Origin of the sequence: Shewanella sp. 8A, assembly GCF_023475945.1 — a bacterium.
Classification (GTDB): domain Bacteria; phylum Pseudomonadota; class Gammaproteobacteria; order Enterobacterales; family Shewanellaceae; genus Shewanella; species Shewanella xiamenensis.
In genome coordinates, this window is the sequence record NZ_JAMDJP010000001.1 from 1 (window position 1) to 230,686 (window position 230,686).

Sequence of the window (230,686 nt, forward strand, 5' to 3'; positions counted from 1 at the left end):
GCATCAAGAGAAAGTAGAGCGGCAAGAGCAGGGTCAACTTGCTCTTGAATAAAGGCCCCCTTTTAGGGGGTTAAAACAAAGCCACCTTCTTCAGAAGGTGGATTCTTTACTGCGTAAAATGCGTGGCAACATTTTTGTTACTTTTTACTGTTCAGTCTGGCATTTTTGGGCTAGGTTAGGTCAAAAGTTTTATCTATAAACTAATTTGCAGGGACACAGCAAAAGGAGCCCATGATGAAATCCGCCGTAGAGCAGTTATCAACCTATAAAAGTGTGCATTTAAATCCGCGAAATATTCGAACTCATTTTATTGGTATTCCATTAATTATATGGTCGGCTTTTCTATTATTAGCGACAATCCGTATTCCACTTGGTAGTGCTGCCGATGTGAGTTTAGGTGTGATTTTAGGGGCTGGCGTGCTGGTTTATTATTTTCGTTTGCATGCAAAGTTAGCGATTGGTCTGGCCTTGTTTATCGCCCCCGTCGTGTATTCAACAGAGTTAGTGGCCTCCTCTCCCAATGCATTTTGGTTAGCCATATCGGTATTTATCGTCGGTTGGTTTTTTCAGCTGATTGGCCATCAATACGAGAAGGCAAAGCCTGCCTTTATTGATGATTTAAACCAACTGTTAATTGGCCCGTTTTTCTTAATGGCCGAAGTGTATTTTATCCTGGGGCTAGAAAAAGATTTAGATGCCCAAATTACACCTATTGCGATTGAGAAACGCCGTGCACTCGAAGCGCGGCTGAAGACGCAAAGCGTTAAATAATCTCTTGGGGGAGAGGGAAATAGGCTGAATTCCATTTGGATTCGGCCTATTTTTTTATCTGTAGTAAAGTTAGCGGGGTGGTTGATAATGCTGTGGGATAATTCGCACTGTTTTGACCATATTGTCAGCGACTTCAATGACTTCTAGCGGGTAGCCAGCAAGGCGTAGGCTCGTGTTTTCGGAGGGGATGTCCTCCAAATACTCTAAAATCAGGCCATTGAGGGTTTTAGGACCATCGGTTGGGAAATCCCATTTCATCTCTTTGTTCAAGTCTCGGATGGTGATACTGGCATCAATCAAATAACTCCCATCCTGTTGTTGGTTAATCTCTTCACTCGCGGTTGGTAACATTGAGGTAGTGAAGTCGCCGACAATCTCTTCGAGGATATCTTCGAGTGTTACCAGTCCTTGGATGTCACCGTATTCATCCACGACGAGGCCAATACGTTCTTTGTTGTGCTGAAAATTGGCTAATTGCACATTGAGTGGTGTGCCTTCAGGAATAAAGTAGAGCTCTTTGACGGCGCGCAGCAATGAGGATTTACTGAACTGCTCTTTTGATTGCAAGCGCAGCGCATCACGCAGATGAATAAAGCCGACAGCATCGTCAATGGTATCGCGGTAAACCAACACGCGAGTATGTGGGCTTTGGATCACTTGGCGATTGATATACTTAAAGTCATCATTGACGTTAATTGCATAGATATCCGAGCGTGGCACCATGATATCTTCAACAGTGACTTTTTCTAAGTCTAGGATCGATAACAACATTTCTTGGTGGCGTTGGGGGATCAATGCGCCAGCTTCATGAACGACTGTGCGAAGTTCTTCCTTGCTTAATGCATCGCTGCTGTTGATAGACTTTATCCCCACTAAGCGCAGTATGCCCGTGGTGATGAAATTGACGCTAGTGACGACATAGGAAAAAACTTTCGATAGGGCGATAAGTAAATAGCTTGATGGAAAGGCGATACGTTCAGGATTGAGTGCGGCAATGGTTTTAGGAGTGACTTCACCAAAGACGAGCACGACCAATGTCAGTACCCCTGTTGCAATCGCGACCCCTAAATCGCCCCACAGACGCATTCCGATAATCGTGGCGATGGCTGAAGCGAGAATATTAACCAGGTTGTTACCAATCAAAATCAAGCCAATTAAGCGGTCTGGACGTTCAAGTAACTTGAGGGCACGAATGGCTCCTTTGTGACCATTTGAGGCGAGATGCCTTAATCGATAGCGATTAAGAGTCATCATGGCGGTTTCAGAACCTGAAAAATAGGCAGAGAAAAGGATAAGCACCAATAAGAAAATGAGGAGTGCGCTTGTCGATATAGCGTCCAAAAATAGGCTCCAATTAGGCCGATAGGGTTAAGTTGATACCGAGAAATAAACGGGGTGTCAAGTCAGCTTAGCGAGTAAGCACCTAAGCTGACTTGAAATTATTAACTAAGAATTAATTCTTTGACAATGCGAGCGCCAAAATAAGCTAAGGATAACAAGGTTGCCCCAGTTAAAGTGTAAATGACTGCGGTGCGAATCTTACAGCCAACCCAATACTGCTGCCACAGCATAGCGATATACACAAACCAAGCGATAATTGACAAAATCGCCTTATGGCCTTTGCCATCGGCAAACATGTCATCGAGGAAGATAAAGCCCGTGGCCAGGGATAAGCTCAGTAAAATGACCCCAATAATTACAAGATGATAGAGCTGTTTTTCTACCGTCATCAGTGGTGGAATGCTAGGGCTTAACATGAGTTGTTTCTTTTTGAGCTTGTTTTGGATCATCGCCAGTTGAATCGCGTACAGGGCGGCGATCATCAGGGCGCTGTATGCCATGAGAGAGAGGACAACGTGCGCTAAGACTTCAGGATACAGCTCAAAGTGAGTAATAAACTTAGGCGGCAATAACCAGAGCAGGGCTACAGAGAGCACGGAACAGGCATAAACCACGGGCACAACCACAATCACTTTTAGCCTAAACATCATCACGGTAAAGGTGAAGGCGATGATCCAGTTCACTAACGAGATCACATTAGTGAGGCTGAAGTTTTGTCCATCAGGGGTAAATATCGCTTGTGAGAGGGCGGCTGCGTGTAGAATCACCGCAATCGCTGCGATACCTGCAACGGCTTTACGATTAGGGCCTTCAGGATGGAAGAGCCGGCTTGTCACTAATACCAATGCGATGCAATAAAAAAAAATGGCTGAGGCAGAAAAAATGACCATGGGTAATTAACCTATTCGTGTTGTTAAAGGTGCCTTATATCCCCAAACTACTTGAAACTCGTATTTTCAGATTGTTTGAGTTTTAACTGGGCATACAGATCAATATTTTGCCTAGAATAGCATGAGCTATCGGCAAATGGGCAGTGACATAAGTTGCAAAATTTAGCAGATTCTTATTGTTAGGTGTAAATAGTCGCCGTCAAGTCGCAAAATAAGTGTGGTAGCAGATTAAATGCCTAAGTTAACGCAACCGGGGCGTAGCAGTAGCATAATACGCACGCATGGTTATAATACTGCCCATTAATCGAGATCCTTAAAGGTATAGAGCAGGACGATGTTTGAGAATCTAACCGACAGACTGTCACGCACGCTGAAAAACATCAGTGGCCGTGGTCGCTTAACTGAAGAAAACGTTAAGGAAACCCTGCGCGAAGTGCGTATGGCACTGCTGGAGGCCGATGTTGCCCTGCCTGTAGTGCGTGAGTTCGTTAACAATGTTAAAGAGCGCGCCGTTGGCCAAGAAGTGGCGAAAAGCCTAAGCCCAGGCCAAGCCTTTATTAAGATAGTTCAAAGCGAACTTGAAAAATCCATGGGCGAGGCGAATGAAGCCTTAGATTTGGCGACTCAGCCACCCGCAGTGATTATGATGGCGGGTCTGCAAGGTGCGGGTAAAACCACCAGTGTCGCCAAATTAGGTAAATTACTGCGTACTCGCCATAAGAAATCCGTATTGGTGGTCAGCGCCGACGTTTATCGTCCAGCGGCGATTAAACAGCTTGAGACCTTAGCGACCGAAGTCGATGTGGAGTTTTTCCCATCGGACGTGAGCCAAAAGCCAATCGATATCGCTAAGGCGGCCATTGCCCACGCTAAACTTAAATTTATCGATGTGGTGATCCTCGACACCGCGGGTCGTCTGCACGTCGATGAAGCGATGATGGATGAGATCAAGGCGCTGCACGCGGCGGTTAAACCGATTGAGACACTGTTCGTGGTTGATGCCATGACAGGTCAAGACGCGGCGAACACGGCCAAAGCCTTTAACGAAGCGCTGCCGCTCACCGGTGTGATTTTAACTAAGGTCGACGGTGATGCGCGCGGCGGTGCGGCATTATCGATTCGCCACATCACAGGCAAGCCAATTAAATTTTTGGGTGTGGGTGAAAAGACCGATGCCTTAGAACCTTTCCATCCTGACCGTATCGCCTCACGCATATTAGGTATGGGTGATGTGCTCTCACTTATTGAAGAAGTGGAGCGTGGCGTCGATAAAGAAAAGGCGATGAAGCTGGCTTCCAAAGTGAAGCAGGGCGGTAGTTTCGATCTCGAAGACTTCCGTGAACAGCTGCAGCAAATGAAAAACATGGGCGGCATGATGAGCATGATTGAAAAGCTGCCCGGTGTTGGTCAGTTGCCGCCGGATGCTTTAGCGCAAATCCAAGATGGTAAAATGACCCGTCAAATGGAAGCCATCATTAACTCAATGACGGCGAAAGAGCGTAAAAACCCTGATTTAATTAAGGGCTCACGTAAGCGTCGTATTGCTGCGGGTTCGGGGACTGAGATTCAAGATGTAAACCGTTTATTGAAACAGTTTACCCAAATGCAAAAAATGATGAAAAAAATGTCGGCTAAGGGCGGCATGCAAAAGATGATGCGTGGAATGCGTGGCATGATGCCTGGCGGAATGAAATTTCCTGGGCGCTAATCTCAACGATTTTCATCAAAGTTGATGTCTTATCAGTTGGTTGATTGTATTTGGAATGAGGCGGGCAATTCTATGGCAGGTTTAATAATCGCCAGATTGGGTTGCATTCGTTGAAAAGTCAGGTAAAATCTTCCGGCTTTCTATCTGGGACTCTTCGCGAACACGGGGTTCCAGTTTTTATTTTTGCTTCAAGCAAATCATTAGAGGATTGAAAACGCATGGTTACCATTCGTTTAGCTCGTGGTGGCGCTAAAAAGCGTCCATTTTACAACATCGTTGTTGCTGACAGCCGTAACGCTCGTGACGGTCGTTTCATTGAGCGTGTTGGTTTCTTCAACCCATTGGCCCGTGGCCAAGAAGAAACTTTACGTTTAGACCTAGCTCGCGTTGAGCACTGGGTTGCGAACGGCGCTGCGACAACTGATCGCGTAGCAAAATTGATTAAAGACGCTAAAGCTGCTGCTTAATAGCGTTAAGGTATAGATTGATGAGCAGTAACCAACAGCCAGTCGTACTGGGGAAATTAGGCTCCTGTCATGGCATTAAGGGTTGGCTGAAAATCACCGCCTATACCGATTCTGTTGAAGGTATCTTTGATTATTCGCCTTGGCTTATTAAAGAAAATGGCGAATGGCGTGAAGTAAAAGTCACTCAGTGGCGTTACCAAGGCAAGGCCGTTGTAGCCGAACTTGAAGGTGTCACCACGCGGGAGCGAGCACAAATGCTCACCAATTGCGAAATTGGTATCCTGCCGCAGCAGATGCAATCATTGCCAGAAGACGAGTTCTATTGGCGTGATCTTATCGGTTGTGAAGTGATTAATACTACCGGCTATAACATGGGGATTGTCGATCAAATCGTGGAAACCGGTTCGAACGATGTACTACTTGTTAAGGCCAACGCTAAAGATAGTTTCGGCAAAGTGGAACGTATGGTTCCCTTTGTCCCAGGGCAATTCATCTTAAAGGTGGATGTCCAAGGGAAACAGATTTTAGTGGATTGGGATCCTGACTTTTAAGTCGAGGTACAACATATGTGGTTAGGGGTAATTACCCTGTTCCCAGACATGTTTCGTGCCGTAACAGACTTTGGGGTTACGGGTCGTGCCGTGAAAAACGGTCTGCTTGAGTTGCACACGTGGAATCCTCGCGATTTCACCCATGATAGACACAGTACTGTGGATGACAGGCCTTACGGCGGTGGTCCTGGTATGTTGATGATGGTGCAACCCTTACGCGATGCCATTCATGCTGCGAAAGCAGCAGCAGGCGAAGAGGCAAAGGTGATTTACTTGTCACCTCAAGGACGCAAGCTGGATCAGCAAGGCGTTACTGAGTTGGCTAAATCATCCCGGTTGATTTTGGTGTGTGGTCGGTACGAAGGTATTGATGAACGCATCATTCAAACGGAAGTGGATGAAGAATGGTCGGTTGGGGATTACGTGCTTTCGGGCGGCGAATTACCCGCAATGACCTTGATAGATGCAGTATCGAGATTGGTTCCTGGCGTGCTAGGAAAACAAGCTTCGGCGGAGCAAGATTCTTTCTCCGACGGTTTACTGGACTGTCCTCATTACACGCGCCCTGAAAGTCTGGATGGACTCGATGTACCTGCAGTACTGCTAAGTGGCAACCACGAACAAATTAGACTCTGGCGTTTGCAGCAAAGCCTTGGTAGGACTTTTCTAAGACGGCCAGAATTATTTGAAAATCTAGCTCTGACTGACGAACAATCGACTCTTTTAGCGCAGTTCGTTGAAGCAATGGACAAGCATGCTTAGTCGTAGCTCAGTTAATTCTAGAACGGAGTAAGTTATGAACAACATCATTAAAATGCTCAACGATGAGCAAATGAAACAAGACGTACCTGCGTTTGGTGCTGGTGATACAGTAGTAGTTCAGGTTCGTGTTAAAGAAGGTGATAAAGAGCGTTTACAGGCTTTCGAAGGCGTTGTAATTGCTAAACGTAACCGTGGCCTGCACTCTGCATTCACAGTACGTAAAATCTCTAATGGCGAAGGTGTTGAGCGTGCATTCCAAACGCACAGCCCTCTGATCGCTAGCATTGAAGTTAAGCGTCGTGGCCGCGTTCGTCGTGCCAAACTGTACTACTTACGTGACCGTTCAGGTAAATCTGCACGTATCCGTGAAAAGCTGGCTACTAAGTAAAAGTACCCGCTACAGAAAACAAGACGTAGTGTTCGCACAGAAAACCGCCCTAGTGGCGGTTTTTTGTTGGCTGAAGTTTGCCATTTTAGTGATTTCGCGTGCGTTTAAGGCTTTCGACAGAGAGCCACTGTGCCTTCAAGCCTTTGCCTTGTTATAAGAGCCGCTCGTCATTTGAGTTGAATAACTACACATCATTCCTCGTTTCGCGAGCACATGCTTGCCAGAACGAACAAAATCTAATATCGAAACGTTAACACGCCCTAATGCGATTGGTATAAATGCCGAATTTGTTAAATTCTTCCTTGATCTTCTGCCAATTAATAGGCATATTGGTCGCCTATTGTAATGGTGTATCATTACGATATTACATGGTGGCCTCGGCTATTTAATTCTTCCCCCAGCGGTTTGAGATCCAGACTCCTGATAACCTGGGGATATGACTTCAGTTTTAGGTGGTAAGCATGCAACAGGATACGATCAATAACGTACACATCAGTTCAGAGAAAGTCCTTATTACACCGCAGGAGCTAAAAGCGACTCTGCCACTCTCTGAGCACGCGTATCGTTATATCCTCAATGCACGCAAAACCGTGGCGGATATTGTCCATAAGCGCGATCACCGCGTGCTTATTGTCACTGGACCTTGTTCTATCCATGATATCGATGCCGCCAAGGAATACGCTTTAAAGCTTAAAAAGTTACACGATGAACTCAGCGATGAGTTCTACATCTTAATGCGAGTCTACTTTGAGAAGCCACGTACCACAGTGGGTTGGAAGGGGATGATTAACGACCCCGATATGGATGAATCCTTCGATGTCGAAAAAGGCTTAAAGATGGCGCGTGAGCTGATGATTTGGCTTGCAGAGCTTGAGCTGCCCGTCGCCACCGAAGCGCTCGATCCTATCAGTCCGCAATATATTTCGGAGCTAGTGACTTGGTCGGCCATTGGTGCTCGTACGACTGAATCGCAAACCCACAGGGAAATGGCGTCGGGTTTGTCTATGCCCGTTGGCTTTAAAAATGGTACAGATGGAAAGCTCGATGTGGCAATTAATGCCCTTAAATCGGCGGCCAGCAGCCACAGATTTATGGGGATTAACCAACAGGGTCAAGTCGCTCTGTTGCAAACGGCGGGAAACCCCGATGGGCATGTGATCCTGCGCGGCGGCGTAACACCAAACTACGATGCGGCCAGTGTGGCTGAATGTGAAGCGCAGCTACATAAGGCCAAACTCAATGCGCGCCTTATTATCGATTGCAGTCATGGCAATTCCTCTAAGGATTACACCAGGCAAGTCCCTGTGTGTGAAGATGTATTTGCCCAGATCTACAACGGCAATAAGTCCATTATTGGCGTAATGCTAGAAAGTCATTTAAACGAAGGTAATCAAAGTTGTGATAAACCATTAAGCGAATTGGCCTACGGGGTTTCTGTGACAGACTCCTGTATTAATTGGGAAAAAACCGAAAGCGTTTTACGTGCGGGCGCATCGAAGTTATCTTCGGTATTGCCAACGCGTTTTGATATGCTCAAAGTGGCCAATGCTTGAGAGCAAATCTTAAGTGCCTAACGTTTAAACACCTTCCTTTTAGGTGGGTAGTGGACCGATAACATGAACGAAAAAACCACAACTGAATTAGAACACCTTCGCGGCCTTATCGACGGCGTCGACCAGCAATTGCTGCATTTACTGCGTAAACGGCTAGATTTAGTCGCGCAGGTGGGCACAGTTAAGCATGCCGCAGGCCTGCCGATTTATGCGCCGCAACGTGAAGCCGCAATGCTGGCAAAACGCCGCGAAGAAGCCAAAACCATGGGTATTGCGCCGCAACTGATTGAAGATATTCTGCGCCGCTTGATGCGTGAGTCCTATCTCAACGAGAAGGATGTTGGCTTTAAGCAAGTTAAAAATGACCTAGGTTCAGTTGTGATTGTGGGCGGGAAAGGCCAGCTTGGTGGACTGTTTCAACAGATGCTGTCGCTCTCGGGTTACCAGGTCAAAGTGCTTGATAAAGACGACTGGCAGCAAGCGGAAAACTTATTTGCTGATGCCGGATTGGTACTGGTAACTGTGCCTATCGCCATCACCTGCGACCTTATCCGTGCAAAACTAACCCAATTACCACAGGACTGTATTTTAGCTGACTTAACCTCCATCAAGACTGAACCGATGAATGCCATGTTAGCTGCCCACAAGGGACCCGTTGTTGGCTTTCATCCTATGTTTGGCCCCGATGTCGGCAGTTTAGCTAAGCAGGTTGTGGTAGTGTGTCATGGACGCGAAGCGGATAAATACCAATGGTTACTCGAGCAAATTACGATTTGGGGCGCACGAATTGTCGAAGCCGAGCCTGAACGCCACGATAATGCGATGCAGTTGGTACAGGCGATGCGCCACTTCTCAACCTTTGTGTATGGCTTAAACCTTTGCAAAGAAGAAGCAGATATCGAAACTCTGCTGCAATTTAGCTCGCCCATCTATCGCTTAGAACTCGCCATGGTAGGGCGCTTGTTTGCCCAAAGCCCAGAGCTTTATGCCGATATTATTTTTGCCCAACAGGACAGCCAGCATGCGATTGGCGATTATTTGGATAACTATCGCGAGGCATTAGAGCTATTAAAGCGGGGCGATAGGGAAGCGTTTATCAACCAGTTCCAAACGGTTGCTAAGTGGTTTGGTGATTTTGCGCCGCAGTTTCAGCGCGAAAGCCGCATGATGCTGCAATCGGTAAGTGATATGAAAACGAACTGATAATGAATGAGTTAGCTATAAAAAATGCCCATCTTTGATGGGCATTTTTTATGGGTTTTGAGTCACTTTTATTGTGTAAATTAGCAACTGCTTAAGGTGATCGCTCTCTAAGATTTGGCATTCAAGGTAAGAAAACACTGTCGCTTATTTTCGGTTTAGGTAGACTAATTTTAAACATGCATAAATAAAGCATGAATTTAAATTAGGAGTCTATCCATGTTCTGTATTCAGTGTGAGCAAACCATTCGTACACCCGCTGGCAATGGTTGTAGTTATTCCCAAGGTATGTGTGGAAAATTAGCGGCAACCTCCGATCTGCAAGACTTATTAATCTACATGTTGCAGGGTGTTTCCGTTTATGCGGTAAAAGCGCGCGAGTTAGGCATTGTAGATTCTGAAGTCGATACTTTTGTTCCTAAAGCTTTTTTCTCAACCTTAACCAACGTCAACTTCGATGATGAGCGGATTATTGCTTATGTACAGCAAGCTGCAACACACCGTGAAAATCTAAAAACAGCCTATGAAGCCGCTTGTGAAAAGAGCGGGAAAACGGCAGAGCAGATGCCGCCAGTCGCGCAGTTAGTGTTAGGCACAAGCAAGCTTGAAATGCTGTCTCAAGCACCTATCGCGTCGCTTAATAAAGACAAAAATCACATTCATGAAGATATTTTAGGACTTCGATTACTCTGTTTATACGGCCTTAAAGGTGCGGCCGCTTATATGGAGCATGCGCGTGTACTAGGTAAAACCGATACTGAGATTGCTGCGGATTTTCATCAAATCATGGCGTTTCTCGGTGAACCGAGTGTTGATGCAGATAAATTATTCTCCACTGCGATGGAAATTGGCCAATTAAACTACCGCATTATGGCTTTGCTTGACGCGGGCGAGACCGAAGCCTTTGGTCATCCTGAACCGACAGTCGTCAACACTAAACCGGTAAAAGGCAAAGCTATTCTGGTTTCTGGCCATGATATGAAAGACTTAGAGCTTATCCTTGAGCAAACAGCGGGCAAAGGCATTCATGTTTATACCCATGGCGAAATGCTGCCCGCACTTGCATACCCAGCCTTTAAAAAATACCCCCATTTAGTGGGTAACTACGGCAGTGCATGGCAGAACCAGCAAAAAGAATTTGCCAACTTCCCTGGCGCTGTGGTGATGACATCTAACTGTATTATTGACCCGAATGTTGGCCAATATAGCGACCGTATCTTTACTCGTAGCATCGTAGGCTGGCCTGGTGTGACCCATGTGACTGGCGATGATTTTTCAGTAGTGATTGAAAAGGCGCTAGCGCTCGATGGCTTCCACTACGATGAAATCCCACACAATATCACCATCGGTTTTGCCCGAAATGCCTTAATGGCTGCCGCCCCAACAGTAGTTGAAAATGTGAAAAACGGTTCTATCAAACACTTCTTCTTAGTCGGAGGTTGTGATGGTGATAAGTCGGAGCGGAGTTATTTCACCGATTTAGCGAAATCGGCGCCAAAGGATTCCGTCATCCTGACCTTAGGTTGTGGTAAGTACAAATTCAACAAGTTGGAATTTGGCGATATCAATGGTATTCCGCGTTTACTTGATATTGGCCAATGTAACGATGCCTATTCTGCTATCCAGTTGGCTATCGCGCTATCACAAATCTTTGAATGCGATATCAATGAATTACCATTGAATCTCGTGCTTTCATGGTTTGAGCAAAAAGCCATTGTGGTGCTGCTGACGCTGTTGTCACTCGGGGTGAAAAACATCCGTACTGGCCCAACGCCACCGGCATTTTTAACTGCAAACTTGGCCAAGATTTTGGAAGAAAAATTTGGCTTGCGTAATACCACTACAGTGGAAGCCGATCTTAAGACCATGCTAAACGTAGCCTAGGTCGATTGATAGCATAGAATCACTGCGGCTTGACGATAAGGCCGCAGTGTTATGGATACAAAGATTATGAATATCAATACTCTACCCGATATCACTTTATCCTCCACGCCTGCGCGTCAAGACAGTTTCAGTCAGTTAGTGTGTGTGGAACGTTGGAACGAAACCGCTGATGTGGTGAGTTTTCGCTTTCAAGCGGGTGAGCCGATGAAGTTTGATTATAAGCCGGGTCAATTTATGACCTTAGTGCTAGACATCAACGGTGAACAGGCTTGCCGCAGTTATACCTTATCTTCGACGCCGTCCCGACCTTACTCGTTAATGTTGACCATTAAGCGGGTTGAGGGAGGACTCGTATCGAATTATCTGATTGATCATCTACAGCCAGGACAAATGGTACGAGTCCTGCCGCCAACAGGGCAGTTCAATCTGTTTGATATTTCAGCCCAAAAATACCTCTTTTTGAGCGCAGGTTGCGGTATAACACCTATGTATTCGATGTCGCGCTATTTAACCGATACCCAAATGAATGCCGACATCGCTTTTGTACATAGCGCGCGAACTCAAGCCGATATTATTTTTAAAACTTCATTAGAGACCATGGCTACGCGCCATCGAGATTTTAAACTGCGTTATATTGTGGAGAATGTCACCACTGATACGGTTTGGCATACTGAGGAAACATTACACGATATCGGCCGTTTAAGTGCCAATAATCTACGAGATTTAGTGCCTGATTTTGCCGAGCGAACCGTATTTTTGTGCGGGCCAGAGCCTTATATGCAGGCCGTGAAAAAGATTCTGACTGATCTTAACTTTGATATGAGTAAGCTGTATCACGAGAGTTTTGCTACCGCAGTGAAAGAAGCGCAAAGCCGAGTCAAGCAAGCTGAAATGCAATCAGCAAATCAAGTTAATGCCAGCGCAAGCTTTATGTTATCTATTGGGGATAAAAAGCGGGCCTTAACGGCAGAGCAAACGTTACTTGAGGGGATTGAAGCTGAAGGTTTACCGATTATTGCGGCTTGCCGCTCGGGTGTATGTGGCGCGTGCAAATGCCAAGTGCTCGAAGGGGAGACTGAGTCAACTAGTAGCATGACATTGACGCCAGCTGATATCGATGCCGGATATGTGTTAGCCTGTTCAACTAAGCTTAAGTCGGATGTAACGCTGTCGTTGGGCTAATATTGAGTTGTTTGAGCCATCCTTAACGGAAATATTTTGGTAGCGTAGTTGCGATTATATCGCTGAGAACGTAAGGTTAAAGACAAGGGCGGAGTTCACGCCCAGTCCCATCGTCCGGCTGGAGTCTCTCAATGACAACGACAACCACTTATGCCGCAAAAATTGAAGATCGCAGCTTAGGCCATTTACTTTACGCCTTAATGTCCGGCTTTCCGTTGTTACTGCTTCCTGTGCTGCTGAGCTTGTTTATTAACTTGTCTCAGCGACACTCTCAAGGCAATGCGGTACTAGCTTCGCACCTGCGTTGGCAACGCCATTCTAATATGATTTTTTTAGGACTCTTAATATTAGGTTATTGCTTGCCGATTACTTGGCTTAGTCTTTCGATTTATCTCTTTGGTATTATTTGGTTTTGTCATCGGATAATTAAAGGCTGGTTAAGTCTATTGGATGGTTTAGAAGTCTAAAACTTGTGCTAGAGTCTCTTCATCTTAGGGTGATTAGAGACTCTTATGACTAGTTATCAAATTCTGTGTATTCTCTGTGCGTTAGCCTTAGTCACCTCAGTGGCATCTTCACGTTTACATAAGCTGCAAGAAACCGTCGCCATTACCGCATTAGCATTGGGCATGAGTCTGTTGCTATTGTTGGCGGGTAAAGCACTTGGCGGTAATGTTTATGGTTACTTTGTGGCAGGGCTGGAGAAACTCGACTTTCAAGCCTTATTGCTCAATGGCATGTTAGGTTTCCTGTTGTTTGCTGGGGCATTACAGATCCGCTTAAAAATCTTAAGGCATCAGAAATGGGAAATCCTCATCCTTGCCTTCGTCAGTACCTTGCTCTCGACTTTTATCGTCGGTGGTTTGCTTTACTACATAGCTCCCATGTTGGGATTGCCCTTGGCCTTAAGCCATTGTTTGCTCTTTGGCGCCTTGATTTCACCCACAGATCCGATTGCCGTTTTAGCCATTTTGAAGAAGATGGGCGCGCCCGAAGATATTGCGATTCAGGTGGAAGGGGAGTCGCTCTTTAACGATGGCATTGGGCTGGTGATTTTTGTGGCCATCTCCCATCTAGCCTTTTCAACTGAGCCGCTGACCTTCACGCAAATCTCGTTATTGTTTGTTCAAGAGGCGCTCGGGGGCGTCGTTTATGGCGCAGTGCTGGGCGTATTGTTGCACCATTTCTTTCGCTACTGTGAGGAAGAAACTCAATTAATGCTGGTGACTTTACTGATCCCGACGGCGGGTTATGTTATCGCCGAAGTATTAGGAGTGTCGGGGCCACTGGCGATGGTGAGTGCGGGGATCATTATCGGTAACTACAGCGTGCCTAAGTATTTTGTGCGCCATGAGCGGGTGAAACTCTACACTTTTTGGTCACTGATAGAGTCCTTCTTTAATGCGTTGCTGTTCCTTCTGCTGGGATTATTACTCCTGCTCGTTGTATAGACTCTTAAATAATGATCAGAAACCAATTAAATCGAGATTAGATAAAATTTGGCCTGAATAAATGAGATCGATAGAGGAATGGCGCGGGTTTGCTGGTGGATTTGTCCTGGCTACCGCGCCTTTTTTGTTCCTAGTGTGTGCGATCTCAATTTTGATCAATGGCGATCCAATTTAGGTTAATGCCGCTAAAAAAGTGATCACTGTGATTTAAACCCATGCGACGTTTAAAAGAGGTTTAAATCTTAATCCCCAATATCCTTCGATATGTGAACGACCTGACCAACTACATGGAAGTTGTGTTGCTCCGTCTTAGGCACTTCGATTGGCGGGTATAAAGGGTTATCACTCAATAAAAGCCAAGCGTTTGGTTTAACCTGGACACGTTTTACCCATAGCTGGTTATCACTGCGTATCACATAGATATTGCCATCGGTCAGTTCGGTGCGCTGCGTGTTGATGAGCAAAGTGTTGTTATTGCTTATGATAGGTTCCATGCTATCGCCTTTGGCCCATACTATAACTAAGTCCTTTTCGGCAAAACCACGCCATTTAAGCCAACGCTTTCTAAAAGCTAGATGACGACTAGGCTCAATGTCATCCGAACCTTCACTTCCCCAACCAGCGGATACTTGAACGCTATAGCCTGGTATCAAGGCAAACTCAGATAGAAAGTCATTGTTAGCTTTATAAGCCCCACACATCCCCTCTATAACTTGATGCTGATTGCCAGACTCAACAATTCCATTTGGATACTTTGGCCCTTTACCTGTAGCAAGCCATTCAACGGTTACTCCAGCAGCCTCCGCTATCGCCACAAGTCTTTCAACGTTTGGCGTTGAATCGTTCTCGACATATTTCTTTATTACTGGTGGTGACAAATTCGCTCTCAATGCAAATGAACGAATACTTTCATCGCCAATAACAAGACTCAATCTATCGCAGAAACGTTCATGTTCACCAAAAGAACTTGAATGCGATCGTTCATGTTTATTTTCTTCGTTCATGTTTTCTATAAACCATTGATTTAAAAACAAGCGTGTTTAATTGGTGGATAAAACTCACAAAAATGAACATGAATGTTTAAATTTAACTTGAAAACAAACGTGTTCGTGAATATATTTGTGTTATCTTTTTAGTAAATCTCACAAACAAAAGGGCAAAAAAATGGATAAGCAAAAACCTATCCCAAACCCAGAAAATGATTGGCATCACGCAGACATTATTGCCGCCCTCAAAAAACAAGGTACCAACTTAACCCAAGTAGCAAAGGCTGCTGGGTACAGTAATGCGGGTACGTTGTGGAATGCCTTAGCAAGAAAGTGGCCTAAGGGCGAACGTATTATCGCCACTGCAATTGGTGTCGAACCAAATGTAATTTGGCCAAGCCGCTATTTACATCCTAACAAAAGCACCAAAACCAATGTTAGCACAAATGATTGTGTAAACGCACAAAAGGAAGTCGCATGAGTTCATTTGTGTTCACGTCACTTTCATATATGCACTGGATCAATGGTAGTCAGGCGATCGCAACTTTCATATCTGCAAGATCTGGCTTTGTTTGGAACACCTCTTTAAAGGCATAACCCAATGAGTAGACGCAACTGGAAAAAGGTACGAGCCAATAGCCTGCGCCATGCAATGGAGCTGTGCTTAGAGTTTGCTCGCGAAAAACAAAACCTTTCAGTAGACCGCGTTGCCGATCTGATGGGGTTACCTAGTAAATGGACACTCTATAAGTGGCTTGAGAATGGTCGCATTCCTGCCGTATTGATCCGCCCATTTGAGCATGCCTGTGGTGCGGATTATATGACCTTGTATATCGCTGCCTCTAGCAACCGCCTTGTTGTTGATATTCCCAGCGGCCGCAAGGCAACTAATGCCGAAGTCAACGAACTACAAGGCTCATTTAGTGATGCTATGGGCTTACTAATCCGTTTTTACCAAGGGCAAAGCGCAGCAGAAGATACCATCACCGCACTCAATCATGTCATGGGAGGCATCGCTTGGCATAGCGAAAACGTCAGCAAAAGCCAAACACCAGAACTGGCTATGTTTGATGGAGAAGATGAATGAGCACATTACAAAAACAATGGTTTAGTGCTGCCGAATTAATCGGTTTGCCAGACATGCCAGGCACCACACAAAACATTAATGCCAAAGCTAAACGCGAATCTTGGACATGCCGCAAGCGTGAAGGCCGTGGTGGTGGTTTTGAATATCACCTCAATAGTTTACCTCCCGCCGCTAAAGCCAAGTTGCTTGCACAGCAAGGCAAGATAGAGCTTAACGGTACCGTATTAAATGCCCCCAAACCTAAAGCCGCGCGTGAGCGTTACGATGCCGCTAGCCTGTGGCAATTGTGGGAACGTGCGGGTGAACATGCGCAATCTGTCGCTAAAAGCAAACTGGCCTATGTCAGTGCCTTTTATGCGCTAGTGGAAACAGGTACCAACAAAATGGCGGCTTATGAGCATATCGCCGCTGAGTTTGGTGTCGCAGTACCCACACTTCGCCGCGACTGCAAAAAGGTAGAAGGCTTTGATAAAGCTGATTGGGCACCGCAGCTGCTGACCAAAAACAAAATATCAGCCATGAATAATGCCTTAAACCGTTTAGCGCCTGTCAGTGATGAGGCGTGGGCTTGGTTTAAAACTGATTACCTACGGGAAGAACAGCCTAACTTTGCCACTAGCTATTACCGCTTAATTGAAATGGCAGCAAAGCGCGAATGGCAAGTGCCATCGGCAGATAGCCTTAAACGCCGTTTAGATAAAGAGGTGCCGCACGAACATCAAGTGTTACTGCGTAAAGGTCAGCATGCGTTAATGACGCTCTATCCCGCACAGCAACGTACCGTGCTGGATATTGAGGCAATGGAGTGGATCAACGGTGACGGCTATCAACACAATGACTTTGTTGCATGGCCTAGCGGCGAAATTATCCGTCCTAAAACATGGTTTTGGGCTGATATTCGCACCCGTAAGATCCTTGGTTGGCGCACTGGTGTATCCGAAAACACCGATACCATACGCCTATCCTTAATGGATGTGATCGAAAAATATGGTATCCCCAAACATATCACTATCGATAACACCCGTGCCGCCGCCAACAAGTGGATTACAGGCGGTGTGCCAAACCGTTATCGCTTTAAAGTTAAGCCCGATGATCCGATGGGATTGATCCCCATGCTTGGTATTCAATTGCATTGGTCAAGTGTGATTTTTGGTAAAGGTCATGGCCAAGCCAAACCGATAGAACGCGCCTTTGGTATCGGCGGTTTAGGTGAGTTTGTTGATAAGCATATTGCTTTTGCTGGTGCCTATACGGGACCAAATACCAGCGCTAAACCCGATAACTACGGCAGTAAAGTGATCTCTTATGAGGAGTTTATCCAACGCTTAGCAGAAGGTGTTCAGACTTATAACCAACGGCCAAACCGTGAAACCGAAGTATGTCGCGGCATTATGTCGTTTGATGAAGCCTTTGCTGCTAGCTATCAAAATGCCACGGTTCGCAAAGCCACTAGCGAACAAAAACGCATGTTGTTACTCAGCGCCGAAGCGGTACGCGTCAGCAGTCAAGCCACCATAGTGTTAAACGCAGGTGGTGCCGTTGCCAGTCGCAAAAACCGTTATCACCATGAAGCCTTATACAACTATATCGGCCAAAAGATCGTCGCCCGTTTTGACCCCGATAACCTGCATAAAAATGTGGTGTGTTACACGCTGTCAGGCTTACTGATCTGTGAGGCGACTTGTATTGAAGCCGTTGGTTTCGGTGATACCGATGCCGCCCGTGAACATACTCGCCAACGTACACAATTTGTTAAAGCCAACAAACTCGCCGCCAAAGCGCATAAACGCATGAGCAACCTTGAAGCCGCCGAGCTAATGCGCGGGGTTGAATCTGAGCCGCCATTAACACCAGCAGCCACCGAAATGGTGCATATCCGCCACGGCAATACCGTGCGCACTGTCGCCGCCCAGTCTTTAGCCAAAACAGAAAGTGAAAACTTTGAAGAAGCCTTTGCATTAGGCGTATCGGCACTGTTTGCCGAGAAAAATAAAAACCGACTTTAACACCCGTTTAAACCCAAGTTAATTACGACCAAAAGGAAAAAATGATGAACAAGGTTGTCAGTATTTCTCAATCAGAAATCCAACGCTCACAACAGCAGCTAGACCAACAGCAGCAAGTTATCGCCACAGTAAAAGCGATGATCGATAGCAAAAAAGTGACCCAATCTAAACTGGCTAAAGAGATCGACGTTAGCACTAGCGTGATCAGTCAATATCTCAACGGTAAATATGATGGTATTGGTGGTGATGCAGCAGGAGTAACCGAAAAGCTCAACGCCTGGTTAGCTCTGCAAAACCACCGTTCCACAAACCCTGTCGCACCTAAGTTTGTGCAAACCCAAACAGCCAATCAAATCCATACTGCCTTGGCCTATGCCCATGCTGCCGAGTGTATCAGCGTGGTATTTGGAGCCTCGGGCGTGGGTAAAACCACCGCCGCGAAACACTACGCCAACGATAACCCTAATGTGTGGATGATCACCGCTTCACCAAGCGCATCCAGCCTCAGCGAATGCTTGTATGAACTGGCATTGGAACTGGGTATGGACGATGCACCACGCCGCAAAGGCCCTCTGGCTCGCTCGATTAAGCGCCGCTTAACGGGCACAGGTGGACTGGTGATCATCGATGAGGCGGATCATTTGGATTACGCCACACTCGAAGAACTGCGCATTTTGCAGGAGCAAACCCAAGTCGGCATGGTGCTGGTTGGTAATAACCGCGTTTATGCCCAACTGACTGGCGGCCGCCGCAATGAAGATTTTGCCCGCTTGTTTAGCCGTATCGCCAAAAAGGTCGGCATTCACAAAGCCAAGAAAAACGATGTAACCGCCATCGCCACCGCTTGGGGCATTCACGGCGATAGCGAACGCGCATTGATGACGCAAATATCCGAACGCCCAGGTGCGCTGCGCCTACTTAACCAAACCCTACGCCTAGCCGCCATGATGGCCAGCGGCAGCAATAGCGCCATTAGCGTTAACCATTTACGTGCCGCCTTTAAAGACCTTGAAGGCGTGGAATAACCCCATTACCTAACCCGTTTAAGCATAAGCAAGGAGCAAAATATGAGACACCAAAACCCTAAATTCGATGTAATTAGTGCGCTGCGTTTACGCGGTATGAAGGTGGTTCACTCAGGCGTGAAAGTCGTGCAAATCGACAAGCCTACCGCCGATTTTCGCCGCATGGCTGTGGATATTATCGAAAACATAAAAGGCATTCGTCGCCGTTGTATGGCGGTGCAATTTCACGGCGTCACCGTGCGCTGGGAGGAGTAATCCATGGCCAAGCTAATTATTGAAATTAACGATGGTGAAGTGGGAAACACTACAGGCATTCAAGTGGAAATGAAGTTAGAAGTTTCTAAAAAAGGCCAGCGGACATTGTCGGATGCCGTTGTTGCGAGCCTTGCCAAGAGCATGGAGTACATCCTGCCTGAAATAACAAAAGATATGGTCGAGCTAACTGGCCGCAAGGTGATGAATACGGAATTAAAGAAAGACCAAACTCTTTCAGAAATGCTGGCAGCAGCACAAAGAAAAGCACATTAATTAAGGAGTTAAACATGGCTACAAAACCTAAAAGAATCAAAGCAGCTGCGGCGCTATATGTACCACAGAGCAAACAAGATGTGACTTGTGATATCCGCAAAATTGGCGACTTACAACGCGAAGCACTGCGCTTAGAAACGCAAATGAATGACCAAATTGCAGCGGTTGCAGAAGCGTATTCCCCGCAACTAGAAGCAATAAAGAAAGATCTCGGGGTATTAACTGCGGGAGTCCAAAGCTGGTGTGAATCGAATCGTGATGAACTTACTAAGGGCGGAAAAACCAAGACCGCCAATCTCATCACGGGCGAAGTGTCATGGCGTATGAGACCTCCATCGGTATCTATTCGCGGTATCGATACTGTGTTGGAAAACCTCAAGTCGCTCAAGCTTGACCGTTTTATTCGCACTAAGGAAGAAATCAATAAGGACGCCATTTTAGCCGAGCCGAAAGCAGCCGCAGGCGTGGCGGGGATCACCATTAAGACAGGGATTGAAGATTTTGCGATTGTCCCATTTGAACAGGACGCGGGGGTGTAATTATGGCGATCACAAAAGAGCAATGGCAACAGCTTGAAACGGCAATGGCGGGATTAATGGTAAATATTAGTTTCAGTTATCAAGGACATGAATTAACTATCAGGCGTTGTCGCGCCGGTGAATCTAAAACCGTTTTAGCGGTTTATGTAGATGGTGTTTTTGATAATAAGTGGGTTACACAAATTAAGAACTTGCCATCGGACGCGCCCCAAATTTTACCCGAGGTTTGGTGCCATAAAACTACATCGCGATACAAACAAAAAGATATTGCAGAAATAGAGAAGATCTACGGTAAGCGTCGTGCGAAAAAAGAATACCCCGATCTACATGGCAAATTGGTTTGGCTTTCACCTTGCTTCTCCAAAGCCTCGGTTTTATGCCGCCAGTTAAAAAAATTAAATGGTTTGGAAATCACTAAAGCTGACTGTTTAACGATTGAATCTGTACTGAGTTAACCGTAAGCGAAACCCGCCTCAGTGATGGGGCGCGGTCTACCTAACGTAGTGGTTAGGTACTGATGAGCAGCTAACAAAAAGAGTAAAGATAAATGACCCCCTACGCTAAACGCTTACTCAAATATGCCATTGCAAACTGCCCATTACGGCCAGTTCGTAAAGGTAAAACCAAAGCAGAGTTGAAGGCTGAAAGAGAACAGTGGGCGATCAATTTTCTTAATGGGGCATTAGGTCTTTGTTGGCCGCAGCGTAAAGGCCAGCCCAAAGCCGTTCGCGTGATCGTAACGACAACCGATGAGGATGACGAATAATGCTAGACACTAATCAACAAGCCCCAGTGCCAGTCGCTCAGCATAAGAAGCGTCTGATCACGCTAATCAATGTGGCTAAGGGATCATTGCGGCTCGATGAGACTATCTACCGTGCCATGTTAAAACACGCTACGGGTAAGGACTCCTTACGGGCCATGAACTTACCTGAGCTTGAACAGGCACTAGAAGTATTTAAGCAAAAGGGCTTTAAACCTACTTTAAACACCCATAAAAAACGCCGTTTAAGCCCTGCTGCGGGTAAAAGCAAATTGGCAAGCATAGATAAAATCCGCGCCATTTGGATCACCATGGGCCATCACTTAGTGATCCAGGATAACAGCGAGTCGGCGCTCGATGCCTATGTGCGCCGCATGACGTTACGCAGTAAAAACGAGGGCGTGGATGCCACCCCTTGGATGACAGAACCACAAGCCTACAAGGTGCTTGAAAGCCTTAAAAACTGGCATAAGCGGGTATTAATCGAGCGCATTATTGCCCGTGGCGAGCGTTTAAAAATGAATGAAAATGGCACTCGCCCTGCAAGTTATGAAGTGATTGTTGCCCAGTATGAGGGCTGTACTCGTGGAGTGAATCAATGAAACTTTGCCGTTGCCCTGTGTGCCACACCAGTATTCATCTTGATGCCATGGTTAACGACGAAGCCGCGCGCGAGCTGCTGGGGATTCTTGCCCCTCTCGATGGCGCAACAGGGCGAATCTTAATGAACTATATCGCCCTGTTTCGTCCAGCTAAAAGCGATCTGAGCTTTAACCGTGCGCTCACTTTAGTGAATGAAACACTGGCTCTTACCTCCAACCGCGACTGGCTGCGGGCTGCATTGGAAGAAACTGTGATCAAATTACGTGCGGCACGGATTGATGGTAATCCGAGACCGATCACTAACCATAACTATCTAAAAAAAGTGCTCGAAAGCATTAGCCTACACGCAATAGCCCCCGTTGCTGTGCCTGCCGCCAATGCTAAACCAAGTCTAGAGATAACCAGCTATGGCCGCCCAGAAAGCCTTGCTGAAACTAAAGCGAAATTTGACGAGCAAATGGCAAGATTTAAAGCAAATGCTAAAAAGTCCAAGCCCATGGATCGTGGAGGTAACGATGAAACCTAACTTCGATAACCAACAGGATAACCAGCTCGATTTGCTCGCGACCAATGCCGCCGAACTGGAACAAGCATTGGCTGCCTTAAGTGAACTTAAAGACGATGAACGTAGCGATTTTATTCACCGCTGGCCCTCTACGCTGCAAAGCCTGAGCGCATTAATGCAAGTGACATTAAAAAAGCATGGGATAAGTAATGCTGATCGTATCAGTGAGGATTTAGCCACAGGCTTAAGCCTCTACTTTGGCGGCCGTGATATGTATATCCCCAATGGCGAAAGCCTTAAAAAAGCGCTTCGGGATATCAAGATTTGGAACGAATTTAAGGGTAATAATTTGGAGCAATTAAGCCGAGACTACGGCTTAACTGAGCGGCGGATCAGTGAGATTGTGGCCGAACAGCGTGCAGCCTTTGTGGCTAGAAAGCAAAGACGGCTGTTTTAGCCAAAGTTATATAGAAAGTTTTAACAAGATTGTTTATGTTATCGGTGCAAAATTAAGGAGTAACAAGCTTATGGATTTCATGACAACCTGCCCCAAATGCCAAAAAGAATATTTGTTTGTTGTCAGTAAAGGGGCATCGAATAAATGTCCCAAATGCGCTAAACGTAATGCAATTACAGGTGTTTTAAGCATAGTGTTAGTAATTGTTATCATAGGCATATTTTACTCTTCTGATAACTCTGAACTAAAAAATGATGCTAGCGCCTCACATCAACAAACTGTAAACCGTCAGTTTAGCAGCTGGGATGGTTCACACAGTGGCCTTGTTAAAGTGGTCAAAGCAAATTTAAAAGACCCTAGCAGTTTTGAACACATCAAAACTCAGTACGTTGACAAATATAATTACCTCGTTGTAACGATGCAGTATCGAGGTAAAAATTCGTTTGGGGCGGTCGTCACAGAAGAGGTCGTTGCGAAAACGGATATGAATGGAAATGTGTTAGAAATTATCAAGTAAGTTTATCCCGAAACCTTTCAAATCCGCTCCAAACCATTAAACCGAGACAATGAACCCATGTTCACTGTCTCGGTTTTTTTATGGCCTTTGTTACCCACAATAACTATCGCAGCGGCGTTAACAGCATGCCGATTGCTAATGCTCGCCCTAAGCGCATTCAAAACCGAGTTTATCGGCAGTGTGCCAAGGACGGCTTTAATGCCCGCATCAAAGCCGAGTTAGCTGGCGATGTACCTGCAACCGTTCCACTTTATAGCCACAGCGCCACCCGCCAGAGTTATTACTCCCAGGGCTGGCATGGCGTCACCTATCTACACATTTTAAAAGCCCGCGAACAACGCAAGGCACAAGCTATAGAGGTGCCGAATGAACAGTAAACTCAAGGCATTTTTAATGGCCGCAGGCTTAAGCTCGGCTGCAATTACTGGCGCACAGCTTACCGATAAATGGGAGGGCAATAGCCTAACGGTTTATGTCGATGCGGTAGGCGTACTCACCGCTTGCCGTGGCCACACAAGTAAAGACTTGAAGCTTGGGCAAACCTTTACCGAGCAGCAGTGCATGGAGATTTTCGCCAAGGATATCGCCCGTGCCGATAAGCAGCTGCTGCAACTCACGGCCCCTGCAAGGCTCACTGACGGCGAGCACGCGGCTTACCTGTCGTTTATGCATTGGGCGGGCTATGGCAACTTTGCCAGCTCAACTCTGCGTAAAAAGTTACTTGCAGGGGATCGTGTAGGTGCCTGCATGGAGCTAACCCAAGCCTGTTCTACCAACCCACAAACGGGTGAGCGAGTCTGCAATGGTTGGACGTATGGCACCCGCCTAGGTGTCAAAGTACGCCTTCATGGGCTGATTAAACGCCGAGCCGAAGAGCAAGCCATTTGCTTAAGCGAGCTGGGCCTGGCGCAATCAACAGGGAGTGCTCAATGAATCCCTCACAAATCATAAGCACTGTGCAGTGGCTATTTCTGTCGCTGGCCATTGTCACTATTGGGCTGATGTACCAGCAACAACAGAGCACTAAAAGCCTGCTCACTCAAGCATTAGCTGACAAAGCCGCCCTGAAACAAAGCGCCGACACCTTAGCTGTATGGCTTCAAGACGCCAACCTCGAACGCTCAGCGATCAAAGCCGAAGGCGAAACCCTCGCCTTGCAGGTGCAAACAATCGAGCAACAAAGGGCCGCGTTAGCTACCCGCAATCAAGACCTTAACCACCAACTGACCCAGCTACTTGAGGACGCCCAGGATGAACAAACGCAAGCATGGCTTATTGCTGCTGTGCCTAACGATGTTGTGCGCGTGTACGACAGCGCCGCCCGCTGTGCGTTACGTGCCAACTTACAAGACCCTGTATGTGTTGCCGCCCAAGGCTCTGATGCGCGAGTGCAACGTCACTCAGGTTCCGCCACAGGTCTTGCTGTGCCTGCAAACCCAGAAGGAACAATGCCTATCCAACCCACAGTCAGTGAGGCTAATGATCTCGTTACTCACTGACTTAGGACAATGCAACCTTTACTGGCAAGCCCTGCACGATTGGCGTCAACGGCACCAAACAGACCAAACCAAATAAGCCAAATATTAGGAATAGGCATGGATGAAAACGATTGGGCGAGCACGATGGAAACCCGCGAGCGTGATGCTTGCATTGATGCCGCTCGCCACAAACAACAGCCTCAAGGAAATGGTATTTGCATTGATTGCCTTGAGGCGGTGGAGCCAGAACGACGCACAGCCCAGCGCTGTATTAGTTGCCAACAGGATGAAGATAAGCGCCAAAAGCAGCGCTATGGGACGCGTTTATGATCGAATCGTTATTTGAGTTTTTCGGCAAATACTGGGGCTTTATTGGCAGCGTGATTAGCGTGTTCTGCGCCCTGTTAATGGCGTGGTTTAGCACTCGCTTTACCCCACGCATCGAGCACGAAAAGGTGGTCCAAAAGGTGGCTGAAATTGACAAGCGTTTAAGCGAAACCGAATTGCAGTTGAAGTACATGCCGACCAGCGATGAACTGCATGCCCTGGATAAAACCCTAGCAGGCTTAGTTGAACGGCTTGGATCAATGCAACAGGGACTTAACCGACTCGAAACCAAGACCGACATGCTTCTCGAAAACGAACTGAAAGGAGGCCATTAATGGCGATGCAGCAAATTATCAATGAGCACCAACGCCTAGTGGTGCTTCGATTACTGACCGAAGCGGGAGCCTTCGCACTCAATGAGTCCATCTTACAAGATGGCTTGATTGCCTATGGCCTCGATATTAGTCGCGACTCGTTAAAGGTGCAGCTCGCTTGGCTGGCCGAGCAAGGGCTGATTAAAACTGAGTTAGTGGGCAAAGTGACCACAGCCACCCTAACAGGTCGTGGCCAAGATGTAGCCACAGGCCGCGCAACAGTGCCAGGCGTTAAGCGTCCACGAGCGGGAGAATAGCCATGGCCGTTAAACCGTTAACCGCTGGCCAAAAGAAAGTGCTTTATCACTTAGCTCTGAGTTTGGTTGCCGCCAACCTCGAAAGAGAAGTGCTCAAGCCCATGATGGAAAAAGATGGCAAGCAGTATATCGAAGGGGACTTTCGTAAAAAGTACTTAGCCAAAATGCCCCAATGCGCACAGGCCGAGAGAGCACTGCAAAAGGCCATGGCTCAAGCCAATACCGATATTGCTGATTCATTGAAGCTTTCTAAAGGAGCTGACAATGGCAAATGAAACCCGAGGCCGCCGCTCTAAAGTGGATTTGCTGCCTGCCAATATCCGCAAACGCTTGGATAGCGGCCTGCGCGATGGCTCGATTCAGCAAATTGATCTGCTTAATGAAATCAATGCCCTGATTAAAGCCGCAGGCTTACCAGAAGAACAGCTGCTTTCCCGCGCTGGCATTAATCGCTATGCCACCAAGATGGAGGCAGTGGGTAAATCCTTGCGCGAGATGCGTGAGATCACCCAAGTGTGGACGGCAGAACTGGGCGATAAACCCACGGGCGAAGTCACCAAACTGATCCTTGAAATGGCTCGTTCACAGCTATTTAAAGCCCTGTTAAACGAGTCTGAAACGGGCGAAGGTGCCGACGTCGGCATGATTAAAGATGCCATGTTAGCGGTGCAGCGTTTGGAGTCTGCCGCCATGGCCAGCCATAAACGCGAGAAAGAGATCCGCCAAGCCTTTGCCACCGAGGCCGCCAATGCCGCTGAGAAGGTGGCCAAGTCAGCTGGCTTGACCCGCGAGGCCGTGGCCCAGCTAAAAAATGAAATCTTGGGGATTGCATAATGACGATTAAAAGCAAAGTTCTCGGTGTGGCCACAGCGGTAGCGTTAGCTATAACACCAACGGCAAGCAGTTTTGATCCCACGTATGAGGCAAGTTGCCTAAGTCGCTTTGATCCTAAAGAGGTGCTGCTCGGTTATCAGAAGCGCTGGATTGCCGACGATTCGCCACTCAAGATTGCCGAAAAATCACGACGCACCGGCTTAACGTGGGCCGAAGCTGCCGACGCCTCTTTAACTGCTGGTGCTGCCCGTGGCCAAGGTGGTACCAACCATTTTTATGTGGGCAGCAACAAGGAGATGGCGCGGGAGTTTATCGATGCTGCGGCCATGTGGGCCAAAGTATTCGACAAAGCTGCGGGCGAAATTCAAGAAGAAGTCTTTGTCGATGATGGCCAAGATGGCAAAGAGATCCTAACCTTTGCCATCTATTTTGCCTCTGGCTTTAAAATCCAAGCGCTCAGCTCTAACCCCTCAAACCTGCGCGGTATGCAGGGTAATGTGACCATAGACGAGGCCGCTTTCCACGAGCGCTTGGCCGAAGTGCTAAAAGCGGCATTGGCGCTGACCATGTGGGGCGCGAAGGTACGCCTAATCTCCACACATAATGGCATTGATAACCTCTTTAACGAGCTGATTAACGATTCCCGTGCAGGTAAGAAAGACTACAGTATTCACCGTGTCACCTTGGATGATGCCTGCGCCGAGGGACTTTACCAGCGTATTTGCCAAATCCGTGGCATAGCGTGGAGCCAAGCCGCCGAAGATGAGTGGAAAGCCAAGCTGCTTAAGGCTACCGCTACCGAAGAGGATGCGTTGGAAGAATACTTCTGCGTACCTAAATCGGGCGGCGGCTCTTATCTTAACCGTGCCTTAATTGAGTCTCGCATGGCAAGCATAGACCAGAGCAGCCCTGTGATCCGTCTGAAAAAAGATGATGCCTTTGGTCAATGGCCTGAGAGTTTACGGGCAGCAGAGATCCTTAAATGGTGTGAGGATGAATTAAAACCAGTATTAGATGCATTAGATCCAGAGCGGCCCCATTGTTTTGGGGAAGACTTTGCGCGTAGTGGTGACTTAACCGTGATTGATGTGGGTGAAATTGCCCAAGATTTACACATCAAAACTAAGTTGCAAGTGGAACTGAAAAACATCCCCTTTCGTCAGCAAGAGCAGATCCTGTTTTATATCATTGATCGCTTGCCTCGATTGCGTGGTGGGGCAATGGATGCACGAGGCAATGGCCAAGCACTTGCAGAATACGCCCAGGATAAATACGGCAGCGAAGTGATCGCCTGCGTGATGTTGTCCGAGGCATTTTACCGCGAACACATGCCACGCTTTAAAAGTCATTTTGAGGATGGTTTGCTCACTATTCCAAGGGACGATGATACCTGCACCGATTTGAGAGCCTTAAGCATTAACCGTCGAGGCACCCCATGTCTTGGTGATGTTCGCACAGGCCAAGAAAAAGAACGCCATGGTGATGCTGCGATCAGCCTGTTTTTGATGGTCTATGCCGCTTCAATGGATGGTTGTGCCATTGACTTTACCCCATTACCTAAATCCGCTAGCCGCTGGGACGGTAATGGCAATAGCCGCGATTATAACCACCACGCTGATGAAGATAGTGATTATAGCGTGTCGACTAAAGGAGGCTGGTAATGGCCACGCCAGAGCAAATTAAACAACGGCTGGGGCGTGCAAACCCCGCCTTAAATAATCAACAAACCGACCGTGCCCAAGTGGGCTTTATTCGTAAAGAGTGGGCTGAGCACCCTACCAGTGGATTAACTCCTGCGCGATTAGCAGCGATTATGCAGGATGCGGAATATAACAATCTCACGGCCCAGTTTGATCTGGCCGATGATATTGAAGAGAAAGACGCCCATATCATGGCCGAACTACAAAAGCGCAAGAATGCGCTGCTGGGTAAAGCATGGCAAATCGTGCCACCACCAAACGCCAGCAAGGATGAGCAGCGTGATGCGGATATGGTCACCGATGTGATTAACGGCATCCCCGATTTTGAAGATTTGATCCTCGATATGGGCGACGGCATTTTACGCTGTGTCGCGAATAGTCAAATCCATTGGGATCAAGATGGCAGCATTTGGTACCCAAATAAGTTTGAGTCGATCCCCGCGCGTCGGTTTACCGTGGATGATGATAACCGTAACAAAGTGATGTTGCGCCTCGATGGTGGCGGTAAGGAAGAACTTTGGCCACTGGGCTGGGTACAACATACCCATAAAGCCAAGTCAGGCTATGTGGCGCGGGCGGGCCTAGTGCGGGTACTGGCGTGGCCCTTCCTGTTTAAGAACTATTCGGTCAGGGATCTTGCCGAGTTTTTAGAAATCTATGGCCTACCACTCCGTCTAGGTAAGTACCCTAATGGTGCCAGTAAGGAAGAAAAAGCCACATTGCTGCAAGCCATTATGAGCATTGGCCATAACGCGGGCGGGATTATCCCCAAGGGGATGGAAATTGAGTTTAAGGATGCGGCCCGTGGTGCGAGCGACCCTTATATGGCCATGCTCGACTGGGCAGAACGCAGCCAATCTAAGGCCATTTTAGGCGGCACACTCACCAGCCAAGCGGATGGTAAGAGTTCAACCAATGCCCTTGGTAATGTGCATAACGAAGTGCGCGAAGAATTGCTGCTCTCAGATTTGCGCCAAATTGCCTCCACCTTAACTCGCGATCTTGTGTGGCCCTTGGTGATGATGAATGGCACCACCTTTGGCCATCCTCGCCGCCGTGCCCGCTTAGTGTTTGATACTCAGCAAGCCGAAGATTTAGTGCAGTTTAGCCAAGCAATACCCTCACTGGTGCAAGTCGGTGCAAAAATCCCCAGTGCCTGGGTAAATGAAAAGCTGCGCATTCCCATGCCCAAAGAAGGTGAAGCGATACTTGGACTCCCACAGGTTCCTAGTGCTATGCCCGTGGCGGCGCTTAAGCAAATGCCCAGTAAAGCCATGGAGCTGACCCCACTTACTCAGTCCCTTGCCAATGCCGCAGGGGCACAGCTGGATGCAGAGATCACAGGTATTGCCGCGTTAGTTGAAAAAGCTCAAAGCTGGGATGAAATCGAGCAAGTGCTGATAGATGCTTATAGTAACCAAGGAGCGGCAAAGTTGGCGGCGATTATGCAGCAAGCCATGTCTACTGCTGCGTTGGCTGGTCGCTATGATGTGGAGCTTGGTAACTAATGCCGTCAAAATCCGTGCCCTCAAAGTCAGCGCCCACAGCCCAATACGGCGGCGTACAATTTCAACAGGCTATCGAGTTTTTTCGGCAAAAGTTGAATATGCCAACACAGGCCTGGGATGACTTGTGGGGTGGTATGCACAGCCGCGCCTTTGTGGTGGCAGGGGCACAAAAGGCCGAATTGCTTACCGACTTACGACAATCGGTAGATAAGGCCATAAGCGAGGGCATGAGTTTAAACGAGTTTAAAAAGCAGTTTAAAACCATAGTGGCCAAGCACGGTTGGGATCATACGGGCAATGCCGACTGGCGAGCGCAGATTATTTACGATACCAATATGCGCCAAAGCTACAACGCGGGACGCTGGGATCAACTGCAACAGTTCCCCTACTGGCAATATAAACACGGCCATAGCGCCACCCCAAGGCAAGATCATTTACGTTGGCACGATATGGTGTTGCCAGCGAGTAGCCCGTGGTGGACAACGCATTTCCCACAGAATGGTTGGGGCTGTACTTGCTCGGTACGCGGGATGACTGAGGGCCAACTTAAGCGCCAAGGTTTAAGTGTTAGTCAATTGCCCGCTGATGAAAGCTATGAATGGGTAAACCCTAAAACGGGTGAAGTACTTAAGGTGCCTAAAGGGATTGACCCTGGCTTTGATTATTCACCAGGGCAAACCCATTTAGGTCAGCAGCTTACCGACAACGCTATGGCGCAATGGCGAGCGATTAAAAGCGAAGCCTGGGAGCCTCTCACCGCAGGGAACTGGCGAACCGCAGGCCGACCTGAGTTATTACCCTTACACCCTAATACTGTGGCCTTAGCCGACAAGGTAAGCACACAAGCCGAATTACAAACATTGGCCACTCAGGTACTCGGTGGGGCTGATACTGTGTGGCAAAGTGGCCCTTATCCTGTGTACGTAAATGCCGCCAGTTTAGCCAAACATATCGATATCGCCCGCGCTCCTTTGTTGCCGCTATTACCCGAAGTGTTAACCCAACCTGATGAAGTATGGGCATCCTTTGAGCGCCACAAAGGCACGGGCAAGATTGAGTTACGCTGGCGGATTATTCGGATGGTGAACGCGGGCAAGTACAAGGGGCAATTAGTGGTAGCACAAGTGACTAAAGGGGTGTTGGAGGCTTGGACATTTATCCCAGTAAAGCAACTGAACTACATGAATGGGCAAAGACAAGGGATGTTGATTTACAGCGCAAAGGAATGATTTAGGATCTTGCATAGTCTCGGCTATGCAGACAGCGGTTTACGGTATTGAGCCGAGCCTCACCTTCACCACTTGAACACTTAAGAGCATAGCACATGGCTGGTACACAGATCACTATTACTGAACAGGGTTTTGATGGTGCGGTTACTGCATTTCAACAGTTGATTGATCGAGGTCAGAATTTACAACCTGCTTTAAATGCAATTGCAGAGTATCTCTACCACAGCACCAGAAAGCGAATTGACGCAGGAGAATCCCCTGACGGAACACCATTTGCGGCGCTGAGCGATTATACCCTTAGTGTTAAAAGCCGTAACCAAGATAAGATTTTGATCAAGCGGGGTTACCTGTATAACTTGGTTTACCAAACCACCGAAGACCAAATGCAACTGGGTAGCACTATGGTCTATGCCGCTATGCATCAATTTGGTGGCACTACCGCGCCCAATAGCATGATCCCCAATAAAGCTATCCCAGAGCGTCCTTATTTGGGGGTTAGCGAAACCGATGAGGCCGAGATTATTGCCACCATTGGCGACTATTTAATGGCTTAGGGCTTATTTGGTGCTTGAGCGCCTAAAACGCGATTTAAGCGACGCAATACACAACTTGGTATAACGGCTTATCTAAAAACCACTTAAACGATTTCAGGAGGATTTAAACGGGTTTTAAACTGGGTTATGCTGCCGACCCATACTGAAACAAGTTAACTATCTATAAGGATATGCATGTGAAAAAGGCTTTACTCATTTTACTTGTTGCTTCGCTTACCGCTTGCGCTTCGCCAACCAGAACCGACACCGAAGAATTTACGGTTATTTCATCCGGCAACATTATGCCTAATAACGTGGCCCACTTTGTTGACTGTTTAACGGATGGTTTTAATAAAGCCCATTGGGGCGGGGTTAACATTGAGGTTCGTCAATCAACCCGCGCTACAGGGTTTAGAGTTGAAACCTATACAGGAACGATGAACTACCTGATTATGAGCGCCGATGTAATGAATGATGGCAAGGTTGCATTGTATGAGAGTAGTGCTGCGGCGCTCATTAATACCACTGGTGAAGTGGAAGCGTTTAAAGGTTGTTTAAGCCAATATCAAATCCAAATTAATTAATCCCGAAACCTTTCCAATCCGATAGTTTTACCGCTCACCACAGAATGGGTACTCACGTTAACTGAGTACCCATTTTTTATGCCTAGATTAAACGAGATTGCCATTGCTGTTGCTGCACTTTCAGTGAAAGCCTCTGCGTCAGAGACTGTGGGCACAGTGGCGTGCTCGCTAGCGCTAGAGTCTGGCGATACCAGTGTGCAGTTGCTCCCAGATGGATTGTTTAAGGCCACGGATGGCCGCCCATTCGATGTACCTACTGGCCAATGGCTAATGAATGATGCCGCTTGGCAATCTATCCAAGCCGCCGCCAAAGCTAAAGTGAACGACTTTCACTTTGACTATGAACACCAAACCCTTAACACCGAGAAAAACGGCCAACCCGCCCCTGCTGCGGGCTGGTTTAAAGGCAGCTCATTGAGTTATGTGCCAGGGCAAGGTTTGTTTGCTAATCCGGTGGAATGGACACCTAAAGCCAGCGCCCACATTGCTGCCAAAGAATACCGCTATATCAGTGCGGTATTTTCCTACAGCAAGACCACAGGCCAAGTGCTAGAGCTGCTGCACGTGGCCCTAACCAATCAACCCGCGCTCGATGGTATGCGTGCCATCGCCGCACTTAAAAGTTCTACACCTTACAACCCCACTAATGGAGACAACACCATGAATGAAGAGCTACTGCGCCTACTCGCAGCGCTCGGGATCAGCGTCGAGGGGGTAAACCTCGAAGATGCTGCCGCCCTAAAAGCGCTGATTGATAAGGCCATTGCTGCCGTTAAGGCAAACACCGATTCGGCCACGGCCGCAGCAACAGAAATTGCAGCGCTCAAAGCCAAACCAACTGGTATCGATCCATCTCAGTTTGTGCCTGTTGCGGCCTTTAATGAGTTGCAAGTGCAGGTGGCCGCACTCAGTAAGCAAGCGGGCAGCGATGCTGTGGCCGAGTTGCTGGACAAAGAAAAGGCCAAGATCTACGGCAAATCTGACCGTGAGTGGTTAGAAACCGTGGGTAAAGAAAAAGGCGTGGCAGCCCTTAAAGCCATGCTTAACGATCGCGTGGCCATTGCGGCACTCACCACCACCCAAACCACCACTACGACCACAGACCTTGATAAAGACAAGGGGTTAGCCGCCTTAACAGCGGAAGACAAAGAGGTCGCCGACTTACTTGGCATTAGTCACAAAGACTTTGCCGCTTCTAAAAAGGGGTAATTGACCAATGATTATTACACCAGCAACCCTCACCGCCCTGATGACTGGCTTTAATCAGTCATTTGAAAAGGGCAAGAGCCAAGCCGCAAGCCAATACAGCAAAATTGCGACAGTGATCAAATCGACCAGTAAGTCCAATACTTACGGTTGGTTAGGTAAGTGGCCTAAGTTCCGCGAATGGATTGGCGATCGTGTGATTAACGATATGACCGCTAGCTCTTACGCGGTAATCAACAAGCCCTTTGAATCTTCGATTGGTGTTGATCGTGACGATATTGAAGATGATGAAATTGGTGTATATGCGCCAATGTTTGAGGAAATGGGCCGTTCCTCTGAAGTCTTCCCTGACGAACTGCTGTTCCCGATGCTTGATGCGGGCACCAGTAGCTTGTGTTACGACGGGCAAAACTTCTTTGATACCGACCACCCAGTGTACGCCAATCACGATGGTACAGGCGCTGTGACCAGCGTCAGTAACTACGATAACAACGGTGGCGCACCGCAAACCAAGTGGTACTTACTCGATACCACCCGCGCTTTAAAGCCACTGATTTATCAAGACCGTAAGGCAATGCAGTTTACTGCCATGACCAAGCTGGATGATGAAGCGGTATTTACCTCTAAACAGTTCCGCTATGGCGTAGATTGCCGTGCTAACGGCGGTTACGGCTTCTGGCAAATGGCCTATTGCTCCACCAAGCCATTAACCGCCGCCAATATCTGGGCCGCAATCCAAGAAATGCGCGGGTTCAAAGCCGATGGCGGCAAGCCATTGGGTATCAAGCCCAATATGCTGGTGGTACGCGGTACTCAGCAACAGGCCGCACTCGAAGCCATGAAGCAAACCATTAATGGCGACACCAACACCTTGGCAGGTCAGCTCGAAGTGTTAGTGGCTGATTATATGTAGGAATAAGGACGCTCTGCGATTAGAGCGTCACGTCATTCCTTCAAGGGTCTAGTGTCTAGGCCCTCGTATTTCTTAGGAGAACCCATGTTATGTCTCAGAAAACGATTGTTGTTACTTGCAGTGCCCATGATGGCTATCGCCGTGCGGGTGTCGGATTTGCTAAAGGCAAAAATGAATTTGAAGCAACGGCATTTACCGATGCTCAGTTACAAGCCATTAAAGCTGACCCACGTTTGGTGCTTAGCATCGAAGAAGCTGCACCTGCAAGCTTACCTAGCACGGGTGACACCAGCACGGTTGGTTTGGCACAAACGCAAGGGAGTGTGGGCGCTGCAAATAGTGCAGATGGTGTAACCACCACTGAGTTAACAGGCACTATTGGCGGCGTCGTAACCCACGATGGCGAGCAAAAGAGCTTGGCTGATATGACAGTTCCTGAGCTGAAAGAGCTGGCTGAGTCATTAGAAGTTGTCGGTTTTAAGAGCATGAACAAACCTGATTTAGTCGCTGCCATTGCGGCAGTTCAGGTGCAAGTGCCTGCCGATGCCCAGAATGATGCCACTAGTGATGCGGCCACAGCACTGACCACTGAGCAAGGTGCATAACGATGAGCTACGCCACGCCCTATGCGACCCTAGCCGATATGCAAAACCGCTTTAGCGAGGCTGAGCTTATTGATTTAAGTGATCGTAGTGGCGCTGGTGTGATGGATAGCGCGGTGATTGATGCCGCGCTTAATGATGCGAAAGCCACGATCGATGGCTACTTAGCCGCACGTTATCCATTGCCCCTTGCAACTGTGCCCGATGTATTAAATCGGGTGAGTTGCGACTTAGCCCGTTACTACCTATACGACGAGCGAGCAACGGAGCAAGTCACCAAGCGCCACGATGATGCACTTAAACTGCTAGATAAAATCAGCAATGGCTCAGTGACCTTGGGCTTACCTGTGACAGACACGCCAGAAGGTAGCAATACCTCCGAGGTGCAATCGGCAGGCTCTGTTTGGTCACGCCAGTCAAGCAAGGGGTTTGTATGATCTCTATCCCTGATTTGATCATCGACCGCCTTAAGACTCAGTTCGTTGATGTTGAAGGCTTAATCGCGCTCAGTGACTTGCAGGATAAAAACGTACCACGGCAAAAGCTGTTTGTGCTCGATTTACAAGAGCGTGTAGGCCCGTTAGTTGAAGGCATGGGGCTTTATCGCCAAAACATCGCCACAACAATTGGTGTGCTGCTCGTCGTGCCTGCCCGCAATAATGCCCAGCCTGATGTGATTGCAGAGCGAAACCAGATCCGCCAGCTGCTCTATGGCTGGGAACCCCATGAAGATTACACGCCGCTGTACTTAAGCGGTGGCCAGTTACAACCATCGCGCCCAGGCACAGTTGCTTGGCTCGATAAATTTACGACTGAATACACGGAGGACGCCCTAGGCGTTTAACACTATGGCACGTAAAACACGTAAAAAAGCATTACTGTTTGCCCTCGAAGCCACCTACGGCGTGGATGCGATAGCCGCAGGCGTCCCCGTGGCTGTGCTCGGGCGAGATGTCAAAATCGTCCCTATGGCTGGGGACAATACCGAGCTGAAGTATGACGACGGCAAACTCGGCAATAGCCCAGAACTGGCAACCGAGGTCTATGCCACGGTTGAATTTAGCGTGGACTTGGCCGGAAGCGGCACCGCGAACTTAGCCCCAGCATGGGCACCACTGGTGCAAGCCTGCTCACGGGATATTACCCCTGGTGCATCCAGTGTGGTGATGGCCATTAATGAAGACAGCACCGCCTCGCTGACAATGTACATGAACTACCACGGCGTACTGCATGCGCTATTAGGTGCCCGTGGCACCTTTAAAATCTCGGCTAAAGCCAAAGAACTGCCGAGCATTATGTTTACCTTTACGGGGCTATTTGTACCCGTAACGGCCGCCGCAATGCCCGCTACTAACTTTGACGCATGGAAAAAACCACAGCCAGTGGGCGTTAAACACAGCGCCTTTTCGCTAGCGGGAGCTGCGGCCAAACTGATTAGCTTTGAGTATGACCAAGCCAACACGGTTGCTTATACCGAATATGTGGGCTTTGAAGAAGTGCTGATCACCGACTTTAAACCCAGCGGTAAGATCATTATTGAAGCGGCTAGTCTGGCCGAGTTTGACCCCTTTACCTTAGCCGCCAACAACACCGAAGTGGCGATGGAGTTTAGCCACGGTAGCGCCCTTAACCAAGTGGTTTGGAGCAGCTCACGGATTTCGTTAGGCCGTCCAGAGTATGGCGATCAGGATGGCACACTGACCTATGAAATCCCGTTTAAACCCATTTCAACCATCGATCAATTAACCACTAAATAGCACCAGGAGAACTTATGTTTGTCTTTACCAAAAAGCGGATTGTTAAAGAATGGCCCGCCACCCTCAAGGTATCGGGCGATAAAGGCCAAGTAACTGAGCACGAGATTAGCGTCGATCTAGAGCTTATCCCTGAAGATGAATGGATTGCGCTGTTTCGTCAAAGCCCTAAAGCCGCATTTGATCGCGTGCTACTCGGGTGGAATGGCATTAGTGATGCGAATGGTGAACCTATGGAAGCCACCGCCGATAATCGCGCCGCGCTTTATCAATGGCAGCCCTTTAGTTTGGCCGTCACCAATGCTTACCTTCGAGCCTCAACGGGCGAAGCCGCAAGAAAAAACTAACTGATGGGTTACGGGCGTTATATGCCCGTAACCCATTAACCGATAAAGAACAGCGCGAACTCGATGATGATTTAAAAGCCCTTGGGATTGAGGCTGACATCGAGGATGACGACCCAGAAGTACTCTTTTGGGATGAGCACCAAAGCGCCCTGGTATGGTGGTGTCAAGTCGCGGAGTTAATGCGCTGGCAAGGCCGCGTGTGTGAAGGGCTTGATATTGTAGCGGTGAAAGCCGATGCCGAGATGGCAGAACGCCAGTACAGCAAGGATGACTATCTAAAACTGCGCCTTATCGCTGCCACAGTAACTCACATTTTTAATGAGCAATTAGATGAATGATTTAAAACTTGCACTGACATTAACCGCCGACGGCCGCCAGCTGGTGACTGTGGTGGGTGGTGCTAAAAAAGAACTCATCGGCTTAACGGGTGAGTTACAGGCCACCGGCACAGCGGGTAAAACGGCTGCGGTAGGATTGGATAAAACGGCCACCTCGGCGGATGATGCACGCCAAAGCTTTGGTGGTTTATATCAATCCGCCCTTGCGCTTGCAGGTGGATTAACCGCCATGGATCTTATTGATCGCGCCGATGAGTGGGGGCAAATGGCGTCACGGATGAAGATGGCCACCACCAGTGCGGCAGAGTATGAATATGCTCAATCGCGCATGGTGGCCAGCGCCAACCAAACCTATCGCAGCCTGACCGAAACCCGTGAAAACTTTACTCGTATGTCGCCGATTTTGCGCGACCTTGGTTATAACCTAAACCAGTCCATTGATATTGTGGACAGCTACAGCGCCTTGCTAGTGACTAACGCCGCCAGCGCGGATAAAGCACAGCAGGCACAGGATGCTCTGTCCCAGTCGATTCAGAAAGGCAAGGTTGAGGCCGATGCCTGGCAATCTATCTTTGGGGTAATGCCGAGTATCCTCAATAACCTTACCGCCGCCACAGGTAAAACTGGCGCGGAGATCCGCTTATTGGGCACCTCGGGTAAGTTGTCGATTACCGACCTGACCAATGCATTGTTGCAATCGCACCAACAAAACCTTAAAGCCGTAGAAGATATGCCTACAGCGGTGCGAGATGCGCTGACGGCTCTGAATAACGTCTATAGCGACTGGATTGGTAAAAGCAACGAAACCTATGGTGTTACCGCTACCCTTGCGAGCGGTATCGTTAGCTTAAGTGAAAACTTTGGCACCTTAGTGAATGTGGTTGAATTGGGGCTAGTCGTCGCGCTAGGACGCGGAACGGCGGCTCTAGGCACTCATGCAACTAGCTTGATTGCCAGTGAAGTGGCCAGTTATCGCACCAGAGCTGCAAGCATTGCAGCCGCACAAGCAGAACTGCAACGCGCAACTATGTTACGGTCATCGGTTATTTCGGCCGGACAAGCGGTCGTTGCCGAGGCTAGGCTCACGGCCGCCCGTCAAGCGCTGACCGTGGCAACAGGCACTGCAACGCTTGCAACCCGAACATTAAATGCCGCGTTATCGCTTGCGGGTGGCCCTGCTGGATTGGTGATGATGGGCGCGGCCGCCTTAGCCTATTGGGCTTTGACTGCCGATAATGCCACACAGCCTACAGATGATTTGAGCAGTAAGGTTGATAGTTTAGTTGGCAGTTATCAAAAGCTGACGGATCTTGAACGTCAATCTAAAGTCCGTGTACTTGGTACCGAAATGAAAGTGCTGCGGGATGAGTTGATTGCAACCACCGCTGAGATAGATAGGCTTAATCGAGAACCTGCCTTTGATGCATGGGGCGGCATGACAGGTAACGATGATCAAATTGCTCGTTTAAAAGCCCGTGCAGAAGAACTAAATAAGCAGCTCGACCTTGCAAGTAAAAAGCAGCAAGCGCTGTTTGCCGTGGGCATGCCAGAGATTAAAGCAGACCCGACTATCGTTGACCCCAATCTCACTAAAACTGCCGCTGAAATGTTGATCAATTTGCAAAAGCAGTTGACGCTTTACGGTAAAACCTCTGAGGCTGCCAAGCTGCGTTATGAGCTAGAAATGGGGGCGCTTAAAGGGCTTGATCCAATAATGGCCGACAAGCTTTCAAAAGTTGCTGCTGATTTGGATGCAGCCAAAGCTTCAGAAGAACAAACCAAGAAAAATAAAGATGCTGAGAAGCAACGCGAAGATCAACTTAAAACCTTACTGGGTGCTATTGACCCTGTTACCGCTGCTGCCAAGGAATATGCTAAACATGAGGCGCTATTAAAAAGCCATTTTGAATTAGCTAACGTACCGATTGCTGAGCGTACTCGCTTATTGGCACAACTGAAAAACCAGTATGAAGCGACAACGCCATATAGTCAGTTGCGAAACCAACTCGATCCTAAATATGCTGAAGAACAGACACATGCTAATAATTTAGGTGTTATCGATGCCGAAATTGCCAAAACCCCCGAAGATGATATAGCCAAACTCACTTACTTAAATAATTTGAAGATTGCTGAAAATGAACGCTTTGCTGAGGCAATGAAAGCTATTAATAAAAGCGTGGTTTTTGATTGGGATAAGATGTGGAACGATAGCGTAGCGCGAATGGCACAAGGGATTGGTAGCGCTACCGCCGACGCTATATTTGAAGCTAAGGATTTTGGTCAAGCCACACAGCAAGTACTTAAGGGCGTAGGCAAAGCAGCCGTGCAAATGTTGGTTGAATACATGGCTCAAAAAGCCTTAGCTGCGGCTTTTGATAATACTCTCATGGGTAAAAATGCCGCAGTGGCAACGACTACAGCGGCAAGTACAGCTGCATCGGTGACAGCCTCAATGGCACCCGCAGCAGCAACCACCTCGATCGCAACCATGGGTAGTGGTGCAATGATAGGCATGGCTGCTATGGTGGCAGCGATGGCTATGCTACCCCGTATCATGGGTAAGTTTCACGGCGGAGGAACCATACCCCGTGAAGGCACCTATCTCCTCGATGGTGGGGAAACGATTTACACCCGCCGCCAACAACAAACCTTGATGAATGCGATGCAGGCAACCGCGAATGGTGGCTCAGGAGGTAGCAATGTTGTGATCCAGCAAAGCAACACCATTGTGGTCAAAAACGATAGTGACGCCCAGACACTTGAGGATGTGCTGCCACAGCTTGTCCAAATGACGAAGGCTGCTGTGGTGGATGACCTTAATAACCGCGGCGAGGTGTTTCGCGCTCGGGGATAACGCTATCCCGAAACCTTTCCAATCCAGCTAAACAACGTAGTCAGTCACACTGGGCCATACCCTGATTTAGCGGCCCATTGTTGATTGACCTATGTTAATTTTTCCTGACGATATTTATCCCACTGAATGTGTGTGGCGCTTAAAAGCGCAAACGGAGGTATTTAGTAATCCGTTTAACAGCTCACGCCAAACGCTGGAACTGCCTGGTGCCGCGTGGGAAGCCCAGTTGCGCTTTGATACGCTTACCCGTGCGAAAGGGGCTACTTTGTTTGGCCTGTTAGCACAATTACGTGGCGCGGCTGGGCGTATTCTATTGTGGGATCATGCGTTTGCTAGCCCGCGTGGTAGTGCGTTAGGCGCACCAGTTGTGCATGGTGCTGGTCAGTTTGGGTATCAGCTAACGGTGCGCGGTTGCCAACCTAACACCCTGTTTTTACGCACGGGTGATTACTTTCAACTCAATAACCAACTCCACATTATGACCGCAGATGCGACTGCAAATGCATTAGGTCATTGTCAGCTTTTGTTTGAAGCGCCCATGCGGCATATCCCCAATGATGGCACCGCACTTATAACCCGTAAAGCAAAAGCCGTGATGATGCTAAAGGACGATGACCAAGGTGGTCGTCGTTCTACTAAGCGGCTGATCCTCTCCAGTTTAACCCTTTCACTTATCGAGGACGTCAGTCTATGAATCAGTTTATGACGGCTGAAATGCAACAGTGGTTACGTCGCCCCAATATCAGCGCCATTTTAATGACCGAACTCGATTTTGCCTCTGGCATGTTGCGTTTGCACTCGGGTGTCGGTGATGCCCTGTATCAAGGTTTGGTTTACAAGGGCACAGGGGTGCTGGGTAAAGTCGGCATGGTTAAGCAGTCAGGCCAAGTGCAACCCTACCGCCTACGGTTAACCTTATCGGGTATCCCACAAGAGCTAGCGTCGATCGCCTTAACCGAGCATTACCAGAATCGCCAAGGGAGTTTGTACTTGGCCGCCCTCGATAACTTTTGTCAAATCGTGGCTCGCGACACCTTGTTTAGTGGCCGCATGGATGTGATGAACATTCGCTTAGGCAACCCTTCAACTATCCAACTTGATCTTAATAGCCGTGGTGTGGATTGGAAGAACCCACGCAATAGCCGCTATACCGATGCCGACCAACAAGCCCGCTACCCTGGTGATAAGTTTTTTGAGTTTGTTAGCCAAATGGCTGAGAAAGAAATTTTTTGGGGCGTGCCTGGTAAAGCTGTGGGCGGTTCTGGCGGCGGTGGTGGACGTGGTACCGCGCAGAATCAAAGGTGATGAAATGACTAATAACTTCATTGAGTTTTTACCATATTACCGTCGCCGCCCTTTTGAATGGGGCCAATGTGACTGCTGCTTGTTCGTTGCTAACTGGGTGCAAAAAATGTGTGGTTTTGACCCAGCAGCAGAACTTCGCGGTCACTATCACAGCAAGTTAGGCGCAACGCGGGCACTACGCCGCGCGGGCTTTAACTCGGTTATGGATATTGCCGATGCTGCATTTGGTGAGCGTGTGGATGTATTAGCCTTAGCGCGTGGCGATATTGCGTTATTGATGCAAGACGATGCGCCAGCACTGGGGATTGTTTGGGGCGCAAATGTGTGGGCTATGGGTGAGCAAGGCGCAGTAGCGTTACCGCTGACGCTGGTAGAGTTTGGTTGGAGGTTGCCATGCCACCAGTAATCGTTGGTATTGCGGCGGGTGTCGCTGCTGCTGGGGTAGTCTCTACCGCTGCGGCCATTGCGATTGGGATTGGCGCTGCGGCACTGACCTATGCAGCCACGCCTAAGTTTGATGGTGGTAGTTTTGCTAACGAAGCCTTCTCACAACAGCAGATGCTGCGTAGCCCTGTCGAACCTCGGCGTGGGATTTACGGCAGAGCCATGGTATCTGGCCCTCTGGTGTTTGCGGAGGAAACGGGGACGGATAATGCCTATCTGCATTTAGTGATCCCCTTGGCTGGCCATCGATGTGATGGTATTGAAAAAATCTATTTTGGCGATGACGTAGCCTGGGCCAATGGTGCGCTAACGTCAAAGTATGCCAGTGTTGCACGGATCAAAATTCACCTTGGCAATCAAACCACCTCTGATCCTGATTTAACCGCTGAATGCCGCCAGTGGACATCGGCCCACGTTGGCTTTGGTGTCACGTACCTCTACGCTCGCCTCAAGTTTGATACCAAGGTATTCCCCAACGGTGTACCGAATATCAAAGCGTTGGTGCGCGGTAAACAAGTCTATGACCCCCGTAAAACCACCCATAACTGGAGTGACCCTGCAACGTGGGAATGGTCTGATAACTGGGCATTATGCTGCTTGGACTATAACCGCTTTGAGTCAGGCGTTGGAGCCGCAGCACACGAAATTGATTTAAGTTATTTTGCAGCGGCGGCCAACGATAGTGATCAACTGGTTGAATATAAAACGGGTAAATTTGAGAAGCGCTATACCTGTAATGGTACCTATAACACCGATGTGTCGCCTTCATCCATTATGGAGAAAATGCTAACGGCGGGCGCTGGCATGCATGTGTATGTTAGCGGCCAGTATCGGTTATATGCAGGCGTGTACCAGGGGCCAGAAGTACTGGTGTTAACCGAGGATGATGCCGCAGGTGATATTGATGTTAGGCCATATACGCCCCGTGCAGAACTGTGCAACGCAGTGCGCGGTACCTTTGTTGACCCTGAGAACTTCTATCAGCCAACGGACTTCCCGCCGTATGAGTCTAGCTATTATCGTGCCCAAGACGATGGCGAATATATTGATCACGATTTAGATCTGCCCTTTACCCAATCAGTATGGACAGCCCAACGCCTAGGTAAACTGTACTTAGAGCAGAAGCGTGCAGGCATGCAAATCTCTATGCCCGTTAAAATGATTGGGGTAGCAGTGAGCGTGGGTAAAGTTGTGGGCTTAAGCCTGCCACGCTTGGGGATTGATGGTACCTTTCAAATCGTCGATTGGCAGTTTGATTACGGTAAACCTGTTAGTTTGATTTTGGTTGAAACCTCACCCGAGTTATTTGACTACGCAATGGGTAGTTATACCGAGCGAGACTTAACCCCTAACGTTATTTTACCCAATCCGGCTACGGTACCAACGCCAGTTGGTTTGCAGTACGTTGAATATCAAGATGATCCGCAATGGCAAGGCGAACTGACATGGAGCGCCCCAGCGAATAACAGTAGCTATCGCTATGTTATTGAGGTGAGCAACGGCTTAGGTGAAGTGGTTTATCAAACCAACGCAGACGCCACCCACTTATTGCTGCCAAAATTTGATGCAGGTTTTTATACCGTATCAGTATGGGCGCTAAACCTTTTTGCCAACCGATCTAATGCTCCTGCCACCATCACTATTGGGGCTACTTTGCCTGCGCCAGTGACGGGAATTGAAGTGATTGCGGGGCCATTAACGCTAACACTCCGCCCCACAACCGCCGCTGCGATTGCGCAAACTACACAGTTTGAGATCTTAGGTAGCATCACCAACAATATCGCTGATGCGGCGCTTATCGGCACAGGTAAAGACGCTGTATGGCCAGATAGACACCCTAATACCCGATATCAAGTGTGGGCGCGTACCATTAATAACTACGGTGCCAGCAGCTGGTATGGCCCTGTGCAAGCCACAACCTCGGCGGATAACTCATCGATCATTGACCTGATTGGTAACACGTTTAAAAGCTATACCTGGTTTGCATGGGCTGATGATAACCAAGGTACAGGCTTTACTACCGTAGAAGCCTTGGGTGATGGTAAAGCCTATATGGGCCTTGCTACTGATAAACCAACAGCTACCCCAAGCGGTAACTGGCAGGATTATACCTGGTCAAAGATTAAGCCAGATATAGGCCCAATCTTTACGCCAGAGGAAGAAGCCAAGCTTGATAATTTATTAGCTGGTAAGTTGCCGAACGCTCCTGACAAAGACATGCTGGCCGCGCAAGATGCGCTTAATAACCCTGCCTTAGCTAACAATCTGATCACTGCGTTGTCATTACTTAACCAAGGCATTAACGCGCCAGCCCTCGGCGGTGAAACGCCAGCCAGCGCACAGGCTAAGGCTGATTCGGCTAAGGCTGCTGCCCTTGCTGATCCAGCACTGAGAAACGATGCGTACTATCGGACTTTACCTGACTTTTTCTTTGAACGCGGCTTGCTTTGTTACTCAACAGGTTATGAAGGCCCATCCGAAAATTTATTCTCACTCAATTATGATCCTGCTTTCTCAGTGGTTAAAGATGGTGAGCATGGCGGAAACATTCTGAGGGTAAACGGTGAGCGTTGGGTTTACGGTATCGGTTTAATCCCTGTTGATACCAGCAAACGCTATAAAATGCGTATAAAGGTAAGGCAATTCTCTAATGGTACAGGCCGCCGCGAGGTGTACGCAGGCGTTGTAACACTCGATAAAAATCTTAACTTCATTTATTCAGAACCAGGAACGCACCGTTATTGCTGTGCGATTGGTGTAAATATTTCTGAAGCAGATGGATGGCATGTTCTAGAGGGCTATATCACTGGTGCAGGTAATGATTCATTTAATCAATTTAGGGTTGGTACCGCGTATATTCGCCCTATGCTGATTGTTAACTATGCCAATGGTAATGGCATTGCAGATATTGACGAACTGTCATTCTATGAAGTTACTGATAAAGGCGATTTAATCGCCATTGGTATGGAAACCAGCGCCGATGCCCAAGCAAAAGCTGAGGCGGCAAAAAATGCGGCGATAGTTGCCGCTGCTGCCGATGCAAGTGCTAAAGCCAATACCGCAAGAGCACAGGCCGAGGCCAGCGCCGCGCTTGATGCGCTAAACAAACAAAACTATGCCATATCTACTGCTAAATCTTATACAGATAACAATCGTGATGGGGCTAACCTCGTTAAAAACAGTGCGTTTTTGATGGATACTGTTGGCAATATCACTTCATTCACAAATATCCCTGGTTGGAATGGTTGGACATTTAACATTAATACCTACCAGATTGAAGTTTGGAGAAATGGCGATTGGGCGTTAAAAGGTGGAGCTACTGCCGTTTTATATCAAGCAGGTACCGGAACAGGAACCACGAATAAAGATTTAACCTTACATACTGAGAATATCCCCGTTGTAGCGGGAAAAAAATATTGCTTTGCTGGATATTTAGGTGTGCATCGCTGTAGTGCCGCGTTATTTGGCGCTTTTTACGATAAAGATGATACACAGTTATTGGTAACACAATTTTCAATGGTTTATTTCTCCGAAGGCTACATTGGTGGTAGAACCACTAATAGCTTTAAGCGATTACAATCATTTGGAATTGCACCTTCTAACGCAGCATATATGCGTTTATACGTTAGAAAATATGATACCGATGATGGTTTTCCTGATAGTTACCTGTTTTTTACTAGGGTGTCTGCTTGTATTGTTAGTTCAGACACAACAGTTGCCCCTGAATGGACGCCAGGGCTTGAATATACCCCTGATGTGCAAAATGATAATGCGATAAAAACCATAGAATTAGGTAACTTTAACGCCAACATAGGATTAATTAATACTCTACTTGCAAGCTCAGGTTTGTTTGACGCGCTTAAAGCACGAATCGGTAATTTTGGCGGCTTAACTGCTGAGACTATTGCATCATTAGCTATTGCTACCAATCACTTACAAGCTGGTGCTGTTACTGCTGAAAAACTCACGGCTGATACTGCATTAATCCAAAAACTGATTTCAAATATCGGTCTATTCAATCAGCTTCAAGCCCAAATTGCCGCTTTTGGTGGCCTTGCTGCCAACAGTATTGCTGCCAAAGCGATCACGGTTGATAAGCTAGATGTACTATCCCGCAACTTAGTAAATAACTTCAGCTTAACTGGTGATGCAAAGGGATGGAGCGGTTTTCCGCTCGTTGACCATTGGCATGCTGGGCAGTTGATTAAGGCAATGGAAATAACCACTTCAGGTAATGTGGAAGGGTTTTGTGAGCCGTTTGATATTGATCATAGCAAGATTTATGAGGTCAATTTTAGTATTCATCATGTAAGTGGTGGCTTATTCGGGCAGCGATATTTTGGCATGTATGCTGATGGTAATAACTCGGTTCAGTCATTTGACACTAATGGTAATTTTGTTGAGAACTCTGGCAATTTTTACTTTTGGTATGGACAAATGCTGGATGGTGAAACTCGAAAAATGCGAGCATATATCATCGGTGCTGATGTAGATGTTTCAGCCGTTCCAGAGTCATTAAATGTATTCTTTTTTTGCCGTTTGAACCCTGGTATTAAACGTGTTGGTTTAAGGGCGCTCAGTTATTACAACGGTGGTGTGGTAACAACTGATCGTTGGTTAAATCCATCGGTAACTGTCCTTGGCGGCGGCCAAATCTCAGCAAGTCAAATCATCGGTAATAGCGGCTTATTCGATAAGTTTAAAGCCCGCATAGGTGCATTTGGCGGCCTGACTGCCAATGAAATACAAGCCGATACCGCACTGATTAACAAGCTGGTCGGTACCAGTGCGTTATTCAATGATTTAGTGGCTCGTTTGGCTGTGTTCGGTGGGCTTACTGCTAACTCAATTGCATCCGATGCAATCCTAGGACGCCATATAAAAGCGGGTGAAAAAATCTCATCACCGATTATCGAGGGCGGCGAGGTTCGCTTGATTGGTTCCGCGTTTATGAAGGTGCAATCTGCAACAGCATTTGGCCCTGATGGGCTGGTTGAATGGTACGGGCCTAAACTGCTGCTCAACGGTTCACCTGATTGGGCTAACCTAAGAAAATCTAACGCGATAACTTATCTGGCTGCAAATGGTGACGCCTACTTTGGCGGTTCGCTCAGCGCGGGTGTGCTGAAAAATGGAGCACAAAATACCACAATAGTTCTTTATCCCGCGGCATCAATCGCTCTTGAAGTTGGGGCTTTTGGAACTAATGGCAAACCAAAGTCGGTTGTTGTTTCGTATAGTTGCAGCGCTAATTACTCACAAACAGTTGACCCAGGGAATGTCACAACAGCTGAAGTATTGCATTGGAAAGTGCAGCGTTTTATCGCCGGAAGCTGGCAAGATGTCTCAGGAGCTAGTGGTACATTTACAGGTACTGTATTCAAAGACGTGGATACAGAAACTTGGCCTACAACCACTTATCGTGTTTCGTATAACTGTGCAGGCAGTATGACATTCGTTGATAGTAATGCATCTACTGCAAATACAACGTACAGAATTTACATATCTAGTCACTCACGCCCGTTTTTAAACACCATTGTTTCACGTCAAACACTTTCACTTATATCAACAGAGCAATAGAGGTCATTATGGCATTTACATTACCAACCATTACGCTGGCATCGGGTTTAGAACTAACTAACCCTATGCTGGTAATTTCAGAGCTTAACGTAAGCAATAACTCTTCTAGTTCAGAGCGATTAGATATTATTGCCGCCCCTGGTGGTGATGGTGAAGCGGTAAATCAATCCTATAAAATCCTAAAGTCACAAAATGGCGGCTGTGGCTGTAGTGCGATAGTTAGCGTATTTATGTCACAAGCCGCGTTTGATGCTGGTAAGCCTCCAGTGGAGATTTTTAAGGATGGCCGTAACACTAAGGTATTCAGTATTAACTTGGATAATCCAGATTTTGACGGCATGACACCGCGCCAAGCAGCCTATGCTCACATGATAGCTTTGCCAGAGTTCGCAGGCGCTGTTTTAGTTGATGGGGTAGAGATTTAGCTGGATAAATAAAAGCCCCTCACGGGGCTTTCAGGTTAGTTGTTGAGCTGGTGTTTTAAGTTTTGCACATCCGTCAGAATAGAGTTTAAGTGTTCAAACCATGCTATATGACTCGACTGTCCCAGCTCGACTCGCTTACCCTCCAGGCAATCCATAAGTAATACAACCTTGTTTTCTATACTTTGAAACGAATCTGCATGAACTGCATGCATAAAATCTCCTTCTTATAAGTATGTTTGGGTTTTAACAAACAATAAAACAGATTCAAAATCGCGCAAATTTATGCCCGCATGAGTCAGTAAATTGTCTGAGAAAATTAAATCACAGAAATGCCCACTGCTTTTCTTTCGAAATGCAAGTCGAAAAACCGTGCGAGAGAGTGAAATTGTGGTATGGGAAAGGGATGTATACAGGGCGTTTAAACGAGGTTTAGATAGCCTCTCATCAGCGTTTAAACGTGATAGGCAAATGGGGCCAGTAAGCGATAGAATCAGATGATCAAGTTTGTAGCGACGCGTGATCATAATTCGCGCCGCGCTACACTCGTCACCTTTAAGGCGCCATTATGGTGGTTTATGTTAGTGGCTATTCCATTGGTGTTAACGGCGCGGGCGGTGAGTGTATATTTGCCCTATATCGGATTTAGGTTGGTTAAGTCTTACAATCCCTATGCCGAGTCGATACTTATCTGGGGTGGGCTCAGAGGCGGTTTAGCCTTGGCCATGGCGATGAGTTTACCCGAGGGCGTTATTATTGATTCACAAAGCGGTGTCGAGCTGCGAGAGCTTGTACTCGTAATGACCTATGCCGTGGTAGTGTTTTCAATCCTAGTGCAGGGATCGAGTATGACGGGGTTAATTCGCCGCAGTAATGCGGTGGCAACAGATACCAATAGCCAGATTGCGCCTGAGCGAACCTAGCCCTGCTGCGTTTAAGCTTGAGGCCTAAAATCCTAAAAGCCCTAAACAAGACAGCCACGATATTCGTGGCTGTATGTTCTTTGGTATCGTTATTCGCGCAAATTAGCGATATAACTCCCTGACGACCTCGGCCATCAGCGCCAGTGTGTCATGTGCTTTATCTTCTTCGAGGGAGCAATTCAGCACTAGACCATCGGCTTTGAGCTGTTTAATCCCTTGAGTTTGCAGTAGCAGCGCATCTTCGCTGATTGCATAACAAGGATTAATCACTATAGGGAGATGACTGTTGGCCTTGATTTGGATGAGGCTTGCTAAATCCAAAGTAGGTAAGTTGGCATTGTTATAGGTACGAATGCCCGAGTCACATAGGATAAGCTGTTGGTTACCTTGACTTAAAATCGTCTCCGTTGCCGCCATAAACTCCTCATAACTTGCCATATCGTGACGTTCGAGGAATAGCGGAATCGGCAGGGTGCCTGCCTGAGTCAGCAAGGCCTGATTAAACATTTGTTTGCCCGTTAAGAACAACATATCCGCTTGGCCTGTCGCCAACGGCATATCCGTCGCCTGTTCGATGGCAATAACACAAAGCAAATCATACTGATGCAGGGTTTGGCGCAGCTTAGGGATGATGGCTTCTGCTGAGGCGAGCGAGTGGCATACGTCTAAAATCACCGCTTGGAAACCCGCTTCTTTTAGCTGTTTCACTCTGCGCTCAAAGGCGGATAAGACGGCTGGTGACGACTCTAACAGCAGGCTTTTGCTCAGAGTCATCTTGGCAATAGCACCAAGATGGCCTGTGCCAATGGTAAAGGGGCCGCAGTGAATTTCACTCGCCTGCGCCTTATAAGCCTTAGTGTAACGATAGGGAGATGACTTAGTGCTTACTTCACTGAATACTTCGGCTTTAGAGGTATTAGGTTCAATCAACAATTGGCTATTGCTGAGTTGTGTCGGTTTTACGGTTTCGCAGGGGTAACACCCCAATACTTTGATAAACCGCGTGATCCTCTCGAGCTGTTTGAGCCCTTGCTGCATGGCTTCGCTGGAAATATTGGCATCGATATCCAGATAGAACATTTCTTCCCACGGCGTGCCAGGAATAGGGCGAGATTCGAGTTTGCTCATATTCAGTTGATGCGCCTTGAGCACCAATAGGGCTTCAACCAACGCACCCGCCTTTTGGCCTGTGGCCATAATCAGGGTGGTTTTTGCGGGCAATTGCTCGGGTACGGCTACGGCTTTTCGTGCCACAACAATAAAGCGGCTTTGGTTAATCTTTTGATTGGCAAGGCCAGACTCAATTGACTCGAGTTGGTACAGCGCACCACCTTCTGTGCTACCAATCGCAGCGGCGCTATTGTCGGTAGACTGGTTGACCTTCTCCATGGCTTCGGCGCTACTTGAGCAATATTCCAGTCTTAAGCCTTTGTGCTGGCTAAGATAGCGGCTGCACTGACTGATGGGCTGTGGGTGAGCATAAACAGTTTTGATATCGCTCAGTTTGCTGCCCGGTTTGCCCAGTAGGCAATGGCTTACTTCGATAGTCGTCTCGCCAACGATGGACAGGCTTGTATGTTGCAGTACGTCATACACTTCGTTGATTGAGCCGGACGAAGTGTTTTCTATCGGCAAAAAGCCATAGTCGGCGTGGCCTGACTCAACGGCTTGGACTATCTCATCGAAACTTTGGCAGCCTAAGTCGAGCATCTCAACCTGACGACGTTGGCAATAGCGAGATGCGGCGAGGTAAGAGTAGGAGCCGCGGGCGCCAAGGTAGGCGATACAGTATTGTTGTTTTTGCGTTTCAGGGTTCGCGCGGCCGTGAAGATAAGCCTGTTGATTCAGTACCGAGTCTTCGATAATGCTTTGATACAGCGAGATAACATAATGCGCATCTAAGCCTTTTTCTCGCCCTGCCGTCACTAATCTTGCCAGCAGTTCTTTTTCCCTTTGGGTGTCACGAATGGGTCTCACATCCACTTCTTTACTGCGGGCCACTTCAAGACTTAAGCGGCGACGTTCGGCGAGTAACGAGAGAAGCTCATTGTCGAGCTGGGTTATTTGCTCTCGAGTGTGATTTAAAGGCTGTGGTTTTTGCATTCTGACCTCATTTGCCGCCGGATTCTCAAGCGTTTAAGACGAAAAAGCCTCCCAGTGGGAGGCTTTGGATTTTTACTTTCGTTTTTACACAGTAAATCCGCCTCCTAGAGTGGGGGTGTAAAAAAGAAAGTAAAAAACGCTAAGGTATTTGTTTTCATAGGGACTAAAACTAAAGGGCGAGGACGTGGCTGTCAATCAAAAAATATTCAATAGCAGTATTCTTTCACATCTAGGTTGTTAACTCTTCTCACGCAATCAAATTGAATGAACAGATAGTTAATCGTATTAGTCTCAGTGGCATTTCGCTTTCTTTGCGGCATAAAAAAGGCGAAGAAATGTTTCTTCGCCTTTTGGTCTTGTTAGGGATTATTCGCCTAATTCGACGCCAGCACGGTTGATCAGGAACTGAGTCAAAATCGGTACTGGGCGGCCGGTTGAACCTTTATTGGCACCGCTGTTCCACGCCGTACCTGCAACATCTAGGTGAGCCCAGTTGTACTTTTTCGCGAAACGCGAGAGGAAACAAGCCGCAGTAATCGCGCCCGCTGGACGACCACCTAAGTTGGTCATATCCGCAAATGGGCTATCGAGCATATCTTGGTACTCATCCCACAGTGGCATGCGCCATGCGCGGTCACCACTTTGCTCACCTGCATTGAGTAGCTCGTGCGCAAGTGGATTATGTGATGAGAACAGACCCGATGCATGTTTACCTAAGGCAATCACGCAGGCGCCAGTGAGCGTAGCAGTGTCAATCACTAATTCAGGATCGAAACGTTCAACATAGGTTAACACGTCACACAATACTAGACGGCCTTCGGCGTCGGTGTTCAGAACTTCAACAGTTTGCCCTGACATGGTGGTTAAAATGTCACCTGGGCGGTAAGCGTTGCCCGATGGCATGTTTTCACAACCTGCGAGAATACCGACGACGTTGATTGGTAGCTTCATTTCACAAATGGCTTTCATGGTGCCGATCACACCAGCAGCGCCACCCATGTCGTATTTCATTTCATCCATGGCTTCGCCCGGTTTTAATGAAATACCGCCTGAATCGAAGGTTAAGCCTTTACCTATCAATACGATAGGTTTTTCCGTGCTGTCGACGGCATCCTTGTATTCCATCACTGTCATAATGGATTCATTGGCGCTGGCGCGACCTACGGCAAGGTAAGAGTTCATGCCGAGTTTCGCCATTTGCTCTTCACCTACAGTTGATACATGTAGATTTTCGTGGACTTCGGCCAATTGGCGAGCTTGAGAGGCTAAATAGGCTGGATTGCAGATGTTTGGCGGCATGTTAGCCACATCGCGGCATAAATGCATACCGGCAGAAACGGCCATGCCGTGCTCAATCGCGCGTTCACCTAAGGTCAATTCGCGACGAGTTGGCACATTAAATACTAATTTACGCAGTGGACGACGGGTCTCACCTTTACGGGTTTTGAGCGCATCAAAGCTGTATAAACTGCTATTGGTGGTTTCGACCGCTTGGCGAACTTTCCAATAGGTATCGCGACCTTTAACGTGTAACTCGGTTAAGAAGCATACCGCTTCCATTGAACCGGTTTCATTTAAGGTGTTGATGGTTTTAGTGATGATCTGCTTGTACTGGCGCTCGTCTAGTTCTCGTTCTTTGCCGCAACCGACTAACAGCACTCGTTCACTCAATACATTAGGAACGTGGTGCAGTAATAACATCTGCCCAGGCTTACCTTCTAAATCGCCGCGACGCAGTAGATTACTGATATAACCTTCGCTAATCTTGTCTAATTGCTCGGCGATACCGGATAGACGGCGGGGTTCATAAACACCGACAACGATGCAGGCTGAGCGTTGTTTTTCGGGGCTACCGCTCTTTACGCTAAACTCCATGAGCACTCCTAGATTCTTAAAGACAAATTTTTATATTTATTGGATAATGTCTGCTTGTCCCGAAAAGGGCCTAAGTTATTACTCCAAAGGTGATTTATTCTCGGCACTTGAGTCACGTTTTTGTGAAAAAGCCGTGACATTTAATGTAAGCCAGGAACCCCTGAAGTTGGTCAGAAAACTACCAAAAGTAAACAGTTTACATGAAAGTTAGTCTGTTACCAGCAAAAAGATAAGTTTAGAGACCGGATCCTACCTGTGATTGTATTTAGATACCTTATTCGAGAAGTTTTAAAGGCGCAAATTGCGGTACTTTTTGTACTGTTAACTATTTTTATTAGCCAGCATTTCGTGCGCATATTAGCCGACGCCTCAGACGGTGAATTTCCCGCTTCTCTCATCGCCACCTTGATAGGCCTTAATTTACCCTATCTGGTTGTTCTGGTTTTACCTTTAAGCTTATTCCTTGGGATATTAATGGCCCATGGTCGCATGTATGCCGAGAATGAAATGGTCATTCTGCACGGTGTTGGTGTGAGTGAATGGTATGTTACTCGAGTAACTTTGATCCTCGCCGTTATTAACATGTTGTTTACTGGATATTTATCCCTTTATGTTGCGCCTTGGGCGGAGGAGCAACAAAACCAAGTGCTGGAGAAAGCACAATCTGAAGCAGGCCTTGCCGCGCTCGTGCAAGGGCGTTTTCAGGCCAGCCCCAATGGCCGTGCGGTACTGTTTGTCGAACGCATTGGCAAGGATAATGAGCTTGAAAAAGTATTCGTGGCCCAACTCCCCGATCCAAATGACGAAATTGGCTTGACTAACGTCGTTGTTGCCAAGGGGGGACGCGTTAATGAAGATCAAAATGGCTCACAGCAGTTACAACTCAATGATGGGGTGCGTTATCAGGGCAGCCCACAACAAAAAGACTACCAAATGATTGAATTTGGTGGCTATAAGATGCAAATCAAAGAACAACAGGTTGATGAACGTCGCCGTAAACTTTCAGCTTTACCGGTGGCAGACTTGATGAAAGTGGAAGGTTCTGAAGCCGTAGCTGAGTTTCATTGGCGTCTAGCAATTCCGTTGGCGATTCCTATTATGACCTTAATTGCAGTGCCTTTGGCTCGGGTCAATGTGCGACAAGGCAAGTTCGCCAAAATGCTCCCCGCTGTTCTCTTGTACCTAGGTTATTTTGGTCTGATGGTTGCGGGTCGTAAAGCGCTCCAAGATGGCGTTATTCCACAGTATTTAGGCATGTGGTGGATCCATTTGTCGGCACTGATTATGGGGATTTTACTGCTCGGTAAAGACAGGCCCCTATTTGCCCGTTTATCAGCGGCAATGGCGCGTAAAAAGGTGGCTGCATGAAGATTTTAGACCTTTATATCGCCCGAGTTTTATTAAGCACTTCGGCGTTATGTTTACTGGTGCTGACAGGTTTGTCGGGCATTATTAAGTGGGTAGACCAACTGCGCTTAGTGGGCCGCGGCACTTACACTATGATGGATGCGGGGATTTATGTGCTATTCCTTGTTCCCCGCGATATTGAAATGTTTTTTCCGATGGCCGTGCTGTTAGGTGCCTTGATCGGTATGGGGATGTTAGCCTCTAATTCGGAGCTTGTCGTCATGCAAGCATCGGGCATGTCGCGTTTGCAGATCACGCTATCGGCGATGAAAACTGCCGTGCCGCTGATGCTGATGGTAATGGCATTGGGTGAGTGGGGCGCCCCAATTGCGGAGCAAAAGGCTAATGAACTTCAGGCCATCAAACTCTCCGGTGGCAGTTTGATTAAATCTCACCGAGGTATTTGGGCAAAAGATGGTGATTTGTTCGTGAATATTGGTGAAGTTGCGGATATCGATAAGCTCAATAATATCACTTTATATAAGTTTAACAGTGAGTTAAAACTCACCAATGTAGTGCATGCTAAAAGTGCATTGTTCAGTAAAGACAGCTGGCATCTCTCGGATGTTAAGCGTACCGATTTAAGCTATGACGAAGTGAAACTTGAGCATTTAGATGAAGATATTTGGCGTTCAAGTTTAACGCCTGACAAGCTCAGTGTGGTATCGGTTAAGCCTGAGGCCTTATCGATACGCGGCTTAATGGGATACTTAGAGTATCTTAATAGCAATAGCCAAGACCCAAGTCGTTACGAATTAGCCCTTTGGCGCAAGGTGATGCAGCCTGTTACCGTAGGGGTGATGATGCTGGTGGCGTTATCCTTTGTATTTGGACCGTTGCGGACAGTGACTATGGGGGCGCGGGTGTTACTCGGTGTGGTTGCTGGATTTAGTTTTTATATCAGTAATGAGATATTTGGCCCCATGAGTATTGTTTATGAACTACCTGCGTATGTCGGGGCGATGGCGCCAAGTCTACTGTTTACGGGTATTGCCTTTTACTTTATCCGGCGGTGATAAGCGCGGGTAATAAAAAACGACGCAATGGCGTCGTTTTTTATTGGGACAATTTTATAAGCGACTAACAGTGAGATTTAACTGCTAAATTTAAGCGCCATGCCAATTACGCATTTGGTTAGCTTCTTTGGATAACACGACTACTTCAGAACGGGTCATCATATCCTGCAGTGCGAGTTTATCGTCGTTGATCAGCACCCACAGATTACCAATACCAAGTAATGACCAAACAATGCGAGCGTAAGCGGTGATAAGGCTTAGATTTTGGCCGTTTGGGTGCTGGATCTTAAGGCGCCAGGCGCGCATCCCGAGGGTTTGGCCACCTTTACTCCAAAATAGCGCATAGAAAGTGCCTACACAGAGCGCTAACCAAAGTTGATAAATCCCATGGTAAATCGGTGTGCCATTGAGGGCGTCGGACACATGCTCAAAGCCATTCATGCTAACGAGGCCAGAGGCTGTGAGTCCAAAAAAAATACCAAAGCCAATAGCGCCCGAAAACATATATACGGCTACCGCTAGCAGTAGGTCATAGATCATTGCCCCTAGGCGGCGAAAGAATCCGGCGCGGGGAAAGTTGGCATGTTCAGCATTTAACATCGGCGATCCTAATTCTAAATGGATAAATGACGATAAGGTTTAGGCTTCTGGTTCTTCATCACGTACAAAGTGGATATTGCTAAACCCAAAGCGAGCAAATTCGACTTTGCGATAATCTTTTTCAGCCTTGGCGCCTTTGCGTGAGGTCATGGCAATTTGTTGCTCCATCGCCAGAAACTTGGTTAAGTCTATACCTTCGGCCTCCGCTACGGCCTCGTATAAATCGTGATGTTTAGCATAACTAAAGGCAATGGTTTTCGTCTCACCTTTGAAGGTGTAAGTCACTTGACGCGCCATGGTTTTCTCCTGAAATAAGTCCTGAAATGGTTCTGAAATTAATTAAATTCGCTTCTAAAAATAAAATACACCGCACCGAGGATACACAGACCCGCCCAGAGATAATCGAGTTTCAGTGGTTCCTTCATGTAGAAGTAGGCGAAGGGCACAAACAAGCTTAAGGTAATGACTTCCTGTAGGATTTTTAATTGTCCGACATTCATCACTGTGTAGCCGATACGGTTAGCCGGCACTTGCAGTAGGTATTCAAACAGGGCGATGCCCCAACTGACCAAGGCAGCGATAATCCAAGGCTTTGAGCCTAAGGACTTTAAATGTCCGTACCAAGCAAAGGTCATAAAAATATTGCTAAGACAGAGTAAACCGATAGTCGTCAGGGTTGGATTCATCATTCTTCTCGATGATTAAGTTTATAAATCATGTACATGGCATCATCAGTGTAGCTACCAAGGCATTTATCTATGGCTTTAGGTTTAAAGCCCATTTTGCGCCAATAGCTATCAGCGCCTTGCACTGCCACTAAGGAGAGGGAGCTCAAGTTAAAGCGATCGGCAAGCTGCTTTAGACGCATTAAGGCTTTAGACCCCGCGCCTAAACCTTGAGCCTTTGCCGATATCGCAATATCGTGCAGATACAAAGTATCGGCCTTAGGTAAATGGGTGATTGGCTCATAAAGTGCGGGAGGCATATTGGTGGTCCAAGGATGAGCAAGACAATAGCCCACCACTGACTCATTTACCTCAAATACAAAACAGGATTGAGGTGAGACGTGCCACTTGCTTTGCAATACATGCAGGGGTTCAGGATCCAGTTGAGAATAACATTCTTCCTGGATCTGTAAAATAGCATCCCAATCCTGTGGGGTGATTGCACGCAATAACATGGTCGACCTTTTTCCGTCCAAAACAGTTTGAATAAATAAGTCCGGGATTATATACCCAAATCGCAGCAAAAGCTTTGAAACTCCGATAGTGATGCGATTGCGCCAAGTCTAAGCGCTAGAGTGTTATTGCCAACGCTTTATGACCTAGCGCTACTGCATTTAGCCCAAATAGCGTTGAGTTAAATGCTTAGCCAGATATTGACTGTTTAACGGCTCGCCCGTGGCTTGAATGATGAGTTCATCCGTTGTCAGTAATGAGCCTTTGGACCAAATATGCTTGCCAAGCCAGTCAAATACTTGGGATAACTGACCGTTATCGATAAGGTTTTCAATGGGGCCTAAACTTCGCTCCATTGCAAAACGGCACTGAGCAGCATACATGGCGCCTAGGGTATAGCTAGGGAAATAGCCAAGTTCACCGACTGCCCAATGGATATCCTGCATACACCCATCGCGATAGTTACCATCGGTATTGATCCCGAGCAGTTGTTGCATCTGGCTTGACCAAAAGTCGGGTAGATCATCCACACTCAAGCTACCGTCGATAAAGGCTTTTTCGGCCTCAAAGCGCAATAAAATATGGCAAGGATAGGTGACTTCATCGGCATCGACGCGGATAAGCCCTGGATTGACGCGGGTGTAGTGTCTTGCCAAGTCTTGGGCGCTGAAATCGCAGCCTAAGTGCTGTTTAATCAGTGGCTGCAATTGCCGTAAAAACGCGGGATTGGCACCGAGCTGCATTTCACAAAATAAGCTTTGGCTCTCATGGACGCCCATGGAACGAGCCAGTCCTGCGGGTTGACCGCGCCATTGTTTCGGTAAACCCTGTTCATAACGGGCGTGGCCAGTTTCATGCACTATGCCCATGATAGCACTACTAAAATCGGCTTGGTTATAACGCGTCGTGATGCGCACATCACTCGGTACACCGCCGCAGAATGGGTGGCTACTGATATCGAGCCTGCCATGGTTAAAATCAAATCCTAAATACGCCATCACATCGAGGCCAAGGGCTTGCTGCGCCTTGATATCGAAGGGGCCGTTAAGCTTAAGTGTTGGCTCACCGGCTTGTTTTTCGAGTACATTTTGGATGAGCGTGGGGAGCCAAGTTTTTAAATTACCAAAGGTTTGCTCAAGCTTTGCGGTAGTCATGCCAGGCTCAAATTTATCGAGCAGGGCATCATAGGGGGAAATATTTTGCGCTTGGGCGCGGATTAAAGCTTCTTCCCTCGCAAGGGCGATTATCGCCTTAAGATTAGGTTTAAAGCCTTGCCAATCATTGTTTTTACGTTGCTCACGCCAGGCATTTTCACACTGATAGGCCATCTTGGTTTTGGCTTGAACCAGCTCACCCGGCACTAGAGTCGCCTGTTGATACTGATATTGCATTTCCCTTAGGTTGGCGTGTTGTTCTGAGGTAAGCGCTTCTTGCGCGGCAAGAGCGAGATTGTCACCAAGGTGAGGGGACGTTTTAAGGGTATGGATATGCAATGCGAGTTCGGCCATGGCATCGCCACGCTCACTGCCGCCGCCCAAGGGCATCATTGCTGCCTGATCCCAATCGCCTAGCGCACTCAAATGTTCAAAATGTGAAATTTTCTGGAAATGCGCCGTAAGTTTATCGTAACTTGGCGTAGGTTGTTTGGTGTTCATAGCGGTATCCATAGACTCAATCTTAAGGTGCGGTCGTTATCTATTAGCACGAAAAATAACAATAACAGCATGATAATATCATGCAGTCAAAAGCACACTAGACCCCTAAAGGGAGGACGTGAATATTATTGACCATAACGGCTCACGCCATTATGGCGTAATGAGGAGTTATTCAAATCTACTTTAGGATAAATTTTTGTTTGGAAACTAAGCTTGCCTTGCTATGCTGTCACTCGTAAGTTGATAATTACAGTGAAGTAAATGGACTGCTGTATCGTTCAAGGAGATGACTATGTGGGCGTTTTTAGTTGAACAGCCTAACCTACCTTACACTATTGCCTTCGCCTGTGTGCTTGTCCTTGGTGTTTTTGAAGCCTTATCACTCGTCATAGGATTAAGTATGATGAGCGCCTTAGACCAGTGGGTGCCTGCTGATGTTGAGTATGATGCTGATATTGGTGGTAGCGGACTCACAGGGATTGCTGGCTGGCTTTGTCTCAATCGTTTGCCGCTACTTATCTGGTTTGTGCTGGCACTAACCAGTTTTGCCATTGCAGGCTATCTCGTTAATTACATTAGCTTAATAGTCTCGGCTACCTTGCTGCCGCAACTATTTACCTTACCTATAGCCATAGTCGGCAGTGCATTGTCTTGTCGCTATCTTGGCCGAGTACTGGCCGATTTGCTCCCCAAAAATGAATCTACCGCCATCTCCCTTGATGACTTAAGCGGTTATGTCGGCACTATCACCTTAGGCTGCGCCATTAAAGGCATGCCATCGGAAGCGGTTGTTCGCGATAAACATCAACAAAAACATTATGTATTAGTCGAGCCTGAAACTTCAGGTATCGAGTTTGCTAGTGGTACTCAAGTGGTGCTGCTTAAAAGAGAGGGAAGAGTCTGGTCTGCGACTCGCTTTGATAATTAATTTTCCAAAGCTATTAACGAAGAAGGAAAGCAAATGGATGTGTTAAACGAAGTCACCAGTTCGAGCAATTTTGTATTGTTGGTTGCCGCAATGGTATTGATTGGCCTGATTGTGATTGGTCTGATTTTCGCCAAGTTATACAAACGGGCAACGAAGGAAATGGCCTTTGTGCGTACTGGTTTTGGTGGTGAAAAAATCATTAAAGACGGCGGCGCAATCGTCTTGCCCGTGCTGCATGAAACCATTGCAGTGAACATGAATACCCTGCGTATCGAAGTGGAAAAAACTCAAAAAGATGCACTGATCACCAAAGATCGTATGCGAGTTGATGTTAAAGCAGACTTTTATTTGCGGGTGGCACCTAATGCTGATGGCATTTCGATGGCGGCACAAACCTTAGGTACCCGTACCACGCGCGTGGAAGAGCTGAAAAAGCTGATGGAGTCTAAGTTTGTCGACGTGTTGCGTGCGGTCGCCGCGGAAATGACCATGACAGAAATGCACGAGCAGCGAGCCGATTTTGTACAACGGGTGCAGAACAACGTTGCGAACGATTTAGAGAAAAACGGTTTAGAACTTGAATCAGTTTCCTTGACGGGATTTGACCAAACCGACTTGCAGTTTTTCAATGAAAACAACGCATTCGACGCAGAAGGTCGCGCGCGTCTAGCTAAAATCATTGAAGAAAAGCGTAAAGAAACCAACGATATTCAGCAGGAAAACCGCATTAAGATTGAGCAGCGTAACTTAGAGGCTGAAAAAGAATCGCTGGAGATTGAAAAGTCGGAAGAAGAAGCACGTCTTATCCAGCAACAGTCACTCGAATTTAAGCGCGCAGAGCAAAAAGCTGAAATTATTAAGCAAAAAGAAAACAAGGCGCGTGAAGAACGTGAAGCCGAAATTGCCAAAGAACGTGCTATCGAAACCGCGGAAATTGAAAAGACCAAAGATATTGAAACCCGCGAGATTGAAAAACGTAAATCTATCGAACAGGCGCGTATTCAACAGCAACGTGATATCGAAGTCGCCGAGCAGGAAAAACACATCGCGGTAGCCGCTAAATCGGAAGAAGAGTCGGCCGCCCGTGCCCGCGCAGCAGAAGCGGAAAAGCTGAAAGTGGAGAAAGAGGAAGCGGTTATCACAGCGCGCCAAGTGGCGGAAGCCAATCGTCGCAAAGAAATTGAAGTGATTGATGCCCGTAAGGAAGCGGAGCGCGATGCTGTTGGTGTGACAGTGCAAGCTGAAGCCGAGAAACGTGCCGCGGAAGACAGATCGAGTGCGATTTTGATTGAAGCGCGTGCCAGTGCCGATGCGAAAAAACTGCAAGCCGAGGCGGATGAAAAAGTCTATGCCGTTGAAGCGGCTGGTAAACAAGCTCTGTACGAAGCCGAAAACGTGCTGCGTGATGAGCAGATTGCGCTGCAAAAATCCCTTGCGATCTTAAAAGCCTTGCCAGAAATTGTTGCTCAAGCGGTTAAACCATTGGAAAACATCGAAGGTATTAAAATTCTTCAAGGTTATGGTGCTGGTCATCAATTTGCTACGGGTGGTGATAGTTCCGCCATCAACCAAGGTGGTATCGCTGAACAAGTGACTAGCGCAGCCTTAAACTATCGCGCCAATGCGCCAGTTGTCGATGCCATGCTACGTGAATTAGGCTTAGTCCAAGCGGATTCTGGCACTTTGAACGATCTGCTCAATGGCAATAATGCACTGACGACCGAGGCCTTAAATGTGGTGAAATCGGCCAACACTGGGCTGAATGGTTATAGTCAGCAACAGGCCATGATTGAACCAAAGATAAATAATTAAGAGTGGTCAATCACCAAAGACTAAAGCGCCTACGGGCGCTTTTTTATGCCTGAAACGGCTGTATCGATTTGTAGTATTCCACTATTACCCTAAATTTAATGGTCGGAGTAGAGTGAAATCCGCTGTTGCGTTTTCCCTTATCGAATAAAAGGAGTTTCTCATGGCCAATATTTTGATTATCGCCGGTGATTTTGTTGAAGATTACGAGTTAATGGTACCGTTCCAAGCCCTGCAAATGGTGGGTCACAGTGTCACGGTTGTTTGTCCCGATAAAGTGGCGGGGCAAACCATTAAAACGGCAATTCATGACTTTGAAGGCGACCAAACCTATACCGAAAAACCAGGACACTTATTTGCCTTAAATGGCAATTTTGCTGGTTCGAACGCGAGTGATTTTGATGCGCTGTTGCTTCCAGGTGGTAGGGCGCCAGAGTATTTACGCCTAAACCCTGCGGTGATTGCCCTCGTGGCAGAATTTGCCGCCCAAGATAAACCGATTGCGGCTATTTGCCATGGCGCGCAGTTACTCACGGCGGCAAATGTGGTTCGCGGTAAAAAAGTGTCAGCCTATCCCGCTTGCGCGCCCGAGGTGAAACAAGCTGGCGCTGAATATTGTGATATTGAAGTCACTGCGGCAATTACCGATGGCAAATTAGTTACCGCGCCCGCATGGCCAGCGCATCCTGCATGGTTGGCGCAGTTTAACAAGTTATTGAATTAACGATACTCATCCTGTGTAATTTATGGCATAACAGTTCGGGTAGAGGCTTAAGTTGAGTATTCGCTGGGGACTTAAGCAAGGCGCAATGGCTGGAGCAAAGCGCAATAGCTGCTTGGGGAGTAATATTGTGTGTGAAATCTATTCCGGTGCCGAACCCGAACTGTTTGAACTCAAAACCCGCTCCATTCGCATCGATGGTGTGGTGACGAGCGTTCGCCTCGAGGCGATTTTTTGGCAGATTATTGAAGAGATTGCCGAAGATGCCGAGCTGAGTGTCGCGGTATTTTTAACCCGTATTTACCGAGAGGTGTTAACTCGCCACGGAGAAGTGGCTAACTTTGCTTCTTTATTGCGGGTCGCCTGCACAACCCATCTTAATCAGGGGCAGCGTTTGGTGTTAAAACCTAAGGTTGCACTAAACGCGAAATCCTCTTGAATATCCATTGCATCTTTGCGATTTGAAAAGACTAAAGTTGCTGCATACTTGCCGCGTTATTGCAGAGCCATTTTCTTGTGAGTACTTGGAAACATGAGCTTTTATCGATTTAGCTTGCGAAGGCTTGGGTATATTTGTTGATAATCTGCTCTACTTTTCCATTGGCTTTTAGCTGCGCTATTGCGTGATTGAGCGCAGGTAGTAGAGCAGCATGCTCTTTCCGTAGCCTTAGCACCAGTACGCCATCAGAATGCACCGCGGCTAATCCAACGGGGATCTTAAGCTTGTTTGACCAATATAAGGCGGGATAGTTACCCGAGATAATGGCCGTGATGCGGTGTTTATCTAATGCCTTAATCAACTCTTGTTCAGAGGTAAAATCGACACGGATAAACTCCTTGTCGTCATGGTACAAATATCCCCTGACGGTACCGATTTGCTTGCCTTTAATTCCAGTGATTTCTTTAAAGGATTCAACATTTTCGGGTCTGGTCACTACGTACTCAGTGATAGGCATGATGGGATCGGATTTCACGAATAAGGGACCAAAATCTTGGTTTTCAAACCAACTGGGGCTAACCACATCAAAATCTAATTGACCCGTTTCAAGGGCGTTGTTCGTCCGTTTGGGCGGCAAGGACAGATTTTCTCCCTCAATATTCGCTAAGGATAAAATCTGCGGAATTAATTCAGAAATTATTCCCGGAGCATCGGGTTGATTGGCAATAAAATACGGATACCAAGAATATGAGCCAGTAATGTTGTACTTGAGTTGTTCTGCATAGGACTGAGGGGCAAACAAAATCAGTAATAAAACGCCTTTAACGAGGCAACGATAGAGAATACTTCCTTTACCCATCGAGTCCTTCACTCCTTGGTTGATCGAGCTTAGTGGTTACTACGCTACATTGTATTCTTTCGTTGTGAAAAAATGGTTATCTGTGGCGCAGTTTACCTATTCAAGCAGTTTTCAGCCGTTAAGCCAACAGTTGGCACAATGCGGGTTGCTGATTGTGAGGATAAATTCGATAGGTTTTATGGTGTTTGATAAGACTCGTTTTCTTATTACCTTGGCTGACAAGCAATCCATGGGAAAGGGCGATTTTCGCCAATAACTGCTCATCGGCACGGACATATAAGTTGATGGGTTTGATGAGCTGATTATCTTGGATATGCTGGTTAAATTCTTTAACATCAATGACTAAGCTAGATTGGCCATCACCGTCTAGCTTCAGTTTCGTATTAATTTCGGTATCGGTAAACACTAGCCATTCGAGCTGTGTTAACTCGGCAATCATAGCGTTTAACGCCGTACCTAACTCCACGTGCGAGTTTTCAACGCTCTGATATTGATGAACAATTCTTTCCAATAACCGCTTAAGTTCGGCGCCAGCGCCTTGGCTGCGAGCCATACGGATCCACGTGGTCAGATCTTCAGCAACCAATTTTGAAAAGCGTTTTTCCTTCAGGGCTTCAACCATCCAGTTGCATAAAAAATGGCTTTCCTGAGCGGGGGTGCGTTGGGCTTTTTTGGCTTGAGCTGAAGTGGTTAAATCGGTAAGCCCCGCCAGTGCGAGTTCGAGTATGGCTTGATTATAGGTTTGAGAATTCATTGTGGCTCCGCCGCGGGCTAAAGGGATTGATCTGATTAAATTGGGGCGATATTTATTGCGGCGGAGCTAGTTTAGCAAAGCAGTCGCTAAATCGATAACGATTCTTAGCGGCTGCTTGGGTGGGATATGGATTATTATGGCGCACCGACGAGGCTAGCCGCCGTCAGAATCAACTTAGGTGCAGGTCTCACCTTGTAGTTGGGATTCACATATTGGAAATGGATTAATCCTTGAGTATCAGCAATATAAATTGCCGGTACTGGCAGGACTAATCTTTTATCGCCTTCGGGCGTTGTCCAAAGTGGATTATCCAGTTTTAAGCGGCTCAGGTAAGTCTCAGTAACTTGCTTGCTGGTATAAAAGGCAAGCCCAAAGGCTTGCGATGCAAGCATTTTTTCATCTGAAAGTAATAAGTATTTCAGCTCATTTTTCGCCGCAGAGGCTTTTAACAGTGCTGGCGTATCGGGTGATATACCCACTAATTGAAAACCCATTTCAATGAGTTTTGGCTCGATCGCTTTTAATTGTCCCATTTGGTTGTTGCAAAACGGGCACCAGCCGCCACGGTAAAAGAAGAAAATCGTTGGTTTTTGTGCCGTTAATTTGGCTAAATCAACATTTTGGCCATTCATGTCTTGCAAAGTGATTGCGGGGATTTGCTCGCCATTGAGTAGTGGGCTAACCGAATATTCATCTTTGGCGATAGGTTGAGCGAGCGTGCTAAAACTGCCGAGCAGTAGGCTTATGGTCAGTAAAAAGCGCTGTAGTGTGGACTGCATTAGAGCATATCTCCTTGTCATTAGTTTTTGTTTCAATTAAATATTCTGCTGTTAACGGTAAACCGTTATTAGCCTGTGTGCTTGGGTGGACTGAGCATGGGTAGTAAACGTAGAAATAAGAACGGCGAGATGCGAAATTTATTGCAGTATTTGTCGTTATTTATTGGGTTTGTTAATCAGTGCTATCACTCGGATATTGCAATAAGAACACGATGCCCGAAAATCACTCTGAGTCAGATAGGTTTTAAATGGTAATAAAAAAGCGTCCGTTTAAGGACGCTTTGACATTATTATTAGTGTATTAAATTAGCGCGTTAAGATAGTTATCAACACAACATTATTTGAGTTTTTTGCCTTTGCTTGGGGCTTGACCAACTTTCATTTTCACGCGGCGGCCCTGCATGCTTTTTTCGGCGATGATCTGCTCGCTGACGTTGTCGAGTCGCTGTTGTTTTTTGGCAAAACTGCGACGGGTTTGCAGCTGTTTTAACAACAACTCACGGCTACCGACCTCATATCCTGGCACGGTAATGCGGCGAATTTTTTGGCCGATTAGCTTTTCAATATCCGCTAGGGTGCGCTCTTCTTCACGGCTCACAAATGAAATAGCAACCCCAGATTTACCTGCACGGCCAGTACGGCCGATACGGTGAACATAGTCTTCGGCAAGGAAAGGTAAGTCGAAGTTGACCACATACTCAAGGCTGGGAATATCTAAACCGCGGGCGGCCACTTCGGTCGCCACTAGCACACGTACTTTACCGGATACAAATTCGCGCAGCGCACGGCGACGGCTACCTTGGGCTTTTTCACCGTGGACAACTTCAGAGGGAATACCATCTAAATTTAATTCTTTAACCAGAGTATCCGCTGCATCGCGGGTCGCGGTAAACACTAACACTTGTTGCCAGTTTTTCTTACCAATCAACTCCGATAATAGCTCGCGTTTACGACGCTGCTCTACCGGATACACCACTTGGCTAACGGTATCGGCTGTCGTGTTTTGTTTATCGGCGCTGATCACTTGGGGTTTGACCATCATCTCGTTAGCCAGTTTTTTCACTGCGCTGGAGAAGGTAGCTGAAAACAGTAGGTTTTGACGCTTCTTATTGACCGCTTGAAGAATTTTTTGAATGTCGGCACTAAAGCCCATATCCAGCATGCGATCGGCTTCATCGAGCACTAAAAAGTCAACGCTGGACAGACTTAAGTTACAGGCGGTAAGGTGCTCAAGTAAACGGCCAGGGGTCGCGACAATAATATCGGCACCGCGTTTTAACTTTTGCGCTTGAGTCTCAACTTTTACGCCACCGTAGATCGTTAATACGCTGAAATTTAAATACTTGCTGTAGGCTTCAACGTTTTCTGCTACTTGGGCGGCAAGTTCGCGAGTCGGAGTGAGGATTAATACCCGCGTGTTAGATTTTAAGGTTTCACTTGGGTTTTCAACCATTTTTTGTAGTATCGGCAGTGCGAAGGCGGCGGTTTTACCTGTGCCGGTTTGCGCGCTGGCGAGCACATCTTGGCCGCGGCGGATGGCTGGGATCGCTTGCTGCTGAATCGGTGTCATTTTTTGATAACCGCAATCTGAGATAGCGCGTAAAATCTCGGGGCAAAAACTAAAAGATTCAAATCTCATTTTGGATTCCTGTCATTCACTCATTCAATCATTCAAGCGCCTCACCCTATTACAGACACTTTTACAGCAAAGTATTCTGCCATGGGCGAACGTTAACGCACTTGTTTGTGCCTTTCTAACGCTTAGCGGTTAGAAAAATGGCGGGCGCGGAGTATAGCAAAATTTTCGGTTAAAACCTGTACTTTTTAACCCTTTGGCTGTTTATAACGATATTGCTGCTGTTTTGCTGATAATAGAGGATTAACTTAAGGCGTGGATTGGGTTGGATAAAGGATGCCGCGCTATTGTGTGTCGACAATCGCGCGGCATTACAGCTAGCCAAAGGCGCGGCGTAGGCCAAGTGCTTTTTCAGCGCTGTGTTTTAAATGATTGGCGGCATCACCAATCTGATGCGTTGCCGCGAGGTTTTCACTGCTGCTTTGGGTGATGAAATGAATATTGTTGGTGATTTCATGCACCACTTGGCGCTGCTGATCGGCGGCCACCGCATTTTGCTGTGCAAAGGTGTGGATCTCGCTGACTTCTTGGTAAATGGTGTTGACGTTTTCGGCGGAGGTTTGAATGTCGTTAGCGCATTGCTCTGCATGTTGGCGGCTTTGCTCCATTTCTTTTGCCCACGCATTTAACATGCTGAACATCTTATCGACACTCTGCGAAATACTGTTGGTCGATAACTGAGTGCGGCTCGATAGGGCGCGCACTTCATCGGCCACCACCGCAAAGCCGCGCCCTTGTTCACCCGCTCTCGCGGCTTCAATGGCGGCATTGAGGGCAAGCAGGTTAGTTTGCTCAGCAATAGAATCAATCTCACCCATGGCACTGGCAACTCGTTCAGCTTCTTGATTAAGCAGATTGGCATTATTCGCGGCATCGGCGACGGATTTAGCCAGCTGTTCGACCTTTTGGGTATTAGCCTTCATATTCGCGCTGCTTTTTAGGCAGAGATCATAGGCGGTATTAATGCTGGTTGAGGTTCGTTGAGTGTTTTGAGCAACTTCGGTAATCGTCGAACTCATTTCTTCCATTGCACTTGCTAGTTGCTCGAGCTGATTTTTCTCTTGATCTAGGCTGGCATAGGTTTGTTCAGTGGTAACCACAAGTTGATCGGCTATCGCATGCAATTGATTGGCTTGATCTTGAGTGCGGCCGAGTACGCCATTCATCTTGGCTTGTAATAAAATCAATTGAAAATCGAGAATCGATGAGGTGTCAGCTCCCGAGTAGATGTAGCGACTTATAGAATCGTATTTTGTTTGCATATCAATCAACTTGGCCGGAATACGAAAGGCTTCATCGTAGAAGATAGCTAAGTTAAGGCCCATTAAAATCGCGCCAGCGATAATCACTCCCCAACCCCAAAGGTAACCCGCAATTAATAATCCTGTCGATGCAACGACAGCAGAGACAACACGTTTTTGCATTAAACTAAGTGGCTTAGTAATGGATTTATTGTCCAATAACCTGCGGTAAATAGCTGTTGCTCTAGTGACATAGGCTGCCTGCGGTTGCAGACGAACCGACTGATAACCAACAATTGTGCCATTCTCAAACACGGGAGAAACAAAGGCATCAACCCAATAAAAATCGCCATTTTTACAGCGATTTTTAACTATGCCACGCCAAGATTGGCCGGATTTTAGTTTTTGCCACATCTCTTTAAAAGCGGCACTAGGCATATCGGGATGACGTACTTTGTTATGCTGATGCCCAATTAATTCTTCGGCACTGTATCCTGATACTTCGGCAAATCGTTGATTAACATAAGTAATAATCCCGCGGGTATCTGTGGTGGATATCAATTCGTCTTGAGGAGTGAGGCGGATCTCTTGTGCGTGATGATGGTTGTTACTGATTTTATTGTGACTAGGGTTACTCTGGCTCATTTCGTGTGTCCATTCTGGGCCGATATTATGATTAGGGTAAATGTAATGCTAAAGCTTGTGCCGACTCTCATGGGGGTCGGCTAATTATGTGATAATGGTATCATTTTTGTGTGGATATTGGAGAGTGGTTTTTAGCATTACCCATAAGAAAAGTAATGTATTTTTCTTTTTATAACTTTTTAAAAATATTAGTTTTTTATTGCTATTTAAACGAGTGTTTATCCTGTCTTGTAGCCAAATTTATGTCATATTCACCTTCATGTGAGATGAAGTTATTCGGGAGAATCCTCAATATATGGCAACCATTCTTGGCGTCTTTGACTAAACTTGTTAGGCGTGTTGATGTTTAAGGATTATTTGGGCGAATTTAATGGCATTTGTGCAAGGTAAAGTCCGTAGATGCAGTGCTTTTGCATAAAAGGGCGCTAAGATAAATAAATGCTGCCTAAATGGGTTTTATGGCAAGCATTTACGCTTACTCAGTCTTAAGAACCGTTCGTTATTTGAATAAAAGAATGACACTTCATTCCTTATTTCGGCGAGCGCTAGCTTGGCAGAAGGAGCCAAATTTAATTTCATAAATGTCAGCAGGCAGTCGTAATGTGAACACATTTTTAAGCATTATGGGTTTTAGTCCGCATTTAATTGGTTTTGTGCAAGTCATTATCTTGTTAAATAAAATTGCGAGACCTAGGTCGATAAATTGTGAACTTAGGCTTTAAATCATCCAAAGGTAGTACTTGATTGCAAAGGGATTTTTATGGCAAGAGCACTGCCGAGTGACTTTGCTCGTTATACATCAGGTTTAACTCATTGGCGCCGAGTGATTTTTAAACGGTTATTTGGGTTTCTTGCGATCCTGTGTGTGCCTGTGTATTTCACCAGTGTTTATCTTTGTATTGCTGCCGATTTATGGGGCATGGCGATTTTTGATACCTTTGCATATTTCTTATTAGTCTTATTGCTTTTTTATCCTCATTTTTCTGATCGGCTTAGATTTAGTTTAGGATGTTTGCTTGCCTATGCCATTGGTGTTGGATTTCTTATTGCGATAGGGCCGTCAGGCGCTGGATTTTTCTGGCTATTTATTTTTCCTCCGCTGAGTAACATTTTTTTAGGCACTAAGGCGAGCATATACGCCCAAGTTTTAAATGGTGTGAGCTTAATTTTGATTGGGGTGGCGTATCATTATGAGTGGCTGATTTGGCCCGTCACTCAAGGATATAGCACTGGCATTTGGGCTGTTGTTTCAATCAATTTCCTCGTAACCAATGCGATGGTAACCCTGACTATTGCTTATCTCTTAGGCAAGTTAACCTCCTCCCTCGATTCTACACTAGCTTCTCGGCAAGCGACTGTACTGGGTTTAGCTAAGCTTGCTGAATATCGAGATAATGAAACCGGAGCGCATTTGTTGAGAATGCGGCAATACTCAAAAATGCTCGCTACCCAGCGAATGTTGGCTGACAATTCGCCTCCAGAATTAGATGAAGACTTTATCCAAGATATTAGCTTATCGGCAATTTTGCATGACATAGGCAAAGTTGGCATTGCCGATGCGATTTTGCTAAAACCAGGCCGGTTAACTCCAGATGAGTTTGAACAAATTAAGGCGCATCCCGTTATTGGGGGTCAGGTGCTGGCCAGTTTGTTAGAGTATGCTCCCCAATGCACCTTTATCAAAATGGGTAGAGATATTGCCTCTGGACACCACGAAAAATGGGATGGTAGTGGTTATCCACTTGGATTAAAAGAAGAAAATATTCCCTTATCCGCAAGAATTGTCGCTCTAGTCGATGTTTATGATGCGTTAACATCGCCACGCTGCTATAAGCGTCCTTTTACTCATGAAGATGCCAAAGCCATGATTCTTGAGGGCCGAGCCAAACATTTTGATCCTGTGTTAGTCGATTGTTTTATGCAAATTCATACCGAGTTTGAGGTGCTTTCAAAAGCTTCGTTGCTGGATGATCCCCAGTCGACTGTAGCGCAGCCTAAGATGGTGTGATTTTATTAGGCGAAAACAATAAGCCCAAGACAATCGTCTTGGGCTTATTTAATGAGATTTACCTGTGGGGGTTAGATAGCTTGTGTTGCTTTTGTCAGCCACTCAAGCTCACTGCCTGACATTAATGGCGACAGGGTATTAAACACTTTCTGATGGTAAGCATTAAACCAGTCGATTTCGCCTTGGGTTAACAGGCTCTTATCGATAAGGCGGGCATCCATGGGGATCAGCGTTAGGGCATCGAATTCATACATTTCACGCTCGGCACCCTTTAAGGCTTCGCAATGCTGCACTACCACTAGGTTTTCGAGGCGAATGCCAAAACTGTCGGCGCGGTAATAACCTGGCTCATTTGATAACACCATGCCAGGCATTAAGGCGATAGCATTAAGATTTTTACCGATGCGCTGTGGGCCTTCATGCACACTCAGGAAATGACCGACGCCATGGCCTGTGCCGTGGTCGTAATCAAAGCCATGTTGCCACAGATATTGGCGGGCAAAAGCATCGAGTTGTTGGCCTGTCGTGCCTTTAGGGTAGCGGGCTTGATCTAAGGCGATATGGCCTTTAAGTACCAGTGTCACCATCTTTTTCTGTTCATCACTCACTTCGCCAATGGCTATGGTGCGGGTGACGTCTGTGGTGCCGTCCAGATATTGAGCGCCAGAATCCACTAAGTAGATGCTGTTCATCGTCATCATCGCAGGCGTGCCATTGTTATAGTTATAGTGACACATGGCCGCATTGGCGCCAGCGGCGGAGATGGTGTCGAAGCTTGGCTCGCGATACTTGGGATCTTCGAGGCGGAAACTCTCTAACTTGTCGGCAAGAGTGGCTTCATCGTGCAGACGATTAGCCGCGACTTCAGCATCGAGCCATGCAAGAAAACGACTGACAGCGACACCATCACGGATGTGGCTGGCGCGCATACCTGCTAATTCGGCGGCATTTTTTTGGGCTTTAGGCAGAGAGACTGGGTCGATACCGGCAATCAATTTGGCGCCAGCATCGCGGGCAAGATTTTGCGCCCAAGCGTTAGCAGAGTCGGGATCGGCCAGCAGTTTCACGCCCTGCAAACTTGCCAAGGTATCGGCAAGGGCGGCTTCACTGTTAAAGCTCACACCCGTTCCAACGTGTTCCTCAATGCCTTTTGGGAGTTTGCTCAAATCGGTAAACAGCTGCATATCACCATTGGCGTGAAGTAGCGCGCAGCCGAGCACGACAGGCAGACGCGGCACGTCGTTGCCACGGATATTGAGCAGCCAGCAGAAAGAATCTAAAGCGGCAATCAGCGCAACATCGGCGCCGGCTTTTTTGACTAGTGCGCCAATCTCGGTCCGTTTTTGCAGGCTGGTCTTACCCGCACTTTCATTACTAAATAAGGTGATAGCAGCGCTCGACGGTGCAGGTCGATTTTGCCAGTGCTTATCAATCGGATTCTGTTCGACGGCAACCAGTTCAATTTGGGCTTTCGCTAACGTCGCTTTGGCGTTTTCAAACCAGGCTAAGGTGTGTAAACGGGCATCAAATCCGACACGTGAACCTGCGGGTAACGTGTCGCATAACCATTCGATTTGCGGAGTGTCTGTCAGGCTTTCATAGCTAAAGAGGTTTGCATCGACCTGTAAACGCACTTGTACCGTATATCGACCATCGGTAAAAATGGCGGCTTTGTCTTTTAGGACAATAGCCATGCCGGCTGAACCGGTAAAATCCGTCGCCCAATAAAGACGCTCATTGTGCTCTGGCACATATTCGCCTAAATACTCATCGGCGCGCGGAATAATAAAGGCGTCTAGGTTGGCGTTTGCTAGCTCGCTACGAATGGCGGCAAGACGGTTGGCAATCTTATTTGATTGCAATGGTTGTGACGACGAAAGTAACGACATAGGGGCTCCAAATTGATGGCATGGGCTACAAAGGTAGGCTGCCAAATTATCATGGGTAATGCTGGCGAAAAGGATGCAAATTGACAGCGATTATCGCAAGCTCAGCAACGAAGTTGCAAGGTATGGAATAAAGGATTTTGTATACAATTTTGTTTTTTAGGCAACATTTTGTGATGAAAATGGCTGTGATCTCTCGCTAATAATCAAATTGAATTGTTATCTTAATCACTCTGGAATCATGACTAATTCTTACAAATTAGCTACTTAAGTTTTATTCAATCGCTAATATTGACCCATTATGCTAACATTCGCCATCTCCGCTCGGGGTCAGAGGGGAGCACATGTATCAGTGGAGTTGGCGATGCAAACATTAACAATAGACGTGGGCGGTAGCAAAGCCCTGTTCGAACTTCAACTCAAGGGGCATACAGAACAATATAAAATCCCCACGGGTGACGGCTTTAAAATAGAAGACTTAAATAATCAAATCGCGGCGTTGGAACGGGATTATGATTTACAGTATTACCATTTAGCGATCGCTGTACCAGGGCTTGTACAACAGAATCGTTTGGTATCTTGTAAATCCTTGCCCGGTTTAAATGGGTTGAGTTTTGATACCTTGAAAACCCAAGGTCAGCTTAAGTTTATCTGTAATGATATCGATGCGGGCATGCAGGCAACCTGTGACGAAAAATATGCCTGTGAGTTGTTAGTCATGTGTGGCACCGGTATCGGTATGTCGATTGCCTTTAACGGCAAAGCGTACACCGGTGCAACTGGCGTCGCTGGTGAGTTAGGGCATTGCCGAGTGATGACAGAATCGGGGGAGTTCACTTTAGAGCAGCTTGCGAGTGGTGATTCTATCCGTAGTCGGAAGATTTCTACTGCCGATGATGTATACCGTGCAGGTACTTATCTTGGTATGGGACTCGCATGGGCGGTAAATCTCTTTAATCCTAATCGGATCTGGTTAGCGGGCGGCATGATGAACAGTGCGCCTTACTATAAAGGATGTCTGGACAGTTTAAGACGCATGGCCTTGAGTGCGCCATTAGCCGAAATGAAGATTAATCGCGTCGATGATATGGAAACCTTGGTTTGCCGTGGTTTATCAGTGATCTTGGCAAGGGATTTTTCGGATAAAGCTGATTCGTAAACAGCGGATATAGCAATAAACAAAGCCCTGCAATGCAGGGCTTTGTTTTTAATGCAGAAATTAATTTATCTTCAACAGTTCAACATCAAAAATCAGTACCGAACCACCGCCAATTTTGCCTGTACTACGATTGCCGTAGGCAAGCTCACTTGGAATAAAGAAGCGATACTTATCGCCTTCGACCATCAGTTGCACGCCTTCGGTCCAACCTTTAATCACCCGATCCAACGGGAAGGCAATGGGCTCACCGCGCTCGACCGAGCTATCAAATACGGTACCGTCGATCAAAGTGCCATGGTAATGCACGGTCACTGTATCGCTCGCCTTGGGATGAACAGTGCCTGAGCCTTGATTTAACACTTGATATTGCAAACCTGAAGCAGTGCTGAGTACACCTTCTTTGGTTTTGTTTTGCGCTAAAAACTCATTACCTAAACGGATATTTTCTTGGGCCGCTTTTTGGTTATTCATCGAGGTAAAGAAGTAAAAAATCACCCCAGCAATCACAACAACGGCAAGTAACATTTTCATTTTAAGGAACACCTTAGTCAATTTTGGCTATGTTATCAGTTTTTTAGCGTGAGAGGCTAGCGATGTTCGTGCGCGTAGCCGTGGATGATTCGCGTTACATTTTCTCACGCTTTAAAAGCATCCGAAGGCTTTATCCAGCTTTAGATATCGCTTAACCTGTGGCATTAGACTCTATAAAAACTCAATAAAAACAGATAAGAAGAATAAACAAGGATAGTCCTATGTTAACCAAAGCCGCAAAACCGTTGGTCAAGCTTGTCGACCGTTATTTGCCCGATCCCTATATTTTTGTCTTACTCCTCACGTTAGTCGTGATGATTTCGGCCGTGGTCGCCGAGCAAAAAACACCTATGGACGTCATCAGTTACTGGGGCGATGGCTTTTGGGCACTGCTGAGTTTTTCGATGCAGATGCTGTTAGTGCTGGTGGCGGGATTTATGCTCGCCAGCTCACCACCGATAAAAAAATTGCTCGATGCCATCGCCGGCTTGGCTAAGTCTGCGCCGCAGGCGATTATCTTAGTGACGCTGGTTTCTCTGGCTGCCAGTTGGATTAACTGGGGCTTTGGTTTGGTAGTCGGCGCGTTATTTGCCAAGGCGTTGGCCCGTAAGGTACGAGTGGATTACCGTTTATTGGTTGCCAGTGCGTACTCGGGTTTTGTGGTTTGGCACGGCGGCTTGGCGGGGTCTATTCCGTTAACCATTGCCACTGCGGGGCATTTCTCAGAATCACAAATTGGCATTATCTCTACCAGTGAGACCATTTTTGCCAGTTTTAACTTGCTGTTAGTACTGATTTTGTTTGTGGTGATGCCACTGGTAAACCGTTTTATGTTGCCAGAAGACAAAGACAGCATCTATGTCGATCCTAAGGCGCTTGAAGATGTGAGTAGTGAAGAGAGCAACACAGGACATGTGCCAAACGCTATTACTCGTCCCGCAGATACATTAGAAAATAGCCGTTTACTGGGCTGGAGTGTGGGCGGCGCAGGGCTGGTGTATTTAGGCTATTACTTTGCAGTGCAGGGCGGCAGCTTAAACCTTAATTTAGTTAACTTTTTATTTTTGTTCCTTGCCATAGTGTTGCATCAAACGCCACGCAGTTTATTGCTGAGTCTTAACGAAGCGATTAAAGGCGGCGCGGGCATTGTGATTCAGTTCCCCTTCTACGCAGGCATTATGGCGGTGATGATGCAATCAGGTTTAGCCCAAAGTATCTCCGAAGGATTTGTAGCCATTGCCAGCGCTGAAAGCCTGCCATTTTGGAGCTTTATCAGCGCAGGCATTGTGAACATTTTTGTGCCTTCGGGCGGCGGACAATGGGCGGTGCAGGCGCCGATTATGTTGCCAGCGTCTGAAGCGCTGGGCGCCGATGTGGCACGTGTTGCTATGGCGGTGGCTTGGGGTGATGCATGGACCAATCTTATTCAGCCTTTCTGGGCTCTACCTGTGCTGGCCATCGCCGGATTAAAGGCGCGGGATATCATGGGATTCTGTTTAATGCAGTTGATTATCACAGGGGTCATTATCAGTATTGCCCTAAGCTGGTTTTAAGTACTGATATAGCTATAAATTTCCCCGTTAAAAGAAGTAACGGTTAACGGGGCTAATTTTTTCATTGCGACTTCCGTATTGTGTTAATTCCAAATGTGGCCGACATTTGGTTATGTATGCGCCTTGAATTGGCGTCCCTAAGGGCTCTACAACTTGTAGGCACTCTGACATTCGTATCTTCAGGTTGATTGGGGATTTCAGGTTGATTGGATATGCGCGCTTTAAATCAATCTATCCATCACTCCGGTTTGGAGCCCATAACCCAGCAAGGCCAAGTTGGTTACTACCGTTAGCCAAAATAGTTTACGAAAGGCCGTTTTTACTGATTTATGGCGTAGAAGGTGCTGGGCAAACAGTGCACCGGGCCAGCCGCCCATCAGCGACATGAGGTGCAAAGTACTTTCTTTGGTGCGCCATTTACCTCTTTTAGCGGCTGATTTATCAACGGCGTAGGTGAAAAAAGTGCATAAACTCAGCGCCAGATATAAACCAGCAATCGCGACTGGCAGCATATGCCACCAAGCCGCGCCAATTAACATGGCGAGAAAGACCAGCGTTAATAACAATGGCATCGAACTCGCCTTGCTGTGAATCACTCTCGGCTTTGAGGCGCGGGGCGAGCGGGTGTGAGTCGTTTTTTTGTTGTTCATTTGTTCTGGTACTTGGGACGAATGGATTTAAAGGCGAGGTGGCGCCAGAGTTTTTCGAGCGGCCCTTGCTTAAAGTAGCGTAAATATACACTCGCAAGCAGCAATTGCAGTAGCGAATAACCCAAGGCTATTGCCATATAACCGCCTCTATTGAGGGTTAACAGTAACTCAGGGGCAAAGTGGCGAAAGATAAATACGCCAACGATAGATTGCAGAATATAAAGGCTAAAGGTGAGTTTGCCGACATTTTGCAGTGGCTTTAGCACGGTCGAGCGGTTTTGGCAGATATAAACCACTATATGGATATAAATCAGCGCCATCGGGATAGCACTCAGCATGACTAGAATGTCTGAAAACATCACCAGTATGGGGTTTTTGGTTAAGCCTAATAGGGTATCCATGGAGGATAACACTAAGGTGGCTAAAGCGAGTTTGAGTAAGGTGTTACGGTCAAAACCCTGTTCAAAGATGCCCTGTTGATAGAGTGCCATCCCCAGCAACATTAAGCCTGCCGTAAACCACATTAAGGTAAAAGGGATCACGAGCGCCATATAGCCAACTTGAATTAAATGCAGCAGCAGTTGGTTGGGGTAACTCGATGTCCAAGCGCTGTATTGCTCGGCAAAAAGCACTGATTCGCGGGTAAACAGTTCGTCACTGCCGCTAAGCGCTATTAAGCTGATCATCACTAAGGCAATGAAAATAAAAATATTGGCCTTACGTTTCAACTCAGTGATGCTGGCATCACGGTAACAAAGTGCTAAAAATCCACTGATCCCATAGGTCAGTAAAATATCACCGGGCCAGATAATAATGCCGTGGAGCAGGCCAAAGACAATTAACCATTTCAAGCGTGAGCTTAGCAGCGAATAAGCGGCCAAGCCCTTGTTGCTAAATCGCTGAAATTGAATATAAAGCCCAACACCAAAAAGGATAGAAAATAGGCTGATAAAGCGCCCTTCAATAAAGAAATTGCTAACGCTTTGGAGGATTTGGTCTGAAAGTAAGGGGATTTGATGGGGCGCATAGCCATAAAAACTTATCCCCATAAAATAGATATTCATAAAAAATATCCCCAAGACGGCTAAGCCCCGAATCGCATCGAGGTTGGCATTGCGAGTACTTGGGATCGAGTGATCGTGAGTGTGATTCGCCTTTGAGGGATTTGCCCAAGGATCTTTAGCAGCTTGAGTGATAGGTTTGATAGTAGGCATCCTTTCTCTACACGAAATGGGGTAAACCGAGTCGGAGCTCAGCTCCGTTCAATTTTATGGTACAAGGCCTTCACCGAACTGGTGCTTAAGGCATATCACTGCTGGACCATTCGATAAGTGCTACAAACAGCGTTGCTATTCACCAATATCTTCGTTCCATAGCTGTGGCTTGGCGGCGATAAAATCGCGCATCAGTTGTTTACACTCGGGGTTGTCCACCACTGTCACGTCGACTCCGCGGGACTGTACATAGGCTTCCGGCCCTTGAAAAGTGACATTTTCACCGACCACTACCTTAGGGATGCCGTAGAGTAAAATTGCGCCACTGCACATATCGCAGGGGGAGAGGGTGGAATAGAGCGTGGCCTTTTGATAATCGGCGGCGGTCAATCTGCCAGCGTTTTCGAGGCAATCCATCTCAGCGTGTAACACGGCGCTGCCTTGCTGCACGCGTTTATTATGCCCGCGGGCGACAATTTTACCGTCAATCACTAATACTGAGCCAATGGGGATACCGCCTTCGGCTAATCCTTGTTTGGCTTCATCAATGGCGGCCTGTAAAAATTCATCCATGTTGTCCCCCTGTTAGATTGTTTTGCTTAGCATAGCAGTCCGTAAGGTTTGGGCAAGACAACTTAACTTGTTATCTTGCTTGACGATTAACCTTGGCTCGGTGGCGTTAACTTATTTTTGCGGCTTTTCTGAAATCCATAATTTGATATGCCCCTTCACGACCACGACGCCTTGAGTGTCGTAGGCGGTTACGGGCACCAGCATATCGCCGGGGGCCCATTGCTCTGGCGTGACTTCAGCCACACACAAAATATCGCTGCCCGCTTTGGCGGTGTAATCCACACTCATGCCCTTAGGGATCCAGCGTAAATGGGCGGGTATCGAGGCTTCGGCCATCACGCCCATTGCCATTTCTAGGCCATTACAAATCGCAATCACGTGCACCGTTTTTATATGGTTATGAACAGCATGACGTTTTTTTATTAAACATGAACAGTAGTTAAGGCGCAATTCAGTGATCAGTGGTTTGATGGTGCCAAAATAAGGCGCCATACGTGACACCATCATTGAGAAGATTTTTTGGCCAAAGGGTAAACCTTGGGTCTTGTGGTAAAGCGCAAGCACCTTGTTAGGTTTGGTACGGGTTTCTTCGTGAGTACTCATGTTTATCCTTCATCGGAGTGCAAACTAAGGGGGATAATCTTTGGCCAATGATGATGTTAGGTCTTAGTGGCGCGGTTATCTTTTTCTGGTCGGATGAGTGTAACATTGAGGTAACAATAATTGCCAGTCGGCTGAATTAAGTAAACTTCATTTCGCTGTTTTTAGGCTAACACCGTATAATCACGACAAATTTGTCATCAATGACACCACATATTGATTTAGCAACAAGGACTTACATTGAAATATTTGCTGACCTATTTTAAGGGCATGGCCATGGGCGCCGCCGATGTGGTGCCAGGGGTTTCGGGCGGCACCATCGCCTTCATTACTGGCATTCTTGATACCTTGCTTGAAAGCGTTAAGCGCATCAATCCATCCCTTTGGGGTGTGATTAAGTCGCAGGGGCTAAAAGGCGCTTTTATACATATCAATGGTGGATTTTTAGTGAGTCTATTGGCGGGGATCCTGACCAGTATTTTTAGCTTCGCTAAGCTGATTTCGTGGTTGCTGGTGGCGCATCCCATTCCGATTTGGTCATTCTTCTTTGGCTTAATCATTATTTCTGTGGTGCATATGCTCAAGCAGGTGAGCGGCTTTACGCTGGCACGCTTAGGTTTATTCGTGCTCGGCGTGTTGGCTGCTTGGGCAATTACTGTGCTTAATCCTGTGTCGGTGGAAGCCAGTTACTTAAATATCTTCTTTGGCGGTGCGATTGCGATTTGTGCCATGGTGTTACCCGGGATTTCGGGCAGTTTTATCTTATTATTGCTTGGCTTATATCCTGTAGTACTCGCAGCGGCGAAAAATATTCAACTGGATATTCTAGCGTGTTTTGCTGTGGGGGCCGTAATGGGGTTACTGACATTTAGCCATTTATTGTCGGCGCTGCTACGTAAATACCATGATGCCACTATCGTGTTTTTAACCGGATTGATGCTTGGTACCTTAGGCAAAATTTGGCCTTGGAAACAAACCTTAACCTGGCAGACCAACTCCCATGGCGAGCAAGTGCCTTTGCTGGAACAAAATATTTCGCCACTTAATTTTGAGCAAGTGACTGGCCAGCCCTCACAACTCTTGTTTGCTATTGTGTGCATGTTAGCGGCGATTGCCTTAGTGTGGGGCTTAGAAAAGGTTGGTAAGCGGGATTAGCTAATTCTGTGGATGATGTGAATAAAAGCAGCGAATATCGCTGCTTTTCTGTTTTAAGGGCGATGGAATATCTCGACTTTAAGGCAATGTCATTTTGCTCGTTCTTTAGTTACAATCGCCCCATTATAGTGAGTGCTCAGCCATCGATGTTGTGCATCCGTTTAAACTCAGTGAGAGTTTGTCGTTACGATAAGGATATAGTTGTGGAAAAAAAACAGGTTCCCTGGGTTGGTGTGGCGCTAGCAATTTTTGCCTTAGGTCATGTAGTTAACTTACTCATTGATAAACAAGATTCTGAAATATCACCTGAATTAAAGCAGCAAATTTCTGACACGATCTTAGCTCATCGGCCATCATCCGCCGTGAATAATGTTGTCACTTCCACCCCGAACAACCTTGAGCTGGTTGACGATTCGCCCAAAATCCCGATGCCCGCTCAGTTAGCCCAAGTGAGTCAAATCTACAGTAATCTCAGTGCATTTGCGGCGCTCAAGCAAGATGGCACTGTGGTGGCATGGGGCGAGCCTGACTGTGGCGGCGATATCAATAATGCCGCCGAGCCTCTAGTCAATGTAAAACACCTATATGCGGCAGAGGATAGTTGTGGTTTTGCGGCCTTAACCCATGACGGAAAGCTTATTCCTTGGGGAATGGCGATGAAGCAAGTGCTGACAGGTGTTCGTTCTTTTGTGTTGGGAGAGGTGCTGTATGCGGCCATCAAACAAGATGGCAGTGTAGTGAGTTGGTCTAACTTGGATTCAACGCCTGCCGAACTGATCTCGGGGCAATATGCCGCGCCTGCTATGACCAATATTGACACAGTGTTGATTAACAAAGGTGCCTTTGCTGCCTTAAAGCAAGATGGAACTGTAGTCACTTGGGGGGGCGCCGATTATGGCGGCGATAGTCGTCACGTAGCCTCTGAACTTACCCATGTCGATTTGCTCTATGCTAATGATAATGCCTTTACCGCGAGGACAGCGACAGGGAAATTAGTGTCTTGGGGCGGGCCCAGCGATGAGCAAAAAGGCCGTGAACAATTAGCCAAACTTAGCCAATTAGCGCCTGCTGTGAAAGTTGTTAACACCGATCATGGGTTTGCGGCACTGCTGGCTGATGGCAGCGTATATTCGTGGGGTGAGGGCGAATTGACTGAGTATCATGCCACGTTTCCAGCGCGTTTATCTACCACAAGTCGCGCTAATAAAGTGATTGATATTTATGCAAATCGTGGTGCGTTTGCCGCTCTAACCATTAGTCGTCAACTGTACGTATGGGGCAGTAAATTCAATGGTGCCGATACGTCAGTCATACAGGAAAAGTTGCAAAATATTGATAAGGTTTATCCCTTTGATGAGGGATTTGTCGCGCTACGTCGGGATAATACAGCCGTTGCTTGGGAAGGTTGGGACTTGGGACAGCATCAACCACGTTATCAAGAAATCCCGCAGGTGGACAAGGTGGTGACCTATGAGCGGGAGTTTGCCTTTTTAAAACAGGATGGCACTGTGGTTGATGGTCACTCTGGACCTAAAACTCAAATCACTCAAGCATCGGATATTTTCCCGACAGGCTTTGGGTTTACGGTTAAACGCCAAGATGGTTCCATTGCTGTATGGATGGGTGAAGAGCCTGCGATGACGTTAGATAAGCAAGCCGTTGATTTGAGTCAAATGCGTGAGATTCGAAGCAATTTGTTTGATGCCATTGCGTTAATGGCCGATGGCACTGTACAGGCATGGAATATGATGGGCTTGAGCGGACAAGACACACAATAACGAGCGCAAAACACTAAAATGCAAGGACTAAGGTTATTAGATCTTAGCCCTTTATTTTAGGCTGAGGCTTTGTCGTTTTCAGCTTGATTGGCTTTGATTTCACGCAAATAGCGGTAAATGGAATGCACTGAAATCCCCAATCGAGTAGCTGCTACTTGGGCGCTATCCTTGAGTTCAAAAATCCCTAATTCATGGAGTTGATTGACGATTTCGCGACTTTTTTGTGAAGGTGAAATCGCAGCGTTAGCACGAACTTCGTGGTTCACACTGTCAATCGCACTATGTAGCGCCTCATCAATATTGCGTGCGAATACTTCGGGTGAATGGGTCTGCTCATTACTAAACAGTTGTTCTGGCATCATAGTGCGCAGGACTGATTGCAATGGGGCATCCATATCCGTGTTGATACAGAGCAATCCAATCGGTTGCTCTTTGCTATTGCGGATAATGGTGGTGGTTGATCTGAGTGTTTTACCGTTGGCACATTTTGTCAGGTAAGCGTTAGAAATATCTTGTCCCGATTTTAGTTTTTGTATCGCAAGATTGGTAATCGGCGCGCCAACTTCTCGCCCGGTTATATGACCATTGGCAATTTTGACCACCGAAGGATGCTTAGCATCTAAGCTGTGCAGCACTACCTCTGTATGCTGGCCATACATGGCGGCAATCCCATCGACGATATTTTCGATCGACTTGAGTATATCCAGATCGCTTTGGGTTAAGTCATGTAATTTCATCATGTTAGCCTTTATTCAGAAGCCTATCAGGAATAACCGTCTTACTCTGACATGATGTTAATAATGGTGACATCCGTTGATGACATACCATTAAGGACCATTCTGCCAATGTTTTTGATGGTCTTCTCAACATCTTTGGCAATGATGCCTTGCCCAGAAACGTTTTGGCTGTTGAGCGCCATTAAGAAGGAGCGCACCGCCGCACTCGATGAGGTACTGACCTTCATAGCGCAGGAGGCTTTCGCACCATCACAGACCATACCCGAGCTGTCGCTGATAACATTTTGAATCGCAAAGCAGGATTGCTCGAAACTGCCGCCTGCTAAATACACCATCGCCATAGAGGCCGCCGCGCTGGTCACGGTATTGCCACAAAATGCCGATAATGGCGGGTAGTGTGACTTAATATAAATCGCCCCTAAGTGGCTCATAATTAAGGCGCGCGCCAGTTTTTCTTCACTGACTTTATAACACTGAGCCGTGATCACTACCGGAATCGTGGCCGCAATCCCTTGGTTACCACTGCCTAAATTGCTCATGGCGGGCAGGTTAGCGCCGCCCATACGCGCATCTGAAGCCGCCGCAGTTAGCATCACAATTTTATTGAGTAGGTCTTCGCCAATAATCCCCGCGGCAATACCGTTTTTCATGGTGCGGCCGACTTCTAATCCATAGGGTTTGGACATACCTTCATCGGATAATTTGCTATTTAACTCAGAGGCTTTAAGGATAAATTGGATTTCTTCGAAGGGGACTTCTTGGGCGAAGTGGTAAATCGATTCAATATTGATATCGACGCCGTCGCAGATTGAGCCTGTAGCCTTGGCTTGGGCGTTATCGGCGGTAAATACTAACTCACCATTTAGGCGCTTCTCGGCTATTAAAGTATGGCCGCCGCAGATTTTCACCATGGCTTCTTGTTCACCCGCGGTTAAGGTCACACAGCAATAGATAAATTCATCGGTCGCGGTACGCTCGACTTTTACTTTACCCGCATCAATAAGGGTTTGTGCTTGCGCCACTTGCTCTGGGGTGACGCTGGCAAGGACTTCTAAGCCCGCATCGGCATTGCCCGCAAGTGCGCCAGCGGCGGCGGCAATTGCAAGACCTATTTTACCTGTTCCAGGCACATAGACGCCCATTGAGTTTTTATACAGATTATCAGAGACCTGCACTGCAATTGCGTCTGGATCACCAGTCAACAATGTGCGTGCAACCGCCGCCGCGTAAGCTGCGGCAATCGGCTCTGTGCAGCCTAAAGCAGGTTTAACAACTTGGTTGATGATGTGAATATACTGCTGCCATTGGGGTTTCATCGGGCTACAACCTTACAGATGCTTAATCGTTAACGTGGGCGATGGCTTCGATTTCCACTTTGACACCCAGTGGGAGATCCTTCACCGCAAAACAGCTGCGCGCTGGGCAGTCGGTTTTAAAATAGGTTTTATAAACGTCGTTAAAAGCGGCAAAATCACTGATTTCGCTTAAGTAACAAGTGGTTTTAAGTACGGTTTCAATGCTGCCGCCGCCAGCTTCGAGCACGTATTTTAGATTCTCAAGGCATTGCACCGATTGCTCGCTGATGCCGCCATCAACCACGCCACCTTTGTCTTTGCATACTGGCAGTTGTCCTGAGGTAAAAATAAGGTTGTTATAGCGAGTGCCGTGGGAATAAGGGCCAATGGCCAGAGGCGCGTGTTCTGCGTGAATAATGCTTTTCATGATTGAATCACCAAAGTCTAAATTTGCAACATTATTTGCATTTTTTGGCGATAGAGCAATCGTTATTGCAAATATTTTTGTATCCTTAGAATGTTTTTGTGTTTTTTATTTAGCTATATCAGATTGTTATGTTTTGTGATGGCTGCTATTGGAAACACTCAACTTGGCTTTGACTCAAATGAATTTGCATTAGATAGCGGTTTTATGACTCGGTAATACCCTCGTTAGCCTCAACTCTGGTTAATAGGATTAATAGGATTAATAGGATTAATAGGATTAATGGGGTTAAGAGGGTTACGATTGGTAATCAACTCAGGAAAAATTCAGTCGTGCCCTTAAATTTGTTCTTTATGCCGATTACAAGGTGAGTTTACGCGGTAATCGTGAGCTTATTGCAAGTCCATTGAACGTAGTTATCATTGCAATAAGCTGTTTGATATATATTTATTTATCTGAGCTTGGGGTCTTCTGGCAAACGCTTGCTCTTACTTTTTGCCATAAAAGTTGCTCGACACTGAAGTAGAATAACTAGGCGTTATTCCTTGTTTCACGAGCACGATCTTGCCATAACGAACAACATTTAATCTCGAAACATTCCATACGCCCGAGAAATGAGCACACCCTCAAAGCTTGTTTGAAGGTGTGCGAATCAAGCTAAAGCTTAAACTGCGAAGTCGCATTCTTCAGTTCATCGGCAAAATCGACTAAGCCTTCTGACACATTTCGCACCTGTGACAAAATCTGTAAGGTTTCGTCAAAGGAAGCATTCATACTAACCACATTATTCACAACGAGAGAGGCGACAGAAGCTTGTTCTTCGGTTGCAGAAGCAATATTCGTGTTCATTCCATTAATACTGACGATTTGCTCTTGGATTGATTTTAAGGCGAGGCCAGTATTTTTCGCGTTGGTTTCATTTTCTGAGGATTTGGTTAAGGCGGCATTCATGGTATTGACGGAAGAAACCGCGGCGGTTTTAAGATTTTGTAATACTTGACGGATTTCAGTGGTTGCATCGGCGGTTTTAGAGGCTAGGGCGCGCACCTCATCGGCGACGACCGCGAAACCTCGGCCTTGTTCACCCGCACGTGCGGCCTCAATCGCGGCGTTTAGCGCTAACAGATTGGTTTGTTCTGCAATCGAGGTAATCACATTTAAAATTGAGGTGACATTTTCAGTATCTCTAGCTAACTCATTAATAGAATTTGAAGCAACTTGAATTCCTTTGTTGAGATCTTGGGAGATATCTATGGTTCGTTGCACCACATTCATGCCTTGCATGGCTTCTTTTTCGGCAACTTGGGCGGCACTGGCGGCTTGTCGAGCATTTTGCGATATTTCAATCACGGAATGACGCATATCCTCCATTGAAACTTGCACTGTACTCGCATCTTGGCTCTGTTGCTGAGTCGCTTTAGTCGCATCTTCCATCCGCTGTTTTAACGAATGTGAACTCTCTAACAGCGGGTCTGTTACGTTCACCACTTGGAGGATGGAATCGGCAAGTAATCTTAGAAAACGATTGAAGTTGCTGGAGACTTGGCCTAACTCATCAGTGCCAGAAACAGTGAGTTGATGATTTAAATCCCCTTTGCCATCAGCGAGTTCTTCAAGCGAGCGGGCAACGCTATGGGCGGCGGAGCTAATCGAGCGAGCAATTGCAATGGTCACAATAAACATCACGATAAGTAATGCAATACCAGAGGACACTGTTAGCCACAGGCTTTGCTCTGATCTGTCTGCGGCTTCTTTGATCGCTTGTTTAAACTCAATGATTTTACTCTGTTTGTAGGCTTGTACCTCATTGAGAACCGCTTCAAAGGCTTGGGACTTTTCTTGGCTGATTTGGCCAATATTTGCCATATCGATAGTCCCAGCCAGCATGCCTTTAGCTAGCTTTAGCGTCATGTCATTGTAGCGGGTGAGTTTATTAGATAAGCCGTTTAACTGATTTGCCTGCGAGGGATCAACGCTATCAAGCTGTTGTAGATTCTTACGAACTGACTCGTACATATTTTCCGCGTTGGTCAATAAATCTTCATCTGCAAAGGAAACCGATTGGGTATAAAGTTCATCGAGTCGTTGCACAAAAAATACGTTTTGATTGGCTAACTCTACTCTTTGATAAACTTGTTGCTCCATATAATTAAGCGTTGCGCGATTTTTATTAATTGAAATAACACTAATGCTTAAATTTAATGTGAATATAACGACAGCTAAAATAAAAATTGCGCCAACTTTTTTAAAAATAGAAACGTTGTTAAAAAAATTCATTATCAGCCCCCAAAAGGTGCCGGAGTATACTCCGGCACACCAACTTAAAATTCGGCAACCACTTTGACCGAATCATTGGCCTCACTACTATCAATATAGCCAATAATATTGGGGTTTGAAGAAACAAGTTTAATCATTTCTGCCCCACTAGTGACTTCTTTGGGCGGTGTTCCTTTACCGGTAAATACTTTTTGTGACCAATAGGATTTGAGTTGACTCGATGATTTACCTAAGACTTTTGAGTCAAAGATTTCCCTTAATGGTACGGCACTGTCCAAATTCACTGGAACAGCTGAAGCACCGTTAGGAAAGGTTTTTGTTTTTCCTAGATAAATGTTTTCTATTGCTTTTTGATCAATAGTATCGCCATTGCTCGGATGAACAATTACCACCACGCCAGCCCAAATGGGCATTGATACTAAGCTAAGTAGGATTGAGCAAAGTAATTTTTTCATGTCTCTCTCCTAAAATACCAAGTCAACGCCGAGGCTGATGGATTGCGAGTCTCCGGCGACCTTCATGCCTGGGCCGCCTTCATCTTTTACATCATCGTATTGAATTTTAAAGGCTGCTGAGGGATGGAAATCCCAGCGAATTCCCGCAGATGTAGTGTGATGAACTTCCCCACCTTCACCATCATCAAAGTCAGAATACGAGACGAAAGGCATAACTGAATTAATGCGGTATCCCAATGTGACCAGATAAGTATCTAGATTACTACCATCGAGATCTAAGCGATTCAGCTCAGATAAAAATAAGAAATTGTTATAGTCAATATTTACAGATAGGCCGTAAAATTTGCCTGTTCTTTGTTTATTGCCGTTCCATTCTTGTTGTACGCCGCCAATATAACGTTCATTGGTATATTGCATATGGGTTAAACGAATATCTAACCAATCACGGTTAAATTGTACTACGATGCCGCCAATATCTTTCCAAACTTCACGGGTGTTCTCTAGGAAGAAGAAATCAGAAAGTAATTTATTGGGGTCACTATCTTCACTGCCGTAATAGACCTGTCCTGACATAGTCCATTCACCCATTAAATAGTTATATAATGCGCTGACACCCGTGTAGTTAAAGACTTGCCATGTGTAGTTATCTGCTGGTGGACGGATCCAAGGATAGGCATATCCCACGTCGAAAAAGTCACTGTAATAATAGAGTGGCAGTCTTTTTTTACCGCCTTGTACCGTCCAGTGTTCATTTAATTCGTAGGATAAATAGGCCCACTCAAAATCGGCTGAAAAGTCATCGGCACCTCGGGAAACCACCTGAGCAGTGGCGGATAATCCTTCAAGTAAATCGGCTGAAAATTGAATACCAAAAAGTGTGTCGGGTTTAAAGCTGATATCTTCATCGTATGCGCCCACGAGTGGATAATCAGCTAGGAAGGTTGGGCCAAGGTCAAACTCTGCAACGCCAGTGCCATCTATTACTCTACCCGCAACCACTGAGGCAAAACCTGAAATATTCACTTCGGCTTGGGCACTGGTGGCAAGTAAGAGAGAACAGAGACTGAATAACAGTTTATGTTTCATAGATAAACCTACTTTGTAAGGTATGTGCATTTTTAAGCCTAGAATGAATGTGGTTTTTTACCATTATTTTTGGAACAATTTTGCAACAATTACGTCTAAGTTTCATTTTCCGGCAGAGCTTCAGGGCTTTTTTACTTTGATTTTGATTTATTTGGTGTTTAGTCATTTTGACCATGCATCAGTTAAGAGGCTGTCGAGCCAAACATGGATAAGTAATGTGTGACAACGTTTTTAAGAGTACTGAATTGATCGACCGCTAAACTCAATACCTTTGCGACAAAATGTCCCACTTATCTTAACTATTCTTGCATTTATGTGCTCTTTAAGGGGTTTTTGGTACATCGATCCCATTCCTATCCACGACACTATTGAGGTGCAGATGGGACTTTCTATAATCGCTATCAAGTACTTTAGTGGTCTCTTTTTTTCTAATACTTATCCATATAAGGAATGTCTAATGCAAAGGCGTGATTTTTTGAAAGGTGCAGCAATTCTCTCGGCAGCGGGAACCGTGATGCCAGTGTTGGCGGCGTCGACCCAAGGTTCAATGGTCGATAAAGCCTGCGGCCGTCGCCGTTTTACCTTAACCAATACCTATCAATTAGTCGCGCCAGAAGGCTCATCAGGTGTGGTGAAGTTATGGGTGCCGCTACCCGAAAACACGGCCTTTCAACAGGTTGAAAAACTTAACTTTAGCGGCACTTATCAAGATGCTTATATCAGTGCTAATAACCATTATGGCGCCAAAACCCTGTTTGCGACTTGGCCCGATGCTAAAGGTAAAATGACCTTAACATTAGAATTAGTGATAGAAACCCAAGATTGGGAACCCCTTAAAAGCGGCGAGTTAAGCCATTATCGCGCGCCAGTAAAACCTGAGTATCCTGCTGAAGTCGCTATCTACCTTAAGCCAACCAAGCATATGCCAGTGGACGGTATCGTGAAGCAGACCGCCGATAAGATTGTGGGTAAAGAGACCGAACCACTCAAACAAGCACAACTCATTTATAACTGGGTGAGTGCCAATATGTACCGTGATAACAGTGTGATAGGTTGCGGTAATGGTGATGTGGCCGCGATTCTTGAAAGTGGCAAACTCGGTGGAAAATGTACTGATATCAACTCAGTGTTTGTGGCGCTGATGCGCGCAGTGGGTGTGCCCGCCCGTGAGATGTTTGGTATTCGTTTAGGCCAAGCGATCAAGATGGGGAAATACTCTAAAAAAGCCTTTGGCAGTGCTGATGAAAAAGGGGCTGCGGATGTCACTGGTGGTCAACATTGCCGTGCCATGTTCTACCTTGCTGGTTATGGCTGGTTACCCGCCGATCCTGCGGATGTGACTAAAATGCGCCTCACCGAGAATAAAGAACATAACGACCCTGCAGTGCAAGCGGTGAACGACTACCTATTTGGTAACTGGGAAATGAATTGGGTAGGCTTTAACTATGGCCGTGACTTTGACTTATTCCCCGCCGCAGAGCAGACTCCACTCAACAATTTTGGTTACCCTTACGCTGAAGTGGATGGCGACCCTGTCAATTACTATGAGCCAAAAGTATTTGCCTATGACTACCAGTCAAGCGAACAGCGTTAAGCAGCTGTTAGCCACCATGACCGCAGCAGTGATTGCGGCGATCGCCTCCAGCCTTTGTTGTATTGCGCCCTTAATCTATTTAGTGTTTGGCGTCTCTGCGGCGGGGCTGTCGGGGCTATCGAGTTTAGGTTGGTTACAAGTGCCTATGTTGATCCTGTCAACAGGGCTTATCTTGCTTGGGTTTTGGCGTTTGTACTTTGCCAAAAAGCCGCTTTGCACCGGCAAGTTTAGCCGAGGACAAATGTTGCTCATTTACTGGCTTAGCGTGCCGATTGTGCTGGCCTTTCAGCTGTATCCCTTTGTTTTACCTTGGTTGCTTGAGGTGTTTGAATGAAGCCACTATCACGTATCACAGGATTTACCACACGATTAACCACACTATCGACCCTATTAGTCATCACATCATTAGGATTTACGCCCTCCACTTGGGCAGACAATCTGTTGGTCACACTCGATGTTAAAGGCATGACTTGCCCATTATGCGTTACCGTCGTTAATCAAGCCCTGCGCAAAACCGATGGCGTGATTAAGGCCAAAGCCAATTTGAAAACTGAGCAAGCGGTAGTGACAGTCGCTGAGGATTATAACCTCGACAATCTGCTAAAAGCTGTTGATGCCACCGGATACAAGGGCAGCATCAACAAGGTTGAAAAGCAGAGTTGAGAAACTTTTAGCCGTTCGAGTGAGTCGTTAGAGCAGGCTAATCTTGGCTTTCTAGAACGGCTTTTAAGCGCGCAAAGGTTTTCATTGAGTCCGTGGCTAACATTGTTTGATAGGCTGGATTTTGGGCGTGTAGCTCATATTGATTCGGTGCTGTTTTTCTAACAACGCGGAGCAAATACTGGTTATCACCCGTATCGTCTTGGGTTTCAATCGCCATGGTCAGGTTTGAGATCGACCCTGCACTTTCTGGCGTAACCCATTCCAGCAGCAATAAATCGCCATCTTGAATTGGATTTTTACCCCCATTCATCGAATTGCCCGATGCGGGGGCAACAAAGTGCCGTTTCGGATCAAGTAAACCATGGCCTTCAGGGACACAATATTGCTCGGCATTTTGCGCTGAACCGTGCTTAAAGTGGCCACAGGCGATTTTCAGTTCAGGATAGAAGGGCAGCAATGTTCCTTCGGTAGTTGGAGTTGACTCAAAAGGTAACACCTGCGCCAGTGGTTTTGCTGTCGTGTTGGTATTTCTGGTGTTGTTAGTGCTGGCATTGCTCTTGTTCGCCGTGGCTTTTTGCTGCGGGCGCTGTACATATTGCGCTAAACGCAAATCGACTAGCTCTTGTACCCAGTCATGCAGCAGTTCGATATCTGCTTCATCTATTACAAATGTGGCCACAAAACGCTGCTTAGCGTCTATTTGAAACCACGGCGGAGTTTTACTGTTGGCCTTTGTAAAAGCCTTAATTGGATTGTCTTTCCAATAAGTTAGCCAGCCTTTATCCTGAGCCTTAAATTGTTTGGCTGCCTGCGTTAATTCCTGCGCCATTAAATCGGGTCGGCGACAAAATACGGCATGGCTACGCTCGGCAAGTGCCGCAAGCGTGGGCGGATTGCGTAAACCATCGAGTTCGAGCAGGGCTTCGAGCAAAATGGCTTTGAAGGATTTTGTCATGGTGGTGGTTTCAACTCCATGCAGCAAAAAATCACCATAATGCGCCACCATGTCCGTGAAGCGCGGTTCAGCCTCTTGGCTGGCCACGAGGTGGAACCAGCTTTGTGCTTGTTGACGCACTTTATTCATCTCAACCCCGTGATGGTAAAACTCGCTGGCGGTGGGACGATGGGCTAACTGGTTCGCAAGTTGTTGATATTCTTCTTGCACAGAAAAGCGCAACTGTTTAACTAAGTTTTGCCAAAATTCAATCAGTTCAAGATCAAAATTGACATGGCAACCTTTGGGCAGCGCGTTGACTTGATTGAGATTTTTTAATACTTCCCGCAGACTGCCAAGGTTGTATAGCGTTGTCGGCCGATTTAAAAATGACTCGTGATTACCAATAAAATCAAGCACAACCAGTTTTTGCTTTTGGGTTTGATGGCTAAGACGCAATCCTCGACCTAACTGCTGTAAAAACAGAATTTTTGACTCGGTTGGACGGATCATCAAAATGGTATCAATCGCTGGCAGATCCGTGCCTTCATTAAATAAATCGACGGAGAAAATAACTTCGATACGCCCTTGTTCTAAGCGTTTTAGCGCTTCATTTCGGCGCACTTTTGAGTCGCTGTAAACGGCGATGGCGTTAATGCCTTTGCTGGTGAAATACTTCGCCATAAAGTCAGCATGTTTTTTGGAGACACAAAAGGCTAAGGTGCGACTTTGCTTACTGTGTTGCCAATGATGTAGAACATGGGCTGCGCGGCGTTGGGTGGCAAGGGCATTATCCAAAGCGTCGGGATCAAACTTGCCGTTTCGCCAAGGGATGTCTTGATAATTGACCGCTTGATCGTAAATGCCGTGATAATCAAACGGCACCAGTAATTTCCCATCAATGCCATGCACTAGATTGCGTTCAAACACGAGGTTGTTATCACATAAGCTAAGGATATCCGCTTGATCCGAACGCTCTGGTGTGGCGGTTAAACCAAGGAGAAATTGGGGACGAAAGTAGGCCAGCAGTTGGCGGTAACTTTTAGCTGCCGCGTGATGGAATTCGTCCACCACAATATAATCGAAATGATCGGCAGCAAAGCGCTGTAGATGCTGTTGCTTGCCAAGGGTGGCTACCGATGCAAACAGATAGTCCGCCTTTTCATCTTGATTCAAGCCATTATACGAACCTGTTTTTGCTTCAGGCACCAATTGATTAAAGGTCTTTTCCGCTTGAATAAGGATCTCTTCTCGGTGGGCAACAAACAGCACCTTTTTGGCCTCAGTTTGCAGGGCATCAAATGCCGCCAACCAAGTTTTACCCATGCCGGTTGCCAGCACTACTAATCCTCTGGTGAAACCTTGTTCACGGCTCGCCTTCAGTGCCGCTAATGCCTCCATTTGTACGGTATTGGGCGTGGGCGGCTCGATATGTTCTTGTTCTTCGTAAAGACTAACGGCGGCAATACCTCGTTGCTGCTTAGTGTGCTGGTAGCGACTAAGGTAACTATCGATCCACGCATGGGTCAGCGACTGACTCTGATTGTGGTTAAAAATTGCGTCAAACTGCTTACGGATATGGGCAAACTCAAGCGCCGCGGGTGAGGTGAGTGGCGGTTCAAAATCATGGCGTAAGGCCCATTCATGGCTGTGTAATAACGCGGTTTTACTGATGTTATTGGAGCCTATCCATGCGCAACCTTCGATGATTTCTTCCTGCTCGCTACGGATAAAAATGTACGACTTCATATGAAAGCTTTGCTGGCCGCACACAAATATTTTGCACTGGGCACCACGTTCGGCCAGTAGCATCAAACGGCGCAGGGCAACAGGATGGCTGATACAGAGATAATCCGACGTTAGCAGTTTTAAGCTGGCACCACTTTGTAAGGCATCGAGCAGCGGATCAAACAGTAAATCGAGACCTGAGGGTTGGATAAACGAGACGGAAATTTCGATTTCACTGGCGTGATTAATGGCTTGGATCAGCCTTGGTAGCAAGGGATCGTTTGCACCGCCGTAGGACAGTTTTTTGCCTGAGTGGAGTGAGGTTTGTTGTTCTATCATGGTTTACCGCTTAAGGAGTACTGCATTGAGCCACTGTTCGTTTTCACGTCCTACGCGTAAATCGGTTGTTAGCCAGACTTTATCAATCACAAGTGGCGAACCAGTTAATAGCTCGGCTAAGAGTGCTTCATCACAGTGGGTAAAGCTGCGTCCATCACGTTCGACTTCACCCTGTCCATATTTGAATGAACAGTAAAATGCACCGCCAGATTTCAACATACTGGCAAGATGCGTGAAGGTATCTGGTAGTGAAGCTTTTGCGACATGCAGCAGCGAGGCACAGGCCCAAATACCGTCATATTGCTGAGTCGAAGTGAACTGCATAAAGGTGGCAACCCTAACAGGCTTGCCGAGCAACTGCTGCGCGAGCGTGGCAAGAGCTGCACTGGCATCAAAGGCATCAACGTGAAAACCAAGTTCAATCAATCGTTTACTGTCTCTACCTGAGCCGCAACCCGCATCAAGCACGCTGCCAGTTGTCGGTAAGTAAGGGATAAACTGTTCAAGCAGGGAAGAAGAATCGACTTCTACCGTCGAGGCATAAAACGAGCTGGCGTTTTGGTTATAAAAATCGATGGACATAAAGACTCCTTATCAGCCTGTCGATAGTAGCTTTTTAGTCTTTATTGTTCAATGTGTTAGAAAGTACGATGTTCAGCCTGAGTTTGAAAGGGTGAGTTGTTAAGTCTCGCGCTGGCGGGGAATGGCAAGGGGTTAACAGGTGAGTGTTAACCCCTTTTTTGAAGCGTTTTACTTCAGTTTTTTAAATCATTTTTGACTAATTTTTAAATCATTTTTTGAAGAAGGCTTCGTTGGTGCCGTATGGGCCTAAATCTAAGTCGCGTTTGCGGATGGCATCTACACGGTCGAAGGCTTCTTCGGCCACGCGTAGGTTTTTCACATCTTTACGCCAGTAGTATTTAAATCCATCAAAGTGGGCGTTGTTTGGATACCAGTAAAACACACCTAAACCTTCTTTATTGAGGATTGGGGTGTTGTGAATATGGGCACCAGGAATATAGAAGTACTGACCTTTTGCTAAGGTTTCAAATTTATTGTTTGCCAGTGTTTTACTGCTGCCGTTGACCACGTAGTAACACTCTGGTTGACCATGGAAATGTGGCTCATGGTCTGATTTCAAACCATTGGTGATACCGATAACCATTGGGCTGTCTGAGAGTTCTTTCCAGATATAACCCACTGGTGAGTTTTTAGGATCGCAGTTTTTGGCTTCGAGTACGTTACCGTGGTCATCCAAGGTTTTACAAAAACGTTGGTCTGCAGCAATGCTGTCATTGGGTTTGATGGTGTTAAAGTCGATTTTGCCTGCTTCCCAATCAGCAATGTAGGCCTCGATTTCTGGGTTACTGCACTGCTCTGGCATGGTGTTTTGCGGCACATAGGGTGTGCTGTCGTACGGCACTGGTGTCATTTGTTGATAGGGCAGTTGCGCATGGTTACATTGTGGGCCTTGAGCCATAACCGCTGTAGACGTTAGTGCGGCTAATCCAAAAAGCATTTTTAATTTCATCATTCCAATCCTATTTTTGCATCGCTTAGTGGCGATATTGTGTTGGTTATGTTGTTACGTGACTAACAATAAAGTGATTGGTTGATGGTAAAGGTGAATTGGATCACGGCATATTTTGAGTGGCAAACTTATTCGTGACTCTACTCGCGAATAATCTTACCGTCTGAGCCGCTTTACAGCTGCAATTGCATGCTGAGCTGGGCATAGTTGGCCATTCCCTGCTGCGCATAGGGATGGGCTGAGCTGTTGTTATCTTCAATTTGATAGCGGCCCACTTCAATACCTAGGGTGAGTGCTTGGGTTAAATTGGTAAACAAATTCACACCAACGTGGCTGCGATCCGTTTGTTCTCTCTCTGTGCGAGTATGACCAAAAAAGAGTGTCGAGCGGGTGTAGTCAGTCCAAAAGTGCCTGTAGGCAAACATGGCTGATGTCGAGGTTTCTAATTCTCCTTCAATAATATCGCGCGCGGCATCGGTGCCGACATAACGACCTAGGTGGCCGTAGTGCAATTGCAGGCGCAGATCATCTTGGCCAAAGGTAAGGAGTTTGGCGGCAAGGGAGAGCCCGCCAGCCCATTGCGATGTGCCCGCTGGATCTAAATAACGCACTAAGCCTGAGATAGACACATTGCCCCACTCGCCGGATTGGTTGTAGCGGGCAATCATATCTGGGATGTAGTCATGGCTGGTATCAATCCAGTTTGGTTTGGCTGCTGTAACGCTGGTTAGTCCATCCGTTTGGGCTTGGGTGCCGTAGGTGTAGGGATTTTCGAGGGCGAATTGCCATTGTTCGGTGCTATAGCGGATAAGTGCTTGTCTTACCATGGCTTGTCCTACCAATGGCCCGCCTAAATCGGCTGTTTCGGCAAAGGTACTGGTATTGACTAAGGTTGACCAGGTTTGCCCGGCGGTGATGCCTTGATAACTGATATAGGCATGCCTAAGCCGTGGACTGTAGGAGTTGGAGATAATCGGATTTCCTTGGCTGGAGCCAACAAAATCGATTTCGGCAAAGGCTTTGGCCTCATCGGTGTTAAGTGTCAAATTAAAGCGGCTTTCTTGGGCGCCAAATTGGGTGCGTTTGCTGTGCTCGACAACCTTGCCTCCACCTGTCCAACTGTCTTGAAAGGCTAGATTTCCTTCAACAAAGCGAGTGTTGGCCTTAATAAAGCCGCCTAATTGCACATCGGCGGCATATAGTGAGGATGAACAGATAAAATAAACAGCAAGTCTAGGTAAATATTGTAGTTTCATCGTTCACTCTATAAGAAAAAAACATAAAAAAAGCCCTAACGAATAGGGCAAAAAAAGGTATAGCAGTCTAAAACGGCAGGGAGGAGGGACGTTCTAAACTGCGCAAATATTAGAAGTAGTAACCAAAGTTGATGTTGATACGTTTATCCCAATCGTTACCGACTTCTGGTAGGCCAACGTGGTCGTTATTGGCGGTCGAGAAGGTCATGTTTTTACCCATGACAAAGTCAATCATGGTGTAAGTTGGGCCTGCAGAAATCGCCATACCGGTGACGTTTTGCATGCTGTTGTCGTAGCTATCGTCATCAACATCAGGCGTCATTAAACCAAAGTCGTTATAAAACTTAATGCTGCCCCAATCTGTGTTAACCGTTTTGGCAATGTTGATGTTATAGGCTTGGCCTTTTGAGGCGATTTCGTACTGCCAGCTCACCACCGATACGCCAATTTTGTTGTCGTCGATAGCATCTGCAGCATTGTATTCATACTGCATGGCTTGCATTTGTAGGTTCCAGCCGTTGTAGCTGCTGTCTAAATGCAGTGCGACAGCATAGCGGTCGCCATTATTACCGGTTTTGCTGTTGTAGATTTGGCCGACCTGTACTGAGCCACCAAAAGTGGTTGCGCCACCTTCGTATTCGGCAGTGTAGGTTTGGCGCACGTTGAGTTGGTTGGTTTCTTCGTTGTTGTATTCAGTGCCATTGATGGTGCCGGTATACAAGTCAGTTGAATAACGCTTGTTTTCGGTTGGGCCGTATTCGGCATTTTTATAAAACGCTAAATCCGTGTGCCAGCCGTTTTTCTCATAGGTTGCTTTTAAGCCGATGTCATGGTCATCCTCAAAGCCTAAATAGTAAGGCAGACCAAACCACCAACTGTTAGAGATAAACTCGCGGTTACCAAAGGGCACTTTGTTGATACCAAATTGCAGTTGCCAATCTGGGTCAATGTTGTAGTAGCCATAACCATACTTGATGTAGTTAGTGCCTGAGGTAAAACGGTATTCTGCCGCTAAACCGAAATCGCCTTTTTTACCATCAAATTTGATGGCGGCCATGTCGAAGTTAAAGTCGCCGCCTTTATCCTTCGATTTTTCATCATAATCGCGATAGCCATAGTTAACGCGCACGGCGCCGCCAACATTGATGCCATCTTCTTGCTCTGCGGCAAAGGCGTTAGTTTGAGATAGTGCGATAGCGGTTGCCACCATGGACAACATAAACCGGGTGGATTTTTTCATCATCATTACCTTTCTTAAGTTTTTGTATTATAAAAATTAAATTACATTTCTTTGAACCAAGTGCGGTGGCATTCAGCGCACACTGGAGCCTTTTTCTCATGCTCGCTGTGACAGGCTAAGCAGCTGGCACCTTGGTTGTAGTGCAGTGATTTGTGTGGATGGGCTTCAGGGATGGCAAGCTTGGACTCGTCCACCGCAATACTGGTAATTTCGCCATGACATTCAACGCAGGCCGCATCGGTGGCATTTTGTTTACCCGAACCTTGGTGACACCCTTTACAACCATCTTGGTAGATAAATTCGTGGTTGGTTCTGCCTTGGGTGCTGCCTTTCATCTTGACGAGGTCTCCGGCATTGGCTGCGCCAGTGAACAGAGTTGCAACAACGAGTGTGAGTAGTAATGTTTTCATCATGATTTAGGCCTGCATGTCAGATTTGATGGTTTCAGCAACGATAATTCCCATCGTTAAGCACTCTAGACAAGCTGTTGAACTTAAACGGGTTCCACCGTGAGTTCCGCCTGTCGCTTCGCCGACGGCATAGAGCTTTTTGATGGAGGTCAGTGACTGGCTGTGTATGACTCGTGCACCTAAATCGGTTTTTAAGCCGCCCATGCAGTAGTGCACTTTTGGCCAAATACGCGACACAATAAACGGCGCTTTAAGCTCAACTGCCGTATCCATCATGCGGCCAAATAAAGGGTCAATGCGCTGGGGCACTTGCTTGTTGTACTCGGCAACGGTTTGTTTGAGCTGTGCAAGTGGGATATTGAATTGCTTAGCTAATTGCTCAAGGCTATCGACTTTCCAAGCGATTTGGTCACGTACCGCGCGGGTCACTTCCTCTGCACCAACATGATCGTCATGGTTAAAAAACACCACGGGATAGGCGGGTGAGCCATCTGGATGACGGTTTTTCATAATGGCATCGGAGCAGGTTTTTCTATCGGCGCGTTCATTCATAAAACGCTTACCGTCTAACACATTGACTGAAATTCCTTTATGGAAACCAATCGAGAGCAGAGCATTTGACCAGCCAAAGCCGCCTTCATCGGGCGAGCCCCAGTGACCTGTTTGAATAAAGCTCATATGAACCGGGAAAGCACCGTGTGCCATGGCTGTTAGCGTGACTTCGCCTGTTGCGCCAAGGGCATTGGTACAATCTAAGGTTTTATCTAATGCAGGGTCGACCAGTTCACGTAGTGCTAAGTTACGTGAGAAACCACCGTGGGCAAGGATAACGGCCTTATTGGCTTTGATGTAGATCGTTTTACCGGTTTTGAGATCTGGAAAGCGATAATTTTGACGCACTTTCAAGCCAACAATCTCTTGGCCATCCATGATGAAGTCTTCAACATAGTGTTGTAGACGGTATTCAACGCCTTCTTTTTTACCTGCTTCGTACAGCTTAGTGGTGATATCGCCACCGACACCGTGCTGAGTGCGAATAGCACGTGCTTTATTGTGGCCACCCACTTGTTGGTTAAAGCCTTCGCGGAATTTGACGCCAGTGTCGATACACAATTGGTAGGCATCGAGGGCGCGATTGGCAATTTGTCGCAGCATGTCGGTATTTTGCATACCGCGGCCAGAAATGATTTGATCCTTCACTAGCTCTTCGGGCGAGTCATCGTTGATCCCTTGAGCTAATTGAATTGGGTTTTTAGGGATAGCTAACCAGCCACCGTTGATTGCAGAGTTGCCCCCGATCACCTGCATTTTTTCTAATACCAGTATCGAGCCTAGACCTTGACGCTTAGCATTTAGTGCGGATGACAGACCCGCAAAACCCGAACCCACGACAATCACATCGCGAGTTTCATCCCATTTAATGTTTGAGGCGCATTCAGTGGCTGATGCTGCACTTGGTAGTGCCGCTGCGATACCACCGACCGCTGCGCCTGCACCTAGCTTTAAAAAACTTCTTCTATCATGCATTTTTTGTTAACCCTCTATGTCAGTTATCAGCAAGATAGAGGTTATGAACCGCGCCTAAGGAGAAGTGAGTCACGACTTTTTTTCAGTGACAATTTTATTCGTGAGTTATCTCGTGAATATCTTTTCTTTGAAGTAGATTGCTTTAATAACGAACGAGATGAAGATAATTTAATCTATGAAAGTATGCTGTTGATAAAATGTAAGTTTGAGGTAACTCACAAAGGTTGGTATTTAAAAGGTTTGGATGTGACCTTTATCCCGATTAACTCTTTACTGTCTATAAATATTATTTGTTAGCAACACATAATGTACTTTTTACGTATGTTGGAATAAATGAATGAAATGTCCATCTGATTCACTCTCTATTTTACGTTGTAATCAAATATTGGATGCGGCTGAAAGGCTGATTGAATCACAAGGTATTGTATCATTTAAGTTTTCCCAGCTGGCACATGAGGTTGGATGTTCTACAGGTACTTTATATAAGTTTTTTGAACGTAAAGAAGATGTGTTGGTTTGTTTATTTTTAAGAAGTGCAACATCAAATCACTTACCGATATTTATCCATAAGAATCCAGAGTTAACTGCACAAGAGAAAGTGCTTTTACCGATATTATTTACTTTTGAAACCATTAAGCGCAGTAGTAGCTTTTTTACGCTGCGTTCGGTGTCGGTAAATACCATGGTTTGGAAATTGGCGAGTGATGAAAAAGTTGAACGTTTTAAAAAACGTATTAATGCTTTTTGGGGGTGGTTTACAGACTCATTACATTTAGCGGTTGAGAATGGTGAATTAGTCGCCACTCCATTACAAATAAAAGAATTAGTTCAAGGAATTACCTTTTATCTAACGGGAGCTCTGACACAATTTGAAAGTCAATTGATTGCGCCTGAGTTTTTATCTGGTCGCCGTGAAACCTGTTATCGACATTTGGCAAACCTGATGGCGCGATACGATTGGAAAACGCCTTTAACCTTTGCGCTGTTTGATTCGTTAGAGGCCAGAACCATCAAGTTTTTTGACCAACATTATCGTGACCATATGACCTGCGCAGCCTGTAGCGCGCTATCAAATACCGACACCAAGGCATTATCTCCCTGTACTCGTCAGTGTGGTTAGGGCGTCCTGCAATTCGGGTTTTATTTCACTCGCAGTGAGCGAGCTTTGTCTCACTGCTACTAAGAATTAGGCTAATTAAATCATAAACTTAATTTCAAGATTTATGATTGGCTAGCAACCAAGCAAGTTCGGCGGCGTTACTCACCTGCATTTTTTGCATGACTTTTTGCCTGTGTAACTCAATGGTTCGCTGCGCGATATCCAGCTCTGCTGCAATGACTTTATTCATTTTTCCCGCCAGTATGCCTTCCATCACCTGCGTTTCACGCTGGCTGAGGGTGGCGAGTCGTTTGGCAATGTCTGATTGCAAATTTTGTTGTTGCCATTTTTGCTCAGTATGTTGTTGAGCTTGGGTTAAAAGCTGAAATAGCTTCTCACCATCAACCGGTTTTTCAAGAAAGTTGAGTGCGCCCTGTTGGATGCAGTCTACGGCCATGGCAATGGTGCCGTGACCGGTGAGCATGATGACGCTGATTACACTTTGCGCTTGATTTAAATGGCTTAGCAGTGCGACGCCATCCATACTTGGCATTTTGATGTCGAGCAAAAGTACGGCGGGTTGCTTGATATCAACACTTTTTAAAAACGTATCCGCAGCGTTAAAGCCTTTGCAGTTAAGCCCCATCCCTTCAAGCATCCAGCTTAACGAATCCAGTACATCTTGATCATCATCTACAAGGTAAAGTGGTGTCATTTGAGCTCTCTTAAGCTGATGGCTGGTTGAGTGGCAGGGTGACTTTTACCGTTAACCCCGGCGCGGCATGTTGTGCTTCAATTTTGCCTTTGTGTTCCTCAATAATGCGTTTGCAGATAACCATGCCTAGGCCAAGCCCTTGGGGTTTGGAGGTTTCAAAGGGAAAGAATAAGCGTTCGAGGGCGTTATCACTCAGGCCGCAACCCGAGTCAGTGATATGAATATAGACGCTTTCGCTTGTGGTACCTGTGTCGATAATCAATGACTTATGGGGGCTGTTTTCCATGGCATCTAGGGCATTGCGTAATAAATTCACCAGCACTTGCTGGATCAAACTGGCATCGGCAAATACGGGTAAGGTTTGTAAGTTGACTTTAGGGCTGAGTTTGAGCCGCTGAAATTCAGGTTGCATCAAGGTCAAGGTTTCTTCTATCACGGCGCGTAAATCACAGGGCTGGTAATCACTGCTTTGTTGGCAAAATGTGCGCAGACGATGGATAGTGGTTTGGGCTCTATCGACCTGGTTGATGACCTTATTGAGCGCGGTAGCAAGTTCGGCTTGGGTGTTATCTAGCCGATATAAACAGCCTTGGGTGAGATAGCGAATACCGGCCAGGGGTTGTTTTAGCTCGTGGGCAATGCCTGAGGCCATTTCGCCCGTCAGCAGTACCCGTTGGGCGCGGTAAAACTGTTGTTGTTGCTCGAGTAAGATTTTTTGGGTGTGCTGATGATGGGTTATTTCGGCAGATAGGGCTTGGGTGCGTTTGACCACTAAACGTTTAACCCTTAAGTGATGAATATAGCCGAGTAACAAAGCAAAAATGAAGCTTGCACCCCAAGGTAAGGCATTGTGCAGTAATCGCTGCCAGTTAGTGACAAATGGCCATTGCTCTAATTGTTTTAACAGTTCAAATACCGGGCTATCGTCCACGGGGGCTGACCAATATTGATATCTTCCTTGCACCGCCGCTTGGCTCTCTGGGGGTATTTGCAACAGGCTGGTGACCACTTGGGTAGCAAGTTTATGATCTGTATGGCCTAATTTGGTTAAGGCATAGCCGGGATACAACTGGGTGGATACTTCGCAGGCAAAATCAGGATGCGGTTGCTTAAGGACCACTTTTAATTTATTCGCTGGAATGAGTCCTCGCTCTTGTGCATTTTCCAATACGCAGCTAGGTAATATCGCAACATCAGCCTCACCCGATAACAGCATTTGCAATAGTTTTTGCTGTGGAAAACCAATAAAGCGCAGCTGGGGAATATCGCGGTAGGCATTGATGCCTTTGGTTGCCATCGTCGCTGCAAAAATTTGAAATCCGCCAAAGGCTTGTGGGTCGCTTGATACTAACTTTTCATCTTTAAGTTGTGCCCATTGGCTCAGGTTGTTGTCAATTCGCGTGACGATGGCAGAGCCGATGCTCTGCTCTGGTGAATGCACGCGGTTATGGACTAGGGTGAGTAAGTGACTGGTACCATAGTTTTTTTTAAATGCGACCGTGGTGAGGGCATTGCCAATTAAAAAGTCGATACGTTGCTTAGCGAGTGCTTCATCTAATTGAGTTGGCGTTAATGGCGTGAGTTGTACCGGACGATGCAACTGCTGGCTCAGCCAATCAGCAGTAGGTTGCCAATTGGCCATGACTTCATCGGGTTCATTAAACGCCATTATGCCTATTCGCACCGGATCACTTGTATGGCTATCGGCGGCAATGGCTGGCAGCTTAAAGCCGATAAAAAGGGCCAGGATAAACATTAATCGAGTGAAGAATTGATACATGATTTAAACCTGGCTGGGCGATTTCATTTAGTGGTTAACACAACAAGACGTTACAGCATCGCTGTAAAATAGGCTGCGCGATGCTGAGCTGATGGCCAAAAATAGTGGCTATATTATGCCCATTAGTGATTGCTGATATATTGAGCCGCTTCACACATTAGCCTAAGGGGTGAGTTTAGCGCGATATTGTTCAAATTGTGGGGTGGCGATTTTGGTGCCTTGTTCATCCAGAAACCATACCGCTTCAATATCGCCAATACGCTTTATTAAGGCTTGCGCTTCAGGCATCGGTAATAAAAACAAACTGGTTGAAATCACATCAGCAAGAATGGGTTTATTCTTCATAATAACCGATACTGAGATACCTTCATTTTTCGGATAGAGTGTCGTTGGATCAATAATGTGATGATATTCTTGACCATCTACAGTGTAATAGTTTAAATAATTACCACTGGATACAATGGTAATATCTTCACCTTGAATGATTTCATGGTAAATATTGCCGCTATTAATCTCGATATTATCTTTATTTTCTAGTTGATATTTGCGGATTAATGGATTTTCGATTGCTGTAATAAATTGGCGGCCATCTGGGTGGGTGCCAAAATGGCGAATATTTCCACCGGCATTAATCATAAAGGCAGTAATATTATCGGCTTTTAATTGGTCGTACACTTTTTCAACCATCCAACCTTTGGCTATACCGCCTAAATCCAGCTTCATTCCTGGTTTCATTTGAATGGTATTATTGTTTACATCGAGTTTTATCTGTTTTATATCAATGTATTTTGCCGCGTTGGCTAACTCGATATCACTGGGTAGTTCGCATGCGCCACCCTGTTGGCAACGTTTTCGATAGCTTCGCCAAACTTCTAACACGGGGGCTAAGGCAACGTTAAATCGGCCTTGGGTAATGCCATGCCATTCAATACTGGTTGCTAATAATTCGGTGAGTTTTGCATCGATATGGTGTAATTGTTCAGGATTGTTATTGATAGTCTGGATATTGGTGTAGCCAGGGTAAGTGCTAAAGTTTGATGCTAAATAATGATATTCCTGCACCACATTAAGTGCATGGCATAATGCTAAATAGGATTTGTCTTTATCCGCTTCGTAAATATCAATGGTAATAGATGTGCCAAAATATTTTAACGTATTCATACTGCCTTTCCCGTGCTCATAATTAAATGTTGCATTGGTATTGCAGTCGAATGGTGAAAAAGTCGCATTTACCATTGTTGGCGTAAAAAAGAGATAAATTAATACAGTAAAAGATAATAAATATTTCATACATCCCCCATCTTGATGACGATTAAATTAGTAGCATGAATTTCAGTTGATGACAGTAATCAATCAGCAAAGTGTTAGCTAACTCAACTATTTTGAATTGAGGTTGGCATATTGCGGTTATCCGCAATTGTCGAATTCTTTCCGAGGTCTATGCTGGCGGCAAGTTCATTAGTTGAAGAGCGTTATATGATGAAAACTGAATTACATTTTAAAAAAAGTTTGCTGGTTAGTGCGGTTGCATTCGCAACATTTGCCTTAGCAGGTTGTGCTAATACCGCACCGCAGGGGAAATATATTGATGGCGTCCATCATGTCAGTGGTAAGGGTAAAAAGAGCGACATCACCCTTGAAGTTAAGGTTGAGCAGGGGAATATCACTCAGGTAAAAACTCTGTCACATAAAGAAACCGAGTCACTGTACCTTAATGCTGAGCGTTTGCTACCCGAGATTGTGAGCCGTAATGGTCATGAGGGGATTGATGCCATCTCAGGCGCAACCTACTCATCCAATGGTATTTTAAAAGCAATCAATGATTTACCTCGTGTAGATGGCAGTAAGCCTGAATATCAAAGCGTGGGTGCTCGCAGCCAAACAGGGGATGATGATTTTAAACTGAAATGGTCTATCCAACCGCGTTTAGGCTTAGTGAAAGGTGATTACTACTTTGAAGAAGCCCGTTTCCGTCAAGGGCATATGGGTAGCATGTTGGTGGTAGTGGATTCAAACAACCTTCAGGATGTGATCCTGGCCGAGTTTAATGAAAGTGGTCGTCCGAATTACTACACTCGCCTTTACCAAAATGTGCCTAAGCGTATGTCTGAATACAATTTCTCTATGGGCAAAAAGAAAGGCACCGCATGGGTACAATCCGCATTAACCATGGAAAAGCTAATGATGGAAAAAGACCAGCTTACCTTTGAGTTAAATCCTCACTACGATCCTAAGTTAGGCAACCAGCTCAGCGAGCCTAACCGATTAAAATATAAAGGTATTGATATTGTTGCTGGCGCCTCAAACAGCATTCAGCAATCGATGATCCCCTTGACAGCTAAGATCCATAGTCGGATTCAAGCAGGAGCGAGTGATGCGCTTTTTTATCAGCAAGCCGAAAAATTGCTCGATGAAAAAGGTCGCTGGACAGGCGTTACCGCGATGTTGCGGTTAGTGGTTGATAAAAATAGCCACAAAATTACCCATGCCCATTACGATGAAATCTTTGCTGACGAGAAGAAAGATATCCAAGACGCCTCATTGAAAGCATTTTATCGCCAATCCAAATATGACTCGATTAATTATGTTGAACCCGCGCGTATCGGATTTAACGTGATGATTGATGCCTTATCTTCGCATCTGAAAGAGGGTGGTTCGCTGTTCAATATTAATGATTTACCTGCGGCAGGTGATACTGGTAGTTACGCTCAAACCGGCTTTACTAAGCGTTCAGATGCCTGGGACAACTATCTGCGACTCGCTGATGTGTTGTACAAGCAAATGCGTGCCGATGGCGTGATTAATGAACATGCCTTACCTGCTCAGTAATATTGGATACCTAACATGATGAATAAATCATTTGCTATTTCGATGCTTACCTTGGCGCTATGTGCTACACAGGCCGTGGCCGATGAACATAAGTTTTATGGTCGTATCGATTATTCGGTAACCAATTCCGATAGTGGCAGTGCGACGCATAAAAATAAAAGCGGCACCGTATTAGAAAATAACTTTACGCGCATCGGTATTAAAGGCGCTAGCCAATTAACCGACAGCACCTCACTGTTTTATCAAATTGAGGTTGGCGTAAATGGTGAGAGCCAAGATAGTGGCGATAAACCATTCTCAGCACGCCCAACATTTATTGGTGTGAAGCACAGCACTTATGGTGCCTTAGCGGTTGGACGGATTGATCCGGTATTTAAAATGGCTAAGGGGATGTCAGATGCAATGGACAATTACTCCTTAAAACATGACCGTTTATTTGCCGGTGATAAGCGTTGGGGGGACTCCTTTGAATACAAATCCGCCCATTGGAATAAGTTGCAATTAGGTGTGAGCTATTTATTGGAGGACAATCATTACACTAATAATGATAACCGCCGTGATAATGGCAATTACCAGTTAGCGGTTACCTATGGTGATAAGTTCTTTAAAACGGGCGATGTGTACGCTGCAGTTGCCTACAGTGATGGTGTGGAAGATATTGAAGCTTACCGTGGCGTTGTCCAATATAAGTGGGATAAATGGCAGTTTGCGACAATGCTGCAACATTCAAAATTGGTGAATACTGATAAAACCGATTGGCAACAGCGTGAAGGTGACGGTGTTATTGTTAGTGCCAAATATCAATTAGGCCAATTATCATTAAAGGCCCAATATGGATTTGATAACTCCGGTACCGGATTAATCGCGAATCGTGTTTATGCCAGTAAAAACACCCTAATTGATGAGGTACCAGAAATCTCTCAGTGGGCGATTGGTGCTGAATATAAATTGAGTAAGTCAACACGGCTACACACCGAAATCGGTCAGTTTGATGTGAAGCAATATGATGATTTTGACGACACCATTATTAGCCTTGGTATGCGTTACGACTTCTAAAATTTATCAATAGTTTATCACCTTGCTAAGTTATGTACTGTATTTAGCAAGGTGATAATTATTTAGCCTAGTTGTTAGTTTTGCAACATGATGTTTACTTTGTTGCGCTGGCAGTATTTTTTGCTTTAAACCACTATTTAGTGATATTTTGAGTTCGGTGCTTTTCTAATTCTTTAATATTCCCTCCTTCTTCAGCCCTCGAAAGATATAGTATTAAGCGACACGCCAAATAGCCGTTAAGCCTGCATAGAAAAAATACTATGCTAATGACTACTATATAAGTAAAAAATAACCTAATAATTTTCTTTATGTTCCATGAACGGGCATAATGCGGCGTTTAATTATTTAGTTACAAGGAATAACCATGAAGTATTTGGTTAGCGTAGTGAGCTGTTTTCTATTATCGGCCTGCTCTTTTGGGGATGCTGATGTGGAGTTTAATCCTAAAAAAGGTGAAGAGCGTGCATATCAAGTGTATAGCTCCACCAAGATTACAGTCGATACGGATAGTCGTACCGAAACAGTGAATACCACATCCCATCAATTGTTGCGTTATAAGGTTCTCGATACGGGCACAAATAGTCGGTTTGAAGTGCATGTCGATTATATGAAAATGCGTGATGGTCAAGGGAGTGGCGTGAGTAGTGGCGAACGGGCTGATCGGAACCCTGAAATGCACGCTATTTTTTCACAGGGTTTTGAATTTACATTAAATTTAGACGATGGCAGCGTTAAAGCATTTAGCGCACTCAACAAGCCTGTATGGCAAGCGCAGTTGGCTGAGCGGGGGCTTGAACTGGAGCAGGAGCTTAAAAAGCTATTTAGTTCATCGGTCTTTCTTAACAGCATACCCGCTAAAGAGGGCGCTATCGTTGCGCTTCCAGCCTATCAAGGCCATGCTAATGCCAAGCTTACCGTGTTAAAAGTCACAGAGACACATGTACTGGCTCAAGTGCAAAGTGACGGTGCCCAAGCCAACATTTACGGCCAACTGATGCTAGAGCGTGAGCGAGGTTGGCTAGTGCAGATGGCTTTAGTCGCTGAAGCGCCATTTGAGCGTTATGGCTTTAAAGGCGTGATGCGCAGCAATGTGATAATGGTGCCCAGTGAGCGAAAGCTGGGTGACCTATCGCAACGAGTGGGTTTTGATTACGATTTCCCGCCAACAGAGTACCCAAAACAACCTGAATTAGTGCTAGAAGATGCGAATAAAACCTTAGCGGAAGAGGCGGTATTTGCGCTTGATGCGGGTTACTTTGACCTAAGTGATGACCAACTAAGCCTTGCTTATCAGCATGATGTTTCAGGTTTAAAAGCCTCTGGTGATTTTCACTTAACCGATATCACCGCCCACAGTGCCGATGGTCGCGTGCTGCCAATACAACTATTTAAGGTCGGTGGTTACAGTTATCCTGAAAAGGATGGTTTTTATCGTTCCCTTGAGCAACATTTGCTTATCGGCTGGAACGAGCCCTCGACACTGTTTGATCAGGTAGCTGAGTTTCGTGCTAAAGCCCATTATCAAGGGGCGAAACTGGTCAAACTGACCTTGACGCCAGATCCAAGCAAAACGGTGACCTTGCAGTATCAAGATTTACAACTAGAGCTGATCCCCGTTGCCGATAAACCCTTCACTTATTTGCTGACATCGAAGGATGCGACCAATAAATCTTGGTTGACTGGCCGATTTGACGGGGCTGAAGGCGCTATGCTGAAGTACCAAACCCCGACTACGACAGGGCCGGATTGGTTAACCCCTGCTGAGCTGAATATGTTGGCGTTAGTCTCATCGGAGCAATATCAATCCACCACCCTGTTTAGCTTTCCTGCTGAGCCGCCGACGCTCACCATTTATGTTAATACTGCCGCGGATAGTCGCGAATTGACTAAAAATGTTCGTTTTATTCCGATGAACGATTACATGCAAAATACCAACTATCCCCCAGTGTATGAGACAACGCTTTACCGTGACGATATGTATGCGCATTACGATGAGCAACCGCAACCCTCAATCCCCGATGATCCCGCATTACTCGAACCACAAATGCTGGCCAAATACGGCGTTGGTTTACAGTTAACCTCCGAGCAAGCCGCGGTGTGTCGTTTGAGCGTGGTGGATGCGCCACAAGTCGATGGTCACACGTTGCAATGGACATCTATAAAATCTGAAAACAGCTTAGTGGAGCAGCTCGATAAGTCTGTACAGTATCAACTGACGAGTGCCGATGGCATCCGTCGCAACTTTTATGGTATCCGTGTGGCCAGCACTTTAGCCTGCACTGGTACTCCTCAATGGCAAGCACTTACCTATCAACCTAAACAAGGTTGGCTGATTGATATCACCCAACTGCCCAATTTAGATACTACTCAAACGGTGGCCGACTTTATGCGCCGTTATCGTTTTTTAAATGCGCAGAATGTAGCGTTAGCTCCAGCTATTCAAGGTGATGGCAGTGATTTTTATCAGCGCCCGTTGCTGCAAGTATTACGTGAGGAGCGCTGGTTTGTGCTGGCAGGGCGAGCTGCCGCGATAGAATATCTGACCATCAGCGGCGATCCAGTGAATAAGCAGTGGATTACCACCTTCCCAGCATTACCTTAAGGAGCCGAATATGAGAGTTTTATTAATATTATCAGTGCTCTTTATGTCATTTAATTTGTCTGCGGAGCGGATCTTACTCGACGAACAATGGCGCCTTAGCGATGTGCCGGGTGAAGCCATCTATTATCAGCAGCAAGCGGCAACAGCGCAAAATGGCGAGTGGCCAGTGCAGCTATTTTATCTGGAGACGGATAAACCGGTTTTTAAGGGCCGCGTTAACAGTCCCAATTTAGCGGAGAGTTATATTGTTGGTGATTTCGAGTTCTTCTACCCCGACGGTCAACTGTCTCGCAAGGGCAGTAGCGATGCACAAGGGCGTTATCAGGGAACACATTTGCATTACTGGGAAGATGGAAAACTCTCGGGAGAGTACCACTACCTGAATGGCCAGTTACATGGAGAGCAGAAAAGTTACCATACCAATGGTCAATTACGCGACCATCAACATTATGTGAATGGTGTGGAATCTGGATTAGCGCAAAGTTATTTTGACAATGGCCAGCTGCAAACACGGGTAACCTATGGCGCTAACGGTATGGAAGGGCTTTATGAAAGCTTCCATAACAATGGGCAGCCGGAGCAAACCGTGAATATGGTGGCGGGAAAAAGAGAAGGTGAGCGACTGTATTGGACAAAGGAAGGTTGGTTATTCACCAAAGAGTTTTATCTTAACGGCAAAATACATGGCGAAGTGTTGGTTTACCAAGCGGCAGATGTGTTACAGGAAATTAAACACTATCAGCATGATAAGCAGGTAGGGATACAGCAGCGTTTTGATCCACAAGGGCGGTTAGCAGCGCAACAATTGTATGATAAGGATGGCCGCGAAATTCAAAATATTAGCTACGATGATGCAGGCAAAGTAACAAGCCAAACTGACACACAGTATCTTGCCAAAGGCCAGCTAACTACTGAAAAACGCTTCGATGCAACTGGAGCATTAACCGCTCAATATCAGCGTGATACTGTAAAGGACTGGAGTCTGCGTCAGCGTTTTACTGCAACCGGTGAGTTGATTGAACGGGAAGAACAACTCAAGGGACTGCATGACGGTTTGTATATTGGGGATGGCTGGAATGGTTATGTCCGACGGATAAACTACAGCAAAGGTAAAATGCACGGCGCATATCGCGAAGATAATGCCTTAGACGGTGGATTTGTCACCGGGCAATATCATTTCGGTGTAAAGGTCGGTAGGTGGGTGACCAAAAGCGCTGATATGACCCGTAATGAGCAGTTTAATCAACAAGGCCAGCTTAACGGTGAACAAACCGAAATCGCCGCCGATGGCACGCTAATGCTGCAAGCGTTTTATCAAAACGAAAAATTACATGGTGCGTATTTACAGCGTGGCTTTGATAAACAATTGCAGGCTCAAGGCCAGTATGTAAACGGTCAACGTGAAGGTAAATGGTTGGTTGATGACAGTAGTTATAACCAGGTTAAGCTCTGGCACGGGCAGTACCGTGCGGGCCACGAAGTTGGTCGCTGGCAAGCGTTTTCGGCAAATGGCCATTTATTAGGGCTGATGCAATATGATGATAAAGGCCGCTTGCAAGGTAAAAGCTACAGCTTTAACGAAGATGGCAGCTTGGAGCGAAGCGAGGAGTACGTTGATAATCAATTACACGGTCAATTAGTGTATTACTTCAATGGTGAAGCCTCATCCGTGTATCACTATCAAAAAGGGGTTGATGTCGGTCAATAGCAGAACGGTAATCGCCCCAAACCCATCTTGGGCGATTTGAGGTGAACTGAACGTATTGGCTCAAGGATGAGCTAATGCACATCAGCGCTAACGGTGTGCTTTAAGCCAGCGTCCTGGTGGCATCCCAAATTCTCGTTCGAATGCGCGTGCAAAGGTTGCACTGCCACTGTATCCACCACTCAGTGCAACCTGAGCAATAGGTTCCCCAGCCAATAATTGTTGGCATGCCATCATCATTCGCCACTGAGTCAGATACTCAAGTGGCGATAATCCCGTCAACAGTTGAAAATGAGCCGCAAAACGTGAGCGAGACATGCCCGCTTCTTTCGCGAGTGTTGCTACTGTCCATTTTTCCTCATAACGCTTATGCATCACGCCAATCGCACGCGCTAGTCGTGGATCAGATAATCCAGCCAATATGCCTTGTTGAGTGTGGCCATTATCAACGATGTAACGCAACAATAAGATAAATACGGTCTCCAACAAGCGAGTGATAATGGGGGCTTGGCCATATTGATTCGCAAATGCCTCTGAAAAAAGTAGGGTGACTAGCGGTTTTAATTCTGGCTGTTCACTCAGCGGTAGCACTAATACATTGGGGAGTGCCATTTGTATTGGGGATTGGTTTCCTTGTCCAAATGAAACGCTCGCACAGACGAGATCACATCCTTTAGCATCAACGGGTTCCATGCTGTGTTTAAGCCCCCGAGGAAAAAGGATTAGGCAAGGTTCTGTTAACAATCGTGGTTCATCAAATTCTTGATAAAGCGTCATCGCACCCGCGTTAAGCAAGTGTAGATGGCCCCCTTCAGGATAATCTTGGCTAAGCGAGGTTTGGCATAAGTTACCAGCGAAAAACATCGAGGCACGTGGCGCTGTATGAGCCAATAGAATTGAGAGAGGATCCATTTTGAGACGATAGGCGTTTAATTAAGGACTATTTGCGATAAATCGTATCATTGTGGGCTGTAAGCTATCAACCGTAACTTACACAATTAAATTGGAGCACGACTATGAGCCGTATTAAACCTGTTTCTCAACCTTCTTCAACTGTTGCACCAAGCTTTGCCGCAATGCAGCGTAACCTTGGTATGGTACCTAACCTATATGCCACGTTAGCTCACTCGCCAGTGTTATTTAATGGATTTTTGGCTTTTGCTGACGCACTAGGTAAGGGGCGGTTAACGACGACTCAGCGTGAATTACTCGCGCTGGCAATTGGCCAAAGTAATGAGTGCCAATATTGCCTATCTGCACATACATTATTAGCGAGTAAGGCCGGCCTATCAGTTGACGCGATAAAGTCTGCGCGCCAAGGAAATGCAGAGTCTCCTCTCGATAATGCTTTGTTGCAACTGGCGACCGCGTTAGTTCATCAACGTGGAGTGCTCACCGATGAACAACTTGCTAATGTTCGTCACGCTGGCGTTGATGATGAATTAATGCTCGAAGTACTCGGCCAAGTTGTAGTCAACACCCTGACCAACTATGGAAATCATTTGGCCGCAACAGAAATTGATTTCCCAATAGTTCCTTTGCGTCCTTAGCTAAGGAGCATTTATGAAACAATATGATAAAGGTTTTTTGCTTGCTCTTGGCGGTGTGGTACTGACACTCCTCTGGATTGGCATATTTAAGTTTACGCCAACCGAAGCGGCAGCAATTCGTCCTCTCGTTGCAAGTCATCCTTTGATGAACTGGCTCTATAGCATTTTATCTGAACAGGGAGTATCTAACTTAATTGGTGTGGTTGAGATAGTCACAGCAATAGGGCTGGTGATAGGGATTTGGCGCCCACGTGTTGGTTACTGGGCGAGTTTGAGTGCACTCATCACTTTTGTCATGACGCTGAGCTTCCTGTTGACCTTACCCTCGGTATGGAAGTTGGTTGATGGTGTACCGGTTACCGAGTTCTTTATTCTCAAGGATTTGGTATTTCTGGGTGTGGTTTGGTCTTACCTTAATCAAAATAAGGCGCAACTCATTCGGGCATCTTGAGCTATTAGCATGACAACGTAAATATATGTGCAGTGCATATCGTCCATTTAAATAAAGTCATTGATATAAGCACAGCCAACTATTTTTATCGCAAATATAAAAAATGCCGAGTGATAATTCACTCGGCATTTTGATATTTTTGATAGGAAAAGTTTACTTAGTAAAAAACACGAGTGTCCAAGGTATTATGTATGCTTGGATCACTGTGAGTAAACCAATAAAAGTACAGAAAAATAGACTGTGCTTTAGAGTAAAGCGGAAAAGATCAGATTCTTTGCCCGCTAACCCTGTAGCAGCACAGGCAACCGCAATAGATTGTGGCGAAATCATTTTTCCTGTTACCCCACCAGTCGTATTTGCGGCGACTAATAACTCCGGTGTTACACCAATTTGGTTTGCAGTGTTGGCTTGCAGCGCACCAAAAAGAGCATTTGATGAGGTGTCTGAACCGGTTAAAAATACCCCTAGCCAACCTAAGAATGGTGAAAAGAACGGGAAAGCCACTCCAGTGCCTGCCAGTACTAACGCTAAGGTTGAAGATAGACCTGAGTAGTTTGCTACAAAAGCGAATGCTAATACTAAGCCTATGGATAATATAGGGAATTTTAATTCAATTAATGTTTCTTTAAATGATTTAAGTGCATTACTTACTGACATTTTAAGAATAAAAATTGAAATTATTGCGGCTAATAGAATGGCGGTTCCTACAGCGCTTAATATATTGAGTTTATATATTGCGGCATAGGGGGTTTCTTTAGTCACAATCGGGGCCGTTTTTATCACTAAATTATGCAAGTAAGGTACTTCAATACTGATAGTGGCAAAACTTAGTGCGAGTTGTACATCTTTTAAACTCCACAGGGTTACAATCGCGGTAAGAATAATAAATGGAGACCAAGCTTTAAATATCTGACTATTAGAAAACGTAGATTTTGGCGTAATAGCTCTTTGCTTCATTCCTGAAAAAGTGAAAATTTCTTTTGGTTGCCATACTTTTAAAAATAATGTCAAACAAACTAGGCTGACTAAAGCAGAAGTAATATCGGGTAATTCAGGACCGATAAAGTTTGAGGTAAAAAATTGTGTAACTGCAAATGAAACGCCTGCCACTAATGTAGCGGGCCATGTTTGACGAATTCCCCTAATACCGTCCATCATCGCAATAAGCCAGAATGGCACTATTATCGATAATATTGGCAGTTGACGGCCGGCGAGTTGTCCAATATGGAATGGATCAAGTGATGAAACCTGACCTGCGACAATGATAGGAATTCCCATCGCGCCAAAGGCTACAGGCGCTGTATTCGCGATTAAGCAAAGTCCTGCTGCGTACAACGGATTGAATCCAAGCCCGACTAATAATGCCGCAGTAATAGCCACGGGAGCACCAAAACCCGCCGCTCCCTCAAGGAAGGCTCCAAATGAGAAACCAACCAATAGCATCTGTAAACGTTGATCTTCTGTCACTGAAATTACAGAGGAACGTATAATCTCGAATTGGCCTGTTTTAACGGTGATTTTATATAAAAATACCGCGGTAATAATGATCCAAGCTATAGGCCAGAGACCATAACTAAAACCATATATAGCAGATGCAACTGCCATCGTGACAGGCATTTTATAAGTAATTATTGCAACCGCTAGGGCAATCAATAAAGTTAAAGCTCCGGCAATATAACCTTTGAGTTTTAACACCGTCAAAGCTAAAAAGAAAAATACAATAGGCAGTAAGGCGACTATTGCAGTTAGCCACAAGCTACCAAGTGGCGTATATGTTTGGGTCCAAGTCATAGGGAGGTAGGTCCATGTAGTTATAGTATGTTAATAAACGGTATTGCATACGCAACGTCACAGATACTAATGTTTGGTGATGTAGATGTAATGTTTCTTGTTGTGATAAGTGACTTTGGTCACGCTATATGTGGAGGCATAGGGTTTTAGTCAGATGGCTGGCGAGTGAGTGCATAAATTTAGCGCATTAATGCTATTTAGCTAAATTAGTTTTTGTTTGTTATATTGAAAGAGTTTTATCTTTATTAGAGTAGCTGAATTTTAGCTAGTGATAACCTTATATTAATTCACATATCTGGTTATTATTAATTTTAAATTAATTTATTTTAGTGGTTAATTAATTTTAACTTCTTCTCTATATTAGAAATCTAGGATTGTTGAAATGTGATCAAAATATAATTAGTCTTAGTGAATGTTGGATTTAATCAAAACAACTTTAATACAATAAATTAACCATTTCAGTTTCTTCTTCTGGTTTTATTTTTTTAATTTTATTACTTTCAATGTATTGGATGATTTTTGAGAATGATTTTCTTTTGTTTTTTTTAGTGATCTAAGGCAGGTTTTTAGCGGTTTTTAGATGTGGGCTGGCTTATTTGATGTTTATTATTAACAATCGTTAACCTTGGTTTCTTTGTGGTTACTATAAAAGTGGATTTTCCACTGCTAAGTCATGTTAACCATAAGGCATTAAATATGAGATGGCGTAAAATTAAAACTCTGATAATGGGAGCGAGCCTGTTCCTTATATTATCTCCATCTGTTAAAGCTCAAGATATTCCATCAAGTCACAAACTGGGAGAGCAAATAGAAAAAATACTCACAGATAAGTTTGCTGAAGGTAAATATTCCGCTAAAGGCGCAGATACTTGTTTAATGTGCCATCGTAAAAATAACACCGTTATGGCTATTTTTGATGGGGTGCATGGCGATATCAATAATAGCAAATCCCCAATGGCAGGATTGCAATGCGAGGCATGCCATGGGCCACTCGGACAGCACAATCAAGGAGGCAAGGAGCCAATGATTAGCTTTGGTTCTGACAGTCCATTGTCAGCACCGAGCCAAAATACCGTTTGTTTAGGTTGCCATCAAAAAACTGAGCAAAGTGGCTGGCATAGCAGCTTACATAACATGGAAGAAATAGCCTGTGCGGATTGCCATAAAGTCCATGCAGCTAAAGATCCGGTACTGCAAAAGCAACAGGTGAGCCAAGTGTGCACTTCTTGTCATACTCGGCAGAAATCCGATATGAATAAGCGTTCATCTCATCCATTAAAGTGGAATGACATGACCTGCATCGATTGTCATAACCCCCACGGTTCATTTAATGAGAGTGCCTTAAAAAAGACCTCAGTTAATGACACTTGCTATAGCTGCCATGCGGAAAAACGCGGTCCTTTCCTGTGGGAACATGCTCCTGTGACCGAAAACTGTTCCACTTGCCACAATCCCCACGGCAGTGTGAATGACGCGCTCGTCAAGCAACGCGTCCCTCAACTATGCCAACAATGTCATGCCGATGATGGACATGCTAGTCGGGTGGTCACTCAGCCAGGTTCTGACGCGTTTGGTGCTGGTATGGGATGCCTCAATTGTCATAGCCAAATCCATGGCTCCAACCACCCTAGCGGCAGCAATTTTGCCCGTTGATTAAGGAGTCTGCCATGTCTTTTAAACTTAATATCATTACCTTGGGATTGCTTGCTGCTACCAGTGGTGTGAGTGCTGCAGACTTTTCTGTGCACAAAGCTAATCTGCAAGGGCTAAAGTTGGATGCTTATCAGTGTAAAAGCTGCATAGGAGAGAAGCGTTATCAAGGTGAGCTGCAGTTAAGTGCAGGCTGGGCCGAGAATGATGATATTCATGCGGGGAATGCCTTTGGCGATGCCAGCGATGGATTGCGCGCGGCTATGGATGCGGACGTAGGTTATCGCAATGCGGGTTATGAAGCTAATGTTCAAGCATATCAATTGGGACTAGAGAACAGCTATGCCCACCTTGATGCGGGTCGGTCTGGACAGTATGCCCTGAACCTTGATTATCAATTATTAACTCGATACGACAGCCGAGCGCAAACGCAGTTGTGGCACAACAATGGCCTACTTTTGCCAGACACTGCGACTCGAGATGTCGATTTACAGCTGGAACGCGAAAAGGTGGGCTTGGGATTAGCCGCGCAATATGGCGTCATGCAGGCGTTTATTAACTACGACCACGAACAAAAAACGGGTAATCGTCGCAGTAGTTTAGTAACTCCTCGCCCTGTTAACTTTGCACTGCCTGTTGATGCTAACACTGAAAACCTCAATGCTGGCCTGAATATTTCGGGTGAAAATTGGTTAAGCGAGCTGGCTTACCATGGCAGTTTTTACCGAAATAATATTAATAACTTAAGCTTACCTTATTTGCCCGATGTTTATGCTGCTACGCCTGATAATGATGCCCATCAAGTCTCGTTATCTGGGCAATACATGCTTGGACGTGGCAACGTCAATGGCCGTGTCGCCGCTGGACGGATGCTTCAAGATGGCGATTTAATCCAAGTCAGTGGTAATCCGTTACAGAGCTGGGATGGTCAGGTTGATACCTTAGATGCGCGGATCGGCTTTAGCAATATGTTAAGCCCGCGATGGCGTGTTAACGGTCAGGTTGACTATAGCGAACGCGATAATAAAAGTTCGGTATGGGAGTTTGCGCAATTAGAGTTTGATAATGTCAGTGGTGCATTTAAGCAAAATGTCCCCATGGACATCGAAAGGCTGATATACAAACTCCACAGCAGTTACCGTTTTAACAGTGAGTATCGCCTCATGGGAGGCTACGACCGTAAAGAGGTAGAACGCAGTTACCTTGAGCGGGAACAAACCCATGATGACGCATTTTGGGCCAAGCTGAATATCAGATCCTTGGCAAACACTGTGATTGATTTTGGTGGACGTTACGAGAACCGCAGCGGCTCGGTCTACAACGCTGTCGAAAATACCTCGATTGAAGAAAATCCACTATTGCGTAAGTTTTATCTCGCAGACCGTGAGCGTCAGGCGGTTGATCTGAAGGTGAATTATGTACCACTTTCGTGGTTGACTATTGATTTAAATGGATATTATGCCAAGGATGATTACGCTAAAACCATTATAGGCCTCACTGAATCGACCGATTATGGTTATGACCTGCAATTGGGGATGCAACTCTCTGAGCAATTGCACCTCTATGCCTCAGCAAGCCAACAATGGATAGACTCCACCATCGCGGGTAGCCAATCGTTTTCCTCACCAGACTGGTATAACGATGTTGCTGATGAATTTATCAATTTAGGTGCAGGGTTTACCTATAGTGGTTTATTCGATGACAGGCTGACACTTGGTGGGAATTATCAATTCTCCAACTCCGCAAGCGATATCTTAGTCACCTATAACGAGGTCCAGCCATACGGCGATTACTACTCCTATCACCACAGTGTCGAGCTCTATGGTCGCTACGCTCTGAGTGAGCGTATGGGGCTCAAGCTAAGTTATCAGTACGAGCGTTATTACGACACTGACTATAGCCAATCCGCAGTCAATAGCATTCCTGGGTTAATCACCCTAGGCGACTTAAACCATAACTACAACGCGCACTTGCTGATGTTTACCTTCAGCTACCTGCTGCCTTGATTGATAAGAGGTAAAGACAATGGAACGCAGAAGTTTTCTAAAAATGAGTGCAGCCATGGGCTGTGCAGCAACGGTCACTGGCTGTAATTCAGGTTCTAGTGATGTGAATGTGGTGCCACCTAAGCCGCCAGTAGGTGATGAAGTACAAACTTGGTCATCTTGTTTGGTTAACTGTGGTTCAAATTGCCCCATCAAAGTATTTAGTCGTGATGGCATCATTACCCGTATTGAAGCTGATCATGAAACTAGCGATGAATACGGCAACCACCAGATCCGCGCCTGTGCCCGTGGACGTTCACTTCGCAGCCGAACTTACGCACCAGATCGCTTACGTACACCTATGAAGCGTGTTGGTAAGCGTGGAGAAGCTAAGTTTGTGCCAATATCATGGGATGAGGCTGCTTCAACGATTGCGAGTGAAATTCAGCGTATTGCAAGTAGTTACGGTAATAAGTCGATTTTGAAACACTACGGAACAGGGGCTTATTATGGATTTGCTAGCTCAGCGTGTTTTGATCGTGTGCTCAATCTGAATGGGGGATTCCTGAAGATTTATGGTAACTATTCTTGGGCACAACAAAATGAAGCGGCCGCAGCAACTGGGTTTGGTAGTACATCAGGTTCTTCTTTAACGGCGTTATATGATAGTGATCTGTTCCTCGGTATTGGCTACAACCCAAGTGAAATGCGTCAAAGTGGGTCGGGTGAAGGATATGATTTCTTAAAAGCGCTTGAGGCGAATGCGAACCTTGAAGTGATTATGGTGGACCCACGTTATACGGACTCAATGGCGGGTAAAGAAAGCCAATGGTTACCGATTAGACCAGGAACCGATGCGGCATTTGCAGAAGCGATTGCCTATGAAATGATTAGCTCTGGATGGGTTGATACGCATTCCAAGGCATTTTTAGATAAGTATTGCGTTGGATTTGACAAGGCCTCTCTTGAAAAACTTGTCGCTGAATTTACCGCAAGTGGCGATCCTAAAAAGACTCAATATTTGCCTTATATCGACGTTGAAGACAACTATCGCAACTACATTCTTGGTGAAGGTAAGTTTGTCGATAATGGCCCAAGAACCCCCGCCTGGGCAGCTAAAATTTGCGGAATATCAGAAGCAAATATTAAATCTGTCGCTAGCAAGATTATGAATGCTAAAGCACCGTTTATTGTGACTGGTGCAGGCGTAAACCGTCATGCTAATGGTGAACAAGCCATGCGTGCTTGCTATATGCTTTCGTTCCTAACCGGCAAAGTAGGGCAGCCAGGTGTTAGTAATGGTGCATTGCCTTATCAAGGCAGTTTAAACCGTGCAGGTATGAGCGGTGGTAATAATCCGGTTAAAGAATCCATTTCTTTCTTTACTTGGGCAGAAGCGATAGAGCGTGGCCATGAAATGACGGCGCGTAAAGATGGGATCCGTGGTACAGCTGATTTAGATACTCCACTTGGCGCAGATATCAAAGCGGTATTTGCGATTAACAGTAACGCATTAATTAACCAACATTCAGACTGTAACGGTACCGCTAAAATCCTCGAAGATGACAGCAAATGTGAACTTATAGTCGTGTGTGATTGCTGGATGACACCGAGCGCACGTTATGCGGACATCTTACTACCAGATACCACTTGGTTAGAGTCGAATGACTTAGTCAATGATAGCTATGCATCCGGGATCATGGGTTATCTCGTTGCCATGAAGGCTGCCGTTAAGCCGATGTGGGAAAGTATTTCGATGTTTGAAATGGGACGCTTAATTGCTGCCAAAATGGGTAAAGAAGCGGAGTACACAGAAGGTAAAGATGAAGCCGCTTGGTTAGAGGAACTATACCAAAAGACTCGCACAAATAGCGCGAATACGGATGCACAACCTGCATTCCCTAACAGTTACGCTGAAGCGCAAAAGATTGGTGTGTTCCGTGCGTTTAGTAAGACGCCAGTACTTGCACTCGATAGCTATATCAATGGCGGTAAAGCGGTGAGCACTCCATCCGGTAAGGTAGAGATCTACTCATTGTCGATGGCGCAAAAGGGTAAAGATTGGATCTTTAATCCTAATGTTAAAGGCGATTACATCACTGCAATCCCCATGTATCAACCCACATGGGAAGGCTACGACGATGAAGATACTAAGGATGATTATCCTCTGCAATTAATGGGTTATCACACCAAGGGGCGTACACACTCAAGTTATCATAACGTGCCATGGCTGCGCGAAGCCGCAGAAGATGCAGTATGGATGAACCCAACTGATGCCTTAGGTCGTGGTTTAAGAAGTGGCGATAAAGTACAGATGTGGAACGATCGTGGCACAGTTGAATTACCTGTACGGATTACCCCAAGGGTTGCCCCAGGTGTTGTGGCTTTAGGTCAGGGTGCTTGGTATCAACCTGATATCGCTCGGATTGGAAGGAGCGGGCACTCAATTGATGTTGGTGGCTGTATAAATACGTTAACTCGTTACCAACCAAGCCCTTTCGCAAAGGGAAACCCACAACACACCAATCGCGTGCAGATCGTCAAGGCATAAGGGGTAGATGAAAATGACTCAACAAACACAATATGGTTTCTATTTCGATAGCAGCAAATGTACTGGCTGTAAAACCTGTCATATTGCCTGTAAGGATCGCATGACTGGCTTGGTTCGCGCAAAAGATGATGTGATGAATAATGGTGTCGCTAATTTGCCCGGTATTATTTGGCGTCGTGTTTATGAATATGGTGGTGGTAATTGGTCGCAAAACATCGATGGTAGTTTTGAGCAAAATGTCTTTGCTTACTACATGTCTATTGGTTGCAACCATTGCAGTGAGCCTGTGTGTGTTAAAGCCTGTCCAACAGGTGCAATGCATAAGCGCCGTGAAGATGGATTAGTCCAAGTTGCCACTGAACTTTGTATTGGTTGTGAAAGTTGTGCGAGGGCTTGCCCATATGATGCACCACAGCTGGATATCGAGCGTAAGGTGATGACCAAGTGTGATGGTTGCAGCGATAGACTCGCGGAAGGTAAAAAGCCTATTTGCGTTGATTCTTGTCCTTTACGGGCACTCGACTTTGACACTATGGATAATTTACGAGCGAAATATGGAGAGGGGGATGGTCATATTGCCCCCTTACCATCGCCATCGATTACTTCGCCAAACTTGATTATCAAGGCCAATCGAAATGGTCAACCTGTTGGTGGTAGTGGGCAATTATTAAACCCCGCAGAAGTGTAATAGTGAAAATGTGGGGGGCTTAGCCCCCCATTTTTCTTCGTTTGTAAAAGGAACACTATGTTAACAATCAACACGAGTGATTACCAAACCTGGGGTGCAATCGCCAAAGTGCTGCATAACATCCTTTACTCGTACCCTAATATGCCGTTACTGACACAATTTAAGCGAGATGAGTTAGCAACACAGTGGCCAGAGCTTGAACTCTCGACAGGTGAACAGTCAGGAAAAGCTTTGCTAAGTAGCTATTTGACTCAATGGCAGGACGATGAATCGCAATTAATCGAGCTTCAATTAGATTATGGGCAGCTGTTTTTTGGCCCCGGCGATCCTAAAGCTGCACTTTGGGGGTCTGTATATACCAGTGAGGGGCAGTTACTTAATGAAGCGTCGACTCAAAACCTGATTAGCTTTTATAAAACCCATGGTATCGAGTTGTCTCTGACACGAAATGAACCCGTAGACCATTTAGGTCTGATTTTATTAGTGTTGCAATACTTATTTGATGAATTAGCGTTAAATCCCAATGATACACATAAGGTGAGAGTCTGCACGCTATTGTTGCAACAACATATTTTACCTTGGGTGGGCCGCTGTTTAGCGTTAGCTGAACTTCATGCAAAAACGGATTTTTATCGTGGCATATCTATGCTTGCTCAAGTGTATTTTGCACATTTAGGTACAAAGTTTGATGTGATACCTCAACCTGTAAAACTCTATCGCTAAAGGTTAGCTAATGACGTTTGTGACAGCAGTGAGTCATCAATGGCTAAAAGCACAGCTTGCCTATCGACTTCAATTGAGTTTGGCTGCTTGTGAAAATATTCAAGATTTATGTTGTGGCGGTACGTCATTAGCGTCAGTCACTAATATTATGTCTGCGATTATTTTTATTGAAGGTCAGCCACAATGGTTAGTTCTCGATAAAACAATGAATGAGCAGAAACTACAGGATAATATTGTGCTACATTGCTTTTTTGAATGCTGTAGAGTTTTATTTATCAGAGAGTTATCACATCAATCTATAAGTCAAGCGGAACAACTTATTTTCACTTTAGCTGAGGTTTGGCGGAGAAAATATATCAAGACACAAGAGGTTGATAGTGTTTCTGAATCCATTTGTTCAATGATTGAGCGTTTATCTAAACAGCTTATGATGCATCGTCTACAATTGCGCACAAATACCCGAAACATGGGGGGATTGTAATAGTTCAAAATCCATTGTTTGGATAATTCTTAAGCAGAGTCTGTCATCGTCAAATAGGTTATATTCTTTATCCCTTGGTTTTGCCGTTTTGATTTCTTTATCTGTTAGGCGAGTAGTGACAATGGTCATGATGGGTACACTGTAGTTTCGAAGTCAAGGCCGTGTACCCTCAGGTGTACCCAAAAATCAAAGCTGTAGTTGGACGTAATTAGACGTCAATGTACCGTAAGTCATTGATTTTAAGTTGTTCAAGACAAGAAAAAAGACGTCCTGAGACGTCTTCGTTCTTATATTTGGTGGAGGCGGCGGGACTTGAACCCGCGTCCAGAAAACCTACATCCAAGGCGCTACATGCTTAGTCTTTCTATTGTTTAACCGTTTGAACTCCGAAAGACAGGATCCCAAACGGTGAGTCCGGTACTGTTTCGCGGTTCACCCCCGGACAGGGTTCCCTCGCTAGCACGATGTGAGATGACCATCAAATCCACTGCCCATGTGCGAAGCGTGTGGTAGATGGCTAGCGGCATTAAGCGGCTAGAGCGTAGTTATCGTCGTTTGCAACTATAACTTTGCGGCTTTTAACGAGGCCAACCGCCCCTCGGCATGCTCCCAGGGTTTCGTGAATCCTGTCGAATCCAGAATCGCCCCCAAGAAAGTTGATTGTAACTCGTAGCGTAAAGATAACCTAGTATCATTTGCTGCAAGTTCAATCGTTTGTTCATTATCCGCGCGTTTTTTCCTTTTTCATTACGCGGGCTTTTTCGACTTCCCATTCGCGCGCTTTAGTATCTTCACGCTTGTCGTGATCTTTTTTACCTTTACCTAGGCCGATTTCCACTTTGACCCAAGCCCCTTTACGCCAGTACATGGAGATAGGGATAATCGAGTAGCCTTGGCGTTCCACTAAACCTGCTAATTTGTCCAACTCTTTACGACTTAACAGTAATTTTTTGAGTCGTATAGGGTCGCACACCACATGGGTAGAGGCGGTATTGAGCGGAATGATGGTACAGCCGTGCATAAAGGCTTCGCCATTTTTCAGGAAGACGTAGCAGTCCGATAGGTTCACTTTGCCCATGCGGATAGACTTCACTTCCCATCCCATGAGGGATAGGCCGGCTTCCATTTTTTCTTCGAAACGGTATTCGAAGGTTGCGCGCTTATTACGTGCGATTGTCGCAGGCGCGGCTTTTTTTGAGTTTTTCTTTACCATAGTGGCGCCATTATACGCACGGTGAATCAATTTGAAATGGATATAAGGGTTTATTTGAGCTATTTCAAGCCTTCATTAGTTTGTTGCTGGTTTTTTATACGGTTTTGGCGGTGTCATCATAGGGATATGTGAGGGGTGCGTTTTTTAAGTATCGTGGTAGAATCCAAACCAATTTTTGTTAGCTTCCCTAGAGATTAGGGCGCGCGGAGTTCGCTTGAGACAGCGTGTTTCCTTAGATTGAGAGTGCCAAGCTTTATGCCGCAAATTTCTCGAAGTGTGTTAGTTCGTTTTAGTGCGATGCAAATGTATGATTTAGTCAATGATGTTGAGTCGTACAAAGAGTTTTTACCCGGTTGTGTTGGCGGTAAAGTGCTTGAGTTTGATGGTAAAACCATGGTGGCCTCGGTCGATGTGAGTAAGGCGGGGATCCGTAAGACCTTTACCACGCGCAATCAGGTGGTGCCGGGAAAGAGTATCGAGTTAAGACTTGAAAATGGGCCTTTTAAACACTTATTCGGCCAGTGGCGTTTTACCGAGTTGACTGAAGATGCCTGTAAGGTGGAGTTCGATTTAAATTTCGAGTTTTCCAGCTCATTGGTCGATATGGCTTTTGGTAAAGTGTTTAATGATCTTATGGTGTCAATGGTGACGGCATTTACCAGCCGCGCTAAGGTAATTTACAGTGACAAATGAAGCAGATAAGTTCGTCGTCGATGTTATTTATGCGCTGCCGACTCAGCAGAAGGTGATTTCGGTTAGCGTATTGCCCGGCACGAGCGCGATTGACATAGTGCGTCAGAGCAATATGGTGAGTTTTTTCCCTGAGATTGATTTAGAAACGGTAAAGCTTGGGGTGTTTAGCAATGTGATTAAGCATGACCAAGTGATTTTACCTGGGCAGCGAGTGGAGATTTATCGCCCGTTGATTGCCGATCCTAAGGATGTGCGCCGTCGCCGTGCCGATAAGGCCAAGGATGAAGGTCGTGCCAATAAAGTGACCGGTGGACGGGTGTCTTAATCTGTCTGCAACACCAGCACACAAAAAAAGCGCCATGGGCGCTTTTTGTTTTTAAGGCAAGTGTTAAACCAGTGTACTTACTTGATTGGCTTTTGAACTTGCGCTTCTGTTTGATTTTCTTTCACTAATGGCTTTTCGTCAGGGCGCTGTGCTGGCACCTGCGGCGCAGATTCTGCGGTGTTTACCATTGGTAACTTACTCTGCTCAAGCGGCGTATTAAACTCTGGGCTTAATTCATAGTCGCCCTTCACTAAGCTTAATTTGTTACCCGTAAAGTGCAGGATCAGTTCTTTGTGGGTAATGCTCGCATCACGGCCACTCTTATAGTGGTACACATAATACCAAGTGTCATCGGCAAAGCTGTCGCGCAATACTGGGCGACCAAGAATGTATTCGGCCTGCTCTTTGGTCATGTCGATACGCAACTTTTCAACCTGTTGCGGTTCCATGTAGTTGCCTTGCGGAATATCGGGCTTATAGATCAGCCAATCAAACACGCTACAGGCACTGAGCGAAACTGAGAGCGCAATGGCACTCAGCAGGGTAAGACTTTGCTTTTTATTGATCATTGTATGCGCTACTTCTGAAAATCTGGCGGCCATCATACCCAAGCAGTCCCCCCTATGACAAGGGTAATTGGGCGTTGCGGCGCTTATCGTTGCAATTGTGTGAGTTTTCGACCTAAGCGGCTAGCTTTAGTTCGCTGTGTGTGAAGATTTTTATAATGAACACTGATTTACGGCGATTGTTACCTGTATCGCTTTTTGTTTTATATGTACCGTGTAGGGCGGTAATTAGGTCAGAAAATTTTACCAAATGCAGTATTGTGCTGTGGCATTGTTAGCTAAATGTGGGTAGAGTTGTGAAAGTTTTTTGTTTTGATGATCTTAGCGATGATATTGGTTTTAGAGAGCGTTATTTCAGCGCTTGAATTTATGTATTAATCCGCCGAGATCGCCTTTTTAGGAGAGACCATTGGGATCACTCGTTTGTGTGGGTACGGGGTTACAGCTTGCGGGGCAAATTAGCGTATTAAGCCGCAGCTATATTGAACATGCCGATATTGTATTTTCACTCTTACCCGACGGTTTTTCGCAGCGTTGGTTGACGAAGCTCAACCCCAATGTCATCAATTTGCAGCAGTTTTATGCGCAAAATGGTGAAGTTAAAAATCGTCGAGACACCTACGAGCAAATGGTCAATGCCATTCTAGATGCGGTGAGAGCGGGTAAAAAAACCGTGTGTGCACTTTATGGTCATCCGGGGGTATTTGCCTGTGTATCCCATATGGCGATAACTCGCGCCAAGGCTGAAGGGTTTTCGGCCAAGATGGAGCCGGGGATTTCGGCCGAAGCTTGCCTGTGGGCCGACTTAGAGATTGACCCTGGTAACTCGGGGCATCAAAGCTTTGAAGCCAGCCAGTTTATGTTTTTCAACCATGTGCCCGATCCCACCACCCACTTATTACTCTGGCAAATCGCGATTGCGGGTGAACATACCCTAACCCAATTTCATACCTCGAGTGATAGGTTGCAGATCCTCGTGGAGCAGTTGAATCAATGGTATCCCCTCGACCATGAGGTGGTCATTTACGAAGCGGCCAATTTGCCAATCCAAGCCCCCCGTATCGAGCGTTTACCTTTAGCGAATTTACCCCAAGCACACTTAACACCGATTAGTACATTGTTAATTCCGCCAGCAAAAAAGCTAGAGTACAACTATGCTATTTTGGCTAAGTTAGGGATCGGTCCTGAAGATTTGGGCTAAATTGAAGTGTGATACTGAGTCATTATTAACAATAAGGAAAAAACATGTCTGCATTATCGGATTTTTTTACCCAGCTAGGCCAAGATGCGCAGTTACTGGAAGACTATAAGCAGAATCCCGAGGCGGTGATGCGTGCCCACGGATTAACTGATGAAGAAATTAACGCTGTGATGACTGGGGATATGGAAAAGCTCAAAACGTTAAGTGGCGATAGTAACTATCAATCCTACCTTATTATTTCATGCGGTATTGGTGATTAATTGAAGTTTTTTAGTGTTTTCATGTCGGCAATCTTGTGCATATTCTGTATGCGCTTGATTGCTGCACCTATAAATTATGATGAAACACTGACTAAGATTGAAACATTACAACATTCTGATTTACCAGCTGCTATTAACCTACTCAAGGACGTTGAGTCTGAATTTGGTTCTATGTCTCGCTTGCAGAAGGGACGAGTTCTGCTCTTTAAAGGCGCAGCCTCTATTTACTCAGGGCAATATCAAACTGCTATTGAGTTATTGGGCCAAGCAGAAGCCTTACTCAAAGACTCGGAAATGCTATTTTCTGCATATAGTTATGAGGCAACAGCCTATATAGCTCTTCGTCATTTCAATGATGCATTTATTGCAATGGGAAAGAGTCTAAGTTTAATCGAACGAATCGAGGACATAAATCTTAAGCGTGCCTCTTATTTACGTTTAGCGAGCTTGTATTCGGCTATGGGGATCTCAGAGGAGGTTGCTACATATGCCACTAAAGCGCTTGCGCTTGCCTCCCAAAGTGATGTTAAGGATATTTGTGGAGCCAAGCTTTATCTATCTGTACACCAATTAGAGATAGCATCGTATTCGCAAGCATTTGATGAATTTAAGTCTACTCGTAGTTATTGTGAATCCAGTGGTTACCCACTAATTGCGAATATTGCATTAAAAGGTATGGGAGAATCGAGTCTTAGATTGAATGAGCCACAGTCTGCTATCTCTTACTTACTAGATTCTCTAAAGGGGTATGAATCATTTAATTTTGAGCTGGAGATTAATAGCGTACATGAGTTGCTCAGTGAAGCTTATTTATTGTTGCAAGATTTTACGAAAGCTGAGTTACATGCTCAATATGTGATGAATCTTTTAGATGATTCTAGCAATACAGAGCTTAAGCACGGTGCATCAGGTGTACTCGCTAAGATTTATGCTCAAAAACAGCAATTTGAGCAAGCCTATGAATACTCCAGAAAAGAGCAACATTATAATCAACTGATTTTTGATGAGTCGAAGATGAAAACCCTTGCTTATCAAGCGGCTAAGTTTAATGCTGATGAGCAGGCGCGTGAAATCAACTTGCTAAATAAAGAGCGCGAACTTTACATCGCTCAGCAAACGGTAAAAGAGCGCGAGTACACTAATATGCTGATGTTTATCACGATATTAGTGGGCGGGCTGTTTTTCCTCGCGATTTTGTTAGTCGTGGGCAATTTGCAAAAACGGCGTTTTATGCGCATGGCCAGAATGGATGCATTGACGGGCGTGCTTAACCGTGGAGCAGGGCAAGATCTGGGCGAAAATCTATTTGTGCAAGCCGCTGCCCGAGGGGGCGATTTTTGCGTGATTTTATTCGACTTAGACCATTTTAAACGGATTAATGATTCCTACGGCCATGGAACGGGTGACTGGGCGCTGAAAAAAGTCGTGGAAGTATTAAAACCCCATGTGCGCAATGGTGATGTGTTTGCCCTGATTGGCGGTGAGGAATTTGCGCTATTCTTGCCTTACGCCAGTGAATCTAAGGGGATGGAAGTTGCCGAACAATGCCGAAGCCGAATTGAAGCCATTGATACGCATCTGTCGGGGCATAAATTTACTATCACCGCGAGCTTTGGGGTCAGCGGCATGACAACAGAAGACTTAAGCCTAGACCCTCTACTACACCGTGCCGATATGGCACTGTATGCCGCAAAATCCAATGGTCGTAACAGTGTATTCTGTTATGAGGACGCTTTAGCCTCCGATAAACGCGCCACCAATATTACCAGCCAGTTGGTAAGGCCGTAGGGGGTAGAGTTGTATTGTCTGTGTAACTGACTGTTTAGGTTAATGTAACGCGTTTTTTTTCTTTCGCTGTTTCGGTTATTTCTTGCGTTTTCTCGATGATTTTTAGGTCAATTTTTCACACTTTTTCCTGCATAACTAGAGTATGATTGCCAGCGGTAGCCGAAGCTTTTTCGCTTAAGGTCATACCCCTATTTTTGCCTTTCGCTAACATTGTGGAGCCCTAATGGAAGAGTCGAGTCTGCTCACTTCTGTACTGTTATTTTTATTGGCCGCGGTGATTTTTGTACCCTTGGGCAAACGTTTTGGCGCAGGACCTATTCTGTCTTACCTCGCTGCTGGGGTGATTTTAGGGCCTGGCGGCATGGCGCTGGTGTCTGATCCCGCCGCCGTGCTGCATTTTGCCGAGCTGGGTGTGGTACTGATGCTGTTTGTGCTCGGGCTTGAACTCAATCCGAGCAAGTTATGGGAGCTGCGCAGCGCCATCTTTGGTCTCGGTAGTGGTCAGTTACTCCTTTCTTGGGCGGCAATTGGCGGTTTAGCTTGGGGATTTGGCTTATCCATTGAGGCAGCATTAGTGGTTGGCGCGGCGTTATCCTTGTCATCGACGGCTTTTGCGGTGCAGTTGATGAGCGAACATAGACTACTGACCACCCCGCTGGGCCGCGATGCCTTTGGTGTGTTGTTAATGCAAGATCTCGCCGTGATCCCCATGTTGTTATTAACCGCTTATCTTGCACCTAATTCGGCCCAGATTGAGCACCATGCGGTGCCTTGGTATTGGACCTGTGTGGCCTTAGTGGGCTTTGTGTTGGTGGGCAAATATCTGTTGCCGCGGGTACTTAAACTTGTTGCCAGTAGCGGCGTTCGTGAGGTGTTAACCGCCTTTGCATTATTGCTGGTGATGGGCAGCGCCGAATTGATGGAGTGGCTGGGGCTATCGGCGGGTATGGGGGCGTTTTTAGCCGGAATTATGCTGGCGAACTCCAGCTACCGACATCAGCTCGAAACCGATATCGAGCCTTTTAAGGGCTTACTGCTTGGGCTGTTTTTTATGGCGGTCGGCATGAGTATGGATCTCAAGCTGTTTTTAACCGATCCCTTACTTATCCTCGCGATTTTACTGGGCATGCTGCTGATTAAGACCCTAGTGCTAATGCTGCTTGGCCGTTTACGGCACCATACATGGCGCCCGAGTATTGCCCTAGGGCTTATCTTGGCAGAGGGCGGTGAGTTTGCCTTTGTGTTGTTATCGCAGGCGCAATTATCCAGCATAGTGGATGATAAAATCGCCCAAATATTAGTGCTCGCCATTGGTTTATCCATGGCAGTCACGCCGATGATTTTCACGCTTTTTAGAGCCACTAAACCTAAGGTGGTGGATACTCGTTTACCCGATACCATTAATGTGACTGAATCTGAGGTGGTGATCGCCGGATTTGGACGGGTGGGGCAGATCACTGGGCGGATTTTAGCGTCATCGGGTATTCCGTTTGTGGCCTTAGATAAGGATGCCAGCCATGTGGATGTGATCCGCAAATACGGTGGTGAGGTCTATTTTGGCGATGCCAGACGCTTAGATATGTTGATGTCGGCGGGAATTGCGCGCTCGCGCTTGTTGCTGCTGGCCGTTGATAATGTTGAGGATTCGATTGAAATTGCCCAACAGGTGAAAACCCATTTCCCCCATATCAATATTGTTGCTCGGGCGCGGGACCGTAACCATGCCTATCGATTAATGAGCCTTGGGGTGACTGATGTGTTCCGTGAAACCTTTGGTTCGGCTTTATCTGCCAGTGAGAAGATTTTGCAGGGCTTAGGTTTATCACAGGTGCAGGCCAATGAAAGGGTGAAGATTTTTGCCGAGCACGATAAAAAGCTGGTGATCGCCAGTGCTGCCCATCAACATGATTTAGCCAAGCTGATTGATTTATCCAATAAGGGGAAAGCTGAGTTGGAGTCGCTGATGCGTGGCGACCGGGAAAACGTTAGTTAAGTCTGCCAGCTAAAACAACAAGAGAGCCAATGGGCTCTCTTGTTTGTTTATGGGCTTAAGGAAAACGCTTAGAAGCTGTAGCTATATTGCAGCTTCACATTACGCTCTTCGCCCGGCATACCACCGAGGAACATCGCTTTGCTGTAATAGTCTTTATTGAATAGGTTATTGATATTCAATTGTAACTTCCAAGAGTCGGTGGCGTAGCTGATGGCAGAGTCCACTAAGGTGTAGCTCGGCACATATCCATCAGGGATGCCAAAGTCTGTTGAGTGCGTGCTTCTATCATCCACATACTTGGCGCCTAAACTCAGCTCAATAGGGCTGGATAAGGCAAACCAGTCTGCACCATAGGTCACCCAAGCACTGGCGGTCACATAGGGTACCCCTTTTTGGCGGCTGTTGTAGGTTAAACTATTTGGGTTTTGTTTATCCCTTGCATCTTGGTACATGCCATTAAAGTTAACTCGCCACTGATCATTTAGGTGGGCATTAAGATCTAACTCGACCCCTTGGGTATCTTCGCTGCCATCGTAAAAGTACACGGGTACCTCGGCACCAGATACGCCAGCGTTATAGTCTGGGTTGTTGTAAGGCACATTCGTGCGTGAGCTTTTAAAGAACACCAGCGATGCTAGCATCTGATCATCAAAGGCTTTAAAGCGCATACCAAGATCGTTACTGACGGATTCTGAGTCTTCGCGGTCGGTATTTTCCCCAGTGATTGAGCCTAAGATGCTATAGGCGGTGCGGCCCTTTGAGTGATTGACGAAAAATGATAAATCATCAATGGGCATATAGGTTAAGCCCAAGTTGTAGGTGACACCATTATCTTTGCTATCTTCCTCAGGGGTAGGGCTCGCTTGACTCGCGCTGTAGCGCTCATCCACACCTAAGTGCTCATAGCTCTGTTTGATTTCGTTAAAGGCCACGCCAACACGGGAGGTAAAGCCATAACCTAAATAACCCACATGTTGCACGCCTAAGCCCCAAGCGCTGACTTTTTTGTTGTAGTTGGCGGTTTTGAGTGGATCGTAGTCGGCAAATTTACCCGTTCCCCAATTTGGATTGCGAATATCGTAAATGTACGGTAGCGAACCACGGTAAATCACTTCGCCTTGTTTGTTTTTAATGACTTGATCTGCATCGTAAATTGAGAATTGCTCGAGGCGAATATCGCGGTCTTCGTAGTTAGCGTTCACCAGTAATTCGTTGTCGATATTGCCGATTTGGAAGTCGTAACGTAGATCGGCAAAATACTGCCATGAGGTTTCTTCGGCATCGAGTTGGCGGTATTCCTGACGTCTGGCGGCAAAGGGATAGATCACGCCATTTTCAACCAGTGGCGCGCGGGGATCCTGGTTAATCACATCCGTCGATACGCCACCAATCTTGATGTTTCGCTTCCAGTACACATAGTTGTAAGCCCCTGTTTGACGGGCAAAACCTGTGGTGTAGTCGCGATATTGCAACTGCTGATTAAGGAACAGATTATCGGTAAAGTAGATATTGTGGGTCAGCTTGAACCTTAATTCTTCACCTTCATTATCTTTTGCCATGGGAGAAATTAATCCCGCGTCACCAAAGGAATAAGGAGTTAAACCATCACCACTGGCGAGTGATGCCGCTAATTGCTGACGCTGCTCGTCAGTCAGTTGTATGCCCAGCCCTTTAGGATCGTTTATCAAATCTTGCCAAGTGACTTCGCTCGCTGTTTTGCCGCCGACTGAATCGGCATTGTAGATGCGAATTGGATGGCCGATGGAGTCAACGGCAATGGCGTCTTTGATATATGCGCCGGATAGCATCAGATCTTGGCTATCACTTAATACCCACTTGAGTGAGCCGAACACTTCATCACGGTCGGCGCCTAAATCACGGTAGCCTTCACTGCGGGCGGTTTTGGCGACTAAACGATAAGCAAGATCATCGGTAATTCCACCCGTGCTATCGATGGCGAGCGAGTAGGTATCCCACTGGCCAACTTCAGTGGTGAATTTGTGCTTGGACTCAAATTGCGGTTTCTTTTCAATCAGGTTGATCACACCGCCAGCGCTGCCCATGCCATAGAGTCCTGTTGCTGGGCCTTTTAAGACCTCCACGGATTCCACATTGGTTAGGGAGCGAGTGGGGTTAAAGGTATTGCCAAGGCCGGCACCGCCATACATGCCGTCATAGGTGTAGTTTGCGCCGAGGCCGCGAATCACTAAGTTATCTCCAATGCCGTAGTTATTGCCCGCTTGAGTCACCCCGCTGATATTGCGAATCAAGTCCTGCAGATTGTCGACTCCTTGGCTGTTAATCAGCTCCTGGTCAACGATAACAACCGCCGCAGGGGTTTCCATCAAGGACATATCTGACTTAGTCGCAAGCCCAGAGTTTTTCACTACGGAGTTTTGTCTGCCGTAGACTGTTATGCGTTCGATGTTTTCATCGCGAGCAGAAGGTGTGTCATCGGCAAAAGCGGTATGTGGTAAAGCACTGAGGCAGGCGAGTGCAATAAGTGATAAACGAAATATAGGTTGTGATACTGACATATAAAGTTCCCCCAAACAGAATGGTCGCGAATGATAATGATTTTCATAACCATTGCAACCTTTGATTGATAGGTCTTGGGAGTTAAATGTTTGTCATCTTTACGTATGATTAACGGTTTGTGGATTAATCCTGTGGTGAGTTTTGCCGCCACTAGGCGCGCAACTTGAAGCAACTCTTAGCCAGATTTCTAATTTGTTTCATTTTTTTTATAAAAAAGTGATTTATTTTTTGGGTTAACCACATCGACTCGGCTTTTTGATCGAGAAACATAACCCGTGATCCCTATCACTCTCATTCTATCCCGATGACTGTTTACGTAAACGTAATATTTAAACGAGTGTTTAAATTTTTGTAATGTTTAAATTTTGTTAACTTATTATTTTTATTGGTTTTACTCGCTTTCCTTAAGGTGGAGTTCAAAACACTGTCTGTTTTCTACTTAGGTCGAATAAGGTAAAAGTGGTGTATATATTAATTTTCATTATGTAATTTAATTACGTATAAAATTACAATGCACTTGAAGTGGTAAAGTTGTCAGACAAATTTCATCACTACCAAAATAGTAATTATCGCTTAAATATAAAATTATTTTAAATCAAATATTTATATTTGAAAAATCACTTTGGTCAGACCAATTTTGTCATGGTTTTTGGTCAATTTTTTTAGCTGTCATGACACTTTTGGATAGTTGCAAATACAAATGTTTGTCTGTAAGTTTTGGTTCTAAACGAACATTTGAATGTTTTTCGGTGAATGTTTGTACATGTTACCCATGTCTTTACTGGTAATGAGTCGTAAACGAGCAAGAGTTTTGCCTCTTGGGAGGGTGAGAAGATGACGGAACAAACTTTAAGTGAGCAGCAATTGAATTCGGCACAGAATAAGACCACTGCGAATGGCACGCTGACCATAGTGGGAAATACTATCCCTGGCCAAGAAGTGATTTTTACCGAAGGTGCGCTGGCGTTGCTTGAGTCACTTTGCCGTGAATTTGCGGCTGAAGTGCCCACCTTACTCGCCAAACGTAAAGACAGACAGACGCGTATCGATAAAGGGGCTTTGCCAGACTTTTTACCTGAGACTCGGGCTATTCGTGACGGCGCATGGAAGATCCGCGGTATTCCGAACGACCTGCTTGACCGCCGTGTCGAAATCACTGGTCCCGTTGAACGTAAGATGGTGATCAATGCACTTAATGCTAATGCCAAAGTGTTTATGGCGGATTTTGAAGACTCCTTAGCACCGAGCTGGCAAAAAGTAGTGGAAGGTCAGATTAACCTGCGTGATGCCGTGCGTGGTGAAATTGAATACACAGCGCCTGAAACCGGTAAACACTACAAGTTAGGCCCAAATCCTGCGGTATTGATCTGCCGTGTGCGTGGCCTGCACTTAAAAGAGAAGCATGTTGAATTTAACCAGCAGTCCATTCCCGGCGCGTTATTCGACTTTGCGATGTACTTTTACCATAACTATCGCCAATTGCTGGCGAAGGGCAGTGGTCCTTACTTCTATATTCCTAAACTCGAGAGCCATATCGAAGCACGTTGGTGGGCAAAAGTGTTTGATTTTGTTGAAGAAAGATTCTGCCTGCAGCCTGGCACCATCAAATGTACCTGTTTGATTGAGACGCTGCCTGCGGTGTTTGAAATGGACGAAATTCTCTATGAATTACGCTCAAACATCGTCGCACTGAACTGTGGTCGCTGGGACTATATCTTTAGTTATATCAAAACATTAAAGCGCCATAGCGACCGCGTATTACCTGACCGCCAAGCGGTGACTATGGATACGCCTTTCTTAAGCGCCTATTCAAGACTGCTGATCAAAACCTGCCATAAACGTGGCGCACTGGCGATGGGAGGTATGGCGGCCTTTATTCCGGCGAAGGATCCTGTACAGAACGAAGCGGTGTTGCAACGGGTGCGTAAGGACAAAGAGCTTGAGGCTCGCAATGGACACGATGGTACTTGGGTCGCTCACCCTGGTCTTGCGGATACGGCGATGGGGATTTTTAACGAATATATCGGCCAAGATCATCAAAACCAATTGCATATCACCCGTGATGTGGATGCACCGATTCTCGCCGCTGAGTTATTAAAGCCCTGTGATGGGGAGCGCACTGAGCAAGGGATGCGCCTGAATATTCGTATTGCACTGCAATACCTTGAAGCGTGGATCAGTGGCAACGGTTGTGTGCCGATTTATGGATTAATGGAAGATGCGGCAACCGCTGAAATCTCCCGCGCCTCGATTTGGCAATGGATCCAACATGGTAAGTCACTCTCCAACGGCAAACCCGTCACGAAACAATTGTTTAAAGACATGCTGGTGGAAGAGTTAGCAAACGTGAAAAAAGAAGTGGGCAGTGACAGATTCACCCACGGCAAATTTACCCAAGCGGCGGTATTGCTTGAGGATATTACCACTTCGGATGAGTTGGTCGACTTCTTAACCTTACCCGGTTACGAGATGCTAACTGCTTAATTATAAATGCGTTAACACTTAATGCGTCCTATGGAATGCGTTATGGCGGTGAAACCGTCAATTAAACCAATGGGCAGGGTGACGCGGTGGGGCAGCGTCACTTGCTACAACATCATACAGAAAGGAGTGACACTATGACTAAGGCAACACAGACTTCACGTCAGGCGCAGATTGACGCGATCAAAAAAGATTGGGCAGAGAATCCACGTTGGAAAAATGTTCGTCGCCCATACACTGCAGAAGAAGTCGTGGCACTTCGTGGTTCAATTGTTCCTGAGAACACCATTGCCAAACGCGGCGCTGCTAAATTGTGGGATTTAGTCAACGGTGGCGCAAAAAAAGGTTATGTGAACTCGTTAGGTGCACTGACTGGCGGCCAAGCTGTACAGCAAGCAAAAGCCGGTATCGAAGCGATTTATCTGTCAGGTTGGCAAGTGGCGGCCGACGCTAACTTAGCGGGCACTATGTACCCAGACCAATCGTTATACCCAGCTAACTCGGTTCCAGCGGTCGTTTCACGTATTAACAACTCTTTCCGCCGTGCCGACCAAATCCAGTGGAGCAATGGGGTTAATCCGGAAGATGAAAACTTTGTCGATTATTTCCTACCCATTATTGCCGATGCGGAAGCCGGTTTTGGTGGCGTACTGAATGCGTTCGAATTGATGAAGTCAATGATCGACGCAGGCGCCGCCGGTGTGCACTTTGAAGACCAATTAGCGTCAGTGAAAAAGTGTGGCCATATGGGCGGTAAAGTATTAGTGCCAACCCAAGAAGCGGTACAAAAACTGGTTGCAGCACGTCTGGCTGCCGACGTAAGCGGTGTTGAAACGCTGGTTATTGCCCGTACCGATGCGAACGCAGCGGATTTATTGACCTCTGATTGCGATCCGTACGATCGTGACTTTGTGACTGGTGAGCGTACCAATGAAGGTTTCTACCGCGTAAAAGCGGGTCTGGACCAAGCGATTTCTCGCGGTCTAGCCTACGCACCTTATGCGGATTTAATTTGGTGTGAAACCGCTAAACCAGACTTAGAAGAAGCGCGCCGTTTTGCTGAGGCAATCCATGCTCAGTATCCAGACCAATTATTGGCCTATAACTGCTCACCTTCGTTCAACTGGAAGAAAAATCTGGACGATGCAACGATTGCCCGTTTCCAACAAGCACTATCAGACATGGGCTACAAGTACCAATTCATCACTTTAGCGGGTATCCACAACATGTGGTACAACATGTTTGACCTAGCTTACGATTACGCTCGTGGTGAAGGTATGAAGCATTATGTTGAGAAAGTTCAAGAAGTTGAGTTTGCGGCAGCGAAGAAAGGTTACACCTTCGTGGCGCATCAACAGGAAGTGGGCACAGGTTATTTCGACCAAGTGACTACGGTTATCCAAGGTGGTCATTCATCAGTGACTGCGCTGACTGGCTCGACTGAAGAAGAGCAGTTTTAAGCGAAGTCTGTTGTATCGCGAATAGGTTCTACCCGTAAGATGTTGTACCCGTAAACCCTGTGTTTAGCTGCATTGCAGCTGTTGTCCCCCGTGCAGTTCGCCTACATGTGCTGCACGGGTTTTTAAGTCAACTCTTGTGACTTAACTTCCCACCCAGTCAATACTTTGCTTGCCTGTGCTTGGCGACTCTCTGAGTCGCTATTTTTTTATCTAACTTATTATTCTGGTGCAACTCTGACTCGAGTTGGTGCAATTTTTTAACCGTTTTACAAAGACTTAATGCTATCTCATTGTTATTCAATGGCTATTTATCTTGGCCTAAATAATGCTGTGAATTGGCCGTAAAACTTAGCATTCACAGTGAGGTCACCGTCATGAAATATTACAGTCGTCGTTTAGTCAAACCTGAACATTTAAATCCTGCAAATACCCTATTTGGCGGCCAGTTATTGAGTTGGATTGACGAGGAGGCGGCTATCTTTGCTGCGTGCCAGATGAAAAGCACCAGCCATGTGACTAAGCTGATTTCTGAAATCAATTTTATGACGCCGGCGCGCCAAGGGGATGTGTTGGAATTTGGTTTGGAGCTTGTCAGCCTCGGGCACAGTTCCATTACGGTCAGTTGCCAAGTACGTAATAAGATGACGCAGGCGCCAGTGGTGAGTATCGATAAGATGGTGTTTGTAAATGTGAATGCGCAGGGATTACCGGTTCCCCATGGTATTCGTGCTAATGCGGCATAATGCCTTGAGCTTGATAAGACCTAAAGCTTAATAAAGCAGAGTGACGCACGGGCGTCACTCTGAGTCTTTAGTAAGATCTTCTTTGACCGATTTCACCGCATCTCTTGAAGCATGACCAATGGCTTTGGTGGTGTCGCGGGTGGCATGACCAATCTCTTTAGTGACATCCTTAGTGGTGGTGCCGATAGCGCGCCCCGCATCCTTTAAATCGGCGCAGGCCGTGGTGACAAGTAGCAATGGTAGTATGAGGAGTGTAGCTTTTTTCATGGTTATTCATCCTGAAAACTAACGGTTGCCTCGCAAGATACCAAATAGTTACGCAAAACGCCTTAATAATCTTGCTAATGCAATTTGAGATGGGGATGAATAATGCGACTAATACCTTTAGCAAACATTAAAAGGCTGCCTTTTACCACACCGTGCAGTTCAATTAAATGTCGCCGATAGAGAGAAGTGTAAACAAAGCGAGCGATTTTACCTTCGACCATCACTCCACCGCCGATAAATGACAGCAAGTTGCCCACGGTATGAAACTTCGACAAGTTAACGAGCGACCCAAGATCTTTATAAACATACAGATGACGGGCGTCTTGTCCTGCAAGCAGTAGCATAATATTGTCGGCCGTCATGAGTGCCATTTGCCGTGCTGATTGCCCCCTTGGTGGAACAAAAGTACCGTTGGGTTGTGGGCAAGCAGCACAGTCACCAATTGCAAAAATGTGCGGATCGCGGCTGGTTTGCATATTCTGTTTTACCACCAACTGGTTGATATGGTTGGTTTCTAGTCCACCAATTTCCTTCAGAAAATCCGGTGCCTTTACCCCCGTAGACCAGATCACTAAATCGGCGGGGATCATCTGCCCATCTGTTGTGGTCAACCCCGTTTCATCCACCTGATTAATGCGTGTTTCAGTCATGACCTTAACGCCGAGCGCGGATAATTCTTTGGTCACTGAGTCTGAAATTTCGCGCTTTTCTACTTTAGGTAAAATCCGTTTATCAGCTTCAATGAGGGTGACCTCCAAAAGACGTGAATCGATGTTATAGCCAAACCCGCGCAACTGATCCACGGCATGGTGCATTTCCGCAGACATTTCTACTCCAGTGGCCCCTGCACCTACAACAGCAATTTTAATTTTATCGGCCAGCAGGCTATGGCTGGCATAACGGAGAAACTTATTCAGCAAAATTTTGCGGATTGCCATTGCTTGCTCTGTATTATCAAGAAATTGGCAATGTTCACGTACGCCTGGAATGTTAAAGTCATTAGCGATACTGCCAATGGCGACCACTAAATAGTCATAATCAATATGACGAGATGGGAGTAGTACATCACCTTTATCATCACAAATCGCAGACAGCACTACTTGTTTGTTTTGTCTATCGATATCCGTCATAGCGCCCTGTTGAAAGTGATAGCCATGGGCGGCTGCATGGCTTCGATAGCTTAAAGCGTCGATACCAACATCGAGTGCGCCAGTCGCAACCTCATGCAGTAGTGGCTTCCAAATATGGCTTTCAGCACAATCGATTAACGTTATCTTTGCTTTTCCTTTGCGCCCCAGTTTGTGGCCTAATTTTGTCGCAATCTCCATCCCGCCAGCACCACCACCCACGATAACAATGTTTGCTATAGCCATGCCGCTTATTCCTATTCGTTGTGTTGTTAGATTGTGCAGAGGGTAAGGTTGTGAAACAAAATATTAACCTTAGCTTTATGTCTCAAGCAATGAGGCCATATGTTGGGAAGTGAGTCAGGAATAATGATTATTTATTGATTTTATTAGTCTTATTTTTTTATGGGGGTTGAGTGTATGATTATGCTGATCGCAAATTGTGATATGTGTCGTGTCACTTTTTGGTGAAATGTGCGCTGGCTCACCTGCTTGTGTCGGGAGAGTTCTTTGAACTGAAACGCTTTATGCCGCTTGTGAGCACCATCGTCATCAGTTAACCAAATCCTAGGGCGCATTGATGTATCGAGATTACATTTCATTCCGACAAGCTAGTGCTCGCGAAACGAAGAATAATGCGTAGTTATTCTACTCAAATGACATGCGGCTCTTAATGACAGAAAGTAAGAGCATGTGCTTGTCTGACGAACTCTTCCGGCAGCGTTTCTGCTGCGTTATTGTCCGTTTATGTAGGATGACTACAAGCACGGATTTTGCCTTGTATAAACACTGGCCAAATTGCTCCAAAACTGAAACGTCAACACGCCCTAGGCATGAGATCACAATTGCTTGCTGCAGCTTTGACTAAAGTACTTAACAAAAAGGCCAAACGTTGGTTTGGCCTTTGGGATAATTGGGCATTTGACGCTACATGCCCACGGCGAATGGTGTTCTATGCCTGTTCTAGCTTGGCTAAACGTTGCTGATAGTCTTGGATTAGGTGCTGCATAATTTCTTCAGGAGCGGCCTTGTCGCAACAGGTATCGAGGAAAATTTTAAAGGTGACGAGCGCATGACCATCATTTTTAAGTCTATCGCTTTGCATCGAAAAATAGGCTTCTTCATTTTCGGCTTTGCGGACGACAAACTTACTGGTTTCAAAGGATTTAGTGCCTGAGAGTTCATGCCATTTGGTGATACGGTTTAATGCAATTTCACTCGATTGGTTTAATTCAATGTGGTTTAACCAACTTGCGGTATGTTCGGGATCTTTGTAATGCGGACATCTAACTGTGTAGTTATATACATGAGTAATTGCTGTCATAGCGTACCTACCTGTAGAGGATGTTGCTGCCATCATAGGCATCGTTTTTGAATTCGGTCAATCATTAATTACGCTGATACCGTCCTAAATAAATCACCGTTTTTACAAGTGTTTTTATATAAAAATGAGCGAGTTAATTTATTTGCCATAGCTGTTATTTAGCATGAGTTTTTAACGAATAACTTTGGGCTATCTCTCAGTTTTGCACTCAAATTCGTTTTTGCTTAACTACTGCGCAATAAAGCACCAATTAATGATAGGTATAAAAATGTTTTGATGAGTATGCTATTTAACATTAGCAAAATATGAGGGAAGTGCATGGTTGATGAGGGCTTGAATGGACAGAGGCCCGTTCCTTAAAACGGGCCTCTCAGCTGGCTTCATCTTTTGCAGGGAAAAAGCGAACTGGAACCAGTCTAGCGGATTTGTAACACCATGTAACCCACCAAGATCACGTTTTTGCGCTATTTGATGGAATTTTCGATCTGCGCGATCTCAATTGCCGAAGATTAAGGCGTTACGGCGGTTTTTGCTGTGATCATGTGGTGTTAAAGGTGTCTTTGATGCATAAAAAGAAAGGCCCAAACAAGGGAACTTGTTTGGGCCGATTCTATGTCGTTAGCTTGCGCTAGCCGAACAACATCCTGTCAATTGGCGCGCTGATAGGCGTTAGAGCTTGTATGACTTATAACGCATTCGTGAAGATCTGGCAGATCTCTTCATGGGTTGCCTGTTTAGGGTTAGTGAAACCACAGGCATCCTTCAAGGCGTTTTCAGCCAGCGTTGGAATATCTTCCGCTTTAACCCCGAGTAACGTCAGGTTTTCTGGAATATTTACCGAAACGGATAGGGCTTTAATCGCGGTGATTGCAGCCGCAGCACCTTGCTCATCCGTCATATTGGCAACATCGACACCCATCGCTTTGGCGATATCTTTTAAGCGATGCGGTACCACTTTAGCGTTGTATTCTTGCACATGGGGTAATAAGAGGGCGTTACACACACCGTGGGGCAGATCGTAGAAACCGCCTAATTGGTGCGCCATGGCATGCACATAACCTAAGCTGGCGTTGTTAAAGGCCATACCCGCTAAGAATTGCGCATAGGCCATCTGCTCACGGGCTTCAATATCTTGGCCTTGTTTTACCGCATTCACTAAGTTGCCTTGGATAAGCTCAATGGCTTTAATGGCGCAGGCATCGGTAATGGGGTTCGCAGCGATAGACACATAGGCTTCAACCGCGTGGGTCAGCGCGTCCATCCCCGTTGCAGCAGTGAGGCTTGCTGGTTTTTTCAGCATCAGCTCTGGGTCATTCACAGACAGTAATGGGGTGGTGTGTTTATCGACAATTGCCATTTTGATATGGCGAGCTTCGTCAGTGATGATACAAAAACGGGTCATTTCACTGGCGGTGCCGGCGGTGGTGTTAATGGCTACTAATGGCAGTTGTGGCTTAGCGGATTGGTCTAAGCCTTCGTAGTCTTTGATGCTGCCACCGTTGGTTGCCACAAGAGCGATACCTTTAGCGCAATCGTGTGGTGAGCCGCCACCGAGTGAAATCACAAAATCGCATCGATTGGCTTTTAACAGGGCAAGACCTGCTTCAACGTTCCCGACGGTTGGGTTAGGTTGAACGCCATCAAACACGGTTGAGGTAATACCATTTTGGCCGAGTTTTTCGACCACTTCACCAACTAAACCAATATTGACTAAAGGTTTATCCGTCACAATTAGCGCGTGTTTAAAGCCTAAGGTTTTGATATCACCAATAGCATCATCTACTGCGCCTTTGCCTAATACGTTGACGGAAGGAATAAAAAATTTAGCAGCCATATATCCACCTATTTGCTTGTATATTAAATTTGTTTCTTTCTGGTGACCAAACTACCAATTAAGGGGTAGCCAAGTTGTGATCTAGATCGGTTTAGATAGATTCCTGAGGTGAAATTCGCACTAAAGTTGGAACTAGATAACTAAATAATGAACTTTTATGACAGAGATTAAGGGGTGCATACGCTATGTTTTTTAAGAGTTTTTTCAGCTTTTACTTGTTTAGTTAAACTCAGATTATTACGCGATAAAATTGCCCGCCAAGGTGAGTTGTGGTTGAGTTTCTGGTAAGGTGCGGCCGTTGAGTTGATGAGGAGTATGTGAAGTACGATGGAAAAATATGAACAACTGCTGATTTCACTGCGCCGCGTGATCCGCGCTATCGACATTCATTCGCGGCAACTCAATAAGCATTCCGGCTTGACGGGACCACAGTTGATGGTGATGCAGAAGATTGCCCAACTCGGCGCTCCCTTAGCTAAGCAGGTGGCCGAAGAAATCACCCTCAGCCCAGCCACTGTGACAACGATTATTGATAGGCTCGAAGGGCGGGGATTAGTGATCCGCAAACGCAGCGAGTCTGATAAGCGTAAAGTCCATTTGTATTTAAGTGATGCGGGGCGTGCACTTTTAGAGGCGTCTCCTAAACCACTTCAGGAACACTTTATTAAGCAATATCAAAATCTTGAAGAGTGGGAGCAGAGTCAGCTACTCTCATCGGTGGAGCGAATTGCGGCCATGATGGACGCCGATAAAATCGACGCAGCACCTATGTTGTTAGTGGGTAAAATTCAAGGGGATGAATAATCTCCTTGGGCCGAGAATAATAAAAAGCACTGATAAATCAGTGCTTTTTATTTAACCCCGAGTATTTATCAAGCTTTGGGGCAGTTGGTTTCTGTCACACTATTAATCAAAATCTCAGTCACTGGTGTGTCGTTAAAACCGTTACTGGTTTTGGTCGGCACAATGCTTATTTGATCCACCACATCCATCCCTTCGACAACTTTACCAAACACGGCATAACCATAGTTGCTCGCCGAAGCATCGAGCTGCGGATTATCTAACACATTGATAAAGAACTGTGATGTTGCTGAGTCTGGCACTGTGGTACGCGCCATCGCGATAGTGCCCCGTTTGTTACTGATACCGACCGCGGCCTCGTTTTTAATCGGAGAGCTCGTTGGCTTGCTCTGTAATCCCGTGGTGAAACCGCCGCCTTGGATCATAAAGTTATTAATGGTTCTGTGGAATAAGGTGCCGTTATAGAAGGACTTATCGACATACTGTTTAAAGTTCTTGCCCGTGATGGGCATATGGGTGAGGTCGATGGCTAAGGTTAAATCCCCCTTTGTGGTACTCATTAAATAACAGACATCGGCACTTAAGCTCGGTGGAGTTGGGTCGGGTTTGGGGATATTGGGAGTGAGATCATCTTCGCCACCGCCGCAGGCACTGAGAACCATGCTCAAACTGCTGGCGAGTAAAAGTCCCGTGATTCTTTTCATATCAATTTCCTTATTTTTGCGTTGTTCGCCACGCCTTTGCCTGCTTGGATAATGTAAGCGGGCATGGGTAAATGTTGCGATTAAGTGTTGTTTTTGTTTTGTGCGCGCATAGTGACAGAGCGATGAAGGGGATTTCAAGATGAAAAATGTAATTGATACAAAGTGTTGCAGCTAGTTGTCACTCTAATCTCCCCTGTGCCAGAGAGGCATTCAACCTAAGGGATAAATCTCACTAATGTACTCAAAGATAAGATGTTGTTTTGCTTGCGCCATTTAAGCGCGTTGCACCTTTTTTTATCACTCCCTGCTTCAAACTAGTGCGTTTGCTAGATAGCTCGGTGGACAAAGGCTTGGGTGATAAAGGCACGTATTTTATTCAAGATGCTGATTTATAAGTTTTCTTTGTTGTCACTTGGCTGACACAAATCTGTCTTCATGCTGTTATTTTGCGCTGGCATGGTTACTGCCTATCTAAGGCTATGGATGAGCAGTCGCGGGGGCGACAAATATGGGGCTGGAGAAGTTGCTGTATTTGCGGGGCGTGGGAGCAGACTTTACCGACTGCTTTGGCCAGTACATCCGCATTCCCGAGGCTGACAGGCAAGGGATTTTGACCTGTATGTTGCAGGAAAAAAATACTCAGCCCTGCGAGGCAAAGGATGAACCGTTAACGAGTTTACCCTGTGGCGACGAGCTTGACGCTCAGGTGTATCAACTCGATGCACACCATTGGACACAAGTGTTGCCGGCGTTTCATTGGTGTTATGTCGATGAACCTTGGGTCTGCCTGTATTTACCTCAATCTTACCGTGGCGATCTGCTGCTCACCTTTACCTGTGAGCAAGGGGAGAGGGTTATTCTTGAAGTGCCATTTTTGGCGCTAAAACCGATTGGGGATTATCGGATTCAGGCGCAGGAGTTGGCACAGTTTGGCAATAGTCCCTTTGCCAATGAGTGTCAGTTCCTGCAATACCGCCTCGACCTTTTAGGTCATGAGTTTCATTGCCGTGATGCGGGCGATGCCGCTGCCGCTGAGCAAGATAGCAGCGCTGAGCCGCGCCGTTCATGGGAAAATGTCAGCGCCGCGTCAAACACGTCAGGCAATAAAGACAACTTAAGTGATTTATCTTGCCTCGGGCTTGGGTACCACAAACTGAGTGTCAGTTTGCTTGGGCTGGCGGATGTTCAGCACGGCCTAGCATCGGCAAGCACCTCAGCAGCAAGCAACTCATCAGCAAGCATTTCTGTAGCATGCAAGGCGACTGAGTTCCATGGCACTTTTATGGTGGCACCGAGAACCGCCTATCAAGGGGTGATGAGCGCTGTGGCGCAAGGAAAGCGCCATAAACCCTGGGGCGTGAGTCTTCAGCTTTATAGTCTGCGCAGTGAAAGCCAATGGGGCATGGGCGACTTTGGCGATTTAGAGCAACTGATTGGTTTAGTGGCCGAGTATGGCGCCGATTTTATTCAACTTAATCCATTGCATGCCTTAGATATTGCCGCGCCGGAACATCCGAGTCCTTATAGTCCCTGCGATCGTCGAAGGCTGAATCCGCTGTATATTCATTTACCTAGTGTGCCTGAATTTGAGCCATTAAAGACGGAGTTTGCGGCGAAGGAATGGCAAGAAGCCATTGCCCTACTCAATGCGGAGAACTGGCTCGATTATCCCAAGGTGAGTGAGCTTAAGTACCGCGCCTTTGCACGTTTATACACAATCTTTTGCGAACACCATTTACAGCCAAACACACCAAGGGCGCAGCGATTTGAGGATTTTGTAGCACAGCAGGGCGCGTCGCTCAGGGAATTTGCCCAAGCCGAATCGCTACGCAGCCCAAGGGCCATAGCACAGGATGAAGGCTTTTATTTGTACCTGCAGTTTGTGGCCGAAGATCAACTGCAATTGTGCCAGCTCAAAGCTAAAGAAGCGGGAATGGGCATAGGGCTTATCCGCGATTTGGCCGTGGGCGCTGCGCTACATGGCGTTGAGGTTCAAGCTAATTTGCAGCAGTTCTGCTTAAACGCTAGCATAGGCGCACCGCCGGATCCCTTCGCGCCACAGGGACAAAACTGGGGCCTTACGCCCCTCGATCCCGTCAAGCTTAAACAGCATCAATATCGCCATTTTATTGCGTTAATCCGCGCCAATATGACCCACTGCGGTGCGCTGCGAATCGACCATGTGATGGGGCTGCTGCGGCTCTGGTGGTGGCCACTAGATAAGCGCCTCGGCCATGGCGCCTATGTGTATTACCCGGTCGAAACCCTGTTGGCGATTCTCTGCCTTGAGAGTCAACGTGCTCGCTGTGTGGTGATTGGTGAGGATTTAGGCCTAGTGCCGCCCGATATTATTCATCGCCTGTATCAGGCGGGGGTCTATTCCAACGAGCTGTTCTACTTCTGCAAAGACCATCAAGGCTTTAAGCCGCCGAGCCAGTATAAGTTCCAGAGTTTGATGATGCTGGCAAACCACGATGTGCCGACCTTAGTCGCTTGGTGGACGGGCAGCGATTTGCACCTGAGGCGACAACTCGAACTGTTCAATTCCGACGAGCAATTAGGTGAGGCCTTAGCCGGACGTGAGCAGGAAAAGCACCAGCTGGCGCAGTGCTTAATCTCCCAGGGCTTATTGCCAGAGACAGATATTCAACAGATTGATATTGAAGATTTATTAACGGCGTGGATGCCCTTTGGCGCCTCGGGCAACAGCGCGCTTTATAGCGTGCAGTGGTGCGATCTGCTGGGGGACCGCCATGCGGTGAATATCCCCGGCACTTGGCTCGAGTACCCGAATTGGCAGCGGCGATTGCCAATCAGCCTAAGCGAGGCAGCGGTTAAACCTACGCTGGCTAAGCGTTTGCAACTCATTGCTGCGGCAAGACATTTGCCAGAAACGGCTGCGCATACAGATACCCTTTGACTAAAAATGGAAGCCAAATGATGACTCAAGCCCAGACTTACTTCTATGACGGTAGCGATGTCGCGCTGTTAAACGGTCAATATACGGATGTGTTTTCCCTGCTCGGTATGCACAGCATCAACGAGGGCAAGGCCTTGGTGGTGCGCTGTTTTTTACGCAACGCCCAAAAGGTTGATGTGATAAGTCTTAAGGATGGCCGTAAGGTGGCGAGCCTTGAGCGGGTCAATGAGGCGGGGCTGTTTGCGGGTACGCTAGGCAGACGGGTTAAGCCCTTTTTGTATGCGCTACGGGTGACTTATCCCCTTTGCGAGCTGGATATTATCGATCCTTATCAGTTTGGTTCACTCCTCAATAGTGAAGATTTATACCTCTTCGGCGAAGGAAGCGCTGAGCAGGCCTATCGCTTTTTAGGTGCGAACTGGCGCCAAATCGATAGCGTAGAAGGCGTGCATTTTTGCGTATGGGCGCCCAATGCTAAGCGGGTCTCTGTGGTGGGGGATTTTAATCACTGGGACGATACTCGCCATGTGATGCGCCAACATCTGGCCAACGGCTTATGGGAGATTTTTCTGCCTGATGTTACCGAAGGCGCGCACTATAAGTTTGATTTGATTTATCAAAATGGCGAGCGTCACGCTAAATCTGATCCTATGGCGACCCAAATGGAATGTGCGCCGCACAATGCCTCCATAGTGCCGAAAAAACACCAACACCCTTGGGCAGATACACAATGGATGGACAAACGGGCGACCACGGCTTGGCATCGCGCCGCTATGTCTATCTACGAAGTGCAGTTAGGCTCTTGGCGCCGAAAAGGCGAGTTTGGTGAGCAATATTTTGATTATCAAGACTTAATCGAGCAGTTGATCCCCTATGTGAAAGAGCAAGGCTTTACCCATATCGAGTTGATGCCGATCAGTGAATATCCCTTCGACGGCTCTTGGGGGTATCAACCCGTTGGTCTGTATGCGCCGACCCATCGTTTTGGTGATGCCAATGGCTTAAAGGCCTTTATCGATGCCTGCCATCAGGCCGAGATTGGCGTGTTACTCGATTGGGTCGCGGCGCATTTCCCTAAGGATCCCCATGGCCTTGTGCGTTTCGATGGCACTTGCCTCTATGAACATGAAGACCCGCGCAAAGGCACGCACCCCGATTGGGATACCCTGATCTATAACTACGATCGCGGTGAGGTGCGCAGTTTTCTGCTCAGCAATGCCTGTTATTGGCTGCGGGAATTTCACCTCGATGGCCTAAGGCTCGATGCGGTGTCATCCATGTTGTACCTCGACTACAGCCGCGAACCTGGGCAATGGCTGCCCAATGCCTATGGCGGACGGGAGAATCTAGAGGCGATTCATTTTCTGCAAATGTTGAATCAACGCTTGTATCAAGCCTTCCCCGGCATTTGCATGATAGCCGAAGAGTCAACCGCCTTTGCGGGGGTGACTAAGCCGACGGATAGCGGCGGGCTGGGGTTTGGTTTTAAGTGGAATATGGGTTGGATGAACGACAGCTTAAGCTACTTAGGCCGCGATCCTATTTATCGCCAGTATCACCATAACCAGCTGACCTTTAGCCTGATGTATGCCTATTCGGAGCAATTTATGCTGTCGATAAGCCACGATGAAGTGGTGCACGGCAAGGGCTCTTTGTTGCATAAAATCCCCGGCGATGATTGGCAAAAATTCGCCACCCTCAGGGCCTATTACGGCTTTATGTGGGGGCATCCGGGCAAAAAATTACTGTTTATGGGCAGCGAGTTCGCCCAGCGCGACGAATGGAACCATAACCATAGCCTCGATTGGCATTTGCTTGCTTTTGAACCCCACCAAGGCGTGCAGCGCTGGCTTCGGGATCTGAATCGGCTTTATCGCCAATTCCCCGCTTTATCTGTGCTCGACTATGAGTCGCAGGGTTTTCGCTGGCTCGATTGTGACAATGGTCGCGACAGTATTTTTAGCTTTGTTCGCTATGGCGAGGGCAGTGATGTGCCCTTGGTGTTTGTGGTGAACATGACGCCCACTCTGCACCAAGGATTTCGTATAGGCTTGCCCCAAGGCGGGGAGTTCTGTGAGTACCTCAATAGCGACAGCCATCTCTATGGTGGCAGCAATCAGGGGAATGCGGGCAAGGTAATTGCCGAAGACTTACCTTGGCAGGGCATGGCATCGAGCGCACTGATCACTGTGCCGCCTCTGGGTTGCTTAATTCTCGGGCCCGCGACGGATGCGCCAAGAGATACCTGCCTATGATGAATCCCGTGCCTGCAAATGCTGATGGCTCAACCGCTTATAACCTAAGCGCGGGACAGCCTTTTCCCTTGGGGGCGACGGTCGATGATGGCGGGGTGAATTTCGCCCTGTTTTCGGCCCATGCCACTGGGGTGGAGTTATGTCTGTTCGATGCTCAAGGCGAGGTGGAAATTCAGCGCATCGCCTTGACGGAGCAGACCCAGCAAATCTGGCATTTGTATGTGCATGGACTGAGTGCTGGCCAGCTTTATGGCTACCGTGTCTATGGTCCCTACGAGCCGCAATTAGGGCACAGATTTAATCCACATAAATTGTTGTTAGACCCCTACGCGCGCCAGCTTGTGGGGCGTTATCACCACCATATTGCCAACTTTGGTTATGAGATTGATAATCCCAGTGAAGACTTATCTTTCAGCACCTTAGATAACGCGGACTTTGTCCCTAAGTGTAAAGTGGTCGATACTCGGCCTCTTTTTAATGCCGCTAAGGCGCATACTATTCGGCCGCTTGCAAGCATGCGTGAGCCACTGCCGCTTGAGCAGTGCATTATCTATGAGATGCACTTAAAGGGATTTACCGCGCTGCACCCTGAGATAGATGCGCCGCTGCGTGGCACTTTTGCAGGGCTTGCCTCCCAAGCCGCGATAGATTACTTAGTCAATCTCGGCGTGAATTGTGTCGAGTTACTGCCGGTTCAGGCATTCTTCTCCGAGCCATTTCTGCTTGAAAAACAGCTATCTAACTATTGGGGTTATAACAGCATTGGCTTTTTTGCGCCTGAGCCGAGTTATCTCTCGAGTGAGGATATCGCTGAGTTTCGTAACATGGTGGATGCACTGCATGGCGCGGGTATCGAAGTCATTCTCGATGTGGTCTATAACCACAGCGCCGAGGGTAGTCGCCTCGGGCCGACCTTTAGCTTTCGCGGTATCGACAATCTGAGTTATTACCGCCTGCATCCAAATGATAAACGCTTTTATATCAATGATACTGGCTGCGGTAATACCTTAAACCTCAATCACACGCGCATGTTGCAGTTGGTGTTAGATTCGCTGCGTTACTGGGTCGAAGTGATGGGCGTCGATGGTTTTCGTTTCGATTTAGCCGCCTGCCTTGGCCGTGAAGCCTATGGATTTGACCCCGGAAGTGGTTTTTTCGATGCGCTGCTGCAAGACCCTGTGTTGTGCCGGGTGAAGCTGATTGCCGAGCCTTGGGATATTGGCCCTGGTGGGTATCAGCTGGGTAATTTCCCTGTGGCTTTTAGCGAGTGGAATGACAGATACCGCGACACCGTGCGGCGTTTTTGGCGCGGCGATCACGGCATGTTGCCCGAGTTTGCGCGGCGGTTTCATGGCTCGGGGGATTTCTTTGAGCATAGCGGCCGGCCTCCTGCCGCCAGTATCAACTTTTTAACCAGTCACGATGGTTTTACCCTCAAAGATTTAGTGAGTTATTGCGAGCGGCACAATTGGGCCAACGGTGAAGAAAACCGCGACGGCCACCATGAGAACTTCAGCTATCACTATGGGGTAGAAGGCGAAACTGACGACGCCACCATTCTTGCGCTGCGCGCCCGCCAGCAACGCAATCTATTGACCACATTATTCTTATCCCAAGGGGTGCCTATGTTACTCAGTGGTGATGAGGCGGGCCGCACCCAAGGCGGGAATAATAACGCCTATTGCCAAGATAACCCCTTGAATTGGTTCGATTGGTCAGCGGATGGCATGGATAGCTCATTGCTGAGTTTCACCTCACAGCTGATTGCCTTGCGTAAACGCTTCCCGCTGCTGTGCGCCAAACGTTTTATCCATGAGCAGCTAGTGGCCAATGCCTTCAATTGGTCACCTGAGGCATCTGCAATCCAAGCTGCAAGCCCTGTCTCAACCCGTGCGGGGGTGAGGCTGGATTGGTTTAGCCGTCAAGGTGAACCTATGAGCAAAAGCCTGTGGAGCGAGTCCATTGGGCGCAGTCTTAGTGTGGTGTTATCAGGCAATTTAACTGCCACTCAGCCGCAGACTCAGGGTGACAACCTTCAAGCACTGCTGTTGATGGTTAATGCTGATGAGCACCCTTTGGCCTTTACCCTGCCGGTTTTTGACGGTTTAGGACCGTGGCAATGCCTGCTGCATACCCAAACGGACCCACAATTTTTAACTCCCACTGAGCCGCTGGATGCTCAGTCCTCACCGACGCGGTACTTGCTACAGGATCGCAGTCTTATGCTGTTTCATGCTGATTTTATAAGGAATTAACTATGAGTCATAACAGTGAGCTGAGCCCAAATACCAGCGGCGTTACTCCCAAAAAACGTTCAACAAAGACGGTTGAAAGTAAGAGCAAAACAGCACCCGAACCCTGCGAGCCCTGTGATGCCTTACCCGCTTCTTTTACTCGCCATGTTCGCTATGGATTAAGCCGCGGCGAAGGGGCGCGTGGTGAATTATTTCAAGCGCTGGCTCTCAGCGTAAAAGAGCAAATGCTGGATGATTGGCGTGAGACGCGCATCAAAGATAGCTGTTACGACAACAAACAAGTGGCCTATTTGTCACTCGAGTTTTTAATGGGCAGGACACTGGGCAATGCCTTGTTAAACTTAGAGTTAGAGCAAGATAGCCGCGAGGCGTTAAGCCATTACTCTGTTTCACTCGAGGAGATAGAAGAGGCCGAACATGACGCGGGCTTAGGCAATGGTGGCCTTGGGCGGCTTGCAGCTTGTTTTCTCGATAGTTGCGCCAGCATGGACTTATCCGTGACTGGGTATGGCATTCGTTACGAATACGGCATGTTCGCCCAAAAGATAGTTGATGGTTATCAGGTTGAGCGCCCTGATCGCTGGTTACGTGAGGGCAACCCTTGGGAGGTGCGTGTTCCGCACCATAATGTGACGGTAAAGTTCTTTGGTCACACCGAATCCTATGTCGATAAACAAGGGCGCAGGCACATGATTTGGGTCGATACCCAAGATGTGCTCGCTGTTGCCTACGATATGCCTGTTCCTGGCTATCGCAATGGTCGCGTGAATAGCTTAAGACTCTGGAAGGCCGAAGCGACGGATGATTTTGACTTAGCAGAATTTAACCAAGGCGATTACACAGAGGCCGTGGCGCGTAAAAACCTCGCCGAGCAGATCACTATGGTGCTTTACCCCAACGATGCCAGCGAAAACGGTAAGGAGCTGCGGCTGCGTCAGCAATATTTTTTGTCTTCCGCTAGCTTACAGGCAATTTTAAAACGTTGGGTACATCACCATGGCAATGATTTCACTCATTTTGCTGAAAAAAATGTGATGCAATTGAATGACACCCACCCAAGTATTGCGGTTCCCGAGTTAATGCGGCTGCTGGTGGATGAATATGGTCTCGAATGGGATGCCGCTTGGTCGATCACCAGTCAAACCATTGCTTATACCAATCATACGCTGCTACCCGAGGCATTAGAGCGCTGGCCTGTGCGTATGATGGCATTGATGCTGCCGCGTATTTTAGAAATCATCTATGAAATCAACGCCAGATACCTCGATTTAGTTGCCCACCACTGGCCGGGGGATGGTGCCAAACTGGCCAGCATGTCGATTATTCAAGATGGCCCCGATCCCCATGTGCGCATGGCCTATTTAGCCATAGTGGCCAGCTTTTCGGTGAACGGTGTCGCTGGATTACATACCCAATTGTTAAAGTCGGGTCTGTTTAAGGATTTTTATAGCCTGTGGCCGGAGAAGTTTAACAATCGTACTAACGGGGTGACACCAAGACGTTGGTTAGCCCACTGCAATCCCGCGCTCGCCAAACTGTTAACCAACCATTTAGGCAAAGGTTGGGTGACGGACTTAAGCCAACTGACGGCGCTCAATGCCTTAACCCAAGATCCTAGCTTTATCCAAAAGTGGCGGGAGGTGAAGCAAGCCAACAAGGCGGTGCTGGCCAAGATGATTGCTAAGGAATGTGGCGTCGAGTTTGACCCTTCAATGCTGTTTGATGTGCAGGTCAAGCGGATCCACGAGTACAAGCGTCAGCTACTCAATATTCTGCATGTGATCCATCTCTACCATCAAATCCAGCAGGGGCATACAGAGCATCTGGTACCACGCTGTGTGCTGATCGGTGGCAAGGCTGCGCCCGGTTACTTTATGGCGAAGCTCATCATCAAACTCGCCAGTAATGTTGCCCATATGGTCAATTGCGATCCTGTGGTGGCGCCTTATCTGCGCTTTGCGTTTCTGCCCAATTACAACGTCAGTGCGATGGAAAAAATCTGCCCCGGCACCGATGTCTCCGAACAAATCTCCACCGCGGGTAAGGAGGCCTCTGGCACGGGCAATATGAAGTTTATGATGAACGGGGCACTCACCATAGGCACCTTAGATGGCGCCAATATCGAGATGCTCGAAGAGGTGGGTGAGGATAACTTTTTCCTCTTTGGCCTCAACGCCGAGCAAGTGACCCAAATGCGCTGTGATTACCAACCGCAGCGGATTATCGCCGAGTCCCACGCCTTATCCGAAGTCATGGCTTTACTGAAGAGTGGCCATTTTAACCTGCTGGAACCGGGGATTTTCGATCCCATTATCGCCTCGATTGAAAGCGCGGACGATCAGTGGATGACGGCGGCGGATTTTGACAGTTATCGCCTCGCCCAAGAGGCTGTGGCTAAGGCCTATAAAGATCCGAAAAAGTGGACGCAAATGAGTATTCGCAACACGGCGGCCAGTGGTCGCTTCTCCAGTGATGTGACGATTGCTGGCTATCGGGATGAAATTTGGAAACTGTAAGGGAGTCGTTAATGAGCGCAGGAATACGCAGTTGTATGCAATGCTGCGGCCTTAGGGCGGCAGGGAAGAGTGATTGTGAAGCAATCGGCACTGATGTGCTATTTGGGGAGTAGAGCCTATGTCTAATGTACGTTATATCAGTAATTTAACTCGTGAAACCTATGCATTGATTCTGGCTGGTGGCCGAGGCTCGCGTTTACATGAACTCACCGACTGGCGCGCTAAACCTGCGCTGTATTTCGGTGGTAAGTTTAGGATCATCGATTTTCCGCTGTCGAATTGCATTAACTCGGGGATCCGCCGCGTTGGGGTGGTGACCCAATATAAGTCGCACTCGTTAATTCGCCACGTGATGCGCGGTTGGGGTCACTTTAAAAAGGAATTAGGTGAGTCGGTGGAGATTCTGCCCGCCTCACAACGTTACTCTGAGAATTGGTATCAAGGCACGGCTGATGCGGTATTCCAAAATATCGACATCATCCGCCATGAGCTGCCCAAGTATGTGATGGTGCTCTCGGGTGACCATGTGTATCGCATGGATTATGCAGGCTTACTGGCCGCCCATGCCGAATCTGGCGCCGATATGACAGTCTCCTGCCTTGAGGTGCCCGTGGCCGAAGCGGCGGGCGCATTTGGGGTGATGGAAGTCGATGACGAGATGCGCATCCTCGGATTTGAAGAAAAACCTAAACACCCTAAACATTCCCCAGGCAATCCTGAGAAGTGCCTCGCCTCGATGGGCAACTATGTGTTTAACACTGAGTTTTTGTTCGAACAGTTGAAGAAAGACGCGCAAAATGCCAATTCCGATCGGGATTTTGGCAAAGACATTATTCCCTCGATCATCGAAAAACATAAAGTGTTTGCCTATCCCTTTAAGAGTGCCTTCCCCAACGAGCAAGCCTACTGGCGCGATGTGGGCACCTTGGATTCCTTCTGGCAGGCCAATATGGAATTGTTATCGCCCACGCCCGCCTTAAACCTCTACGATGCCAAATGGCCGATTTGGACCTATCAGGAGCAATTACCTCCCGCCAAGTTTGTGTTCGACGATGACGATAGACGCGGCATGGCGGTGGATTCGATTATTTCCGGCGGCTGTATTATCTCGGGCGCGACCGTGCGTCGCAGCGTATTGTTTAACGAGGTGCGGGTTTGTTCTTACTCAGTGGTTGAGGATTCAGTCGTGCTGCCCGATGTGGTGGTGCTGCGCCACTGCAAGATTAAAAACGCCATCATCGATAGGGGTTGTATTATCCCCGAAGGCACAGTGATCGGTTATAACCACGACCATGACAGGGCAAAAGGCTTTAGGGTGTCCGAGAAAGGCATTACCTTAGTCACCCGCGATATGTTAGGACTGCCGGTGGGCTACGAGTAAGGCCAAACCATTAATTAGCTTGAAAATTAACCCTGTTGGAGTATGAAGTTAGGTGAAACGCATATTAATGGTCGCGGCCGAAAATGGGGCGCTGAAAGGGGCGAAAGTGGGCGGTATGGCAGATGTGATCCGTGACTTGCCCCAAGCGCTGGCGGGGGTTGAGATCCAAGCTGATGTCATTATGCCAAGCTACGGATTTTTAACGGGTCTTGGGGCCAAACTTATCCATGAGTTTGAGGTGAGTTTTGCCGGGCGACAGGAGCCGATTAAGTTGTATTGGCTGGCGCACCCCAAGGTGCTGGGCGCCAATATTTACTTGCTCGAGCATGGGCTCTGGCAATCGAGCCCCGGGCAGATTTATAGCCAAGGCACAAGTGATCGCCCCTTTGCCGATGATGCGACTAAGTTTGCGCTGTTGTGTGCAAGCGTAGCCAAGGCCTTAGTGGCAGGGCTTGTGCCTATGCCTGAGCTTTTACATCTGCATGACTGGCACACGGGATGTTTAGCCATGCTACGGGCGCTAGCACCTGAGTATCAAGCGTTAAAAAGCATAGCATGTGTGTTTTCGATTCATAACCTTGCGCTGCAGGGTATTAGGCCGCTGAGCCATGATTCGTCAAGCTTTGCGGCTTGGTTTCCTCCCTTATTTGCCCAGTTGGATGAGGGCCAACGCGCCCAGATTATCGACCCCCGTTATCCCCATTGCATTAATCCGATGCGGATGGGGATTAGGCTGGCGGATAGGGTGCATTTAGTCTCACCTACCTACGCGAAGGAAGTCTTGCTTCCCTCTCGCCCAGAGTTGGGCTTTTTCGGTGGAGAAGGGCTTGAGGCCGATTTACAACACAAATCCGATCAGGGGCTAGTGCTAGGCATTTTAAACGGTTGCGAATACCCAGAGGCTTTAGCGCAAACCTCCCTAGAACGTATGGGATTAACTGAGTTTAGGGCGCTACTGAATTGCATTGAGTCGGCTTTAGTGCAGTGGCAGGGCGGGCGCAGTCAGGTGAGTGGCGTCGATATGATTGCCTTTACGCGGCTGCAAGCCCTGTGGCGCCAAGCCTCTGTGGGGGAGTTCCCGAACTTTCTGTTGACGTCTGTTGGTCGGCTTACCGATCAAAAAGTATTGATCCTGCGCCATATTTTACCTTCTGGCTTATCGGTATTAGAGACATTACTGCAACAGTTGCAGCAGACGCAGCCCAAGGCGCTATTTGTGCTGCTTGGCAGCGGCGACCCAGAGATAGGGCTGTTTTTTCAAATCCTTGCGGCTAAGTATGTCCATTTTGTGTTTCTGCAGGGATACCATGAGGAGCTCTCCCAGTGTCTTTATCAAGTGGGTGATTTGTTCCTCATGCCGAGTTCTTTTGAGCCCTGTGGTATTAGCCAAATGCTCGCCATGCGTAGCGGTCAGCCTTGTTTAGTGCATGGCGTGGGCGGATTAAGGGATACGGTCGAGGACAATGTCGATGGTTTTGTGTTTTATGGCGAAGATATCAAAAGCCAGGGCGAGGCTATGCTGGCAAAGCTGGCTGAAGCACTCGATAAATTTAATACGCGTGATTGGACGCAATTAAAACGCAAGGCGAAAGCGCAGCACTTCGATTGGCATAGCATCGCCCTTGATTACCAGAAACAACTTTACAACATTTTGTGAATTACCCCATGTAATTAGATCATGATTTGTAAGCAATTCTGCTACACTTTTGGGGGAGAGTTTTCGTAAGATAGACCATTTCCTCATTTTTGGAGTTGCTTCCACATCCATGGATAAAAGCATTTTCTTACCCTTAGTACAAAATGCAGCGTTACTGCTCGCCTTAGTGTTTTTGTACGATGCGATTCCTAAAAAGCATCAGCGGCAGTATTTTTTACTATGGCGGCTGGGGATTGGCTTATTTATCGGTGGCATTGGTGTTGCCATTATGAGCACCCCATGGATGTACGAACCCGGTATTATCTTCGATACCCGCTCTGTACTCTTGTGTGTTTCGGGCCTGTTTTTTGGTGGTTTGCCGACGGCGATTGCCGTTGTTATCACTTCGCTGTACCGACTCAGTATTGGCGGTGTCGCCATGTGGGTTGGCGTTGGCGTAATTATCAGTTCCGGTCTTATCGGTGTGATATGGCGGCATTATCGTAAGTCCTATCTTGCCAATATTTCCGGTAAAGAAGTCTTTGGTTTTGCTTTTTTAGTGCATTTAGTGATGTTGTCATGGTTTTTTTTGCTGCCTAACCAGCTTGCATTGCCCGTATTGTCGAAAATCGCCTTACCAATATTATTGATTTATCCTCTTGCTACCTGGCTGCTAAGTCGTTTGCTATCTCGCCGTTTTGAGCTAGAGCGGGACGAGCAAATTCGCCTGCAAGATGATTTTTTATTCCGCAGCCAATTTAACGTCGGCAATATTGGGATTGCCATTACTGGCGTCGATCAAAAGTGGATCAAGGTGAATCCAAGGTTATGCCAGATGCTTAAATACTCAGAGGATGAGTTGCTGCATATGACTTGGAAGCAGCTCACTCACCCCGATGATGTTGAAGCTGATCTATTAAAGTTTGAGCTAATGCTTGAAGGAAAAATTGATAATTACGAATTAGATAAACGCTTTATTGCCAAGGATAACTCGATTGTTTACACCCATATGACAGTGGCCTGTAAGCGCGCAAATCATCAGGTATTATTAGTGATTGCAGGCTTTTTGGATGTCACGGCGCAAACATTAGCTGACATGGAGGTGCTCGCCAGTCGTGAGCAACTTGAGTTGGTACTGAGCAGTAGCGATCTTGGGGTATGGGATTGGGATATTCGTAATGACCATATCGAGCGAAATGCCCGCAGTGCCGATATTTTAGGTTGCGATATCGATATGCTCAATGCCAATAGTCGCCAATGGATGGACTCGATAGTGGCTGAGGATAGGCCCAAAGTATTGCATTCTATCGAGGCCCATATTCGTGGCGAAACGCCGCAACATAAGATGGAATATCGCTTAAAAACCCTTAACCGCGACATCCGCTGGATTTTAGATACCGGTAAAGTGGTGAGCCGTGATGCCAATAACAATGCGCTCAGAATGTGCGGTACTTATACCGATATTACCGATGCTAAGTTGATTGAAGAGTCTTTAAAACTCTCTGCGTTAGTCTATAACAATAGCTCCGAAGCCATGAGTGTACTCGATGAAAACGGAGTGATTATTACCGTAAACGCCGCATTTACCGATATCACTGGCTATAGCGAGTCTGAAATTCGTGGACAGCATATTCGTATGATGTATTGCGACCTTAATGGTCACGATTTTTATCAGCGCATGAATAATGACATTCGCGAAAAAGGCGAGTGGCAGGGTGAAATGCGCCAACGGCGTAAGAATAATGAAGAGTATGTCATTTGGCTAACCATTAATACGATTAATAATGCCGAGGGTTTGCCTTATCGTCGTGTTGCGCTTTTTTCTGATATTACCGATAAAAAACAAAGTGAACATTTAATCTGGAAACAAGCCAACTACGATACCTTGACTGGCCTGCCTAATCGACGCATGTTGCTTGAATATTTAAGTGCCGAAATCAAGAATGCCGACCGTAATCGCAATCACTTTGCGCTGATGTTCCTCGATCTCGATTACTTTAAAGAGGTTAACGATACCTTAGGTCACGCCATGGGGGATCAATTACTGATCGAAACCGCCAGTCGCTTAAAATCCTGTGTGCGGGATGCCGATGTGGTGGCGCGACTTGGCGGTGATGAGTTTACCGTAGTATTAAGTGCTATGGCTGATCATAAGGGGATTGAGCGGGTTGCCGAACATATTTTAAGGCGTATTGCCGAGCCCTATCTGCTAGGTGAAGAAACTGCTTATATTAGCGCCAGTATTGGTATCACGCTTTACCCCGATGATTCGACCAGTATTGAAGGTTTACTTAAACATGCGGATCAGGCTATGTATGCGGCAAAAGATCAAGGCCGCAACCGCTTTAACTATTTCACGCCTTCGATGCAGGAATACGCTAAGTACCGCATGCGATTAATTCACGATCTCCGTCAAGCCGTGCTGAATAAAGAATTTGAACTGCATTATCAACCGATAGTAGCGATGGCGACTGGTGAAGTGGCTAAGGCAGAAGCCTTATTGCGCTGGTTCCATCCTGAGCGCGGCTCTGTATCGCCGGCAGAATTTATTCCCGTTGCTGAAGATACAGGGCTGATTGTTGAAATCGGTAACTGGGTATTTGAACAAGCAGCACGTCAAAGCGCCCAATGGCGCAAGACGTTGGGCGTGGAAATTCAGATCAGTGTTAACAAATCGTCTATACAGTTCCGTGATGAGGGCACACTGTTACACAATTGGCTTGAATTACTGCAGCAGTTAGATGTCACTGGTACTGGCGTTTGTGTGGAAATTACCGAGGGGCTATTGCTTGATGCTAGCATGGGCGTGACCGAAAAATTGTTAGCCTATCGGGATGCGGGCGTGCAAGTTTCCTTAGATGACTTTGGTACCGGGTATTCATCACTGGCCTATTTGAAGAAATTCGATATCGACTATTTGAAAATAGATCAATCATTTACCCGTCATATTGATACGGATGAAAATGACCACACCCTGTGTGAAGCCATTATTGTGATGGCCCATAAATTGGGCATGAAAGTCATCGCCGAAGGGGTTGAAACCGAGGCGCAGCGGCAGGTGTTGCTCAATGCAGGCTGCGACTATGGCCAAGGTTATTTATTCTCTAAACCCGTCAGTGCCAGTGAGTTTGCCAGCAAGTATTTGCTGACATAAACACCTAGGCGAGAAAGGTTTATCAGGCGTGCGACGTTTTGCCTATAAATCCGCCGCGAATTTTGCTAGACTCCGCGGCCCCATTTAAGGGCATGATGCAGAAAATTAATAATGTTGAAGAGTACAACAAGTCATCTCTTCGATTCGTCTCTTTTTTGCTGCGCATTGAGCAATTCCACCGACTAACACCTAAGAGTTCCTATGAAATTTGACACACTCGGCTTATCTTCACCTATTTTGAATGCGATAACTGAGTGTGGCTATCAGCAACTCACTCAAGTGCAACAACAGGTTATTCCTCTCGCCTTAACGGGGAAGGATATTATGGCCTGTGCTCAGACTGGAACAGGTAAAACCGCTTCCTTCGCCTTGCCCGTGCTTGAGCAACTTGCTGCCCAGCCTGCCGATAAACCCTTGCTGCGCGCCTTAGTGATGACGCCAACCCGTGAGTTGGCAATTCAAGTTTGTGCGAATATTCAAAAATATAGCCAGTTTTTGCCCCTTAAAACCTTAGCGGTTTATGGCGGTGCGAATATGAATCCGCAGCGTAAAGGCGTCGAGCAGGGCGTCGATATCCTCGTCGCAACGCCAGGGCGACTATTCGATATTATTGGCCAGTTCAATTTAGACCTGTCCAGTGTAACGACCTTAGTGATCGACGAAGCGGATCGTATGCTCGATTTAGGCTTTGTACGCGACATTGAAAAGGTGAAGCGCCTTATTGCCCCAGTACATCAAACGATGTTGTTTTCAGCCACCTATAGCGATGCGGTGAAGCAACTCTCCCATAAGATGCTCAATCAACCTGAATGGGTTAATGTTGCCGAAAATACCACGGCATCGACCGTAGAACAGTTAGTGTATCGGGTCGATAAGCGCCGCAAAGCAGAGTTATTATCTGAGCTGGTGGGGCGCAATAATTGGCGCCAAGTGTTGGTGTTCGCCAGTACTAGGGAATGCGCTGAGCATTTATTGCAGGAGTTAACACTCGATGGGATCAGCGCGGGCGTGTTTCATGGGGATAAAACCCAAGGGGCGCGTAATCGAGTGCTCGATGATTTTAAAGCCGGAAAACTGCGCGTGTTGGTGGCAACCGATGTGGCGGCCCGCGGGCTTGATATTCAGGCGCTTCCCTTAGTGATAAACCTAGAGTTGCCTTTCCTCGCGGAAGATTATGTCCATCGTATTGGCCGCACTGGCCGTGCGGGCCTGTCAGGTCGAGCGATTTCATTTGTCAGCCCAGCAGATGATGAAATGCTCGCAGAAATTGAAGCTTTAATTGGTCAGCAACTCCCTGTCACCGTGCAGCCTGGTTACGAGGAGGGCACGCCACTGCCTGCACGTTACCGCGATGCTCCCGCGGCAACCACTAAAACTAAATGGAGTTATAAAGCACCAAAAGATCGCACTATTGGCAAAGTCAGTGCTGCTGGAAAGTCGAGTGAGAGCCAAGCTAGAGCAAGAAAATCTCCTACCCGCGAGGGTAAGTATTCAAAAGATAAGGCGAAATTTAGCCCATTTCAAACTCAGCGTTCTGGTGGAAAGCCGCAGGGCGGCAATAAAGTAAAATAGTGCAGTACGCAGCGCGCCCAAGGCGCGCTTTTTGTTGAGCTTTAACTAGAATATCCCTACACTCGAATGCCCCTAAACGTTGCCCGTTACCCTGCGAGTGTTGTCCATGATCGTCAAAGCCATTCCCACCAATATCATCACAGGTTTTTTAGGTGTCGGTAAAACAACGCTTATAAAACAACTTTTGCAGACTAAACCTGAGGGCGAAACTTGGGCGATATTAGTCAATGAATTTGGTGAAGTCGGTATCGATGCGGGCCTCTTAGAGGCAAACAACAGTGGGGTGCAGATTCGTGAAGTTGCCGGGGGCTGCATGTGCTGCGCGGCGGGCGTACCCACGCAAGTGGCAATCAATCAACTGATCGCCCGTGCTAAGCCTGATCGCTTGCTGATTGAACCTACGGGACTTGGGCACCCTAATGAAATTATTAAAGTCCTCAGTGCGCCCCATTATCAACATGTTATCCGCCTTCAAAGCACTTTATGCCTAATCGATGCCCGTAAATTAATGGATGAACGCTACCGCGGACATGATAATTTTGTGCAGCAGTTGCAAGTAGCCGATGTGATTGTTGCGACCAAAACCGATTTATATCCTGAGTTTGAGGTATTGCAGGGCAGGCAATTAGCTCAGGAATTAACTCATTATCTCAATGCCTTACAACTCGATAATACGCCAGTGGTGGAGCATAGTTTGCCTCAAGGCTTATCGGCTCAATTACTTGAGCTCCTTAAGCAACCCCGCCGTGATTTACCTAAACCGGCCATTAACCTAGCCGCTAGCATTAACGCATTGAGCCAATCTCGGAGTGTGTTGCGTAACACTGCCGACACTTTGGGTTTGCAGGGGCTGTTTACCGAGGAGGCAAGCGAGCAGGTCTACCAGTTTGATGCGCGTGGCATAGTACGTAAGCAAAATCAGGGGGAGGGCTGTTTTAGCTGCGGCTGGGTATTTGAACCTATGCAAGAGTTTGATTTTGATAAATTAATGCAATTTATTACCCTCCAGACCCAAACAAGTCCTACTTTACTGCGTTTAAAAGCGGTGATGATTACCAGCGATGGTATTGCAGGGATCAATTGGAGCAGTGGGGATATGACTGTCACTGAACTTGATGATTGTGTTGATTCTCGGCTCGAAATGATTGCAACCCAAGAGCTGGATTGGGACCACATTGAACTGGCCTTAATGGAATGTTTAGCCGGTTAATTGAAGGGGATTAATCGGTGAGCATTGAGGTGGGAATGGTAACGCCACGTATTTTTGCCAGTGTAGCCAATTCGCCTGTCTCAACCATATGTTGCATAAATAGATCGAAACGTTGTTGAAGTGGTTGAAATTTTACGTCTTTTGGAAAGGCCATAAAGCCATCTTGGATATCAATTCTTGGCATTATAGGTGTGATTGCCTGTGGAATTTTGATTTGTGCGAGCACCGCTTGAGTATTGCGTATGTTGGTGGCAAGCAAATCGAGATCGCCACGGGATAAGCGTTCAATACCACTTTTGAGATCTGCAAATTCATTAATTGTGAGCGTTTTGGTGCGTTCGTTAAACAAATAGCCGTAACTCCAGCCTTGCATTTTGCCAATTCTTAATCCATGGATACTGGCATAACTACCATCCCAAGGCGTGGGATGATTGACTCTGGCATAAAAAACGATTTCATCGCGATAAAAGGGTTGGGCCGAGAAGGCTAAGTGCTTTTGCCGTTCTTCCGAAAAATAGGGGCCAATTAAAATATCTGCTTGGCCGCGCTCGACCATAGATTGCGCTCGGCGCCAAGGCGCTATTTGATAATGAATGGTCACTTTTTGTTGCTGGGCAAAACGATTGAGTATATCTACCCCTAAACCGATGTATTCGCCGTTCGGTTTTTGTTCAAAAATTTGGCTAAAACGAGTCCCCACCGCAAAGAGCTCCTCTGCTTTTATAGGGGCGACTAAGCAAATGAGGGTGAGCAAAACTAACCTTCGCAAGGTGTTCTTTAATGCCATTTCATTCCTGTGATGGTTGCTTCATTCCAAGTGGAATGTGGTGCAAGTAAGGGGAGTTTGTTAAATAAATCGTTACGTACTTTGAATATCAGCAAATTGTACACTGATTTAGATCCCTATCTGCACGTACCTGTCATCAATGCGGATAATCGTGCCTCAATAACAGGAAGATAACTAAATAAAAAGATTGGTAATTTTATAATATGAATCCTTAACCATATTTGTTTCAAATTGTATCCTTTATGGTTAGTGTGATGGCGGAAGACTTATATTATTCAGGCAAGCTCAAGCAAACTGGGTTATGCTGCGCCGCCAATGCGTATTTTGATGAAAAGAGAACCCATGAAGTTACAGCAAATTGATAAATCCCTTTATCGTAGCAATATGAACCTGTTTATGGTGGTTTTAGTATTGGCCTTGATCGTTTGCTCCCTTGGCTTTGGGGCTGGATTAATTGCGCTCTTTGGCGTAGAGGCTTTACCCGGTGAGCCTACAGGAAATTTCCACTGGAATTTACTCGGGGTGATTTTGGCGGTATTACTTTGTAGTGCCATTGTCTATCAGCTAAAAACTCAGCCCTTTTTTAAAGAGATTTATTATGTGTGGCAGTTAAAGCAACTGCAAAATCGCATTTATCGCAAGCTGGCTAAAGTCAAAGCAGCTGCGGCGGACAATGATATAAATGCGTTGATTACATTGCTATTTTACTTCACCAGTTTACGCCAGGTGTATTTGCTGGATGATAATACCTTGACCTTATCAGCGGTTGATAAGGAGCTTGCACAGTTACAGGCACAATGCGACGTTTTAGGATTAGCGCTATCGGCTGAACAATTTGAGGTCGAACTGTTAGCGGTTTTTTAATTCTAGATTTAATGACTTAGTCGCGTATCAAGGCCGTTAAATAAAAAGTGAGTGCATGCACACTCAATTTTTAATTGGAATCGATTAGCGGCTTAGATAACGCAGTTAAGGTATTAGTTCGCTGCCTGCTGCGCACGTTGCAGCGTCAGTAACCACTTACCATAGAAATAAATACCCACCGCCGAAATGGTGCCAATCGCCGCAATAATATACCAAGCCATACCAATGTTGTGGCTGTGGTAAAGCAGCTGAGTGAGGTCATGGGCATTTTCACCGGTAAAGCTGACTAGGGTGGTAAAAGCTTCCCCTTGCGGGATGGCATTCACATCCGTTGCGCTCATGCCGCGCTCGAGTAATAAGTCGCGTGAGAACAATTCTTTCGAGGCAAAAATCTCATAGAGTTTTGGGCCAAAATAACCTTCTAAGCCCCAACCAATCCCTTGAGGTAGCATGACAAAACCAAGGTACATGGCTTTTTTACCTTCGGGGGCTATGTTACCCATAAATTCGTTTTTCTTTGGGCTAATCATCATTTCGCCGATGGAGAACATCGCGATGGCGAGCACAATAAACCAAGCCGCATGGAAGGCACCGATAAACACAAAGGCCAAGATACTGAGTAAACAGCCAATCAGCATCGCCGTGGTGATGCGGTATTTGGCGGTCAGCGCGGCAATTAAAAAGCAGCTGGTCATAATCAGGCCGGCGTTGAGATTAAGCATGCCCTCAGGCATCACTTTCGTGCCTTCGTTATTTAACCCGAGCCAGAACTGTAAAATGCCGTTGCTGGTGCCTTCGCTACCAAACAAACTGGTGACAATTACGCTGGTATCGACCCACTCGGATATGTGGATCGGCAGTACGTCGAACAGGGCGTTAAAGAGGAACCAAAAGCCTGCAAAAACTAGCATGTAATAGATCACAATTGGCTTTTTAAGCTCATGCCAAGCGTCGCGCCATAGGGACTCTTGTTTGACTTCACCTGATTTAATTTGTTGATTACGGATGAGGCGCTCGGCTTTTCCTGGCTCGGTATATGTCAATAAAAACAGGAAGTTTAGTGAGATAATCGCAGCGCAGGCATAAAACACATTATCCCAAGAAAGCTGACGCATATGCACGGCAACGAGTGGCCCTAAAAATCCACCGATATTCACGACTTGGTAAAATATCCCCCAAGCCATGGAGGTATTATTGCGATTGGTGGAGAGCACTAAGGTGCCTTGAATACCGGGTTTAAAGATACCCGTGCCGATGGCGAGTAGCAGTGCCCCCGATAAAAAGCCCCAAAAGGTAGGGAAGAACGCCATAGTCAGGTAGCCCATGATTTTAATCACGGTCGAGCCGAAAATGGTTTCCTTGTAGCCGACCCGGTCGGAAATCCCGCCAGTAAAGACGGGTACAAATGTTTGCATAATCGCCCAGAGCGAAATAATAATGCCATAGTCGCTGAGGCTGATCCCCAGACCGCCAGCCGATTCAGGCGCTTTGGCGTATAAGCCCGCACTGGCTTTGACACCGTAATAGGCAATACGCTCGACCAACTCCATGCCGCCCACTAACCAAAAAATATAACTTAGGCTAGTGATGGAGGCCCACATACCTAATTGTTTGACTTCGCGCAGATCATTCTCTGCATTTGGACTATTGTGACTCATGTCCTTCCCTTTATTATTGTTATTGACTTTAATTTCACTAATTCATTATTAATTAAATGGTTAGCTAAATTGCAGAGACAAATAATGCCTCGATAATTAACTCATTTCGGGCAATATAAACCTACACTTTACCTAATTAAGGGGTAAATACCAAAAAAGTAGTGAAAAATGATGAGTTTCGCCACATCTGTTATTGAGTAGTGTTTTATTTGTCGTGATGGGTTGGTAAAAGTGTGCCATCAGTAAGATATTGTGTAGATTAGTTTTTGTTATAAATTTATCCTGCTAATCGGGTTTGGTATTAAAGTAAAATTTAGGTACAATCCATTGCCGCATTTTTGTTCATCATTCTATTTATCTAAGTGAATACCGCTAGAACAATCTGAGTGCGCACCCTGCCTTTATTTTTGTGAGATTTGGTTATGACTGCTGTTTCCCATAGCGCAACGGATCAACGCCTGCTGCAAGAGCCGATTTCGAAGCTTTTCTGGCGCTATACCATTCCAACAATCGCCTCCATGCTGGTGACTGGGGTATATGTCACCATTGATGGTATCTTCGTCGGCCATTATCTCGGTGAAACGGGGCTTGCTGGCATGATGCTGGCTTATCCCGTGGGCGCGATTCTCTACGCCGTCGGTGCCATGATTGGCATGGGCAGTGCCGCGTTAGTCTCGATTAACTTGGGGCAAGGTAATGTCGCCAAGGCGCGTAAGTTGCTCGGCAACGCCTTTAGCTTGTGTTTACTGGCAGGGGCATTTTTTGCCTTAATCGGCGGGATTTTTTCGCGAGATATTTTAATCGCCCTCGGCGCTGAGGGAGAAATACTCGAAAATGCTAATGAATACCTGTTTTGGTATTTTGCCTTATGTCATTTCCCTATTATCTCAATGACATTTACCACCTTGCTGCGTAACGATGGTCGCCCCTCCATGGTGACCTTTGTGCTGATCTTAGGTGGCGTGCTGAACACCTTTTTAGATTGGCTGTTTATTGTGGTGTTTCCCTTCGGTTTAGCAGGGGCGGCGATTGCCACCATGTTGTCGCAGGCTGTGACTGGCTTGCTCTGCCTGCAGCATTTTTTTGGGGCGCGCACTCAGCTCAAAATCAACCTAGAGCAGATGAAGCTTAAGCTTGATAACTGCATCAACATCGCCCGTGTTGGTTTGCCAAGCTTTTTAATGAATCTGTATCTGTCGATTGTATTGACTCTGCATAACACCGCATTTTTATGGGTTGGTGGCCCTTTGCATGTGGCAGCATACGGGGTGGTCAGTTATACCGAAGCGTTTTTCTACCTGATTTTTGAGGGGATTGCCCTCGGTACTCAGCCGATTTATAGCTTTAATGCGGGAGCAGGGCGCTTCGATAGGGTTAAACAGGCACGCAATATTGCCTTTGGCATGACCCTACTCACCGCCGCACTCGGTCTAGTGTTGATTTATTCCCGCCCTGAATGGTTGGTGTACCTGTTTGCCGGTGATAACCCAAGCCTTACGCCCGTCGCGATTGAAGGCATGCGATGGTATTTCTGGGGCTTGCCGATGGAAGGCCTCATTTTAGTGGGGGCGAGCTTCTTCCAAGCGATTAATTGTTCGAAACAAGCATCGATTCTAACTGGCGCAAAACTCATACTGATTGCTGCGATTATCTACTGTTTTGCTTGGGCTTTTGGCGTGATCGGTGTGTGGATATCGCTCGCGACCTGTAGCACGCTATTGGTCATTTGGATGTTCATTGCCATGCAGCGGCTTAAGATTAAAGCCTAATTTTTGTTTAGTTATTATCTTAGTCTTGAAACCGACTTAATACTGGCGTGTCGGCATGGGCTCTGATACATTTCGCTGGTTTAAACCCTGCTTAAAATGAGCTCAGTCTGTAGTATGAGTGTTGTCGATAAAATACCGTTACCGACTGACAGTAATGCGGGGGGATAGGATAAATTCTGGGCCACTTTGTCTGGCTTTTCGTTTGTTATTTAAGTTTTATGAGGCTCTTATGCGCACCGCTGCAGTCATCTCTATGCTGTTGTTTGGCGTGTTAACCAGTGTTAACGCCAGCGCCAAGGATAATGAGTTAGTGTTTGCTAGCGATTTTGAGGGTAACCGCTTATCACAACCTTGGTCTTGGATCATGGGGTGCCAATTTGAGGGTGCTGAGCCCCATAGTGGCGAGAGTGCGTTGTTATGTGCAGAAGGCAATAGCAGTATTGTCAGTAAATACCCTGTATCGGAAGCGGGTCTATTAGAGTTTTGGGTAAAAACTCAAAATATCCAAACCCAATATCGGATTAATGTGCTCACATCGCCCGTATTAAAACTGGATGCCCAGTGGCAGCATGTGGCGCTTATCGATGTTACTCCTGGCACAAATGAATATTTAGCCCATCGGGTGTCGATTGACGATCCGAGTCGTCAATATGTTCGCCTCGATATTGAAGCGATTAATGGCCCTATCAGTTTGGATGATTTAACCCTCGATAAAATTCGCTTAGATATTGCCCTGCAAAAAAACGAGCAAAAAATTATCGGCGGCATTTTAGATAAACTTAAAGAAGACAAAAACTACGAGGTTCAGGCCGAATCCTTTAGAACGCTGGGGAAAAACTACGCCGCCCAGCTCGAAAGCCAAAGACAATACCTTGAGTATTCGAATGCGATTTATTCCAGTATCACCTTTGTACTGGCGACCTCTGAGCGCAATAAAATGTCTAACCCTTTGGGTTATAACACCTTTAGGTCGGTGTTAACTGACGCTAAGCGGATTGCGTCGCCGATTCAACAGGCGCGTTTAGGCTCTATGGTCAAGCCCTTTGGTGACTTAGCAACCGCCACCTTAAATGTGGTGAGTGCTGGCGCCTACTCAGCCTTTGCTGAACCTTTTAAATCCTTCCTTGCGGCCACCTTTGACCGCTCAAACTATGACAACAGCGACTTAAGTCGCAGTGATAAAAAGTTTGCCGAGGAAAACGGCCTTAAGATTTACCAGCAGGCCGAGCGCTTTATGTCTGAAATCGAAAAAGAGTTGCAACAGGTGACCGCACTCGATAATGATTTAGTCACTATGCAGAAGAACTTAGACAATTTCCGCAAGGATTTAGACAAACATCTGCGTAGCTATCTGCAACACGCCAGCATTGCCCGTACGCCCGAAAATTACAGTAAGGTGATGAGTAAAGATGAGCAGACTCGGGCGCAAATCATGGCTGAAGTGAATGCCAATATCAGCGCCAAAGCCGAAGCCTTACTTGCCTCTAATAGTAATGCTGAACTGGTACAGTACATGATTAAAACGACTGAAAAAATGGATGAGTTTCAGGAGTTTAAAGAGCGTTTTAATCAAATTACTTCAGCGATGTTAACCTTCTATGACCGCTTTGAGCGCTCGATTGCCGCCGAGCAAAATCCCTTTACCGATCCAAGCGATAGGGCGGTATGGGAACAACATGCTCAAAGTGCACGCAATTATATTCGCCAGTCGAAGGAAGCCTTTACGAAAGCCTTTATGTAGCAGGTTGTTGTAGAAACATAGATTGAGCTTTTTCATCAAAATGGCGGAGAAACAATTTTTCTCTGCCATTTTTTATATACGCAATTTACCCAACCGATCGTTTAATAAACCATTTTAATCTGAGCGTGTTGTAGGCAAACCAAAAGTACATTATGTTGTTGATTTAAAATCGCCAGTTGTTTGATTATCTCAGTGATGGAGTCGTTGAGATGGAGTTTCAGACAATCCCAATTATACGGATTTTTTGATGAATGCTCAGACTTGTGATAATCACATTTTATCGCCAGCAGAAGGCGCGGGTGATAACGTCAACCAACTGCGGTGCTTTTAGCACTGAATCTAGGCGTTAATTATATGAATATTAAACGCACATTTTTCTATTATGAAAGAAACAGAAAACAACAAGCCAAAATGCTCGCTTTTAATATGCTTTTTTTGCCCGTTATCCTTTGGCTTATTTTGATATTCATTCCAAAAAGTGATCCTTTTTATAACGAATTTTTATTTTACGTAAAATATATTGTTGTGGTTTCTGAGCTTGCCCTGTTATCGCTAACAGCATGGTTGCTTACTCATCCTGCGAAATTTTATATCAAGCTGACAAACTCCGAGTTCAGCTCATTTCATCCTACTTTTAAAGAATGGACGTTCAGTGTCAATCCGCAAGACATTATTGAAATTGAGCACAGCACAGATATAGGATCAAACGCTAGCCTTATTTTAGTGAAAATGAGTAATGGTTCATCAGTTTTATTGAGCCCTAACTATCCATATAAGCGAAGCGAACTATACGATGCATTGCGGTTAGTTAACCCAAATATAAAAACGCCCAAGAACACTTGGTCGTTCCCTTATAAAAAGTAAAAAATCAATTATTGACTGTCCAATCTCAAAAATGGGATGTCATGTCCTGCAACTCACTGTAATCCTGTTTATCTAAACCAATCACTGCTCATTTGTTTTATTGGGTGGGTTAATATTTAAATACACCAATATTTTAATGAGTTAGCTCAATTTCATGTCTCAGCTTTAGCTCGTATAAGTTGTAGACAAACCAAAAGTGCTTATGTTGTTGATCTAAAATGGATAGTCAGATTTTTACTGAAATCACACAGAATTATGGACACTACCATATCTTAACTTCGCTCTGCGATGGAGTTCATAGACTTCACAACCTAACAATGGCTCAGTTCTATTCAGTACTGCGCCAAAACGCTCAAAGTAGTCCTCATTAACTTGCTTTGCACTGATAAGTGGTACTTCAATACTGACATCTACACGACCTTTACGTATCAACGCAGGGTCAAGATGATCGAGATGATTTGTGGTCATTATGACAAGGCAGTCATCAAGAGGAATGACGCCGTCTAACGCGTTTAGTACGCCACCTAAAGTGAGTGGTGGGTTGTCTACGTTGCTTTCAGCTGTACGTGATACCGTAGCCTTTACACAATCACAGTCCTCTATTAACAACATCGCTCCGGGCGCTACCTTTCTAATCGCCTTATGAATAGTGGCATCATTGACAGTCGATAGATTCAATATGTATAGATCGCGATGATACTCAACCGCTAAGGCCCTCGCGATACCCGTCTTACCCGTGCCCGTTTTTCCATGTAGCAGTATGGTTAGCTTACTGACAACCGATTTTCCCCGACTTGCGAAGTTATCAACTTCCCTCATCAAGTCCTGCTTAAACCCTTCATCTAGCACTAAGTCACTAAAACCCGATGATTTCAATGTGCCATAGCGACACCATTCGGTTTCTTCGAAAATATTCACTTTCGGCTCAGTAGAGATGTCTCCACGAGTATCTTCTAAAAAACGATATAGTTTATCTTTTGCCCACCATGGTGCTCTTACAGTAATAGAATCGTATGCCATCGAACTATCGACCTTAGTACGGGTTGCCAACATAAAACAACCACCGTATTTAAACAGATGCATACCATAGCCGATAGACTTAACACTGACACGCCCGTCGTAATTCACAGCATAGTCAAAGTACACAGCCTCAGAGATAGAGCGTGAAAAAAACGGAATGGTAGTATTACTGATCAAAAAGGACAGCTTATTGAATATTTCTGTGCGTGCCTGATGGCTATCGTCTATAGTGAGCCGCACAAATAGCAGGCTACTGAGCCAACTTAACAGTTTCGCGGGGACATCTTTTAGCATGTAGCCTACGAGTCCAATTAACGTAAATGTTAATACTCCGACAATGACAGCCGTCAACAAAGGATCACTATTGGTGAGCGCCTTTATTTGTAGTAATACCTCGTTCATTTACTCACCTTTACTATAAATGCCAAATAGATAGTCGAGAATACGACCAGCCACGTCGAGGATACTCGCAAGGCATCCTCAGTATTGCGCTATCGCACTTGGTTAAAGCGACTTGATAAAGATCCCTTACTTATCACTAGCTATTGCTTTGGCTGCGGCGCTTATCAAAGAGTAGGCGCCTGAATGTCGTGCAATGCAGGGATACGTGATAACGACCATGACTCTCGTTCATAAGCTTAAAAATCCTAGATTGCTCTATTCACCTAGTCGGCGAGCGAAGGCCATGGCAAGCCTGTACCTTTAGATGATTAAGCCTTATAAATCAAATTGTTCAAATATCGTCATGCTAAATTTTAAATAAGAAAGCCGCCAATGAAGGTCGGCTTTCTTGTTTCGATTGTCCCGTAACCTTTGCGTTTTCTTGGTTACATTAAATCTTGAGGCATTACAGCAAATACACGTTCAAGCTACAGGCACCGTGGGCACCGACGACTAAGGCTTGCTCGATATCGGCGGTTTTTGAGGGGCCTGCGATAAACACCCCAAACTCACCTGAGGCTAGCGTGATGTCTTTTGCCGCTTGGTGCATGTTTGGCACAATCTTATTGGTTGGCAGGGCTAAGATCAGGTTTTCACAGATAAAAGGCGTTACTCTGTGGCCTAAGTTCTTATTGTTTACCCAAATGGCACCATTTTCGGCAACACCAATATCCCCAGGGATCACCGCATAATCGATATCCCTGAGCTCGTGAGCCGTTGGTGGCACATCACGGTTTGCTGTGATGCCCTCAACGAGGGAGATAACCTGTAAGCCTTGGGCGACAAGCTCATCCACTTTGGCTTGCAGTGCCGCGAGGCCACCTTCACGGTGAAGTGTACCCGCAACGGTTTTCAGATTGGTTTCAAACTGGCCAACCAGATCTTCAACCCTTGGGGCGACATCGATGCTCGGCATAGGATGGTTTGTTAAAGCCGACAGTTTGAGCGCATTGAGAATTTCGTGCTTACTAGACATCTTATAGGCTCCTGTGTTTCTTAAACCAAGCTTCGAAGCTGGAGTTGGGGGCGACTGGCAGTTCACGGTATTTACCCCAGGCACCGCTAAAGGGCTTGAGCAGACTACCCGGCAGAATGCGCAGTGCAGTTCGGGCCGCGCCCATTGAGCAATTGAGCAGAGTAGTGCTTGCCATAAATTTACCCACTAATGGCATATAGCCGTTTTTGCCGTAGGGGAGTTGTCCGGCTTCGGCCTTAAGGCGTCTGTGGTGGTGAATAATCTTATCGAGCGGCACCTTGGTCGGGCAGACATAGGTACAGCTACCACACAGAGTACAAGCCCAAGCGATGGAGTTGGTATCGTCATGCTTGGCGCCCACCGCAATCCCAATCGGACCAGGAATGGTGTAGTTGTAGCTGTAACCACCAGAGCGGCGATACACAGGACAAGTATTTAAACAACCGCCGCAACGAATACATTTCAATGATTCGGCAAGGATTTTATCCTTCATCATCTCGGTACGGCCGTTATCGACGATGATCACATGCATCTCTCCATCGACCTGTGGTCCACGGTAGAAGGCGCTATAAGTAGTGACGGGTTGGCCAGTTGCGTTGCGTGCGAGGGTGCGTAGTAACACGGCGGCGCTGTCGATATCGGGGACAATTTTGTCGATCCCCATTGAATGCAACTGCAACTTGGGCAGGTTAGCGCCCATATCGGCGTTACCTTCGTTGGTACAAACGACCACGGCGCCCTTATCGGCAATCGCCATGTTTACCCCTGTCATGGCGGCATCGGCGCTGAGGAATTTTTCACGCAAATGCGCGCGGGCGGCACGGGTTAAATACAAGGGATCGGCTGCCCCCGCTTTAGTGCCGAGTTTCTCATGGAAGAGGTCACCGACTTCTTCTTTTTTCATGTGGATAGCGGGCACCACAATGTGCGAAGGCGGCATTTTCGCGAGCTGAATAATGCGCTCACCTAAGTCGGTGTCGATGACTTCAATTCCACGCTGCTCTAAGTAAGGATTGAGATGACATTCCTCGGTGAGCATAGATTTTGACTTAACTAACTTCTTCACTTTATGGCTAGCTAAGATCTCGTGCACGATACGGTTGTGCTCGGCACCATCTTTAGCCCAATGCACTTTGATGCCGTTGGCAAGACAGTTTTGCTCAAAGGTTTCAAGGTATTGTGCAAGGTTGGTTAAGGTGTGCAGTTTGATTTCAGAACCTAACTGACGTAATTGCTCCCATTCGGGTAAGCTGCCAGCGGCGCGATCGCGTTTTTCGCGCAGTACCCAAAGGGCTTTAGAGTGCCAGTCAACTCGGGTTTCATCGCGGCAGAAAATATCGGCTTTATGAGCGTGAACCTGTGAACCCGTGGCCCCGTGATTATGTTGATATGCCATAGTGGGTCTCCTAGAGCGCGGCGTTAAGCACTTGCGCTATGTGGCGAATTTCAATCGGCAATTGCTGTCTGCGGATCATGCCATCGAGGTGCAAGAGGCAAGAGGGATCGAAGCCAACCACATATTGCGCGCCTGTTGCCGCGTGGGCTTGGGCTTTGTCTTTACCCATCTTGGCGGATACGGCTCCTTCATCGACGGCAAACGTACCACCAAAGCCACAGCATTCATCGCGACGGTCTGGATAGACAATGTCGATACCAGCGATATTGGCAAGCACGGCTTCAACTTTGTTGAATCGCGGGCCCATTTGCTCGCTTGGCGTGGCAAGGCTCAGCATACGAATGCCGTGACAGCTTAGTTGCAGGCTGATCTTATGGGCAAAAGGTTTGTTGAAGGCGGGAATGGGGGCGATATCGTGGAGGAACTCGGTCAGTTCATAGAGTTTGTCGATAACGGCTTGAGCTTCTGGGCTGCTATCAAACTCGTGGAAATTTTCTTTGGCGGCCACTAAACAAGAAGCGGCAGGACAAACAATGGCATCGCATTCTACACCTTTGAAGGCATTGAGTAATTTCAAGGTGGTACTGCGTGCTGCATCAAAGCAACCCGAGTTAGTCATCGGTTGGCCACAGCAAGTTTGGCCTGCGGGTAGAATCACTTTGTGTCCGAGTTTTTCCAGTAATTCCAGAGTAGCAATGGCCACATCCGGCATCATTTGGTTAACAAGACACGGGATGAAAAGGGCGATTTTCATTGTGCTTTCTCTTTCTTGTTAGTGAACGACATTGCCTTGCATTGTGGCCCCAAAGTCCACACAAATGCTAAGGTAGTTGATCCAATATAGGCTTATCTAAAGTAAATAAGTAGCCCTAATTTAGTAAATGATCTACTAGATTTTTGCAAAAATGAGAAGTTTTTAACAATATGATTTTAAATGGTTAATTGGGTTTTTATTTTAAGATTTATTTCGTTAACTTTGCGGAGTTGTCGATAAATGAGAATAGTTTTCTTCTAAAGAAAAACGGGGCTATCTTTAGCCCCGTTTGGTCAGTGTGTTAGCGACTGCACTCTTCGAGCAGATACGCTAAGTGGCGGTAGGAAATACCACTGTGTTGGGTCAAACCGACCTCGCACATACGGTTGGCGTAATAGCCTTCTTTAACCTCAACTGGGATTAACTTCTTAATATTGCGCAGGGCGCTGGCGTTGATTTCTGGCTTATATAAACCTTTTTCACCGGCGTATCCACAACATTCAATACCCGCAGGTTTGAGCACTTGCGCCGAGCAAGCATTAGCAATGGCTTGCATCTTAGGCTCTAACTTCATCTTGCGAGCACTACAACCTAAGTGCAAAGCAACATTGACCTTTTTGTTGATGGTCAGCTTGTCCAGCAGCTTGTCGTGCATAAACTCAACTAGATCCGTAATTTGTACCTGTGGGTTACCCGTGAGGGTGCGATAAGTACAAGATAGGGCATCGACTAACACTGGGATCTTGCCGCCATTGCTCATCTTGCTGACCACATCGATAAGCTCTTGGCGTTTGGCGTCGGCGTTTTTAAAGTCGCCTTTAGATTCCCACATTTGGCCGCAGCATAAATCGCGGGTCTTCTCTGGTGTAATAACGTTATAGCCCGCACGTTCGAGCAGGGTAACAACCACCTCTGGCAAGGTGCGATTATCCGGATCCTTAGGTGTTGGGCCAAAGGTCCGGCCACCACAGGCTGGGAAGTAAACCACAGTTTCTTGGCCTGCTTTGGCGGGTGACGGTTTAGGCAGTTTGCCGCCTTTGGGGAAGTCCGGATTCCAGTAGGGCACTTCTTTAGAAATCAGCCGACCCGTTTTCATCAGTGCATTAGTAATGCCATCGCCGGTGATTTTATGGATAACGCCAAGTACATCAAAGCCCGTACTGATCACTTGGTTTACCGCGCCAAAATGCTTGGCTTGGAAATCCAATACTTTTTGCTCTGTGGTGCTGATATAAGGTGTACGTAGTTTACGGACTAACTGACCCATGCTGTTATCGACTGGACAGGCGATAGTACAAAGCTGACAGGCGGCGCAGGTATCAATCACATCGTATTTTGCATCGGCGCGCATTTTAGCGGCCGCAGCTTTATCACCGGACTGCTCTAAGCGTTCGATTTCACGCAGAGTAGCGATACGTTGACGTGGCGAGAAGTTAAGTGCTGATGTTGGGCAGGTTTTTTCGCAGAAGCCACATTCAATACATCTATCAACAAAATCATCGACAACAGGGCAGGGCTTAATATTTTTAACGTGGACGTTCGCATCATCGTTAAGAATAACGCCTGGGTTTAGAATACCCTGAGGATCAAATAGTTGTTTGATGCTCTTCATCAAGGTGTAAGCATCTTGTCCCCATTCTTTTTCAACAAACGGTGCCACAGCGCGGCCGGTGCCATGCTCAGCTTTCATTGAGCCGTTGTACTTGTTAATCACCATATCGGCAATATCGTCCATAAAGGCATGGAAGCGGTCGATATCGGCTTGAGTGGAGAAGGTCGGAGTAATAATGAAGTGGAAGTTACCTGCCAGCGCGTGGCCATAAATACAGCCTTCAGGGTAACCATGTTTATGGAAAAGCTCAGTGATATCGTGAGCTGCTGCGGCTAGATGTTCAAGCTCAAAGGCCACGTCTTCGATGATAACTGAGGTTCCTTTTGGACGCTCGCCACCGACAATGGGGAAAAGCCCTTTACGCATCGCCCAGTACTTGTCGTAAACCGCGGGATTGGTACTGAATTCCATCGGACGGATGAAGTCAAAACCAGCCAGCTTGGTACTGACATCTTGGGTATAGCGTTCGAGCGTTTGAGCATCATCCGCACGGGATTCAATCAATAGAATCGCGGATAACGCAGGCAGTTCCGACAACCAATCTGGCATGCCTGGCTTGCCTGTTACCGCTTTAATGGATGGCCAGTCAAGGAGTTCGGCCGCAGAAACACTTTCACCATTAATCAGCGGAATGGCGCGTGCAGCATCTTCCATATTATGGAATACAGCCATGGCTGAGGCTTTAAATTTAGCTTCATTTACAGTGTGGTAAGTGACTTCGTTAATGAAAGCTAACGTACCTTCCATCCCGACCATTAAGTGGTTAATGATGTCAAATGGGTCGGTAAAATCGATTAAGGAGTTAATACCGTAGCCAGTGGTATTTTTGATGGAATACTTTTTACGAATGCGCTCGGCTAATACGGTGTTATGGCGTGTCAGATGGGAGAGCTCGCTCAGATCTTGCAGTAATTTTCCGTGGGTCTTAGCAAACTCAGCCTTAGATTTTTCACAGCCAGTATCGAGTTCAGTGCCATCGGCAAACAACAGTTTTGCCGATGCGATGGTTTGGTAACTGTTTTGAGCAGTACCACAGCACATGCCTGAAGCGTTGTTAGCAACAATTCCGCCAATTTTTGCCGAAGCAATCGTCGCTGGATCGGGGCCGATTTTGCGATTCAATGGCGCTAGCACAGCATTCGCGTCTGAACCAATAACTGCGGCACCTAAGGTAATTTGTTTTGCATCGCTACTGACTTCAATCTTTCTAAAACCATCATGGCCAAGGATAAGTAGTATCCCTTCACCAATCGCTTGGCCAGATAAACTGGTGCCTGCTGCTCTAAATGTGACGGGCGCATTATGCTTGCGGGCAACGGCTAAGGTGAGTTTTACCTGTTCTAAGGTCTCGGCATGGACAACAACTTCGGGCACGATTCTGAAGTAGCTGGCATCGGTAGACCAAGCAAAACGACGGACGGGATCATCCGTCACCGGACGATCACCTAATTGTGTTCTGAGATCACTGATGACCTCTTTGTAGTTAATCGACATAACATCACTCTCTTTATCTTATAGAAGAAAGTCGAAGTCACTCGGCGTGACTTCGAACAAGATGGATTAGAAGCCACCCCAAAGTGTTGCGATAGTGCCTGCAAGTAAGGCGTAGCCAAGGGCTACAGGCATGGTTTTACGAATAATTTCCGACTCTCTACCCGCCATACCTACTACAGTTGCTGCGGCAACCACGTTCATTACGCACATCATGTTACCGGCGTTTGCACCGATACCTTGCAGTGCCAATATCAGCGTATGGTTCATGCCAACATTATCAGCCACACTGTATTGCAGGCTTGAGAACATCATGTTTGAGAATGTCGCTGAACCTGACAGGAAGGCACCAAAAATCCCCACGATAGGCGCCATCCATGCCCATACCGCGCCCATTGAATGGCCCAACATATCGGCTAAGGCCACTGGCATAGAGGCTAGTCCAGCACCATTAGCACCTGAGTTTAAGAAGATTTTCACCATAGGTACTGAAGCACCTAATGAAATAATCGTCGGTAACATTGATTTGCATGAAACACCGATGGATTGCTTAATCGCAGGACTTTTCATTTTGAACAGGAAGAAACCGATAATACACACTGCGACGAAGAAGGCGCCAGGGGCGTATAAGGTTGCAAAGCTCGCTTTAAGCTCAGTACCCATCAGGCCTGTCCAGCTAATGTTGAAACTCGATAACCAAGCTTTCAGTGGTGTGACTGTACGAGATAACACTAACAGCGCAGCCATGATGATATAAGGTGTCCAGGCGGCAATTTGTGAAAACTGGGCTTTCGCTTCGATCTTCACACCTTCTTGGTTGTCATTCTCTGCGAAATCATTCCAAGGTGTTTTAGGCAGTAGGTAGCCCTTACGCGCAACAGGGATCACCAGTGCCATACCGATTAATGCACCAATAACCGATGGGAATTCAGGGCCTGCAAGGTAGTTAATAATCCAGGCGGGGACAGTAAAGGCAAGACCTGCGAAAATCGCAAATTTCCAAATGGCTAAGCCTTCTTTAAAGGATTTGTTGCGGCCAAAGAACCCGGTCAGCATTGTCACCATAACCAGCGGAATTAATGAACCTGTGATTAAGTCGATAGTGATCATATGCATTACGATATATCGAGCATAACCCGCATAGGTTCCACCATGGGCAGCAAACTGCTCAGCAGCCATGCTTACACCACCTTGGATAAGACCCTGTTCCATCCCAAAGAGCACGGGTAAACCAATTGCTCCAAATGATACGCAGGCTGAGTCGGCAATTAAGGCGACTACGGCGGCGGCGACAGGAGGTACTCCCAGTAATACCAGCAGTGGCGCGCCAATGGCGGCTGGCGTACCAAAGCCTGCGCTACCTTCGATAAAGGCGCCGAATAACCAACAAATAATAATCACCTGTACACGGGCATCGGCACTGATGTTAGTGAAGCCTGCTCGGATAGTATCCATTGCACCTGAATATTTCAGAGTATTAAGTAGGAATACCGCACCGAAGATGATGGTTAATGGCGTGATCGCTGACAGCAGTCCTTCAAGAACGGATGCGGCCAATAGAGTGGTATCCATTTGCCAAATAAATACGGCGGCGATGGCCGTAACTACCATGGAAATGGGCATAGCTTTTGACGCGGGCATTCTCAGTAATACAAGAAAGATCATTACACTGAGCACTGGCGTCAAGCTGGCGAAGAGTTGGAGTATTGTCATGCTTGCCTCTACATAAAGTGGTCTGTCTTATTTTTTATAGGAATCTTATTGGTGCTTCGATATCAGAACTTATGGTGGATAAATCAGCAGTATTCACTACTAATAATCACTGTTACGACATTCTGTGGTGTGTACTAGACGCTATTCGGGGTTGAACTTATATGATCTAGATCATTTTGACTGCTATATGAAATGCTAATTTACAGCGCTGCGGGAGGCTTCTCTCATAGGATTTCTTCAACTGTGACCAATGTCACTTAAAGAGTGGTTTGTATATTCCTATGCTCAGTGATTAATTTAACTTGTATGCTTTTTAGTTATAAAAAATCAGATCTTCACTAAATTAGCGATCAGTATTGCAATTAACTGATCCATTTATTTCATTAATGGGCACTTAATGAATTTTTAAGACAATATTAAGGTGTGATCTATGTCACTCAGGTTCTCATTAAAAGGAACGGTGATTTTTAATGATTTATTTTAAATTTATGATTTTTATTATTTTATATGATTTTTAGATTGAGATTTTTAGTGTGATCTGACTCACGCTTTATCGGGTGGGGAAATTAAGCGTGAGCAATGTCACCTTATGAAATATGAGTTAATCTGAAATTTAATAACGGTTAATAAAGCTGTTTACAGCAATGCAGCTGCACAACTCCATTTTGTTAACAACTATAGTCAGTCATTATCTATATTTTTTATGGTAGGTTGCTTGAGTTAAGCTTCGCATCATCTCATCGTACAAACTCAAAACAACTTACTGCCCCAGCCGAGCTTACTTCGCAACACATGGAAGTAATTATGGCCTTTAGGATGGATAAGCCTAAGTTGCTCAGAGCTGCGGCGCACGATGATCTCATCGCCGGGTAATACCGCTAAATGCACATGGCCATCACAGCTAACCTCAAGGTTTTCGCCATTTTCAGGGGAAACCACCATCTTAATGGTGCTGCAAGCATCGACCACAATAGGGCGGCATGACAAGGTGTGTGGAAACATCGGGACTAAAATTAATGCCTGTAAATTGGGGGTGAGAATCGCCCCACCTGCTGACAGTGCATAGGCGGTTGACCCCGTGGGAGTGGAAACTATCATGCCATCGGCGCGTTGGCTGTACATGAATTGATTGTCAATATAGACCTCAAATTCAATCATGTGAGCGATCTTACCCGGATGCAGCACCGCTTCATTCACCGCTGTATTACTGGCTTTTAGCTGTCCATGGCGATAGACCTCTGCCTCAAGTAAAAAACGGTGCTCGGTATCAAACTCACCATCGAGCACTTTAGCTAGCGCCTCTTCGAATGCATCCGGCGGTAAATCCGTTAAAAAGCCAAGGTTACCACGGTTTACACCAATCACGCCCACATCGAAGCGCGCCAGTACTCTGGCGGCGCCGAGCATATTGCCATCACCGCCAACGACTATCGCTAAATCACAACGCTCGCCAATCTCTAATAAATCAACCGCCACAATTTGTGGGCCTAACTCAGTTGCTACCCGCTCTTCTACGAGGACTTCATAACCTTGCATCGTCAGCCAGTGGTGCAGACGTTTGAGGGTTTGATTTGTCCCTGGATGATGCGGCTTACCAATTAGGCCAATGGTGTGGAACTTTGTGGTCATATTTATGCTAGATCTGGCCTTAGGCCTTGAAACGTCAAAATTGATCCCCATAATATGCCCAGAGTATTTAGAAACAAAGCATTTTTAGCTGGAGTGAAAATGAGCAACGAGTCGATTAAAGCAGAACAGGATCTGATCCAAGAGGGTGTAGAGTCTGAAGTTTCTACCGAAGAAGCAAGTCTGATTGATGAGCTTACCCAAGCCAATTTCCGTATTGAAGAGCTGGAACAGTTACTCGCTGACGCTTTGGCGAAAGTTGATGAGCAAAAAGATTCAGTAATACGTGCAGCTGCCGAAGTGGATAACATTCGTCGTCGCGCTGCGATGGATGTAGAGAAAGCCAATAAGTTTGCTCTGGAAAAATTCGCCAACGAATTGCTGCCAGTGATAGACAATATGGAGCGAGCGCTGCAAGGGACTAATCCGCAGGATGAAACCACTAAAGCTATCTATGAAGGTGTTGAGTTAACACAAAAGAGTTTGTTGACCGCTGTGGCGAAATTTGGTGTAAAACAAATTGATCCTCAAGGACAAGCCTTCAACCCTGATCAACATCAAGCGATTGGTATGCAACCAAGTGCTGAATTCCCAGCCAATACTGTGATGTTAGTAATGCAAAAAGGCTACGAACTGAATAGCCGTTTATTGCGCCCAGCCATGGTGATGGTGTCTCAAGGTGGTCCTAGCCAAGAGTCTGCTTCGATTGATATTGAAGCGTAAGCGATAAAACGTTAAACCAATAAAAAGGACTGCAGATGCAGTCCTTTTTAGTTTAAAAATTTTATTGTAAGTTAATCAGTAGCTTATTTTTCATAAACTGGGAGCAAGCTCCCTTGAGCTTAATTGGCGAGATAGGCATTAATCTGCGCTAACATGCCTTCGGCATCGAGTTGTAAGTCATGGATCACTTCTTCTGGTGATCCATGTTTAATAAACTCATCGGGCAAGCCAATTTGTAGTACAGGTTTAGGCATTTTAAGCTTTTGCAGAAGCTCTAGCACACCTGAGCCAGCGCCGCCCATAATGGCGTTTTCTTCCACTGTGACGAGCACATCGTGGGTTTGCGCCATCTCTTTGACTAAATCCACATCCAGCGGTTTCACAAAGCGCATATCGACCACTGTTGCATCTAAACTCTCTGCGGCAGTGAGTGCTGCGGCTAAGGTAGTCCCGAAGTTAAGCATCGCGATACGTTTGCCTAAACGCTTAATCACCCCTTTACCAATTGGCAGTGCCGTCATGGCTTCAACTTGAGTCGCACCTGTTGCACTACCTCTTGGATAGCGTACCGCGCTTGGGCCTGCATCATAGCAATATCCGGTATACAGCATCTGGCGACATTCATTTTCATCCGATGGCGCCATAATCACCATATTTGGGATACAGCGCATAAAGCTTAAATCGAACGCCCCTTGATGGGTTGGGCCGTCGGCACCGACAATACCTCCACGGTCAATCGCAAATAGTACGGGTAAACGCTGCAATGCGACGTCGTGGATCAGCTGATCATAGCCGCGTTGCAGGAAAGTCGAATAAATGGCGACCACAGGTTTATAGCCCTCACAGGCAAACCCTGCGCCTAAGGTCACCGCATGTTGCTCGGCAATGGCTGCATCAAAATATTGTTTTGGGAAGCGCTGCGAGAACTCCACCATACCCGACCCTTCACGCATGGCAGGGGTAATGCCTAAGACTTTTTCATCCTGCTCAGCGATATCACATAACCATTTGCCAAACACTTGAGAGAAGGTTGGTAGTCCCGGCTTAGTCGCTGGCTTCTTAAATTGTGATGGGTCAAATTTAGGGACGGCGTGCCAACCGATAGGATCTTTTTCTGCTGGCTCATAACCGCGACCTTTTTTGGTCATAATGTGTAGCACTTGTGGCCCCTTTAGATTGCGCATATTGCGCAGGGTTTCCACTAGGGCATCGACATCGTGGCCATCGATAGGGCCGATATAGTTAAAGCCTAACTCTTCAAACAGTGTGCCAGGAACCACCATGCCTTTGAGGTGTTCTTCGGTGCGCTTGGCCATTTCTTTGATAACAGGCATGCCCTTGAGCACTTTCTTGCTGCTTTCACGAATCGTGGTGTAGAAGCGGCCTGACATCAATTGGGCTAAGTGATTGTTGAGTGCGCCGACATTTTCTGAAATCGACATTTCATTATCGTTTAGCACCATCAGCATATCATTGTGCAAATCACCCGCGTGGTTCATTGCCTCGAACACCATGCCGCCTGTCATTGCACCATCGCCAATCACGGCAACCACTTTACGGCCTGCCTGTTCTTTTTCGGCTGCAACGGCCATGGCTAATGCGGCACTGATGGAGGTGCCTGAGTGGCCTACGCTAAAGGTGTCATATTCACTTTCTTCCCGCCAAGGGAAGGGGTGTAAACCGTTCTTTTGCCTAATGGTGTGCATTCTATCACGGCGACCAGTGAGGATTTTATGGGGATAGGCTTGGTGACCAACATCCCAAATCAAACGGTCAAACGGGGTGTTATAGACATAATGCAGGGCAACAGTCAGCTCGACAGTGCCAAGCCCAGAGGCAAAATGTCCGCTGGACATGCCAACGGACTTAAGAAGGAACTCCCGCAACTCATCGGCCAATTGGGGTAATAGGGCCTGTGGAAGCTGGCGGAGTTCATTAGGTGTGTTGGCCTGTGCCAACACCGGAAACTGAGAAATGTCCAAACTCATAGCGAGATACTTCGTCTCTTTTTATATTCTTCGCTCAATAATATAGCGGGCGAAGTCTGCAATTAACTGGCTATTGTATGGCAATTTAGCCAGCGCTGATAGTGCCTCTTGGATCAGTTGCGCGGCGGTATCTTTTGCGCCTTGCAGTCCAAGTAGTTGCGGAAAAGTACTCTTATTTGACTCGGCATCTGAGCCTTGAGGTTTGCCGAGTTCTTCCGTGGTGGCAATAATGTCCAGAATATCGTCTTGGACTTGGAAGGCAAGTCCTACGGCATGGGCAAATTCCATCATAGTCTGATATTGATCTTTTGGCGCGTTCGCGGCGATCAAGGCTAACTCAACGGCGCAGCTGATCAGCGCCCCTGTTTTCATATTATGCAGTTGAGTTAATGCTTTAAGATCAATGTGCTTATCGGTGGAGGCTAAGTCGATGGCTTGACCGCCGCACATCCCCCGATAACCAGAGGCTTTTGCCAATGCTCTGACCATAGCGATATGTTGCTCGCTGGTAATCCCTGGCACGGCTTCAGTCACAATCTCAAAAGCTAAAGTTTGTAGTGCATCCCCAGCAAGAATTGCGGTGGCTTCATCGAAAGCGATATGCACTGTGGGTTGACCACGGCGAAGTGCATCATCATCCATAGCGGGTAAATCGTCATGGATTAACGAATAGGCGTGGATGCATTCAATCGCGGCGGCGCAGGCATCGAGTTTTTCAAGTGCTACGCCAAACATTTGCCCGACACTGTAAACCAAGAAGGGACGAATGCGTTTTCCCCCTAAAAGGGCGCCATGGGTCATCGCGGCTTTTAACTGAGGAGCTGTATCTTCGAGTGTACTAAAACGTTGTTTTAATTGGTTATCAACTCGTTGTTGATATTCTTTTATTGCATTGACTAACACGCTTATTCGCCCTCAACGGCATAGGGAGAGAGGGGCGCATTTTCATCCTGCTTGAGTAAAATGGCCACTTTTTGCTGAGCTTGTTCAAGTTTTGCCTGGCTGTTACGCACCAGATTGATGCCTCGTTCAAATTGTTTTAACGCATCATCGAGAGAGACATCGCCCTGCTCTAACTCAGCAACGATGCGCTCGAGTTCACCAAGGGATTCTTCAAAACTGAGATTTTCGGGTTTCTTTGCCACGTTAATAATTCCTTTGAAAGAGCGGACACAAGGTATATCAGGGCGGCTCAAGGGTCAAATTCAGTCGATGGATATTTGCTCGATAGCACGCTTTGTTGCTGAATTTTTTTCAGAAAATAGAAATTGCCGCTAAACTTGCTTAGAGCTTGTCCGATAAATGACAATAGTAGCATTATGCTTATAATCATCTTAAGACATCATAAAATAAGGCTTGGGTTAAGACCAAAGTGTTAACCGTTGACGGATGACATTTAGTGTTATTTTGCCAATAGAGTCAGTATCATGTCGTTTATACAGAATATTGAGGAGCCGTTGTGGATTTAGCTACAGTTATTGGACTAGTCGGGAGCTTTGGTTTTATCCTTTGGGCCATGGTAACCAGCGGCGGCATTGCAATTTTTATCGACATTCCTTCCGTCTTTATCGTGTTTGGTGGTTCCTTCTTTGTCGTGATGATGAAATTCAATTTAAAACAGTTTTTAGGTGCGGTAAAAATCGCAGTAAAAGCCTTTATGTTTAAAATTGATAAACCTGAAGATCTTATCGAACAATCAGTGACGATGGCTGATGCGGCGCGTAAAGGTGGATTTCTTGCTCTTGAAGAAGCACAAATTTCCAACAGTTTTATGCAAAAAGCCGTCGATATGTTAGTGGATGGTCATGACGGTGAGGTGGTACGTGCCGCGCTTGAAAAAGATATCGCCCTCACCGAAGAGCGCCATCGCAACGGCATCGCCATTTTCCGGGCTTTTGGTGACGTAGGACCCGCGATGGGGATGATTGGTACCCTAGTGGGCTTGGTGGCGATGTTATCCAATATGTCGGACCCGAAATCGATTGGCCCTTCAATGGCGGTTGCGTTGTTAACTACCCTATATGGTGCGGTAGTGGCTAACATGGTGTGTATTCCTATCGCCGATAAATTAAGCCTTAGAATGGGTGAGGAAATGCTAAACCGTAACTTGATTATGGATGCGGTATTGGCGATTCAAGATGGCCAAAACCCTCGAGTAATTGAAGGCTTTTTGAAGAACTATCTTGCTGAAAAACAGCGGAAAATCGATACAACGGACGGAGAGTAGCCCATGGCTAAGTGCAACTGTCCACCGCCCGGAGCACCACTCTGGTTGGCAACATTTGCCGATTTGATGTCCCTCTTGATGTGTTTCTTCGTGTTGCTGCTGTCATTCTCCGAAATGGATGTGATGAAGTTTAAGCAGATCGCAGGTTCGATGAAGTATGCATTTGGGGTGCAAAACAAAGTCGAAGTTAAAGATATTCCTAAGGGGACCTCGGTGATTGCCCTCGAGTTCCGTCCTGGTCGTCCCGATCCCACGCCGATTGAGATCATCAACCAACAAACCAATGAAATGACCGAACCCACGTTGGATTTCCAAGCGGGGGAAGATGATAGTGCGGGTGGGGTACAACAACAGAACGGTTCGCAGCGAGGTGGTGAAGCAACGGCCACTGCTCAAGAAACCGCTGATGCGGTGAAGGCCGAGGCTGCGGCAGCGCAGGATAAGATCAATCAGCAAGTGAAAAAAATGGCGCAGGAGCTCAATAAAGAGATCACTGATGGGGCGATTGAAATTGAGTCACTTGGACAGCAAATTATTATTCGCATCCGTGAAAAAGGTTCATTTGCCTCAGGCTCTGGTTTCCTACAACCGCGATTTAAACCAGTGGTGCGCTCGGTCGGTGAGTTGCTCAAAGATGTGCCGGGAATTATCACCGTATCGGGTTACACCGACGATATGCAGATAAGTGATGAGCTCTATAGCTCAAACTGGGATCTCTCCAGTAAACGTGCTGTAGCTGTGGCTGATGTGTTATTGCAGGTCAAGGGTTTTGATCCTAAACGGATGAAAGTGGTCGGTATGGCCTCAAATAATCCAATTGTCCTAAATGATTCGCCTGAAAATCGTGCGCGAAATCGTCGAGTTGAGATTGCGATTGAACAAGGTAAAGCAAAAGAATCCGAAGAAATTCAAGTAGGTAAATAGTTTTTAATCCAAATCAGTTATTTGATAAAAACGCCGTGACTTGCTCACGGCTTTTTTATTTGGGCTTTTTTGACTATAAGTTCAACTGTGCGTAAGCGCACGCCACGAGCAGCCCTTGTGTGGAAACAGGTGCGCCAATCGCCGTGAGTTTGTTATAATCCGGCGATTATTCTTTTAACCAATTTTGCTGTTGCCAAAATTGCCCGCGGAAATCCCATGAAGTTTATTGTAAAGCTGTACCCAGAAATCATGATGAAGAGTAAGCCTGTGCGCATGCGCTTCACTAAAATGCTTGAAACCAACATCCGTAACGTGCTCAAAAAAGTTGATGAAGATGCTAAAGTGCAACGTCAATGGGACCGTATTTGGGTAAAGGTGCCAAATGATAAACCTGAATTAGCTCAGGCCTTTGGTGAGCGTTTAGCCTGTATCCCTGGGATCGCCCATGTAGTGCAAGTGGATGAATACAGCTTTACCTCTGTGGATGATATTTATCAGCAAGTGTTGCCCGTTTACCGTGACCAAATTGCCGGCAAAACCTTCTGTGTACGTGTCAAGCGCACTGGTAATCACGATTTTAACTCTATTGAAGTAGAGCGTTATGTCGGTGGTGGTTTAAACCAGTTTACCGATGCGATTGGCGTGCGCTTAAAGAACCCCGAAGTCACTGTTAACCTCGAAATCGAGGGCGATAAACTGTATATGGTGACTAAGCGTATCGAAGGCTTAGGCGGTTTCCCAATGGCAACGCAGGAAGATGTGTTGTCGTTAATTTCGGGCGGTTTTGACTCGGGCGTATCGAGTTATCAATTTATTAAGAAGGGCGCTCGTACCCATTACTGTTTCTTCAACCTAGGCGGCGCGCAGCACGAGATTGGCGTTAAGCAGGTTGCTTACCATTTGTGGAAAACCTATGGTGAATCCCACAAGGTGAAGTTTGTGTCCGTGCCGTTTGAGCCTGTGGTGGCCGAGATTTTAGAGAAAATCGACAACGGTCAAATGGGCGTGGTGCTCAAGCGTATGATGATGCGCACCGCTGCACGTATTGCCGAGCGTATGGGCATTCAGGCGATTGTAACAGGTGAAAGCTTGGGTCAAGTGTCGAGCCAAACCTTAACCAACTTAAACGTGATTGATCGTTGCACCGATATGTTGATTTTGCGTCCGCTGATCACTATGGATAAGCAAGATATTATCAATGAATGCCGTCGTATCGGCACCGAAGATTTTGCTAAGTCTATGCCGGAATATTGCGGGGTGATTTCACAAAAGCCGACTGTTAAAGCGGTACTGGCTAAGGTTGAGGCCGAAGAGACCAAATTCTCTGAGGACTTGATTGACCGTATCGTAGAGCAAGCCGTGGCCATTGATATCCGGGAGATAGCAGAACAAATGAATACCCGTATCACTGAAACTGAGACCGTTGTTGCTATCGACACCAATGAAGTGGTGATTGATATTCGCGCCCCAGAGGAAGAAGAGAATAAACCGCTGGAGATTGAAGGCGTGGAAATCAAGCGCATTCCTTTCTTCAAATTAGCGACTCAGTTTGCCGATCTCGATAAGCAAAAGACTTACCTGCTGTACTGTGAGCGTGGCGTGATGAGTAAATTACAGGCACTTTACCTGATTGAGCAAGGTTATCACAATGTTAAGGTTTACCGCCCTTAAGCGATAACCAGCAAAGCGTATGCAAGGTCAAGCCTCAGGTTTGACCTTGATATGCAGCAATCTACGGGATTACGAATACAAAAAAGCCGCATTGGAATGCGGTTTTTATGTTATTGCGAAGCAGTGCAATTTACTCGGTTTTGACCACTTGCTGTGCTGGTAGCACCTCATCGGCAATCAATAAGGTGGGATCTTGCAGTGCTTCTTGGTGCATTTTTTCCATCGTTGCCGTCAGTTCGGCATTGATACTTGTTTGTAAATCACTGGTGTCGATAATAATTTCGGCATTGATAACATTAGCGTAGACATTGGCACTGAGTGCGCTGACTAACACTAACGCAAAAGCAGATTTTAAATTGAACATAGTCGCCTCCGGGCTGACAAAGTATTGCTGTCAGACATTCCCATCACCCGTTCGAGATTGTCCAACTCATGTGTTTCGTTGGCGCAAAATTTAATCAAAAATGCTGGCCTTTACAAACGATTAAATGTAACAATACGGATTAGAAAAACTAATTAAAAATTGAGATAGAGATCACTATGTCAAGACGCTTACCACCACTGAATGCGGTTAAAGCATTTGAGGCCGCCGCACGGCATTTGAGCTTTACTCGAGCGGCTGAAGAATTGTTTGTGACTCAGGCTGCGGTGAGTCATCAAATTAAAGCGCTGGAAGATTTTCTCGGATTAAAATTATTTCGCCGAAAAAATCGTTCACTGCTGCTAACCGAGGAAGGCCAGAGTTATTTTCTCGATATTAAGGACATCTTTATTCAATTGGCTGATGCGACCGATAGGCTGCTCGCACGTAGTGCTATTGGTTCGTTGACCGTGAGCATGTCGCCAAGCTTTGCGATTCAGTGGCTGGTGCCGCGTCTGTCCAAGTTTAGTGAAAAGAATCCTGATATTGACGTACGGATCAAGGCGGTGGACACAGAGGCCAGTTCCTTAACTGACGATGTTGATGTCGCGATCTATTATGGTTTAGGCAATTGGCCTGGGCTGCGGGCCGATAAACTTCGCAATGAAGTGCTTATTCCTGTGTGTTCACCCATGCTGTTAAATGGCCCTAAGCCGCTGTCAAAGCCGGAAGATTTAAAACACCATACATTGCTACACGATATGAGTCGCCACGATTGGCAGGCGTGGTTTAGACAATGCGGTATTACCGATATCAATGTGAACCAAGGTCCAATTTTCAGTCATTCTTCCCTCGTCTTGCAGGCGGCGGCTCATGGTCAAGGTGTGGCGTTAGGTTATAGCGTGTTGGCTCGGCCCGATATTAAAGCGGGACGACTGGTATGCCCATTCCAAGAAGTGTTAGTGAGCAAAGATGCTTACTACCTCGTATGCCAACAGAATCATGCCGAGCTGGGTAAAGTGGTCGCGTTTCGTGAGTGGATGTTAGATATGTTTGCCGAGGAGTCACGCAGTGAGTTGTTGCCCGGATAATCCCTCGGTAAATGTTGCACTAAGTGCCCATGTGTTAGAAGGTGAACCCTCAGAGATCTTGATTTTATTTGCCCATGGCGCGGGAGCGAATCGAGACTCAGACTTTATGTGCCAAATGGCAGCAGGTCTTGTCACCAAGGGCTTTCAAGTGATGCGTTTTAACTTTCCCTACATGCAGGCTAATGCCATGGATGGTAAAAAGCGACCGCCAGACAGGGCTCCAAAGCTGCTTGCCTGTTTTAGCGAGATGCTCGATGTGGCGCACGCTCAGCCTAAGGTTAAGCGGGTGGTCTTGATGGGCAAATCCATGGGCGGACGCATGGCGGCGTTACTTGCTTGTGATAGCGTACAAGCCAGCCGTATCGATAGGGTTATTTGTTTAGGTTATCCCTTTATTCCGCTTAAGGGCGGTGAGCCTAGGTTGGAACCCCTGAACGACTGCCAAGTGCCCGTGTTAGTGCTGCAAGGGGAGCGGGATAAGTTTGGCGGTAAGATGCAAATCCCTAGTTGGCCACTTAACAATGATATTCAAATTGAATACTTAGCCGATGGGGATCATAGTTTTGTCCCAAGAAAGTCGTCAGGTACGACTGAAGCGGCTAACCTTGCACTGGCTGTTGATTTATCAGCAAAATTTATTGGCTAATGTTTCTTCTTGATATGACGTAAAGTGCTCAGAGCCTGGATTAACGGCTCGGGCGTCATCCGTTGTAAAGCCTATTGGTTTTTGGAGGTTAAAATGCGTAAAGGATTGTTGTTACTCGCCGCGGTAAGCGGATTTTTTGCGGTCGCGCTAGGTGCTTTTGGTGCCCACGGTTTAAAAGCCGTGGCGCCCCCAGAGTTGATTGAAGTGTTTAATCTTGGGGTGCAATACCACTTCTACCATACCTTTGCCTTGATTGTGGTTGCTTTTGCGGGGCAGTGGTTAACCTCACGTTTACTCGATTGGGCGGCGTATTTATTTATTGCGGGTATAGTGCTGTTTTCTGGCTCGCTCTACGGTTTGGCGCTGGTCGGCAGCAAATGGTTTGGCCCTATCACGCCGATGGGCGGCGGCTGTTTCCTCTTAGGTTGGTTATTGCTGGCCGCGGCCGTATGGCGCCATAAAGTGGTGGATGGTAACGAGTCATAATGCTTGTATGGCGCAGCCACTGCGCCGTGCGTCCACGCAGCCAATAGCACAAAAGCCCGATAGCAAATCGGGCTTTTGTGTATTGAAATTGCTATACTGGCGCCCAAATCGATAGTCGGCCATGTTTATGGCTTGGATTTCTTAAGGATCTCCATGAAAAACCTATTTTTATTTTGCCGTGCAGGCTATGAGAAAGAATGCGCAGCAGAAATCCAACAGCGAGCGGCTGAGCTCAATGTGGGTGGCTTTGTTAAGGCCAACAATAACGATGCCTATGTGGTATACCAATGTTTTGACGATGATGGCGGCGATACCTTGGCTAAGCAGCTGTCGTTAGATTCGCTGATCTTTGCTCGTCAGATGTTTGCCGCGAGTGAACTGCTAGCCGATTTGCCCGAGTCTGACCGTGTCAGCCCGATTGTGGCAGCGCTCAGTGAGGTGAGTAAAGCGGGCGAGCTGAGGGTTGAAACCCCTGATACCAATGAAGCAAAAGAGCTGTCGGCATTTTGCCGTAAGTTTACTGTGCCTTTACGCCAGCATTTGAAAAAATCCGGTAGTTTACTCGCTCAGGAAAACCCTAAGCGTCCGATTATTCATGTGTGTTTTGTTGGCCCAGGACGCGCCTACGTTGGTTATTCCTTCAGCAACAACAGCTCACCCTATTTTATGGGGATCCCGCGCCTGAAAATGGCCGCCGATGCACCAAGTCGTTCAAGCCTGAAACTCGATGAAGCATTCGCGCAGTTTGTGCCTAAAGAAGCGCAAGAAGAGCGGGTTCGCAGCGGCATGAATGCGGTGGACTTAGGCGCTTGCCCAGGTGGCTGGACCTATCAGTTAGTGCGTCGTGGCATGATGGTCTCCGCGGTCGATAATGGCCCAATGAACGAAAAACTGATGGAAACCGGACAAGTGAAACATTTCCGTGAGGATGGTTTCCGCTTCGAGCCACAGCGTAAAAACATTTATTGGTTAGTGTGTGACATGGTTGAAAAACCGGCGCGTGTAGCCGAGCTGATTGAGGCTTGGGCCATCAATGGCTGGTTTAAAGAAGCCATTTTCAACCTCAAGCTGCCGATGAAGAGCCGTTATAAAGAAGTGATGGCGATTTTGAATACCATGCAGGAAATCCTCAAGGAAAACGGCATCAACGAATTCCAGTTGCAGTGTAAGCATTTATACCATGACCGCGATGAGGTGACGGTGCACTTATGGCTTAAGCCTAGCCAGCCTTGGAACTAATCTACGGTTTTTTACCGTTCTGTTAGTCAGTGAAGCCCCAAGTCATGTTTGGGGCTTTTTATTTGGCTGTTCTGCTAGGGCGGCCATAAAAAACGCACCCTAAGGTGCGTTTTTTGTTTCGCGCAAAGCGATTATGACAGACGGTCAAGCACCGCTTGAGTGAAGTCAGTCGTACCGTGGGTGCCGCCTAAATCGCGAGTCGTACGGTCGCCTTCTTCAATCACTGCCGATACGGCTTTACGGATCATGTCGGCTTTATCAGCCATGCCTAAGTATTCCAGCATTTGGATAGAGGCTAAGATCACAGAGGTTGGGTTTGCGAGGTTTTTACCCGCGATATCTGGCGCGCTGCCGTGAACCGCTTCGAAAATCGCTGCATCACGGCCAATGTTGGCGCCGGGTGCCATACCTAAACCACCGACTAAACCGGCACACAGATCCGACAGAATGTCACCAAACAGGTTGGTGGTCACGATGACGTCGAAGTTTTCTGGGTTCATCACTAACTTCATGCAAGTCGCATCGACGATCATTTCTTCGGTTTTGATGTCTGGGTAGCGTTGGCTCACTTCACGGGCCACTTTCAGGAACAGACCTGAAGTTGACTTCATGATGTTTGCTTTGTGCACGATAGTGACTTTCTTGCGGTTTTCTTTACGGGCCAGTTCGTAGGCGAAGGTCGCGATTTGCTCAGCGCCTTGGCGAGTGACGATACTAGTCGCTTCTGCGGTGCTGCCGTCTTCTGACACTTTTTGACCGTGGCCTGAGTACATGCCTTCGGTGTTTTCACGCACTGTGATGATATCAATGTTTTCATAACGGGCTTGAGTGCCTTTGAAAGACAACACTGGGCGCACGTTCGCGTACAGGCCGAATTTCTTACGTAATGTCACGTTGATAGAGGTAAAACCTTCGCCTACAGGCGTAGTTAGCGGGCCTTTGAGGGTGATGCGGTTTTTTTCGATCAGTTCTAAAGTACGCTGCGGAAGTAGTTCGCCTTGCTTCTCGAGAGCGGTTAAGCCTGCATCGGCAAATTCATATTTAAAATCACAACCTGCTTTATCAAGAATTTTTAAGGCTGAATCAATAATACTTGGGCCAATTCCATCACCTGGAATTACGGTTATCGTTCTTTTTGACATGGAGAAGTCCTTCCACGGTTCGTCGTTACTGCAATTGTCCGACCCGGGATCAGCCGGGTAACATGACTATGAATTTGGTGTTTTTTCTCACTATTATTTTAACCGTCTTTGGTCAAACTTCACAGGAAATAGTGAGCAATGTCACGATTTTTTATTGGGTAAAACTTGTAAAAATACTGGGTTATAACGATGATGGAGAGCCAATGGTTAAAAAAGTCTACTTTAGTCTAACAACTACATAAAAGAGGAAGACATTGAAGTTATTACCTATCACATCGCTAGTGCTGTTATCCCTCGGAATATTGCCGCATGCCCATGCTGAAACTAGCACTAAACCGCTTACCCTGACCGACATTATGCATTTTGAGTCCCTCGAAAAGCCCGTTATCGCTGACAATGGTCAGGTGCTGGCGGTTGAGGTGGCGCCGGATCGTGGCGATAGCCATGGTTTAATTAAAAATCTGCAATCAGGAAAAGACTTTCAGATTGAAGGCGGCTCAGATCCTATCGTGAGTCACACTGGCCGTTATGTGGCGATGGCCGTTAAGCCTAGTTTGCTTAAAGTTGAAACCAGCGATGCTAAAGCTAAGAAAAAGCTTAAGGCCGATATGGTGTTGCTCGATACCCAAACGGGCACGCAAACCAAATTTGAACGGGTAAAAGAATTTGTCTTTAGCGACGATGGCGCGCATTTAGCCATTTGGTTTGAAGCCGACGAAGAGGCCAAAAAAGACGCCAAAGAGAAAACCGAAGGCACTGATGATAAGCCCAAAGCCGAGAAGGTGAAGGTCGATAAGTTCGACCAAGGCCGTCGTTTGAGTTTAGTGAATTTGTCTTCACCATCGCAGCGGCTGGATCTGGAGCATGTGACCGCCTATCAGTTTGATAAAGACAGTCGCCGCTTGGCCGTCGCGGTTAATGATATCGAAGCAAAGCAACATCAATTACAACTAATTGATTTGAAAAACTACAAAAAATCAACGGTATTTGAGTCTCAAACCCAACAAATAGGCGCGCTAGCACTTTCAAAAAATGGTCGCTGGCTGGCCTTTACTCAGGGGGATGCGAGTGAATTACCCTATGGCCGCAGCTATCAGTTAAGCCTAGTCGATATCGCTTCGGGCAAAATTCGCCCTGTGCCAAACACTAAAGAGTGGACGTTAAATCGTTACGCCAGTTTAAACTTTTCATTAGACAGTGAACGGCTCTTCTTTGGCCGTGTGCCTGAGGTGAGCCAACAGCTCAGCCTGAAGAAAATCGCCGAAGAAAAAGATCTTTATGATAAAGAGATTGTGACTGGCCAGCGCGGGCTTAAGGTTTGGCATGGGGAAGATCCGCGGATTAAACCCCATGAAATCAAGCAATATGAAGCAGAGCAAAAGCGTACTTATTTAGCCGTGCTGCATTTAGGCTCTAACAATGTGGTGCAGCTTGGCGATAAAACGGTGCCGGATGTGGCCCTGTCACAGCACAAGCGTTATATGCTGGCAAGCTCTGACTTACCCTATCGCAAGATGATCACTTGGGCAGGGTTCTATCAAGATTATTACTTGGTGGATATCAACACGGGTCGCAAGTTGCCGCTGTTAACCCAACAACCCAGTGATGCTGAGCCAAGCTTATCGGGCGACGGTAAATATGTGGCCTATTATCAGCAAGGTCATGTGTATTTATACGATATTGCCGAAGGTCGCCGCACTAATCTGACCCAGTCTTTAAAGGTGAGTTTTGCCGATGAAGATCATGATTCTCCCTCCAATGCGCCGGGTTATGGTTTTGGCCCTTGGCTTAAGAACGATGCCGGCTTCCTCGTCTACGACAAATACGATGTGTGGCAGTTTAACACCGCATCGAAAACGGGTTTTGCCTTAACCGCAGGGCAGGGACGCGCTCAAAAAATTCAATATCGTGTCGAAGGTTTAGTCGATAATCCCGATGAGCCAACCACATTGGCCTACAACGCTACTGTGCTGCTGCATGGTTACAGCGACAAAACTAAGGCCGATGGTTTTTATCAAGCGACCCTTGGCGAAGCGGGCGTTAAGACCCTGATGGAAGGCGAGTATAAATTAACTGTGCTTGGGCGCAGTAAAGATGCCGATACCTTGGTGTTTTCTAAGGAGCGATTTGATCTCTTCCCCGATTTATACACCGCAAGCTATCAAGCGCCACAACAAGCAGTGAAGCAAACCGATTTTGATAAGCAGCGCCAAGCTTTTAATTGGAGCCAAGCTGAATTAGTGCATTGGATCAATGGTGATGGTAAACCCCTCGATGGTGTGTTGATAAAACCGACCAACTATCAAGCGGGCGAGCGTTATCCTGTGCTGGTGTACTACTATGAATTGATGACCGACAGACTGCATGCCTTCCCGCAAATGAAGGTCAACCATAGACCCAACTTTGCTTGGTATGTGAATAACGGTTATGCGGTATTTTTGCCGGATATTCGTTTCGATATCGGTTATCCCGGTGCCAGCTCAGTACAAACATTGACCTCGGGTGTGCAAAAGCTTATCGATATGGGCGTTGCCGATGCTAACGCCATTGGTTTACAAGGACATTCTTGGAGTGGTTATCAAACGGCCTTTGCCATCACCCAAACTAAGATGTTTAAAGCCGCGGTGGCTGGTGCGCCAGTGGCGAATATGACCAGCGCCTACAGCGGTATTCGCCATGGCACCGGCATTGCACGCCAATTCCAATACGAAACAGGCCAAAGCCGCATAGGTGCAAGTTTATTTGCAGCGCCACAAAAATACATTGAGAACTCGCCCGTGTTTTATGCCGATCGCATTAAAACGCCGTTGATGATCATGTTTGGCGATAAAGACGATGCGGTGCCCTGGGAGCAAGGTGTTGAAATGTACTTAGCGATGCGCCGTGCGGGTAAAGATGTGGTGTTTTTACAATATGAAGATGAACCCCATCATCTGAAGAAATACCCTAATAAGCTCGATTACAGTATTCGGATGATGGAATATTTCGACCATTATCTTAAAGGCAAACCCGCACCAGCCTGGTTAAGCCAAGGCGAAGCCTATGTCGAATATAAAGCCGATGATGAGTAATCTTCTGTTTTAGGTTTATCTATAAGTAAAACGCCACCGTAAGGTGGCGTTTTTTATGGCAAAAAGGGCGCGAGCTAGCTCATTGAAGTAGTCCTTTTATCCCCTTGGAATTACCATGGCTCACCTGTTTAGCATTAGCGTAGTCTGTATGTTTTAAAGAAATATGTGTCTCGCTTTGGGACAAAAGCGATTAATCTTTTTATCTATTTATGGAGTTTATTGTCATTGTTTCCCCAGTGACTCGCCGTGAATATATCCCTATAGGCTCGACGGCGACATCCATGTCGCCAACGGTCACTGGTACCCCAATGCCAATTTTAACTACCCATTTGCGATATGGACGTAAAAAGCAAAGGGACAAAAGCGCGTTACATATTTTGCTAATTTAGCTTGCGGAGAATTATCAGAAGTATGGCAAAACCTCCAGTCCAGTGACCATTGTTTGTTAACCACTACACCTCCTTACATTAACGCTCCATACTTGCATACGAACGGAAAGCTCCAGCTCTTGCGTTAGAACCCGCGTTATGTAGACCTAAAGCTTGGCAAACCTGCTTGTAGTACTGAGGGTCAATAGCTGCCCCAAAGTTCCATGACATCTCGCCATCGTGCATAGTCAAGTCGCCTGTTAGTGTTGGATATTTAGTCCACAGCTTATTAGCCCGAATCCATGCTGACAATTGTCCACTAGTTGAGAACCCTTGGCTACGTGCAGCTACAATCAGGGCATTGAGTTCAGAATCACGAACTTCACGTGCTTTACGAAGAGCCTCTTGCTGAATGCGCTCCTCAGCTTCACGAGCACGTTTCTCTGCTTTAGCTGCTTCATAGATCTTAATATTCTCCGCTACTTGTTTAATGAACTCGGCGTTACCTTCACGAATATCTTGAGGGATGTCGGATAGCTTGATCCACATCTGCTTAACGGCCTCGCCTTTACGAGTAGTTTCTGTAGTGAGCCAGAAGCATAGGTCTTCTTGAGGTGTAGCTGATTTCAGTGTGGATTCAAACTTCTTAGCCTGTTTGATGTGAAAGAACACTTCTTTAGAACCTATGATTGCATGGTGAATGAATTTACATTCCGAGAAGATGAAACCGAAGCCACGATCGTCTTTGTAATTTTTGATCTTACCGAATTTAAGTTGTTGCATAATAACTACCCTTTCAATTCACAGGCCCCGCGAGTAAGGTTCGGGACAGAACCTTGCCCGTGAATTTGCTAAATTAGAAGCCAATACATAACTTTTTGTAACGCAAAGTCTGCTCGATTTGTTTGTAACCACTAATTTGATAAAGTTACGAGTTGAGCTTTTTATGCTTTCGTACTTGCATATACATAAAGAACTGTGTGCAAGCATGAAATCAAAACGGTTCTGCTTTGACTGCTACTTTGGTCATTCATATCACCATCTTTATAGGAATGATGTGCGAAGTAGTTTCTAGATGCGATGAACTTTAGTGTTTGAGTGAGAAAGTAACGTTGTTCCTTAGACCATCTTTGGCCTACTGAGACTGAATCTATTTTATGGAAAATATCTTCAGGTGTATGTCTCAAGCTAGTAAGATCCCAACAATCTTTCCCTGTAATAGCTTCATATACTACCTTCGATTTTGTATCTGCTACATGCGCGGCTAGTAACTTAATGGCTTTCTTTAAATCATCTTCAGATTCTGCGTACTTGTTGAGCAATATGCTTTTTATTAAGATCTCTGTTCTTATTGTCAAGACTAGCAAGTTGTCTAGAATTCGTGGCTGAACGAGGTGTACATTGCTTTTCGAGTTAAGTGTGTAATGCAGATCATGAAAACTTCGAATCCACGGATAGAAACTAGGGAGTAACTCTAATTCGTTATACCAAGAGCCTAAATCTTGCTTATCCAGCAATTTATCTATTGATGATAAGTAAACTGGGGTATATCGAGAAAAAGTCTCTTTAAACTTCAACTCTTCAAAATCTAAAACATCTGCTAATTGAGAATGGCGTTCTCTCATACGACTACGATATGACCATTTTTCTATAAGCTCACGTTCGTTTTCACCCAAATAAGTTAGCCACTCAAATAAGAAATATATGTCTTTTCGCAGTAATTCTAATGCTAACTCATAGCAATTTATTCCTTGAACTTTACTTTTATCTTCCCATAAAGAAAAAAGCTCTAGCAATAAAGTCATGTCAGATATAAGTTGATCTTTAGATGAATGTGTTAGATCCAAGACAAACAGGGACATTTCAGAGAATGTATTTCCAATTTTACCATCATCAAAAACAAACCTTGTATTAATAGTTCTATAGTTAGCAATACGCTTGAACGTTTGAGCGTATTTGGAAACCCAATGAGCGTTGACTTTATTATATTCTTTTTTAAAGTATTCAGTACCTGAGCGCTTATCGAGGTATTTCTCTATAAACATACAGTTAGTAATAGTTTCAAATATGATGTAAGAGCGCCAATACGCAAGGTAGTATTCGCATGAACGATAAGAGCGACCGTTAGGATGGTCTTTTAAATCAGGCTTTAGAGTGGTATCAGTTTTAAACACATTCACGAATATCTCTTTCAAAGAAGCATCGTAAGGGTGTATAAAATCAGTTAGTGATTCGTCTTGAAAATTTCTTATCAATACATCGTAATATGCAGCATTCTTTACTTGAGGATCTACACATTGTTTCCCTCCTATCGTTGGATAGTTCTCCCAGTCTAAAAAATACTTATCAGGCAAATTGACACAAAGTTCATAAGCACTAACATCGTTCGAAATTAAGTCTATCAACTTCAAGTTATAGGGAAGTCGCTTGATACCAAAATTATTGTTGATGTACGAGAAAAACTTGCTACCGCTACATAGTTGACGATTGTCATTGGTGTTATGGGCAGAAATGTTAAGGTAGTTTAAATAATAGTCACTATCACTATGCCTAATGCTTCGATGCATTTCCCTCTCCTTCATACGCCCGTTCACTACAAAATAGTAGCTTAAAATCAGATGGATAGCATTTCATCTTTACACTAATTGATATACAGGGCTAGAGTTGTACGCGCACTAGTCAACTTGGTCAACTCTACCTCGTGATACAGGCTAGATAACAAACAAAAGCTAGGGATAACTTTTCGTAGGGCAAACTCGCATTAACAAGATGTGAATGAGTAAAAGTACTAACGAGAAAAGGGGCAATTGCTTTTTAGCTGAACGACCGCTAGAGGGATAGTTAGGATTGGCATTGTTGTACCTGTGACCTTTTAAAACATCTAGGTTTTAGTAGAGCCCTTATGAATGCTTCTTGTGAAATAACAGGGTGGCGTGTCACAGGGGAAAATGACGCACACCTGACGATAAAGTTCTCTCGCTTTCAAGCTGTTCTGTAACATAAATGGCAATGTATTGATTTACAATGCCATTTTGGGAGATAGCTTAATAAGCTTTGGATATTTAGCTTAGGGATGATGGTGATATCAGAGCAAAATCAATTTTTGCTTGAGCTTTCGACCTCTTTGGCGGTGCGGCTAACAATATCTGTGCCGGCTTCGAGATACTGTTTATAGGTATCATCGCCCCAGGCCACGAGTTTATTGTCTTTAAAAATCAGCGGGGTGCATTCTTCTTTGCTGGTCACGCCATCGGATTTTTCATGGTGAGTACGATAAAAGAGCACTTGTAGCTGGCTATCCTTAAGGGATTTGGCCTCTGTAAAATCGGCCTTACCAAATAGGGTTTTGACGGCGGAAATATCTTGCCCGAGTGTTAAATCGTTTAATTTCTGGCTGTTATAGACTTGCCTATCTTCCCAATCCATTTCATCTGGAGTGGGCTCATATACGAGCACCACTACGGCGACGAAGGCGACATAGGCGGCAAATATGCTACCAATAATAACCGAGGTTTTTGATTTCATTGAATCTAATTCCTTTGCATATCCAATGTGTTATTTGGCAAATGAATAAAATACGCCTTTGATGACCTGAGGTAAACGGCTTTATTGCAACTTAGTGTTAACAAGAGGCGCTAGTCGACGGGTGGCGTATGAATAGGGCTATTGACCCGAAAATCTTTTAAGTTGATGTTTAAGGGTAAATCGGTTTGTAGTTGGGCTAACTTATAACTGAGCCGTGCTATATCTCGGCCTTCTGCCAATTTTTTCGCTTGTTTGGCGCCGAGATTGGACAACGAGGAAAATAGTGTCGCTAAGGTTCTAAAGGTTCGGAGTAACTCGGCGGCCGATTTGGGGCCAATACCTGCGATACCGGGGATTTTATTGCCGCTATCACCAGCCAGTGCCATTAAATCGAGAAATTGGTTGCGATCGACTCCCAGTTTTTGTTCAAGCTCAGCGATGTTGAGATATTGCTGATTAAAATGATCCCACTGGCTGATCCGCGGATGATTGAGTTGGCTAAAACCTTTATCCGTCGACACAATAATGGCTTCACCTTGGGCTTTGGCGGTTTTCATTGCAAGGGTGGCGATAACATCATCGGCCTCAGCAGCGGCATAAATTGATTGGATTTGTAAACTGTTAAGGTGTTCTTGCAATGCCGTTAAGCCCGCCGCCAGTGGCTCAGGCATAGGTTTACGGCCCTTTTTATAATCAGGGTAGAGCTGTTTACGCCAAGAGATCTCATCCCCATCCCAGACGATAGCGACATGGGTTGGGTGGTGAATGCGCAGCAGTTTAGTGCAGGCGACACTCACACGCTCCGTTAAACTGTCCATATCGTTCTCATCTGGGATCGCCGCATAAATCCGGCGGACTAAGTTGAGACCATCGATAATTAAAAACTTATTCATTGGCGGTTTTTGTTTTACTTCACGATTTGATAGCAGGGAACATAAGCGCTTCCCGGCAGTTTCATCCTATGCTGGGCGACAAAGGCCCCCAGCAAATTGTCCATCAACTCCACTAAATGCGGATCCCCTTTAATGTGGAAGGGACCTAATTGCTCAATTTGTTTGATGGTGTCGGATTTTACATTACCCGCTACGATACCCGAAAAGGCTTTGCGCAGGTTGGCGGCAAGCTCCGCTTTGTTGGTTTGAAAATGTAAATTTAAGTTTGCCATTACCTCATGGGTCGGTGTGAAGGGCAGTTGAAATTCTGGCTCAATTTTTAGCCCCCATTGATATTGGTAAGCATCTCCTGTGGCACGGCGATGGTTTTTCACTTGCTCCATGCCTTGCTTCATCACCCGAGCGACTTCGGCAGGATTATCAATAATGATTTGGTATTTTTGTTGTGCTTCAGGCCCTAAGGTTGCAGCGATAAACTCATCAATTTTAATGAAATAATCTGCGCTTTCGCTGGGGCCAGTTAATACCAGTGGGAAGGGCGTTTGTTGGTTTTCTTTATTGAGCAAAATCCCCAGTATATACAGCAGTTCTTCGGCTGTACCCGCACCGCCGGGGAAGATAATAATGCCGTGACCTAAGCGTACAAACGCTTCTAGGCGTTTTTCGATATCGGGCAAGATCACCAACTCGTTAACGATTTGGTTAGGCGGCTCGGCGGCGATAATACTTGGCTCAGTGAGACCAATATAACGAGCATTTTTAATCCGTTGTTTAGAGTGACCAATCGCTGCGCCCTTCATCGGGCCTTCCATTGCGCCAGGGCCGCAACCAGTGCAAATATCTAATTCCCTTAGACCGAGTTGATAACCGACTTCACGGGTATATTGGTATTCGATGGCATTAATGCTGTGTCCGCCCCAGCAGACCACTACATTAGGATCCTTCATGGGCGCAATGGCGCGGGCATTACGCAAAATATCAAACACGACGTTAGTAATGTGGCTAGCATTTGTTAAATTGATATGTTTTAGGGTGTCGTATTTGTCGCTGATGTAGAGAATATCTCTGAGCACCGAAAATAAATGCTCTTGGATCCCTGTGATAATTTTGCCATCAACAAAGGCTTGTTCCGGTGGATTGATAAGCTCGAGCTTAACCCCGCGTTCACGTTGCAGTACATTGATGTCGAAGTCGTGATATTGCTCAAATAGTGCTTTAGAATTGTCGGTCTTTAAACCCGCGGCGAGTACCGCGAGTGAGCAGTTACGATACAGTTGATATAGGGCGCTTTTGGCGCTTTTTTTGAGGCGATCAACTTCAAGTTGTGAAAGCTGATCCATGCTGCCCTTAGGGCTGACTTTTACTATCATTTATCACTCCTTCGTATCGACAGGAGTGATAAGAAGCGACGTATAGTCTGACTTAGTTATACGTCAATCACGACCCTGTCTCTGCTTTCATGTTTTGCTTTGTAGAGTGCTGCATCGGCGCGCTCAAAGGTTTCGTGTATGAGCTCATTGCCCATGACTCGTGCAGCCCCTATAGATACTGTAACTGTAATTCGCTGATTTTTAAATTTAAATGGAATATTTTTTACTTTTTCTCTAACTCTGTTTAAAAGTTGAGCGATATCGTTATCGTCAATATCTGGCAAAATGAGCACAAATTCTTCACCGCCGTAGCGGGCGACAAACTCGGTATCCCGTAAAGAATTTTTTAATGCCATGGCGATGACCTGTAGGGTTTTGTCCCCAGTACTGTGGCCAAAACTGTCATTGATGCTCTTAAAGTGATCGATATCTGCAATCGCAATCCATAGTGGAGATTTATGACGTTGGTAATTGCGATACTCAAGCTCCATGCGCTCTTCTAGGGCGGCACGGTTAGGTAATTGAGTTAGGCTGTCCAGCAGATTGAGCTTTTGTTGTTCGAAAAGTCGTTCTTTATAGGTATTGGCCTCGTTGCTCAGTTCGTTAAGCTCTTTGCGCATGGTTTCCATCGATTTACGCAATAAGGCTTGCTCCCGTTGCTCTAAGGCTTCTTTGCGGGCGAGGGCGGAGCGAATCGAATTGAGCTGTTCGGTTAAACGTGCTTTGAGGTCGACAATATCGTCGGTATCGATAATGGCTTCACCCACATTATCGACTCGAGAATTGATTTCACGATTAAGCTGGGTTTTGAGTTGGAAACTACGCTGGTTGTGATTATAGGATTCACTAACGACTTCCCGCACTGCTGCTAAGGCATCGTTTAAGGCGTAGAGAAATTCCTGAGAGGCGGATTTTTCCCGTGCAATATTATCGAGCAGCAGGGATAAAATCGTTTGATAAGCCTCCAGTAAATTATCGATTTCAATATCGGATGCTAGCATTTCTTTAATGACAAGCACTTGATCGCGTTGATCTTTACGGAATTCAATTTCCGAGATCATTTGTGCCAACTCATGGGCGAGTTGTCTGTGCTTTGGTAACACATCTAACTTTTCAGTTTCATTAAACTGTTGCTGTAGGATGGTGTCGTAGAAGCCGATAATTTGTTTTACTTTAGGAATGTACTCCCACACCGTATGGAACGGTTTAGCGAGATCTTGCTTAAAGTAGTTAATTTCTTTTTTGAGCTTTTCTGGTACAGAGTTAACCCGTTGAATTTGGCGGACGACCTGTGCAAGCCCTGCGCGACTTTCTTCAAGTTGTACCATTACGTGGTGGTATTGGCCTTTTAATAGGCGTTCAACATCGACCAATTCAGGTAGGGCTTCATCGACTCGCTCAAAGGTATTTAAGTTATGGCGAAGTTTGGCAAGCTTATTATCCAATTCTAAGTTTTGACCTTTGCAGGCAAGACTTAAATGACCAATAAATTGGAGTAAAGTTTGTAACTTAGCATTTCTATCTTCATTGACTTCATCGAGGGCAAGTTTTGCCGAATGAAGTTTCTGTTGAAGTAATGCAAGTTGTGTAACAGTCGCGTTGGAATCCTTCATCCGGAGTATTTTCCTAACTCTGCAGGGCTAACAAGCAAGACGTCCTCTGTCCAGATTAGCGTTTAACTCATATGCTTCTAATGTTATAACAATGGTCGTAGAGTGCAAATTGCTTTGCTTGTACGATAGTGATTAATTGTCGATATTGATCAAATATTTTCTAACAAATGCCGATTTTGGTTATTTTCCCAGCAAGGCCATACAATATCTTCCTTTATCGCATTCGTCTCGACTCGGATCAGGCCGCGTTCAATACCTTTCTCTAAGTGCAAAAACAGCGGGTCGGCAAACAGTGTCGGTGGCACAAAATCTAATGCTCTGAGACTCACATAATAGCAAGTGTCATTTGGCAAACTTCGTGCACCAGCGAGCGCCATTTGCACGGTTTCAAACAGCAATTTTGGGGCAATGTTAATCTCCGCTTTGGCAAGCAGGGGCAAATTGATAAAGCCGAGATTGAAACTAGGCGTAAATGCTTGTTTATCGAATTGCTGTTGAAGTTGTGTTAACACTTGCTGTGGTTCTACGGCCTCAGTAAACCTGACCGCAAATAAGCCCTGGCGGATCACATAGACGGGCATAAACAGACTATGGCTAATATAGTTTGTCAGCTGACGGGTCATAGTATTAGCAAAATATTGGCCGTGATTGAGGTCAGTCGATATATGGTCGCGAAATTCAATTAAAGCTAGCGCAGTGGTTTGAGAGCTAGGCGGGTTTAGCGTCAGATCGTTTAATAGTGCAGCATATCCCTTATGATGGGTAAAAGGTTCTTCTAAGCTTAATTGAAGCAGCGATGCGTTTTGCTGTTTGCTCTTGCGTCGTTGATTTAGTAAGAAGATAACTGCTATCACCAACAAGGTTATGATAAGACCACTAAATGCCAGGAATTGATTAGTATCCTTAGCGGTTTGAATGGCATCATTTAACTTGCTTTGAATCATATTGAGTTCTAACTTGAGCTGCTGTTCAGCAAGGACTGAAGCAGTGACGCCAGGATCTTTAGCGGTGTCTTTTAATGAGTTGTTTAACTCAATAATCTTTTTTTGTGTGTTGATCACTTTGGCTTGATCTTGCTGTTTTTCTGCCGAAAGGGCGATTTGTGTCAGTGCTGATTTTTGCTCCTCTGGTAGATTTAAATCTGTCGCCAACGCTAAAGCGTTTTCAGCATGCCCCATCATTAACGGCCAATCTTGCTTGCCTTGAGCAATTTCACCAATCAGTAATTCGTTATAGACCAAGTAATGATGGCTTTGTTTTTCAGTGAATATTTTATTAGCCATCAACAAATACTTAAGTGCATTCACATCATCATTAAGATGCGAGTAAGCTTGACCTAAATTGTGGAAATTAAGCCCTTGAGCGATGTAATTACCGCGTTTAGCATCGAGTTGCTGAGCATTAAGGTAGTAATCAATGGCGCGGTTCCAATCCCCTTGCTCACCATACACCATGGCAATAACTGTCATACAGCTGGAAAGATAAGTATCGTTTCCTAGCTTTTTAAATCCTGCTGCGGCTTCGTGGGCATTTTTTAACGCTTCATCCCATTGTTTTAAATCACGATACACCTTAGCGAGTTGTAACTGAAGATGCGTTTTCATTGACGGATAATTGGAGCGATTTGATAGTCGAATCGCTTCACTATAATGTTGCAATGATTTGGTTAGTTGTTGATTTTTATTATAGTAGTGCCCTAGTTTCGATTCGGCCGCCGCGATGAGGTAGTCGTTTCTGAGCTTATAAGCAATATCGCGATAAGTGTGAAAATGCATTAGTGCAGGTACATCTTGGCGAATAACCAAGTGCAGGCCACCTAAATGTTCATGGATGGTATGTTTTAGCAGCATAGACTCAATATCAACGCTTTCGCTGATCTGTGTCAGTGCTTCGTTATAAAAAGCGATCGCTTCTTGGTATTTTTGTTCGGTGCGGCCGATATAGCGCCCCTTTAGCATGGCGACGGTGGCTTGCTCGAAGGGCGTTTGCGCTATGCTTGCCAGAAGTTCGATTAAGTTGTTTGCGTCTTGAAAACCCACCTTGGTTTTGACATTGGGTTCCAGATTTAACCGTGCGAGGAGTTGCAGTATGTGCTCAAACTCATCACTGCTGTAGCCCTGTTCTTGGGCTGCTCGTTCGAATTGTTCACGGTTCTTAAAGGTGATTGGAAAAGAAATCGACTGATTAAGCCTGTCATACATTTTTTGTGGCGTTTCACGCAATTCTATTTCTTCAGCCTCAAGATCGACCGCCAATGTTTGAAAAGAAATAGATATTAACAAGGTCACGAAAATAACAATGAGTTTATGCATGTGTAGGTGGCCCTATATTCCCTAAGTCAAGGAACTTATTTTGTTAGCTTTTGTTAGCGCCTAATGAGGATGCTACATCGACTTGTTATACTTGGAAAAAATATAAGAAGCATAATAACAGAAGACGGAAGGAAGTCAGAGTGAAACCCAATAGATTATCTATTTTGGCATTAAGTGTATTAGGGTCGGCTAACGTATTTGCCGATGTGGATTACAAAATTGATTTAAGCCAACCCCAACATCATCTTGCAAAGGTGAGTGTAACGTTTCCCGAAGCTAAAGCAGGTGAGTTAACAGTAAATCTTCCTGTGTGGCGTACGGGTAAATACCAAGTGTTACCACTCTCTGATGGCGTGCGTTTATTCACGGCAAAAGACAGTAAAGGCAATCCACTCCCATGGAAACGCAGTGCTAGTGGCGAGTGGAAAATTGCCTTAGATAATCCAACCAATGTAACCGTGAGTTATCAACTTTACGCCAATGAATTAGGCCAGCGCGTGCGTCATATTGATTCAAGCCATGCTTATCTCGATGCCAGTGGCGTATTAATGTATAGCCCGCAATTTCGAGAAGACCCAGTTGCAGTACAATTAACCGTGCCCGAAAACTGGCAGAGTTATTCGGGCATGTCGTCAGGCAAAATGGCGCATTCATTTATTGCACCTAATTATGATGTGCTAATTGACTCCCCCATTGAAACAGGGGTGAGTACTCACAATAAATTTAGTGCTAATGGCAAAGACTATGAATTAGTGTTTTGGGGTGAAGGCAACTACGATGCCGATAAGGTGGTGAAAGACTTAACCGCATTGAGTGGCCAAGCCAAAGCGATCTGGGATGATTATCCTTTTGACCGTTATGTGTATATGGTGCATGCCACCAGCGGTGCGGGCGGCGCGACCGAGCACTTAAACTCGACGGTTATCCAACTGCCACGGTTTAGTTTTCGTGAGCGTAAGGATTACCTACGCTTTATTAGCACGGCGTCCCATGAGTTTATTCATACTTGGAACGTTAAAGCTTATCGTCCAGCGGGTCTTGTTCCCTACGATTATCAGCATGAAAATATGACTGAACTGTTGTGGATTGCCGAGGGATCAACTAGTTATTTCCAAGGTCAGTTACTGCTGCGTGCAGGAGTGATGACGCCAAAAGAATTTTTAGAAGACTTAGCCAAACGTATCGAAAAAAGCGAGCTGACACCTGGGCGTGAAATTCAATCGGTTGCCGAGGCAAGTTTAGGCGAGTGGAGCAGTACGGGCGGCGATTATGCGATTAACCACAGTGTGAATATTTACTCCGAAGGTTATTTAGCCTCACTGGCGCTGGATTTCTCTCTGCTAACGGACTCGAATCTTGCCCATTCATACCGCGACGTGCACCGTAAACTCTACCAGGATTACCGTGTACCTAAGGGTTACACTGTGGCCGATGTGCAGCAAATTCTGAAGGACTTATCGGGTAAGGACTATGGCCCATGGTGGCAAAGTCATGTGAATAGCCCACTGAGCCTTGAGTTTTCAAGCCTGTTGTCTCAGGCGGGATTAGTGATGTCCTACGGTAAAGACGCTAAAGCTGAGCCTTTCACTGGCATGACTTTAAGCAGCGAATATGGCTCTTTGGTACTTGCCCAAGTATTGCGTAATAGCCCCGCCTGGCAGGCTGGTATCGTGGTGGGAGATGAGATTATCGCGATTAATGGCTTAAAGGTGACCGCTCAAGGATTTGATAAGCGCATCAAAGACTTTAAAGTGGGTGATAAGGTCGAAATCACCTTCTTTAACAACGATAAAATTAAGCAAGTGGCGTTAACCTTAGGTGAGAAACAAAGCGGCAAGCTAGTGCTCAAAGGCGATGTGAAGGCGACTAAACAGCAAAAAGCCTTCTTCAAGGCCTGGCTGGGCATTGATTGGCCGTTTGATAATAAGGGTGAGCTGCTGACGAAAAGCTAACTCGTTTGCGATTTGAGTGAGTGGCGGTCTTAAGGCTGGCTAACTTGAATCGCGCCCTCGAATGGCTGCCAACGTGTTACTTCCGTCACAGAGACTAAAAAGGCGCCGCAGTGAACTGAGTCCAACTGCTGCGCCTTTTACTTTTCTAATACTCGCTAGCAAGGAGCCTTGGCCAAATAAGACAGCGTTTTAAGCGTTAAGCTTGAGTCTCTTCAATGCCACCCAATGCAGAAACTAGGGCGTGCATTAGTGCGACTAATTCACTGCCCATTAAGGCAAAGTCAGCATCGAGGCGCGCCATCGGATCTTCATTACCCAACTCATCATTACCCGCTCTAAATTCTTCGGAGAATTTTAAGCGTTTCACACTGGCATCGGATTGCAGCAATAGCGCAATCGATTGGCCAAAGTGCAGGGCGAGCTTATGCACTTCTTTGCCGGTTTCGAGGTGGGCAAGTACTTCGTCTTCTTTCAGATCTTGCTGCTTAAAGCGTACTATGCCGCCTTCATCTGCGGCTGATTTCAGCTCAGCTTCATCTTGCATTTCAAAGGGTAAGGGGGCGCTGCCATTTTTAAGCCATTCAGTTAATTGGCTTTCAATCGGTGCTTTAAAGCTTAATGGGATCACTGGCAAGCTACCTAAGGCCTTGCGTAATAAGGCTAATAATTCTTCTGCCTTAGTGGCGCTTGAGCTGTCGACGAGGATCATTTCTAGCTCAGGTAAAATCAGTGCGCGAGTTTGGCTGCGGCGCGAAAAAGCGCGTGGCAATAGGCTAGTGATGATTTCATCTTTTAGCGCATCTTTTTCTTTTTTGGCGAGTTTACGATTTTCTTCGTCTTCAATTTGTGCCACTTTTTCTTCTAATGATTCTTTAATTACTTGACCAGGAAGAATTTTTTCTTCTTTAGTGACACAGATTAGATGACGATTGTTGGCGCTGTGCACTAAGGTGCTGCCCTGTTTACCTAAGGCATTGGAAAACCCAAATTTGCTGACGTCTTGGCTGCCGCACGGGGAAAATGTGAAATCGGCAAGTGCGGTTTCAAGTGCTTCTGTCTCGATGGAAAAAGGTTTATTGAAACGATAAAGAGTAAGATTTTTAAACCACATAAGATGCGCTCATTGGAAAAATAAAGTCGCAGTTTACGGCATAGTTGCGGCGGGGTAAACCTACCTGAAATCGTTAAATTTTGCCTTAGTTGCAGAATTCATCAAAATGTAACATTGAGAAAAACTCAGCTATAACCCTTGGTGTTAATGGGTTTTGTCTTTTGTAGGTGGTGCGGTTTTATGGTGGTAGTCCTAAGTTGTCACAATTGAAATAAAACTGAAACAGATTCATTGCAAACTTTCGGTCGTTCCAAACCAATAACCAAGACGAACATAACGTCGAAAGGATTAAATGATGAACGTTTTTTGTAAAACTCTACTTGCTTCTGCGCTAGCTTCTGCAACTCTGGCTTCTGCTTATGCCGCTGAGCCACTGACTGTTTATGGTAAGTTGAATGTTAGCGCTCAATCAAACGATGAGAAAGGTGACGCTACAACAACTATTCAAAGTAATGCTTCTCGTTTTGGTGTGAAGGGTGATTTCGAATTATCAAGTTCACTTACTGCTTTTTATACTGTTGAGTATCAAGTAGATACTGGCAATGCATCAAGCGACAACTTTACCGCGCGTAATCAATTTGTTGGTTTAAAAGGCGACTTTGGTTCGTTCTCTGTTGGTCGTAACGATACTTTGCTGAAGATTTCTCAAGGTGATGTTGACCAATTTAACGATCTTTCTGGCGACTTAACAAAATTATTTAAAGGTGAAGTTCGTGCTGCGCAAACGGCAACTTACTTAACCCCTTCCTTTGGTGACTTCGTGTTTGGTGTCACTTATGTTGCGGAAGGTAATGATGTTAAAAGTCAATTTGCTCAAGATGGTTTCAGTGCTGCCGCCATGTATGGTGACGCTAAGTTAAAGAAAACCGCTGTCTATGCAGCCCTTGCGTACGATTCTGATGTGTCTGGATATGAAATCGTACGTGCTAGCTTACAAGCCAAGTTAGCTGGCATCAAGTTGGGTGGTATGTATCAGCAGCAGGAACAAACGTACAAATACAATGCAACAACGGGCGAACCAGTTGAGGTGTCTGCAGACAGTGCGACTGGCTACCTGTTAAGTGCTGCTTATGATATCAATGCTGTGACATTAAAAGCACAATATCAAGACATGGAAGACTTAGGTGATTCATGGTCAGTGGGTGCGGATTACAGCTTAGGCAAGCCGACTAAAGTATTTGCTTTCTATACCAATCGCTCTTTAGAAGCGAATACAGATGATGATAAATACATCGGTGTTGGTTTAGAACACAAGTTCTAATCTCAGTATTAAGATTGAATTAAGGAGGCTTCGGCCTCCTTTTTTATTGCGATAAACAAACAGTTATATAAACTTAATATGACAATTATCGCTACTATATAGCTTGTGCGGCACACTTATTCATAAATCTGTAATAAAAATGACTAATAATAGCCGTGTTGACATTCACTGACAGAAAATCACCTATGACTGCAAGGATATTGATAGTAGAAGACGAGTTAGCCATCCGCGAGATGCTGACTTTTGTAATGGAACAGCATGGGTTTACCACCTCTGCGGCAGAAGATTTTGATTCGGCCATTGCGCTGCTAAAGGAGCCTTACCCCGATCTGATTTTGTTGGATTGGATGTTTCCTGGAGGAAGCGGTATTCAATTGGCTAAACGCCTCAAGCAGGATGAGTTTACCCGTCAGATCCCCATTATTATGCTCACCGCCCGTGGAGAAGAGGAAGATAAGGTTAAGGGCCTCGAAGTGGGCGCCGATGACTATATCACTAAACCTTTCTCACCCAAGGAGTTGGTGGCACGTATCAAAGCGGTGCTACGCCGTAGCGCGCCTACCCGTCTTGAAGAAACGATTGACGTACAAGGATTGTTACTCGACCCTGTCAGTCACAGGGTGAGTGTTGGTGATACTGTACTCGATATGGGACCCACAGAATTTCGATTGTTACACTTTTTTATGACACACCCAGAACGCGTCTATAGCCGCGAACAGCTGCTTGATAATGTGTGGGGCACAAACGTATATGTCGAAGACCGAACCGTAGATGTTCATATCCGTCGTTTACGTAAAGCGGTTGAAGAGTCGGGCCATGATCGTCTCATTCAAACGGTTCGTGGCGCGGGTTATCGTTTCTCAACACGTAGTTAGTGCCAAATAAGAGATAGGCACAGGTTAGCTTTTCGGCTATCTTGTGCTCCTCTTATTTAGCCTGATGTTTGGGTTTATTTATGTTCGACTCTTATTCAGGGTACCGGTTGTTTACGCGCTTAGCCGTATTTTTACTGCTTTGTTTGCTCATTGGTTTATTGGTAGGGAAACCCCTCTGGATACTGATCATTGGATTGCTAGGACTAGTGTTCTGGCATTACCGTCAGTTAGCGCGACTTAATTTTTGGTTATGGCGAGATAGAAAATTAACGCCTCCCCAAGGTACTGGTAGTTGGGAAGGCGTATTTAATGGTATTTACCGCCTGCAAGGTAAAAATCGTCGCCGAGTAGGTCAATTGGCGGCTCTACTTGGGCGTTTCCGTCAAGGCGCTGAAGCCTTACCCGATGCAGCAGTCGTGCTCGACTCAGAGCATAATATCTTATGGTGTAATAAATTAGCTCAGCTGATGTTGGGATTCGTTTGGCCACAGGATAATGGTCAACGAATCGATAATTTAATTCGTCATCCCGATTTTTCTGCCTATATCAAAGCGGCTGAATATAAGGAACCCTTAGAGCTGGCTTCGCCAGTATCGGAGCGGCGTTTACTCGAAATTCGTATCATGGCCTATGGCGATCGGCAGTTACTGTTGATTGCCCGCGATATTACACGGATAAGACAACTCGAAGGCATGCGTAAAGAATTTGTCGCCAATGTGTCACACGAACTCAAAACCCCGCTCACTGTATTGCAGGGCTATTTAGAGATGATGCAAAGCATGGCGGAACCCGATTCGATGAACGCTAAGCCCTTAGCCTTAATGCAGCAGCAGACTCGGCGAATGCAGTCGATGGTCGAACAATTACTGGTGTTATCGCGTATCGAAGATGCGGTGGATATTAATCTTGAGAACACGGTAAACATGTCGCAGCTAATGGAAGTCTTAAAGGAAGAAGCTAAAGCATTAGCGCAGGATAAATATGAGTTAAGTTTCCATTGTGAGCCGGGATTAGATTCCCATGGCAATGAGCTACAGCTTAGAAGTGCTTGCTCTAACCTGATTTCTAATGCGATTCGTTACACTGAACCTGGTGGCAAGATTACGGTGCAGTGGCGTAGCGTTGCTACTGGCGGTCTCTTCAGTGTGACAGATACCGGGGAAGGGATTGCACCGCAGCATATCAATCGCTTAACCGAGCGTTTTTATCGAGTTGACAGCGCGCGCTCACGGCAAACGGGGGGAAGCGGCCTTGGTTTAGCCATTGTGAAACATGCGTTAAGTCATCATCACAGTGAGCTTAATATCAGCAGTGAATTAGGAAAGGGTAGCACTTTCAGCTTTGTGATCCCGCAGCATTTGATTGAACGTAAAAAATAATTGCTATTTAATGTAACGTTATTTTTTATATTAAAAACAGGCCATTATGGCCTGTTTTGTTTTTTATCGGGTTTGAATCGGCGGATTTTTTATAAAAAGGTGTTTTGTCATCTAAGTGTCATATCTTGGACATAGAATTGTCATTGTAGCGATTGATACTGGCTGCGTCTGAAGAAACTTAAGTTACAAATTAGTTAGCTTATTACTGGAGCACATAATGAAACTGAAAAAGCTTGTCGGCGCGATGACTCTTACTGCCGCTGGTGTATTCTCTGCCACTGCAATGGCATCTGTTGATCAATCTCTGCCAACTTACGAGAAAGCAAGTGGGGTATCGGGCAACCTTTCCTCTGTAGGTTCAGATACTTTAGCCAATATGATGACACTGTGGGCTGAAGAATTTAAACAGATGTACCCTAACGTAAATATCCAAATTCAAGCAGCTGGTTCTTCTACTGCGCCACCAGCATTAACTGAAGGTACTTCACAATTCGGCCCAATGAGCCGCAAGATGAAGCCTAATGAAGAAGAAGCCTTCGAAAAACACTACGGTTACAAGCCAACTGCAGTTCGTGTTGCGATTGACGCTTTAGCGGTATTCGTACACAAAGATAACCCAATCAAAGGCTTAACTGTCGAACAAGTTGACGGTATTTTCTCTTCTACTCACAAATGTGGTAGCAGCGACATCCAACGTTGGGGCGATTTAGGCCTTGACGGTAACTGGTCAGCTAAAGACGTACAGTTATATGGCCGTAACTCAGTATCTGGTACTTACGGTTACTTTAAAGAGCACGCTCTGTGTAAAGGTGACTTCAAGGCCAACGTAAACGAACAACCAGGCTCTGCTTCTGTAGTTCAGTCAGTGTCTCAATCACTGAACGCTATCGGTTACTCAGGTATCGGTTACAAAACTGCTGGCGTGAAAGCCGTTGCCATCGCGAAGAAAGGTAACGAGTTTATCGAAGCGACTGCAGAAAACGCCGCTAACGGTACTTACCCATTATCACGTTACTTATATGTATACGTGAACAAGCAACCAAACAAAGACTTAGCACCAATGGAAAAAGAATTCATCCGTTACGTGCTGTCTAAGCAAGGTCAGCAAGTGGTAGAAAAAGACGGTTATGTGACTCTGCCTAAGAGCGTCGTTGCTAAAGATTTAGAACAGTTAGGCATCCGCCTCTAATGCTAAATCGCTAAACCTTAAGGGTCTCTTCGGAGGCCCTTTTTGTTTTGGGGGCTAAAACCACCAACGTCAGTATGGGGTTATCATGCTAGGTGATTACTAGCTGGCGCTTACGACTGAAAATAGGCATAAAAAAAGCAACCTAATTAGGTTGCTGTAAATTCCAATTCGGAATCTGGGGACGGTCGCGCTAGAAACCATCGAAAGGAGAATGATGATGAACGAAGAAACTCATTGCAAAGATTCGGTTCATAATATCTGACTCAAGGGCGCGAAATTAGTTCAGCCAAAATAGAAAATTTTTGAAAAAATTTTTACTATTTTTCTTTATGCATTGAAAAATATGTAAATTTTATTTTTATGAGTTAACTAAAGTCGATTATGGCAAAACTTGGATTCAAGCATTGTTACAAAATGCCGATGCGAGGACAGTTTATTCGATTGCGCGTCGGTAAATCTGCATCCGATAATATGATTAGATAATTTACCGTTCACAGGTTAGCTAAGTGATGTCATCAGAAAGCCAGCAAATGCCAATCGCTCCCGCAGCATGGGATTTAACTCGGGATTACCATTCCTTTGCCAATAGCGACCAAGTGCAGGTCACACACTTATCCCTCGCGTTGAAAATCGACTTTGCGACTCGCACTTTGCTCGGGGAAGCGATTCTGTCACTTCGCTACTTTGAACCACAGACTAGCGAGTTATGGCTCGATAGCCGTGATTTACATATTTTATCGGTCACGACTGATACTCAAGAGCCCCTTGAGTTTGTGCTTGAAGTGCCAAATGAAATCCTCGGGCAGAAATTGGTGATCCAGCTACCTGCTGAAAAGTGTGAGCGAGTCTGTATTCACTATCGCACCTCGCCAGAAGCTGAAGGGTTGCAGTGGCTTATGCCTGAGCAAACGGCCGGCAAACAGTTACCTTATCTCTTTAGTCAATCTCAGCCCATTAATGCCCGCAGTTGGATCCCCTTGCAGGATACGCCAAAGGCGCGGATAACCTTCGATGCGAAAGTCCAAGTGCCCAAGGGAATGCGTGCAGTGATGAGTGCGATGAATCATCCAGATACACCGCTTGAAGGGATATTTACGTTTGAGATGGAGAAACCAATCCCAACCCATTTGCTGGCATTAGCGGTAGGCGATTTGGCATTTCAAGCTATAGGCCCGCGCAGCGGCGTGTATACAGAACCTTGCATGTTGGCCGCCGCAGCAACTGAGTTTGCCGATACCGAACATATGCTAGATGTGGCGCAATCGCTATTAGGCCCCTATGCCTGGGGGCGTTATGACATGATCATCTTGCCGCCGAGCTTTCCGTTTGGTGGCATGGAAAATCCCCGTTTAGCTTTTTTAACTCCAACCTTGATTGCGGGAGATAAGAGCCTTGTGTCAACGGTTGCCCATGAGTTGGCACACTCGTGGACGGGCAATTTGGTGAGCAATGCCACATGGCGTGATCTCTGGTTAAATGAAGGTTTTACGACCTATTTCACCAATCGAATTGTCGAGGAAGTCTATGGCAAGGAGCAGGCTGAGCTAGAATGGGTTATTGAATTTGGTCGACTAAAAGAAGAAATGGCCGTTTTACCGCGCCATAGGCAAACGCTACCCGCCAATGTACAACAGGCCGATCCTAATCTGGCCTTTAACCGCTTTACCTATGATAAGGCGTCGATGTTCGTCCATGAATTAGAGCATCGACTTGGCCGCACCGAATTCGATAAGTTTCTGTTTGCCTATGTGCAGCACTTTGCTTTTAAGGCAATTACCACTGAAGAGTTTGTCAAATACGCCAAAGTCGCTTTAGTTGAAGCCTATTCCGATAAGATAAGCGAAGCCGAATTGCTGGAATGGATTTATGGCGAAGGGCTACCTCAAGGTTATGTTGGGCCCACATCGCGAAGTTTAGATAAGGTCGATAGCGCCTTGGAGGACTTTCTAAAGGGCAAAGCGGCTAGTGAGCTTAAGGTGCAAGGCTGGCGTGTCCATCACTGGCAATACTTTTTGACCCAATTGCCTGAAGTCTTGTCTCAGGTGCAATTAATGGATTTGGACGATACCTTTAAGTTAACCGAGTCGACCAATGCCGAAATTGCCTGCGATTGGTTTAGGGTCGCTATCCGCAATCATTACGATCCCGTGCTGCCCGCTTTAAGCGCTTATTTACAGCGTATTGGCCGCGGCAAGTTTGTCCGTCCGCTTTACGCTGAGTTAAAGATTGCGGGTTATCATGCTGAGTTACAACAGATTTATGCAAGCGCACGCGCAGGTTATCACCCATCCATTCAAGTGCAGTTAGATAGGATGTTTAACTCGTAAAAACAGATAAAAAAAATGGCAACCAAAGGTTGCCATAAGAAAAATCAAGCTAGGAGACAAAGGAATTCAGTGCGCTAGCGTGTATTCGATTGCTTCCCAAAAGGGAGATGATGATGAACGACCAACCAATTCGACTCTATGCAATAACTTGAAACTGTTCCATTGAATTAAACGGCATGTTTTATCCATTTAATCCTTTGCTAAACTTTTCATTTAGCAATCAATTGTGCATTAAAGCGGATTTGTTAATCCTTACATATAGTCAGACTAAGGCCTTTTCATAAAGTTCAGTTTGCGGCTAAAAATTTTTGAAATTATTTTCGACCATGCCGACATGCTAAATATAGAAGTCAGTGGGTGACTACATTTATTTTACAAATAAAACATAGACATAAAAAAAGGCAACCAATTGGTTGCCTAGTGACCTCTTCCTAGGTCAAGGGGGCCGCGCTAGAAGCCCCTGGGAGAATGATGAACATGAAAAAGACATTCGCTGTTCAATATGTTTGAGGGGCTTATAGGGTTAAAGTTCCATCGAAAATAAAAAATAACTTAACTTTTTATTTAATAGAAAAGTTTCAACGGGATAGCTCGCTGATTACTTTAAAAGCGTTTCTATTTTGTCGCTAATGTCTTCTGGTTTTGTGGTTGGCGCAAAGCGAGCGACCACTTCTCCCTGACGATTCACTAAGAATTTAGTGAAATTCCACTTAATCCGTTCTGTGCCCAATAGGCCCGGCGCTGCTTTTTTAAGATACTGATATAAAGGGTGAGTATGCTCACCGTTTACCTCGATTTTTGAAAATAGGGGAAAACTCACGCCAAAGTTGAGTTCACAAAAGCTTTGGATGCCTTTCTCATCGGCTTTTTCTTGGGCACCAAACTGATTGCATGGGAAGCCTAAAACCACAAATCCTTGTGCTTTATATTTTTGATAAAGCGCCTCTAAGCCTTTGTACTGTGGTGTAAAACCGCACTCACTGGCTGTATTTACAATTAAAATTACCTTGCCTTGATATTGTGCCAGTGCCGTTGGATTGCCTTGAATGTCGTTTGCGCTGTGGCTATAGATAGTCGATGTCATCATTACCTCCTTAGGTGTGATGATTAGCATAAATAATAGTTAAGTTGTTATCAATCAATTTGTGTGCAATTTATTTTGTGTGTTTGCCAATCTTCTTCAATATCAATATAGTTACGCTAATTTTTATCTCAGCAGAAGGGCGTTTATGTGACTGAACATGAAGCCGAATACGAATCAAACACACAGGCCGATGTCGGGCAGGTTGTTCAGCAACTCACTGAAGTTGAAGGTGAAGAACAGGCTGAAGTGTTCAGTGAAATCTTAAATGAAGCAGAGCCTGGTACTATTGCATTAGCACTGGAGTCTTTACCCCTAGACGAGCGTTACGAGCGTTGGCAACAGGTTGAGTTTAGTGACCGTGTGACAGTGCTGAGTTTAATGCGCGCCGATCCGCGTATGGGTATCCTAAAGCAGATGCCCGACAATGAGGTGGATCTGCTATTCGCGCAGCTCAGTCCTGAGGATTTGATTGAGTGGAGTGATTATCTCCCCGAAAGTTTTACCGACCGCGCCTTGGCGCAGATGGGCGAGCGTCAGCGGCAGCGTTTCGAGTTGTATGACCAATATTCGGAAAACGAAATTGGTCGTTATACCGATCATCAAATGTTAGTGCTCAGCGATAAGGCGACTGTGGCTCAGGCGCAGCGGTTTTTCAGGCGAATTGAACTCGACTGTAATGACAACTTATTTATTGTCGATGAGGCGGATAAATACCTAGGTACGGTCAGACGTTACGATATTTTCAAGCACGATCCCTCTGAGCCGCTGATTTCACTGTTATCGGAAGACAGTCGTGCATTAACTGCGGATACGACGCTACTCGATGCCGCCGAGGCGATAGAACATAGCCGCGAAATTGAGTTACCCGTGATCGATGAGGCCGGGGAGCTGATTGGCCGTGTCACCCTGAGGGCCGCGACTGCCTTAGTGCGTGAACATTACGAAGCGCAATTAATGGCGACCGCGGGTATGGATGAGTCCGACGACTTATTCGCCCCTATCATCAAAGGTGCGCAGCGCCGCGCCGTGTGGTTAGGGATTAACTTACTCACCGCATTTTTGGCCTCGGCAACCATTGGATTGTTTGAAAATGTCTTATCTCAAGTGGTTGCACTTGCGGTACTTATGCCGATAGTGGCGTCCATGGGCGGGATTGCGGGTAGTCAGTCGCTCACCTTGATGATCCGCGGTATGGCGATGGGGCAGATCTCTGCGGGTAACTTATTCTCGTTAATGAAGAACGAGTTAGGCATTGGTTTAGTCAATGGCACTCTGTGGGCGATTGTTATTGGATTGGTGGCGGGTTGGTGGTTTGCCGACAGCACCATAGGCATAGTGATAGGCTGTGCGATTTTAATCAATATGGCGGTCGCGGCTTTAGCTGGGGTGATTGTGCCTATGGTCTTGCAGCGATTTAACCAAGATGCGGCGCTATCTGGCTCGGTGATTTTAACCACTGTGACCGATGTGGTGGGCTTTTTCACTTTCCTCGGTATGGCGACGATACTTTATCTTTAAGTGGATTTAGGTTGTTTAACTCATTTGTATGAATCAAAACGATATTCAATTTGTTCTTTGTCAAAACGCGGCCGAATTAGCGGCTGCGGCGTCATTAATTGACCTGCGCGATGACAACGCGCATCCCCTCGACCATCAGGCTTTTGCTCTGTCCCGCGCCGTGATATTGGCGAAGACTCTCGAAGGCGAGATAGTCGGCTGCGCAGCGATTAAGGCCGGTTCTGGCCCTGTGGGGGAACTCGGTTATCTGGTGGTCTCGCCTTTATATCGCCGCCGAGGCATCGCCCAAGGGCTTACCCTTATGCGGATTGAAGTGGCTAAAGCACAGGGAATCGCCCTGTTATTTGCCACTATTCGAGATGAAAACAACGCCAGCAGAGTGAATTTACTCAAGGCCGGATTTCACTTTTGGCGTAACTATTTAAGCATTAGAGGAACGGGGAATACCGTGGGTTGGTATTACTTAACCTTATGTGATGAGATTGATATTGAAGGAACGATGCAAACCTTAGTGGGAAATCGTATACCAGCACCTTAATGTGTAAAAAATGTTTTATTTAGGTTTTGCTGGTGTTTATGGCTGGTTTTTATTTGGTTTTAAATTCAAAAATATCGGCACCAAAATCCTAAATATGCAGATTTTCTTTTTTTATTCGGTATGATCCGCGCTATTACCCACAGTCATTATTGAGGTGTTTTTATGGCTAAATTCAGAGTAGCAAGTGTCTTATTATTGAGTGCAGCCGCGCTGCAAGTGAATGCGTCAGAATTTAATCTTGGCTTAAACAACGATGTGGTTTCTACTGAGTTAGAGCTGCAAGTGAATAAAGATACTAATGCAGTATTAGGATATATTTATTCGGACGATAGCGGTCATATTGCTCAAGGTGCAATGCACATGACCCACGATGCGGGAGTGCATCATTTTGAAGTGGGCGCTAAGTTAAGCCAGTTATGGGCAGACGATGCGCCAAATGGCAGTACTGTGTCTGTCGGTGGTCGTTATGCGTTAGCCTTAGGGCCAAATATTTCTATACATGCTGCCGCTTACTACGCGCCATCGGTATTGTCTTTCGGTAATGTCGATGGTCAGTATGAATTGGATTCTAAAGTGCAATACAACATCAACCCGAATATGGCGCTGTACGTTGGTTATCGTAAAATTGCCTTTGAATACGATAATGCCCGTGATTTTACCTTTGAAGATGGTGCGTACATCGGCGGTAAATTCCGCTTCTAATCGAACCAGTAAATTGGCGACCTAAATGTGTCGCCTCGAATTTAAAGCCGGCCAAGGTTACCTTTGCCGGCTTTTCCATTTAGCTTTGAGCTCGCTGTAACTTGGTAGGATGGAGGAGAAGAGCACTAGTCCAATGCCAATACACACCACAATGCTAAGGGGTTCATCTAAAAACCACCAACCTAACAATGCGGCAAAAATAAGGCCTGTGTATTCCACTGGTGCCATTTGGCTCGCATCTGCTCGTCGATAGGCATGGATAATCAGGTAGGTCATGCCGATATAAAACACGCCTAAGGTTAAGCCGACTTGAGCGACGGGGAGATTAAAATCTGCGCCCTCGTACCAAGTTGCCGGTATCAGAAAAACCATCGCAAAGGCATTAGACCAAAAGAGTGTTGAAAAGGGATGCTCATGGGTTGAGTATGCCTTCAAAATCAAGCTGTTTGTTGCCGAAGTCATGGCCCCAAAAAAGGCTAAGCCAATGTAGAGATTAAATTCTGTTGGTTGGCTTATCAGTAATATGCCCGTAAAACCAATGATGCCTGCTACTGTTCGGCGATAGCCTATGCGCTCATGTAAAAAGAACGCGGACAATAACAGCAGTAATAATGGCGAGGTATAAATGACTGCGGTGACTGTTGCGAGTGGCAGATGCAATACAGCTAGCATAAAGATAGCATTGCCTAAACCAATTAATAGCGCTCGGCTTAAGTGCACTTTGTAAAAGGGACTTAACTTGAGATTGCCCTGTAAACGCCAGACAAAGGGCAGTACCAAAAGTGTGGCAAATAATTGCCGGTAAAGTACAAGTTGAAACACTGGCGCATTAGTTTCAAGCAACTTAACCAATAGGTTACCGCTGGCTATCAACAATTGTGCCGCTAAAATCATCAATAAAGGTGCCATAGGTATCCATGTTAACGACTGATATTGAGGCTAAAGTGTGGTTCTATAAGTTAACGACTAAAATATCATCATAAGGCATCCAATTGCCGACTAATTTAGTCTAATCAATTGTAAAAAATAAAATGTAGTCATAAAGTTAACATTCTAAATTGATTTTCTGCGTGGAACTAAACGCGGGTATATAAACCAAGATACCAATGAGCAAAACTAACGTGCATAATTTCTGGTGCTTTTTGTTGCTGTTTTGGACATTTAGTCCATTTGCCCTTAGCGCTGAAATTGCGTTGGACTCCCCTTATTTATTCCATGCAGAAGATAAGCAGCTCCCGCCTGCCGATTTTAATGAGGTAACTCAATGGATGAGCCTACTCAAAGAAGCTAGCTCTGTGAGTCTGGCTGGTGGCGACTATTGGATGGTGTCTCCAGTGATGGTTAATAGCCGTCAAACTCGTTGGGTAGTCGATGCTAGTAATTCTATTGTTGAATCGGTCGATTATTGGTTACTTGGTAGTGATGGCTCAGTGCAAACGGCCCACAGTGGTTACTATGCACCCTATGAATTTTTATTCGATTACGGTCGCAAGGTTCAACTGAATATTGGGACTGATTATTGGTTGGTGACTCGACTGAGTAGCCGCTATTATTCCTCCGCCCCGGAGCTGGCTTTTACGTCAGAAGAGGTGCATCAGTTAACCAACGACCGTGTGGCCATGGCGATACTGATTTGTTTAGGGGGATTACTGTTTATCGCCTTATATAATTTGCTGATTTATATCTCTATTTTTGATAAGGCCTTCTTATATTATGGCCTTTATGTATTGGCCTATTTTGGTGGTTGGGCATTAACATTCCATCTACCCGCTCACTTGTTTAACTATCATCAATTAGAACTACATCATCTGTTTTTTATCAGTTTGCCGATATTTAATATTATGTTCTACAAGCATTTTTTACAGTTGCCTAGCTATTCACCCCGATTGTGGCGACTAAGCCAGTACTTATTAGTTGCTTGTGTTTTAGCCCTGCCTACCAGTATTTGGTTATTGTCCTATACCGCGATTATTGCCTCTGTACTCATCATGTTGTGGATTGCGTTGGCGATTACCTGCGGCAATGTATGCTTGATGAAAGGCTTTGCCCCTGCGCGATATTTTATTATGGCCTTTAGTTGTTTGCTGTTGCCTGCGGTGATTATTTTACCGGGCAATATGGGGATTACTCCTGATTTTATTGAGCATGCTGAATTTGCTACTTTGCTCGGCGGCACTGTAGATGCCTTACTGTTATCTCTTGCCTTGGCTAATAAACTTAAACTCCTTTCTGAAGAACGTAAGGCGCATATCGAAGAGTTAGGGATCGCTTGGGAAAAAGCAAGGCTTGATGGCTTAACGCGAGTCGGTAACCGTTATGCCTTTGATGAGTTTATGAATTCTCAATTGGCCTTTTCCAATAAGGTGGTTAACCCTATGGCGTTGGTGCTGCTGAATGTCGACAATCTCAAGATGGTAAATGATACCTTGGGACATCAAGAAGGGGATCGTTTACTACAAAGACTTGTGCAATTTTTGCAAGCGACCAATATTGCTCAACTCAAAATCTACCGTATTAGTGGCGATGAGTTTGTCGTTATTCTGCCTGCGAGTAGCGTGACAAATTTAGTGAATAGTTTGCGAGAATTAACTGCGCAAGTCGCAGCTGAAGGCTTAAAGGATTGTCATTTTAGTTTTGGCATCGCGATGAATACCGACGTAGCCGAACCCCATGAGTGGCTGCGCTGTGCAGATAGTAGTTTGTATCAGTCGAGGATGGAAAAACGGCGTCAGGAATATGCCGATAGCCGCGTGGGTGAGATCGCTTCCTTTTAAGCTTGAGAACAACTTATAAAACAAATAGAAAGGGCTGCACAATGCAGCCCTTTGGCATTTAGGCGAAGTCTTTTTCGCCTTTGATAATGGCCGGATGACCGCAGATGGCTTTAGCGGTATGCATCCCCGCCATGGTGGCGGCCTCGACACAACCGGCATTGAGACCGGTTTTAATCCAGTCACCCGTCATATACAGATTGTCGATACCTGTGCCATCGGTGTTGATCCGATATTGTGAGCTGCCTTTAACCGACAACACATAACGTTCCGAAGGATCCACATTGGCGCGCCAATAATGGCTATCGAATCGCGCTTCGCCTTGGCGGTTTTGTTCATCGTGCAACCATTCCCAGGGGAAACTATCGCCAACATGTTGCCACAGCTTATGAATTTCCATATTGAGCTGATTAATGGCGCCAGCCTTGGCTTCGGCGGTTTTGCGCTGTTGGAAACCGATATCCGTACGTGGTGGATAGGCATCCACGGGCAACGCCGAGCAGAAATAACTGGCATTTTTGGGCTCAAGGTCGCGCCAGTCTTCTTTATCGAGCAATTGATCCATTGATGCCCATGTATCGAAGGGCTCGGTAAAGCCTGATAAGACAGGCTGCTCGCCATCCTCAGAATAATTGGGCCAGCCAATACCATTAAGATCTTGATTCATCCAAAGTTGATAGGCTTGGGTCGCGACGGTCTGCACTTTATCGACACAGGTTTTGAGCGCCGGACTCTGCGCCATGACTTCGCTAGCGACATGGGGGACCGAACCAAGAGACAGACCAAAAATCACTTTGTCGAAGTCCACGCCTTTTTGTAGACGTTTTTTCGGTAGTGCTTGGCCAAATTGCGCCTCGTACAGGTTGTCCCAATCGCTCCAGAAGTGTTCAAGATTAATATCATGGGCTTTTAGCAATGCGGCTTGCTCAGGCTCGAGCTGATCGTAATTTGGGGTACTGGGCCAGCAGGCTAAGCCTTTCACATCAACGAGTGGATTGTAGTCTTTAACCGATGGTGCCAAAGTGACTTGCTCAGTGATTTCAATCGCTTGAATGCTGTTATTGCGACATTCTAAATTATCGACTCGATTGAAAAAGTGGAAATTAACGCCGCGCCGTTTCAGCACTTCATAGTAGGGGGTAAAGACCACATCTCCCATGCCGGCTTGCATTTTCCACATAATCCCGCCTTGATAACACAGGGCGATACGCAGCATGGAGCGAATAATTGTGCCCGCTTCGACATTCGGTTTGTCAAAGTTGCCTTTTTCGTAGGCAAATACCAGATCATAAAAACCGCGTACTGGGGCGCTGTCGACCGTGTATTTTTGGCTGGCGCCGTGTTTGATTAACCATTCGCGGTAATCATAATCGTTGATGGCATCGAAGCCTTTTTCAAACACATCGTCGACAAACATCCCTTTTAAGATGGTTAAGCCTAAATCGACGGCGATATAAAGATGGCGCAACTCGTCGTTAGTGTCTAAATGGTCACTAAAGCGTTTAACCAACCTTTGGTGCAGGGCATCGACGGCGGACTCGACTAAACCATCGTCACTCTCGCTGTGGACATGCTCATCGCATTCGCGGCCAATCATTTGATTAAAATGGCATTCTAGCTTGTCACCCAGGGCGTCGAGGGATTCCATCGCATCTTCTACTGAATCCTCTAACTTATCCTTCAGCCGTTCAAACCAGCTGGTATCGAGCCAGTTTTTCGGTGTCGCCATGGCTTTTTCATCGGCTTCCAGTAGGGAGTCCATGTCCTTTAGCCATTCTTTTATCCAAGCAAAGGCGGCCTTAACTACCTTCCAGAAGGTTAAGGTTTCGGTGCCATCTCCTGGGATCCCTGGGAGTGTTGGAAAGGTAATCGGCCAGCTAACGGAGCGACCATTAATTTCCTCCTGTAGCACAATAAAATTATGGGGTTTAAAGGCATCGAAGAAGGTGGCCAGCGGTGCTTCGGGCGGGCGGTTTAATTCTTCATAGGCTTTACGCATCAAGGCGCAGGCATTTTGATAAAAACCAAACCAGATATGGAGGCCATGCTCTTCAATCCGTTGCCCCATCGCGGCATTGCGGCCACTTGCGCCCTTGCCGCCGATTCGCCAGCCTAATTGATAGACATCAATCTCATATTGGTTCTGCCAACCGGGTCTGTCGGTGAGATAACAGGCGGCGGTCATGGCGGCGACACCTCCGCCGAGAATGGCAATTTTTTGTTTTTTGATTTCAGAGTTATCGACCAGCACTTCGCCCGGCGGTACTTCAAAATCAAAGTTCACATGGTAGGGCAGTAATACATGCTGCTCGCCGACCTCGACGCCTAGGGTTTCTTTGAGTGGGAAGCTGGCGTTATCAAAAATGGTGGCGACAAAGTCATTTTCTAACAGGGCAACACTGTGCACTTTGTTGACCTTAGCGGGCGATGCAGTAATCGCCTGATAAACCGCTTTTTGGCCTGAAGCGTCCGGAAACTGCTTTAAAAACACTTGGTCGATAGCGGGCTTAAACAGCAAATGAAACAGTTGCTCCTCACCGAGCTTATCCAACTCTGGAATAAAATCCGTTTGTTCTTTAAAGAGTTGCCAGGTTTGGGCTATGGCTTCTAGCGTGGTGAGCTGCGCCTCGGGTTTGGCATTGCAATTCACCTCAATCAGCGGGTGCATGGCAAGTTCAGTGTCAGGGCTAAAGTGTAAGAAGCTCTTTGTTGCCAGGGATAGGCGGGTTAATGGCTCTCCGACTGCGGGCATAGTGTATTCACACAAATACTTGGGATAACCGAATAACTCGCGGCCATTGATCAGGGCCATTGCATCATTCACCCAAATATGCAGCGGCTGAAAATACACATGGCTGATGGATGTGCTGTTGCTATTGTCTTGGCGACCGACCATGACCCAAGTGATGATGTCGGTTTCTTGGATCCAACCCTTGGCCCTATCGGTCGGCTCTTCTGAATAGGCTTTCTCGATTTGGGTAAAAGTTGTCAGTACAAAGGGCGACAGCACTTTAAAGTACATGGCACTTCCGGCCACTTGATTAAGGGTTTTATCGATCGAGCGCTGTAAGTTGGCGAGTTTTCCCTTGAGAAAAAAACCGTACATATCGGCTTTATTCAACACTAAGGGGGAGTGCATTAACATACTGCCTGGGGGATAGATAAAATCGGGGCGTTGTTTTTCCATGGGATCATCCTTTAAACCCGTAAAGATGTGTAAGGTAGTTTTTGTCGACAAAAAAGCATGAGTAAACCCTAAAGAGCATAGGGTAAATAGGCCAATTAGCCTATTGATTTTACAATTGAATTAAAAGATGAATAGAGGGAAAAACTTAGATTAACTAGCAAGTTGGATTAACTCCAACTTGCTGGGATTTGACTGCTTATAAAGCTCGAATTTGCTAAGGCAAACGGGTCGTAGTTCAGTTACTTCGATTTATGCTGATAGAAATCCACCTCTGCATCATCAGAATAACGGCGCTTAGTATCCCTGCGACGTTGTTTTACGCGTTTGTTTTTTTGCTTACCTTTGACGTTTTCGCCCCATGGCGCATCATCGTCGTCAAATTCATAGGAGTGTGACATGGTCAAAATTCCAAAAATATCTGTGCCATTTTCAGCACCCGATCTTTTTACCCAAAGGTGAGATTAAGCTAAAGCGAAATATTTAATCACTGATGGTGAAAAGTTTTGTCCAAGAACAGGGGCGAGCGATGCAAGCATGGCTTTTAGGCATTTTATTAGGGTATTTATGACTTATCTTAATGATTGTTCTATGAATAAACTTTGCAAGCGACAAACCTAATTAGGAAATATGTAAAAAGGCACTCAGGGAAAGAGTGCCTAGTTCTGATAAAAAATAAGGAGTTAGTGCTAGGGCGTGTTGACGTTTCGAGATTAGATTTTGTTCGTTCTGGCAAGCTCGTGCTCGCGAAACGAGGAATGATGTGTAGTCATTCTACTCAAGTGACGAGCGGCTCTTATGACAGAAAGTAAGAGCAAGGGTTTGCCAGACGAACCCTTCGGGCAGCATTTGTCTGACTTTTCTGCGGCGTTATCGTCCGTTTATGTAGAATAACTACACTGCACGGACTTTGCCTTGCATAAAATCCAGCCAAATTGCTGCAAAAACAACCCTGAAACGTCAACACGCCCTAGAGATTGCGCTGCATGCGCGCCACAAACATTCCATCAGTGTTGGCTTCGAAGGGCCACACGGTCAACATTTCTGTTTGTTCGCCGGTAAAGGGGTGGCGGATCGGCACTAGGTTGAACTCGGGATGTTGTTGTAAAAAGGCGGAAACTACTTGCTCATTTTCAACCGGTGAGAGTGAGCAAGTGGCGTAGACTAAGCTTCCGCCCCGTTTTACCGCCTTACTGCTGCGGCTTAATATATCCAGTTGCAGTGCTGCTTTATCTGTGACGGCATCGAAGCTGTCGAGCCAGCGCATATCAGGGTTACGGCGCCACGTGCCCGTGCAGCTACAGGGTGCGTCGACTAATACCCCGTCAAAATGGTTGGCGTCGACCGGCAGTGCATCACTGCGCCAGCGAGCAATGCTGATGCCGCCAAACTTTGCCCGTTGGGCGCGTTTGCTGAGTTCTTCTAAGGCGTGGGCGCGAATATCCGACGAGACTATGCTGCCCAAAAATGGATTGTGCTTAGCCGTGGCCGTTTGCATCAGTGCGCGCAATTGCAGGGTTTTTCCACCTGCGCCGCTGCAGGCATCCCACCAATGTTGCCAAGGCTCTGGTGCACAAATTTGACCTATCACTTGCGAAGCTAAATCCTGGATCTCAATTTTGCCCTCTTTATAGAGTGATATTTCATTGAGATTCATGCTCTTAGTGCCAAGATTTATGGCATCTTCAAAATAGGGGCTGAGACTCGCATCAATCTCTAGCGCTTGTAGTTGCTTAACAGCTATTTGGCTGTTGATTCCCTGTGCACGTCCCCAAATCGGTGGCCGGCTAGACATGGCTTCGATGAGATCTGGGCGCAGCTCTGGGGCAATTGGGCAGACCTGCCAAAACCATTCAGGCAATAAATCCGCGAATTCGAAGGACACTTCGGGAAATTGGCGCCGTACTAGTGCCAATTTATCTGTTAAGCTATTAACGCTAAGGGATTGAAGCTGTTGATAATCAACCGGCGATTGGGCGAGCTCATGCCAGGCTTGGGCGATATCTTGCCATGGATGGGCTTCGATTAGGGCGCTCGCGCTGAGCATGGCAAAAAATTGTGGCGCCTGTTGATGATCGGCCGTGGCTTTAAACCAGCCCCACCAACGGAACAGGCTAAATAAGGATTCGCGGATGACTTTGCGATCCTTCGAGCCGTGCTTTTTATGTTCCCTAAAGTAGTTCGCGAGCACTCGGTCGGCGGGTTGCTTGGTATTTAAAATCTCATCGAACAATAACTTAATGGTATTGGCATAGCTCATCGCGCGTTTTTGCGCGGGCGTTTGCGGTTCGATATTAAATGCAGAGTGAATAGTGGTAGATGATAAGCCGTTTGGATTGCCCATAAAGTTAGCCTGAAAAGTGGCTCGACCGAGTGATGTCCATCCAATGTGATGAATATGGCCAAGCAAATCAATAAGTGGCGCAGAGTGTAGCAGTTTTGCGCATCGCTAGCAGTAAAAAAGCCCCAATGCAGAGTTGGGGCTTGATGGGGAAAACGAATGCGCGAGAGGATAGGATGACCTACTTAGTCACCATCTTCTGGATTTGTTTAGCACGCTCTTCGTCACTCAAGACCGAAGGCGGAGGTGTGACTATGCCTTTTTGACAGGCGGGGCGCAGGGCTAACTCATCTAACCAACGTTGTAAGTGAGTGAGTCCTTCCATGTTGATGCCGCTCCATTCATGGATGCGCACCCATGGCCAAGTCGCGATATCGGCAATGGTGTACTCATCACCGGCCAGATACTGATGCTTGGCTAACTGGGTGTTCATTACTTCAAACAAACGTCGGCCTTCTTTTTGATAACGTTCAATGGCCGCGGGGATTTTTTCGGGGAAGTAACGGTAAAACACGTTAGCTTGACCCATCATCGGGCCAACACCGCTCATTTGGAACATGAGCCACTGAATGACCTGTGAGCGCTTTTTAGGATCGGCTGGTAAGAACTTACCCGTTTTTTCCGCCAGATACAGAAGAATTGCGCCGGACTCGAACACCACAAAGTCCTCGTTATCTCGGTCGATAATGGCTGGAATACGGCCATTAGGGTTAATGGCGAGAAACTCAGGTTGTTTCTGTTCGTTAGTGTTGAAATCTAACTTATGCACTCGATAGTCGAGACCCATTTCTTCAAGCGCGATGGAAATTTTAAAACCGTTCGGGGTCGCGGCGGTATATAAATCAATCATAGTTATCCCTTAAGTCTTAACTGGTTAATGCTTAACTTGGGTGCCCAATAGGGCATCGCTGCTAGTTTTTTGGGGTAAGCGACACTATCGCGGGGCGCTGGGCCACTGTCGCAAACCATGCCTGAATGTGGGGCAGGGTGTCATCCACCAGAATATCTAAGTTTTTAATAAAGCTAATAAAAACGTATGCAGAAATGTCGGCAATCGTAAAGTTATCGCCCGAAACATAGCTAGATTTGGCTAATTGTTGGTCTAAGGTCGGCAGGAAGTCAATGACCCGTTGGCGTGATTCTGCGCCCCAGGCTTCGACACAATTTTCTCTATCTTTATAGATACCCGTTAGGTTTCTAAAGGCTTGAAAGCCGACCATCAGACCTTGTAATTCAATGATACGTTGCCACATTTCTACTTTGGCACGCTCTAGCGGGCTGTTACCAAATAGTGA

Annotated in this window: 196 protein-coding genes, 2 other RNA genes, 2 pseudogenes and 1 other annotated feature (1 of these 201 cut by a window edge); of the genes and pseudogenes, 123 read left to right on the forward strand and 77 right to left on the reverse strand. The window is 46.3% G+C overall.

All coding sequences use genetic code 11. The features are described from left to right. Positions 1 to 234 precede the first annotated feature (234 nt). Positions 235 to 771: an Mpo1 family 2-hydroxy fatty acid dioxygenase gene (locus M0413_RS00005; RefSeq protein WP_249552932.1), complete on the forward strand. Its 537-nt coding sequence runs from the start codon at positions 235 to 237 to the stop codon at positions 769 to 771. Positions 772 to 840: 69 nt separating this feature from the next. On the opposite strand, the gene M0413_RS00010 is transcribed toward M0413_RS00005, so the two are convergent. Together M0413_RS00010 and M0413_RS00015 are read right to left on the reverse strand one after the other, a co-directional pair. Further along, positions 841 to 2,112, reverse strand: coding sequence for an HlyC/CorC family transporter (locus tag M0413_RS00010; RefSeq protein WP_037415623.1), 1,272 nt, complete (start codon positions 2,110 to 2,112; stop codon positions 841 to 843). Between the two features lie 101 nt (positions 2,113 to 2,213). Then, on the reverse strand, positions 2,214 to 3,002 hold the full coding sequence (locus M0413_RS00015) for a cytochrome C assembly family protein (protein ID WP_249552728.1): 789 nt from the start codon (positions 3,000 to 3,002) through the stop codon (positions 2,214 to 2,216). 334 nt (positions 3,003 to 3,336) lie between these two features. On the opposite strand from M0413_RS00015, the gene ffh reads away from it, so the two are divergent. The 11 genes and pseudogenes from ffh to M0413_RS00070 all read left to right on the forward strand — a co-directional run. Continuing rightward, positions 3,337 to 4,710: a signal recognition particle protein gene (gene ffh, locus M0413_RS00020; RefSeq protein WP_037431253.1), complete on the forward strand. Its 1,374-nt coding sequence runs from the start codon at positions 3,337 to 3,339 to the stop codon at positions 4,708 to 4,710. A gap of 218 nt (positions 4,711 to 4,928) precedes the next feature. Continuing rightward, a complete protein-coding gene (gene rpsP, locus M0413_RS00025) occupies positions 4,929 to 5,177 on the forward strand; it encodes a 30S ribosomal protein S16 (RefSeq protein ID WP_011071566.1) in 249 nt (82 codons plus the stop codon). A 20-nt stretch (positions 5,178 to 5,197) separates the two neighbouring features. Further along, positions 5,198 to 5,728 (forward strand): ribosome maturation factor RimM, encoded by a 531-nt coding sequence (rimM, locus tag M0413_RS00030; protein ID WP_037415631.1) that lies wholly within the window; start codon positions 5,198 to 5,200, stop codon positions 5,726 to 5,728. A 15-nt stretch (positions 5,729 to 5,743) separates the two neighbouring features. Beyond that, positions 5,744 to 6,490 (forward strand): tRNA (guanosine(37)-N1)-methyltransferase TrmD, encoded by a 747-nt coding sequence (trmD, locus tag M0413_RS00035; protein WP_037415633.1) that lies wholly within the window; start codon positions 5,744 to 5,746, stop codon positions 6,488 to 6,490. 34 nt (positions 6,491 to 6,524) lie between these two features. Then, complete coding sequence (gene rplS, locus M0413_RS00040) at positions 6,525 to 6,878, forward strand: 50S ribosomal protein L19 (protein WP_006080791.1); 354 nt, start codon at positions 6,525 to 6,527, stop codon at positions 6,876 to 6,878. Between the two features lie 461 nt (positions 6,879 to 7,339). Further along, on the forward strand, positions 7,340 to 8,431 hold the full coding sequence (locus M0413_RS00045; protein WP_037415636.1) for a 3-deoxy-7-phosphoheptulonate synthase: 1,092 nt from the start codon (positions 7,340 to 7,342) through the stop codon (positions 8,429 to 8,431). A 63-nt stretch (positions 8,432 to 8,494) separates the two neighbouring features. Next, positions 8,495 to 9,634, forward strand: coding sequence for a bifunctional chorismate mutase/prephenate dehydrogenase (tyrA, locus tag M0413_RS00050; RefSeq protein WP_249552729.1), 1,140 nt, complete (start codon positions 8,495 to 8,497; stop codon positions 9,632 to 9,634). A 216-nt stretch (positions 9,635 to 9,850) separates the two neighbouring features. Further along, positions 9,851 to 11,515 (forward strand): hydroxylamine reductase, encoded by a 1,665-nt coding sequence (hcp, locus tag M0413_RS00055; RefSeq protein WP_249552730.1) that lies wholly within the window; start codon positions 9,851 to 9,853, stop codon positions 11,513 to 11,515. Between the two features lie 51 nt (positions 11,516 to 11,566). Next, positions 11,567 to 12,697, forward strand: coding sequence for an FAD-binding oxidoreductase (locus M0413_RS00060; protein ID WP_249552731.1), 1,131 nt, complete (start codon positions 11,567 to 11,569; stop codon positions 12,695 to 12,697). A gap of 131 nt (positions 12,698 to 12,828) precedes the next feature. Then, positions 12,829 to 13,164 (forward strand): hypothetical protein, encoded by a 336-nt coding sequence (locus M0413_RS00065; RefSeq protein WP_037425417.1) that lies wholly within the window; start codon positions 12,829 to 12,831, stop codon positions 13,162 to 13,164. 45 nt (positions 13,165 to 13,209) lie between these two features. Continuing rightward, positions 13,210 to 14,142, forward strand: a pseudogene (locus M0413_RS00070) (cation:proton antiporter); the annotation flags it as partial. 248 nt (positions 14,143 to 14,390) lie between these two features. Here the strand turns inward: M0413_RS00070 and M0413_RS00075 are convergent. After that, positions 14,391 to 15,152, reverse strand: coding sequence for an XRE family transcriptional regulator (locus tag M0413_RS00075; RefSeq protein WP_249552732.1), 762 nt, complete (start codon positions 15,150 to 15,152; stop codon positions 14,391 to 14,393). A 160-nt stretch (positions 15,153 to 15,312) separates the two neighbouring features. Between M0413_RS00075 and M0413_RS00080 the strand changes: the two genes are divergently transcribed. The 42 genes and pseudogenes from M0413_RS00080 to M0413_RS00285 all read left to right on the forward strand — a co-directional run. Then, complete coding sequence (locus M0413_RS00080; protein WP_249552733.1) at positions 15,313 to 15,615, forward strand: helix-turn-helix domain-containing protein; 303 nt, start codon at positions 15,313 to 15,315, stop codon at positions 15,613 to 15,615. Between the two features lie 120 nt (positions 15,616 to 15,735). Further along, positions 15,736 to 16,221: a MerR family transcriptional regulator gene (locus M0413_RS00085; RefSeq protein WP_249552734.1), complete on the forward strand. Its 486-nt coding sequence runs from the start codon at positions 15,736 to 15,738 to the stop codon at positions 16,219 to 16,221. Next, positions 16,218 to 18,227 carry a transposase domain-containing protein gene (locus tag M0413_RS00090; RefSeq protein ID WP_249552735.1) on the forward strand — a complete coding sequence of 670 codons (2,010 nt, stop codon included), beginning with the start codon at positions 16,218 to 16,220 and terminating at the stop codon, positions 18,225 to 18,227. The genes M0413_RS00085 and M0413_RS00090 overlap by 4 nt, the downstream gene beginning before the upstream one ends. 44 nt (positions 18,228 to 18,271) lie before the next feature. Beyond that, positions 18,272 to 19,252, forward strand: a complete 981-nt coding sequence (locus M0413_RS00095; RefSeq protein ID WP_249552736.1) for an AAA family ATPase — start codon at positions 18,272 to 18,274, stop codon at positions 19,250 to 19,252. A 42-nt stretch (positions 19,253 to 19,294) separates the two neighbouring features. Next, positions 19,295 to 19,507, forward strand: a complete 213-nt coding sequence (locus M0413_RS00100; protein WP_014611540.1) for a Kil protein family — start codon at positions 19,295 to 19,297, stop codon at positions 19,505 to 19,507. A 3-nt stretch (positions 19,508 to 19,510) separates the two neighbouring features. Beyond that, the gene (locus M0413_RS00105) at positions 19,511 to 19,780 is read left to right on the forward strand and encodes a hypothetical protein (protein WP_133182282.1); all 270 of its coding nucleotides are present in this window, start codon (positions 19,511 to 19,513) and stop codon (positions 19,778 to 19,780) included. Positions 19,781 to 19,794: 14 nt separating this feature from the next. Next, the gene (locus tag M0413_RS00110) at positions 19,795 to 20,319 is read left to right on the forward strand and encodes a host-nuclease inhibitor Gam family protein (protein WP_133182284.1); all 525 of its coding nucleotides are present in this window, start codon (positions 19,795 to 19,797) and stop codon (positions 20,317 to 20,319) included. A 2-nt stretch (positions 20,320 to 20,321) separates the two neighbouring features. After that, entirely contained in the window at positions 20,322 to 20,774 is a 453-nt protein-coding gene (locus M0413_RS00115) for a hypothetical protein (RefSeq protein ID WP_249552737.1), read from the forward strand. A 4-nt stretch (positions 20,775 to 20,778) separates the two neighbouring features. Next, positions 20,779 to 20,850: hammerhead ribozyme type II (locus tag M0413_RS00120), an RNA gene on the forward strand. A 16-nt stretch (positions 20,851 to 20,866) separates the two neighbouring features. Continuing rightward, positions 20,867 to 21,085, forward strand: coding sequence for a hypothetical protein (locus M0413_RS00125; RefSeq protein ID WP_249552738.1), 219 nt, complete (start codon positions 20,867 to 20,869; stop codon positions 21,083 to 21,085). Further along, positions 21,085 to 21,684, forward strand: a complete 600-nt coding sequence (locus M0413_RS00130; protein ID WP_249552739.1) for a gp16 family protein — start codon at positions 21,085 to 21,087, stop codon at positions 21,682 to 21,684. Before M0413_RS00125 ends, M0413_RS00130 begins: the two co-directional genes overlap by 1 nt. Then, positions 21,681 to 22,211, forward strand: a complete 531-nt coding sequence (locus M0413_RS00135) for an HI_1489 N-terminal domain-containing protein (protein ID WP_249552740.1) — start codon at positions 21,681 to 21,683, stop codon at positions 22,209 to 22,211. The genes M0413_RS00130 and M0413_RS00135 overlap by 4 nt, the downstream gene beginning before the upstream one ends. After that, the gene (locus tag M0413_RS00140; protein ID WP_249552741.1) at positions 22,201 to 22,647 is read left to right on the forward strand and encodes a Mor transcription activator family protein; all 447 of its coding nucleotides are present in this window, start codon (positions 22,201 to 22,203) and stop codon (positions 22,645 to 22,647) included. The genes M0413_RS00135 and M0413_RS00140 overlap by 11 nt, the downstream gene beginning before the upstream one ends. Before the next feature lie 70 nt (positions 22,648 to 22,717). Further along, positions 22,718 to 23,164 (forward strand): hypothetical protein, encoded by a 447-nt coding sequence (locus M0413_RS00145; protein WP_249552742.1) that lies wholly within the window; start codon positions 22,718 to 22,720, stop codon positions 23,162 to 23,164. A gap of 80 nt (positions 23,165 to 23,244) precedes the next feature. Beyond that, positions 23,245 to 23,541: a hypothetical protein gene (locus tag M0413_RS00150; RefSeq protein WP_249552743.1), complete on the forward strand. Its 297-nt coding sequence runs from the start codon at positions 23,245 to 23,247 to the stop codon at positions 23,539 to 23,541. Continuing rightward, positions 23,531 to 24,097 (forward strand): lysozyme, encoded by a 567-nt coding sequence (locus M0413_RS00155; RefSeq protein WP_249552744.1) that lies wholly within the window; start codon positions 23,531 to 23,533, stop codon positions 24,095 to 24,097. Before M0413_RS00150 ends, M0413_RS00155 begins: the two co-directional genes overlap by 11 nt. Continuing rightward, a complete protein-coding gene (locus M0413_RS00160) occupies positions 24,094 to 24,663 on the forward strand; it encodes a hypothetical protein (RefSeq protein WP_249552745.1) in 570 nt (189 codons plus the stop codon). Before M0413_RS00155 ends, M0413_RS00160 begins: the two co-directional genes overlap by 4 nt. A gap of 96 nt (positions 24,664 to 24,759) precedes the next feature. After that, positions 24,760 to 24,972 (forward strand): TraR/DksA C4-type zinc finger protein, encoded by a 213-nt coding sequence (locus M0413_RS00165; RefSeq protein ID WP_249552746.1) that lies wholly within the window; start codon positions 24,760 to 24,762, stop codon positions 24,970 to 24,972. Further along, positions 24,969 to 25,304, forward strand: coding sequence for a DUF2730 domain-containing protein (locus M0413_RS00170; protein WP_249552747.1), 336 nt, complete (start codon positions 24,969 to 24,971; stop codon positions 25,302 to 25,304). The genes M0413_RS00165 and M0413_RS00170 overlap by 4 nt, the downstream gene beginning before the upstream one ends. Next, on the forward strand, positions 25,304 to 25,600 hold the full coding sequence (locus M0413_RS00175; protein ID WP_248968015.1) for a VpaChn25_0724 family phage protein: 297 nt from the start codon (positions 25,304 to 25,306) through the stop codon (positions 25,598 to 25,600). The genes M0413_RS00170 and M0413_RS00175 overlap by 1 nt, the downstream gene beginning before the upstream one ends. A 2-nt stretch (positions 25,601 to 25,602) precedes the next feature. Next, positions 25,603 to 25,875 (forward strand): hypothetical protein, encoded by a 273-nt coding sequence (locus M0413_RS00180; RefSeq protein WP_249552748.1) that lies wholly within the window; start codon positions 25,603 to 25,605, stop codon positions 25,873 to 25,875. Then, a complete protein-coding gene (locus M0413_RS00185) occupies positions 25,865 to 26,434 on the forward strand; it encodes a DUF3486 family protein (RefSeq protein ID WP_249552749.1) in 570 nt (189 codons plus the stop codon). Before M0413_RS00180 ends, M0413_RS00185 begins: the two co-directional genes overlap by 11 nt. Then, on the forward strand, positions 26,434 to 28,095 hold the full coding sequence (locus tag M0413_RS00190; RefSeq protein ID WP_249552750.1) for a hypothetical protein: 1,662 nt from the start codon (positions 26,434 to 26,436) through the stop codon (positions 28,093 to 28,095). The genes M0413_RS00185 and M0413_RS00190 overlap by 1 nt, the downstream gene beginning before the upstream one ends. Continuing rightward, positions 28,095 to 29,642, forward strand: a complete 1,548-nt coding sequence (locus tag M0413_RS00195; protein WP_249552751.1) for a DUF935 domain-containing protein — start codon at positions 28,095 to 28,097, stop codon at positions 29,640 to 29,642. Before M0413_RS00190 ends, M0413_RS00195 begins: the two co-directional genes overlap by 1 nt. Then, entirely contained in the window at positions 29,642 to 30,871 is a 1,230-nt protein-coding gene (locus tag M0413_RS00200; RefSeq protein WP_249552752.1) for a PBECR2 nuclease fold domain-containing protein, read from the forward strand. The genes M0413_RS00195 and M0413_RS00200 overlap by 1 nt, the downstream gene beginning before the upstream one ends. A gap of 95 nt (positions 30,872 to 30,966) precedes the next feature. Then, positions 30,967 to 31,425: a phage virion morphogenesis protein gene (locus M0413_RS00205; protein WP_249552753.1), complete on the forward strand. Its 459-nt coding sequence runs from the start codon at positions 30,967 to 30,969 to the stop codon at positions 31,423 to 31,425. Between the two features lie 176 nt (positions 31,426 to 31,601). Next, on the forward strand, positions 31,602 to 31,988 hold the full coding sequence (locus M0413_RS00210) for a hypothetical protein (RefSeq protein WP_133182324.1): 387 nt from the start codon (positions 31,602 to 31,604) through the stop codon (positions 31,986 to 31,988). Between the two features lie 78 nt (positions 31,989 to 32,066). Then, on the forward strand, positions 32,067 to 33,197 hold the full coding sequence (locus M0413_RS00215) for a phage protease (protein ID WP_249552754.1): 1,131 nt from the start codon (positions 32,067 to 32,069) through the stop codon (positions 33,195 to 33,197). A 7-nt stretch (positions 33,198 to 33,204) separates the two neighbouring features. Beyond that, entirely contained in the window at positions 33,205 to 34,107 is a 903-nt protein-coding gene (locus M0413_RS00220; RefSeq protein WP_133182329.1) for a Mu-like prophage major head subunit gpT family protein, read from the forward strand. Positions 34,108 to 34,196: 89 nt separating this feature from the next. After that, positions 34,197 to 34,712 carry an HI1506-related protein gene (locus M0413_RS00225; RefSeq protein ID WP_249552755.1) on the forward strand — a complete coding sequence of 172 codons (516 nt, stop codon included), beginning with the start codon at positions 34,197 to 34,199 and terminating at the stop codon, positions 34,710 to 34,712. Positions 34,713 to 34,714: 2 nt separating this feature from the next. Continuing rightward, positions 34,715 to 35,146, forward strand: coding sequence for a gp436 family protein (locus tag M0413_RS00230; RefSeq protein ID WP_133182333.1), 432 nt, complete (start codon positions 34,715 to 34,717; stop codon positions 35,144 to 35,146). Next, entirely contained in the window at positions 35,143 to 35,553 is a 411-nt protein-coding gene (locus M0413_RS00235; protein WP_249552756.1) for a phage tail terminator protein, read from the forward strand. The genes M0413_RS00230 and M0413_RS00235 overlap by 4 nt, the downstream gene beginning before the upstream one ends. A gap of 4 nt (positions 35,554 to 35,557) precedes the next feature. Next, positions 35,558 to 36,466: a phage tail tube protein gene (locus M0413_RS00240; protein ID WP_249552757.1), complete on the forward strand. Its 909-nt coding sequence runs from the start codon at positions 35,558 to 35,560 to the stop codon at positions 36,464 to 36,466. A gap of 14 nt (positions 36,467 to 36,480) precedes the next feature. Beyond that, the gene (locus M0413_RS00245) at positions 36,481 to 36,810 is read left to right on the forward strand and encodes a hypothetical protein (RefSeq protein WP_249552758.1); all 330 of its coding nucleotides are present in this window, start codon (positions 36,481 to 36,483) and stop codon (positions 36,808 to 36,810) included. 179 nt (positions 36,811 to 36,989) lie between these two features. Beyond that, positions 36,990 to 37,148, forward strand: a complete 159-nt coding sequence (locus tag M0413_RS00250; protein WP_249552759.1) for a hypothetical protein — start codon at positions 36,990 to 36,992, stop codon at positions 37,146 to 37,148. Continuing rightward, positions 37,141 to 40,002 (forward strand): tape measure protein, encoded by a 2,862-nt coding sequence (locus tag M0413_RS00255; RefSeq protein ID WP_249552760.1) that lies wholly within the window; start codon positions 37,141 to 37,143, stop codon positions 40,000 to 40,002. The genes M0413_RS00250 and M0413_RS00255 overlap by 8 nt, the downstream gene beginning before the upstream one ends. Before the next feature lie 91 nt (positions 40,003 to 40,093). Then, a complete protein-coding gene (locus M0413_RS00260) occupies positions 40,094 to 40,696 on the forward strand; it encodes a hypothetical protein (protein WP_133178280.1) in 603 nt (200 codons plus the stop codon). Beyond that, on the forward strand, positions 40,693 to 41,307 hold the full coding sequence (locus tag M0413_RS00265) for a hypothetical protein (RefSeq protein WP_249552761.1): 615 nt from the start codon (positions 40,693 to 40,695) through the stop codon (positions 41,305 to 41,307). The genes M0413_RS00260 and M0413_RS00265 overlap by 4 nt, the downstream gene beginning before the upstream one ends. A 4-nt stretch (positions 41,308 to 41,311) precedes the next feature. Beyond that, on the forward strand, positions 41,312 to 41,713 hold the full coding sequence (locus M0413_RS00270) for a DUF6950 family protein (RefSeq protein WP_249552762.1): 402 nt from the start codon (positions 41,312 to 41,314) through the stop codon (positions 41,711 to 41,713). Then, on the forward strand, positions 41,701 to 47,331 hold the full coding sequence (locus M0413_RS00275; RefSeq protein ID WP_249552763.1) for a phage tail tip protein J-related protein: 5,631 nt from the start codon (positions 41,701 to 41,703) through the stop codon (positions 47,329 to 47,331). The genes M0413_RS00270 and M0413_RS00275 overlap by 13 nt, the downstream gene beginning before the upstream one ends. Positions 47,332 to 47,339: 8 nt before the next feature. Continuing rightward, positions 47,340 to 47,756 (forward strand): hypothetical protein, encoded by a 417-nt coding sequence (locus M0413_RS00280; protein ID WP_249552764.1) that lies wholly within the window; start codon positions 47,340 to 47,342, stop codon positions 47,754 to 47,756. A 542-nt stretch (positions 47,757 to 48,298) separates the two neighbouring features. After that, positions 48,299 to 48,676: pseudogene (locus M0413_RS00285) on the forward strand (cation:proton antiporter domain-containing protein); the annotation flags it as partial. A gap of 102 nt (positions 48,677 to 48,778) precedes the next feature. On the opposite strand, the gene M0413_RS00290 reads toward M0413_RS00285, so the two are convergent. Then, a complete protein-coding gene (locus M0413_RS00290) occupies positions 48,779 to 50,779 on the reverse strand; it encodes a chorismate mutase (RefSeq protein ID WP_249552765.1) in 2,001 nt (666 codons plus the stop codon). A gap of 37 nt (positions 50,780 to 50,816) precedes the next feature. Then, positions 50,817 to 50,935 (reverse strand) — a sequence feature (Phe leader region). A 210-nt stretch (positions 50,936 to 51,145) separates the two neighbouring features. Further along, entirely contained in the window at positions 51,146 to 52,654 is a 1,509-nt protein-coding gene (pepA, locus tag M0413_RS00295) for a leucyl aminopeptidase (protein WP_249552766.1), read from the reverse strand. A 255-nt stretch (positions 52,655 to 52,909) separates the two neighbouring features. Between pepA and lptF the strand changes: the two genes are divergently transcribed. Together lptF and lptG are read left to right on the forward strand one after the other, a co-directional pair. Next, positions 52,910 to 54,022, forward strand: coding sequence for an LPS export ABC transporter permease LptF (gene lptF, locus M0413_RS00300; protein ID WP_249552767.1), 1,113 nt, complete (start codon positions 52,910 to 52,912; stop codon positions 54,020 to 54,022). Further along, complete coding sequence (gene lptG, locus M0413_RS00305) at positions 54,019 to 55,077, forward strand: LPS export ABC transporter permease LptG (protein ID WP_037425424.1); 1,059 nt, start codon at positions 54,019 to 54,021, stop codon at positions 55,075 to 55,077. Before lptF ends, lptG begins: the two co-directional genes overlap by 4 nt. Positions 55,078 to 55,167: 90 nt before the next feature. Here lptG and M0413_RS00310 read toward each other — a convergent pair whose 3' ends face one another. The 5 genes from M0413_RS00310 to M0413_RS00330 all read right to left on the reverse strand — a co-directional run bounded on the left by M0413_RS00310 (position 55,168) and on the right by M0413_RS00330 (position 58,522). Further along, positions 55,168 to 55,677: an RDD family protein gene (locus M0413_RS00310; protein ID WP_069454493.1), complete on the reverse strand. Its 510-nt coding sequence runs from the start codon at positions 55,675 to 55,677 to the stop codon at positions 55,168 to 55,170. Positions 55,678 to 55,716: 39 nt separating this feature from the next. Then, positions 55,717 to 55,974, reverse strand: a complete 258-nt coding sequence (locus tag M0413_RS00315) for a DUF2960 domain-containing protein (RefSeq protein WP_011071581.1) — start codon at positions 55,972 to 55,974, stop codon at positions 55,717 to 55,719. A gap of 38 nt (positions 55,975 to 56,012) precedes the next feature. Next, a complete protein-coding gene (locus M0413_RS00320; RefSeq protein WP_037415674.1) occupies positions 56,013 to 56,363 on the reverse strand; it encodes a DMT family protein in 351 nt (116 codons plus the stop codon). Further along, entirely contained in the window at positions 56,363 to 56,857 is a 495-nt protein-coding gene (locus tag M0413_RS00325; protein WP_172587564.1) for a GNAT family N-acetyltransferase, read from the reverse strand. Before M0413_RS00325 ends, M0413_RS00320 begins: the two co-directional genes overlap by 1 nt. Positions 56,858 to 57,016: 159 nt before the next feature. Continuing rightward, positions 57,017 to 58,522, reverse strand: a complete 1,506-nt coding sequence (locus M0413_RS00330) for a carboxypeptidase M32 (protein ID WP_186295918.1) — start codon at positions 58,520 to 58,522, stop codon at positions 57,017 to 57,019. Between the two features lie 280 nt (positions 58,523 to 58,802). Between M0413_RS00330 and M0413_RS00335 the strand changes: the two genes are divergently transcribed. The 4 genes from M0413_RS00335 (at position 58,803) to M0413_RS00350 (ending at position 62,407) form a co-directional block, all read left to right on the forward strand. Continuing rightward, on the forward strand, positions 58,803 to 59,438 hold the full coding sequence (locus M0413_RS00335; RefSeq protein WP_037415680.1) for a YqiJ family protein: 636 nt from the start codon (positions 58,803 to 58,805) through the stop codon (positions 59,436 to 59,438). Between the two features lie 33 nt (positions 59,439 to 59,471). Continuing rightward, positions 59,472 to 61,250 carry a flotillin family protein gene (locus M0413_RS00340; RefSeq protein WP_172587562.1) on the forward strand — a complete coding sequence of 593 codons (1,779 nt, stop codon included), beginning with the start codon at positions 59,472 to 59,474 and terminating at the stop codon, positions 61,248 to 61,250. A 160-nt stretch (positions 61,251 to 61,410) separates the two neighbouring features. Next, on the forward strand, positions 61,411 to 61,971 hold the full coding sequence (locus tag M0413_RS00345; protein ID WP_037415686.1) for a DJ-1/PfpI family protein: 561 nt from the start codon (positions 61,411 to 61,413) through the stop codon (positions 61,969 to 61,971). Positions 61,972 to 62,098: 127 nt separating this feature from the next. Further along, positions 62,099 to 62,407: a ribbon-helix-helix domain-containing protein gene (locus tag M0413_RS00350; RefSeq protein ID WP_037416089.1), complete on the forward strand. Its 309-nt coding sequence runs from the start codon at positions 62,099 to 62,101 to the stop codon at positions 62,405 to 62,407. Between the two features lie 109 nt (positions 62,408 to 62,516). Here M0413_RS00350 and M0413_RS00355 read toward each other — a convergent pair whose 3' ends face one another. The 5 genes from M0413_RS00355 to M0413_RS00375 all read right to left on the reverse strand — a co-directional run bounded on the left by M0413_RS00355 (position 62,517) and on the right by M0413_RS00375 (position 68,321). Beyond that, a complete protein-coding gene (locus M0413_RS00355) occupies positions 62,517 to 63,266 on the reverse strand; it encodes a type 2 periplasmic-binding domain-containing protein (RefSeq protein WP_037415702.1) in 750 nt (249 codons plus the stop codon). Positions 63,267 to 63,384: 118 nt separating this feature from the next. Further along, positions 63,385 to 64,020 carry a DUF2913 family protein gene (locus tag M0413_RS00360; RefSeq protein ID WP_249552768.1) on the reverse strand — a complete coding sequence of 212 codons (636 nt, stop codon included), beginning with the start codon at positions 64,018 to 64,020 and terminating at the stop codon, positions 63,385 to 63,387. A gap of 134 nt (positions 64,021 to 64,154) precedes the next feature. Further along, positions 64,155 to 64,799, reverse strand: a complete 645-nt coding sequence (locus tag M0413_RS00365; RefSeq protein WP_037415710.1) for a peroxiredoxin-like family protein — start codon at positions 64,797 to 64,799, stop codon at positions 64,155 to 64,157. A 337-nt stretch (positions 64,800 to 65,136) separates the two neighbouring features. Next, a complete protein-coding gene (locus M0413_RS00370; protein ID WP_037415712.1) occupies positions 65,137 to 66,438 on the reverse strand; it encodes a DEAD/DEAH box helicase in 1,302 nt (433 codons plus the stop codon). Between the two features lie 314 nt (positions 66,439 to 66,752). Beyond that, complete coding sequence (locus M0413_RS00375; protein WP_249552769.1) at positions 66,753 to 68,321, reverse strand: methyl-accepting chemotaxis protein; 1,569 nt, start codon at positions 68,319 to 68,321, stop codon at positions 66,753 to 66,755. Between the two features lie 760 nt (positions 68,322 to 69,081). Here M0413_RS00375 and M0413_RS00380 point away from each other — a divergent pair. After that, the gene (locus M0413_RS00380; protein ID WP_099457709.1) at positions 69,082 to 70,329 is read left to right on the forward strand and encodes an HD-GYP domain-containing protein; all 1,248 of its coding nucleotides are present in this window, start codon (positions 69,082 to 69,084) and stop codon (positions 70,327 to 70,329) included. 71 nt (positions 70,330 to 70,400) lie between these two features. Here M0413_RS00380 and M0413_RS00385 read toward each other — a convergent pair whose 3' ends face one another. Next, on the reverse strand, positions 70,401 to 72,218 hold the full coding sequence (locus M0413_RS00385; protein WP_249552770.1) for an aminopeptidase P family protein: 1,818 nt from the start codon (positions 72,216 to 72,218) through the stop codon (positions 70,401 to 70,403). A 361-nt stretch (positions 72,219 to 72,579) separates the two neighbouring features. On the opposite strand from M0413_RS00385, the gene M0413_RS00390 reads away from it, so the two are divergent. After that, entirely contained in the window at positions 72,580 to 73,374 is a 795-nt protein-coding gene (locus tag M0413_RS00390) for an ROK family protein (protein WP_249552771.1), read from the forward strand. Positions 73,375 to 73,434: 60 nt separating this feature from the next. Here the strand turns inward: M0413_RS00390 and bamJ are convergent, their stop codons facing one another. Next, positions 73,435 to 73,905 (reverse strand): BamJ family beta-barrel-assembly machinery protein, encoded by a 471-nt coding sequence (bamJ, locus tag M0413_RS00395; protein ID WP_037415735.1) that lies wholly within the window; start codon positions 73,903 to 73,905, stop codon positions 73,435 to 73,437. Between the two features lie 221 nt (positions 73,906 to 74,126). Between bamJ and M0413_RS00400 the strand changes: the two genes are divergently transcribed. Beyond that, on the forward strand, positions 74,127 to 75,458 hold the full coding sequence (locus tag M0413_RS00400) for a short-chain fatty acid transporter (protein ID WP_249552772.1): 1,332 nt from the start codon (positions 74,127 to 74,129) through the stop codon (positions 75,456 to 75,458). A 221-nt stretch (positions 75,459 to 75,679) separates the two neighbouring features. Here the strand turns inward: M0413_RS00400 and M0413_RS00405 are convergent, their stop codons facing one another. The 4 genes from M0413_RS00405 to M0413_RS00420 all read right to left on the reverse strand — a co-directional run bounded on the left by M0413_RS00405 (position 75,680) and on the right by M0413_RS00420 (position 78,498). Beyond that, the gene (locus tag M0413_RS00405; protein ID WP_249552773.1) at positions 75,680 to 76,108 is read right to left on the reverse strand and encodes a DUF1294 domain-containing protein; all 429 of its coding nucleotides are present in this window, start codon (positions 76,106 to 76,108) and stop codon (positions 75,680 to 75,682) included. Further along, entirely contained in the window at positions 76,105 to 77,322 is a 1,218-nt protein-coding gene (locus tag M0413_RS00410) for a DUF418 domain-containing protein (RefSeq protein ID WP_249552774.1), read from the reverse strand. Before M0413_RS00410 ends, M0413_RS00405 begins: the two co-directional genes overlap by 4 nt. Positions 77,323 to 77,457: 135 nt before the next feature. Further along, complete coding sequence (locus M0413_RS00415; RefSeq protein WP_037415746.1) at positions 77,458 to 77,895, reverse strand: nucleoside deaminase; 438 nt, start codon at positions 77,893 to 77,895, stop codon at positions 77,458 to 77,460. 111 nt (positions 77,896 to 78,006) lie between these two features. Further along, a complete protein-coding gene (locus M0413_RS00420) occupies positions 78,007 to 78,498 on the reverse strand; it encodes a hotdog fold domain-containing protein (RefSeq protein WP_037415749.1) in 492 nt (163 codons plus the stop codon). Positions 78,499 to 78,735: 237 nt separating this feature from the next. On the opposite strand from M0413_RS00420, the gene M0413_RS00425 reads away from it, so the two are divergent. Next, the gene (locus M0413_RS00425) at positions 78,736 to 79,650 is read left to right on the forward strand and encodes a polyprenyl-phosphate transporter (RefSeq protein ID WP_037415751.1); all 915 of its coding nucleotides are present in this window, start codon (positions 78,736 to 78,738) and stop codon (positions 79,648 to 79,650) included. A gap of 203 nt (positions 79,651 to 79,853) precedes the next feature. Next, positions 79,854 to 81,428, forward strand: a complete 1,575-nt coding sequence (locus tag M0413_RS00430) for an RCC1 domain-containing protein (RefSeq protein ID WP_249552775.1) — start codon at positions 79,854 to 79,856, stop codon at positions 81,426 to 81,428. 56 nt (positions 81,429 to 81,484) lie between these two features. On the opposite strand, the gene M0413_RS00435 is transcribed toward M0413_RS00430, so the two are convergent. The 6 genes from M0413_RS00435 to M0413_RS00460 all read right to left on the reverse strand — a co-directional run bounded on the left by M0413_RS00435 (position 81,485) and on the right by M0413_RS00460 (position 87,702). Further along, positions 81,485 to 82,165, reverse strand: a complete 681-nt coding sequence (locus tag M0413_RS00435; RefSeq protein WP_249552934.1) for a helix-turn-helix transcriptional regulator — start codon at positions 82,163 to 82,165, stop codon at positions 81,485 to 81,487. 41 nt (positions 82,166 to 82,206) lie between these two features. Continuing rightward, positions 82,207 to 83,481, reverse strand: a complete 1,275-nt coding sequence (locus tag M0413_RS00440) for an L-cysteine desulfidase family protein (RefSeq protein ID WP_099457715.1) — start codon at positions 83,479 to 83,481, stop codon at positions 82,207 to 82,209. Between the two features lie 22 nt (positions 83,482 to 83,503). Beyond that, positions 83,504 to 83,887 (reverse strand): RidA family protein, encoded by a 384-nt coding sequence (locus M0413_RS00445; RefSeq protein WP_037416092.1) that lies wholly within the window; start codon positions 83,885 to 83,887, stop codon positions 83,504 to 83,506. Positions 83,888 to 84,541: 654 nt separating this feature from the next. Beyond that, positions 84,542 to 86,161, reverse strand: a complete 1,620-nt coding sequence (locus tag M0413_RS00450) for a methyl-accepting chemotaxis protein (protein ID WP_037415762.1) — start codon at positions 86,159 to 86,161, stop codon at positions 84,542 to 84,544. A 44-nt stretch (positions 86,162 to 86,205) separates the two neighbouring features. After that, positions 86,206 to 86,616, reverse strand: coding sequence for a type 2 periplasmic-binding domain-containing protein (locus M0413_RS00455; protein ID WP_249552776.1), 411 nt, complete (start codon positions 86,614 to 86,616; stop codon positions 86,206 to 86,208). Positions 86,617 to 86,625: 9 nt separating this feature from the next. Then, the gene (locus tag M0413_RS00460; RefSeq protein ID WP_037415766.1) at positions 86,626 to 87,702 is read right to left on the reverse strand and encodes a hypothetical protein; all 1,077 of its coding nucleotides are present in this window, start codon (positions 87,700 to 87,702) and stop codon (positions 86,626 to 86,628) included. 457 nt (positions 87,703 to 88,159) lie between these two features. Here M0413_RS00460 and M0413_RS00465 point away from each other — a divergent pair, with 457 nt between their 5' ends. The 3 genes from M0413_RS00465 to M0413_RS00475 are packed head-to-tail and all read left to right on the forward strand — an operon-like array spanning position 88,160 to position 89,959. After that, positions 88,160 to 89,296: a transglutaminase domain-containing protein gene (locus M0413_RS00465; protein ID WP_249552777.1), complete on the forward strand. Its 1,137-nt coding sequence runs from the start codon at positions 88,160 to 88,162 to the stop codon at positions 89,294 to 89,296. 16 nt (positions 89,297 to 89,312) lie between these two features. Further along, on the forward strand, positions 89,313 to 89,630 hold the full coding sequence (locus M0413_RS00470; protein WP_037416095.1) for a membrane protein: 318 nt from the start codon (positions 89,313 to 89,315) through the stop codon (positions 89,628 to 89,630). Next, positions 89,627 to 89,959 (forward strand): heavy-metal-associated domain-containing protein, encoded by a 333-nt coding sequence (locus tag M0413_RS00475; RefSeq protein ID WP_249552778.1) that lies wholly within the window; start codon positions 89,627 to 89,629, stop codon positions 89,957 to 89,959. The genes M0413_RS00470 and M0413_RS00475 overlap by 4 nt, the downstream gene beginning before the upstream one ends. 37 nt (positions 89,960 to 89,996) lie before the next feature. Here M0413_RS00475 and M0413_RS00480 read toward each other — a convergent pair whose 3' ends face one another. From M0413_RS00480 to M0413_RS00510, 7 genes are all read right to left on the reverse strand, one after another. Further along, a complete protein-coding gene (locus tag M0413_RS00480) occupies positions 89,997 to 92,960 on the reverse strand; it encodes a DEAD/DEAH box helicase family protein (RefSeq protein WP_249552779.1) in 2,964 nt (987 codons plus the stop codon). Between the two features lie 3 nt (positions 92,961 to 92,963). Next, complete coding sequence (locus M0413_RS00485) at positions 92,964 to 93,542, reverse strand: class I SAM-dependent methyltransferase (RefSeq protein WP_218738184.1); 579 nt, start codon at positions 93,540 to 93,542, stop codon at positions 92,964 to 92,966. A gap of 208 nt (positions 93,543 to 93,750) precedes the next feature. Beyond that, complete coding sequence (locus tag M0413_RS00490; protein WP_249552780.1) at positions 93,751 to 94,494, reverse strand: cupin domain-containing protein; 744 nt, start codon at positions 94,492 to 94,494, stop codon at positions 93,751 to 93,753. 170 nt (positions 94,495 to 94,664) lie between these two features. Further along, a complete protein-coding gene (locus M0413_RS00495) occupies positions 94,665 to 95,747 on the reverse strand; it encodes a hypothetical protein (protein ID WP_249552781.1) in 1,083 nt (360 codons plus the stop codon). 109 nt (positions 95,748 to 95,856) lie between these two features. Further along, a complete protein-coding gene (locus M0413_RS00500; protein ID WP_144375530.1) occupies positions 95,857 to 96,990 on the reverse strand; it encodes a hypothetical protein in 1,134 nt (377 codons plus the stop codon). 38 nt (positions 96,991 to 97,028) lie between these two features. Next, positions 97,029 to 97,400, reverse strand: a complete 372-nt coding sequence (locus M0413_RS00505; protein WP_086023967.1) for a cytochrome c3 family protein — start codon at positions 97,398 to 97,400, stop codon at positions 97,029 to 97,031. Positions 97,401 to 97,403: 3 nt separating this feature from the next. Then, positions 97,404 to 98,924, reverse strand: coding sequence for a flavocytochrome c (locus tag M0413_RS00510; protein ID WP_249552782.1), 1,521 nt, complete (start codon positions 98,922 to 98,924; stop codon positions 97,404 to 97,406). 337 nt (positions 98,925 to 99,261) lie between these two features. Between M0413_RS00510 and M0413_RS00515 the strand changes: the two genes are divergently transcribed. Beyond that, on the forward strand, positions 99,262 to 100,044 hold the full coding sequence (locus M0413_RS00515; RefSeq protein WP_249552783.1) for a TetR/AcrR family transcriptional regulator: 783 nt from the start codon (positions 99,262 to 99,264) through the stop codon (positions 100,042 to 100,044). Positions 100,045 to 100,138: 94 nt separating this feature from the next. Here the strand turns inward: M0413_RS00515 and M0413_RS00520 are convergent, their stop codons facing one another. The 3 genes from M0413_RS00520 to M0413_RS00530 all read right to left on the reverse strand — a co-directional run bounded on the left by M0413_RS00520 (position 100,139) and on the right by M0413_RS00530 (position 103,679). Beyond that, a complete protein-coding gene (locus tag M0413_RS00520; protein WP_249552784.1) occupies positions 100,139 to 100,738 on the reverse strand; it encodes a response regulator transcription factor in 600 nt (199 codons plus the stop codon). Positions 100,739 to 100,748: 10 nt separating this feature from the next. Then, a complete protein-coding gene (locus M0413_RS00525; protein ID WP_249552785.1) occupies positions 100,749 to 102,518 on the reverse strand; it encodes a sensor histidine kinase in 1,770 nt (589 codons plus the stop codon). Between the two features lie 162 nt (positions 102,519 to 102,680). Beyond that, positions 102,681 to 103,679: an FAD:protein FMN transferase gene (locus tag M0413_RS00530; protein ID WP_249552786.1), complete on the reverse strand. Its 999-nt coding sequence runs from the start codon at positions 103,677 to 103,679 to the stop codon at positions 102,681 to 102,683. A gap of 315 nt (positions 103,680 to 103,994) precedes the next feature. Between M0413_RS00530 and M0413_RS00535 the strand changes: the two genes are divergently transcribed. The 4 genes from M0413_RS00535 to M0413_RS00550 all read left to right on the forward strand — a co-directional run bounded on the left by M0413_RS00535 (position 103,995) and on the right by M0413_RS00550 (position 110,713). After that, positions 103,995 to 105,347: an FMN-binding protein gene (locus M0413_RS00535; protein ID WP_080612436.1), complete on the forward strand. Its 1,353-nt coding sequence runs from the start codon at positions 103,995 to 103,997 to the stop codon at positions 105,345 to 105,347. 15 nt (positions 105,348 to 105,362) lie between these two features. Then, complete coding sequence (locus M0413_RS00540; protein ID WP_321163451.1) at positions 105,363 to 106,403, forward strand: porin; 1,041 nt, start codon at positions 105,363 to 105,365, stop codon at positions 106,401 to 106,403. A gap of 364 nt (positions 106,404 to 106,767) precedes the next feature. After that, positions 106,768 to 109,005, forward strand: coding sequence for a hypothetical protein (locus tag M0413_RS00545; protein WP_249552787.1), 2,238 nt, complete (start codon positions 106,768 to 106,770; stop codon positions 109,003 to 109,005). A gap of 10 nt (positions 109,006 to 109,015) precedes the next feature. Continuing rightward, a complete protein-coding gene (locus tag M0413_RS00550; protein ID WP_241407103.1) occupies positions 109,016 to 110,713 on the forward strand; it encodes a toxin-antitoxin system YwqK family antitoxin in 1,698 nt (565 codons plus the stop codon). Between the two features lie 87 nt (positions 110,714 to 110,800). On the opposite strand, the gene M0413_RS00555 is transcribed toward M0413_RS00550, so the two are convergent. Then, positions 110,801 to 111,622, reverse strand: a complete 822-nt coding sequence (locus M0413_RS00555; RefSeq protein ID WP_069454512.1) for an AraC family transcriptional regulator — start codon at positions 111,620 to 111,622, stop codon at positions 110,801 to 110,803. Between the two features lie 104 nt (positions 111,623 to 111,726). Here M0413_RS00555 and M0413_RS00560 point away from each other — a divergent pair, with 104 nt between their 5' ends. Together M0413_RS00560 and M0413_RS00565 are read left to right on the forward strand one after the other, a co-directional pair. Beyond that, entirely contained in the window at positions 111,727 to 112,260 is a 534-nt protein-coding gene (locus M0413_RS00560) for a carboxymuconolactone decarboxylase family protein (RefSeq protein WP_037415794.1), read from the forward strand. A 13-nt stretch (positions 112,261 to 112,273) separates the two neighbouring features. Next, the gene (locus M0413_RS00565; RefSeq protein ID WP_037425515.1) at positions 112,274 to 112,711 is read left to right on the forward strand and encodes a DUF417 family protein; all 438 of its coding nucleotides are present in this window, start codon (positions 112,274 to 112,276) and stop codon (positions 112,709 to 112,711) included. A 153-nt stretch (positions 112,712 to 112,864) separates the two neighbouring features. Here the strand turns inward: M0413_RS00565 and M0413_RS00570 are convergent, their stop codons facing one another. Continuing rightward, on the reverse strand, positions 112,865 to 114,502 hold the full coding sequence (locus tag M0413_RS00570; RefSeq protein ID WP_037415799.1) for a lactate permease LctP family transporter: 1,638 nt from the start codon (positions 114,500 to 114,502) through the stop codon (positions 112,865 to 112,867). 696 nt (positions 114,503 to 115,198) lie between these two features. Between M0413_RS00570 and M0413_RS00575 the strand changes: the two genes are divergently transcribed. From M0413_RS00575 to M0413_RS00600, 6 genes are read left to right on the forward strand one after another with little or no spacing between them, the layout of a single operon-like run. Then, positions 115,199 to 116,155: a DmsE family decaheme c-type cytochrome gene (locus tag M0413_RS00575; RefSeq protein ID WP_172590350.1), complete on the forward strand. Its 957-nt coding sequence runs from the start codon at positions 115,199 to 115,201 to the stop codon at positions 116,153 to 116,155. Positions 116,156 to 116,169: 14 nt separating this feature from the next. Beyond that, positions 116,170 to 118,158, forward strand: a complete 1,989-nt coding sequence (locus M0413_RS00580; protein WP_249552789.1) for an MtrB/PioB family decaheme-associated outer membrane protein — start codon at positions 116,170 to 116,172, stop codon at positions 118,156 to 118,158. A 19-nt stretch (positions 118,159 to 118,177) separates the two neighbouring features. Continuing rightward, the gene (locus tag M0413_RS00585) at positions 118,178 to 120,688 is read left to right on the forward strand and encodes a DMSO/selenate family reductase complex A subunit (RefSeq protein ID WP_249552790.1); all 2,511 of its coding nucleotides are present in this window, start codon (positions 118,178 to 118,180) and stop codon (positions 120,686 to 120,688) included. Positions 120,689 to 120,701: 13 nt separating this feature from the next. Then, complete coding sequence (locus tag M0413_RS00590; protein WP_037416111.1) at positions 120,702 to 121,376, forward strand: DMSO/selenate family reductase complex B subunit; 675 nt, start codon at positions 120,702 to 120,704, stop codon at positions 121,374 to 121,376. 57 nt (positions 121,377 to 121,433) lie between these two features. Next, entirely contained in the window at positions 121,434 to 122,099 is a 666-nt protein-coding gene (locus M0413_RS00595) for a TorD/DmsD family molecular chaperone (protein WP_249552791.1), read from the forward strand. A 10-nt stretch (positions 122,100 to 122,109) separates the two neighbouring features. Next, entirely contained in the window at positions 122,110 to 122,580 is a 471-nt protein-coding gene (locus M0413_RS00600; protein ID WP_249552793.1) for a hypothetical protein, read from the forward strand. Positions 122,581 to 122,874: 294 nt separating this feature from the next. Here M0413_RS00600 and ssrA read toward each other — a convergent pair. Continuing rightward, positions 122,875 to 123,229: a transfer-messenger RNA gene (gene ssrA, locus M0413_RS00605) on the reverse strand. Positions 123,230 to 123,301: 72 nt separating this feature from the next. Continuing rightward, on the reverse strand, positions 123,302 to 123,793 hold the full coding sequence (gene smpB, locus M0413_RS00610) for an SsrA-binding protein SmpB (protein ID WP_011071661.1): 492 nt from the start codon (positions 123,791 to 123,793) through the stop codon (positions 123,302 to 123,304). A gap of 255 nt (positions 123,794 to 124,048) precedes the next feature. Here smpB and M0413_RS00615 point away from each other — a divergent pair, with 255 nt between their 5' ends. Continuing rightward, positions 124,049 to 124,486 carry a type II toxin-antitoxin system RatA family toxin gene (locus M0413_RS00615; RefSeq protein WP_011623526.1) on the forward strand — a complete coding sequence of 146 codons (438 nt, stop codon included), beginning with the start codon at positions 124,049 to 124,051 and terminating at the stop codon, positions 124,484 to 124,486. Beyond that, positions 124,476 to 124,811 carry an RnfH family protein gene (locus M0413_RS00620; RefSeq protein WP_037415988.1) on the forward strand — a complete coding sequence of 112 codons (336 nt, stop codon included), beginning with the start codon at positions 124,476 to 124,478 and terminating at the stop codon, positions 124,809 to 124,811. The genes M0413_RS00615 and M0413_RS00620 overlap by 11 nt, the downstream gene beginning before the upstream one ends. A gap of 77 nt (positions 124,812 to 124,888) precedes the next feature. Here M0413_RS00620 and M0413_RS00625 read toward each other — a convergent pair whose 3' ends face one another. Beyond that, on the reverse strand, positions 124,889 to 125,380 hold the full coding sequence (locus tag M0413_RS00625; RefSeq protein WP_037416135.1) for an outer membrane protein assembly factor BamE: 492 nt from the start codon (positions 125,378 to 125,380) through the stop codon (positions 124,889 to 124,891). A 406-nt stretch (positions 125,381 to 125,786) separates the two neighbouring features. Here M0413_RS00625 and M0413_RS00630 point away from each other — a divergent pair, with 406 nt between their 5' ends. From M0413_RS00630 to M0413_RS00645, 4 genes are all read left to right on the forward strand, one after another. Beyond that, a complete protein-coding gene (locus M0413_RS00630) occupies positions 125,787 to 126,578 on the forward strand; it encodes an SAM-dependent methyltransferase (RefSeq protein WP_249552794.1) in 792 nt (263 codons plus the stop codon). Positions 126,579 to 126,622: 44 nt separating this feature from the next. Further along, positions 126,623 to 126,838: a hypothetical protein gene (locus M0413_RS00635; protein ID WP_249552795.1), complete on the forward strand. Its 216-nt coding sequence runs from the start codon at positions 126,623 to 126,625 to the stop codon at positions 126,836 to 126,838. 48 nt (positions 126,839 to 126,886) lie between these two features. Then, a complete protein-coding gene (locus M0413_RS00640; protein WP_249552935.1) occupies positions 126,887 to 128,626 on the forward strand; it encodes a tetratricopeptide repeat-containing diguanylate cyclase in 1,740 nt (579 codons plus the stop codon). A gap of 223 nt (positions 128,627 to 128,849) precedes the next feature. Continuing rightward, complete coding sequence (locus M0413_RS00645; protein WP_037425544.1) at positions 128,850 to 130,619, forward strand: monovalent cation:proton antiporter-2 (CPA2) family protein; 1,770 nt, start codon at positions 128,850 to 128,852, stop codon at positions 130,617 to 130,619. A gap of 68 nt (positions 130,620 to 130,687) precedes the next feature. On the opposite strand, the gene M0413_RS00650 is transcribed toward M0413_RS00645, so the two are convergent. Then, complete coding sequence (locus M0413_RS00650) at positions 130,688 to 133,156, reverse strand: TonB-dependent receptor (RefSeq protein ID WP_169547012.1); 2,469 nt, start codon at positions 133,154 to 133,156, stop codon at positions 130,688 to 130,690. An 835-nt stretch (positions 133,157 to 133,991) separates the two neighbouring features. Here M0413_RS00650 and aceB point away from each other — a divergent pair. From aceB to M0413_RS00665, 3 genes are all read left to right on the forward strand, one after another. Next, positions 133,992 to 135,641, forward strand: a complete 1,650-nt coding sequence (gene aceB, locus M0413_RS00655; protein WP_169547013.1) for a malate synthase A — start codon at positions 133,992 to 133,994, stop codon at positions 135,639 to 135,641. Between the two features lie 134 nt (positions 135,642 to 135,775). Further along, a complete protein-coding gene (aceA, locus tag M0413_RS00660; RefSeq protein WP_037425548.1) occupies positions 135,776 to 137,098 on the forward strand; it encodes an isocitrate lyase in 1,323 nt (440 codons plus the stop codon). A gap of 374 nt (positions 137,099 to 137,472) precedes the next feature. Next, a complete protein-coding gene (locus M0413_RS00665) occupies positions 137,473 to 137,841 on the forward strand; it encodes an acyl-CoA thioesterase (protein WP_007646510.1) in 369 nt (122 codons plus the stop codon). 54 nt (positions 137,842 to 137,895) lie between these two features. On the opposite strand, the gene M0413_RS00670 is transcribed toward M0413_RS00665, so the two are convergent. The 4 genes from M0413_RS00670 to yiaY form a co-directional block, all read right to left on the reverse strand. Next, positions 137,896 to 138,108 carry a hypothetical protein gene (locus M0413_RS00670; RefSeq protein ID WP_037425550.1) on the reverse strand — a complete coding sequence of 71 codons (213 nt, stop codon included), beginning with the start codon at positions 138,106 to 138,108 and terminating at the stop codon, positions 137,896 to 137,898. Positions 138,109 to 138,182: 74 nt separating this feature from the next. Further along, positions 138,183 to 139,481 (reverse strand): NAD(P)/FAD-dependent oxidoreductase, encoded by a 1,299-nt coding sequence (locus tag M0413_RS00675; RefSeq protein WP_249552796.1) that lies wholly within the window; start codon positions 139,479 to 139,481, stop codon positions 138,183 to 138,185. 706 nt (positions 139,482 to 140,187) lie between these two features. After that, positions 140,188 to 140,559, reverse strand: a complete 372-nt coding sequence (locus tag M0413_RS00680) for a hypothetical protein (RefSeq protein ID WP_037416019.1) — start codon at positions 140,557 to 140,559, stop codon at positions 140,188 to 140,190. A gap of 685 nt (positions 140,560 to 141,244) precedes the next feature. Next, positions 141,245 to 142,393, reverse strand: a complete 1,149-nt coding sequence (yiaY, locus tag M0413_RS00685) for an L-threonine dehydrogenase (protein WP_249552797.1) — start codon at positions 142,391 to 142,393, stop codon at positions 141,245 to 141,247. Between the two features lie 327 nt (positions 142,394 to 142,720). Here yiaY and M0413_RS00690 point away from each other — a divergent pair, with 327 nt between their 5' ends. Next, entirely contained in the window at positions 142,721 to 143,197 is a 477-nt protein-coding gene (locus tag M0413_RS00690; RefSeq protein ID WP_037416024.1) for a MarR family winged helix-turn-helix transcriptional regulator, read from the forward strand. 68 nt (positions 143,198 to 143,265) lie between these two features. Here the strand turns inward: M0413_RS00690 and M0413_RS00695 are convergent, their stop codons facing one another. Beyond that, positions 143,266 to 143,898, reverse strand: a complete 633-nt coding sequence (locus M0413_RS00695) for a peptidylprolyl isomerase (protein ID WP_240292291.1) — start codon at positions 143,896 to 143,898, stop codon at positions 143,266 to 143,268. A gap of 508 nt (positions 143,899 to 144,406) precedes the next feature. On the opposite strand from M0413_RS00695, the gene malQ reads away from it, so the two are divergent. From malQ to M0413_RS00740, 9 genes are all read left to right on the forward strand, one after another. Beyond that, positions 144,407 to 146,818, forward strand: a complete 2,412-nt coding sequence (malQ, locus tag M0413_RS00700) for a 4-alpha-glucanotransferase (protein ID WP_249552798.1) — start codon at positions 144,407 to 144,409, stop codon at positions 146,816 to 146,818. Between the two features lie 17 nt (positions 146,819 to 146,835). Beyond that, positions 146,836 to 149,073 (forward strand): 1,4-alpha-glucan branching protein GlgB, encoded by a 2,238-nt coding sequence (gene glgB / locus M0413_RS00705; protein ID WP_172590694.1) that lies wholly within the window; start codon positions 146,836 to 146,838, stop codon positions 149,071 to 149,073. After that, the gene (gene glgX / locus M0413_RS00710; RefSeq protein WP_173944706.1) at positions 149,070 to 151,328 is read left to right on the forward strand and encodes a glycogen debranching protein GlgX; all 2,259 of its coding nucleotides are present in this window, start codon (positions 149,070 to 149,072) and stop codon (positions 151,326 to 151,328) included. Before glgB ends, glgX begins: the two co-directional genes overlap by 4 nt. A gap of 2 nt (positions 151,329 to 151,330) precedes the next feature. Continuing rightward, the gene (locus tag M0413_RS00715) at positions 151,331 to 153,844 is read left to right on the forward strand and encodes a glycogen/starch/alpha-glucan phosphorylase (protein ID WP_249552799.1); all 2,514 of its coding nucleotides are present in this window, start codon (positions 151,331 to 151,333) and stop codon (positions 153,842 to 153,844) included. 118 nt (positions 153,845 to 153,962) lie between these two features. Continuing rightward, positions 153,963 to 155,225 carry a glucose-1-phosphate adenylyltransferase gene (gene glgC / locus M0413_RS00720; RefSeq protein ID WP_011717793.1) on the forward strand — a complete coding sequence of 421 codons (1,263 nt, stop codon included), beginning with the start codon at positions 153,963 to 153,965 and terminating at the stop codon, positions 155,223 to 155,225. A gap of 67 nt (positions 155,226 to 155,292) precedes the next feature. After that, positions 155,293 to 156,882 (forward strand): glycogen synthase, encoded by a 1,590-nt coding sequence (locus M0413_RS00725; RefSeq protein ID WP_249552937.1) that lies wholly within the window; start codon positions 155,293 to 155,295, stop codon positions 156,880 to 156,882. Positions 156,883 to 156,991: 109 nt separating this feature from the next. Next, positions 156,992 to 160,015 (forward strand): EAL domain-containing protein, encoded by a 3,024-nt coding sequence (locus M0413_RS00730; protein WP_249552800.1) that lies wholly within the window; start codon positions 156,992 to 156,994, stop codon positions 160,013 to 160,015. A 201-nt stretch (positions 160,016 to 160,216) separates the two neighbouring features. Continuing rightward, positions 160,217 to 161,587: a DEAD/DEAH box helicase gene (locus M0413_RS00735; protein ID WP_249552801.1), complete on the forward strand. Its 1,371-nt coding sequence runs from the start codon at positions 160,217 to 160,219 to the stop codon at positions 161,585 to 161,587. Positions 161,588 to 161,693: 106 nt separating this feature from the next. Continuing rightward, positions 161,694 to 162,797: a CobW family GTP-binding protein gene (locus tag M0413_RS00740; RefSeq protein ID WP_249552802.1), complete on the forward strand. Its 1,104-nt coding sequence runs from the start codon at positions 161,694 to 161,696 to the stop codon at positions 162,795 to 162,797. 10 nt (positions 162,798 to 162,807) lie between these two features. On the opposite strand, the gene M0413_RS00745 is transcribed toward M0413_RS00740, so the two are convergent. Beyond that, positions 162,808 to 163,584 (reverse strand): substrate-binding periplasmic protein, encoded by a 777-nt coding sequence (locus M0413_RS00745; protein ID WP_037416042.1) that lies wholly within the window; start codon positions 163,582 to 163,584, stop codon positions 162,808 to 162,810. A 342-nt stretch (positions 163,585 to 163,926) separates the two neighbouring features. On the opposite strand from M0413_RS00745, the gene M0413_RS00750 reads away from it, so the two are divergent. Next, the gene (locus M0413_RS00750; protein WP_249552804.1) at positions 163,927 to 164,448 is read left to right on the forward strand and encodes a DUF3087 domain-containing protein; all 522 of its coding nucleotides are present in this window, start codon (positions 163,927 to 163,929) and stop codon (positions 164,446 to 164,448) included. A gap of 113 nt (positions 164,449 to 164,561) precedes the next feature. Here the strand turns inward: M0413_RS00750 and M0413_RS00755 are convergent, their stop codons facing one another. Next, the gene (locus M0413_RS00755; protein ID WP_249552806.1) at positions 164,562 to 166,106 is read right to left on the reverse strand and encodes an MFS transporter; all 1,545 of its coding nucleotides are present in this window, start codon (positions 166,104 to 166,106) and stop codon (positions 164,562 to 164,564) included. Positions 166,107 to 166,528: 422 nt separating this feature from the next. On the opposite strand from M0413_RS00755, the gene M0413_RS00760 reads away from it, so the two are divergent. The 3 genes from M0413_RS00760 to M0413_RS00770 all read left to right on the forward strand — a co-directional run bounded on the left by M0413_RS00760 (position 166,529) and on the right by M0413_RS00770 (position 170,480). Then, the gene (locus tag M0413_RS00760) at positions 166,529 to 167,875 is read left to right on the forward strand and encodes an MATE family efflux transporter (protein ID WP_169547025.1); all 1,347 of its coding nucleotides are present in this window, start codon (positions 166,529 to 166,531) and stop codon (positions 167,873 to 167,875) included. Between the two features lie 229 nt (positions 167,876 to 168,104). Next, positions 168,105 to 169,616, forward strand: a complete 1,512-nt coding sequence (gene bdpA / locus M0413_RS00765) for a BAR domain-like protein A BdpA (protein ID WP_249552808.1) — start codon at positions 168,105 to 168,107, stop codon at positions 169,614 to 169,616. 354 nt (positions 169,617 to 169,970) lie between these two features. After that, on the forward strand, positions 169,971 to 170,480 hold the full coding sequence (locus M0413_RS00770; protein ID WP_249552810.1) for a hypothetical protein: 510 nt from the start codon (positions 169,971 to 169,973) through the stop codon (positions 170,478 to 170,480). A 243-nt stretch (positions 170,481 to 170,723) separates the two neighbouring features. Here M0413_RS00770 and M0413_RS00775 read toward each other — a convergent pair whose 3' ends face one another. The 7 genes from M0413_RS00775 to nadK all read right to left on the reverse strand — a co-directional run bounded on the left by M0413_RS00775 (position 170,724) and on the right by nadK (position 181,512). Beyond that, positions 170,724 to 171,902: an AAA family ATPase gene (locus M0413_RS00775; RefSeq protein ID WP_069454563.1), complete on the reverse strand. Its 1,179-nt coding sequence runs from the start codon at positions 171,900 to 171,902 to the stop codon at positions 170,724 to 170,726. A gap of 445 nt (positions 171,903 to 172,347) precedes the next feature. Beyond that, positions 172,348 to 172,917, reverse strand: coding sequence for a LutC/YkgG family protein (locus M0413_RS00780; protein WP_249552813.1), 570 nt, complete (start codon positions 172,915 to 172,917; stop codon positions 172,348 to 172,350). 1 nt (position 172,918) lies between these two features. Beyond that, positions 172,919 to 174,313, reverse strand: a complete 1,395-nt coding sequence (locus M0413_RS00785) for a lactate utilization protein B (protein WP_055648002.1) — start codon at positions 174,311 to 174,313, stop codon at positions 172,919 to 172,921. A gap of 10 nt (positions 174,314 to 174,323) precedes the next feature. Continuing rightward, positions 174,324 to 175,067 carry a (Fe-S)-binding protein gene (locus M0413_RS00790; RefSeq protein ID WP_249552815.1) on the reverse strand — a complete coding sequence of 248 codons (744 nt, stop codon included), beginning with the start codon at positions 175,065 to 175,067 and terminating at the stop codon, positions 174,324 to 174,326. A gap of 301 nt (positions 175,068 to 175,368) precedes the next feature. Next, on the reverse strand, positions 175,369 to 178,173 hold the full coding sequence (locus M0413_RS00795; RefSeq protein WP_249552816.1) for an FAD-binding and (Fe-S)-binding domain-containing protein: 2,805 nt from the start codon (positions 178,171 to 178,173) through the stop codon (positions 175,369 to 175,371). 66 nt (positions 178,174 to 178,239) lie between these two features. Next, entirely contained in the window at positions 178,240 to 179,883 is a 1,644-nt protein-coding gene (locus M0413_RS00800; RefSeq protein ID WP_037416068.1) for an L-lactate permease, read from the reverse strand. 750 nt (positions 179,884 to 180,633) lie between these two features. After that, the gene (nadK, locus tag M0413_RS00805; RefSeq protein WP_086023973.1) at positions 180,634 to 181,512 is read right to left on the reverse strand and encodes an NAD(+) kinase; all 879 of its coding nucleotides are present in this window, start codon (positions 181,510 to 181,512) and stop codon (positions 180,634 to 180,636) included. Positions 181,513 to 181,611: 99 nt separating this feature from the next. Between nadK and grpE the strand changes: the two genes are divergently transcribed. Continuing rightward, positions 181,612 to 182,232 carry a nucleotide exchange factor GrpE gene (gene grpE / locus M0413_RS00810; protein WP_037416074.1) on the forward strand — a complete coding sequence of 207 codons (621 nt, stop codon included), beginning with the start codon at positions 181,612 to 181,614 and terminating at the stop codon, positions 182,230 to 182,232. Positions 182,233 to 182,351: 119 nt separating this feature from the next. Here grpE and dxs read toward each other — a convergent pair whose 3' ends face one another. The 3 genes from dxs to xseB are packed head-to-tail and all read right to left on the reverse strand — an operon-like array spanning position 182,352 to position 185,365. Then, positions 182,352 to 184,220 (reverse strand): 1-deoxy-D-xylulose-5-phosphate synthase, encoded by a 1,869-nt coding sequence (gene dxs, locus M0413_RS00815; protein WP_055647999.1) that lies wholly within the window; start codon positions 184,218 to 184,220, stop codon positions 182,352 to 182,354. A 21-nt stretch (positions 184,221 to 184,241) separates the two neighbouring features. Beyond that, a complete protein-coding gene (gene ispA / locus M0413_RS00820; protein ID WP_037425840.1) occupies positions 184,242 to 185,123 on the reverse strand; it encodes a (2E,6E)-farnesyl diphosphate synthase in 882 nt (293 codons plus the stop codon). Between the two features lie 2 nt (positions 185,124 to 185,125). Further along, positions 185,126 to 185,365, reverse strand: a complete 240-nt coding sequence (gene xseB / locus M0413_RS00825) for an exodeoxyribonuclease VII small subunit (protein ID WP_011623480.1) — start codon at positions 185,363 to 185,365, stop codon at positions 185,126 to 185,128. A 314-nt stretch (positions 185,366 to 185,679) separates the two neighbouring features. Here xseB and pomA point away from each other — a divergent pair, with 314 nt between their 5' ends. The 3 genes from pomA (at position 185,680) to thiI (ending at position 189,042) form a co-directional block, all read left to right on the forward strand. After that, positions 185,680 to 186,447, forward strand: coding sequence for a flagellar motor protein PomA (pomA, locus tag M0413_RS00830; protein ID WP_047535853.1), 768 nt, complete (start codon positions 185,680 to 185,682; stop codon positions 186,445 to 186,447). Positions 186,448 to 186,450: 3 nt separating this feature from the next. Then, positions 186,451 to 187,371 carry a flagellar motor protein MotB gene (locus M0413_RS00835; protein ID WP_037425837.1) on the forward strand — a complete coding sequence of 307 codons (921 nt, stop codon included), beginning with the start codon at positions 186,451 to 186,453 and terminating at the stop codon, positions 187,369 to 187,371. A gap of 216 nt (positions 187,372 to 187,587) precedes the next feature. Next, positions 187,588 to 189,042, forward strand: a complete 1,455-nt coding sequence (thiI, locus tag M0413_RS00840; protein WP_037425834.1) for a tRNA uracil 4-sulfurtransferase ThiI — start codon at positions 187,588 to 187,590, stop codon at positions 189,040 to 189,042. A gap of 130 nt (positions 189,043 to 189,172) precedes the next feature. Here the strand turns inward: thiI and M0413_RS00845 are convergent, their stop codons facing one another. Then, positions 189,173 to 189,406 (reverse strand): hypothetical protein, encoded by a 234-nt coding sequence (locus tag M0413_RS00845; protein ID WP_037416521.1) that lies wholly within the window; start codon positions 189,404 to 189,406, stop codon positions 189,173 to 189,175. 176 nt (positions 189,407 to 189,582) lie between these two features. Between M0413_RS00845 and M0413_RS00850 the strand changes: the two genes are divergently transcribed. The 4 genes from M0413_RS00850 to rlmM all read left to right on the forward strand — a co-directional run bounded on the left by M0413_RS00850 (position 189,583) and on the right by rlmM (position 192,865). Beyond that, the gene (locus tag M0413_RS00850) at positions 189,583 to 190,494 is read left to right on the forward strand and encodes a transcriptional regulator GcvA (RefSeq protein ID WP_037416523.1); all 912 of its coding nucleotides are present in this window, start codon (positions 189,583 to 189,585) and stop codon (positions 190,492 to 190,494) included. Continuing rightward, positions 190,475 to 191,140: an alpha/beta fold hydrolase gene (locus M0413_RS00855; protein ID WP_069454567.1), complete on the forward strand. Its 666-nt coding sequence runs from the start codon at positions 190,475 to 190,477 to the stop codon at positions 191,138 to 191,140. The genes M0413_RS00850 and M0413_RS00855 overlap by 20 nt, the downstream gene beginning before the upstream one ends. A 93-nt stretch (positions 191,141 to 191,233) precedes the next feature. Beyond that, positions 191,234 to 191,626, forward strand: coding sequence for a DUF423 domain-containing protein (locus M0413_RS00860; RefSeq protein WP_037416529.1), 393 nt, complete (start codon positions 191,234 to 191,236; stop codon positions 191,624 to 191,626). A 153-nt stretch (positions 191,627 to 191,779) separates the two neighbouring features. Then, positions 191,780 to 192,865, forward strand: a complete 1,086-nt coding sequence (rlmM, locus tag M0413_RS00865) for a 23S rRNA (cytidine(2498)-2'-O)-methyltransferase RlmM (protein ID WP_037416532.1) — start codon at positions 191,780 to 191,782, stop codon at positions 192,863 to 192,865. A 131-nt stretch (positions 192,866 to 192,996) separates the two neighbouring features. On the opposite strand, the gene M0413_RS00870 is transcribed toward rlmM, so the two are convergent. Next, positions 192,997 to 194,007 (reverse strand): isocitrate dehydrogenase, encoded by a 1,011-nt coding sequence (locus M0413_RS00870; RefSeq protein ID WP_249552818.1) that lies wholly within the window; start codon positions 194,005 to 194,007, stop codon positions 192,997 to 192,999. 254 nt (positions 194,008 to 194,261) lie between these two features. Between M0413_RS00870 and M0413_RS00875 the strand changes: the two genes are divergently transcribed. Next, positions 194,262 to 197,078 carry a S9 family peptidase gene (locus M0413_RS00875; protein ID WP_249552820.1) on the forward strand — a complete coding sequence of 939 codons (2,817 nt, stop codon included), beginning with the start codon at positions 194,262 to 194,264 and terminating at the stop codon, positions 197,076 to 197,078. A gap of 467 nt (positions 197,079 to 197,545) precedes the next feature. On the opposite strand, the gene M0413_RS00880 is transcribed toward M0413_RS00875, so the two are convergent. The 7 genes from M0413_RS00880 to M0413_RS00910 all read right to left on the reverse strand — a co-directional run bounded on the left by M0413_RS00880 (position 197,546) and on the right by M0413_RS00910 (position 207,159). After that, positions 197,546 to 198,229 (reverse strand): cold-shock protein, encoded by a 684-nt coding sequence (locus tag M0413_RS00880; protein WP_011716017.1) that lies wholly within the window; start codon positions 198,227 to 198,229, stop codon positions 197,546 to 197,548. 161 nt (positions 198,230 to 198,390) lie between these two features. After that, the gene (locus M0413_RS00885) at positions 198,391 to 200,013 is read right to left on the reverse strand and encodes a hypothetical protein (RefSeq protein ID WP_249552822.1); all 1,623 of its coding nucleotides are present in this window, start codon (positions 200,011 to 200,013) and stop codon (positions 198,391 to 198,393) included. Between the two features lie 529 nt (positions 200,014 to 200,542). Then, the gene (locus M0413_RS00890; RefSeq protein WP_037416564.1) at positions 200,543 to 200,971 is read right to left on the reverse strand and encodes a DUF3192 domain-containing protein; all 429 of its coding nucleotides are present in this window, start codon (positions 200,969 to 200,971) and stop codon (positions 200,543 to 200,545) included. 110 nt (positions 200,972 to 201,081) lie between these two features. Beyond that, the gene (gene xni / locus M0413_RS00895; RefSeq protein WP_047538689.1) at positions 201,082 to 201,864 is read right to left on the reverse strand and encodes a flap endonuclease Xni; all 783 of its coding nucleotides are present in this window, start codon (positions 201,862 to 201,864) and stop codon (positions 201,082 to 201,084) included. A 14-nt stretch (positions 201,865 to 201,878) separates the two neighbouring features. Next, on the reverse strand, positions 201,879 to 203,234 hold the full coding sequence (ppnN, locus tag M0413_RS00900; RefSeq protein ID WP_249552824.1) for a nucleotide 5'-monophosphate nucleosidase PpnN: 1,356 nt from the start codon (positions 203,232 to 203,234) through the stop codon (positions 201,879 to 201,881). A gap of 56 nt (positions 203,235 to 203,290) precedes the next feature. Further along, on the reverse strand, positions 203,291 to 204,847 hold the full coding sequence (locus M0413_RS00905; RefSeq protein ID WP_037416573.1) for a GGDEF domain-containing protein: 1,557 nt from the start codon (positions 204,845 to 204,847) through the stop codon (positions 203,291 to 203,293). 149 nt (positions 204,848 to 204,996) lie between these two features. Next, entirely contained in the window at positions 204,997 to 207,159 is a 2,163-nt protein-coding gene (locus M0413_RS00910; protein WP_249552826.1) for a tetratricopeptide repeat protein, read from the reverse strand. Positions 207,160 to 207,299: 140 nt separating this feature from the next. Between M0413_RS00910 and M0413_RS00915 the strand changes: the two genes are divergently transcribed. Further along, complete coding sequence (locus tag M0413_RS00915) at positions 207,300 to 209,111, forward strand: M61 family metallopeptidase (RefSeq protein ID WP_249552828.1); 1,812 nt, start codon at positions 207,300 to 207,302, stop codon at positions 209,109 to 209,111. Between the two features lie 196 nt (positions 209,112 to 209,307). Here M0413_RS00915 and rdgC read toward each other — a convergent pair whose 3' ends face one another. Further along, complete coding sequence (gene rdgC / locus M0413_RS00920) at positions 209,308 to 210,222, reverse strand: recombination-associated protein RdgC (RefSeq protein ID WP_037416582.1); 915 nt, start codon at positions 210,220 to 210,222, stop codon at positions 209,308 to 209,310. A 292-nt stretch (positions 210,223 to 210,514) separates the two neighbouring features. Here rdgC and M0413_RS00925 point away from each other — a divergent pair, with 292 nt between their 5' ends. From M0413_RS00925 to M0413_RS00945, 5 genes are all read left to right on the forward strand, one after another. Continuing rightward, complete coding sequence (locus M0413_RS00925) at positions 210,515 to 211,483, forward strand: porin (protein ID WP_249552830.1); 969 nt, start codon at positions 210,515 to 210,517, stop codon at positions 211,481 to 211,483. Between the two features lie 185 nt (positions 211,484 to 211,668). Further along, a complete protein-coding gene (gene phoB, locus M0413_RS00930) occupies positions 211,669 to 212,358 on the forward strand; it encodes a phosphate regulon transcriptional regulator PhoB (RefSeq protein WP_011071727.1) in 690 nt (229 codons plus the stop codon). Between the two features lie 80 nt (positions 212,359 to 212,438). After that, positions 212,439 to 213,737 (forward strand): phosphate regulon sensor histidine kinase PhoR, encoded by a 1,299-nt coding sequence (phoR, locus tag M0413_RS00935; RefSeq protein WP_047538675.1) that lies wholly within the window; start codon positions 212,439 to 212,441, stop codon positions 213,735 to 213,737. A gap of 217 nt (positions 213,738 to 213,954) precedes the next feature. After that, positions 213,955 to 214,926 carry a PstS family phosphate ABC transporter substrate-binding protein gene (locus tag M0413_RS00940; protein WP_011623458.1) on the forward strand — a complete coding sequence of 324 codons (972 nt, stop codon included), beginning with the start codon at positions 213,955 to 213,957 and terminating at the stop codon, positions 214,924 to 214,926. Positions 214,927 to 215,435: 509 nt separating this feature from the next. After that, complete coding sequence (locus M0413_RS00945; RefSeq protein ID WP_218738616.1) at positions 215,436 to 217,253, forward strand: M1 family metallopeptidase; 1,818 nt, start codon at positions 215,436 to 215,438, stop codon at positions 217,251 to 217,253. 598 nt (positions 217,254 to 217,851) lie between these two features. Here the strand turns inward: M0413_RS00945 and M0413_RS00950 are convergent. Continuing rightward, positions 217,852 to 218,337: a glutathione peroxidase gene (locus tag M0413_RS00950; RefSeq protein WP_037425797.1), complete on the reverse strand. Its 486-nt coding sequence runs from the start codon at positions 218,335 to 218,337 to the stop codon at positions 217,852 to 217,854. 147 nt (positions 218,338 to 218,484) lie between these two features. On the opposite strand from M0413_RS00950, the gene M0413_RS00955 reads away from it, so the two are divergent. From M0413_RS00955 to M0413_RS00965, 3 genes are all read left to right on the forward strand, one after another. Continuing rightward, the gene (locus M0413_RS00955; protein WP_249552832.1) at positions 218,485 to 219,855 is read left to right on the forward strand and encodes a magnesium transporter; all 1,371 of its coding nucleotides are present in this window, start codon (positions 218,485 to 218,487) and stop codon (positions 219,853 to 219,855) included. A gap of 28 nt (positions 219,856 to 219,883) precedes the next feature. After that, positions 219,884 to 220,393, forward strand: a complete 510-nt coding sequence (locus M0413_RS00960) for a GNAT family N-acetyltransferase (protein WP_037416604.1) — start codon at positions 219,884 to 219,886, stop codon at positions 220,391 to 220,393. A 162-nt stretch (positions 220,394 to 220,555) separates the two neighbouring features. After that, a complete protein-coding gene (locus M0413_RS00965; protein ID WP_037416607.1) occupies positions 220,556 to 221,095 on the forward strand; it encodes a YfaZ family protein in 540 nt (179 codons plus the stop codon). 57 nt (positions 221,096 to 221,152) lie between these two features. Here M0413_RS00965 and M0413_RS00970 read toward each other — a convergent pair whose 3' ends face one another. Then, a complete protein-coding gene (locus M0413_RS00970; RefSeq protein ID WP_224020823.1) occupies positions 221,153 to 222,004 on the reverse strand; it encodes a DMT family transporter in 852 nt (283 codons plus the stop codon). Positions 222,005 to 222,201: 197 nt separating this feature from the next. Between M0413_RS00970 and M0413_RS00975 the strand changes: the two genes are divergently transcribed. Then, entirely contained in the window at positions 222,202 to 223,869 is a 1,668-nt protein-coding gene (locus tag M0413_RS00975) for a diguanylate cyclase (RefSeq protein ID WP_249552834.1), read from the forward strand. Between the two features lie 58 nt (positions 223,870 to 223,927). Here M0413_RS00975 and M0413_RS00980 read toward each other — a convergent pair whose 3' ends face one another. The 5 genes from M0413_RS00980 to M0413_RS01000 form a co-directional block, all read right to left on the reverse strand. After that, positions 223,928 to 227,053 (reverse strand): NAD(P)-binding protein, encoded by a 3,126-nt coding sequence (locus M0413_RS00980; protein WP_249552836.1) that lies wholly within the window; start codon positions 227,051 to 227,053, stop codon positions 223,928 to 223,930. 239 nt (positions 227,054 to 227,292) lie between these two features. Next, positions 227,293 to 227,451 (reverse strand): small highly charged protein, encoded by a 159-nt coding sequence (locus M0413_RS00985; protein ID WP_037416614.1) that lies wholly within the window; start codon positions 227,449 to 227,451, stop codon positions 227,293 to 227,295. 569 nt (positions 227,452 to 228,020) lie between these two features. Next, on the reverse strand, positions 228,021 to 229,394 hold the full coding sequence (locus tag M0413_RS00990; RefSeq protein ID WP_249552838.1) for an RsmB/NOP family class I SAM-dependent RNA methyltransferase: 1,374 nt from the start codon (positions 229,392 to 229,394) through the stop codon (positions 228,021 to 228,023). Positions 229,395 to 229,572: 178 nt separating this feature from the next. Next, positions 229,573 to 230,241 carry a glutathione S-transferase family protein gene (locus M0413_RS00995; protein WP_037416621.1) on the reverse strand — a complete coding sequence of 223 codons (669 nt, stop codon included), beginning with the start codon at positions 230,239 to 230,241 and terminating at the stop codon, positions 229,573 to 229,575. A gap of 61 nt (positions 230,242 to 230,302) precedes the next feature. After that, positions 230,303 to 230,686: the 3' portion of a glutathione S-transferase gene (locus M0413_RS01000; protein ID WP_037416624.1), read on the reverse strand. It continues 243 nt past the right edge of the window; the window shows 384 of its 627 coding nt (coding positions 244-627); its start codon lies beyond the right edge, outside the window — the gene reads right to left on this strand; the stop codon is at positions 230,303 to 230,305.

Excerpts from the sequence above, each read along its gene's own strand:
- M0413_RS00945 (WP_218738616.1), top strand. The coding sequence starts at position 215,436 with ATGTCATCAGAAAGCCAGCAAATGCCAATCGCTCCCGCAGCATGGGAT.
- dxs (WP_055647999.1), bottom strand. The coding sequence starts at position 184,220 with ATGAGTTTGGACATTTCTCAGTTTCCGGTGTTGGCACAGGCCAACACA.
- M0413_RS00105 (WP_133182282.1), top strand. The coding sequence starts at position 19,511 with ATGGCCAAGCTAATTATTGAAATTAACGATGGTGAAGTGGGAAACACT.
- M0413_RS00515 (WP_249552783.1), top strand. The coding sequence starts at position 99,262 with ATGAAATGTCCATCTGATTCACTCTCTATTTTACGTTGTAATCAAATA.
- M0413_RS00880 (WP_011716017.1), bottom strand. The coding sequence starts at position 198,229 with ATGCAACAACTTAAATTCGGTAAGATCAAAAATTACAAAGACGATCGT.
- M0413_RS00980 (WP_249552836.1), bottom strand. The coding sequence starts at position 227,053 with ATGGAAAAACAACGCCCCGATTTTATCTATCCCCCAGGCAGTATGTTA.
- M0413_RS00435 (WP_249552934.1), bottom strand. The coding sequence starts at position 82,165 with ATGAAATTACATGACTTAACCCAAAGCGATCTGGATATACTCAAGTCG.
- M0413_RS00345 (WP_037415686.1), top strand. The coding sequence starts at position 61,411 with ATGGCCAATATTTTGATTATCGCCGGTGATTTTGTTGAAGATTACGAG.
- M0413_RS00695 (WP_240292291.1), bottom strand. The coding sequence starts at position 143,898 with ATGAAAAGAATCACGGGACTTTTACTCGCCAGCAGTTTGAGCATGGTT.
- M0413_RS00445 (WP_037416092.1), bottom strand. The coding sequence starts at position 83,887 with ATGAAAAGCATTATTCACGCAGAACACGCGCCTCTGGCCATTGGCCCT.
- M0413_RS00735 (WP_249552801.1), top strand. The coding sequence starts at position 160,217 with ATGAAATTTGACACACTCGGCTTATCTTCACCTATTTTGAATGCGATA.
- M0413_RS00790 (WP_249552815.1), bottom strand. The coding sequence starts at position 175,067 with ATGAAAATCGCCCTTTTCATCCCGTGTCTTGTTAACCAAATGATGCCG.
- M0413_RS00590 (WP_037416111.1), top strand. The coding sequence starts at position 120,702 with ATGACTCAACAAACACAATATGGTTTCTATTTCGATAGCAGCAAATGT.
- M0413_RS00970 (WP_224020823.1), bottom strand. The coding sequence starts at position 222,004 with ATGGCACCTTTATTGATGATTTTAGCGGCACAATTGTTGATAGCCAGC.
- M0413_RS00100 (WP_014611540.1), top strand. The coding sequence starts at position 19,295 with ATGAGACACCAAAACCCTAAATTCGATGTAATTAGTGCGCTGCGTTTA.
- M0413_RS00635 (WP_249552795.1), top strand. The coding sequence starts at position 126,623 with ATGTCTGCATTATCGGATTTTTTTACCCAGCTAGGCCAAGATGCGCAG.
- M0413_RS00410 (WP_249552774.1), bottom strand. The coding sequence starts at position 77,322 with ATGCCTACTATCAAACCTATCACTCAAGCTGCTAAAGATCCTTGGGCA.
- M0413_RS00095 (WP_249552736.1), top strand. The coding sequence starts at position 18,272 with ATGAACAAGGTTGTCAGTATTTCTCAATCAGAAATCCAACGCTCACAA.
- M0413_RS00180 (WP_249552748.1), top strand. The coding sequence starts at position 25,603 with ATGGCCGTTAAACCGTTAACCGCTGGCCAAAAGAAAGTGCTTTATCAC.
- M0413_RS00140 (WP_249552741.1), top strand. The coding sequence starts at position 22,201 with ATGAAACCTAACTTCGATAACCAACAGGATAACCAGCTCGATTTGCTC.
- aceB (WP_169547013.1), top strand. The coding sequence starts at position 133,992 with ATGACGGAACAAACTTTAAGTGAGCAGCAATTGAATTCGGCACAGAAT.
- M0413_RS00195 (WP_249552751.1), top strand. The coding sequence starts at position 28,095 with ATGGCCACGCCAGAGCAAATTAAACAACGGCTGGGGCGTGCAAACCCC.
- M0413_RS00400 (WP_249552772.1), top strand. The coding sequence starts at position 74,127 with ATGTTAACCAAAGCCGCAAAACCGTTGGTCAAGCTTGTCGACCGTTAT.
- ffh (WP_037431253.1), top strand. The coding sequence starts at position 3,337 with ATGTTTGAGAATCTAACCGACAGACTGTCACGCACGCTGAAAAACATC.
- M0413_RS00680 (WP_037416019.1), bottom strand. The coding sequence starts at position 140,559 with ATGACAGCAATTACTCATGTATATAACTACACAGTTAGATGTCCGCAT.
- M0413_RS00380 (WP_099457709.1), top strand. The coding sequence starts at position 69,082 with ATGGCAAGAGCACTGCCGAGTGACTTTGCTCGTTATACATCAGGTTTA.
- M0413_RS00905 (WP_037416573.1), bottom strand. The coding sequence starts at position 204,847 with ATGAAGGATTCCAACGCGACTGTTACACAACTTGCATTACTTCAACAG.
- M0413_RS00485 (WP_218738184.1), bottom strand. The coding sequence starts at position 93,542 with ATGTCCATCGATTTTTATAACCAAAACGCCAGCTCGTTTTATGCCTCG.
- M0413_RS00470 (WP_037416095.1), top strand. The coding sequence starts at position 89,313 with ATGACCGCAGCAGTGATTGCGGCGATCGCCTCCAGCCTTTGTTGTATT.
- M0413_RS00770 (WP_249552810.1), top strand. The coding sequence starts at position 169,971 with ATGAATATTAAACGCACATTTTTCTATTATGAAAGAAACAGAAAACAA.
- M0413_RS00340 (WP_172587562.1), top strand. The coding sequence starts at position 59,472 with ATGGATGTGTTAAACGAAGTCACCAGTTCGAGCAATTTTGTATTGTTG.
- M0413_RS00540 (WP_321163451.1), top strand. The coding sequence starts at position 105,363 with ATGATGAATAAATCATTTGCTATTTCGATGCTTACCTTGGCGCTATGT.
- M0413_RS00185 (WP_249552749.1), top strand. The coding sequence starts at position 25,865 with ATGGCAAATGAAACCCGAGGCCGCCGCTCTAAAGTGGATTTGCTGCCT.
- M0413_RS00545 (WP_249552787.1), top strand. The coding sequence starts at position 106,768 with ATGAAGTATTTGGTTAGCGTAGTGAGCTGTTTTCTATTATCGGCCTGC.
- M0413_RS00725 (WP_249552937.1), top strand. The coding sequence starts at position 155,293 with ATGGTCGCGGCCGAAAATGGGGCGCTGAAAGGGGCGAAAGTGGGCGGT.
- M0413_RS00060 (WP_249552731.1), top strand. The coding sequence starts at position 11,567 with ATGGATACAAAGATTATGAATATCAATACTCTACCCGATATCACTTTA.
- M0413_RS00065 (WP_037425417.1), top strand. The coding sequence starts at position 12,829 with ATGACAACGACAACCACTTATGCCGCAAAAATTGAAGATCGCAGCTTA.
- M0413_RS00085 (WP_249552734.1), top strand. The coding sequence starts at position 15,736 with ATGAGTAGACGCAACTGGAAAAAGGTACGAGCCAATAGCCTGCGCCAT.
- M0413_RS00245 (WP_249552758.1), top strand. The coding sequence starts at position 36,481 with ATGTTTGTCTTTACCAAAAAGCGGATTGTTAAAGAATGGCCCGCCACC.
- M0413_RS00670 (WP_037425550.1), bottom strand. The coding sequence starts at position 138,108 with ATGAAAAAAGCTACACTCCTCATACTACCATTGCTACTTGTCACCACG.
- rplS (WP_006080791.1), top strand. The coding sequence starts at position 6,525 with ATGAACAACATCATTAAAATGCTCAACGATGAGCAAATGAAACAAGAC.
- M0413_RS00150 (WP_249552743.1), top strand. The coding sequence starts at position 23,245 with ATGGCCTTTGTTACCCACAATAACTATCGCAGCGGCGTTAACAGCATG.
- M0413_RS00560 (WP_037415794.1), top strand. The coding sequence starts at position 111,727 with ATGAGCCGTATTAAACCTGTTTCTCAACCTTCTTCAACTGTTGCACCA.
- M0413_RS00330 (WP_186295918.1), bottom strand. The coding sequence starts at position 58,522 with ATGGATACCGCTATGAACACCAAACAACCTACGCCAAGTTACGATAAA.
- rlmM (WP_037416532.1), top strand. The coding sequence starts at position 191,780 with ATGAAAAACCTATTTTTATTTTGCCGTGCAGGCTATGAGAAAGAATGC.
- M0413_RS00145 (WP_249552742.1), top strand. The coding sequence starts at position 22,718 with ATGGATTTCATGACAACCTGCCCCAAATGCCAAAAAGAATATTTGTTT.
- M0413_RS00260 (WP_133178280.1), top strand. The coding sequence starts at position 40,094 with ATGTTAATTTTTCCTGACGATATTTATCCCACTGAATGTGTGTGGCGC.
- rpsP (WP_011071566.1), top strand. The coding sequence starts at position 4,929 with ATGGTTACCATTCGTTTAGCTCGTGGTGGCGCTAAAAAGCGTCCATTT.
- M0413_RS00045 (WP_037415636.1), top strand. The coding sequence starts at position 7,340 with ATGCAACAGGATACGATCAATAACGTACACATCAGTTCAGAGAAAGTC.
- M0413_RS00075 (WP_249552732.1), bottom strand. The coding sequence starts at position 15,152 with ATGAACGAAGAAAATAAACATGAACGATCGCATTCAAGTTCTTTTGGT.
- M0413_RS00490 (WP_249552780.1), bottom strand. The coding sequence starts at position 94,494 with ATGATGAAATTAAAAATGCTTTTTGGATTAGCCGCACTAACGTCTACA.
- M0413_RS00220 (WP_133182329.1), top strand. The coding sequence starts at position 33,205 with ATGATTATTACACCAGCAACCCTCACCGCCCTGATGACTGGCTTTAAT.
- hcp (WP_249552730.1), top strand. The coding sequence starts at position 9,851 with ATGTTCTGTATTCAGTGTGAGCAAACCATTCGTACACCCGCTGGCAAT.
- M0413_RS00800 (WP_037416068.1), bottom strand. The coding sequence starts at position 179,883 with ATGACAATACTCCAACTCTTCGCCAGCTTGACGCCAGTGCTCAGTGTA.
- M0413_RS00715 (WP_249552799.1), top strand. The coding sequence starts at position 151,331 with ATGAGTCATAACAGTGAGCTGAGCCCAAATACCAGCGGCGTTACTCCC.
- M0413_RS00495 (WP_249552781.1), bottom strand. The coding sequence starts at position 95,747 with ATGAAACTACAATATTTACCTAGACTTGCTGTTTATTTTATCTGTTCA.
- M0413_RS00595 (WP_249552791.1), top strand. The coding sequence starts at position 121,434 with ATGTTAACAATCAACACGAGTGATTACCAAACCTGGGGTGCAATCGCC.
- M0413_RS00230 (WP_133182333.1), top strand. The coding sequence starts at position 34,715 with ATGAGCTACGCCACGCCCTATGCGACCCTAGCCGATATGCAAAACCGC.
- M0413_RS00640 (WP_249552935.1), top strand. The coding sequence starts at position 126,887 with ATGCGCTTGATTGCTGCACCTATAAATTATGATGAAACACTGACTAAG.
- M0413_RS00995 (WP_037416621.1), bottom strand. The coding sequence starts at position 230,241 with ATGATTGATTTATATACCGCCGCGACCCCGAACGGTTTTAAAATTTCC.
- M0413_RS00985 (WP_037416614.1), bottom strand. The coding sequence starts at position 227,451 with ATGTCACACTCCTATGAATTTGACGACGATGATGCGCCATGGGGCGAA.
- M0413_RS00135 (WP_249552740.1), top strand. The coding sequence starts at position 21,681 with ATGAAACTTTGCCGTTGCCCTGTGTGCCACACCAGTATTCATCTTGAT.
- grpE (WP_037416074.1), top strand. The coding sequence starts at position 181,612 with ATGAGCAACGAGTCGATTAAAGCAGAACAGGATCTGATCCAAGAGGGT.
- malQ (WP_249552798.1), top strand. The coding sequence starts at position 144,407 with ATGGGGCTGGAGAAGTTGCTGTATTTGCGGGGCGTGGGAGCAGACTTT.
- aceA (WP_037425548.1), top strand. The coding sequence starts at position 135,776 with ATGACTAAGGCAACACAGACTTCACGTCAGGCGCAGATTGACGCGATC.
- M0413_RS00910 (WP_249552826.1), bottom strand. The coding sequence starts at position 207,159 with ATGCATAAACTCATTGTTATTTTCGTGACCTTGTTAATATCTATTTCT.
- M0413_RS00250 (WP_249552759.1), top strand. The coding sequence starts at position 36,990 with ATGCGCTGGCAAGGCCGCGTGTGTGAAGGGCTTGATATTGTAGCGGTG.
- M0413_RS00750 (WP_249552804.1), top strand. The coding sequence starts at position 163,927 with ATGAAGTTACAGCAAATTGATAAATCCCTTTATCGTAGCAATATGAAC.
- M0413_RS00115 (WP_249552737.1), top strand. The coding sequence starts at position 20,322 with ATGGCGATCACAAAAGAGCAATGGCAACAGCTTGAAACGGCAATGGCG.
- M0413_RS00320 (WP_037415674.1), bottom strand. The coding sequence starts at position 56,363 with ATGAATCCAACCCTGACGACTATCGGTTTACTCTGTCTTAGCAATATT.
- M0413_RS00275 (WP_249552763.1), top strand. The coding sequence starts at position 41,701 with ATGCCACCAGTAATCGTTGGTATTGCGGCGGGTGTCGCTGCTGCTGGG.
- M0413_RS00155 (WP_249552744.1), top strand. The coding sequence starts at position 23,531 with ATGAACAGTAAACTCAAGGCATTTTTAATGGCCGCAGGCTTAAGCTCG.
- M0413_RS00215 (WP_249552754.1), top strand. The coding sequence starts at position 32,067 with ATGCCTAGATTAAACGAGATTGCCATTGCTGTTGCTGCACTTTCAGTG.
- M0413_RS00190 (WP_249552750.1), top strand. The coding sequence starts at position 26,434 with ATGACGATTAAAAGCAAAGTTCTCGGTGTGGCCACAGCGGTAGCGTTA.
- M0413_RS00760 (WP_169547025.1), top strand. The coding sequence starts at position 166,529 with ATGACTGCTGTTTCCCATAGCGCAACGGATCAACGCCTGCTGCAAGAG.
- M0413_RS00885 (WP_249552822.1), bottom strand. The coding sequence starts at position 200,013 with ATGCATCGAAGCATTAGGCATAGTGATAGTGACTATTATTTAAACTAC.
- M0413_RS00290 (WP_249552765.1), bottom strand. The coding sequence starts at position 50,779 with ATGCAAAAACCACAGCCTTTAAATCACACTCGAGAGCAAATAACCCAG.
- M0413_RS00565 (WP_037425515.1), top strand. The coding sequence starts at position 112,274 with ATGAAACAATATGATAAAGGTTTTTTGCTTGCTCTTGGCGGTGTGGTA.
- M0413_RS00780 (WP_249552813.1), bottom strand. The coding sequence starts at position 172,917 with ATGTCTAGTAAGCACGAAATTCTCAATGCGCTCAAACTGTCGGCTTTA.
- M0413_RS00580 (WP_249552789.1), top strand. The coding sequence starts at position 116,170 with ATGTCTTTTAAACTTAATATCATTACCTTGGGATTGCTTGCTGCTACC.
- M0413_RS00585 (WP_249552790.1), top strand. The coding sequence starts at position 118,178 with ATGGAACGCAGAAGTTTTCTAAAAATGAGTGCAGCCATGGGCTGTGCA.
- M0413_RS00450 (WP_037415762.1), bottom strand. The coding sequence starts at position 86,161 with ATGAATTTTTTTAACAACGTTTCTATTTTTAAAAAAGTTGGCGCAATT.
- M0413_RS00325 (WP_172587564.1), bottom strand. The coding sequence starts at position 56,857 with ATGTTATTGCGTGCAATCACCCCACAGGATTGGGATGCTATTTTACAG.
- M0413_RS00080 (WP_249552733.1), top strand. The coding sequence starts at position 15,313 with ATGGATAAGCAAAAACCTATCCCAAACCCAGAAAATGATTGGCATCAC.
- ppnN (WP_249552824.1), bottom strand. The coding sequence starts at position 203,234 with ATGATAGTAAAAGTCAGCCCTAAGGGCAGCATGGATCAGCTTTCACAA.
- lptG (WP_037425424.1), top strand. The coding sequence starts at position 54,019 with ATGAAGATTTTAGACCTTTATATCGCCCGAGTTTTATTAAGCACTTCG.
- M0413_RS00690 (WP_037416024.1), top strand. The coding sequence starts at position 142,721 with ATGGAAAAATATGAACAACTGCTGATTTCACTGCGCCGCGTGATCCGC.
- M0413_RS00015 (WP_249552728.1), bottom strand. The coding sequence starts at position 3,002 with ATGGTCATTTTTTCTGCCTCAGCCATTTTTTTTTATTGCATCGCATTG.
- M0413_RS00375 (WP_249552769.1), bottom strand. The coding sequence starts at position 68,321 with ATGAGCCAGAGTAACCCTAGTCACAATAAAATCAGTAACAACCATCAT.
- xni (WP_047538689.1), bottom strand. The coding sequence starts at position 201,864 with ATGAATAAGTTTTTAATTATCGATGGTCTCAACTTAGTCCGCCGGATT.
- M0413_RS00110 (WP_133182284.1), top strand. The coding sequence starts at position 19,795 with ATGGCTACAAAACCTAAAAGAATCAAAGCAGCTGCGGCGCTATATGTA.
- M0413_RS00870 (WP_249552818.1), bottom strand. The coding sequence starts at position 194,007 with ATGTCAAAAAGAACGATAACCGTAATTCCAGGTGATGGAATTGGCCCA.
- M0413_RS00225 (WP_249552755.1), top strand. The coding sequence starts at position 34,197 with ATGTCTCAGAAAACGATTGTTGTTACTTGCAGTGCCCATGATGGCTAT.
- glgX (WP_173944706.1), top strand. The coding sequence starts at position 149,070 with ATGATGAATCCCGTGCCTGCAAATGCTGATGGCTCAACCGCTTATAAC.
- M0413_RS00785 (WP_055648002.1), bottom strand. The coding sequence starts at position 174,313 with ATGGCATATCAACATAATCACGGGGCCACGGGTTCACAGGTTCACGCT.
- M0413_RS00850 (WP_037416523.1), top strand. The coding sequence starts at position 189,583 with ATGTCAAGACGCTTACCACCACTGAATGCGGTTAAAGCATTTGAGGCC.
- M0413_RS00745 (WP_037416042.1), bottom strand. The coding sequence starts at position 163,584 with ATGGCATTAAAGAACACCTTGCGAAGGTTAGTTTTGCTCACCCTCATT.
- M0413_RS00650 (WP_169547012.1), bottom strand. The coding sequence starts at position 133,156 with ATGTCAGTATCACAACCTATATTTCGTTTATCACTTATTGCACTCGCC.
- M0413_RS00255 (WP_249552760.1), top strand. The coding sequence starts at position 37,141 with ATGAATGATTTAAAACTTGCACTGACATTAACCGCCGACGGCCGCCAG.
- M0413_RS00835 (WP_037425837.1), top strand. The coding sequence starts at position 186,451 with ATGGCTAAGTGCAACTGTCCACCGCCCGGAGCACCACTCTGGTTGGCA.
- M0413_RS00390 (WP_249552771.1), top strand. The coding sequence starts at position 72,580 with ATGCAAACATTAACAATAGACGTGGGCGGTAGCAAAGCCCTGTTCGAA.
- pepA (WP_249552766.1), bottom strand. The coding sequence starts at position 52,654 with ATGGAGTTTAGCGTAAAGAGCGGTAGCCCCGAAAAACAACGCTCAGCC.
- glgB (WP_172590694.1), top strand. The coding sequence starts at position 146,836 with ATGATGACTCAAGCCCAGACTTACTTCTATGACGGTAGCGATGTCGCG.
- M0413_RS00530 (WP_249552786.1), bottom strand. The coding sequence starts at position 103,679 with ATGAATACGTTAAAATATTTTGGCACATCTATTACCATTGATATTTAC.
- M0413_RS00940 (WP_011623458.1), top strand. The coding sequence starts at position 213,955 with ATGAAACTGAAAAAGCTTGTCGGCGCGATGACTCTTACTGCCGCTGGT.
- M0413_RS00575 (WP_172590350.1), top strand. The coding sequence starts at position 115,199 with ATGAGATGGCGTAAAATTAAAACTCTGATAATGGGAGCGAGCCTGTTC.
- M0413_RS00510 (WP_249552782.1), bottom strand. The coding sequence starts at position 98,924 with ATGCATGATAGAAGAAGTTTTTTAAAGCTAGGTGCAGGCGCAGCGGTC.
- M0413_RS00355 (WP_037415702.1), bottom strand. The coding sequence starts at position 63,266 with ATGGGTAAAGGAAGTATTCTCTATCGTTGCCTCGTTAAAGGCGTTTTA.
- glgC (WP_011717793.1), top strand. The coding sequence starts at position 153,963 with ATGTCTAATGTACGTTATATCAGTAATTTAACTCGTGAAACCTATGCA.
- M0413_RS00965 (WP_037416607.1), top strand. The coding sequence starts at position 220,556 with ATGGCTAAATTCAGAGTAGCAAGTGTCTTATTATTGAGTGCAGCCGCG.
- M0413_RS00125 (WP_249552738.1), top strand. The coding sequence starts at position 20,867 with ATGACCCCCTACGCTAAACGCTTACTCAAATATGCCATTGCAAACTGC.
- M0413_RS00740 (WP_249552802.1), top strand. The coding sequence starts at position 161,694 with ATGATCGTCAAAGCCATTCCCACCAATATCATCACAGGTTTTTTAGGT.
- M0413_RS00925 (WP_249552830.1), top strand. The coding sequence starts at position 210,515 with ATGATGAACGTTTTTTGTAAAACTCTACTTGCTTCTGCGCTAGCTTCT.
- M0413_RS00005 (WP_249552932.1), top strand. The coding sequence starts at position 235 with ATGAAATCCGCCGTAGAGCAGTTATCAACCTATAAAAGTGTGCATTTA.
- M0413_RS00845 (WP_037416521.1), bottom strand. The coding sequence starts at position 189,406 with ATGTTCAATTTAAAATCTGCTTTTGCGTTAGTGTTAGTCAGCGCACTC.
- M0413_RS00405 (WP_249552773.1), bottom strand. The coding sequence starts at position 76,108 with ATGAACAACAAAAAAACGACTCACACCCGCTCGCCCCGCGCCTCAAAG.
- M0413_RS00505 (WP_086023967.1), bottom strand. The coding sequence starts at position 97,400 with ATGATGAAAACATTACTACTCACACTCGTTGTTGCAACTCTGTTCACT.
- M0413_RS00730 (WP_249552800.1), top strand. The coding sequence starts at position 156,992 with ATGGATAAAAGCATTTTCTTACCCTTAGTACAAAATGCAGCGTTACTG.
- rimM (WP_037415631.1), top strand. The coding sequence starts at position 5,198 with ATGAGCAGTAACCAACAGCCAGTCGTACTGGGGAAATTAGGCTCCTGT.
- thiI (WP_037425834.1), top strand. The coding sequence starts at position 187,588 with ATGAAGTTTATTGTAAAGCTGTACCCAGAAATCATGATGAAGAGTAAG.
- M0413_RS00990 (WP_249552838.1), bottom strand. The coding sequence starts at position 229,394 with ATGGGCAATCCAAACGGCTTATCATCTACCACTATTCACTCTGCATTT.
- trmD (WP_037415633.1), top strand. The coding sequence starts at position 5,744 with ATGTGGTTAGGGGTAATTACCCTGTTCCCAGACATGTTTCGTGCCGTA.
- M0413_RS00335 (WP_037415680.1), top strand. The coding sequence starts at position 58,803 with ATGTGGGCGTTTTTAGTTGAACAGCCTAACCTACCTTACACTATTGCC.
- M0413_RS00500 (WP_144375530.1), bottom strand. The coding sequence starts at position 96,990 with ATGATGAAAAAATCCACCCGGTTTATGTTGTCCATGGTGGCAACCGCT.
- M0413_RS00265 (WP_249552761.1), top strand. The coding sequence starts at position 40,693 with ATGAATCAGTTTATGACGGCTGAAATGCAACAGTGGTTACGTCGCCCC.
- M0413_RS00170 (WP_249552747.1), top strand. The coding sequence starts at position 24,969 with ATGATCGAATCGTTATTTGAGTTTTTCGGCAAATACTGGGGCTTTATT.
- nadK (WP_086023973.1), bottom strand. The coding sequence starts at position 181,512 with ATGACCACAAAGTTCCACACCATTGGCCTAATTGGTAAGCCGCATCAT.
- M0413_RS00525 (WP_249552785.1), bottom strand. The coding sequence starts at position 102,518 with ATGTATCAATTCTTCACTCGATTAATGTTTATCCTGGCCCTTTTTATC.
- M0413_RS00645 (WP_037425544.1), top strand. The coding sequence starts at position 128,850 with ATGGAAGAGTCGAGTCTGCTCACTTCTGTACTGTTATTTTTATTGGCC.
- M0413_RS00420 (WP_037415749.1), bottom strand. The coding sequence starts at position 78,498 with ATGAGTACTCACGAAGAAACCCGTACCAAACCTAACAAGGTGCTTGCG.
- M0413_RS00755 (WP_249552806.1), bottom strand. The coding sequence starts at position 166,106 with ATGAGTCACAATAGTCCAAATGCAGAGAATGATCTGCGCGAAGTCAAA.
- M0413_RS00280 (WP_249552764.1), top strand. The coding sequence starts at position 47,340 with ATGGCATTTACATTACCAACCATTACGCTGGCATCGGGTTTAGAACTA.
- M0413_RS00465 (WP_249552777.1), top strand. The coding sequence starts at position 88,160 with ATGCAAAGGCGTGATTTTTTGAAAGGTGCAGCAATTCTCTCGGCAGCG.
- M0413_RS00370 (WP_037415712.1), bottom strand. The coding sequence starts at position 66,438 with ATGAGATTTGAATCTTTTAGTTTTTGCCCCGAGATTTTACGCGCTATC.
- M0413_RS00795 (WP_249552816.1), bottom strand. The coding sequence starts at position 178,173 with ATGTCGATTAACTACAAAGAGGTCATCAGTGATCTCAGAACACAATTA.
- M0413_RS00665 (WP_007646510.1), top strand. The coding sequence starts at position 137,473 with ATGAAATATTACAGTCGTCGTTTAGTCAAACCTGAACATTTAAATCCT.
- M0413_RS00890 (WP_037416564.1), bottom strand. The coding sequence starts at position 200,971 with ATGAAATCAAAAACCTCGGTTATTATTGGTAGCATATTTGCCGCCTAT.
- M0413_RS00385 (WP_249552770.1), bottom strand. The coding sequence starts at position 72,218 with ATGTCGTTACTTTCGTCGTCACAACCATTGCAATCAAATAAGATTGCC.
- M0413_RS00555 (WP_069454512.1), bottom strand. The coding sequence starts at position 111,622 with ATGGATCCTCTCTCAATTCTATTGGCTCATACAGCGCCACGTGCCTCG.
- M0413_RS00480 (WP_249552779.1), bottom strand. The coding sequence starts at position 92,960 with ATGATAGAACAACAAACCTCACTCCACTCAGGCAAAAAACTGTCCTAC.
- M0413_RS00360 (WP_249552768.1), bottom strand. The coding sequence starts at position 64,020 with ATGAATTCTCAAACCTATAATCAAGCCATACTCGAACTCGCACTGGCG.
- M0413_RS00860 (WP_037416529.1), top strand. The coding sequence starts at position 191,234 with ATGCGTAAAGGATTGTTGTTACTCGCCGCGGTAAGCGGATTTTTTGCG.
- M0413_RS00165 (WP_249552746.1), top strand. The coding sequence starts at position 24,760 with ATGGATGAAAACGATTGGGCGAGCACGATGGAAACCCGCGAGCGTGAT.
- M0413_RS00310 (WP_069454493.1), bottom strand. The coding sequence starts at position 55,677 with ATGTTAAATGCTGAACATGCCAACTTTCCCCGCGCCGGATTCTTTCGC.
- M0413_RS00455 (WP_249552776.1), bottom strand. The coding sequence starts at position 86,616 with ATGAAAAAATTACTTTGCTCAATCCTACTTAGCTTAGTATCAATGCCC.
- M0413_RS00440 (WP_099457715.1), bottom strand. The coding sequence starts at position 83,481 with ATGAAACCCCAATGGCAGCAGTATATTCACATCATCAACCAAGTTGTT.
- M0413_RS00675 (WP_249552796.1), bottom strand. The coding sequence starts at position 139,481 with ATGGCTATAGCAAACATTGTTATCGTGGGTGGTGGTGCTGGCGGGATG.
- M0413_RS00315 (WP_011071581.1), bottom strand. The coding sequence starts at position 55,974 with ATGGCGCGTCAAGTGACTTACACCTTCAAAGGTGAGACGAAAACCATT.
- M0413_RS00160 (WP_249552745.1), top strand. The coding sequence starts at position 24,094 with ATGAATCCCTCACAAATCATAAGCACTGTGCAGTGGCTATTTCTGTCG.
- M0413_RS00175 (WP_248968015.1), top strand. The coding sequence starts at position 25,304 with ATGGCGATGCAGCAAATTATCAATGAGCACCAACGCCTAGTGGTGCTT.
- M0413_RS00625 (WP_037416135.1), bottom strand. The coding sequence starts at position 125,380 with ATGATCAATAAAAAGCAAAGTCTTACCCTGCTGAGTGCCATTGCGCTC.
- M0413_RS00975 (WP_249552834.1), top strand. The coding sequence starts at position 222,202 with ATGAGCAAAACTAACGTGCATAATTTCTGGTGCTTTTTGTTGCTGTTT.
- M0413_RS00200 (WP_249552752.1), top strand. The coding sequence starts at position 29,642 with ATGCCGTCAAAATCCGTGCCCTCAAAGTCAGCGCCCACAGCCCAATAC.
- M0413_RS00415 (WP_037415746.1), bottom strand. The coding sequence starts at position 77,895 with ATGGATGAATTTTTACAGGCCGCCATTGATGAAGCCAAACAAGGATTA.
- M0413_RS00205 (WP_249552753.1), top strand. The coding sequence starts at position 30,967 with ATGGCTGGTACACAGATCACTATTACTGAACAGGGTTTTGATGGTGCG.
- phoR (WP_047538675.1), top strand. The coding sequence starts at position 212,439 with ATGTTCGACTCTTATTCAGGGTACCGGTTGTTTACGCGCTTAGCCGTA.
- M0413_RS00475 (WP_249552778.1), top strand. The coding sequence starts at position 89,627 with ATGAAGCCACTATCACGTATCACAGGATTTACCACACGATTAACCACA.
- tyrA (WP_249552729.1), top strand. The coding sequence starts at position 8,495 with ATGAACGAAAAAACCACAACTGAATTAGAACACCTTCGCGGCCTTATC.
- M0413_RS00550 (WP_241407103.1), top strand. The coding sequence starts at position 109,016 with ATGAGAGTTTTATTAATATTATCAGTGCTCTTTATGTCATTTAATTTG.
- M0413_RS00600 (WP_249552793.1), top strand. The coding sequence starts at position 122,110 with ATGACGTTTGTGACAGCAGTGAGTCATCAATGGCTAAAAGCACAGCTT.
- phoB (WP_011071727.1), top strand. The coding sequence starts at position 211,669 with ATGACTGCAAGGATATTGATAGTAGAAGACGAGTTAGCCATCCGCGAG.
- M0413_RS00960 (WP_037416604.1), top strand. The coding sequence starts at position 219,884 with ATGAATCAAAACGATATTCAATTTGTTCTTTGTCAAAACGCGGCCGAA.
- bamJ (WP_037415735.1), bottom strand. The coding sequence starts at position 73,905 with ATGAAAATGTTACTTGCCGTTGTTGTGATTGCTGGGGTGATTTTTTAC.
- M0413_RS00090 (WP_249552735.1), top strand. The coding sequence starts at position 16,218 with ATGAGCACATTACAAAAACAATGGTTTAGTGCTGCCGAATTAATCGGT.
- M0413_RS00775 (WP_069454563.1), bottom strand. The coding sequence starts at position 171,902 with ATGAACGAGGTATTACTACAAATAAAGGCGCTCACCAATAGTGATCCT.
- M0413_RS00520 (WP_249552784.1), bottom strand. The coding sequence starts at position 100,738 with ATGACACCACTTTACCTTGTAGATGATGATCAAGATGTACTGGATTCG.
- M0413_RS00270 (WP_249552762.1), top strand. The coding sequence starts at position 41,312 with ATGACTAATAACTTCATTGAGTTTTTACCATATTACCGTCGCCGCCCT.
- M0413_RS00460 (WP_037415766.1), bottom strand. The coding sequence starts at position 87,702 with ATGAAACATAAACTGTTATTCAGTCTCTGTTCTCTCTTACTTGCCACC.
- M0413_RS00950 (WP_037425797.1), bottom strand. The coding sequence starts at position 218,337 with ATGACATCGACTATCTATAGCCACAGCGCAAACGACATTCAAGGCAAT.
- M0413_RS00615 (WP_011623526.1), top strand. The coding sequence starts at position 124,049 with ATGCCGCAAATTTCTCGAAGTGTGTTAGTTCGTTTTAGTGCGATGCAA.
- M0413_RS00535 (WP_080612436.1), top strand. The coding sequence starts at position 103,995 with ATGATGAAAACTGAATTACATTTTAAAAAAAGTTTGCTGGTTAGTGCG.
- bdpA (WP_249552808.1), top strand. The coding sequence starts at position 168,105 with ATGCGCACCGCTGCAGTCATCTCTATGCTGTTGTTTGGCGTGTTAACC.
- M0413_RS00130 (WP_249552739.1), top strand. The coding sequence starts at position 21,085 with ATGCTAGACACTAATCAACAAGCCCCAGTGCCAGTCGCTCAGCATAAG.
- smpB (WP_011071661.1), bottom strand. The coding sequence starts at position 123,793 with ATGGTAAAGAAAAACTCAAAAAAAGCCGCGCCTGCGACAATCGCACGT.
- rdgC (WP_037416582.1), bottom strand. The coding sequence starts at position 210,222 with ATGTGGTTTAAAAATCTTACTCTTTATCGTTTCAATAAACCTTTTTCC.
- M0413_RS00570 (WP_037415799.1), bottom strand. The coding sequence starts at position 114,502 with ATGACTTGGACCCAAACATATACGCCACTTGGTAGCTTGTGGCTAACT.
- M0413_RS00240 (WP_249552757.1), top strand. The coding sequence starts at position 35,558 with ATGGCACGTAAAACACGTAAAAAAGCATTACTGTTTGCCCTCGAAGCC.
- M0413_RS00365 (WP_037415710.1), bottom strand. The coding sequence starts at position 64,799 with ATGCAGTCCACACTACAGCGCTTTTTACTGACCATAAGCCTACTGCTC.
- M0413_RS00235 (WP_249552756.1), top strand. The coding sequence starts at position 35,143 with ATGATCTCTATCCCTGATTTGATCATCGACCGCCTTAAGACTCAGTTC.
- yiaY (WP_249552797.1), bottom strand. The coding sequence starts at position 142,393 with ATGGCTGCTAAATTTTTTATTCCTTCCGTCAACGTATTAGGCAAAGGC.